This is a genomic window from Micromonospora coxensis, assembly GCF_900090295.1.
GTDB lineage: Bacteria > Actinomycetota > Actinomycetes > Mycobacteriales > Micromonosporaceae > Micromonospora > Micromonospora coxensis.
On record NZ_LT607753.1, the window covers coordinates 1,592,242 to 1,820,489 of the forward strand.

Below are 228,248 nucleotides of genomic sequence, written 5' to 3' on the forward strand. Positions count from 1 at the left end.
GCACGGGCGCCCCTCCGAACTTTTCGGCATCTCCTATCGACTTGGTCGACAATGCGGCAGGACGGTGCCCGGGTCAAGTCCCGTGTCGGAAGATGGGACACCGGCCGACCGGCCGGGTCAGCTCCAGGCGCGCGGGTCGGCGGCGAGCTGGTTGATCCGCCCGGGCAGCGTCCCGGCGGCCACGTCGGCGACGCTGACCTGCTCCAGGATCTCCCGCTCGCTGGCCCGCAGGGCGATCCAGACGTCCTGCAACGCGCGGGCCGCACCGTGGTAGCCGAGCTCCTCGGGACGCTGCCCGCGCACGTGCGCCAGCGGCCCGTCGATGACCCGGATCACCTCGGCCAGGGAGATCTCCGCCCCCGGCCGGGCCAGCCAGTAGCCGCCCTCGGGGCCCCGCTGGGCGTGCACGATGCCGCCCCGGCGCAGCTGGAGCAGGATGCTCTCCAGGAACTTCGGCGGGATCTCCTGGGCGCGGGCGATCTGTTCGGCGGTGACCGGTCGGGTCCGTCCGGCGTTCGCGCCGTCGGCCACCGAGGCGAGCTCGGCGACCGCACGGAGGGCGTAGTCGACCCGGGCGGAGAGGCGCATGACCGCAAGGTTAGTCGGCTGGTCAGCCGGGCGGCCCGTCGCCCCTCGCCCGTTCGATCACTCGCCGACGCGGCGCAGCAGACCCTCCTGCACGGCGCTGGCGATGTGCCGGCCGTCGGTGGTGAACATCCGGCCGGTGGCCAACCCGCGCGCGCCGGAGGCCGACGGGCTCCAGCAGTCGTAGAGGAACCACTCGTCGGCCCGGAACGGGCGGTGGAACCAGAGCGCGTGGTCGAGGCTCGCCCCGACCACGCCGCCGGGGCCCCAGACCTCGCCGTGCACCGAGAGCACCGAGTCCAGCAGGGTCAGGTCCGAGGCGTAGGTGAGGGCGCAGGCGTGCAGCAGCGGGTCGTCGGGCAGCTTGCCGTCGAGGCGCATCCAGACCCGCTGGTGCGGCTCGGCGGGGCGGTCGCCGGGGCGTACCCAGCCGGGCTCGCCGACGTAGCGGACGTCGATCGGGCGCGGGATCTGGCCCCAGATGCCCAGCCGCTCCGGGTAACGGGCCAGCCGGTCGGACATGGTGGGGACGTCGTCCGGCATCGGCACGTCGGCGGGGGTCGGGGCGTGGTGGTCCAGCCCCTCCTCCTGCCGCTGGAACGACGCGGACATGAAGAAGATCGGCTTGTCGTGCTGCAACGCCACCGAGCGGCGTACCGAGAAGGAGCGCCCGTCGCGGACGTTCTCCACCTGGTACTCGATCGGCTCGGTGGGGTCGCCGGGGCGGACGAAGTAGCCGTGCAGCGAGTGCACGAACCGCTCCGGATCGACGGTGCGCCCGGCGGCGACCAGGGCCTGGCCGGCGACCTGACCGCCGTACACCCGCTGCGGACCCACCGGGGGGCTCATCCCCCGGAAGGTCATCTCGCCGGTGTGGTCGAGGTCGAGGACCTCCAGCAGCTGGTCGACCGCGGCCTGGCCGGTCGCCACCGGGCGCTCGGTCACTGTGTCGTCTCCGTTCGCGACTGCGGGGCTTGCCACCCCGGCTCACTCCTCGCGCTCACTGCAGGGCCCGGGCGGAGGCGGCGTCGACCAGCGAACCGAGCTGGTGCACGCGCAGGGTGTTGGTGGAGCCGGGGGTGCCGGGCGGGCTGCCGGCCACGATCACCACGTAGTCGCCGGGGTTGGCCCGGTTGAGGCCGAGCAGCGCCTGGTCGACCTGGCGGAACATGTCGTCGGTGTGCTCGACGAACGGCATCAGGAAGGTCTCCACGCCCCAGCAGAGGGCGAGCTGGTTGCGCACCTCGGGCACCGGGGTGAAGGCCAGCAGCGGCAGGTCGCAGTGCAGCCGGGAGAGCCGCTTGACGGTGTCGCCGGTCTGCGAGAAGGCGACCATCGCCTTGGCCCCGATGGCCCGGGCGATGGAGGAGGCGGCGACGGTGAGCGCGCCGCCGTGGGTGCGCGGGTCGTGCTGGAGCCGGGGCACGCCGATCGAGCCGGCCTCGGTGGTGGTGATGATCTTGGCCATGGTGCTGACCGTCAGCACCGGGTACTTGCCGACGCTGGTCTCGCCGGAGAGCATCACCGCGTCCGCGCCGTCGAGCACCGCGTTGGCCACGTCGGAGGCCTCGGCGCGGGTCGGGCGGGAATTCTCGATCATGGAGTCGAGCATCTGGGTGGCCACGATGACCGGCTTGGCGTTCTCCCGGCACAGCTGCACGGCGCGCTTCTGCACCAGCGGCACCTGGTCCAGCGGCAGCTCCACGCCCAGGTCGCCCCGGGCGACCATCACGCCGTCGAAGGCGAGCACGATCGCCTCCAGGTGGTCCACCGCCTCCGGCTTCTCCACCTTGGCCAGCACCGGGCGGCGCACGCCCTCCTCGTCCATGATCCCGTGGACGAGCTTGATGTCGTCGGCCGAGCGGACGAAGGAGAGCGCGATCATGTCCACGCCGAGCCCGAGGGCGAAGCGCAGGTCCTCGGCGTCCTTCTCGGACAGGGCCGGGACGCTGACCGCCACGTTGGGCAACGAGACGCCCTTGTTGTTGGAGACCGGACCGCCCTCGGTGACCAGGCAGCGGATGTCGTTGCCGGTGACGTCGCTGACCTCGACGGCGACCCGGCCGTCGTCGATCAGCAGCCGGTCGCCCGGCTTCACCTCCTGCGGCAGCTTCCGGTAGGTGCAGGACACCCGGTCCTTGGTGCCGACGACGTCGTCACCGGTGATCACCACGGAGTCGCCGGTGCGCCACTCGTGCGGGCCGTCGGCGAAACGGCCGAGGCGGATCTTCGGGCCCTGCAGGTCGGCCAGCACGGCGACGGGACGCCCGGCCGCGTCGGCCGCCTCACGCACCAGCCGGTACACCGCCTCGTGATCTTCGTGGCTGCCGTGGCTGAAGTTGAGCCGTGCCACGTTCATGCCCGCCTCGACGAGCCCCCGGATCCGCTCCGGTGACGATGTGGCAGGGCCAAGAGTGCAGACGATCTTCGCGCGGCGTGTCACGCCCATCAGGCTAGTCTCTCCTCCGGGTCGACCTGCGGGCCGACCCCTTGCGGACTGCGGAACAGTTGCCCCACGACGCGCGACCGGGGCGCGTGGGCCGGCGGCACGCGGACCGCACCGGGGAACGTCGGGAGTGGCGGGCATCGGCGACCGCGCGCCGGGAATCGTACCGCCCGGGCGCATCCGCCGCCGGAGGTGCTCCCGGCCACCCCCGGTCGCCGGTCACGGTCACGGTCCACCGGTCACCGCCGGCAGCGTGGGTACGGCGGAGAAGACCTGCCGCGGGTCGTAGCGGTGCTTGGCCCGGCGCAGCCGCGCCCAGTTGTCGCCGTACGCCAGCCGGACCCGGTCGGTGTCGGTCGGGGCGAGCAGGTTCGGGTAGCCGCCGGGCAGCGCGTGCTCCGCCAGCGCGGCGCTGACCTGCTCCGCCCACTCGCCGTGCGGCCCCGGCGGGTCACCGGGGGCCCAGACCGCGATCACCTCGACCAGCGAGTGGTCGACGCGCAGCCCGAACGCGGTCTCGTCGACGGCCACCCGGGCGGCCGCGCCGTGGAAGTGGTGCAGGGCGATCGCCGAGTACGGCGAGGTGACCCGGCGCGCGGCGTCGACCAGCACCGCCACGGCGTCGTCGGAGAGCCCCGGCAGCCAGCGGGTGCGCAGCAGGTAGTGGTTGCCGTCGGCCATGCCGCCGTCGAACATCCGCAGCACCTCCTCGTACGGCAGGACCGCCACCTGGTCGACCAGCGGGGTGCCCAGTGCCCGGATCCGGTCCACGTGCCGCCGGCCGGCCTCGGGGTCGTCCCCGGCCCAGACCGGGCAGACGAAGACCACCGGCTCCCCCGTCGGGCCGGGCAGGAACCCCGCCATCACGGTCAGCTCGTCCGGCGCGTCGGCGAGCAGGTCGCGGTAGCCACGCAGCACGTCGACCGCCTCGTCCAGGGCGAACAGGACCATCCCGGCGAGGGCGGCGGGCAGCCGGTGCGCCCGGTAGGTCAGCCGGGTCACCACCCCGAAGTTGCCCCCGCCGCCGCGCAGCGCCCAGTACAACTCCTGCTCGTGCTCCGCGTCGGCGCTCACCCGGCGGCCGTCGGCGAGCACCACCTCGGCGGCGAGCAGGTTGTCCAGGGCCAGGCCGTGCCGGCCGCAGAGCGGGCCGTACCCACCGGCGAGGGTGAGGCCGGCCATGCCGACGGCCCGGACCACGCCGGTGGCGACGGCCAGGTCGTACGGGCGCAGCGCGGCGACCACGTCCCCGGCGGTGGCCCCGCCGGCCACGGTGACCGTGGCGGCGTCCGGATCGACCGTCACCTCGCGCATCCCGGTCAGGTCGAGCACCAGGCCGCCGTCGCGCAGCGCCCGGCCGGCCCAGTCGTGGCCGCCGGCGCGCACCGAGAGCGGCACCCGGCACCGCCGGGCGATCCGGAGCACGGCGGCGACCTCGTCGGCGTCGCGGCACCGGGCGATCAGCGCGGGCGTCCGGTCGACCGCGCCGTTCCACAACGTCACGGCGGCGGCGAAGCCCGGGTCGGCGGGGGTGAGCGACCGGTCGCCCAGCAGGTCGCGCAGGAGCGCGGCGGCGCGCGGCAGGTCGGGGGTGTCGGCGGCGCTCATGGCGGCTCCTCGGGCCGGGCCGGTCGACGCCCGGCGCGTCCACCCTGCCCGGGTCCGCCCAGTCAACACCGGCGGACGCGGCGCCGCCGTCACCCTGCCGACACCCTGGCTCAGCTCTGCGTCTTGGCCAGCGGGAACTCCATCGAGCCGGCCGGGCAGAGGAACGTCAGCACGTCCACCTGGTAGAGCCCGGCCTGCACCGCCGGGTCGGCCTCCATCACGCTGCGCACGTCGTCGACCGAACCGGTGCGGGCCAGCCCGATGCCGATGGGGGGCGCCGGCTCCCGGGCCGGGCCGTCGATCGAGCCGGCGACCAGCACCAGGCCACGGCGCTGCAACGCCTGCATGTGCTCGGTGTGCTCGGCCTGCAACCGCTGCACCGTCTCCGCCGGCAGGGCCGCACCGGCCGGCCCCGGGTAGAGCACGATGCACTCGAACGTGTCGAGCGCGAAGTCCAGCTGCGGCGTACCGGTCATGGCGTCCCCTCCCGCGCTGCCGGCGCGCCCCGCACCTCGCCGGCCCCCCGATTCGGGCCCAGCGTCGCACGGCCGGGACGTCGGCAGCGGACGCTTGCCGCCAACTGCCCTCGCCGACGCCCGGTTGCCGACCGGCTGGGTCGTTCGTCCGCGCGGTTCACCAGCCTGTCATGATCGACTGAGTGGGGTGCGGCCGCGCGCTGGTACGGTCCGACTGATGGGGAAAGCGCCTGAGCCGGCGAGTGGAGGTCCCGACATGACGGACTCCCCCGCCCGCCCCACGCCGCCGGAGGACCTGCGCTGGCGGGACGTCTTCGCCGCCGGCGGCGAGATGGGCGACCGGATCGCCGGCCACGACTGGTCGGCCACCCCGCTCGGGCCGGTCGAGTCCTGGCCGCAGAGCCTGCGGACCGCCGTCACGATCTGCCTGCACTCCCGCTTCCCCATCCTGCTCTGGTGGGGCCCGGACCTGGTGATGCTCTACAACGACGCCTACGAGCCGATCCTCGGGGCGTCGAAGCGGGACGCGCTGGGCCGTCCGGGCGCGACGGTGTGGCCGGAGATCTGGGACGTGATCGGGCCGATGCTCACCGGCGTGCTGGCCGGCGAGGGCGCCACCTGGAACCAGGACCAACTGCTCCTGCTGGACCGCAACGGCTTCGTCGAGGAGTGCTACTTCACCTTCTCGTACAGCCCCATCATCGACGAGTCCGGCGCACCCGGCGGGGTCTTCACCGCTGTCACCGAGACCACCGACCGGGTGGTCGGCGATCGCCGGCTGCGGGCGGTCGGCGACCTCGCCGCGAGCCTGGTCGACGCCGACGACCCGGACGAGGTGGCCCGACGCACGGTGGCCACCCTCGCGTCCGGTCCGACGCTGCCGATGGTCCGGCTGCACCTGCCCCACCCGGAGGGTCTGCGGCTCGCCGCGGCCGGTGGCGACGCGGTGCCGGACGAGGTGACCCGCGCCTGGCCGCTGGCCGAGGTGCTGGCCTGCGGGGAGACCCGGCTGCTGCCGCTGGACCCGGCCGGCGACCCGACCCGCCCGGGGACCCCCGTGGTGGCGCTGGTGCCCGTCCCGGAGCCGGGCGGCACCGAGCCCACCGCGGTGCTGGCCGCCGCACTGAACCCGCGCCGGCCGGTGGACGACGGCTACCGGGCCTTCCTCGACCTGATCGCCGGGCACGTCGGCACCGCCCTGGCCGCCGCCCGCGCCTTCCAGCAGGAGCGCCGCCGGGCCGAGGCGCTGGCCGAGCTGGACGCGGCGAAGTCGGCCTTCTTCGCCAACGTCAGCCACGAGCTGCGTACCCCGCTGACCCTGGTCGCCGGTCCGGTCCGCGACGCCCTGGACGACCGGTCGCAGCCGCTGCCCGAGCCGACGCGACGTCGGCTGGAACTGGCCGACCGCAACGCGGCGCGGCTGCGCCGACTGGTCGACAGCGTGCTGGACTTCACCCGGATCGAGGCCGGACGGCTGCGCCCGGAACGGGTCGCGGTGGACGTCGCCCGCCTCACCCGGGAGATCGCCGCGTCCTTCGCGCCGGCCGTCGACCGCGCCGGGCTCGACTTCGAGGTGGACTGCCCACGGCTGCCCCGGCCGGCGTACCTGGACCGGACGATGTGGGAGAAGGTCGTGCTCAACCTGCTCTCCAACGCCCTCAAGGCCACCGTGGCGGGCGGGATCCGGCTGCGGCTGACCAGGGCCGAGGGCGGGTTCCGGCTCGCCGTGACCGACACCGGCGTCGGCATCCCGCCCGACCAGCTGCCCCGGCTGTTCCAGCGCTTCCAGCGGGTCGACGGCCCGCACGGGCGCTCGGCGGAGGGCACCGGGATCGGGCTGGCGCTGGTCCGCGAACTGGTGCAGCTGCACGACGGGGAGATCGGCGCGACCAGCACGTTGGGCGTCGGGTCGACGTTCGAGGTGCGGATGCCGTACGGCGCGGGGGCCAGCCGGTCCGCCGTCGCCGCGCCCCCGGCGCCGCTGGACCGCGCCATGGTGCTGGCCGCCGCCGAGACGGCCCGCCCGGGCGGCCCCGGGGTGGTGAGCGGGCCACCGGACGCCCCGCGCGTCCTGCTGGTCGACGACAACGCCGACCTGCGCGACTACGTGACGGACCTGCTCGCGGCGCAGTTCCGGGTGCAGACCGCCGCCGACGGGCGGGCCGCGCTGGCGCTCATCACCGCCGACCCGCCCGACCTGGTCCTGGCCGACGTGATGATGCCGCTGCTGGACGGCTTCGGGCTGCTCGCCGCGCTGCGCGCCGCGCCGGCCACCTCGCACCTGCCGGTGGTGCTGCTCTCCGCCCGGGCCGGACCCGAGGCCGCCGCCGAGGGGTTGGCGGCGGGCGCCGACGACTACCTGGTCAAGCCCTTCTCCGGCCGTGAGCTGCTGGCCCGGGTCCGAGCCAACCTGGACCGCGCCCGGGACCGGCTGCGCCGGGGCGCGTGGGCCACCCGGGTCGTCGAGTCGATCACCGACGGGGTCTTCGTGGCCGACGAGTTCGGCGCCGTCCTCCAGGTCGACGAGACCTTCGGCGCGCTGACCGGGTACGGGCCGCAGCAGGTCCCCTACCGCCCGCCCTACCCGTGGTGGCCCGACCCCGCATCGCACCCCCGGGAGCGGGAACTGCTCGACCGGGCCCTGGTGCACATGCTCGACGAGCACGCCGGGGCGTACGAGGTGCCGTTCCAGCGCCGCGACGGCGGGCTGTACTGGGTGTCGGTGACGGTCACCGAGGTGGCCGACCCGGAACGGGACCGGATCCTGCTGGTCGGCACCGTCCGCGAGGTCACCGACGAGCACCTGGCCCGGGAGCGGCAGCAGGCCGCCCTGGCGCTGACCAGCCTGCTCGCCGCCGCCACCGACACCGACGAGGTGCTGGCGCTGACCGCGCGCGCCCTCGGCGAGGCGTTCGGCGGCACCGGACACCTGATCCCGGTCGACGACGGCGCACCGGAGCGGGCGTACACCGCCACCGGCCCGGTCGCGGTGGCCGACCTCGACCCGGCGGTGGCCGAGCGGCTGCTGCCCGGCCGGCGGGCCGACGAGCCGCCGGTGACCGGCGAGGTGCCGGGCGTCGCCGGGCGGCTCAGCACCCCGACCCGGGAGTGGCGGTCCTGGGTGGCGCTGCCCGCGCCGCGCGTGCTCAGCGCCGACGAGCACCTGCTCGGCGGGCTGCTCACCGCCGCCGGGGTGCAGGCGCTGCGCCGGGTGGAGGCGGTCGGCCGGCAGGACGCGGTGGTCGAGCAGCTGCGCGACGCGGTCCGCGAGGCCGGCGAACGCGAGCGGGCCTGGCAGGCCGAGGCCGCCGCCCGGGCCGCGCGGCAGCACGCCGACCAGCGCTTCCGCACCCTGATCGAGGCGTCCACGGCGGTGATCTGGACCGCCGACGCGGTCGGCGCGATCGTCGAGCGGCAGCCCTCCTGGGAGGCGTACACCGGGCAGCACTGGGAGCAGTACCGGGGCGACGGCTGGGCGACGGCGGTGCACCCCGGCGACCGGGCGCGGATCGGCCTCGCCTGGCGGGAGGCGCTCGCCAGGCGAGCGCCGCTGTTCGAGACGGAGGGGCGACTGTGGCACGCCGGCAGCGACGGGTACCGGCACTTCGCCGTACGCGCCGCGAGCCTGCGCGACCCGGACGGGACCATCACCGAATGGATCGGCAGCATCTACGACATCGAGGACCGGGTGCTCGCCGAGGCGGCGGCCCGACGCACCGCGGCGATCAGCGAGTCCCTGCTGGACAGCGCGCCGGTCGGCTTCGGGCTGGTCGACACCGCGCTGCGCTACGTGCAGGTCAACCCGGCGCTGGCACGGATGAACCGGGTGCCGGTGGCGGAGCACCTGGGCCGGCGGCCGCGCGACATCGTCCCGCGGCACGGGGAGCGGATCGAGGAGCTGATGCGCCGCGCCCTGGCGCACGGCCCGGTCACCGGGGTGGAGTTCACCGAGCCCGAGGGCACCCCGGACGCGGCGCGCCGGCACCTGGTCGCCGACTACTTCCCGATCCGCATCGCCGACACCGACGAGCTGGTCGGGCTGGGCTTCGCCATCGTCGACGTCACCGAACGCACCCGGCTGCTGGAGGCGCTCGGCGCGGAGCGGGCCCGCTACGAACGGCTCGCCGCCACCGACGTGCTCGCCGTCTTCGGTGGTGAGGAGGACCGGATCACCGAGGCCAACGAGGCGTTCCTGGCGATGCTCGGCTACACCGCCGACGACATCGCGCAGGGACGGCTGAACTGGCCGGACCTCACGCCACCGGGCTGGGAGGAGGCCGACGCCGAGGCGCTGGCCGAGCTGCGCGCCAACGGCCGGGCACGCGCCTACGACAAGGAGTACCGGCACGCCGACGGGCACCTCGTCCCGGTGCAGATCGGGGTGGTCGCGCTGGAGCGCCGGCCGCTGCGCTGGCTGGCGTACGCCTCGGACCTCAGCGCCGAACGGGCCATCCAGGCGGAGCTGCGGCTGTTCCAGGCGCTGGTGGAACGCTCCGGCGACTTCATCGCGGTCGGCGACCCGGACGGGCGGGCGGTCTACGTCAACCCGGCCGGACGGGAGTTCGTCGGCCTGGCCGACGGCGCGCGCCTGGACGGGCTGCGGCTGCTCGACTTCGCGGCGCCCGAGCTGCGCGAGGTGTGGCGGCGCGAGTTGATCCCGGCGGCGCTGCGCGAGGGGCACCACCGGGCGGAGAGCCGGCTGGCCCGGCTGGACACCGGCGAGCAGCTCGACGTGGACCACCAGACGTTCACCGTCACCGCCGCCGACGACCGGGAGACCACCGCGTTCGTCGCCACGGTGGCCCGGGACATCAGCGACCGGCAGCGGGCGTTGCGGCAGGCCGAGGGGCTGGCCCGGCTCGCCGGGGCGCTCAGCTCCGCGCAGGGGCAGGCCGCGGTGGTCGAGGTGGTCACCTCCGTCGTGCCCGCGGTGGTCGGGGCGTCCGTCGTACGCCTGGCGGTGGCCCGGCCCGGGTCGCCGACGCTGGACGTCGCCGACGGCGCGGGACCGCAGCGGGTGCCGGTGGCGGCGCGGCTGCCGCTGGCCCGCGCGGTGCGCGACAACTCCGCCCGGCGGCTGCCCGGCGGCGCCGGGATCTGCCTGCCGCTGCGCTACGGCGACGGCGGCGTCCTCGGCGCGCTGGAGGTGCGCTGGGAGCGGCCGGCGCCCGACGGCCGCACCGACGCGGTCCGCCGCCGCGACGACGAGGCGCGGCGCAGCCTGCTGGACGCGGTCGCCGGGCTGTGCAGCCAGGCGTTGCAGCGCGCCGAGCTGACCGGTTCGGCGCAGGCGATGGCGGACTTCGCGGCCCGGCTCAGCGTCACCCGCTCCACCGCCGAGGCGATCGAGGTGATCCTGGACGCGGCCCCGCTGGCCCTGGGCGCGGCGCTGCCCGGGTTGGCGATGCGCGACGAGGGACGCCGGGTGCTGCTCTGGCACCCGGAGGTGCCGGACTCGCTCGCGGCGACCTTCAAGGACCTGACCGTCGACGACCCCCGGCCGATCGTGCGGGCGCTGCGCAGCGGCGAACGGATCGTCCTGCCGAACCGGGCCGCCTTCGCCGCGGCCTTTCCGGGGCTGCCCGACCCGGTCGGCGCGCACGGCATCGTCACCACGGTGGCGCTGCCGCTGCTGGACGCCCAGCGTCGGCCGATCGCCGCGCTCGCCTTCGGCTGGTACCGGGAACGCCCGCTGCGCGAGGGCGACCTGGCGCTGCTGGACACCATCGCCGACCTGTGCGAGCAGACCCTGGAGCGGGTCCGGCTGGCCGCCGCCGAGCACAACCTGGTGACCCGGCTGGCCGGGCGGTTGCGCACCTCGGCCACCCGCACGCCCGCCGGCCTGGAGATCGCCACCCGTTACCAGCCGGCGATGAGCGGCCTGCACCTCGGCGGCGACTGGTACGACCTGATCGCCCTGGACGGCGACCGGCTCGGAGTGGTGGTCGGTGACGTGGTCGGCCATCAGGTGGAGGCCGCCGCCGACATGGCGCAGCTGCGGACGGTGGTGAACACGCTGATCCGGTCCGGGGTGCCGCTGGCCGAGGTGTTCCCCCGGCTGACCGAGCTGCTCGGGGTGGGGTTCCTCGGCACCTGCCTGGCGATGGTGGTCGACCCGGCCGCCGGTCAGGTGGCGGTGGCCCGGGTCGGGCACCCGCACCCGGTGCTGGTCCCCGCCGGCCGGCAGCCGCGGGCGGTGCACACCGGCAACGCGCTGCCGCTGGGGCTGGTCCGCGAGCCGGTGCCGGTGACGACGGTGCCCTTCGGCCCGGGCGACCTGCTGGTGGCGTACACCGACGGGCTGGTGGAGCGGCGCGACCAGGAGTACGACGCCGGGGTGGCGGCGCTGCACGAGGTGATCGTGCCGGTGCGCGACCAGCCGGTCGGCGCCATCGCCGACGCGATCCTGAGCAAGCTCTCCGGCTCCGACGACGACCAGGCGCTGGTGGTGATCCGGCACGTCACCCGGCCGGGCCGAGCCGCGGCCGGCACGTCACCCGGCTGACCGTCGCACCGGCACGTCCCGGCGGCCCGGTCGACCGCGCCCGTGCTGGGGCCTGCCGGGCCGGTGTTCCCGGCCACATCTCGCCCGCAGGTGTGGAAGGCGGCGATGCGCGGGAAAGCCGGTCGGTCGGTGGCTAGATTGGCCGCTGACGACGACGCACACCAGGAGGATCGCCGATGGCGACCAGCGCCAGCACCGCGCCCGCGAAGGCCTCGGGCACCTACCGCATCGGCGGGGACGTCCAGGTCGACCGCCTCGGCTACGGGGCCATGCAGATCACCGGCCCGGGGGTCTGGGGCGACCCGAAGGTCCCGGCCGAGGCGGTGCGGGTGCTGCGCCGGGCGTACGAGCTCGGGGTCACCTTCATCGACACCGCCGACTCGTACGGCCCGTTCGTCTCCGAGCTGCTGATCCGGCAGGCGCTGCACCCGTACGCCGACGACCTGGTCATCGCGACCAAGGCCGGCCTGACCCGTTCCGGGCCGGGCGACTGGCGGCCGGTGGGCCGCCCGGAGTACCTGCGCCAGCAGTGCGAGCTGAGCCTGCGGCACCTGGGCCTGGAGGCTATCCCGCTGTACCAGCTGCACCGGATCGACCCGAAGGTGCCGCTGGCCGACCAGCTCGGCGAGCTGGCCCTGCTCAAGCAGGAGGGCAAGATCCGCCACATCGGCCTGTCCGAGGTGACCGTGGAGCAGATCGAGGCGGCCCGGCAGATCACCCCGATCGTGTCGGTGCAGAACCTCTACAACCTGGCCGACCGCAGCGCCGAGGACGTCGTCGAGTACTGCGAGCGCGACGACCTGGCCTTCATCCCGTGGTTCCCGATCGCCACCGGCAACCTGGCCCGGCCGGGCGGCCCGCTGGACGCGATCTCCACCGAGCACGGCGCGACGCCCGCGCAGCTCGCGCTGGCCTGGCTGTTGCGCCGGTCGCCGGTCATGCTTCCCATCCCGGGTACGTCGTCGGTGGCGCACCTGGAGGAGAACGTGGCCGCCGCCGAGGTCCAGCTCACCGACGCCGAGTACGAAGCCCTCGCCCAAGCCGCCTGACCCCTCCCCCCGCCCCGCCCTCCTCCCCCGCCCAACCCGCCACCTCGCGCACTTACAGAGAAAGAGTGGCCATCCACGCCGGAATAGCCACTCTTTCTCTGTAAGTGCAGGGTGGAGGGGTGGGTGGGTGTCAGAGGGCGAAGCAGTTGGGCCAGATGGGGCGGTCGGTGAGGACCTGGCGGACGACGGTGTAGGTGGTGCCGTCGAGGACCAGGCCGAGGTGGCCGACGACCCGCAGCGGGCACCAGCCCTGGATCAGCACGTTGGTGGCGCCGTCGGCGAGGGAGGCGTTGCCGACCGGCCGGACCAGCTCGTCCTGCCAGGTACGCACGGTCGTCCAGCGCAGCGCGCCCGGGGTGTCGTCGCCGCCGTTGAGGTTGGCGAGGAAGTCCGAGCCGATCGACATCTGCTGGCAGGCGACGATGCCGGCGCAACTGCCCAGCCCGACGACGTTGAGGATGTTGGCGACGTAGGTGCCCTGCTGCGGGCTGCCCAGGCTGACGTAGCGGCCGACGGCGTCCGCGCCGCCGAGGAACTTGACGTACCAGCGGGAGACGAGGCCACCCTCGGAGTGGGCGACGATGTCCACCTTGGCCGCTCCGGTGCTGGCGCGGACCTGGTCGACGTAGCTCCTGAACGCCTTGGCGGACTCCCGGATGTCGCCGAAGCCCAGGCCGGGGAGCTGGTAGATGGAGACCCGGAAGCCGTCGGCGCGCAGCCGGGCGGCGATCGGCTCGTACGCGATGGAGACGCCGATCAGACCCCCGACGACGATGACGGGGTTGGCGTTGGCGGCGACGGTGAACGCCTCGCCGGCGACCGATGCCGGCGCGCTCCCGTCCGGGGCGGGCGCCGGTGCGGCGACGGTGCCCGGCGCTGCGGCGGCCCGGTCGGCGGCGCCGGCCTGAGCGGCGGCGGTCCGGTCGGCGGTGTCGCTCTGTCCGGTGGTGGCGGCCGGGGCGGCGGTGGACCGGTCGGGGGCCGCCTGGACGGCGGTGGCGGGGACGAGGAGCACGGCGAGGGCGGCGGTGGCCGCGAGGATCGTTCGGAGCAGCATGGCTGCACCTCCGGTGGGAGGTTCCCGGGAGCCGGGGACGGGTGGGTGGGGGATCCGATCGATCGTGGGATCGATGATGCGTGGCCGATTTCACACCCGTCAATGAAAAGTTACGCGCTGGTAACGTGAAGTCGCTCCAGGGGCACAAACCGTCCTATCGGACGGCGGCGGTCAACTGCCGGGCCACGGGAGTCGGAAGACGGCACCGTCGGCTGCGCGACGCAACGCTCCGCACCCACCACGCCCATCGATACGGTCGCCCCACACCCCGCGACCGGACGGGGACCGGCAGGGGAGGAAACCATGCAGCCAGGTACGGACACCGCCGTCGTCCTGCACACCTTCGACGAGTGCGACCGCAAGGCAGATCGGCTGCGACGCGGCTACGTGGACCTGGCCACGAACGTGATCGAGGACGGCAAGCTCGGCGAGCGGACGCACGACGAGGACGTGAAGCTGACGGCCGCCGACCTCCAACTCGGCGCGCAGGAACTGCTGGACACCATCGACGGTCAGCTGACACTGCTGTCGGGGCCGGTCGCCCCCACCGGGCTACCGACCGACATCCAGGGCCGTTACCAGCAGATGCGCACGGACATGGCCGCCGTCCTCAAGTACGCCGCGACCGTCCTGGCCAGCCGCACCGGCTGACCGCGCTCAGCTGTCCAGCGGTTGCAGCAACGACGCCTGCAGACCGGCGGAGCCACGTGCACCCGGACGTGTGGCTCGGCGCAGGCGGCCAGCACGGAGCGGAGCTTTTCGCGCATGGTGGCGGGGCCGCCGACCGGCCGCCGCAGTGCTCAGTTGCCCAGGGCCTGGACCTTCGCGATCGTCTCCTGGACGTGCTGCCGGGCCGGCTCACTGCCCTGGGCGGCCTGCTCCAACGCCTGCCGGTAGGAGTCGATCACGCCGATCAGCTGGCCGGCGGCCACGCCCTCCAGCGCGCCGGCCACCAGCGCCCGCGCCTCGGCGGCGTCCTGCGCGGCGGCGGCCGTCTTCGCCTTCGCCTCGTCCAGCTTCTGCACCGCCGCTGCCAGCCTCGCGATGATCTGCGCCGCGCTCACGTGCCCCCCCGGATCGACTCACAATCGGCCGGGTCACCGCACCGGCAGCGACCACAAGGGAGCCTACGAGATCCGCGCACCCACCGCGACCAGGCGCTGACGCGAGCCGCCGTGACCGGCTCAGCGCAGGGCGCGGACCACGAGCAGGCTGGCGCAGTAGGCGATGGGCACCAGGGCGACGCAGATGACGAAGCCGAGCGGGACGAAGCGCGGCGGGTCCACGGTGGCCAGGGCGGGACGGCCCCAGCGCCCGAGGATGAACCAGCCGGCGGCGAACGACAGCACCGGCAGCCCGGCGCAGACCCACGCGCCCAGGGTGAAGCCGCTGACCAGCCCGACCCCCGATGCCACCACCAGCACCAGCATGAGCAGCACCCCGACGGCGGCGCAGGCGACGTAGACAGCGACCGCCCGGGCCGCCGGTGACCAGGTGGGCAGCAGCTCGGGGCGCTGCCCGAGCGCCTCGACGTGCCGGGTGTGCCCGTCGGCCTCGTCGGCCAGCCGGCGGGCCTCCTCCAGCGCCGCCGCCGGATCGCTGTCGGCGACGGCCGAAACGGGTGTCGGGGACCCGGCTAGGGCCGGGCCGGGAGTCGGGGACCCGGCGACGGCCGGGACGGGAGTCGGGGACCCGGCGACGGCCGGGACGGGAGTCGGGGACCCGGCGACACCGGCCGGCGCGGCGGACGCCGGACCGGCGGGAGCGACGCCGATCGCCTGGCCCAACTGCTCCAGCCGCTGCTCCTGCACCATCAGCCGCTGGCCGAGCTGGTCGATTCCGGCGTGCAGCCGGCGGCGGCGTTCGGCCTCGGCGGCCGCCCCCCGCTCCCCGTCGCGGACCTGGCCGGAGAGCTGGCGGACGGCGGCGGCGTACTCGTCGAAGGTGGCCACTCAGCGCTCCTCGTCCTCGGGCCGGTGCCCGGGGCGGACGAACGGCACGATCAGCGCGGTCCGCTGGGCGTGCCGGTCGACCAGCAGCGCCCGGTCGGGCCGGGGGGTGTAGGTGAGGTCGGTGACGCCGAGGTGCAGGCCGAGGTCGGCGGCGGGCACGTTCAGCGCGACCAGGCAGGCCACGTCGTCGCGGTTCTGCGAGCCGCCGAGGTCCTCGCCGAGCCGGCGCAGCCCGCGCCACCAGCCGAGCAGGTGGGTGCCCTGCCCGGGCCCCTGGCGCAGCAGGGTGCGCAGGTCGTCGTGGCCGGAGCGGAAGGTGCCCGGGTCGCTGCGGCCGAGCGCGCCGGCCGCCGCGTCGACGCCGAAGACCACCAGGTACGTGCGGCGCTCCCCCGCTGCGGCGGCCAGCTCACCGATGCGCTGGCGCAGCCCCGCCGCGTCCAGGACGGTGACCGGGTGCCCGGCCGCCTTGATCCCGGCGACGGTGTCGTCGGCCAACTCGTCGGCGGCCTCCACCAGCGGGGCGAGGACGAAGTCCGCCTCGCCCGGGGTGTGCTGGCGGGCCACGCCCAGCGCGGCGGCGCGCAGCACGTGCCCGCCGGTGACCGAGGTGCCGACCACCGCCAGGTGCCGGCCGGGGGTGGCGTCCAGGGTGAACCGGGCGGGGCTGCCGTCCACGTCCACGGTCCGGCCGACCAGGATGGTCGGCCGCCGGCCGCCGGGGCGCAGGGCGACGCCGGCCGGGTCGTCCTCCAGGTGCGCCGGCTCGTACCCCCGGAAGACGGTCGGCGGGCGGGTGCCCTCCGGCGCGGCGTCCCACAGCTCGTAGCGCAGCCGGGCGACCTGCCGGGCGTCGGCGTGCGCGTCCGGGAACCGGACCAGCAGGTCCGCGCCGGGCGCGCCGGCGGCGGTGTTCACCACGGCGGTGCCGAGGGTGGTGGCGGCGCTGCCGCCGGGGCGGTGGCCGAGCACGGCGTCCCCGCCGGGCAGCGCCACCCGCAGGGCGAACTGCCCGAAGAGCGTGTCGGCGCGGCCGTAGAGGGCCTCGACCCCGGTGGTGCTCTGGCTGGCCAGCACGAGGTGCACGCCGTAGGAGCGGCCCTTGCGGGCCAGTTCCTCCAGCAGGTCGACGGCGTCGCGGGCCAACCGGTCGTTGCCGGAGAGCAGCACGTGGAACTCGTCGATCACCGCCACCACGCGGGGGACGGACGCGTCGGCGGGCAGGTCGGCGAGCTTGGTGGCGCCGTGCCGCTTGAGCAGCCCGGCCCGGCGGCCCAGTTCCCGGCGCAGCTCGCGCAGGACGGCGAGGCCGTACTCGCGGTCGGACTCGACGCCGACGGCCCGGGCGTGGGGCAGGAAGGAGGGGTCGCGTTCGGTGGGCACGAACTCGGTGAAGCTGACGCCCTCCTTGAAGTCGAGCAGCCAGAGCTGGAGTTCGGCCGGGGAGTACCGGGCGGCGAGCGAGTAGAGCACGTCGACCAGGAAGACCGTCTTGCCCGCGCCGGTGCGCCCGCCGACCAGCCAGTGCGGGGTGGCGTCGTCGAAGCCCAGCACCGCCGGCTCCCGCCCGGCCCGGCCGACCACCGTGCGCAGTCCGGCCCGCGCGGACTCCGTCCAGCGCCGCTCGGGGAGCAGGTCCTCGACGTGCAGCGCCGCGTCGCGCCGCACGGCCGCGTCCAGCCGGGCGGCCAGCGAGCGTACGGCCTGCGCGGGCGGGTCGCCGTCGAGCAGCACCGGTACGGCCAGCCCGCCGCCGTCGTCGCCGAACGGGTGCCCGGGCGGGTCGCCGACCCAGGCGTACCGCTCGTCGAGCCGCAGCGGCGTGGTGGCGCCCAGCGGCGGCGGGGCCTGCCCGGGTGACCCGGCCGGGTACCCGGCGAGCAGCACGCACACCGCGGCGGTCGGCCCGGCGTGGGTGAGCGCGGCGAGCCGGGCCAGCTCGCGCGGGCCGGGTGCGGAGGCGGCGACCACCAGCAGCAGCTCGTGGTCGTCCCGGCCGGACTGCTGGGCGGCCCGCACGTGCGCCTCGGCCCCGTCGAGCAACGCGGCGATCTCCGCCTCGGTGGTGGCGGTCGCGTCGAGCACCCCGGCGTCGCGCAGGGGGCGCAGCGGCAGGAAGGTGGCGCCGAGGGCGGCCGGGTCGATGCCGACCACCCGGACCGCGCCGGGCGCGGCGGTGGCGAGCAGGCGCAGCACCAGCACCCGCAGCAGCACCGCCACCCGGGGGTCGCGGGCGTCGGCGGTGACGGCGAGGTGGTGCCCGGCGCCCAGCGGCAGCAGCAGCGGGAACCGGCCGTCGGCGGTGGACGCCTCCCCGATCCGCACCGGCGCCGGCGCGCCGGCCGGGCGGGTGGTCTCCGCGCCGGGCGCGGTCAGCGCGGCGCCGAGGCGGCCCAGCCGGGCGATGAGGTCGACGGTGCGCTCCGGCACGGGTTGCCCGCTGAGCTTCTCGAGCAGCGCCCGGGCGCGGGCCCAGTGTTGCCGGGCCTGCCGGTGGACCGCGACCGCCTGCCCGTACGTCGACGCGAGCCTGCCCACCGTCTGCTCCCCCACGACGTCCGTCCGGTCGTGGGGAACCCTAACGGAGCCGCGCCCGCGGCGCACCAGCCGCAGCTCACCGCGGGCGGCACGCCGGATCGGGCCCGCCGTCGACGCTGCCGCAGTGGAACACCTCCACCGGCGCGGCGTCGACGTCGGGCACCCGGGCGACGGTGAGCAGCGCGATCCGCTTGGCGACGGGCTCACCGGAGTCCGGGCCGTACCGGATCACCCCGGCGACCCCCGGGTAGCCGCCGGCGGCGTTCTGGCGCAGCACCTCGGCGTGCACCCCCACCGGGTTGACCGAGCGGGGTTCCCACCGCCGGCCGGTGTCGGCGTGCCGCAGCCGCGCGGCGAGGCTCTCCAGCGCGCGCACCATCATCATCGAGGCGTCGTAGGCGAGGCTGACCCGTTCCCCGACCGGCGGCCCGGCGCCGTCGCGGCAGCGCGGCGGGTCGAGCAGGTCGTCGGCGCTGATCCAGGCGAGGAAGCTGCCCCGGGCGTCGTCGCGGCGGGCCTGCGCGGCGCGCAGCGCGGCGCAGGTGGCCGGCGCGGCCTTCGACACGTACGTGACCGGCAGGTTGCCCGGCGCGCTGGCCCGCAGCCCCGGGTTGGCCATGTACCGGTTGACCGAGTCGTCGGCGACGAGGTGCCGGGGCGGGTCGGTGCCGCACTCCTTGAGCGCGCGCAGGAACCCGTCGAACTCCGACCAGCGGCCGGCGAAGACCAGCACCCCGCGGAAGCCGCACTCCTGGGTCAGCCGCCGTCCGGTACGCCATTCGTCGAGCCGGGTGAGTCGGCTGCCGAACCGCTCCCGCAGCCCGTCGACCAGGGTGGACACGTAGAGGTCCTCGGCGAGCGAGCTGTCCTGGCCGGTGGTGTGGTAGACGTGCGCCTCGCCGACCCGCAGCACCTGCCGGGAGTACGCCTCGATCATCCGCGCCTGGTCGGCGTTGGGCGCGGAGATCTGCAGGTAGAGGCTGGAGTTCTGGTCCAGCCGGTCGGCCGAGAGGGTGGGCGCGAGGACCGGCAGGCCGACCCGGTTGAGTTCGCGCAGCGCGGCGGCGGTGCTGGTGCGGCTCTCCACCAGGCCCACCACCCCGAGCACGGTCGGGTCGTCGCGGGCCAGGTCCTCCAGCATGGCCACCGCCCGCCCGGCGTGGCGCATCTGCCGGCCGCCGTTGGCCACCACCACCCGCAGCAGGGCCGCGCCGTCGGCGGCGGCGGACTCCTTGAGCAGGGCGTACTGGGCGGTCGCCATGCCCTCCAGTTCCTCGCGCTCGGAGACGTACGACTCCTCGTCGGCGCGGGTCCGGTTGCCGGTGAGGGTGCCCAGGTAGACCAGGGTCAGGTACGGCCGGCGGTGGTCGCTGCGCCGCCACACCTCCTCGGCGGCCCGGTTCTGCGCGAAGATGCGCCGTTGCACCGCCCGCAGCCGGTCCTGGCCGGGTTCGCTGTTGAAGACCTGGCCGGCGCTGTCGCTGTAGCCGACGCACTCGCCGTCGACCAGCGTCACCGCCACCCGGCCCCGCGGGTCGGGGTGGCAGTCCAGGTTCCACCGGCCGGTCGCCCACGCGCCGACGCCGAGCAGCAGGGCCAGGGCCACCGCCGCCGGCAGGAACCGCCGCGACCACCAGGGCGGGTCGGGCGCGACCAGCGCCGCCGGGCCGGCCCCGGGCCCGGCCACCAGGTCACCGGCGGCCAGCCGCAGCACCAGCAGCCAGGCCGCGGCCCGCCGCAGCCGCCGGGTCTCCGGCAACGCCTCGGCCCATTCGTCGTACGCCTCGTCGGCCTCGCGCAGCGGGCGCGGCGCGGGCAGTTCCGGCGGTGCGGCGGTGGCGACCGCGACGACCAGCAGCGGGTCGTTGCGGCCGGTCTCGTTGCGCACGTCGGTGAGGAGCCGGACCAGGGTGTGCCCGACGTCGCCGACGGTCACCCCGTCGAGCAGCAGCACCGGGTACGCGGTGCGCCGCCAGTCGCCGGGCCGCCAGAACCGCCGCCGGTACGCCTGCCGCAGGTCTTCCAGGAAGGCGTGCAGCAGCAGCTTGTCCACCTGGGCCGGGTGCTCGCCGTCGCGCCACCCGGCGGTGAGCCGTTCGGCGAAGCCGAGGAAGGTCACCGACTGCCGTGGGGCGAGGTACTGCTGGCGCATGAACCAGCGGTACTGGCTGCCGACCAGCGGCACCCGCCCGGACACGGCGATCCGGAACACCACGCTGGGCACGGCCCGGCGTAGCAGCCAGAACAGCACCTGCACCGCCGTGCCGAGGCCGGAGTCGCCACCGACCTGGGGCTCCTCGCTGGCGCGCCGGCCGCGCCAGTCCCGCAGTCGGCGTACCAGGGTGGCCCGGCCGCTGTCGGCGGTGTCGGTGGCGAGGCTCTGCTGCATCAGCCAGTCGGCGAGCGGGTAGTGCCGGAAGCGCAGCCGGGCGGCGCCGAACGCCTCCAGGGAGAGTTGGCGGTGCAGTTCGCGCAGCACCGTCGGGACGTCGTCGGTCTCCGGCCGGTCGGTCAGGTCGAGCACGGCGTGCGGCACCCGCCGTCCCGCGCCCCGGCCGACGAAGCGGCGCAGCAGCACGCCCGGCTCGCCGGTGGCGGGACGGACCAGCCACAGCAGCGGCAGCCGCCGGTCACCCCGGCGGGGGCGGCGCACCAGCCGGGCCAGCAGGTGCAGCAGTTCGGGACCGCCGGTCGGGAACCGGTCCCGGGCGCTCGGGGGTCGCTGCCGCCTCACGGAATCCCGCATCGCGCACCTCCGGCGGGGACGGACCAGGACCGTCCATTGTCGGATGTGGATGCAAGCGCCGACGGCGGCCGGCGGTCCGGGGTGGACCGCCGGTCGCCGCCGGGACGCGTCAGCGCAGCGCGGCGTTGAGCGCGGGCAGGTAGCCGTAGCGGTAGCCGTCGGCGTCCGGGTGGTACGCCTCGATGACCCCGGAGACGTCCCGGATCCACGGGTCGGCGGCGCAGACGCCGTGCCCGGCGAAGGTGGGGCGGGTGTCGGCGAACGTGGCGCCGGCCGCGCCGGCCCGGTCGGCGATGACGGTGGCGAGCAGGTCGGCGGCCTCGTTGAGGATGGTCCGCTTGTAGGTGCTCATCGCCAGCCAGCCGCAGTAGTTCGTCTCGAACAGTCGCGGGTAGCCGAGCACGATCAGCCGGGCGTTCGGCGCCCGGCTGCGGATGGCGGCGTAGGTGCGGTCGAGCCGGCCGGGCAGCGTGGCGGTGGCGAACGCCTTCGCCTCGTTCACCGCGTTGGTGCAGGTGCTGGTGCTGCCGAAGCGGCAGCTGGTGATGACGTCGGCGAAGCCGGCGTCGTTGCCGCCGATGGTGACGGTGACCAGCGTGGTGCCGGTGCTCAGCGCGGAGACCTGCTTGTCGATCACGTCTGAGGTGACCGCGCCGCCGCAGGCGACGAACCGGAAGCTGGTGACCGCGTTGGCGGCGGCCCAGAGCGGGGCGTACGACTTCTGGCTGCGCAGGCAGCCGGAGAGGTCGTACGGGCCGGCGCCGACCCCGGAGGAGTAGGAGTCGCCGAGGGCGACGTAGTTGACGGTGGCCGCCTGGGCGGTGCCGGGGACGAGCACGACACCGAGGACGGTGGCGAGCAGGGCGGCCAACGCGGTGACGGCGCGGGCCAGGGCGCGGTGGGGCATCACGGACCTCCACGGAGCAGGGGTGGTGGGAGCCTCGTGACCGCGCGCGTGGCCAAGGGGGTTGTTACTGGTCGGTAATGCTATCGAAACATTCCCATAAAGTGAACAGCCGACCGCGCCGGACGGGGTCATCGCGTTCACAAACTTCGATTAGGTTGATCGCGCGTACACCCCGACGGAGGGAGTCCACCCCGTGCGACGCGCTTTCACGGCGGCCATCGCCGCCCTGACCGTCACCACCGCCGGCACCCTGGTGACCGGCGTCCCCGGCCAGGCCGCCGACCGACCCGGTCGCAGCCGGCTGGTCGCCGGCGCCACCCCCGGCACCCCCGGGCTCGGCGACAGCTACTTCCCCGACTACGGCAACGGCGGGTACGACGTCGACCACTACGACGTCCGACTGCGCTACGACCCGGCCACCGACCGGCTCACCGGCACCACCACCATCCTGGCCCGGGCCACCCAGGACCTGCCCCGGTTCAACCTGGACTTCCTGCTCGACGTGGAGTCCGTCAAGGTCAACGGCTGGACGGCCCCGTACGCCCGCGAGGGCGCGCACGAGCTGGCGGTCACCGCACCCCGCCGGATCGTCCGCGGCCAGCAGCTCACCATCGTGGTCCGGTACTCCGGCGTGCCGTCCGAGACGCTGATCGGCGGCTACACCGGGTGGACCCGCACCGCCGACGGCGCGCTGGCCGTCAACGAGCCGGAGTCGTCCTGGTGGTGGTTCCCGGCCAACGACCACCCGCTGGACAAGGCCACCTACGACATCTCGGTATCGGTGCCCACCGGCGTCGAGGTGATCAGCAACGGCGTGCCGCCACGCCCCCCGCTGGCCGAGGCCGGCGACCGGATGCGGTGGAGCTGGCGCACCACCAGCCCGACCGCCACCTACCTGGCCTTCCTCGCCATCGGGCAGTACGACGTGGTCACCGACACCGCGCCGAACGGGCAGCCGGTGATCAACGCGTACAGCACCACGCTGGGGCCGCTCGCGCCGGCCGCACGCGCCAGCATCGAACGCACCGCCGAGGTCGTCGACTGGGCCAGCGGCGTCTTCGGGCCGTACCCGTTCGAGGCCCAGGGTGGCGTCGCCGGGCCGGTCGACGGCATCGGTTTCGCCCTGGAGACGCAGACCCGATCGGTGTACGGCCCGGGCTTCTGGCGGCGCGGCGCCAACACGTACGTGGTGGTGCACGAGAACGCCCACCAGTGGTTCGGCGACTCGGTGTCGGTCGCGCAGTGGCGGGACATCTGGCTCAACGAGGGCTTCGCCTCGTACGCCGAGTGGCTCTGGTCGGAGGAGCAGGGCGAGGGCACCGCCCAGGAGCTCTTCGACTTCACCTATGCGGCCTACCCGGCGGACTCCGGCTTCTGGCAGGTGCTCCCGGGCGACCCGGGCGCCGAGCGGATCTTCGACGACGCGGTCTACGACCGGGGCGCGATGGCCCTGCACCAGATCCGGCTCGCCGTCGGTGACGAGGCGTTCTTCCGGATCCTGCCGGCCTGGACCGCGGAGCACCGGCACGGCAACGCCACGGTCGCCCAGTTCCAGGCCCTCGCCGAACGGATCTCCGGCCTGGACCTCGACGACCTCTTCACCACCTGGCTCCTCACCCCGGGCCGGCCCGCCCTGCCCACGGCCGCGCGCAGCGCGACCGCCCCACGGCAGCCGGCGTCGTGGGTGAAGATCCGCGAGGCGCACCAACTGCTGGAGCGCTGAGCCGACCCCGGTCGGGTGTCCGCCCCTGGTCCCGTGGCGGACACCCGACCGGCCGGACGACGTCGGCTGCCTGCCGACCTGCCGGTCGGCGGCCGGACCCGGCCCACCACCGGCCGTGGTCGGATCCCCTCATCTGCTCACGTTCGCGGGCCGGCGACCGTCAGCCGGCCGGCGCGGGTACCGGCGGCACGGCCGACGCGCCGGTCGCGGCCTCGACCGCCCGGATGTGCCGGTACGCGAACCACAGCGGCGGGAACGCGGCGACGGCGAAGGAGAGGTCGACCAGCGTCCAGAACCACGGGATGTCCCGGATCGGTCCGCAGATCAGCGCCAGCGGCACGATCCCCGCGCAGGCGATCATGCCGAGCTGCACCACCCAGACGTTGCGGACCGGGTCCCGCAGCGGCCCCCAGAACGCCACCGCCAGCACCAGGTGCGCGAAGGCCAGCCAGTCGGTGCCGTAGAGCATGAAGGGGTAGCGATCGCCGGTCTCGACGAGTCCGGTGTGGACCCGCTCGATCCAGGCCACCAGCGCCGGGAACTGCCCGGCGAGCGGATCGAGCGCCCGCAGCAGCCACCGCACCTCGATCTCCAGCGGAAACGCGGTCACCCCGCTGAGGAACAGGCCCACCACCACGACCCACAGCCATCGGCGGGTCCGCCGCAGGCGCTCTTCGACGTCCATGCCGGCAGCGTAGCGATGATCTTCATGGCATCGGGTCCCGCAGCATCGGAGCGCCCGGGCAGAGAGGATGACCCTGGTCACCCATCCGGCAGACAGGCGCGTCCCGCCGGGGGCAGGGTCCGCTGCGTGAACGCTACGGACTTGATGACAAATGTGAATCGCCCACGACCCCAGCGACCCCAGCGACCGCGGCGACCGAAGCGACCGAAGCGACCGAAGCGACCGAAGCGACCCCAGCGTGCGACAACCCACCGAAGAGCAACCAGCGAGCTGACGACCCCGCCAACCGGCGACCGGAGCGTGCCGACGACCAGTGACCCGCCCGATGCAGCGACCTGCCCGCTCCAGCGACCTGGACGACGCTGATTCAGATTTGTACTCAAGTCTGTAGCGGCCGACCGGCGCACCCGGACCCCAGCGCCCGGACCGAACTTAGCGGGCGCGGTCACCCCAGTGACGGCGGGCACGGTCACCCCAGTGACGGCGCGCCCGGTCACCCCAGTGACGGACGAGCCGAGCGACCGCAGCGACCACAGCGACCGCAGCAATCCGGGCGACGCTGATTCAGATCTGCGCTCAAGTCTGTAGTGGCCGACCGGCACACCCGGACCCCAGCGCCCGGACCGAATGCCGCGTGGGCGACTGGGCCAGCGGCGTACGGTGAGGGCCCGACCCCAGCGTTGATCCGGGTCGGGCCCTCACCGACGGTCGTCAGCGGGCGGCGAGCGGCTGCCGTGCCGGGTCCACCGGGGCCGGCAACTCGCCGACCCCGCCCAGGTAGGTGTGGATGGCCGCGGCGGCGGCCCGCCCCTCGGCGATGGCCCAGACGATCAGCGACGCGCCCCGGTGCATGTCCCCGGCGACGAAGACGCCGTCGACGTCGGTCTGCCAGTCCGGCCGGGCGTCCACCGCGCCCCGGGCGTTGCGGGTCACCCCGAGCTGGGTCAGCAGCGGCTGTTCCTCGGTGCCCTCGAAGCCGATGGCCAGCAGCACCAGGTCGGCGGGGAGCACCCGCTCGGAGCCGGGCAGCGCGGTGACGATCCGCCGGCCGTCCCGCTTCTCCACGGTGACCTCGGCGATCCGCACGCCGTCGACCTGGCCGGTGCCGTCGTCGATGAACTCCTGCACCGCCACGGCGAAGACCCGCTCGCCGCCCTCCTCGTGCGCCGGGTAGTTGCGCAGCACCCACGGCCAGGTCGGCCACGGGTCGCGCTCGGCGTCCCGGGTCTCCGGCGGCTCCGGGTACAGGTCGAGCTGGTGCACGCCCGCCGCGCCCTGCCGGTGGGCCACGCCCAGGCAGTCCGCCGCGGTGTCGCCACCGCCGATGATCACCACGTGCTTGCCGGCCGCGTCGATCGGCGAGCCGTCGGGGAGCACGGCCAGCGCCGGCCGCCCCTCGCCCGCCGCCGCCACGCCCGGCTGGCCGGCGCCCGCCGCAGCGACCGCGCGGTTGGCGGCCACCAGGTGGTCCATCGCCTGGTGTACGCCGCGCAGCGCCCGCCCCGGCGTCTCCGGGGTGTCGCGGCCCTGCAACGCGCCGCAGGCCAGCAGCACCGCGTCGTGCTCGGCGCGCAACTGCTCCGCGGTCACGTCGACGCCGACGTCCACCCCGGTGCGGAACACGACGCCCTCGGCGGCGAGCTGGGCCAGCCGCAGGTCGACGTGCCGCTTCTCCAGCTTGAAGTCGGGGATGCCGTACCGGAGCAGGCCGCCGATCGCGTCGTCGCGCTCGTACACCGTGACGGCGTGACCGGCGCGGGCGAGCTGCTGCGCGGCGGCGAGCCCGGCGGGCCCGGAGCCGACCACGGCGACGGAGCGGCCGGTCGGCGCCGGCACCGGCTGGGGCAGCAGTCCGGCGCGCGCCGCCGCGTCGGCGATCTCCACCTCGACCTGCTTGATGGTGACCGGCTGCTGGCCGCCGAGGCCCAGGACGCAGGCCGCCTCGCACGGGGCCGGGCAGAGCCGGCCGGTGAACTCGGGGAAGTTGTTGGTGGCGTGCAGCGACTGCACCGCGGCGTCCCAGTTGCCGGTCCGGACCAGGTCGTTCCAGTCCGGGATGCGGTTGCCCAGCGGGCAGCCGTCGTGGCAGAACGGGATGCCGCAGTCCATGCATCGGGTGGCCTGCTCGCGGATCAGCTCCTCCCCGGCGGGCGGGTAGACCTCACGCCAGTCGGTGATCCGCACCGGCACCGGGCGGCGGGCCGGCAGCCGCCGGTTGTAGCGCAGGAAACCGTTCGGGTCAGGCACGAGCCACCTCCTGGACCGCCACCCGCGAGGCGGGCGACACCGGCGCGGTCAGCGCAGACATGACCGCGTCGTCGACGTCACGGCCGGCGGCTTCGGCGGCCTTCATGATCTCCATCACCCGGCGGTAGTCGCGGGGGACCACCGCGGTGAACTCCTCGGCCGCCTCCGGCCAGCGCTTGAGCAGCTCCGCGCCGATCGCCGAGTCGGTCTCCGCCACGTGCCGCTGGACGAGGTCGTGCACCAGCTCGCGTTCGGCGTCGCGCAGCGGCGTCAGGTCGACCAGTTCGGCGTTGACCCGCGAGCGGTCCAGCCGCCACACGTACGCGGTGCCGCCGGACATGCCGGCGGCGAAGTTGCGGCCGGTCGCGCCGAGCACCACCACGGTGCCGCCGGTCATGTACTCGCAGCCGTGGTCGCCCACGCCCTCGACGACCGCCACCGCGCCGGAGTTGCGCACCGCGAAGCGCTCCCCCACCCGGCCGCGCAGGAACAGCTCGCCGGCGGTGGCCCCGTACAGGATGGTGTTGCCGGCGATGATCTGGTCCTCGGCCCGCTGCCCGACGGCGGCCTCGGGGTCGCAGAACGGCGCGGCGGCGTCCGGGCGCACCACGATCCGCCCGCCGGAGAGGCCCTTGCCGACGTAGTCGTTGGCGTCGCCGTGCAGCCGCAGGGTCACCCCGCGCGGCAGGAAAGCGCCGAAGGACTGCCCGGCGGTGCCGCGCAGCGCGAACTCGATGGTGTCGTCGGGCAGGCCGGCGCCGCCGAAGCGGCGGGTGACCTCGCCGCCGAGCATCGCGCCGACGCTGCGGTGCTCGTTGCGCACCGCCACCTCGACCCGCACCGGGCTGCCGTCGCGCAGCGCCGGCTGGGCGAGCGCGATCAGCTCGTTGTCCAGGGCCAGCTCCAGGCCGTGGTCCTGGGCGCGGATGCCGCGCCGGGCGGCGTCCGCCGGCAGCTCCGGCAGGTGCAGGACGCGTCCCAGGTCCAGCCCGTGCGCCTTCCAGTGGTCGATCGCCGGGGTGACGTCGAGCAGCTCGCTGTGCCCGATCGCCTCGTCGATGGTGCGGAAGCCCAACTCGGCGAGGTACTCCCGGACCTCCTCGGCGAGGAAGAGGAAGAAGTTCTCGACGAACTCCGGCCGGCCGGTGAACCGCTCGCGCAGCACCGGGTTCTGGGTGGCGATGCCGACCGGACAGGTGTCCAGGTGGCAGACCCGCATCATCACGCAGCCCTCGACGATCAGCGGGGCGGTGGCGAAGCCGAACTCCTCGGCGCCGAGCAGCATCGCGATCAGCACGTCCCGGCCGGTCTTGAGCTGGCCGTCGACCTGCACGGTGACCCGGTCGCGGAGCTTGTTGAGCAGCAGGGTCTGCTGCGCCTCGGCCAGGCCCAGCTCCCACGGGGTGCCGGCGTGCTTGAGGGAGTTCAGCGGGGACGCGCCGGTGCCGCCGTCGTGGCCGGAGATCAGGATGACGTCGGCCTTGAGCTTGGCCACGCCGGCCGCGACGGTGCCCACCCCGGTCTCGCTGACCAGCTTGACGTGCACCCGGGCGGCCGGGTTGACGCACTTCAGGTCGTGCACGAGCTGGGCGAGGTCCTCGATGGAGTAGATGTCGTGGTGCGGCGGCGGCGAGATCAGGCCGACGCCCGGGGTGGCGTGCCGGGTCCGGGCGATCCACGGCCAGACCTTGTTGCCGGGCAGCTGGCCGCCCTCGCCGGGCTTCGCGCCCTGCGCCATCTTGATCTGGAGGTCGTCGGCGTTGACCAGGTACTCGCTGGTCACGCCGAAGCGGCCACTGGCGATCTGCTTGACCGAGGACCGGCGGGCCGGGTCGTGCAGCCGCTCGACGTCCTCGCCGCCCTCGCCGGTGTTGGACTTGCCGCCGAGGCGGTTCATCGCGACGGCGAGGGTCTCGTGCGCCTCGGCCGAGATCGACCCGTACGACATGGCGCCGGTGGCGAACCGCTTGACGATCTCGCTGGCCGGCTCGACCTCGTCCAGCGGCACCGCCGGGCGCACCCCGGTCCGCAGGGTGAACAGCCCGCGCAGCGAGCCGCCCTCGGCGGCCAGCTCGTCGACCTTGGCGGTGTACTGCCGGAAGACGTCGTACTGGCGGCTGCGGGTGGCGTGCTGGAGCAGGAAGACCGTCTCCGGGTTGAACAGGTGCAGCTCACCCTCGCGACGCCACTGGTACTCGCCGCCGACCTCCAGCCGGTCGGAGGTCCGCGCGCCCGGGGCGGGCCAGGCCAGGGCGTGCCGGGCGGCCACCTCGGCGTGGATCTCCTCGAGGCCGATGCCGCCGATGCTGCTCGGGGTGCCCCGGAAGTACCGCTCGACCAGGCGGGTGTCCAGACCGACGGCCTCGAAGACCTGCGCGCCGCAGTACGACGACACGGTCGAGATGCCCATCTTGGACATGATCTTCAGGACGCCCTTGCCGAGCGCCTTGACGTAGTTGCGGACCGCCTTCGCGGGCTCCACGCCGACCAGGGCGCCCGTGGAGATCATGTCCTCCACCGACTCGAAGGCCAGGTACGGGTTGACCGCCGCCGCGCCGTACCCGATGAGCACGGCCGCGTGGTGCACCTCCCGGCAGTCGCCGGTCTCCACGACCAGCGCCACCTGGGTACGGGTCTGCTCCCGGACCAGGTGCTGGTGCACCGCGGCGGTGAGCAGCAGCGACGGGATCGGGGCGAGGTCGGCGTTGGAGTCGCGGTCCGACAGGACCAGGATCCGTACGCCGTCCTCGATCGCCTCCGAGACGTGCCGGCAGATCTCGGTCAGCCGGGCCTTGATGCCGGCCCCGCCGTCGCGGACCCGGTACAGCCCGGAGACCCGGACCGCCTTGAAGCCGGGCAGGTCGCCGTCCTCGTCGATGGAGAGGATCTTGGCCAGCTCGTCGTTGTCGATCACCGGGTACGGCAGCACGATCTGCCGGCAGCTCGCCGGGCCCGGGTCGAGCAGGTTGCCCTCCGGCCCGATGGTGGACGCCAGGCTGGTCACCAGTTCCTCCCGGATGGCGTCCAGCGGCGGGTTGGTGACCTGGGCGAAGAGCTGGTGGAAGTAGTCGTAGAGCAGCCGGGGCCGGGTCGACAGCGGGGCGATCGGGGTGTCGGTGCCCATCGAGCCGAGCGGCTCGGCGCCGCTGCGCGCCATCGGCCCGAGCAGGATCTTCAGCTCCTCCTCGGTGTAGCCGAAGGTCTGCTGGCGGCGGCGCACCGAGTCGTGGGTGTAGACCACGTGCTCGCGCGGCGGCAGGTCGTCCAGCTCGATGAGGCCGGCGTGCAGCCACTCGGCGTACGGCCGGGCGGCGGCCAACTCGGTCTTGATCTCGTCGTCGGAGACGATCCGCCCGTTGACGGTGTCGACCAGGAACATCCGGCCCGGCTGGAGGCGCCCCTTGGCGACCACGGTGGCCGGGTCGAGGTCGAGCACGCCGGCCTCGCTGCCCAGCACGACCAGGCCGTCGGAGGTGTGCCACCAGCGGCCCGGACGCAGGCCGTTGCGGTCCAGCACCGCGCCGACGATCTCGCCGTCGGTGAAGGCGACCGACGCGGGGCCGTCCCACGGCTCCATCAGGCTGGCGTGGAAGCGGTAGAAGGCGCGCTTGTCCGCCCGCATGCCGGGGTCGTTCTCCCACGCCTCCGGGATCATCATCAGCACCGCGTGCGGCAGGCTCCGCCCGGCCAGGTGCAGCAGCTCCAGCACCTCGTCGAAGTTGGCCGAGTCGGAGGCGCCCGGGGTGCAGACCGGGAAGATGCGCCGGATGTTGCCGGGCAGGTCGGGGCTGCGCAGCAGCGCCTCGCGGGCCTGCATCCAGTTCCGGTTGCCCCGGATGGTGTTGATCTCGCCGTTGTGCGCGATGAACCGGTACGGGTGCGCCAGCGGCCAGGACGGGAAGGTGTTGGTGGAGAAGCGGGAGTGCACCAGGGCGATGGCGCTGTCCACCCGCTCGTCGGTCAGCTCCGGGAAGTACGCCGGGAGCTGGTCCGGGGTGAGCATGCCCTTCCAGGTCATGGTCCGCGACGACAGCGACGGGAAGTACGCCGGCACGCCCCGCTCGGCGCTCTCCCGCTCGGCCTGCTTGCGGACGCAGAACGCCACCCGGTCCAGGTCGAGGCCGGTCAGCGGGGAGCCGGCCGGGCCGGCCGGGGTGTCGGTGAGCCGGTGCGCGGCGAGGAAGAGCTGACGGATGCGCGGCATCGCCGCCAGGGCGGTCTCGCCCAGCCCGCTCGGATCGGTCGGCACGTCCCGCCAGCCGAGCACCTCGGCCCCCTCGACCAGGGCGTACTTCTCGACCACCCGACGGGCACGGGCCTCGCCGGCGTCGTCGTCGGGCAGGAAGACCAGGCCGGTGGCGTACTGGCCGGCCGGGGGCAGCGGGAAGTCCACCACGGCGCGCAGGAACGCGTCCGGCACCTGGATCATGATGCCCGCGCCGTCACCGGTGTTGTGCTCCGCGCCCCGCGCGCCACGATGGTCCAGGCGACAGAGCGCGCCGAGTCCGTTCGCCACCACCGCGTGGGAGCGCCGACCGTGCAGGTCCGCGACGAACGCCACGCCGCACGCGTCGTGCTCGTTGGCCGGGTCGTAGAGACCGGCCGCGGACGGGGCCGACTGCGGGCTGAGAGGGTACGGAAAGGCCACCGGGCCTCCTGTCGTCACTCAGGTTGGAACATGGTCGGGACGACGTCGGCCCTCAGCGGTCTATTGAGTCTACGTTAGGGCGACCCCCGCAAGGCCAGTGCAGATTGATCACACCTTCCAGACTCTGGGACGTGTAGTCTCGCGCGGTGAATCCCGAGCACAGTGAGCTGTTCGCCCGGTTGGAGCGCTTCTACGACGCGGTGCCCCGCGACGCGGCCCGCGGCGAGGAACACGGCGGTCTCGTCCTGTTCGTCCGGGACGGCGCCGGCTGGCCGTTCTACGCCCGCCCCCGGCTGGACGCCACCGCGCCGCCCTCGCTGGCCGACGTGGCCGCCGTACGGGAGCGGCAGCGGGAGCTGGGCCTGCCGGAGGCCTTCGAATGGGTGCACGAGACCACCCCGGACCTGCTCGCGGTGGCCCGCGCGGCGGGGCTGGGCGTGCTGGAGGCGCCGCTGATGGTGCTCGACCCGGAACACCTGCCCGACCCGGCGACGCTCACCGACGTACCGGTGCGGGTGCTGGACCCGGACGCGCCTGGCTTCGCCGCCGACGTGGCCGCCCGCCGCGCGGTCGCCGCGGTCGGCTTCGCCGCCGCCGGCACCGCCCGTGGCGAGGCCGGACCGGCCGAGCGGGACGCCGCGGTGACCGAGCTGGACGTGGCCGCGCTGGACGAGGAGCGGGCCCGGATCGCCGACGGACGCCGGCTGTCGGTGCTGGCCGGCACGCCGACCGACGGCGCCCTCGCCAGCGGGATGGCGATGCGGGTCGACGACGTCGCCGAGATCGCCGGGGTGGCCACCCTGCCGACCGCCCGCCGCCGGGGCCTGGGCGCGGCGGTCACCGCCACCCTCGCCCGCGAACTGCGCGCCGCCGGCACCGAGCTGGTCTTCCTCTCCGCCGGCAGCGAGGACATCGCCCGGGTCTACCTGCGGGTCGGCTTCCGCCGCGTCGGCACCGCCTGCATCGCCGAACCCACCGCCCTCATCTGACACCCCTCCCCCGGCCCCCTCGCGCCTGTCCGCCCCGCGCGGCCCGGCGGACAGCGCGGTGATCAAGAGGTTTGCGCACTGCGCCTCGGCGTGTCGTCACGCAAACTTCTTGATCACCGAAGCACGGGGTGCCGGGCGCGGGACCGGCCGGCGGGTGGGTGGGGGGTGGGGGGATCGAGGGGTCAGGGGGTGTGGGTGGGGGGTCGCCACTGGGCGGCGGAGGCGGCGGCGCTGGAGAGCAGGCGGGGGTTGATCGTGCCCAGGGCGGCGTCGCGGGCCCGCAGCGCCAGCCGGCCACGGGCCTGCAGGACCGCCGACATCCGGCGGGTCTGCCGGACCACGGTCGCCGCGCGGGGCCGGCGCAGCCGGTCGTACGCCTGCACGGCGTCGGGCAGCCGGGACTCGCGCAGCAGCGACGACAGGGTGGCCGCGTCCTCGAAGGCGAGGCAGGCGCCCTGCCCGAGGTGCGGCGGCATGGCGTGCGCCGCGTCGCCGAGCAGCACCACCCCACCCGGCCCGGCCGGGAAGCCGTACGCCCGGGGCAGCGGCCGCAGCTCGCGGACCTCCTGCTGGACCAGGTCGTCCGGCTCGGTGGCGTCGAGCAGCTCGCCGACCGGGGCGGGCCAGCCCGCGTACCAGCGCTTGAGCAGGGCGAGCTGGGTCTCCGCCGGTTCGGGGCGGGGTGCGCCGGCGGCGGTGGCCACCCAGTAGATGCCGCCCCGGCGGGACGCGCCGGAGGAGCCGCGCTCGCCCAGCGAGGCGGCCACGAAGCGGTAGCCGGCCCCCAGCACCTCCCCGCCGAGCGGCTGGTCGGCGGGGAGTCTCGGGGCCCGGTACCAGGGGATCACCGCCCGCCAGGAGGCGGAGCCGGAGCTGACCACGGCCGCCTCGGGGGCGAGCTGGCGGCGTACCGCGCTGTCGGTGCCGTCGGCCGCGACCACCAGGTCGGCCTCGACCAGGTGGCGGCCCGCGCCGACCGCCGGGCGCTCACCGGAGCGGGCCCGTACGGTGTCCACGGCCACTCCGGTACGCAGCTCCACCCGGTCGCCGAGACCGGCGATCAGGGCGTCGTGCAGGTCCTCCCGGTGCACCACCACCGGCATCCGGTCGGCCGGGGTGGGGCGTGGCTGCACCAGCCAGTGGCCGTCGGGGCGGCGTACCCCGCCGTCGGGCAGCGCGGTGGCGATGGCGTCGAGGCCCGCGCCGAGGCCCAGGGCGTGCAGGGCGCGGACCCCGTTGGGCCAGAGCACCACGGCTGTCGGTTCCGGGCGGACCCGGTCGGCCCGTTCGAGCACGGTGACCTGCCAGCCGGAGCGGGCCAGCGCGCCGGCCACCGCCAGGCCACCGAGTCCGGCGCCGACCACCACCGCGGTACGCATGCCCCGCCCCGCTCAGCTGTCCCGGTCGGCGGGACGGGCGCCGGCCGCGCCGGCCCGGTCGTCCCGTTGCGGCGCGTCGTCGTCCGGGTGGTCGGCGTCCTCGTCCGGGTGCGCCGCCGGCGCGTCGGTCGCGGTGGGCGGCGCGTCGGCGGGCGGCACCTCGCCCGTCTCCTGGTACGCGCGGAACTGCTCCTCGTCCACCGTCCGGTAGCCCTCCGGCGCGGCGGCCCGCGCGCCGTGCTCGGCGCGGGAGAGGTCGACCTGGGAGACGTCCCCGCCGGGCGGCGGGACCGGGGCCGGGGCGCCGACCGGGATCAGGTACTCGCGCGGGCCCCGCACCCGCAGGAAGTAGATCAGCGCGCCGAGGAACACCAGCGCGGCGGTCCAGACGTTGATCCGGACGCCGAGGATCTCGTTCGCCTCGTCGGTGCGCATGATCTCGATCCAGAACCGGCCGGCGGTGTAGCCCATCACGTACAGCGCGAACGCCCGGCCCCGGCCCAGCTTGAGTCGCCGGTCGAGGACGAGCACCAGGGCGGCGACGCCGACGTTCCAGATCGCCTCGTAGAGGAAGGTCGGGTGGTAGAGCCCCGGCAGCAGGATCGGGTTGCCGGCCTCGTCGACCTGGGCCTGGCCCGGGTTGGCGGAGTCCATCTTGTGGACCTCCAGCCCCCAGGGCAGGGTGGTCCGGCCGCCGTACAGCTCGTTGTTGAACCAGTTGCCGAACCGGCCGACGGCCTGGGCCAGCGGCAGGCCCGGCGCGAGCGCGTCGGCCACCACGGCGAACGGGATGCCGAGCTGCCGGGCGGCGATCCACGCGCCGACCGCGCCACCGGCGACCGCGCCCCAGATGCCGAGACCGCCCTCCCAGATGTAGAGCGCCTTCAGCGGCTCGCCGCCGGCGCCGAAGTACTTCTCCGGCGAGGTGATCACGTGGTAGATCCGGGCGCCGATGATGCCGGCCGGGACCGCCCAGACCGCGATGTCGAGCACCGCGCCGGGGGCCACCCCGCGCTGGCGCAGCCGACGTTCGGTGAGCCAGCAGGCCAGCACGATGCCGAGGATGATGCAGAGCGCGTACGCCCGGATCGGCACCGGCCCGAGTTGCCAGACCGCGGTGCTCGGGCTCGGCAGGGCTGCCTGGGGAATCGACGAGGCGAGGGTCACGGGTGCACAGGCTACCGTTGCGGACCGCGTTCGCGGCACCCCGGTCCGCGTGGTGACGCGCCTCGGGTGACACCCGGTGTCGCGGTCCGTACCCTCTTCGGGTATGACCGGGCTCACCTGGGCGGTCGCGGCGGTCGTGACGGACGACGGCGGTCGGGTGCTGCTCTGCCGGGGTGGGCGGCGGTGGGCGCTGCCCGGCGGGCGGTTGCGCCGCCCGGCCTGCCCGGCCGGCGCGGTGGCCGACGAGATCCGGCGGGAGACCGGCCGGTCGGTCGAGGTGACCGGCCTGGTGGGGATCTACCACCTCTCCGACGCGCCCTGCTGGCGGCCGGCCGCGCCCGGGGCGGCGCCCGACGTGCTGGTGCACGTCTTCCGGGCCCGGGTCCTCGCCCGGCCCGACGCCGGTCCGCCGGCCGGGTGCGCACTGGGCTGGCACCGGCCGCAGGCGTTACCGGAACAGGTCACCCCGGTGACCCGGGCGGCGGTGGCCGACGCGCTGGCCGGCCGGTGGGGAGTGCTGCGCGACCTGCGTCCCGACGACCCCGCGCAGGCCGCCGTCGGATCGGCGGCGGCAGAGCAGCGGCCGTGAGCCGCCGCCGGGGCAGGGCGTCACCGGGACGGGACGCCGCCCGGGCCGGGCGACGCCAAGGTGCTGCCGGGACAGGGCGACGCCAAGGTGCTGCCGCGACAGGGCGACGGCAGGCGGGGTGCCGGGCAGGGGCGGGGTGCCGGCGGGGTGCCGGCGGGTCAGCGGGCCGGGTGGCGGACGCCCTCGGCGAGGTCGGCGCTGAGCGCCCGCAGCGCGGCCAGCCCGGCCGCCTGGTCCGGGGCTTCCAGCAGGCAGCGGATCAGGGCGCTGCCCACGATGACCGCGTCGGCGTACCCGGCGACGGTCGCGGCCTGGGCGCCGGTGCCGACGCCGAGACCGACGCCGACCGGCAGGTCGGTGACCTCCCGGAGCCGGGAGACCAGGACCGGCGCGGCGTCCGAGGTCCGCGCCCGGGCCCCGGTGACGCCCATGACGGCGGTGGCGTAGACGAAGCCCCGGCAGTGCGCGACGGTCATCTTCAGCCGGGCGTCGGTGGACGACGGCGAGACCAGGAAGGTGCGGTCCAGGCCGTGCGCGTCCGAGGCGGCCAGCCACTCGCCGGCCTCGTCCGGGATCAGGTCCGGGGTGATCAGGCCGGTGCCGCCGGCGGCGGCGAGGTCACGGGCGAACGCGTCGACGCCGTACTGCTCGATCGGGTTCCAGTAGGTCATGGTGACCACCGGCGCGCCGGTCGCCGCGACCGCCTCGACGATGCGCAGGGTGTCCGCCGTGCGGACACCGCCGGCCAGGGCGATGTCGCTGGCCTTCTGGATCACCGGCCCGTCCATCACCGGGTCGGAGTACGGGATCTCCACCTCGACGACGTCCACGCCCGCCTCGACCATGGCGGTCATCGCGGCGATGCTGCCCTCGACGGTCGGGAAGCCGGCCGGCATGCAGCCCACCAGCACGGCCCGCCCGTCGGCGCGGGCCTTGTCGAAGGCCACCCCGATCCGGCTCACGCTCTCACTGCTCCTTGTCGAGGATGCCGAAGTACTCGCCGGCGGTGTGCACGTCCTTGTCGCCCCGCCCGGAGAGGTTGACCACGATGACCGGCTCCCGGCCCAGCTCCTCGGCGAGCCGGGGGGCGATCTTCAGCGCGCCGGCGAGCGCGTGCGAGCTCTCGATCGCCGGGATGATCCCCTCGGTACGGCAGAGCAGCTCGAACGCGGCCATCGCCTCGGCGTCGGTCACCGGCTCGTAGGTGGCCCGGCCGCTGTCGTGCAGCCAGGCGTGCTCCGGGCCCACGCCCGGGTAGTCCAGGCCGGCCGAGATGGAGTGCGACTCGATCGTCTGGCCGTCGGCGTCCTGCAGCACGTAGGTGCGGGTGCCGTGCAGCACGCCGGAACGGCCGCCGGTGATGCTGGCCGCGTGCCGCCCGGTCCGCACCCCTTCGCCGCCGGCCTCGAAGCCGTACAGCCGCACGCCGGTGTCGGGCACGAAGGCGTGGAAGATGCCCAGCGCGTTGGAGCCGCCGCCGACGCACGCCGCGACCGCGTCCGGCAGCGCGCCGGTGAGCTCCAGGCACTGCCGGCGGGCCTCCTCGCCGATGCCCCGGACGAAGTCGCGGACCATCTCCGGGAACGGGTGCGGGCCGGCGGCGGTGCCGATCAGGTAGTGCGTGTCGTCGACGTTGGCGACCCAGTCCCGCATCGCCTCGTTCATCGCGTCCTTGAGGGTGCGCGAGCCGGTGGTCACCGGGACGACCGTGGCGCCCAGCATCCGCATCCGGGCCACGTTGAGCGCCTGCCGCTCGGTGTCGACCTCACCCATGTAGACCACGCACTCGAGGTCGAACAGGGCGGCGGCGGTGGCGGTGGCCACGCCGTGCTGGCCGGCGCCGGTCTCGGCGATGACCCGCTTCTTGCCCATCCGCCGGGTCAGCAGCGCCTGGCCGAGCACGTTGCGCACCTTGTGCGCCCCGGTGTGGTTCAGGTCCTCCCGCTTGAGCAGGATCCGCGCGCCGGCCTTCGCGGAGAACCGGTGCGCCGGGTAGAGCAGCGACGGGGTGCCGGCGTAGTCGCGCAGCAGGGCGTCGAACTCGGCGAGGAAGTCCTCGTCGGTCATCGCCTTGCGGTACGCCGCGTCCAGCTCGTCGAGCGCCCCGACCAGCGCCTCCGGCACGAACCGGCCGCCGAAGCGGCCGAAGTGGCCGGCGGCGTCGGGAACCTGGCCGGACGGGGCCGACACGTCAGCGCTCATGGCGGTGATCCTCTCGCGGGTGTCGAAGGTCAGCGCACCGGGCGGGGCGTGGCCGGGTGGTTACCGGCGTTGACCAGCTCGGCGACCGCCTCGCGCGGGCTCTTCTGGGTGACCAGACCCTCCCCGACCAGGACGGCGTCGGCGCCGGCCGAGGCGTACCGGATCAGGTCGTGCGGGCCGCGCACGCCGGACTCGGCGATCTTGACGACGCTGCTGGGCAGGCCGGGTGCGATCCGCTCGAAGACGGACCGGTCGACCTCCAGGGTACGCAGGTCACGGGCGTTGACCCCGATCACCTGCGCGCCGGCCTCCAGGGCCCGGTCGGCCTCCTCCTCGGTGTGCACCTCGACCAGCGCGCACATGCCGAGCGACTCGATGCGCTCCAGCAGGCCGACCAGCACGTTCTGCTCCAGCGCGGCGACGATCAGCAGCACCAGGTCGGCGCCGTGCGCACGGGCCTCGTGGATCTGGTAGCTGGAGACCACGAAGTCCTTGCGCAGCACCGGGACCTGCACGGCGGCCCGGACGGCGGCCAGGTCGTCGAGGGAGCCGCCGAACCAGCGCCCCTCGGTCAGCACGCTGATCGCCCGGGCACCGCCGGAGGCGTACTGGCCGGCCAGGTCGGCCGGGTCGGCGATCTCGGCCAGCCGGCCCTTGGACGGCGACGACCGCTTGACCTCGGCGATCACCGCCACGCCGGGCTTGCGCAGGGCCGCGTACGCGTCCAGCGGCGGCGGCGCGGCGGCGGCCAGTTCGCGGATCCGCTCCAGCGGAACCTGCTCCTGTCGCCGCGCCACGTCCTCGCGGACGCCGGCCAGGATCTCGTCGAGCACGCTTCCGGACGCTGCCGGACCGGCCCCGTCCCCCTCCGCGTGCGCATGCTCAGCAGTCACCAACGGACTCCCCTCTCCGGGTGTCATGGGCCGATGCTAGGGGGCGCCACCTGGCGACGGGTGCCGGGGGTATGGCGCTCCTCACGGAATGGGCTGTGGCATGATGGCCGACTTCCGGTGAACACCGGGTCACGCAGCGCCACCGCGCCGATCGACCGGCGTCACCGGCGCCCGCGGCGCGACCCCTCCCGGCCCATCGACCGACGCCCATGGACCATGAGACCACGCCGGCCGCCGGTCCGCATCACGGCGACGGCCGTCGATGCTGTGACCAAGCTCAAGGATGAACGGCCCTACCCAGGTCGTTCGCCCCGATGGACAGTTGATCCGCCCGTCACCGCGGCGAAACGTGAGCCGGGCAGCCTGGGACCAGGGCAGACTCGAAGACGCGCCTGCCGACCGTCGGACTTCTCGTGTGGGGTGACCACCATGAGCACTACGGGACCGAACCCGACCCTCGACATCACCACCATCTCCCGGACCGTCGCGTCGCTCGCCGTCGGCGTGGTGCACACCCTCGAACGCGCCGTGGTGGGCGAGAGCCGGATGCGGACCGCCCGGGGCAACGCGTGGGAGGCGGTCTGCGCCGACCGGGCCCGCGCCGACCAGCGCGCCGAACTGGACCGCCTCGTCGCCGAGCTGGCCGCCGCGCGGGCCGCCGCCCGGGACCGCCGCGAGGTCCGGCAGCCGGTCAGCTGACCGTCGGGTCCTCACCCCGGTCGAGCGCGTCCCACGCCTCCCGGGTGCCCCGCTCCGTCGCCGGCCGCCCGTCGGGCGTCGACCGCGGCCCGCTGCGGCGCTCGTAGCGGGCGCCCATCGCCGGCCACCGGTCACCGCGCAGCGCGGTCAGCCCCCCGCCGACGGCCACCAGCACCCCGCCGAGCAGGCAGAACGCCGGCCACTGCCGGCTCACCTCGCCGCCGAGGTCGGCGGCCAGCCCGTAGCCGCCGCCGGCCGCCACGGCCAGGCCGAGCAGCGCCAGCAGCGCGCCGAGCAGCCGCCGTAGGCGGGCCCGGGTGGCCAGCACCGCGCCACCGCCGGCCAGCGCGACCAGCGCCAGCGCGGACAGCCAGGGCAGCAGGTCGGCCCCGGAGCGGTCCTGGCGGGTCGCCGGCAGCGATCCCCGGCCGACGACCTCCACCGACCAGGTGCGGGTCGCCGCCCAGAAGGCCAGGCCCGCGCCGGCCAGGCAGAGCAGCACCGCGTACGTCAGCTCGCGCCGGCCCCGGTCGGCGGGGGCGTGGCCGCGCGGAGCCGACGGACCGGCCGACCCGGTCATCGCGACCACCGCGCGGGCGTGGCGGGCCGGCGGCGCGCGGCGACCGGCCGTGCGGCCGGGTCCGCGGCGCTCACCGGGCCGGCCGCAGGGTCTCGGCGGCGGCGATGGCGGCGAGCACCGCGGCGGCCTTGTCCCGGGTCTCCCGGTCCTCCGCGGCCGGATCGGAATCGGCCACCACCCCGGCGCCGGCCTGCACGTACGCCCGTCCGTCGCGGATCAGCGCGGTCCGGATGGCGATCGCCATGTCCAGGTCGCCACCGAAGCCGAAGTAGCCGACGGTGCCGCCGTAGAGGCCCCGGCGGACCGGCTCCAGCTCCTCGATGATCTCCATGGCGCGCACCTTCGGGGCACCGGAGAGCGTGCCGGCCGGGAAGGTCGCGGCCAGCGCGTCGAAGGCGCTGCGGTCCGCGCGCAGCGTGCCCTCCACGGTGGAGACGATGTGCATGACGTGGCTGTACCGCTCGATGGTGGCGAACTCGGGCACCTGCACGGTGCCGGCCCGGCAGACCCGGCCCAGGTCGTTGCGGCCCAGGTCGACCAGCATGACGTGCTCGGAGCGCTCCTTCGGGTCGGCGAGCAGCTCGGCGGCGAGCCGGGCGTCGGCCTCCGGGGTGGCGCCGCGTGGGCGGGTGCCCGCGATCGGGTGCAGCAGCGCCCGCCGCTCGCCGTCCGCGCCGGCGGTGACCTTCAGGTGCGCCTCCGGGGACGAGCCGACGATGTCGAAGCCGTCGAAGCGCAGCAGGTACATGTACGGGCTGGGGTTGGTGGTGCGCAGCACCCGGTAGACGTCCAGCGGGTCGGCGTGGGTGTCCCGCTCGAAACGCTGGGCCAGCACGATCTGGAAGCACTCGCCGGCCCGGATCGCCTCCTTGGCCTCCTCGACGGCCTTGCGGTAGCCGCCGTCGGGCGTCCGGCTGACCACCTCGCCGGCCGGGCGGCGGGCGACCGTGGAGATCATGGGCGGAATCGGACGCGACAGCGCGGTGGTCATCGCGTCCAGCCGCCCCACCGCGTGGTGGTACGCCGCCGTGACGGCGGTGTCCCGGTCCGGGTCGTCGAGCGGGGGCAGCACCGCGTTGGCGACCAGGATCGCCGAGCCGTCGTAGTGGTCGAGCACCACCAGGTCGGTGGCGAGCATCATGCCCAGCTCCGGCAGGGCGAGGTCGTCCTCGGTCAGCTCGGGCAGTCGCTCGAACCGCCGGATCAGGTCGTACCCGAGGTAGCCGACCATGCCGCCGGTCAGCGGCGGCAGCGCCCCGCCCGGGTCCTGGACCGGGCCGGCGAGCGCCTCGACGGTCTCGCGCAGCACCCGCACCGGGTCGCCGGAGGTCGGCACGCCGGCCGGCGGGGTGCCGGTCCAGCGGGCCTCGCCGTCGGCCTCGACCAGGGTGGCGCTGCTCCGCACCCCGATGAACGAGTACCGGGACCAGGCCATCCCGGCCGAGCCCACGCCCTGCTCGGCGGACTCCAGCAGGAAGGTGCCCGGGCCGCCGGCGAGCTTGCGGTAGACGCCGACCGGCGTCTCCGCGTCGGCCAGCAGCCGCCGGGTCACCGGCACCACCCGCCACCGGGCGGCCAGCGCGGTGAAGGCGTCGAGGTCGGGGCTGAGCGTGCCGTCGGTCATCGCGGGGCCTGCCTTTCGTCTGCGACCGGGGTGCCGCGCCGCGCGCTCACCGGGGGTCGGCTCCCTCGGCGGTGACCGGCAGCTCGGTGAAGAAGCAGGTGCGCTCGCCGGTGTGGCAGGCGGCGCCGACCTGCTCGACGCTGACCAGCAGCGCGTCGCCGTCGCAGTCGAGGGCCACCGAGCGGACGTACTGGTGGTGCCCGGAGGTGGCGCCCTTGACCCAGTACTCCTGGCGGCTGCGCGACCAGTAGGTCGCCCGGCCCGTGGTCAGCGTGCGGTGCAGCGCCTCGTCGTCCATCCAGGCGACCATCAGCACCTCACCGGTGTCGTGCTGGCGGACGACGGCGGCCACCAGGCCGTCCGGGGTGCGGCGCAGCCGGGCGGCGATGGCCGGGTCGAGGCGGGAGGGGCGGACCGGCCCGGCGGGGCCGCCGGCGGTCACGGGAGACTCGGGTACGGGCACAGTGAGCCATTGTCCCGCACGGGGCGCGGGCACCTGCGAGCCGTCCCCGCCCCGGCTCGCCGCCCGGCCGAGCTGGGCGACGTAGCGGTCCAGCCGGCCGTCCACGAGCGCGGCGGCCAGGTCCGCGCCGGCGACCTCGGCGATCCGGTCGGCGTACGGGCGCACCAGCGGGACGACCCCGGCCACCAGGCGGGCGGCGGCGGCCCCGAGCTGGCCGACGGATCCGGGGCGCAGCCCGAGGCAGAGCAGCATGTCGTCCCGGTAGCCGGCCGGGGCGACGGGCAGCGCGAGGGCCGCGGCGAAGGCGCCCCGGCGGGAGGCGACCCGCACGCCCGGGTTGGCCGGGCGCAGCACCGAGGGGCAGAGCCGGGCCAGGTCGGCGGCGGCCAGCCGGACCCCGAGGTGGTCGTCGACGGAACGGGCCGAGGCCACCTTGCCCAGCGTGGCGACCAGTTCCTCCAGCCGGGGCTGGTCGGCCGGCTGGCAGAGCACCGGCAGGTCGATGCGGCTCCGCCAGTCCTCCTCGGCCCAGAGCAGCCGGGCCGGCGCGGCGACCGGCAGACCGAACGCCCAGTCGGCCGGCTCGCCGAGCCGGTCGACCCAGGAGCGCACGTCGCGGGCGGCGACGGAGAGGTGCACCAGCCGGCCGTCCACCTCGGCGAGGTACGCCTGCCGGGCGGCGTACGGGGTGGCCTCCGCGCGGTCGGTTCCGCCCCGGGTCGGGCCACCCCGGGTCGCGCCGGCCTGGGCCGCGCCGCCCTGGGCCGGAACGGGCCGCCGGTTGTCGACCAGCACGTCGAGGTCGACGTCGCTGTGCACGGTGGCCCCCCGCCGGGCGTGGCTGCCGCGCAGCAGGATGCCGACGACGGGCCGCTCGGCGGCCTCGCGCAGCCGGGTCGCCCAGTCGTCGAGGAAACCGCCCTCCGGCAACGGAGCGTGATCCACTTCGCCATCGTGCCGCACGTCCGATCGGGCCGCAATGCCCGTTGACGGACCCGGTGTCCGCTCCGAAGGCTAGTGCCCGACCGTTCGCATTCCTGCCTCCGGATACCTTTCGCCGGCCACCGCCCCGGCGGGCACCGCCTGCCGCAGCCGCTCCTGCTGGGCGGCGGTGAGCCGGATGTCGGCGGCCGCCGCGTTCTCCTGGAGGTACCGCACCCGCTTGGTGCCGGGAATGGGCAGCACGTCCTCGCCCTGGGCCAGCAGCCAGGCCAGCGCGGCCTGCGCCGGGGTGCAGCCGATCTCCCCGGCCACCGCGCGCACCGCCGCCACCAGCGCGAGGTTGGCGTCGAGGTTGCCCTCGGCGAAGCGCGGCACCTGGGCGCGCCAGTCGTCCGCGGCGAGCTGGTCGCGGCCGGTGATCGCCCCGGTGAGCAGACCCCGCCCCACCGGCGAGTACGCCACCAGGGCCACGCCCAGCTCCCGGCAGGTGTCGAGCATCTCCCCCTCGACGTCCCGGGTGAACAGCGAGTACTCCATCTGCACGGCCGCGATCGGGTGCACGGCGTGCGCGGCGCGCAGGGTGGCCGGGCTGACCTCCGACAGGCCGAGCAGGCGCACCTTGCCGGCGTCGACCAGCTCGGCCATCGCGCCGACGGTCTCCTCGATCGGGGTGCCCGGGTCACGCCGGTGCAGGTGGTACAGGTCGATGGTGTCGACGCCGAGCCGGCTCAGCGAGGCGTCGCAGGCCTCCCGCGCCCAGGCGGCGCTGCTGTCGACGTACGCGCCCGGGGCGGCGGTGCCGCCGGAGGCGTCGCCGCGGAAGCGGTTGCCGAACTTGGTGGCCAGGAAGACCTCGTCGCGCCGGGCCCGGACGACCGGGGCGAGCAGCCGCTCGTTGGCGCCCGCGCCGTACATGTCGGCGGTGTCGAGGTGGTTCACCCCCAGGTCGAGGGCGCGGTGCAGGGTCCGGGTCGACTCGGCGTCGTCCCGGCCGCCGTAGGCGAAGCTCATGCCCATGCAGCCGAGTCCGATGGCGGACACCTCGGGGCCACCGACCCCCACACGGCGGCGGATCACCGGCCCTCCTCGGCCTTGCGGTAGATGTCGATCTTGTAGTTGAGCACCTTGAGGTCCTCCTCCAGTTCGGCCATCCGGGCCAGCACCCGGGCCCGGTGCGCCTCGAACAGCGCCCGGCGGGCGCCCAGCGTCCGGTCCCCGAGCCGGGCCAGCTCGGCGTACCGGCGCATGTCGCGCACCGGCATCCCGGTCCGGCGCAGCCGGGTGAGCAGCACCAACCAGTCCAGGTCCGAGTCGGTGTACCGGCGCCGGCCGGCGGAGTCCCGGCCCACCGGGGCCACCAGGCCCTCCTGCTCGTACCAACGCAACGTGTAGGTGGTCAGGCCGACGCGGGCCGCCGCCTCGCCCACGGAGAGGCCTCTCTCCCGAGTGCTGATGTCCACCCGCCCAGGCTTCCAGTTCGAGTGCGCTCGAAGTCAACCGTTGCGCAGCTCCGGATAACTCATCTACCGTTGAGTTCAACAGTTGATGAGTTTTGCGGGAGGTGGGGCGATGGACGACGCCATAACGGTCCGCGACCTGGTCGTGGACCGTGGCCGGCGGCGGGTCCTGGACGGGATCGGCTGCACCGTGCCGCGCGGTCGGGTCACCGGCCTGCTCGGGCCCAGCGGCAGCGGCAAGACCACCCTGATGCGGGCGGTGGTGGGGGTGCAGACGATCAGCGCCGGCACGGTCACCGTGCTGGGCGCGCCGGCCGGCACGGCGGGGTTGCGGCACCGGGTGGGGTACCTGACCCAGGCGCCGAGCGTCTACGCCGACCTGACCGTGCGGGAGAACGCCCGCTACTTCGCCGCGCTGCACGGCCGGCGCGCGGCCGACGCCGACCGGGCCGTGGCCGACGTCGGGCTCGCCGGGGCGGCCACCCAGCTCGTCGGCACCCTCTCCGGCGGGCAGCGCAGCCGCGCCTCGCTGGCCTGCGCCCTGGTCGGCGAGCCGGAGCTGGTCGTGCTGGACGAGCCCACCGTCGGCCAGGACCCGGTGCTGCGGGCCGAGCTGTGGGCCCGGTTCCACGCCATGGCGGCGGCCGGCACGACGCTGCTGGTCTCCAGCCACGTCATGGACGAGGCGGCCCGCTGCGACCGGCTGCTGCTGATCCGCCAGGGCCGGCTGATCGCCGACGACACCCCGGACGCCATCCGCGCGCACACCGGCGTCGACGACCTGGAGGAGGCGTTCCTCCGGCTGATCCGCGAGAGCGAGACGGGCCGGCCGGCCACCGGGGAGGAATCATGAACGCGAGGATCCTGACCGTGACCACCGGGCGCATCCTGCGCCAGCTGCGGCACGACCGGCGTACGGTGGCGCTGCTCGTGGTGGTGCCGACGGTGCTGCTCACCCTGGTCTACTTCATGTACGTCGACCAGCCCGCCCCGCCCGGGCAGCCGTCGCTGTTCGACCGGGTGGCCCTGGTGATGCTCGGCTTCTTCCCGTTCATCATCATGTTCCTGGTGACCAGCATCGCGATGTTGCGCGAGCGGACCACCGGGACGCTGGAGCGCCTGCTCACCACCCCGTTGGGCAAGCTCGACCTGCTCTTCGGCTACGGCATCGCGTTCGGCCTGGCCGGCGCGGCGCAGGCGACCATCGCCTCGGCGGCGGCGTACTGGTTGTTCGACCTGGACACCGCCGGCAGCGTCTGGCTGGTCGTGATGATCGCCGCGGTGAACGCGGTGCTGGCGGTCGCGCTCGGGCTGCTGTGCAGCGCCTTCGCCCGCACCGAGTTCCAGGCGGTGCAGTTCATGCCGGTGGTGGTGCTGCCGCAGTTGCTGCTCTGCGGGCTGTTCGTGCCGCGCGGGGAGATGGCCGGTTGGCTCCAGGCGGTCAGCGACGCCTTCCCCCTGTCGTACGCGGTGGAGGCCCTGCAGGAGGTCGGCGCGCACGCCGAGCCGACCGGCACGATGTGGCGGGACGTGGCGATCGTGGGCGGCGCGGCCGTGGTGGCGCTGGTGCTGGCGGCGGCGACCCTGCGCAGGCGCAGCGGATGACGCCGCGACGCACCGGCCGCCGCCCGGGCAACCCGGACACCCGGGACGCGATCCTCGCGGCGGCCCGCACGGCCTTCGCCGATCGCGGGTTCGACGCGACGTCGATCCGGATGATCGCGACGGCGGCGGGCGTCGACCCGGCGTTGGTGCACCACTACTTCGGCAGCAAGGACCAGCTCTTCCGGGCCACCGTCGACATTCCGGTGGACCCGGGGGAGCTGCTCCCCGCCGTGCTGGTCGGCGCGCGGGACGAGGTGGGCGCCCGGCTGGTGCGGCTGTTCCTCGGGGTGTGGGACTCGCCGGCCGGCGCGGGGGCCGTGGCCGTGCTCCGCTCGGCGGCCACCAACGAGTGGACCGCCCGGTTGGTGCGTGAGTTCCTGGTCACCCAGGTGCTGCGTCGGGTCCTCGACCACCTGGACATGGCGCCGGACGAGCTGCCGCTGCGCGGCTCGCTGGTGGCCAGCCAGATGATCGGCCTGGCGATGATGCGCTACGTGATCCGGCTGGAGCCGGTCGCCTCCGCCGACCCGGAGACCCTGGTGGCGGCGCTCGGCCCGACCGTGCAGCGGTACCTCACCGGGGACCTGGGCTAGCCGGCCGGCCGGACGTCCGGGCGGGCGGCCGCCGCGCGGGGGCAGAGCATCGGGTGCAGCAGCCGGGACAGCTCCGCCGGGTCGGCCACCGGGTGCGGGAACGGCAGCCGGGCCCGTCGCCGGTCGCCCGGCCCGCCGTACGCGACGACAAGGCCGTACCGGTCCAGCCGCACCACCCGGGGCCGGCCGCCGGTCAGGTCGAGCCGTCGGCGCAGGTACGCGGTGACCTCCGGCTCGTGGTGGTCGGCGAGGTCGGCCAGCAGCGCGGCCTCGACCGGGTGCAGCGGGTCCGGGGTGGCGGCCGCGTACCCGGTCGGGTCGATCCGGCGCACCGTTCCGGCGCCCTCCAGCCGGGCCTCGACCACCTCGAACCGGTGCATCCGGAAGCGGGTGCCCACGTCGAGCAGGTCACCGGTCGGGTCGACGGCGGCGAACTCGGCCGCGGCGTCGCGGGCCGCCGCGCCGGTCAACGGCGCCGCCCAGCCGGACACCCAGGCCCGCCCGAGCGACGGCGCGCCCGCGGCCGGGGGCAGATCCAGCACGTCGAGCACCACGGCGACGTCCTCGGCGGTCCCCGGGTGCAGCTCGGCGGCGAGGTCGCTGACCACCGGCACGAGCAGCAGCACCCGGCCGTCGGCGTCGGTGGCGTGCCGGACGTGGTAAGGGCCGGGCCGGTGGGCGAGATGCACCAGGCCGGGAAGCCGGCCGGCGACCAGGGTGCGGACGATCTCGGCGGGGCTCGGTCCCACGGGGCACCTCCAACGCAGGTTAGGCTCACCTAACTCGCACCCTAGTGCACGCGGGCGGGGTCGTCCACGCGAAGCCCGGAGCCGCCCCCGACCCTCGACCGGGCGACGCCGGTCGGCTCCGCGGCGGGTCTGCCGGCGGACGCGGTGGTGCGGGGACACGGACGTGACCGGCACGGCCGTCGGATCCGCCGGGGACGTCCACCGCGCCCGGCCGGCGGATCAGCGGGTCTGCTCCAACCAGGAGGCGTAGAGCAGCCCGTAGACCGAGTCCGGGTCCCGGACCAGCTCGTCGTGCGGGCCGCGCTGCACGATCCGCCCCCGGTCCACCACGATCACCTCGTCGGCGGCCTGGGCGGTGGAGAGCCGGTGCGCGATGGCCAGCGTGGTCCGGCCCCGGGTGACCGCGTCCAGGGTGCGTTGCAGCCGCACCTCGGTGGCCGGGTCGACGGCGCTGGTGGCCTCGTCGAGCACCAGCAGGTCCGGGTCGGCCACGTACGCCCGGGCGAGCGCGACGAGCTGCCGCTCCCCCACGCTCAGCGCCTCGCCCCGCTCGCCCACCGGGGTGTCCAGGCCGGACGGCAGCCCGTCGAGCCAGTCGGCCAGCCCCAGCTCGGTGAAGGCGGCGGTGAGCTGGTCGTCGGTCAGCTCGGGCCGGGCGAAACGGACGTTCTCCCCGACGGTGGCGTCGAAGAGGAAGCCGTCCTGCGGCACCATCACCACCCGCGAGCGCAACGAGGAGAACCGCACCTGCTCCAGCGGCACCCCGGAGAGCAGGACCGCGCCCTCGGTCGGGTCCATCAGCCGGGTCAGCAGCTTGGCGAAGGTGGTCTTGCCGCTGCCGGTCTCGCCGACCACCGCGACCCGGCTCTTCGCCGGGATGTCCAGGGTGACGTCGTGCAGCACCGGCGGTCCGCCCGGGTAGGCGAAACCCACCCCCGCGAACCGGACGTCCAGCGGACCGGGCGGCAGCTCCCGTCCCTGCTCCCCCGGGTCGGCCACGTCCGGCGCGACGTCGAGCACGTCGAGCACCCGCCGCCAGCCGGCGATCGCGTTCTGCGCCTCGTTGAGCACCTCGGTGGCGATCTGCACCGGCTGGATGAAGAGCGTCACCAGGAACAGGAACGCGGTGAGCTGACCCACGGACAGCGAGCCGTCCACCCCGAGGAGCACCCCGAGCACCACCACCCCGGCGAGCGCCACCCCGGCGGCCAGTTCCCCGACGGAGCTGCCCATGATGCTGATCCGGATGGCCCGCTGCTGCGCCGTGCGCTGGGCGTCGATCGCGTCGTCCACCCGACGGGAGGTCCGCCCGGCGATCCCGTACGCCCGGATCACCGGGGCCCCGACGACGCTCTCGGCGATGGTGCCGAGCAGGGTGCCGGTGCGTTGCCGGACCACCGCGTACGCCGCGCCGAGGCGCCGTTGCAGCGCCCGGATCACCAGCACCGCCGGGGCGAAGGCGGCGAGCACCACGAGCGTCAGCTGCCACGAGTACGCCAGCATGACGGCGGTGGTGACCACCAGCTGGCCGAGGTTGACCAGCAGGACCACCCCGCCCCACTGGAGGAACTGGGTGATCTGGTCGACGTCGCTGGTGACCCGGGAGACCAGCGAACCGCGCCGCTCCGACTGCTGGTGCAGCATCGACAGGTCGTGCACGTGGCGGAACGCCCGGCTGCGCACGTTGGCCAGCGCGGTCTCGCTGACCGTGAACAGCCGGCGCATCATCAGGTAGCCGCAGGTCGTGGTGACCACCAGCACTGCGGCGGTGGCGAGCACCACCTGGGCGACCACGCCGAGGTCCGGGCCGCCGGGGGCGGTCAGGCCGTCGTCGATGCCGCGTTGCACCGCCACCGGTACGGCCACCCGGCCCACCATGTAGACCACGGCCAGGGCCAGCGTGCCGGCAAGGCCGGCGCGCAGCTCCGGGGAGAGCGCGAGCCCCCGGCGCATCGTCCGCCAGGCGGACTCGGTGGCCTCCGGCCGCTCCGCTGCACTCCTCGCGCTCACCGGTGCCACTCTCCGCTCGCGACTGCGGGGCTCCGCTCCGCTGCACTCCTCGCGCTCACCGGTGCCACTCTCCGCTCGCGACTGCGGGGCTCCGCTCCGCTGCACTCCTCGCGCTCACCGGTCCACCTCGATCTCTAGGCCGGAGGTCAGCGGGGTGACCTCGTCGTACGTCCGGTTCTGCTCACGTTCCCGCTCGGCCTGCTCGTACGCGGTGACCAGGTCGGCGTACCCGCCGACGGTGGCGAGCAGCTCGCGGTGGGTGCCCCGGGCCCGCACCCGCCCGTGCTCCAGGTAGATCACCTCGTCGGCGAGCGCGATGGTGGCCCGGCGGTACGCCACCACCAGGATCGAGGCGGCGGCGCCCTGTCCACCGGCCGGGGCGCGCAGACCGGCCAGGATGGCCGCCTCCACCCGCGGGTCGACCGCGCTGGTCGCGTCGTCGAGGACCAGCAGCCGGGGCCGCCCGGCGAGCGCCCGGGCCAGGGTGAGGCGCTGCCGCTGCCCGCCGGAGAGCGAGGTGCCCCGCTCGCCGACCAGGGTGTCCAGCCCGTCGGGGAGCGCGGCGACGAAACCGTCCGCCTCGGCCAGCCGCAGCGCCGCCCAGACGTCGTCGTCGCCGATGCCCGGCCGGTCCAGGGTGATGTTGGCCCGGACGGTGTCGTCGAAGACGAACGGGACCTGGGCGACCAGGGCCACCGTCGAGGTGAGCGACTCGGCGCTCAGCTCGCGGACGTCCACGCCGTCCAGGGTGACCGTGCCGGAGTCCGGGTCGACCAGGCGCACCGCCAGCGCGGTGACCGTCGACTTGCCGGCCCCCGTCGGCCCGACCAGGGCGACCGTCTTCCCGGCCGGCACGGTGAAGGAGACCTCGCCGAGCACCTGGGCGCCGGGCAGGTGCGCCTCGGCCGGTTCGTAGGCGAAGTGCACGTCGTGGAAGGCCAGTGTGGCCGGCCCGGGCGGGTCCGGGTCGAGCCGGCGGTCGCCGTACGGCATCTGGCCGGTGGCGTCCAGGACCCGGCGGACCCGGTCCCAGCCGGCGACGCTGCGCGGCAGCTCGGCCAGCACCCAGCCGATGGCCCGCACCGGGAAGGCCAGCACGGTGAAGAGGAAGGCGACGCTGACCAGCTGGGTGACGTCGATCGCGCCCTGCCGCAGCCGGATCGCCCCGACCACCAGCACGGCCAGCGTGCCGAGGCTGGGCAGCGTCTCCAGCAGCGGGTCGAAGACGCCCCGCAGCCGGCCGACCGAGATCAGCGCGTCGCGCAGCTCCCCGGCGCGGGCGGAGAAGCGGGCCGTCTCCTGGGCCTCGCGGCCCATCGTCTTGACCACCAGCGCGCCGTCGAAGCTCTCGTGGGCGATGCCGCTGACCTCGGCACGCAACCGTTGCGCGCGGGCCTGGCGGGGGGCCATCCGCCGGGAGTAGACCACGTTGAGCGCGAAGAGCGCCGGGAACACGGCCAGCCCGACCAGGGCCAGCGCCCAGTCGGTGAAGAAGAGCGAGGCGATCGCGCCGACCAGCATCACCAGCGTGCCGACGGCGAAGGGCAGCGGGGCGATCGGGTACCAGGCCGCCTCGACGTCGGAGTTGGCGTTGGACAGCAGCGTCCCGGTGGCGTTGCGCTGGTGCCAGGCCAGCGGCAGCTCCAGGTAGCGGCGGGTGACCCGGCGCCGGTAGGCCGCCTGGAGGCGGTACTGCATGTAGCCGGCGCCGAGGCGACGGCCGAAGATGCCGACCACCCGCAGCACGCTGATGCCGAACAGGGCCGCCGCGGCCAGGGCGAGCGCGCCGACCGCGACGGAGCCCTCGGCGATCGACGGCACCACCACCTCGCCGACCACCGCGCCCACCACGTACGCGCTGGCGATCACCATGACGCCGAAGAGCACGCTGCCGGTCACCGCCACCGCGAAGATCCGTGGCTGCTCCCGGATCGCCCGGCCGAGGACGGAGAGTCCCCGCGCGATCACGTCCCGACTCGTCCTGCTCGCCACGCTCGCCCCCGCCGTAAGCCGCCTCGTATCTGTCCATCCTTACCGGTCCGGACCGGTCGCGCCGAGCCGGACCGACTATGTCCGCCGTCACGTGCGTGCCGTCGCGTCCGATCCGAGCCGGGCGCGCGCTCGACGCGCCGACCCGGACGGCGGGGCCTACCATGCCTGCATGCCGCGGTACGCCCGAACGGAGCGCGAGGCGCTCGCCGATCTGATGTGGGAACTGGGTCCGGACGCGCCGACGGTCAACGAGGGGTGGACGACCCGTGACCTCGCGGCGCACCTCGTGGTCCGCGAGCGCCGGCCGGACGCCGCCGGCGGCATCCTGCTGCCGCCGCTGCGCGGGTACGGCGAGCGGGTGCGCCTGCGCGTCGCCGCGCTGCCCTGGGCGGACCTGGTCGGGCGGGTGCGCCGGCCGCCGGTGTGGAGCCCGCTGAGCAACCCGCTCACCGACGAGCTCGCCAACACCCTGGAGTTCTTCATCCACCACGAGGACGTGCGGCGGGCCCGGTCGGGGTGGCTGCCCCGGGACCTGCCGGCCGGGCTGCAGGCCCGGCTGTGGAAGCCGGCCGGGCTGCTGGCGCGTACGGCGCTGCGCCGGTTCCCGGCCGACGTGCTGGTGCAGGCCCCCGGGCACGGCGAGCTGACCGTGGGCCGCGGCGGTGACCGGCTGCGGCTGGTGGGCGCCCCGGGCGAGCTGGCGCTCTTCCTCTCCGGCCGGCAACGGGTGGCCCGGGTGCAGATCGACGGCCCCTCGGCCGCGGCCGAGCGGCTCCGCACCGCCCGCCTCGGCTTCTGACCGTCACCGTCGCCAGGGCCGGGGCGGTACGGCCGTAATCGGCCACGGTCACCGTCCGGACCCGATCGATCACACGCGGTGAACGGCCCGCGCCATGCGCGAAATCGGTCAGCGGCTCCGGGTCCCACCATCCGTACTCACTCATCCCCGCCGATTCCTTTTCCCGTACCCTTCTGCGCGCGTCGGCCGATCCGGCCGGCCGGACAGGGGGGACCATGCGGAGCACGGCCGTGTCGGCGCTGCACGAGCCGCCCTTCGCCGCGCGGCGGCACGCGGACACCGACGAGGTGGCCGCCCAGAGCCTGGACTGGGCCCGCCACCTGGGGCTGGTCGACGCCGGGGCGCGATGGCACCGGCTGCGCCGGGCCGCCGGCGCCGAACTCGCCGGGCGGGCCTGCCCGCAGGCGCCGACCGACCGGCTCCGGCTGCTCGCCGACCTGATCACCTGGCTGTTCGTCATGGACGACGCCTGCGACGAGGACGGCCTCGGCACGCAGCCGACCCGGCTCGCCCCGACGGTCGGCCTCCTGCTGGACGTGCTCGACCGCCTCGGCGACCCGGCCGCGCCGCCGCCGGCCGCCGCCGGCCCGCTCGGCCGGGCGCTGCACGACGTCTGCCGGCGGGTCCGTGAGCAGGGTCGGCCCGGCCTGCTGCTGCGGCTGGTCAGCCAACTGCGGGAGTACCTGCTCGCCCTGCTCTGGGAGGCGGCCAACCGGGAGCGCCGGCGGGTGCCGGGCCTGGCGGAGTACGTGCAGATGCGGCGGCACACCGGCGGCGCCCGCCCCAGCATGACCCTCACCGACCTGGCGTACGACGGGCTGCCCGGCGTCGGGTTGCAGGTCGACCCGCAGGTGCTGGCCCTCGACGACCTCTGCGCGGACCTCGTGTGCTGGTGCAACGACCTGTTCTCGCACCGCAAGGAGCGACGGGTCGAGGCCGACGCGCAGAACCTGGTCACGGTGATCGCGGCGCAGCACGGCCTCGACGACGACGGCGCGTTCCGGGCGGCGGCCGACCGGTTCAACGACGGCCTGGCCCGCTACCTGGACCGGGAGGCGAGCCTCGCCGGCGATCCCTCCCTCGCGCCGTTCCTGGCCGCCCGGCGGGCCTGGATCCGCGCCACCTACGACTGGTCGCTGCGGGCGACGCGGTACGCCTGACCCGTCCACCTGGCGGGACTCGGCCGGATCACCGCATCGGGGGCTAGCCGATGCCCGGGTGCAGGCAATACTCTTCGGTAACCGCAGAGCGGCGTGACCCCCGTCACGTCATCCACCCCCTGAAGGCGGCTACAGCGATGGCTCTCGATGTACCGTACCGTTCCATCCCCGACATGTTCCTCAAGCGCGTGGCCGCGACTCCTGACCGCCACGCTTTCGCCCACCCGAACTCGGACGACTCCGGGCCGGTCTGGCTCACGTGGGAACAGGTCGGCCAGCGGGCCAAGGCGGTCGCCGCCGGCCTGCACGGCCTGGGTGTCGGGCTGGAGGACCCGGTCGCGATCCTGGCGAACACCCGACTCGACTGGGTGATCGCCGACTTCGGCATCATGTGTGCCGGCGGCGCGACCACCACCGTCTACCCCACCACGGAGCCCGAGGACGCGACCTACATCATCGCCGACTCGGGGTCGGTGGTGCTGTTCGCGGAGAATCCGGCCCAGGCGGCGAAGATCGCCGGCGCCGAGCTGCCCGCGCTCACCCACGTGGTGCTCTTCGACGGCGCCGCCGACCCGGCCGCGGCCGTACCCCAGCTCACCCTGGCGGAGCTGGAGGAGCGCGGCCGTACGGCGCTGGCGTCCGACCCCGACCTGATCGACCGGCTGGTCGCCCCGGTCGGCCCGGATCACCTGGCCACCCTGATCTACACCTCCGGCACCACCGGCCGCCCGAAGGGCGTGGAGCTGCTGCACGGCGGCTGGTGCTGGGAGGCGGTGGTGCAGGCCGAGACGAGCCTGCTGCGCGCCGACGACGTGCACTACCTCTGGCTGCCGCTGTCGCACTCGTTCGGCAAGACGCTGATCTGCGGCTCCACCCACGTCGGTCTGCCCACCTACGTCGACGGCCGGGTGGAGAAGCTGGTCGACATGCTCGCGGTGATCAAGCCGACGCTGATGTGCGGCGCGCCCCGGATCTACGAGAAGGTCTACAACAAGTCGGTCACCACGGCGCAGGACGCCGGCGGGGCCAAGGCGAAGATCTTCGCCTGGGCCGTCGCGGTCGGCAAGGAGAAGGTCGCCCTGGAGCAGGCCGGGCGTCCGCTCCCGACCGGGCTGAAACTGAAGTACGCGGTGGCCGAGAAGCTGGTCTTCAGCAAGATCCAGGCCCGCCTCGGCGGCCGGATCCGGGTGCTGGTCTCCGGCGCGGCGCCGTTGAGCAAGGAGATCGCCACCTTCTTCGCCGCGGCGAACCTGCCCATCTCCGAGGGGTACGGCCTGACCGAGACCAGCGCCGGGAACTTCGTCAACCCGCCGGACGGGCTGCGCATCGGCACGGTCGGCCGGGCGATGGGCGACCTGGAGTGCCGGATCGACACCGACGGCGAGATCCTGGTCCGCGGTCGTCCGGTCATGCGCGGGTACCACAACCTGCCCGAGGAGACCGCCGCCGCGTTCACCGAGGACGGCTTCTTCCGCACCGGCGACATCGGCACCCTCGACGACGACGGCTACCTGCGCATCACCGACCGCAAGAAGGACCTGGTCAAGACCTCCGGCGGCAAGTACATCGCGCCGTCGCACATCGAGGGCATGTTCAAGGCGATCTGCCCGTACACCTCGCAGGCGATCGTGATCGGCCAGGCCCGCAACTACTGCACCATGCTGGTCACCCTGGACCCGGACGCGATCAAGGGCTGGACGGCCGGCGGCCCGCTGGAGGGCCGGGATTACGCCGAGGTGGTGGCCTCCCCCGAGGCCAAGGCGATGGTGGAGGAGTACGTCGCCCAGCTCAACGCGAAGCTCAACCGGTGGGAGACGATCAAGAAGGTCACCATCCTGCCGCGCGACCTGACCATCGAGCACGGCGAGATCACCCCGTCCCTCAAGATCAAGCGGCGGGGTGTGGAGAGCAACTTCGCCGCCGAGATCGACCGGATGTACGAGGGCACCCTCGCCGAGATCTGACCGCGCCCGGTGGCCGTGCCCCGCCCCTCCCCCGGGGCACGGCCACCCTCGCCCGGCTCACAGGTGCCGTCCCCGCCACCGGGTGTGCTCGATCTCGGCGGCGTGTTCCTCCTCCTCGGCCACCCGCCGGACCTGGCGGCGCAGCTCGCCGTCGGTCACCGTCTGCGTGACGACGGTCGCGACGCAGACCAGCGCCAGCATCGCCAGCGACACCAGCTCCGGCACCCGGGCGCCGACCGGGGCGAGGACGACGAGCAGCAGCGCGCCCACGACCGGCGGCCAGCGCAGCGCCCGCAGCGCCCGCAGCCCGCAGGCGGCCAGCGCCAGCAGGTAGAGCGCCACCCCGCCCCAGAGCACCGAGACCCAGTACGCCCCCAGCGGCGGCCCCCAGGTCGGGGTCTGCGGGTCGGCCCCCTCGGCCAGCAGGTCCTTCAGTCCCAGGGCGAACATGATGATCCCGGTGATCATCGGCAGGTGCAGGTAGGTGTAGGCGTCGCGGGCCAGCCGAGCCCGGGCGACCGGCTCCCGGGTCCGGTGCAGCGCCTGTTCGACCGCCAGGGCCAGGGTGTCGAAGTACGCCCACCACAGCGCCGAGGCCACCGCGATGCCGAGCACGGCGCCGACCACGACCGACCAGGTCAGCGACAGTTCGGTGGCGAACCTCGGACCGAACCCCAGCGCGATGATGGACTCTCCCAGCGCCACCAGCACGATCAGCGCGTGCCGCTCCGCCCAGTGCCCCGCCGAGAGCACCACCCATTGCCGCCGGCCGAGCGTGACGCCGCCGACGTACTCGGTGAGCAGGGCCGCGAGCCACAGGGCCAGCCGGATGAACCGCTGCGTATCGCCCTCGGCGAGTCGGTGCGGCACCAGCGCCGCGACGACCAGGAAACCGGTGGCGATCACCGGCAGCGCCGCGAGCAACACCCACCGGCGGAACCGGACCGGGTCACCCCAGGCCACCCAGCCGAAGACACCGAGCTGGAGGGCCCGGATCAGGAAGTAGCAGCCGGCGAAGACGAGCGGCCCGTCGAGCCCGCCGGGCCGGTCGACGAACGCCTTGGGCATGACCAGGGCGAGCAGGAACGTCGCGGCGAGGGTGAGGAAGCCGACCGCCGGCAGGACGCCCCGGTCGGTGCGGACGGCGTTGCCGAGCCCGGTGAACCCGGTCCAGCACCACCAGAGCAGTGACAGCACCAGCAGGGCGCTGACCAGGCCGGGCACGGTCGCCCGGGCCGACGTGACCGAGGTGACGGTCAGGAAGGCGAAGACGAAGACCAGGTCGTAGTAGAGCTCCAGCCGGCTGGTGCGCGAGCCGGGCGCGCCGGGCCGCCACCCCCGCGTCCGCCTCCCCCCGCCGTCGCCCACCCCGGCAGTCTCGCAACGGCCCGGGCCGTCCGGCCGCCGATCGGCGGCACGCCCGTCAGAAGTGGTGCCGCCGCCAGGAGTTCGCCTCGGCCTCCAGCGCGGTCTGCTCGTCCATCGCCGTCTCGCGTACCCGGCGGCGGACCTGTGCGGTGGCCCGCAGCTGCACCAGCACCACGACCACCACGGCGGCGGTCAGCAGACCCAGCGTGGTCAGCACGGGCAGCCGGTACGCGGCCGGGATGAGCAGCACGAGCAGGACGGCGGCCGTGGTGAGGACCCGGTCGAGCCGGCGGAACACCCGCAGCTGGATGGCGACCAGCGCCAGCAGGTAGAGGATCACCCCGCCGTACAGCACGAGCAGGACCAGCCCGTTGAGCTCGTCGCGCGCGGCGGACGAGGGGTCCTTGATCACCCCGGCCAGGAGCTCCTTCAACCCGAGGGCGAACAGGATGATCCCGACGATCAGCGGCAGGTGCAGGTAGGTGTAGACGTCCCGGGCCATCGGGATCCGGGCGCGCCCCCGTACGCCGTGCAGCACCTGTTCGACGGCGAAGGCCAGCACGTCGAAGTAGAGCCACCAGAGCGCCGCGATGATCGCGATGCCGAACACCGCCGCGGCGATGACCGGGATGCCGATGGGGCGGCCGGCGCGGCTGGTCGTGCCGATACCGAGCGCGATCACCGACTCGCCGAGGGCCACCAGCACGATGAGCGCGTGCCGCTCGGCCCAGTGCCCCACCGAACGCAGCCGCCACCCGGTGCGGGGCAGCAGGAGCCCGACGCCGTACTCCATCGCCAGCGCGACCGTCCAGAGCCCGATGCGGACGTTCTCCACCGCCGCGTCGGGCACCACCCGCTGCGGCACCGTCGCGGCGATCACGATGACCAGCGCCCCACCCATGGTGGGCGCGGTGAGCAGCAGCGAGCGCGCCCTCGGCGCCCTGCTCCACCCGGCGGTGCTCCAGAGCGCGACCACCTTGACCACCCAGGTGGCCAGGTAGGCCAGGGAGAAGACCCACGGGCCGTAGAGCCCACCGGGCTCGTCCCTGAAGGCCACCGCGGTGGTCAGCGCGAGCACGAAGATCGCCGCCATGATCGAGAACCCGACCAGCGGCATGACACCCTGGTCGGCGCGGAGGATGTTGCCGACCGCGGCGAAGCCGGTCCAGCACCACCAGAGCAGCGCCAGCACGAACATCGCCTCGACCAGGTGCCGGGCGTTCAGGTCCGCCGCGGTGAGCGTGGTGACGTTGAGGAACGCGAAGACGAAGACCAGGTCGTAGAAGAGTTCCAGCCGGGTGACCCGGGTGCCGGGCCCACCCCAGCTGACGAGCCGGTTCCGGACCGATGTCCCCACCCGGGCAGTCTGCCCACCGGTACCGCGCCGGCGGGCCGGATCGACCGGAGGGCACCCGTCCGGGCGGCGTCGGTGCCCGGGCGTCAGGCGATGACGGTCGCCTCCCGCCACTGCGGGCGGGCGGCCCGGTCCAGGTCGTACCGGACGTCGGCGAGCCGGCCCACCGCCTCGACCAGGTCGACCGCGGGCAGGGTGAAGGGCAGCCGGAGGAAGCGCTCCAGCGTCCCGTCCAGGCCGAACCGGGGGCCGGGCGCCAGCCGGACGCCGACCTCCTCGGCGGCGCGGGCCAGCGCGCTGGAGATCGGGCCGTCCAGCTCGGCCCAGAGGGTGACCCCGCCGCGGGGGGCGGTGACCCGCCAGTCCGGCAGCCGCTCGGCGAGCGCGCCGAGCAGCGCGTCGCGCTGGGCGGCGAGCTGACGGCGGCGGGCGGCGACGATGGTCGGGGCGTCGGCGAGCAGGTGCACCGCGACGAGCTGGTCCAGCACCGGGCTGGCCATGTCGACCCCGACCCGGGCGGCGGCGAGCCGCTGCACCTGCGGCGCGGAGGCCCGCACCCAGCCGATGCGCAGCCCGCCCCAGTAGGGCTTGCTCATCCCGCCGATGGAGACCACCCGGGAGTGCCGGTCGAAGGCGGCGGTGGGCGGCGGCAGCTCGGTCCCGTCCAGCGGGAGGTCCACGAACGACTCGTCGACGACCAGGTCGGTGCCGGCGGCGTGGGCGGTGGCGACCACCCGTTCGCGTAGCTCGGCGGGCATCAGGTGACCGGTCGGGTTCTGGAAGTCGGGGATCAGGTAGGCCAGCTTGGGCCGGGTCTGCCGAATGCTGCCCAGCAGCAGCTCGGCGTCCCAGCCGGCCCCGTCGGCGGCGAGGCCGTGGGTGGCGATCCGGGCCCGGCGCGCCGAGAGCGCGGCCAGCGCGTTGGGGTAGGTGGGCGACTCCACCAGGACGCTCCCGCCGGGGGCCAGCGCCAGTCGCAGCACCAGGTCGAGCGCGTGCTGGGTGCCGCTGGTCACCATGATCTGCTCGGCGCTGGTGGGCAGCCCCCGCTCGGTGTACGACCGGGCGATCGCCTCGCGCAGCTCGATGATGCCGGTCGGGTGGTAGCCGGCGCCGCCGAGGTAGCGGGGCAGGTCCTCGGTGGCGGCGCGGGCCGCCGGGACGAGCTGGGGCGGGGCGGCGAGCGCGGCGACCCCGAGGTCGATCATGTCGCGGTCGTCCAGCGGGGTCCAGAGTCCGGTGCTGGCGACCCGGTGGGTGCCGGGCAGCATCGTCCAGCTTCCCGCGCCGCGCCGGCTGGCCAGGTGCCCGCTCTCGCGCAGCTGCCGGTACGCGGCGGTGACCGTGGTCCGGCTGATCCGCAGCGCCTCGGCCAGTTCCCGCTCGGCGGGCAGGCGTACTCCCAGCGGGAGCCGGCCGTCGGCGAGCAGGCCGCGGACGGCGGCCGCGAGCGCGGCGTAGTCCGGACTGCGGCGACGCCCCGGCAGGGCGTGCCACTGCCCGAGCAGTCGCGCCAATTGGCTGCCCCGCACCTGGCTGGTCACGGCCACCTCCCGGAAATTGGCTCTTCTCTTACGAGGATTGGCCCCTAGGTTGGCATGTGTGGCAGTGATTGGCAATCTCCGGCACCGACCGGTACGGCGACTGGCCCAGCTCTACACCGGGCTGGTCCTCTACGGCGTCAGCATGGCCCTGATGATCCGCTCCGGGCTCGGGCTGAACCCGTGGGACGTCTTCCACCAGGGGCTGTCCCGGCAGACCGGCATCTCGGTGGGCACGGCGAGCATCCTGGTCGGCGCGGCGGTGCTGCTGCTCTGGATCCCGCTGCGGCAGCGGCCCGGGCTCGGCACGGTCAGCAACGTCGTGGTGATCGGCCTGGCGGTGGACGCCACCGTGGCCCTGCTCCCCACCGGGCTGCCGCTGCCCGCCCGGATCGGCCTGCTGGTCACCGGCATCGTCGCCAACGGCGCCGCCACCGGTCTCTACCTCGGCGCCGACCTCGGCCCCGGCCCGCGCGACGGACTGATGACCGGGCTCGTCGCCCGCCGCCCCGGCTGGTCGGTACGGCTGGTCCGCACCGCCATCGAGGTGCTGGTGCTGGCCTCCGGCGCGCTGCTCGGCGGCACCGCCGGCCTCGGCACGGTCGCCTACGCGCTCGCGATCGGGCCGCTGGTGCAGGTGTTCACCCCGATCTTCGCGGTGGCGCCCCGGCCCGTCCCCCGCACGCCCCTGCTCGCCACCCCGCTGACCTGCACCGATGCCCCAGCGGAAAAGTAGGTGTTTTCTCCGCCGACGGCGCCGGGCATCATTCCTGCATGGGGGAGAACGGATGGCGCTGGACGGACGCATGGATCTTCGTATCGCTGGTGATCGCGAGCGGCGCGGGGCGGCACCGTCGGGCGGCCGACTCGCGGCGTCCGGAGGGCGTCCGGCTCGCTGACGTCATCTCCACGGCGGACCACCTCAACCAGGCCATCCCGGACCGCCACGACGTCGAGACGGCGGTGCGCCGGCTGGTCGGCGCGGGGCTGGTCAGCGTGAGCGACGGCTGGTTCCGGATCACCCCGGACGGGGAGCGGCTCTGGCGGACCAGGCCGAGCGCGGGCGTGGGCACCACGGTGGACACCGTCCAGGGGGTGCTGGTGCGCCGGCACCGCGCCCCTGGCGAGGCCGACTGGCACCTGCCGGAGGACGACCACGCCGCCGCGGTGCAGGAGTACCTGGTCCGGTCCATCCCGGCGCCACGCCGCTCGCCGGAGGGCCACACCGGCCGCTGAGGCTCGGCGGCCGAGGCGGCCCCGCGAGACTCAGGGCCAGGATGCCCGGCGAGAACTCAGCGGGTGGGGTGGCCGGCGGCCTTCAGCGCGTCCTTGACCTCGCCGACGGTCAGCTCACCGAAGTGGAAGACGCTGGCCGCGAGCACCGCGTCCGCGCCCGCGCCGATCGCCGGCGGGAAGTGCGCCACCGCGCCCGCGCCGCCACTGGCGATCACCGGCACGTCGACCACCGCGCGGACCGCCTGGATCAGCGCCAGGTCGAAGCCGGCCTTGGTGCCGTCGGCGTCCATCGAGTTGAGCAGGATCTCCCCCGCGCCCAGCTCGGCGCCGCGCCGGGCCCACTCGACCGCGTCGATGCCGGTGCCCCGGCGACCGCCGTGGGTGGTGACCTCGAAGCCGCTCGGCGTGCCGCCGGCCGGGGCCCGCCGCACGTCCAGCGAGAGGACCAGCACCTGCCGGCCGAACCGGTCGGCGATCTCGGCGATCAGCTCCGGCCGGGCGATGGCCGCGGTGTTCACGCCGACCTTGTCGGCCCCGGCGCGCAGCAGGGTGTCGACGTCGGCCACCTGCCGGACGCCCCCGCCGACGGTGAGCGGGATGAACACCGACTCGGCGGTGCGCCGGACCACGTCGAGCATGGTGCCCCGGTCGCTGGAGGAGGCGGTCACGTCGAGGAAGGTCAACTCGTCCGCGCCGGCGCGGTCGTACGCCGCCGCCAGCTCCACCGGGTCACCGGCGTCGCGCAGGTCGAGGAAGTTGACCCCCTTGACCACCCGACCGGCGTCCACGTCCAGACACGGGATCACCCGCACCGCCACCGTCATGTGCTGAAGCCTATCCAACGGGTACGCGGCGACGACCGGCCTGTGAGGCCGGCCACCGCCGCGCGCCGTCCGGGTTCAGAGCCGGACGAGCATCTTGCCCAGGTTGTCGCCGCGCAGCACGCCGAGGAACGCCTCCGGGGCGTTCTCGATGCCGTCGACGACCGTCTCGTCGTACGAGAGGCTGCCGTCGCGCAGCCAGCCGGCCACGTCCGCGACGAACTGCTCCCGCAGGTGGCCGTGGTCACCGACGAGGAAGCCGCGCAGGGTGAGCCGCTTGCCGATGAGCAGCGCCAGGTTGCGCGGCGCGGCCGGCGCCTCGGTGGCGTTGTACTGCGCGATCATGCCGCAGACGGCGGCCCGGCCGTGCAGGTTCATCGCGCCGATGGCGGCCTCCAGGTGCTCGCCGCCGACGTTGTCGAAGTAGACGTCCACGCCGTCCGGGGCGGCGGCCTTGAGCTGCTGGTACACCGGGCCGTCGTGGTAGTCGAAGGCGGCGTCGAAGCCGAGCGCCCGCAGCCGCTCGACCTTGGCCGCCGAGCCGGCGCTGCCGACCACCCGGCCGGCGCCCTTCAGCTTGGCGATCTGGCCGACCATGCTGCCCACCGCGCCGGCCGCGCCGGAGACGAAGACCGTCTCCCCCGGCTTCATCCCGGCCACGTCGAGCAGCCCGGCGTACGCGGTCAGCCCGGTCATCCCGAGCACGCCGAGGTACGCGCTGACCGGCGCGAGGCTCGGGTCGACCGGGCGGGCGGCCTTGGCGTCGAGCAGCGCGTACTCGCGCCAGCCGAGCCCGTGCAGGACGGTGTCGCCGGGCTTGATCCCGTCGGCCTCGCTCGCCACCACCTCGCCGACCGCGCCGCCGTCGAGCGGGGCGTCGAGCGCGAACGGCGGGACGTAGGACTTGACATCGTTCATCCGGCCCCGCATGTACGGGTCGACCGACATGAACTGGTTGCGGACCACGATCTGGCCGGGCCCGGGGGTGGGCACATCGGTCTCGACGAGGCGGAAGTTGTCGGCGGTCGGCCAGCCCTGCGGGCGGGAGGCCAGGTGGATCTCACGGTTGGTGCTCATCGGAGTTCGTCCTTTCGTACGCGAGGTGTCGACGGGCCTGCGGTGGCGCTCAGGCCGACGCGGCCTCGCGGACGGCGAGGGCGACCTCGACGTTGCCCCGGGTCGCGTTGGAGTACGGGCAGACCTGGTGGGCCGCCTCGACCAGCTGCTCGGCGGCGGCCCGCTCGACGGCCGGCAGGTCCACCACGAGGGTGACGGCGAGACCGAAGCCGCCGCTGCCGTTCGGGCCGATGCCCACCTCGGCCTCGACGACCGAGCCGGAGACGTCCGCCTTGCTCCGGCGCGCGACCAGGCGCAGCGCGGAGTGGAAGCAGGCCGCGTAGCCGGCCGCGAAGAGCTGCTCCGGGTTGGCCGCGCCGCCGGCGCCGCCCATCTCCTTCGGCACCGCCAGGTCGAGGTCGAAGGTGCCGTCGGAGGTACGGACGTGGCCGTCCCGGCCGTCGCCGGTGGCGAGCGCGGACGCGGTGTAGAGCACCTGCACGGGGATCACTGCTCCTTCTGTCGGTGGATCGTCTCGGTGACCCGGGTGAGGGTGTCGCGCAGGGCGATCAGCTCGGCCTCGCCGAGGCCGGTGGCGCGGGCGACCCGCAGCGGCACCTCGTCCATCCGCTGCCGCAGGGCCACACCGTCGGCGGTGAGCCCCACCTCCACCCGTCGCTCGTCGCGCGCCGAGCGGGTCCGGACCACCAGGCCCGCCGCCTCCAGCCGCTTGAGCAGCGGGGAGAGCGTGCCGGAGTCCAGCCGCAGCGCGGCGCCGAGCTCGGAGACCGTGGGGGCGTCGTCGCCGTGCTCCCAGAGCACCAGCAGCACCAGGTACTGCGGGTAGGTCAGGCCGAACTCGTCGAGGATGGGCCGGTAGACGTCGGTGAGGGCGCGCGACGCGGCGTAGAGCGCGAAGCACACCTGTCGACGCAGCACCAGATCATCGGTCACGACGAGAACCGTAGCGTGCAATTAAGTTGTGCACAATCGATCACCCCGAGACATGACCGCCGCCACACCGCACAGCCCGCCGCTCCGCGCACCGTTCGCGGCGTGTCGCGGTGTCCCGGGATCGGGACACCGCGACAGCCGCAAACCGCGTCGGCACCGCCGGAGGTCCGGCCCGGCGGGACGGAGCGGGACGGTGGCACGGCGGTTCAGGCGGCGGGCAGGTACGCCTCCAGCTCCACCTCGACCAGCAGGTCCGGGTCGATCAACCCGGCCACCACGACCATCGTCGCCGCCGGGCGGACCGCGCCGAAGACCGCGTTGTGTGCCCGGCCCACCTCGTCGGCGTAGAGCCGGTCGGTGACGTACATCCGGGTCCGGACCACGTCGGCCGCGCTCGCGCCCACCTCGGCCAGCGCGTCCAGGGCGATCCGCAGCGCCTGGGCGGTCTGGGCGGCGGCGTCCCCGACGTGGGCGACCGCCCCGTCGACCGTCGACGTGCAGCCGGCCGTGAGCACCCGGTCGCCGGCCCGCACCACCCGCGAGTAGCCGTACAGCGCCTCCCACGGGCCGCCCGAGCCGAGCCGGGTGACGGTCGGGCCACCCGGCACGGCGGCCTCGGTCACGCCGCGGCCCGCAGCGTCTCCAGCGCCTGCGCCACGGTGAACGCGCCGGCGTAGAGCGCCTTGCCGGCGATCACACCCTCCACGCCGACCGGCTCCAGGGTGGCCAGCGCCCGCAGGTCGTCCAGGGTCGAGACGCCGCCGGAGGCGATCACCGGGGCGTCCGTGCGGGCGCAGACCTCACGCAGCAGGTCCAGGTTCGGCCCGCGCATGGTGCCGTCCTTGGTGATGTCGGTGACCACGTACCGCGACGCGCCGGCCTTGTCCAGCCGCTCCAGCACCTCCCACAGGTCACCGCCGTCGCGGGTCCAGCCGCGGGCGGAGAGGGTACGGCCGCGCACGTCCAGGCCGATCGCCACCCGGTCGCCGTACTCGCCGCAGATCCGGTCGCACCACTCGGGGTCCTCCAGCGCGGCGGTGCCGATGTTGACCCGGGCCGCCCCGGTGCCCAGGGCGGCGCGCAGCGACGCGTCGTCGCGGATGCCCCCGGACAGCTCGACCTTCACGTCGAGCCGGCCGACCACGTCGGCCAGCAGCGCGGCGTTGGAGCCCCGGCCGAACGCGGCGTCGAGGTCGACCAGGTGGATCCACTCGGCGCCGTCGGACTGCCAGGCCAGCGCGGCCTCCAGCGGGTCGCCGTACGCGGTCTCACTGCCGGCGGCGCCCTGCACGAGGCGGACGGCCTGGCCGTCGGCGACGTCCACGGCGGGCAACAGGGTGAGGCTCAACTCTCTATCTCCTCGGTCAGATCCGACGGTCCAGCGCGATCACCACGATCGCCGGCAGGACCAGCAGCAGCAGGACGACCAGCACCAGGCGCAGCGCCAGGTCGTCGACGAACGCCCAGATGCCGAACAGGGCCGCCAGGGTCAGCCCCACGATGGCGGCCCGCTCCCCCCGGGTACGCCGGCCCACCCGCCCGGTGCGACCCCGCCGCCACTGCGGCGTGAGCCGACGCACCAGGGCCCGGCGACGCTGCCGGCGGGCGACCGTACGCTGGCGCGCCACGCGTTCCCGGGCGGCCTCGGCCTCCCGCACCGCGCGCCGGCGCGCCCGCTCCTTGCTCACCGGACGCCCCCCGGCACGGGCGGGCGGGACGACCCGGCCGACGGGCGGCGCCGCGCGACGCGGACCCCGGCGGACGGGCGACGGACGACGGACTCAGTCAACCGTGGCCAGCCAGTTGCGCAGCAGCACGGCGCCGGTGTCGGCGGACTTCTCCGGGTGGAACTGGGCCGCCGACAGCGCGCCCCGCTCCACCGCGGCGACGAAGTCCGTCCCGTGGTGGGCAGTGGTGACCGTCGCGCCGGACGCGACCAGCCCCGCGACGTCGTTCACCCCGTACGAGTGGACGAAGTAGAACCGGCTGTCTGCCGGCAGGCCGGCGAAGAGCACCGACCCGGCGGGCGCGTCGACGGTGTTCCAGCCCATGTGCGGCAGCCGCTCGGCGGGCAGCTTCGTCACCCCGCCGGGCAGCAGGCCGAGGCCCTTGGTGACCACCCCGTGCTCGTCGCCGTGCGCGAAGAGCACCTGCATGCCGACGCAGATGCCCAGCACCGGACGACCGGCGGCGACCCGCTCGGCGATCACCGGGCCCGCGCCGAGTTCCTCGATCCCCGCCATGCAGGCGGCGAACGCGCCCACGCCCGGCACCACCAGGCCGTCGGCCTCGGCGGCGGCGGCCAGGTCGGCGGTGACGGTCACGTCGGCGCCGACGCGCTGCAACGCGCGCTCGGCCGAGCGCAGGTTGCCCGAGCCGTAGTCGAGCACCACGATCCGCCTGCTCATGCCGTCACCCCGCTCCGCCCGGCGTACGTCACCGCACCGACGATCCGCCCGCTCACGAGCCCTCCCCCGGCAGCAGCCAGAGCACCCCGCCGATCGTCGCCAGCACGGCGAGCAGACCGGTGATCACCACCGCGCCCCGCGGCGCGCCCTGCCGGTGCAGGGACCACGTCCCACCGACCAGCACCCCGGCCAGGATCAGCAGCAGCGTCGGCAGCACCGAGCCCATCAGCGTTCTCCCTCGTTCGTGACCACGCCGCCGCGCCGCGCCGCACCGCGCGCGCCGGTCACAGCGCGCCCTTCGTGCTGGGCACCACGCCCGCGTTGCGCGGGTCGATCGCGGTCGCCTCGCGCAGTGCCCGGGAGACCGCCTTGAACTGCGCCTCCACCACGTGGTGGGCGTCCGGGTGGCCGCCGGGACGGGCGGCGCGCAGCACGTCCACGTGCAGGGTGATCCGGGCCGACTGGCCGAAGGACTCCCAGATGTGCCGGGTCATGCTGGTCGGGTAGACCGGGCCGATGTACGGCGCGAGGACCGGCTCGTCGTGCACCACGTACGGCCGGCCGGAGAGGTCGACCGCGGCCCGGACCAGCACCTCGTCCATCGGCACGGTGGCCGAGCCGTACCGCCGGATGCCGGCCTTGTCCCCCAGCGCCTGGTCGAACGCGGCGCCCAGCGCGAGCGCGGTGTCCTCCATCGTGTGGTGCGCGTCGATCTCCAGGTCACCGACCGTGCGGACGGTGAGGTCGAAGCCGCCGTGCCGGGCGATCTGGTGCAGCATGTGGTCGTAGAAGCCGACGCCGGTGCTGATCTCGGCCTGGCCGGTGCCGTCGAGGTCGAGCACGACCAGGACGTTGGTCTCCTTGGTGATCCGCTCGATCCGGGCGGTGCGACTCATGAGATCTTCTCCATTGCGGCGAGGAACGCGTCGGTCTCGGCAGGGGTGCCGGCGGTGACCCGCAGCCAGCCGGGCAGGCCGACGTCGCGGACCAGCACGCCCGCGTCGAGCAGGGTCCGCCAGGCCGCCGCCTGGTCGCCACCGACCTCGAAGAGCACGAAGTTGGCGTCGCTGTCGGCCACCCGGCGGCCCCGGGCGCGCAGCTCGGCCACGATCCGGTCCCGCTGCGCCATGATCGCGTCGACGGTGCCGAGCAGGGCGTCGCGGTGCGCCAGCGCCGCGCGGGCGGCGGCCTGGGTGAGCGCCGAGAGGTGGTACGGCAGGCGGACGAGCTGCACCGCCGCCACCACCGCCGGGTCGGCGGCGAGGTAGCCGAGGCGGCCACCGGCGAAACCGAACGCCTTGCTCATCGTCCGGGTCACCACCAGCCGGGGGTGGCCGGGCAGCACCGCCAGGGCGCTGACCGTGCCGGGGCGGGCGAACTCGGCGTACGCCTCGTCGACGACCACCATGCCGGGGGCGACGTCGAGCACCGCGGCGACCACCGCCGGGTCCAGCGCGGTGCCGGTCGGGTTGTTCGGCGAGCAGAGGAAGACCACGTCCGGGGTGTGCTCACGGACCTGGGTCACCGCCTCGTCGACGGTGAGCCCGAAGTCCACCCCACGGGCGGCCGGGATCCACCGGGTGCCGGTGCCGAGCGCCAGCAGCGGGTGCATCGAGTACGCCGGGACGAAGCCGAGCGCGCTGCGCCCCGGGCCGCCGAACGCCTGGAGCAGCTGCTGCTGGATCTCGTTGGAGCCGTTGGCCGCCCACACCTGATCGACGGTCAGCCCGTGCCCCAGGTACGCCGCCAGGTCGGCGCGCAGCGCCACCGCGTCCCGGTCCGGGTAGCGGTTGAGCTCCCGCAGCTCGGCCGCGAGGGCCTTGCCGATCGCCTCGACCACCGGCTCCGGCACCGGGTAGGAGTTCTCGTTGGTGTTCAGCCGCACCGCGACGTCGAGCTGCGGCGCCCCGTACGGCCTCAGGCCCCGCAGGTCGTCCCGGATCGGCAGGTCGTCCAGGGTGGTCACGGCGTCTCCCCCGCGAACCGGACGCTGACCGCCTGGCCGTGCGCGGGCAGGTCCTCCACCGTCGCCAGGGTGACCACGTGCGGGGCCACCTCGCGCAGCGCCTCCCGGGTGTACTCCACCAGGTGCACGCCGCGCAGGAACGACTGCACCGACAGCCCCGAGGAGTGCCGGGCGCAGCCGCCGGTGGGCAGCACGTGGTTGGAGCCGGCGCAGTAGTCGCCGAGCGACACCGGCGCCCAGGCGCCCACGAAGATCGCCCCGGCGTTGCGGACCCGCATCGCCCACTCCCGGGCGTTCTCGGTCTGGATCTCCAGGTGCTCGGCCGCGTACGCGTCGACCACCCGCAGACCCGCCGCCAGGTCGTCGACCAGCACGATGCCGCTCTGCTCGCCGCCCAGCGCGGTGCTCACCCGCTCGACGTGCTTGGTGGCCGGCACCTGCCGGGCCAGCTCCTCGTCCACCGCGTCGGCCAGCGCGAGCGACGGGGTGACCAGGACGCTGGCCGCGAGGGGGTCGTGCTCGGCCTGGCTGATCAGGTCGGCGGCGACGTGCGCCGGGTCGGCGGTGTCGTCGGCGAGGATGGCGATCTCGGTCGGGCCGGCCTCGGCGTCGATGCCGACCACCCCGCGCAGCAGCCGCTTGGCGGCGGTGACCCAGATGTTGCCCGGGCCGGTGATCATGTCGACCGGGTCGCAGCGCAGCGCGCCCTCGGGGTCGACCGCCGCGCCGTAGGCGAGCATCGCCACCGCCTGGGCGCCGCCGACGGCGTACACCTCGTCGACGCCGAGCAGCGCGCAGGCCGCGAGCACCCGCTGGTCGGGCAGGCCGCCGTTCTCCTTCTGCGGCGGGCTCACCACCACCAGCGAGCGCACCCCGGCGGCCTGGGCCGGAACGACGTTCATCACCACGGTCGACGGGTACATGGCCAGGCCGCCGGGGACGTAGAGGCCGACCCGGTCCACCGGCACCCAGCGCTCGGTGACCGTGCCGCCCGGCACGACCTGGGTGGTGTGGTCGGTGCGGCGCTGGTCGGCGTGCACCTTCCGGGCCCGGGTGATCGACTCCAGCAGCGCCGCGCGCACCTGCGGGTCCAGCGTCCCCTCGGCCTCGGCGATCACCTCGGCGGGAACCCGCAGCACCTCGGGGCTGACCCCGTCGAACCGCTCGCTGGCCTCCCGGATCGCCGGGTACCCATGGTCCCGGACCGCCTCCACGAGCGGGCGGATCCTCTCGACGGCCACGGAGACGTCGAGCTGGGCACGGGGCAGCAGGCGGCGCGGGTCACGGACCCCGCCGCGCAGGTCGATCCGATTCAACACCCTTGCGAGTCTAGGCGGCGCCCACGCGGGCGGCCCTCGCCGCCCGGACGGCGGGACGGTGAGCCGGGACACGCCGGACGCGGCGGATCGGGCTACGCTCGGACGCGTGACCGCACGGCTGCCGGTGTTCCCGCTCGCAACGGTGCTCTTCCCCGGTCTGGTGCTGCCGCTGCACATCTTCGAGGAGCGCTACCGCACGTTGATCCGCGACCTGGTCGGGCGGCCCGAGGGGGCGCCCCGCGAGTTCGGTGTGGTGGCGATCCGCACCGGCTGGGAGGTCGCCCCCGCCCCCGGCCGGGCCGTCCCCGGCGGCGGCGAGGTGACCCTGCACGAGGTGGGCTGCACCGCCGAGCTGCGCCAGGTCACCGAACTCGACGACGGCGGCTTCGACATCGTCACCGTGGGCCGGCGGCGGTTCCGCATCGCCGACGTCGACCGGGCCTCCGCGCCGTACCTGACCGCCGAGGTCCAGTGGCTGCCCGAGCCGTCCGGCACCGACGAGGTGACCGAGCTGCTCGCGGCCCGGGTGATCGCGGTCTTCCGGCAGTACCTGGCCCTGGTCCGCCCCGGCGAGCAGGAGGTCTCCGAGCAGCTCCCGGAGGACCCGACGGTGCTGTCGCACCTGGTGGCGGCGACCGCCGCGCTGACCGTCGCCGACCGGCAGCGGCTGCTCGCCGTCGACGACACCGCCGCGCGGCTCCGCGCCGAGCTGCGGCTGCTCAACCGCGAGGCGGCTCTGCTGCGCCAGGTCCGGGCGGTTCCGGTGCCGCTGTCGGACTTGGCCTCCCCCCCGACCCCCAACTGACCACCCACCCCCGCCGACGCGATCCCCTCCGTTTGCGGCGTGTCGCGGTGTCCCTGGCGGGAGAGGCCGTGACCTGCCGCAGACGCGTGGATCACCCGGCCGCCAGCGGTCCGGGTGGCTCAGTCCCGGCCAGGGGCGGACGCCCCGCCGGGGGGACCGGGCACGCCGGAGCCTTCGGGCACGGCCAGGCCGGTCGGCTCCGACACCGGCTCCGGCCGCAGCGACGGCCAGCGCGACCAGCCGGCCAGCAGGGTGTACGTCACGGCGGCGGCGAACGCCGGCAGCAGCACGTCACCGAAGGGCACCGGCAGCACACCGAAGACCCACTCGATGCCGCCGGCCCGCAGGTCGGCGGGCTTGCCGAAGGCGGTGCCCTCCGGGGCGTCGGCCAGCAGCCGCTGGTAGCCGCCGAGCCCGATCCGGCGTCCCACCTGCCAGCCGACCAGCGCGGCGCCGAGCCCGCCCAGGGCGGTCGCGCCGAGCACGGCGGGCCCCCGGCGGCGACGCAGCACGACCCACAGCCCGATCGCGGCGAGCACCCCGAACCCGAGCCCGAGCAGGCTGAACCAGCCGTCGGCCGCGATCGGCTGCTCCGGCTGCGGCTGCGCGTAGACGGCGCCGTCGGCCGTCTTCACCACCGGGGTGTCCGGGGCGACGGCGGCCCAGAGCAGGCCGAGCGGCACGCCCAGCGCGGTGATCCCGAGGACGGTGGCGGCGAGCACCGCGACCGTGCGGCGCAGCGGTTCGCGCGGCTGCGGCGGCGCGGCGTACGCCGGGGGCCAGAGGATCCCCGGGGGCGGCCAGGCCCCGGTGGGCGTGCCGGAGAAGGGCGGTGGGGCCCCACCGTCGGCGGTGGCGGCCGGCGGGGCGCCGCCGTCGGGCCCGGCGGCCGGCGCGGCGCCGGGATCGTTCGGCGCCGGTGTCCCGGCGAAGGGCGTCGACGCGGCGGGGACCGGCGGGTGGGCGGCGTCGACGGGGTCGGCGGGCGCCGGGGCGGCGCGGCCCGGCTCGGCGGGACGGTGCGGATCGGGGGTGTCCGGGCTCACCCGACGATCTTCTCAGGCGCGGCGGCGCGGTGGGGCGTCGGTGGCCCGACACCCCCTCAGCGGGCGAACGGCTCCAGCATCACCGCGGCGGCGCGCAGCCACGCCTGCCGGGTCTCCGGCTGGAGCTGGTGGTACTCGATCGAGGAGCCGGTCTCCAGCGCCGGGTCGTACGGCACCACGGCGACCGCCCGGGTGCGGGTGGCGAAGTGGCGCTCCAGGTCGTCCTGCAAGGACGAGCGGCCCGGCGTGGGGCAGGAGATCAGGGTCACCGCGTTGTCGGCCAGCTCGCCCATGCCCACCTCGTGCAGCAGGTCGAGCATCCAGTCGGCGCTGAACGCGGCGTCCTCGCGGGGCACGGTGGTCACCACGAGCTGGTCGGCGGCGTGCATCACCGTGCGCCAGTTGGCGCTCTCCACGTTGTTGCCGGTGTCCACGCAGACCACGTCGTGGGTGCGGCGCAGCAGCTCCAGCACCCGCTTGACGGTGAACTGGTCCAGCCGTTGGGCGAAGCGGGGGCTCTCCTCGCCGGCCAGCACGTCGTACGAGCCGTCGGAGGCGTGCCGCAGGTAGTCGTCCAGCGCCTCCAGCAGGTCGGCGCCGTCCCGGATCTCGATGTGTGCCAGGTCGCTGATCAGGTGCCGGATGGTCCGGGCGTGCCGGGCGCTGCCGGCGCGCAGCCCGAGGGTGCCGCGCAGCTCGTTGTCGTCCCAGGCCAGCACGCCACGGCCCCGGACGCTGCCGACGGTGGCCGCGGCGAGCACGGTGGCGGTGGTCTTGTGCACCCCGCCCTTGGGGTTGGCGAAGGCGAGCACCCGGGGCGTGCCCAGGTCCCGGCGGAGGATGCCGGCGGCCCGCTCCTGCTCGTCCTGCGGGGTCTGCGGGCGCCACTCGATCCGGGCCGGCTCGATCCGGGCCGGGTAGGCCCGGTCGGCCGTCACCGCGGGGTACGCCGGCTCGGCCGGGTACGCCGGCTCGGCCGGGTACGCCGGCTCGGCCGGATAGGCCGGCGCGGCCGGGTAGGCCGCCTCGGCCCGGTAGCCGGGCTGCTGCGGGTAGGTCGGCTCGGCCGGCGCGTACCCGGGGCGGTAGCCGTCGTCGAGCAGCGGCGCGTACCGGGACTCGGTCGGGGGCGGCTCGTGCCGGTAGCCGTTGTCCAGCAACGCGTACCGGGACTCCGCCACCGGCTCCGGCGGGTAACCCGGGTCGGCCCGGTGGCCGGGGTCGGGCGGGTAGCCGGGCTGCGCCCGGTAGGCGGGGTCGACCCGGTAGCTGGCCTCGGCCCGGTAGCCCGGGTCCGCGCCGTACGTCGGCTGGGCGGGTGGCACGGCGGCCGAGGCCCGCCCGGACCATCCGGTGCCCGACCCGCGCCGGGGCAGCGGATCCCGTGCCGGCGGCTCCTCCGCCCGGCGGTCGGCCTCCACCTGCTCGGGGGTGCGGCCGCCGAGGCGGGCACGGTCAAGCAACGCGCGCCATCGTGGTGCCGGTTCGGCCGACCGGCCCCAGCCGGTCTCGGTGCCGTCCAAGGCTCGCCCTCCCCGCGCCATCGATCTCCGCCTGACAGGCTACGAACGAAACCCTATTCGGACCACACCTGTCTGCGCACATCCCCCGTCGGGCATCCTCGCCCACCCCCGGCCCGGCCACCCCCGGTGACCACGTCCTACGAGGTCGGAGCGGGTGCGGCGGCTCCCGCACCGGCGGAAGCGGCCGGTGAGGAACTGATCACGCCCGGTGCCGCTTCCGACGAATCGCCCACCGCAGGACCGGTCGGGACCAGCGCGGTGTCCACCGGCGGCCGCACCACGTCCCACTGTTCGGGCAGCGGCGGGGTGAAGACCGTCCGGTCCAGCCGACGTACCTCGGGGGCCGGGTCGACCACGCGGACGCCGGGCCGGGCGGCCAGCGCGCGCAGCGCCACCGGTTCGGCGCGGACCACCGCAGCGTAGACGCAACCGCACCCGCTCCGGTAGGCCCGCGCCTCCTCGGCGGCGACCTGCGCCCCGCTGTCGTACACCCGGCGCAGCCCGGCGTCGGTGGCGCTGGCCGCCCGCGTCCGCTGGTCGGCGGCCTCCCGGTCCTTCCGGTCGGCCAGCGTGGACATGCCGGCGACGACGTCCTGCGGCAGCAGTTGGGCCGGCAGGTGCACCACCTCGGTCTGCCGGTCGGGCAGCGGCACCCGGGTCACCACCTCGACCACCGCCGTGCCCGCCAGCACCGCCGGCAGCCGACCCGGCGGGAGGTAGCCGTCGAAGGAGACCAGGGCGTACGCGGCCGGCCCGGTCGCGGGCAGCGCGGCGAGTTCCGCGCCGGCGGACCGGACGTACCCCGGGATCGCGTCGCCCTGGCGGACGCCGACCCGGGTGACCTCGCCGACCGTGCGGTCGCCGACCGGCTCGTCGCGGCGGGCGGCCCAACCGGCGGTGAGCAGCACCGCCCCGGCGCAGAACACGGCCGTCGTGCCCAGCCAGCCGGGCCGGCCGCGCCGGGATGTCCCGGCAGGGGCGGGGTCGGCGGACGGCGGGGCGTCCCCGGGTCGGCTCGGCGCGGGCACGTCAGTCGCGCAGCACCGACAGCGCGTGCGCCAGGTCGTCCGGGTACTCGCTGACGAAGGTCACCTCGTCCCCGGTACGCGGGTGCAGGAAACTCAGCGAGCGGGCGTGCAGCCACTGCCGGCTCAGCCCGAGCCGGGCGGAGAGGGTCGGGTCCGCCCCGTAGGTGAGGTCGCCCACGCACGGGTGCCGCAGCGTCGAGAAGTGCACCCGGATCTGGTGCGTCCGCCCGGTCTCCAGCCGCACGTCGAGCAGGCTGGCGGCGGGGAACGCCTCCAGCGTGTCGTAGTGGGTGATGCTGGGCTTGCCGCCGGAGACCACCGCCCAGCGGTAGTCGTGGTGCGGGTGCCGGTCGATCGGGGCGTCGATGGTGCCGCGCAGCGGGTCCGGGTGGCCCTGCACCACGGCGTGGTAGCGCTTCTCCACCTCGCGGTACTTGAACGCCCGCTTCAACGCCGTGTACGCCTGCTCGCTCTTGGCCACCACCATGACGCCGGTGGTGCCGACGTCGAGCCGGTGCACGACGCCCTGCCGCTCGGCCGCGCCGCTGGTGGAGATCCGGTGCCCGATGCCGGCGAGACCGCCGATCACGGTCGGCCCGGTCCAGCCGGGGCTGGGGTGGGCGGCCACCCCGACCGGCTTGTCGACCACCACGATGTCGTCGTCGGCGTAGACCACGGTCAGCCCGGGCACCGCCTGCGGCACCACGGTCGGCGGGGCGGCCGGGGCCGGCAGGGTGACCTCCAGCCAGGATCCCGCCTTGACCTTGTGGGAGTTGGCCCGTACGACGCCGTCGACCAGCGCGTCCCCGGCGTCGACCAGGGCCGCCGCGGCGGTGCGGGAGAGCCCGAAGAGCCGGGCGACGGCCTGGTCCAGGCGCATGCCGTCCAGACCGTCCGGGACGGGCAGGGACCGGTGGTCGCCGCCGGCGGCGAAGGCCGAGGTCATGCCCGCTCCCGCTGCTCGGTCCCGGCCGGCGTGGCCTCGGTGTCCCTGCCGTCGTCCTTGCCGAGGCGGCTGCCGTCGCGTTGCCGGCCGGTCAGCTCCAGCAGCACGGCCAGCACCACCCCGGAGACCAGCGCGCTGTCGGCCAGGTTGAACACCGGCCAGACCCGGCCGTACGGGTCGAAGAGGCTGACCATGTCCACCACGTGCCCGACGAAGTGCCCGGGGGCGCGGAAGATCCGGTCGACGAGGTTGCCCAGCGCCCCGCCCAGCACCAGGCCGAGCGAGATCGCCCACGGCAGCGACCGCAGCCGCAGCGCCATCCAGGCGATCCAGCCCACCACGCCGATGGTGATCAGCGGGAAGATCCAGGTGTGGTCGGCGCCGATGCTCCAGGCCGCCCCGCTGTTGCGGGTCAGGGTGAGGTAGACGGCGCCGCCGAGCAGCCGTACCGGCGGCCGGTCGTCCAGGTTGAGCAGCGCGAGGTGCTTGGTGAGCAGGTCGGCGAGCAGGGCCACCAGGGCGATGCTGGCCAGGACCACGACCGCACGGCGGCGGGAGGTGCCGCCGCCCGGCTCAGCGGTGCCGGATCCGGCGGTCGGTGCTGTGGTCATCGACTCCCCATCGACTTGTCCGACGGCGACGGATCGCCGTCCTACGCGGTCAGCGGGGAGCGGATCTCAGCGCCGCTCCTCCAGCTGCTTGCAGGTCACGCAGAGGGTCGCCGACGGGAAGGCGGCGAGCCGCTCCACCGGGATCGGGTTCCCGCACCGCTCGCACCACCCGTAGCCACCCTCGTCGAGCCGCTCCAACGCCCGCTCGACCTGCGTGATCCGTTCCCGGATGCTGTTGGCGAGAGAGATCTCCTGCTCGCGTTCGAACGTCTTGGTGCCGGTGTCGGCCTGGTCGTCCCCGGCCGAGTCGGTCAGCCGGTCGCGCTGCAGCTCGGTGATCTCGCTCAGCGTCTGATCGTACTCGGCGCGCAGCTCGTCCCGGCGGGCCGCCAGCGCCGCCCGGATCTTCTCGGTCTCCGCCGCGCTGCGGGTGGCCTTCGGCGCAGGCTTACGACCGGCGGTCCTGGTGTCGGCTGGCTTCGCCATCGTCAGCTCCCTCAGCCGCGTAGCGCGGCGGTCGGCGGTGCCCGGACAGGGGCCACCGGCCTGGCGCCCCCATGCAACAAAACGGGCGCGTGGCAACGTAGGCCACGCACTCCGGAGGGTGGCAAGAATACGGAACGTACAGGCGTCCGACAACGTGCCGCACCGTCGCACCGCTATTCAGCCCCGAGTAAGCCCCAATCGGGGCAAAAGGAACGCTAGCAGATCAGCCATCACGATCCTCCCCGTACTCGCCAAACCACCTGGCCAGCCGACCGCGCCGGCTGATCGCCCGCAGCCGCCGCTCGGCCTCGTCGCGCACCCCGGCGACGGCCACGATCAGCAGGCTGTCGCCGACCTTCAGCCGGGTGTCCGGGCCCGGGACGAACCCGGTCCCGTCCCGCAGCACCAGGGTCACCGAGGCGCCCACCGGCAGCCGCAGCTCGTCCACGTGCACGCCGGCCAGCCGGGAGCCCGCCGGCACCTCCAGTTGGAGCAGGTCCGCCCGCATCCGCTCCAGCGGCGCCGTCTCCACCCGGATCTCCGCCAGCTCGGCCGGCGCGGTCACCCGCAGCCGGCGGGCCGCCGGGGCGAGGGTGCCGGCCTGCAACAGCGTGAAGATCACCACCAGCACGAAGACCACGTCGAAGAGCCGGTCCGCCCCCGGCACCCGCTCCGACAACGGGATGGTGGCCAGCACGATCGGCACCGCCCCGCGCAACCCGGCCCAGGACAGGAACGCCTGCTCGCGCAGGCTCATCCGGAACGGCAGCGCGGAGAGGAGCACCGACAGCGGCCGGGCGAGCAGCAGCAGGGCCAGCCCGACCAGCACCGCCGGCAGCACCGCCCCGGACAGCCGGCTCGGCGTGGCCAGCAGGCCGAGCAGCACGAAGAGCCCGATCTGGGCCAGCCAGGCGAGCCCGTCGGCGAAGCCGAGGATCGCCTGCCGGTGCGGCAGCCGGGCGTTGCCGAGCAGCACGCCGGCCACGTACACGGCGAGGAAGCCGGAGGCGTGCAGCACCGCGCCGGCCGCGTAGGCCAGCACGGTGAAGCCGACCACGGCGATCGGGTAGAGCCCGGACGAGGGCAGCGCCGCGCGGCGCAGCGCGTAGCGCCCGGCGATCCCGGCGGCCACCCCGACCGCCGCACCCATCCCCAGCTCGTAGCCGACCAGGAGCACCTCGTACCACCAGGGGTGGCCCTCGGTGGTGCCGGCCGAGAGCAGCACCACCAGGATCACCACCGGCGCGTCGTTCATGCCGGACTCGGCCTCCAGGGCGGCCACCAGCCGGGGCGGCAGCCGCAGCCGGCGCAGCGTGGCGAAGACCGCCGCGGCGTCGGTCGAGGAGAGCACCGCGCCGTAGAGCAGGGCCAGCCGCCAGTCCAGCCCGAGCAGCAGGTGCACCACCAGGCCGACCACCAGGATGCTGACCAGCACCCCGACCGTGGAGAGCGCCGCCGCCAGCCCGAGCACCGGGCGCAGGGTGCTCCACCGGGCGGTCAGCCCGCCCTCCGCGATGATCACGATCAACGCGCAGAAGCCCAGCACCCGGGTCAGCTCGGCGTCGTCGAAGCGGATGCCCAGACCGGACTCCCCGATCGCCACCCCGAGCGCCAGGTAGACCAGAAGACTCGGCACGCCGAGCCGGGTGGAGAAGCGGACCGCGCCGATCGCCACCAGCAGGACGGCCGCGCCCAGCAGCAGCGCGAGTTCGAGCCCGGGCGTCACCGGCGACCGGTCCTCGGCGCCGTCACGCGTCCGATCCGTCGCGCAGCCGACGGAGCGCGTCGGCCACCTCGTCGGTGGCCCGCTCGACGTCGAAGAGCTTGTCCCGGCTGGCCGTGCCGGCACGCAGGGACACCGCCGCCGGCCGTACGCCCAGCGCGGCGGCGAGCGCCCGCCGGGCCGCCTCGGTGGCCCGCCCGTCGACCGGCGGGGCGTTCACGGCGACCACCAGGGCGGGGCCGTGCGGGCCGTCGAACCGGCCGCCGACCCGGGCACGGGACGCCCCGGGCTTGACCCGCACGGCGACGGTGAGCGTCTCCTCGACCGGCATCCGGGTCAGCCCGGTGGGGCGTCGGCGAGCAGGGCGGTGTCCGGGGCGCAGTCCGCGCACGGGGTGAAGCCCAGCGACACCGCCTCGGAGACCGGCAGCGGTTCGTGGTCCCGCGCGAACAGGTGCAGGCAGGTGGCGAGGTGGTAGCGGGGGCGGCCGTCGACCACCCGCACCTCGGTGTCGAGCCGGGCGACCCGGGCGGCGTCGGCGGTCGACACGGACTGGGCCTCCGGTTCGTCGTCGAGCCCCGCGTCGGCGGCCGGCTCGGCGCGCCACGACGCGGTGTCCGCCCCGCCGCGCCCGGACGGCCCCGGCGCGGGGCTGACCGACTCCCAGGGCCCGGCGAGGTCGCCGTCGGTGGGGCGTGCCGCCGCCACGTCGGGCTCCCCCGCCCCGGCGTCGCCGGCCGGCGCGGGACGGGTGGTCACGGTCTCCGGCTCCCACGGCGTCTCGGCGTACGGCTCCCACCGGCCGTCCGCGGCGGTCACCGGCGGCTCGGGCGGTTGCCGCCACCCGTCGCCACCGGCGCCGAACGTCGTGGGCACGTGCTGGACGGGGATCTCCGGCTCCGGTGCGGCCCGGTCGGCCGGAGCCGTGGTCCGGGACGTGCCCGGAGAACCCCGGCCGGCGCGCGGTCGAGCCTGTTCCCCCGTCGCCCGGGCGGCGGCCACCTGGCGGGCGCCGGCCACCAACGCGACGGCGGCCAACAGGCTGGCCGCGATGGAGCTGATCAGCAGGGTGCTGGAGCCGTCGGCGAGACCGAACACCAGCAGCACCACGGCGACGAGGATGAGCACCAGGCTTGCGACTATCACGGGCCCACCCCCGCCGCGTCGGGTCAGTTGTGGCGCGGTCGGCGGTCGTCGGGTGACGGCCGCCGACCGTCAATCAGCGACCGGACTCGAGAGCGCCGGAGCGACCCCCGCCGTACGAGCCGGCGAGGCCCGCGGCGGCCAGCCCGTTGCCGCCGACGGAACGACCGCCCTCGGCACGGGTCATCTCGGCCTCCAGGCCCTGGCCACGACCGTCGAGGTCGCGCAGCTGGCTCTCCAGGTACGCCTTGAGGCGGGTGCGGTACTCCCGCTCGAACTGCTTGAGCTCCTCGATGTGCTTCTGCAGCGCCGTGCGCTTGGCGTCCAGGCCGCCCATGGCCTCCTGGTGCCGCTGGCGGGCGTCGCGCTCCAGGGCGTCGGCCTTGGCGCGGGCCTCACGGGTGACCTCCTCGGCCTTCGACCGGGCCTCGGAGAGGAGCTGGTCGGCCTCACGACGGGCGTCGGAGACGTGGTCGTCGGCGGTCCGCTGGGCCATCATCAGCACCCGCAGCGCCTGCTGCTCGCCGTCGCCGGCGTTGGCCGGGCCACCGCTGGCGCGGACCTGCTCGAGCTCGGCCTGCATCGCCCGCGCGGCCTGCTCGGCCGCGGCCTTGTCGCGCTGCACCCGGTCGAGCTGGGCCTTGACGTCGTTGAGCTCGGCCGCGAGACGGGCGTCGCCGCCGGGGCCGGCCGGAGCGCCGCCACGACCGCCGCGCTCCACCTGGGCGCGCAGCTCGTTGTTCTCCTCGATCAGACGGGCGAGCTCACGCTCGACCTCGTCCAGGAAGGCGTCGACCTCCTCCTCGTCGTACCCCCGCTTGCCGATCGGCGGCTTTTTGAAGGCGACGTTGTGGACGTCGGCCGGGGTCAGCGGCATCGAAACTCCTCGGGTCAGTTGCGGCCGCGTAGCGGCAGGTCATCGGCGCCTCAGCCGATGATCAAGCGCTTCAACACGAACTCCATCAGCACGAACAGGATAACCAGGAGCACAAGGGAGGCCAGGTCGATGCTCACGGTACCAATTCGCAGTGGAGGGATCACACGCCTCAACGCCTTGAGAGGCGGATCAGTGACGCTCCACACGGATTCCAGTCCCGCAGACGCTCCGCGCCCCGGTTGCCACCGGCGACCGTACTGCAGGACGGCGCTGAGGACGAATCGGGCCAACAGCACGATAAGGAAGATGTACAGGATCAGGTACAACACTTGCAGCACGATCGACAACACGGCAGGCGACGTCCCTCGGTCGGGCGGACTAGCTCAGGCTGAAAAAGCCGCCCTCAGCGATCTTGGCCTTGTCCTCCGCGGTGACCTGGACGTTGGCCGGTGAGAGCAGGAACACCCGGTTGGTCACGCGCTCGATCGTACCGCGCAGCCCGAAGGCGAGCCCGGCGGCGAAGTCGACCAGCCGGCGGGCGTCGGCCTCGTCCATCTCGGTGAGGTTGATGATGACCGGCACGCCGTCGCGGAAGTGCTCGCCGATGGTGCGCGCCTCCCGGTACGTGGTCGGGTGCAGCGTGGTGATCTGGTACCGCTGCTCCTCCTCGGCCGGCACCGCCCGCTCGCGGGGCTGGACCTGCGGGGCCAGGGCGAGGTTGTCCCGGGTGTGGTACGTCAGCGCGCCGGAGGTCTCCCCCGAGCCGGAGCGGGTGATCGAGCGGACGCTGGACCGCTCGGCGCGCTCCGGACGCTCGTCGTCGGCCCGCTCGGCCTCCGCCGCCCGGCTCGCCGCGCGCTCGGTCAGCCGGCCCCGGTCCCCCAGCCGCGGTCGCGGCGCCGGCGGCTCCTCCGCCTCGTCGTCATCGTCGTCGGCGAACTCCTCGGAGTACCGGCTCGACCGGTACCGCGACTCGCGGTAGCCCGGCTTGTCGTAGCCACCGTCGTCGTAGGCCCGCTCGTCGTCCTCCTCGACGAGACCGAGCCAGACCCCCGCCTTGCGCAGTGCACCCATCCCGCGCCCTTCCGTCCGCCGTGCGGCACGCACCCCCGTGCCGTGTCGCCATGATCGCGAATGGACATCCCATGCCCACCGGATCGGTCCGGCAATCCCCCGACGGACGTTTCGCGGCCGCCCGCCGTGGCCCCCCGAGCACAGGGACGCCGTTCCTGAACAACACTGATGTAATTTGCTGCTGTCGCGGTCAGGCTACCGCAGCGTGGGACGCATTCCGAGCAACGCGCTGCCGACGCGGACATGTGTCGCGCCGTACGCGATCGCCTGTTCCAGGTCGCCGCTCATCCCCGCGGACAGCACCGTCGCCTCCGGATGACGCTCCCGGAAGCCCTGCGCGACCTCGGCGAGACGGGCGAACGCCCGCTCCGGCTCCCAGCCCAGCGGCGCCACCGCCATCAGCCCGGACAGCCGCAGCCCCGCCGAGGCGGCGATCGCCTCGGCCACCGGTTCCAGGCCCCGGTCGGGGTCGGCGGAGTCGGGCAGCGCGCCGCCACGCGCCGGGTCGCCGTCGATGCTGACCTGCACCAGGGCCTCCAGCGCCCGGTCCCGGCCGGTGGCCGCCGCGGCGTCCAGCGCCCGGGCCAACCGGACGCTGTCCACCGAGTGCACGACGTCGGCGTAGCGGACCACCGAGCGGGCCTTGTTGCGCTGGAGCTGGCCGATGAAGTGCCACCGGGCGGTCACCCCGGCCGCCGCCACCTCGGCCGCCTTCGGCGCGGCCTCCTGGTCGCGGTTCTCCCCCACGTCGGTCACCCCGAGCCCGGCCAGCGCGACCACGTCGCCGGCCGGGTACGTCTTGGTGACCGCGATCATGGTGACCTCGGCGCGGTCCCGGCCGGCGGCGGCGCAGGCGTCGGCGATCCGGGTACGCACCCGGGCCAGCCCGTTGGCGAGCTCGGCGCGCCGGTCGGGGCGCACCGCGGTGGGTCGGTCGGTCATCGGCGGCGCTCAGGAACCGTTCTTGAGGAAGTCGGGCACGTCCACGTCGTCGAAGAGCACCCGGCGCGGCGACTGCTGCGGAGCCGGGTGGGTCGTCGGCGGCGTCACCGGCGGGGTCTGCGGCGCCGGCTGGTTCTGGTTGGACTTGCGCGGCGCCTCGGCCGCCTTGTACGCCGGCGCGCCGCCGTCGAACCCGGCCGCGATCACGGTGACCCGCACCTCGTCGCCGAGCGCGTCGTCGATCACCGCGCCGAAGATGATGTTCGCGTCCGGGTGCGCCGCGTCGGTGACCAGCTGTGCCGCGTCGTTGATCTCGAACAGGCCGAGGTCGGAGCCGCCGGCGATGGAGAGCAGCACGCCCCGCGCGCCGTCCATGCTCTGCTCCAGCAGCGGGCTGGAGATGGCCGCCTCGGCCGCCTCCACCGCGCGGTTCTCGCCGCGGGCGCTGCCGATGCCCATCAGTGCGCTGCCGGCCCCGCTCATCACGCTCTTGACGTCGGCGAAGTCCAGGTTGATCAGACCCGGCGTGGTGATCAGGTCGGTGATGCCCTGGACACCGGAGAGCAGCACCTGGTCGGCGGTGCGGAAGGCGTCCATCATGGAGATGTTGCGGTCGCCCAGGGCCAGCAGCCGGTCGTTCGGGATGACGATCAGCGTGTCGCACTGGTTGCGCAGCTCGTCTATGCCGGCCTCGGCCTGCACCTGGCGGCGCTTGCCCTCGAAGGAGAACGGCCGGGTCACCACGCCGATGGTGAGCGCGCCGAGCTTGCGGGCGATGTTCGCCACGACCGGCGCGCCGCCGGTGCCGGTGCCGCCGCCCTCGCCGCAGGTCACGAAGACCATGTCGGCTCCCTTGAGGACCTCCTCGATCTCGTCGCGGTGGTCCTCGGCGGCGTTCTTGCCGACGTCCGGGTTGGCGCCCGCGCCGAGGCCCCGGGTCAGCTCCCGGCCGACGTCGAGCTTGACGTCGGCGTCGCTCATCAGCAGCGCCTGCGCGTCCGTGTTGATCGCGATGAACTCGACGCCCTTGAGCCCAACCTCGATCATCCGGTTGACGGCGTTGACGCCGCCGCCGCCGATGCCGACGACCTTGATGACCGCCAGGTAGTTGTGCGGAGGTGTCATCTCCGGTCCTTTCCCTTCGAGATTGGCTCGGCCGACCGGGTACGGCGAGGCCAGACCAGCGGTCGACGACTGCTGTCACCAGTGGAGTGCAGGGGTAAACCCTCACCCTCTACTAGAGGCTTACAGTTATGTCAACCACTGATCCTCTTCGGGGCAACGTAAGCGCCTCCACGCCGAGAGCCAAGGACCTCTCCGGCGTGTCGTCGCCCGGAGCGTGCCGGCTCACGTCCGCCGCGCGCCTCACTTGAAGGTCACCACGTCCGGCGCGCTGACGTCGATCGTGTCGGCCTTGCGACCGAGCAGCGCGGTGGCGACCCGGGCCTTGTCCGCGCCCCGGGTGGCGTCGCCCCAGACCACCGTACGGTCGCCGCGCAGGGTCAGGCTGATCCGGGCCAGACCCTCCACGCTCAACTCGGTGAGCTGCGCGCGCAGCGGCGGGGTCAGCACGGCCAGCACGTCCAGCGCGGCCCGGGTACCCGGGTCGTCCGGCCCCGGCGTGGCGAGCCGGACCACCGGCAGCCCGTCCGGCGCGCGGGGCTCGGTGCGGAACACCACCCCGCTCGCGTCGATCACGACGAACCGGTCGCCCTGCGGCACCGCCGCCACGCCGGTGCGCTCCACCACCGTCACCACCAGCGTCCCCGGCCAGTCCCGGGTCACCGTGGCCCGCTCGACCGGGGCCAGCGCGCCGATGCGGCGGGCCGTCGCGGCCAGGTCCACCCGGGCCAGCGGCACGCCGTCCGGCACCGCCGCCGCGTCGCGCACCTGCACCGGGGTGACCAGGTCCGCCCCGACCACCCGCACCTCGCGCACCCCGAACAGGCCGGTGCCGAGCAGCGTCCAGGCCACCAGCCCGGCGAGGGCGGCCACGCCGCCGGCCACCGCCCAGGGCAGGGCGGCCCGCATCCGGCGCTGCCGGGCCCGGGCCATGAACCGGCGGGTGGACGGCGGGACCGCGTCGCTGCCGGCGCGGACGAGCTGCCAGCGGCGTACCGGCCCGCGCCGGGGGCCGCCGGGGTCGGCGCCGGCGGTACGGCCCCGCGCCGGGCCCGGGCTCATCCGGCGGCGGAGGCCGCGCCGTCCGGGCCGACGGCCGTGCCGAGGGCCGTCGTGCCGGCGGCGGCGCCCCCGGTCCGGGCCAGCAGGGCGTCGAGGATCTGGTCGCCCATCAGCGAGATCGGCGGCGCTCCCATGGTCACCACCACGTCGCCGGAGCGGGCCCGCTTCGCCACCTCGACCGGGGCGTCGTCCCAGGAGTCGACGAAGACCTTGTGCGCGGCGTCCAGCGGGACCGCCTCGATCAGCGCGGCCGAGCCCTCGCCCGGCTGGCGCAGCTCGCCGGGGCCGAAGACCTCCAGCAGCACCAGTTCGTCGGCGATGCCCAGCGCCGCGGCGATCTCGGCCTGCAGGTCGCGGGTGCGGTAGAGCCGGTACGGCTGGAAGACCACGATCAGCCGGCCGTCGCCGGCCACCTCGCGCAGCGTCTGCAACGCCAGGGTCATGGAGGTCGGGTGGTAGGCGTACTCGTCGTAGACCAGCACCCCGTCGGCGACGCCCTTGCGCTCGAAGCGCCGCCGCACGCCCGGGAACGCGCCCAGCGCCGCCTCGGCCGCCTCGACCGGCAGCCCGAGCAGGTACGCGGCGAGCACCGCCGAGGCGCTGTTGAGGCCCATGTGGCGGCCGGGGATCGGCAGCCGGATCTCGCCCAGCGACCGGCCCTCGATCTCGGCGAGGTAGCGCACGCCCCGGGCGGAGGAGGCCATCCCGCTCAGCCGCAGGTCGGCGTCGGCCGCCTCGCCGTACGTCCAGACCCGGCGGCCCTCGGCGCGCAGCGTCTCGGCCAGCCGCCGCCCGCCCGCGTCGTCGGCGCAGGTGATGATGAACCCGTCCGGGTCGGTGAGCCGGGCGAACTCGGCGAACGCCGCCTCCAGGTTCGCCAGGTCGCCGTAGGTGTTGAGGTGGTCCGCCTCGATGTTGGTGATGATCGACACGTAGGGGCGGTAGATCAGGAACGAGCGGTCGCTCTCGTCGGCCTCCACCACGAAGTGCTCGCCGGTGCCGTGGTGCGCGCCGGAGCCAACCTCGGAGATCTCCCCGCCGATGACGAAGGAGGGGTCGGTGCCGGCCTGCTGGAGCACCATGGTGACCATCGAGGTGGTGGTGGTCTTGCCGTGGGTGCCGGCGACCGCCACCGTGCGGCGGCCGGTCATCGCCGCGGCCAGCGCCTCGGAGCGGTGCAGCACCCGCAGGCCGCGCTGGCGGGCCTCGACCATCTCCAGGTGGTCCTGCGGGATGGCCGAGGAGTAGACGACGGTGTCCACGCCGTCGAGGTTCGACGCCTCGTGGCTCATGTGGATCGTCCCGCCGAGCGCGCGCAGGCCGGCCAGCGAGGGCCACTCGCGCAGCTCGCTGCCGGAGACCGGCAGGCCACGGGTGAGGAGGAGCCGGGCCAGGCCGCTCATGCCGACCCCGCCCACCCCGATCAGGTGGATCCGGCCCAGGTCCTCGGCGGTGAGCGTGCCGGCCGGGGTGAACTGCGCGGTGTTCATGAGGCGTACCTTCCGGTCGCGGTGGCCGGTGTCATCGGGCCACCGCCTCGTAGACGAAGTTGAGCAGGGCGACGTCGCCGTCGCGCCGCCCGTAGGCGGCCGCGGCCGCGCCCATCGCGTGCAGCCGGCGCGGGTCCCGGATCAGCGGGATCACCGTGCGTTCCAGCCAGGCCGGGGTCAGCTCGGCGTCGTCGACGAGCAGCCCGCCACCGGCCTCGACCACGGGTAGCGCGTTGCGCTTCTGCTCCTGGTTGCTGTGCGGGTACGGCACGTAGATGGTGGGCAGCCCGATCGCGGCCACCTCGGCGCAGGTCATCGCCCCGCCCCGGGCCAGCATCAGGTCGGCGGCGGCGTAGCCCAGCTCCATCTCGGACAGGTAGGGCAGGGCCACGTACGGCACCGGCAGGTCGGTGGGGACCGGCACCGGCTCGTTGCGGGCGCCCATCACGTGCAGCACCTGCACGCCGTTGCGGGCCAGCTCCTTGGCCGCGCCGGAGACCGCCAGGTTGATCGAGCGGGCGCCCTGCGAACCCCCGGCGACGAAGAGCACCGGCAGGTCGGGGCGGAGTCCGAAGTGGGCCCGGGCGGCGTCGCGCAGGGCGGCCCGGTCGAGGGCGGCGATGCCCCGGCGCAGCGGCACGCCGACCACCCGGGCGTCGCGCAGCGCCTCGGACTGCGCCGGCTGGTGCGGGAAGCCCACCGCCACGTTCTTCGTGAACTTCATGCCGAGCCGGTTGGCCACGCCCGGCGGCACGTTCACCTCGTGGATGACGATCGGCATCTCGCGGCGCCAGGCGGCGAGGTAGCCGGGGACGGAGACGTACCCGCCGAAGCCGACCACGACGTCGGCCTGCACCTCGTCGATCACCTTGCCCGCCGCGCGGGCCGCCTTCCACATCCGGTCCGGGGTGCGGACCAGGCTCATGTTGACCGACCGGGGCAGCTGGTAGGCGGGGATCTGGCGCAGGTCGTAGCCGGCCGGCGGGATCAGCTCGTTCTCCAGGCCCTTGGGCGTGCCGAGGCAGGTGATCCGGACGCCCGGGTCGTGTCGGCGCAGGCAGTCGGCGAAGGCGAGCAGCGGGTAGATGTGCCCACCCGTGCCCCCTCCGCAGAGCACCACCGAACGCAGCGGACCCATCAGCGTCTCCTCTCGCTCGCCGCCCCGCCCCGGGCCCGGGTCTGCCGGGCGCCGCGCGGCACGGCCTGGTCGTCCTCGCGCCGCCCACGCGACCGGGGCACGGACCCTCGGGCAGCCGGTGGCGCCGCCGGCCGGCGGCGCCGCCCGGGAAGCGGCGGCAACGGGGCCCACACTAGTCGGACCCATCGGGCGGGCGGACGGGCGTGCAGGGCTCGGGCCGCGTCGGGCTCGGCACGGGCGAACGAGGCGAGGATGCCGACCGCGGCGAGCGTGACGACCAGGGCGCTGCCGCCGTCGGAGATGAACGGCAGCGGCACGCCGGTCAGCGGCAGCAGGCCGATCACGCCACCGATGTTGATGACGGCCTGACCGACCAGCCAGGCGGTGATCCCGGCGGCGGCGAGCCGGCGGAACGGGTCCTCGACCCGGCGGGCGATGCGCAGGCCGGTGTAGGCCAGCACGGCGAAGAGCACCAGGATGACGGTGCAGCCGACGACCCCGAGTTCCTCGGCGATCACCGCGAAGATGAAGTCGTTGTGCGCCGCCGGCAACCAGCCGAACTTCGCGCTGCTCTTGCCCAGCCCGACGCCGAACCAGCCACCGTGCTCGATGGCGTTGCGGGCCTGGACGAGCTGCCAGCAGCCGGTCTCCAGGCAGGTCGCCGGGTCGGGCGAGCTGATGAACGAGGTCAACCGGGCCAGCCGGTAGTTCTCCTCGCCGACCGCGCCGGAACCCGCGCCGAGCGAGGCCACCGCCACCAGCACGCCGATGCCGAGCAGGCCGACCGCGGAGAGGACGGCGAAGACCCGCAGCCGTACCCCGGCCGCCCAGAGCAGCCCGACCACGATGGCCAGCAGGCAGAGCATGGTGCCCAGGTCGTTGTAGCCGACCAGCACGAAGAGCAGCCCGACCACCGGGAAGAGTGGGGTGGCCAGTTCCTTCCACCAGCCCAGCGCGGCGCCCTTGCGGGCGATCACGTGCGCGCCCCAGAGCACCAGCGCGAGCTTGGCCAGCTCGGAGGGCTGCACCTGGATCGGGCCGAGGTAGAGCCAGAGCAGGTTGGCCCGCAGCGGCCCGAGAGACTTGATCTTGAACAGGGAGTCCAGGGCCAGCAGCAGGTTGAGCACCAGCAGCAGCACCACCGCCACGGCCAGCACCGGCCGGCCGAGCGATCGGAAGGAACTGGCCGGCAGCCGCTGGCAGACCCAGAACGCGACGATGCCGATCACCGCGAAGATGGCCTGCTTGGTCACCGAGGCGGAGGCGTCGCCGTCCTCGGCGTAGTCCTTCACGCTGGTCGCCGAGAAGACCATGGTGAGGCCGATCAGCAGCAGCAGGCCGGCGCTGGAGAGCAGCAGGTAGTAGGAGGCCAGGGGGCGGGCCAGCAGGCCGCGCAGCGCCGCCAGGCCCCCGGCGGCGTCCAGCCCGCCGAGCGCCGCCGGCGGGTCCGTCGTACGCCCCGCGCCCGCGCCCCGCCGCGGCGGGGCGTCCGTCGTCGTGCCGCTCGTTCTGTCCTCCCCCACGTGCCCATCATCGCGGTTGCGGTCGGCCCGTTCCGGTCGTTCGGCCCGCTCGGCGTGTCGAAATGCGAAACGGGGGCCCCTCGGCTATGAGGGACCCCCGTGCGCGTCGCGCCGACTCAGCCCATGCTGGCCAGGAAGTCGCTGTAGAACAGGCCCAGGGCGATGGCCACGCCGATGCCCGCGATGATCCAGAACCGCACCACGATGTTGACCTCGCTCCAGCCGGCGAGTTCGAAGTGGTGCTGCAGGGGGGACATCCGGAACACCCGCTTGCCGGTGGTCCGGAAGGAGATGATCTGGATCACCACCGACATCGTGATGATCACGAAGAGCCCGCCGATGATCGGCAGCAGCAGGATCGTCCGGGTGGACATCGCCATGCCGGCGATCAGGCCGCCCAGGCCGAGCGCCCCGGTGTCGCCCATGAAGATCCGGGCCGGCGAGGTGTTCCACCACAGGAAGCCCACACAGGCCCCGGCGGCGGCCCCGGCGATCAGCGCGATCTCCAACGGGTCCCGCACCGTGTAGCAGTAGTTCTCCGGGTTGGCGGTGTAGTTCGGGTCGGCGCACCAGTGGCGGTACTGCCAGAACGCGATGAGCGCGTACGCGGCGAGGACCATCACCGAGGCGCCGGTGGCCAGGCCGTCCAGGCCGTCGGTGAGGTTCACCCCGTTGGTCGCGGCCATCACCACGAAGATGATCACGATCACCGAGGCGACCTTGCCGATCTCCAGCGCCGGGATGTCCCGGATGAAGCTCAGCGTCGTGCTGCCCACCGTCTCGGTGTTCGTCGTCGCGCCGGTGGCGTCGGTCATGCTGCTCGGGAAGTACAGCGCCACCACGCCGAAGACCGCGCCGACCAGGATCTGGCCGGCGAGCTTGCCCCGCTTGTTGAGCCCGCCGCTGTGCCGCTTGCGGACCTTGAGGAAGTCGTCGATGAAGCCGACCGCGCCGGAGAAGACCATCAGCCCCAGCAGCACCAGCGCGGTGATGGTCGGCTCCACCTGGGCGATCTGGGCGTCCGGCAGGGTGGTCAGGGCCAGGTGTCCGGCCACGTACGCGATCACCGTGGCCAGGATGAAGACCACGCCGCCCATCGTCGGCGTGCCCTTCTTGCCCTGGTGCATCGCCGGGCCCTCGGCCCGGATCGGCTGGCCCGCCTTGAGCCGGGTGAACACCCGGATCGCGATCGGGGTGCAGAGCAGCGAGACCAGGAACGCCACACCGATGGCGACGATGACCGCCCTCACGCCGTCACCTCGTCCCCGGCGGCGTCGACGCGCAGCGCGTCGGCCACCTCCCAGGTGCGGTACCGGGAGCCCTTCACCAGGACGACGTCGCCCTGTCGTAGCTCGCTGCGCAGCACCTCGACGGCCGCCGCCTGATCGGTGAGCAGCACCGACTCTCCTCCCCAGTCACTTACCGCTGTCGCGCCCTCGTGGATCGGCGCGGCCGGCTCGCCCACCACGAGCAGCCGGTCGACACCGAGCTCGGCCGCGAGCCGGCCGACCTCCCGGTGCCCCTCGCGTTCGTACTCGCCCAGCTCGGCCATGTAGCCCAGCACGGCGAACGTCCGCCCACCCCGGCCCATGCCGGCCAGCGCGCGCAACGCCACCGCCGTCGACGCCGGGTTGGCGTTGTACGAATCGTCGATGACGGTCACCCCGTCCGGCCGCTCGAAGACGTCCATCCGACGGGTGGAGACCAGCCCCAGCTCGCCCAGGGCGGTGGCCACCTCGGCCGGCGGCATCCCCAGCTCCCGGGCCACCGCCGCGGCGGCGAGCGAGTTGGAGACCTGGTGCCGGCCGGTCAGCCGCAGCCGCACCGGCGCGCTCCCCTCCGGGGTCACCAGGGTGTACGACGGCCGGCCCCGCTCGTCGAGCGTCACGTCGACCGCCCGGACGTCGGCGTGCGCCGCCTCGCCGTACCGGACCACCCGGGCGGCGGTCCGCGCGGCCATCGCGTCGACCAGCGCGTCGTCGGCGTTGAGCACGGCCAGCCCGTCGGCCGGCAGCGACTCGACCAGCTCCCCCTTGGCCAGGGCGATGTTCTCCCGCGAGCCGAACTCGCCGAGGTGCGCCACCCCGACGTTGAGCACCACCGAGATCCGCGGCGGCACCACCTCGCACAGGTAGCGCACGTGCCCGATCCCGCGGGCGCCCTTCTCCAGCACCAGGAAGCGGGTCTCCGGCGTGGCCTGCAACGCCGTGTACGGGTGCCCCAGCTCGTTGTTGAACGACCCGGGCGGCGCCACCGTCGGACCGAGCCGGACGGTGAGCTGGGCGATCAGGTCCTTGGTGCTGGTCTTGCCCGACGAGCCGGTCAACCCGATCACGGTCAGCTCCGGCAGCCGGTCCACCACCGCGCGGGCCAGCCGGCCCATCGCGGCCAGCGCGTCGTCCACCAGCACCATCGGCACCCCGGGCACCTCGCGGGTGCCGAGCACCGCCACCGCGCCGGCGGCCACCGCGGCGGCGGCGTAGTCGTGCCCGTCGACCTTCTCGCCGGCGAACGCGACGAAGAGCGCCCCGGCGGTGACCTTGCGGGAGTCGAACTCCACCGGGCCGGTGACCCGGGCGTCCGGGTCGGCGGCGGTCAGCCGCCCGTCGACGGCCGAGGCGACCTCGGCCAGGCTCAGCGGGATCACCGGCGACCCGCCAGGTCCCCGAAGCGGGCGCCCAGCGCCGCCGCCAGCTCCACCCGGTCGTCGAACGGGTGCACCTCGCCACCGATCTCCTGGCCGCGCTCGTGCCCCTTGCCGAGCACCGCCACCGTGTCGCCGGGCTCGGCCAGCCGGACCGCCTCGGCGATGGCGGCCCGCCGACCCGGCACCTCGATGATCCGGGCTGCGGCGCCCGCCGCGTACGCCCCGGCCAGCACCTCGGCCCGGATCGTGGCCGGGTCCTCGGTGCGCGGGTTGTCGTCGGTCACCAGCACCACGTCCGCTCCCTCCGCCGCGGCGGCGCCCATCACCGGCCGTTTGCCCCGGTCCCGGTCGCCACCGGCGCCGATCACGCAGATCAGCCGGCCGCCGCCCATCTCGCGCAGCGCGGCCAGCGCGGCCACCACGGCGTCGGTCTTGTGCGCGTAGTCGACCACGCCGCGCACCGGCGCGTCGCCGCTGACCAGCTCCAGCCGCCCCGGCACGCCGCCGCAGGCGGCCACCCCGGCCGCGGCGGTCGCCGGGTCCACCCCGGCGGCCACCAGCGCGGCGACGGCGAGCAGCGCGTTGGCCACGTTGTGCCGGCCGGGGAGCGCCACCTGGGCGGGCAGGACCAGGCCGTCCGGGCCGTGCAGGGTGAACCGCTGGGCGTACCCCTGGCCCTCGACACCGTCGGCCCACCAGGTGGCGGCCCGGTCGCCGGCCGCCGAGTAGCTGATCGTCGTCGGCTTGAACAGCGGTCGCAGCGCCGGGTCGTCGTAGTTGAGCACCTCGGCCGCGCAGCGGCCGTCGAAGAGCCGGGCCTTGGCGGCGAAGTAGTCCGCCGAGTCGGCGTGGAAGTCCAGGTGGTCGGAGCCGAAGTTGGTGTACCCGCCGACGCCGAACCGGACCCCGCCGACCCGCCCCATCGCCAGGGCGTGGCTGGAGACCTCCATGACCAGCGCGGTCACCCCGCGCTCGCGCGCGGCGGCGAGCATGGCGTGCAGGTCGGTCGCCTCGGGTGTGGTCCGCACGCTGTCCACCACCAGGTCGCCCAGGCGGGTCTCCACGGTGCCGATCAGACCGGTGACGTGCCCGGCGGCGCGCAGGCCCGACTCCACCAGGTAGGCGGTGGAGGTCTTGCCGGCGGTGCCGGTGACCCCGATGACGGTCAACTGCTCGGTCGGATCGCCGTAGACGGCGGAGGCGAGGTCGCCCAGGACCGCGCGGGGGTCGTCGACCACCAGGGCGGGCAGGCCGGCCGCGGCCACCGCGGCGGCGCCGGCCGGGTCGGTCAGCGCGGCCACGGCGCCGGCGTCGGCCGCGCCGGCGGCGAACTCCGCGCCGTGCCGGCGGGCCCCGGGCAGGGCGGCGTAGAGGTCGCCGGGGCGGACCTCCTGGCTGGCATGTGTCGCCCCGGTCACCGCCACGTCGGCGGCACCCTCAGGCGAGGCCACGGCGAGCCGGGCGGCGAGGTCGCCGAGCCGGACTCCGGGCACGGTACGAGGACGTGGATTGCCGGGCACGGCGTCAGACCCTACCCGGTCGTCCGGTTCCGGCCGTACAGCCGCCCCGGTGGTTCGTCCGCACCAACCGATGATGTCCCGCCGTGGCTGCTCAGCGCGGAAAGACCTCGAACTTGGGGGCCTTGCCGCCCGACGGGGGCACCCGGTAGTGGCGCAGCGTGAAGCCCATCATCTCGCGGAACGCCGGCGCGGCCACCGTGCCGCCCTCGCCGCCCGGACTCCACACGAAGACCGCCACCACGTACCGGGGCTTCTCCGCCGGGGCCATCCCGATGAACGAGGCGACCTCGCCGGGCTGCTTCACGCCGTCGACCAGCCGCCAGCCGGTGCCGGTCTTGCCGGCCACCCGGTAGCCCGGTACCCGGGCGGCCACCCCGGTGGCGTCGTCGACGGTGGTCACCGCCTCCAGGATGGTGCGCAACGCGGCGGCGTTCGACGGGCTGAGCACCGAGCGGGTCACCGGCGGCTCGGCCGGGCTGCGCTTCCCGGTCTGCCCGTCGACGACCTCCTTGATCAGGTGCGGCTGCACGTAGGTGCCGTCGTTGGCGATGGTGGCGTACGCGGCGGCCATCTGCAGCGGCGTGGCGTCGACGCTGTGCCCGATCGGCACCGACCCGTACGACGAGCCGCTCCACTCCTCGGCGGGCAGCAGCCGCCCCGAGGCCTCCCCCGGCATCCCCGCGCCGGTGGGCTGCCCCAGCCCGAACCGCTTCTGGTAGTCGATCAGCCGGTCCCGGCCGAGCTTGTCGGCGATCTCGATGGTGCCGACGTTGGAGGAGTACGCCATCATCCCCGGCAGGCTCATCCGCCGCCCGTTGGCCGGATGGGTGTCGGAGAAGACGGTGTCGCCCTTGGTGATGCTGTTCGCGATCGGCATGGTGGTCTCCGGGGTGATCGCCCCCTCCTGCAGCGCCGCGCCGAAGGTGATCGCCTTGTGCACCGAGCCGGGGTCGACCACGAAGCTGGTCGCGGCGTCCTCCCGGTCGGTCGGCCGGCTCTGCTCCGGCTGCGCGGCGTTGTAGGTGGGGTGGCTCGCCTGCGCCAGCACCTCAGCGGTCTTCACGTCCAGCACCACTGCCGCGCCCACGCTGCCCCGGGTCTGCGCCATCTGCCGGCCGAGCACCTGCTGTACCTGGTACTGCAGGTCCCGGTCGATGGTGAGCACCAGCGAGCTGCCCGGCTTCGCCGGGGTGGTCATGCTGTAGCCGCCGGGGATGGGGGCGTTGAGGTCGCCCAGGCCGGCCTCGTACACCCGCTTGCCGTCGACGCCTTCGAGCAGGTCGTCGTAGCGCGCCTCGAGGCCCTCCAGGCCGACCATGTCCTGGCTGGTGAAGCCGACCAGGTTGGCGGCGAGGTCACCGCCGGGCACCTCGCGCCGCTCGTCGCGGTGCACCCCGATGCCGGCCAGGTCCAACGCCTCGACCTGCTTGGCCCGGGGGATGTCGACCCCCCGGGCGAGGTACTGGAACTGCAGGTCGCCGCGCCGCTTCATCTTCTCGGCCAGCTCGGAGACGGGCACCCCGAGCAGCGGGGAGAGCAGCCGGGCGGTGGCCGTCCGGTCCTTGACCCGGGTCGGGTCGGCGAAGACGTACCGGGCCTCCACGCTGCGGGCCAGCGGCGCGCCGGTGCGGTCCAGGATCGCGCCGCGCGGGGCGGGCAGGTCGACCCGGGTGAGCCGGTCGTCGACGCCGGCGCCCGCGTACGCCGGGGTGTCCACGGCCTGGAGGAAGACCAGCCGGATGCCGATGGTCGCGAAGAGCGCCAGGACGAGCAGCGTGCCCAGCCGCAGCCGGCGACGCGGCTCGGCCAGCTTCGGCGGTCGGGGCGGCTTGCGGGAGGGGCGGCGGGCGGCCGGGCGGTCCGGCCGGCGCACGGGCCGGGCGGGACGCCGCCGCGGCGGCGGCAGCTCCTCGTCGTCGTCCGGGCGGGGTCGCGCCGGGACGGTACGGATCACCGCGGCCCGGGCGGCCGGGGCGCTCTCCCGGCGGCCGGCGCGGGTGGTGGCGGCCCGGCCGCCGTCGAGCACCTGGAGGGCGGGGCGGAACGGGTCGCCGGAGCGGTTGGCGCGCGGGTCGCGCCGCTGGCCGGTGCGCTCCTCGCGCCCGGCCCGCTCCTGGCTGCTCTCCCGGATGGTACGACCCCGGGGGGTGTACGCCCGGGCGTCGGAGATCCCGCCGACTCCCGGCTCGCCGGTACGCGGGTCGCCGCCCCGCCCGGCCGCACCCCGCGACGAGCCGCGCCGGGAGCCCGTCGTGGCGTCCCGGCGCGGATCATCCGATCTCGGTGGCACTGTGCTATCCCCCGTTGCCCTGCTGGCTGGTGATCGCCGGCTGACCGTTGGCGGGCTGCGGAACCCCGATCATGCGCCCGTCCGGCAGCCGGATGTACGCCGGCTCACCGGCCTCGACCAGGCCCAGCTTGCGTGCCTCGGCAGCCAGGTTGCCCGGCGCCTTGGCCTCCTCGATCTGCTTCTCCAGCTGCTGCTGGTCCACGTCGAGGCGGGCCTGCTGCTGCTGGAGCTGCTGGAGCTTGAACGCGTTCTCGTTGATCTTCGTGTTGACGGCCAGGATGCCGAGCACCCCACCGACGACCAGCACCACGATCAGCGCCGCGAACGGCGCCCGCGGCACCCGTACGGGCGGCGGCGGCGCCACCCGCAGCCGGGGCGTACCGGCGGTGGTGGCCCCGGTCTTCGTGGTCGGCTTCTCGGCCGGCCGCAGCGCGGCGTTGCCCTCGGTGGGGAACTCGCGCGCCCCCCGGGCGCGAGTCTCCCCCCGTCGGCCGGCGAGGTCCGCCGGCACACCGGTGCGGGTGGGGCGCTGCGCCACGGTCCGGCCCCCCGACCGTGGTGCGCGCTGCCCGACGGCCTCCCGGCCGCCGCGCTTGTCGACGTTCATGTTCCCTCCCCCTCTTCGTCCGTCCCACTGCCGTCCCCCGGCGTCGCACCCGGTCCCACTGTGGAACCCGGTGTCGACCCCGTCCCCGGTTGGTGCATCGCCTTGACCCGGCGGCGGTACCGTTCGCGGTCGGTCCGCCCCTGCTGCCCGGCGGTCGGGTCGAGTCGTTCCGCGGCCCGCAGGCGCACCGAGGCGGCGCGCGGGTTCACGGCGACCTCCGCCTCCCCGGGAAGCTCGGCGCCCCGGCTGAGCAGCCGGAACGTCGGGCCCGACCCGGGAAGTTCCACCGGGAGGTCGACCGGGCCCTTGCTGCGGACCCGGTCGGCGAGCGCCTGCTTGGTGAGCCTGTCCTCCAGCGAGTGGTAGGACAGGACCACCATGCGACCGCCCACGTTGAGCTTGTCGAGAGCGGCCGGCAGCGCTGTCTCCAGCGCTGCCAGCTCTCTGTTTACCTCGATCCGTAAAGCCTGAAACGTTCTCTTGGCCGGGTGTCCCCCGGTTCGTCGCGCTGGTGCCGGAATGCTCTCCCTGACCAGCTCCGCCAGCCGGGCCGACGAGGTGATCGGGGCCCGCTCCCGCTCGCGGATGATCGCCGAGGCGATCTTCCCGGCGAACTTCTCCTCGCCGTAGACCCGCAGCACCCGGGCCAGGTCCGGGTGCGAGTAGGTGTTGACCACCTCCTCGGCGGTCATCCCCCGGGTCTGGTCCATCCGCATGTCCAGCGGCGCGTCCTGGGCGTACGCGAACCCGCGGTCGGGCGCGTCCAGCTGCAACGAGGAGACCCCCAGGTCGAACAGCACCCCGTCGACGGCCGGATAGCCGAGCCGCTCCAGCACCTCGGGCAGCTCGTCGTAGACGGCGTGCTCCAGGTGGATCCGGTCGGCGAACCGGGCCAGCCGGACCCGCGCGTGGGCGAGGGCCTCGGTGTCCCGGTCCAGACCGACCAGCACGGTGTCCGGGTGCCGTTCGAGCACCGCCTCGGCGTGCCCGGCCAGACCCAGCGTCGCGTCGACGTGGACCGTCCGGCCGCCCCGGTCCAGCGCGGGGGCCAGCAACTCGAGACACCGCTCGAGCAGCACCGGCACGTGCGTGCCGCGTAGCTCCCCCATGTCGACCCCCACTGGTTGAAAACTCGTATCTGATCCGCGCTCTGTCCGTCGGACGACGCCGTGCCGTCGTACCGCCAGATCCCCATCCGCTCCCGTTTCACCCCCGGGCCGCGGCCCCGGAGAGGAGATCGTGCGCCTGGCACCGGGGAAGGGGTGCCAGGAACTCGAAAGCGGCTGGAGATCTCGCAGTACGTCGGGCGTCGCCACGCCCTACAGACCGCCGGGCAGCACCCCCTCCTCGATGTCGGCGAAGTCGTCTTCGCTCTCGGCGAGGTAGTTCTCCCAGGCCGCCTTGTCCCAGATCTCCACCCGGGTGCTCGCCCCGATCACCACCAGCTCCCGGTCGAGCGCGGCGTACGACCGGAGGTGGGCCGGGATGGTGACCCGTCCCTGCTTGTCGGGGACCTCGTCGTGCGCGCTGGCGAAGAAGACCCGGCTGTAGGCCCGGGCCGCCTTGTTGGTCATCGGTTGCGCGCGCAACTGGTCCGCGATCCGCTGGAACTCGGGCGTGGGGAAGACGTAGAGGCAGCGGTCCTGCCCTTTGGTGATCACGACACCCCCCGCCAGTTCGTCCCGGAACTTCGCCGGAAGGATCAACCGGCCTTTGTCGTCCAGGCGCGGGGTGTGGGTGCCGAGGAACATCGGCCCTACCCCCTCGCCCTTTTAGCGGCGTTCGCGTCGCCGCTGACCCCCCGGGCCGGTGGGCCCTCCCGGCCTCACCATCGGGCCCCACTCTACTCCACTTCCCTCCACCTGCAACCAGAATCGCCCGCGTGGCGCGCCGTCGACGCGGGCAAAAGCGCACGTCAAACGGGGTGGAGCGGAGTGGAGGGCCGGAGCGCCCCCGGCGGCGCGTCCACTACCCGACATTGATCGACTCCGTCCGGCGGAGCGCGGTCCGGCCGGACGCCCGGGTGACCCCGGCCGAACGGTTCGCCGTCGGCGGCGATCTGGGGGGCGTGCGGGTCCGGTAACCTCGCTGCCGTGACGGACGCGAAGATGCCCCTGCGGGCGAAGGTGGCCAGCTCCGTGTCGCGGACGGCCGCGGCGCTGTCGCGCGCCGCCGGTCGGGGCGACGGCTCGGTGATCGGCGGCTGGATCGGCCTGAAGATCGACCCGGACCTGCTTGCCCACCTCTCCGCCGGCCGCGCCATCGCGCTGATCTCCGGCACCAACGGAAAGACCACCACCACCCGGCTCGCCGCCGCCGCCGTGGGCGTCCTCGGCCGGGTCGCCACCAACTCCTTCGGCGCCAACATGCCGACCGGCCACACCTCCGCGCTGGCCAAGGCGGGCAGCACCCCGTACGCGGTGCTGGAGGTGGACGAGCACTACCTCGCGCAGGTGCTGGAGGCCACCGAGCCGCACGTGGTGGCGCTGCTCAACCTCTCCCGCGACCAGCTGGACCGGGCCAAGGAGGTGGCCATGATGGCGCAGCTCTGGCGCGCCGCGCTGGTCCGGCACGCCGACGTCCGGGTGGTCGCCAACGCCGACGACCCGATGGTGGTCTGGGCCGCCACCCCGCCGGCCGACCCGGCGCGCGGGGTCAACGCCCCGCACGTCACCTGGTTCAGCGCCGGTCAGCGCTGGCACGACGACTCCTGGGTCTGCCCGGAGTGCGGCTCCACCATCCAGCGCTCAGGAGAGCAGTGGTGGTGCACCGGCTGCCCGCTGCGCCGCCCCGAGCCGCACTGGACGGTGGAGGACGACGGCGTCCTCGACCCCACCGGCGCCTGGCACAAGGTGAGCCTGCAGCTCCCCGGCAAGGTCAACGTCGGCAACGCGGCCACCGCGCTGGCCGTCGCCGCCGAGTTCGGGGTACGCCCCGTCGACGCGGTCTCCCGGCTCGGGACGGTCACCTCGGTCGCCGGCCGGTACGCCCAGGTCGTCCGGGACGGGCGCAACATCCGGCTGCTGCTGGCGAAGAACCCGGCCAGCTGGCTGGAGGCGTTCGACATGGCCGACGAGGCCCCGACACTGCTCTCCATCAACGCCCGTGACCCCGACGGCCTGGACACCTCCTGGCTCTTCGACGTCGACTTCGCCCCGCTGCGCGGCCGGCAGGTGCTCATCACCGGCGACCGGGCCTACGACCTGGCGGTCCGGCTGGAGATCAACGACGTGCCGTTCCAGCACGTGCGCACCTTCGACGAGGCGGTCCGGACGGTCCCGCCGGGCCGGCTGGAGGTCATCGCCAATTACACCGCCTTCCAGGACATCCGAGCGGAGTTGGACCGTGTCAACTGAGAGCCTGCGCATCGTCTGGATCTACCCCGACCTGCTCTCCACCTACGGCGACCGGGGCAACGTGCTGATCCTGGCCCGCCGGGCGCAGCGCCGCGGGATGCCGGTCGAGGTGCTGGAGGTCCGCTCCGACCAGCGGCTGCCCGCCACCGCCGACATCTACCTCATCGGCGGCGGCGAGGACGGCCCCCAGGCGCTCGGCGCGCAGCGGCTGCTCGCCGACGGTGGCCTGCACCGGGCGGTGGCCCAGGGGTCGGTCGTCTTCGGTGTCTGCGCCGGCTACCAGCTCCTCGGCACCTCCTTCTTCGCCAAGGGCACCAAGTGCGCCGGCCTGGAGCTGCTGGACCTCTCCTCCGACCGGGGCCCCGCCCGGGCCGTCGGCGAGCTGGCCGGCGACGTCGACCCGCGGCTGGGCATCCCGGCGCTGTCCGGGTTCGAGAACCACGGCGGGCGCACCCACCTCGGTCCGGGCGTCTCGCCGCTGGCCCGGGTCACCGCCGGCGTGGGCAACGACGGGGCCACCGAGGGCGCGTGGCGGGGCAAGCTGCTCGGCACGTACTCGCACGGGCCGGCGCTGGCCCGCAACCCGGCCCTGGCCGACCTGCTGCTGCGCTGGGCGACCGGCGCGCACCAGCTCCCCCCGCTGGACGACACCTGGGCCGACCGGCTCCGCTCGGAGCGCCGCGCCGCGGTGGCCGCCGCCGCCCGGGCATGATCCCCGCCGTCCGGCGGCTGCTCGGGCAGCCGTCGGCACGTCGGTTCGCCCTGCTGCTGCTCCTGCTCGCCGGGTTCGGGGTGCTGCTGCTGGTGGTGCCCCGCCCGGACCCGCGCGCCCTGCCGGACCTCGCCGACACCCTGGGCGGGTACGCCCCGGCGGTGGCCGTGCTGACCGGGGCGCTGCTGCTGGTCGCGCTGGTCCCCCGGACCTTCGTCACGCTCGCCTCCGGCGCGATCTTCGGCGCCCTGGAAGGGGCCGCGTACGCCTTGGGCGCGGCGCTGCTCGCGGCGGCGCTGGGCTTCGCGGTCGGCCGGGTGCTGGGCCGGGAGTTCGTCGCGGAACGGGTCCGCGGCCGGCTGGCCCGCCTCGACGGCTGGTTCGCCCGGCAGAGCGTGCTCGGGGTGATCACCGTACGGCTGCTGCCGATCTCCGGGTACGGCCTGATCAGCTACGGCTACGGCACCACCGGGGCCCGGGTGCTGCCGTTCCTCGTCGGCAGCGTGATCGCCTCCGCGCCGACCGCGTTCGGCTACGCCGCCGTCGGCGCGGCGGTCACCTCGCCGGGTGAGGTCAACTGGCTCGCCGTCGCCCCCGCCAGCCTCGGGCTGATCGCCAGCGCGGTGCTGGTGCACCGCTGGTGGCGGGCCGAACGGCAGCGCCGGCTCGACATCACCGACCCGCACCTCTGACACCGGCCGGTCCGCCCCGCCACGTCCCGACACCGGCGCGTCCCGACCGCGAGGAGCAGCCCGGACACGGCCCGGGAACAGCCTGGGAACGGTCGCGGCGCCTTCTGGCAGGAGTGCCGCCGACCGATGGGGAGGGAGCCCCCGGGGCGGGTCCCGGTCGGGACCCGCCCCGGGGGCCGCACCGCTCAGACGACGACCGAGACCATCCGGCCCTTCACCACGATGACCTTGCGCGGCTCCTTGCCGGCCAGCGCACCGGCCACCGCCTCCAGCGCCGCCGTGCGCACGTCGTCCTCGGCGGCGTCGGCGGCCACCTCGATCCGGCCGCGCACCTTGCCGTTGACCTGCACCGGATAGGTGACCGTCTCGGCCACCAGCAGCGCCGGATCGGCGGTCGGGAAGTCCGCGTACGCCAGCGAGGTGTCGTGGCCCAGCCGCCGCCACAGCTCCTCGGCGACGTGCGGGGCGAACGGCGCCAGCATCAGCACCAGCGGCTCGGCCACCTCGCGCGGCGTCTCCGACAGCCGGGTGATCGCGTTGGTCAGCTCGATCAGCTTGGCGATCGCGGTGTTGAACCGGATGCCCTCCATGTCGGCGCGGACCCCGTCGACCACCTTGTGCAGCAGCCGACGGGTCGCCTCGTCGGCCGGCGCGTCGGTGACCCGCAGCGCGCCGGTCTGCTCGTCGACGACCGCCCGCCAGACCCGCTGCAGGAACCGGTACGACCCGACGACCGCCCGGGTCTCCCACGGGCGGGACACCTCCAGCGGGCCCATCGACATCTCGTACACCCGGAAGGTGTCCGCGCCGTACGCCGCGCACATCTCGTCCGGGGTGACGACGTTCTTCAGGGACTTGCCCATCTTGCCGTACTCGCGGTTGACCGCGGTGTCGCCCAGGTAGAAGCCGCCGTCGCGCTCGGTCACGTCCTCGGCGGGCACGTACGCGCCCCGCGCGTCGGTGTACGCGTACGCCTGGATCATGCCCTGGTTGAACAGCTTGCGGAACGGCTCGAAGCTCGACACGTGGCCCAGGTCGTACAGCACCTTGTGCCAGAACCGGGCGTACAGCAGGTGCAGCACGGCGTGCTCGGCCCCGCCGACGTACAGGTCGGTGCCGCCGCAGTCGCCCTCGCCGCGCGGACCCATCCAGTACCGCTCGTTCTCCGCGTCGACGAAGCGCTCGGCGTTGGTCGGGTCCAGGTAGCGCAGCTCGTACCAGCAGGAGCCGGCCCACTGCGGCATCACGTTGGTCTCCCGGGTGTACCGCTTCGGGCCGTCACCCAGGTCCAGCTCCACCTCGACCCAGTCGCGCCGGCGCGACAGCGGGGTCTCCGGGTTGCTGTCGGCGTCGTCCGGGTCGAACGTCTTCGGCGAGAAGTCGTCCACCTCGGGCAGCTCGACCGGCAGCATCTGCTCGGGCAGCGCGATGGCGGCCCCGGTCTCGTCGTACACGATCGGGAACGGCTCGCCCCAGTAGCGCTGCCGGGAGAACAGCCAGTCGCGCAGCCGGTAGGTGACCGCGCCGCTGCCGTGGCCGTTGGCCTCCAGCCACTCGATGATGCGGGCCTTGGCCTCGGCGACCCCCAGGCCGTTCAGGTCCAGGCCGCGCTCGGGCGCGGCGCTGTTGACCGCCGGGCCGTCCCCGGTGTACGCCTTGCCGTCGAAGCCGTCCGGCGGCTGCACGGTCCGCACGATCGGCAGGTCGAAGACCTCGGCGAACGCCCAGTCCCGCTCGTCCTGGGCGGGGACCGCCATGATCGCGCCGGTGCCGTAGCCGGCCAGGACGTAGTCGGCGATGAAGATCGGGACCTGTCCCCCGGTCACCGGGTTGGTGGCGTACGCGCCGACGAAGACACCGGTCTTCTCCCTGGTGTCGGCCTGCCGCTCCATGTCGGTCTTGGCCGCCGCCGCCTTCCGGTACGCCTCGACCGCCGCGCGCGGGCTGGCGTGCCCGCCGGTCCAGGCGTCCCGGGTCCCCTCCGGCCAGGCCGCCGGGACCAGCACGTCGACCAGCTCGTGCTCGGGGGCCAGCACCATGTAGGTGGCGCCGAAGACGGTGTCCGGCCGGGTCGTGAACACCCGCACCGGCCCGGCGGCGGTCGGGAAGTCGATGTGCGCGCCGGTGGAGCGGCCGATCCAGTTGCGCTGCATCAGCTTGATCGGCTCGGGCCAGTCCAGGGTGTCCAGGTCGTCCAGCAGCCGGTCACCGTACGCGGTGATCCGCATCATCCACTGCTTCAGGTTGCGCTTGAAGACCGGGTAGTTGCCCCGCTCGGAGCGGCCGTCGGCGGTGACCTCCTCGTTGGCCAGCACGGTGCCCAGCCCGGGGCACCAGTTGACCGGCGCCTGCGAGACGTACGCCAGCCGGTGGTCGTCGACGATCGCCCGCCGCTCGGCCACGGTCAGCTCGGCCCAGGGGCGGCCGTCCGGGGTGGGCCGGGTGCCCCCCTCGAACTCGGCGATCAGCTCGGCGACCGGCCGGGCCTTCTTCGCCGCGGTGTCGTACCAGGAGTTGAAGACCTGCAGGAAGATCCACTGCGTCCAGCGGTAGAAGTCGGTGTCGATGGTGGCCACCGAGCGCCGCTCGTCGTGGGCCAGGCCCAGCCGGCGCAGCTGCGCCTTGTACCGCTCGATGTTCGCCACGGTGGTGGTGCGGGGGTGGGTGCCGGTCTGCACCGCGTACTGCTCGGCGGGCAGGCCGAACGCGTCGAAGCCCATCGCGTGCAGCACGTTGCGCCCGGCCATCCGCTGGTAGCGGGCGAAGCAGTCGGTGCCGATGTAGCCCAGCGGGTGCCCGACGTGCAGGCCGGCGCCCGACGGGTAGGGGAACATGTCCAGCACGTACAGCTTCTCCGCGCCGGCGCGCGGGTGCCGCGGGTCGGCCAGCGGACCGGTCGGGTTGGGGGCGTGGAAGGTGCCCTCGCGCGCCCAGGCGTCCTGCCAGCGCCGCTCGATCTCGTCGGCCAGGGCGGCCGTGTACCGGAACGGTGGCACGTCACTGGCCGGTGCGGCTGCCTCACTCATGGCGTCTCTCCTCGATCCGCTGTTCGTCGTACCGCGGGATGCGGGTCGGTCTCGTCCGGCAGGCACAAAAAAGCCCCTCGCGCAGGAGGGGCGGCCGTGCTGTCGCAGGTCAGTGCGTCAGCACGGCTCGGTAAGAAGCAGACCGGCCACGGACATGTCCCGCAGTCTACCGCCGGCCGGAACACGACGGGTACACGGTTACCCACCCGTGGACCCGCCGCCCGCCGTGCCGCCCGCCCTGCCGCCCGCCCTGCCGCCCGGCGGGTCGCTCCCGGGGCCGGCGCCGAACCCGGCGTCGGCGAGATCGTCGTACCGGGTCACCGGGGCCAGTGGGCTGCCCGCCCGGTAGGACGCCACGGCGAGCGCGTAGCCACCCACCGGCGCGCTGACCAGTTGCAGTCCGATGGCCACGGCGACCACCACCGCGCTGCGCGCGTCGAACACCAGCACCAGCACCCCCAGCAGGACGCACACCACGCCCAGACTCGCCGCCTTGGCCACGGCGTTCATCCGGTTGTAGACGTCCGGCAGTCGCAGCAGGCCCAGGGCGCTGACCGCGATCAGGCCGGCCCCCACCAGCAGCAGGACCGCCGCCAGCACGGTACGCATCAGCGGGACCGCCGGTGCACCAGGCGGGCCAGGGCGACCGTGGCCAGGAAGGCCACCAGGGTGCCGGTCAGCACCAGGTCCAGCAGGGCCGGGAAGTCCAGCCGGGCGGCCAGTACGGCCATCGCGGCCAGGACGACGAAGAAGCCCAGATCCAGGGCCGCCGCCCGGTCCGCGTCCGTCGGGCCGACGGCCAGCCGCCAGATCACCGGCAGCGCCGACAGCGCGAGCACGGCGAGCACCACGTCGAGCAGGATCACGCCCTCACCTCCCGTCCGGGTCGCCGGCCGCGGGCGCCGGTCCGGCCGGCCGCCGGCCGACGGGGCGCACGGCCGACAGCAGATTGCGCTGGAGTTCGACGATCTGGCGACGGAACCCGTCCGGATCGTCGGCGTACATGCCGTGCACGAAGAGCACCGGCGGGCTCGTCCGGACCGCCACCGTGAGGGTGCCCGGGGTCAGCCCGACGCAGAGCGCCGTCAGCACCACCTCGGTACTGCTCGCCCCGGGCAGCGGCACCCGGACGATCGCCGGGCACAGCCGCCAGCCCGGGGTCAGGATCTCCCGGGCGACGACCAGGTTGGCCACCACCAGGCGGGCGGCGAACCACCCGAGGAAGCGCAGGATCCGCCCGGTACGCACCACCGCTCGTCGCCCGACGTCCGCGCTCACCGTCCGTTCACCGCCCGTAGGTAGGCGGCGGGATCGAGCAGACCGGCCGCCGCCGTGTCGGCCAGCCCGAGCAGGGGCTGCGCCACCGGCCCGAGCAGCAACGACACCACCGCCAGGGTCAACGCCGGCAGCACCACCCGGGCCGGCAGGCGGACCGCCCCCACCCCGTCCGGTCCGGAGGGCTGTCCCCAGAACGCGGCACCCCAGATCTTGAGCATCGAGGCCAGCGTGAGCAGGCTGACGCCGACGGCCACCGTCACCGCGACCCAGTGCCCGGCGTCGCCGACCGCCCGGATCAGCAGGAACTTCGCCACGAACCCGGAGAACGGCGGGAGCCCGGCCAGGGATAGCGCGGCGCCGGCGAAGGCCAGGGCCAGCAGCGGACGGAGGGTGGCCAGGCCGCCGAGCCGGTCCAGCCGGTCGGTCCGGTGACCGGTGTGCACCGCGGCGGCGCAGAGGAACAACGCCGCCTTCACCAGGATGTACTGCGCCAGGTAGAAGACGGCCGCGGCGAGGCTCGCGGCGGTGAACAGGGCCAGCCCCAGCAGGACGTACCCGATCTGGCTGACCATGTGGAAGGTGAGCACCCGCCGCATCGTCGCCTCCCCGAGCGCGCCGAGCACCCCCACCACCATGCTGAGCAGCGCGGCCGTGGCGATCACCCAGTGGTACGCCGGATCGCCGTCGTACACGACGGCGTAGATCCGGATCAGGGCGTAGAGGCCGACCTTGGTGAGCAGCCCGGAGAAGAGCGCCAGCACCACCGGCGACGCCTCGGGGTAGGTCCTGGGCAGCCAGTCGTGCCACGGTACGACGGCGCTCTTGACCGCCAGCGCCAGCAGCACGACGCCCGCGGCCACGCCCACCGTGGGCGAGGTACGCGCCGCGGCGGCCAGGTCGCCGAAACGCACCGAGCCGGTCACCCCGTAGACCAGACCGACCCCGGCCAGCAGGATCGTCGAGGCGAGCAGGTTCATCGCCACGTACACCCGGGCGGCGCCGAGCCGGTCGGCGCCGCCGCCGCGCGCGACGAGCACGTAGGACGGCACCAGCATGACCTCGACCAGCACGAACAGGTTGAACAGGTCGGCGGTGAGGAACACGCCGTAGGCACCGGCCGACAGCACGAGCACCAGTGGCACGAACAGCGGATCGTGGTCGTCGCCGGATACGGCGGTCGTGGCGAGGCAGGCCAGCACCACCAGCGCGCAGACGGTGACCAGCAGCGCGCTGAACGCGTCGGCGGCGAAGCCGATCGCCACCAGCGGAGGCCAGCCGCCGATCCGCTCGGCCAGCACCGTTCCGTCGCGGGTGACCACCAGCAGCACCACTGCCCAGGCCAGCACGGCGGCGGTCACGGCGAGACCGGCCACCCGGTGTGCCGTACGTCGTCGCGGTGCGGCGAGCAGCAGCGCGGCGGTCAGCAGCGGGCCGGCGAGCGGCAGCACCAGCAGCCGGCTCACCGCGCTCCCCGCCCCTCGCGACCGTCGTCACCGTCGCCGCCCTCGGCGGCCGAGCGTCCGTCGGCGGTCTCCTCCGCGCCACCGTCGCCGGCCGGGACGTCCGCTCCGAGCAGCCCGAGCAGGTAGAGCGTGATACCGAAGCTGATCACGATGGCGGTGAGCGCGAACGCCTGCGGCAGCGGGTCCGCGGTCTGCTCGCCGGCGCCGTCGAAGGCGGGTGTCCGCCGGTCCAGCCCGCCGGCGGAGAGCAGCAGGACGTTGACCGCGTGCCCGAGCAGGACGAAACCGAGGATCACCCGGAGCTGGCCGCGCTGGAGCAGCAGGTGGACCGCGGCGGCCACCAGCACGCCCACGGCGACGGCGGCGGTCACCGCCGCTCTCCCGTCACGGCCGCCGAGGTCGGCACGTCGAGCCGGCGGACCGCCGCCACGATCAGCGCGAGCACGATCAGGTAGACCCCGAGGTCGAACAGCAGACTGGTGGAGAAGGGCAGGGCCGCCCCGCCGGGCAGGCCGGCCTTGCCGAGGCTGAGGAACGGCCTGCCCAGCGGCAGGGCGGCCAGCCCCACACCGACGCAGAGCAGTAGCCCGGCCACCAGCAGGGGCCGGGTGCGCAGCCGGCCGAGCAGGGGCGTCGCGGTGCCGGCGTACGCGAGGTGACCCAGCCCGACGGCGGTCCCGGCCAGCAGGGCGCCGATGAAGCCGCCACCGATCTCCTCGTGCCCGCGGACGAAGAGGAAGCCCGACACCACCAGCATCACCGGGGCGAGCAGCCGGTGGGCGAACACGAGCACCGGGTCGGCGGCGGGGGCAGGGCCCCGCTCCGGCGGGGTGAACCGGTCGGCGAGCGAGACCAGCCCGAGAGCCACGACGGCCAGGACCACCGACTCGCCGAGGGTGTCCAGCGCCCGGAACTCCACCAGGATGGTGTTGACCACGTTGCTCCCGCCGGTGGTCGGCCCCGCCTCGGCCAGCAGGTACCGGCCGGGTGCCGACAACTCACGCCGACCGGTCAACGCCGCGGTGCCGGCCGCCGCGGCCAGCCCGGTCGCACCGGCCAGCACCGCGCCGGCCAGCACGGCGCGCCGGGAGCCGCGCGGGGGTAGTCGCGGCTCCCGGCGGCGCAGCACCAGCATCACCACGATGGTGGTGAGCACCTCGACCAGCAGCAGCGTCAACGCGACGTCGGGCGCCCCGGCGGTGACGAACCAGACGGACAGCACCAGGCCGACCGTGCCGGTGAGGCCGACCGCGCCCAGTGCCGAGCGCACCGTGACCAGTCCGGCCAGGGTCACCACGAGCAGGAGCAGCAGCACCGCGTCGCCGGGGCGGGTCGCCTCGCGCACCGGCGGCGGCAGCGGGCCGAGGGCGACCGCGGCCACCACGGCCAGCACCGGCACGGCCAGCACCGGCCGGAGCAGGAACGCCGCCGGTCCGGCGGCCCGCGCCGGTCGGGCGACCGGGGCGCCGAGGTGCAGCAACCGGACGCGACCGGCCTCGAACCGGACGGCGAAGGGCGTCGTGGTGGGCAGGTGACGCAGCAGCCGGTCGGCCCGGGCGCGGAACAGGAAGAGCAGGGTACCGAGCAGAACGGTGAGCGCGGAGAGTCCGAGGGCCACGGTGAAGCCGTGCCAGAACGCCAGGTACGGCGGTTCCCCCTGGGGGCGGGCGTCGTTCGCGGCGCGCTGCACGACAGGACTGAGCAGGGTGACGGACGGTCCCAGCACGGCGGCCAGGATCGCGGCCACCGCGGCGGGCGCGACGAAGGAGCGCCGCGGGGCGCGTAGTCCCGGTTGGCGCAGCGGGCCGGTGAAGACACCGTGGACCAGTCGGGCCGCGTACGCGAAGGTCAGCACCGCGGCCAGCACCCCGAGCCCGGCCGCCAGCTGACCGGACCAGGGCACGTGGTGCGCCTCGACGAGGGCCTCGAAGATCGCCTCCTTGCCGACGAACCCGATCGTCGGCGGCAGACCGGCCATGGTGGCGGCGGCGAGGGCGGTGAACAGGGCTGTCGAGGGCATGACCCGATGCAGTCCGGACAGCTCCCGGATGTCCCGGCTGCCGGCCTCGTGGTCGATGATGCCGACCAGCATGAACAACGTCGCCTTGAACAGCGCGTGGGCGACGGTGTAGAGGATGGCCGCCGCGTCCGAGGCGGGGGTGCCCACCCCGACGACACCGACGATCAGCCCGAGCTGGCTCACCGTGGAGTACGCCAGCAGCGCCTTGAGGTCGTACTGGCGCAACGCCAGGAAGGCGCCGAGCACGGCGGTCAGCAGGCCGACCGTGAGCAGCGTCAGGTCCCACCCGGGGTGGCCGCCGAACAGGGCGGAGAACCGCATCAGCAGGTAGACGCCGGCCTTGACCATGGTGGCCGCGTGCAGGTAGGCGCTGACCGGGGTGATGGCGACCATGGCGCCGGGCAGCCAGAAGTGGAACGGCGCCTGCGCGGACTTGGTGAAGGCCGCGACCAGCACCAGCGCGCCGGCCGCCCAGGCCGGTCCACCGTCCAGCCGCTGCGGTTCGGCGAGGATGCGGCCGAGGTCGCTGGTGCCGAGGTCGAGGGTGAGGATCACGACCGCGACCAGCAGGGCCAGGCCGCCGCCCGAGGTGACCAGCAGCGCCCGTACCGCCGGTGGACCGGCGGCCGGCCGGCCCTGCCCGATCAGCACGAAGGACAGCACCGACGTCAGTTCCCAGAAGACGAACAGGACCAGCAGGTCGTTGGCGAGGACCAGGCCGAGCATGGCGGTGGCGAAGAGGGTCAGCAGCAGGTACGTCCGGGTGTGCGACTCCTGGCGACCGAGGTAGCGCGGACAGTACGCCATGATGAGGGCGCCCACGCCGAGCACCAGCAGGGCGAACACGAGGGCGAGCGCGTCCATCCGCAGGGCGGCCGAGACGTCCAGCGAGGGCAGCCACCGCCAGTCGACCGTCACCGTCTCGTCGGCGAGGATCACCGGCAGCGCCACCAGCAGCAGCCCGGCCGTCGCCAGGAATCCGGCGGCCAGCGGGTACCCGGCGTCGCGGCCCAGCCGGCGGGTGAGCAGGGGTACGCAGGCCGCGAGCGCGACCTGCCAGACGAGGACGACCGCCAGGATCATTACGGGCGGCGGTCAGTAGCCGAGGGCGGCGCCGTCGCCGCGCGGGTCGGCGCCGGCCTCCAGGAGCCCTCGTTCGGCGTCGATGCGGATGGCGTGGGCGTGGCCCATGTTGTCGTCCCAGTTGGGCAGCATCCGCACCGGCTGCCGGCGCCGTTGCAGCTCCCGGGCGACCTCGTCACCGATCCGACCCTCCAGGGAGAGATCCTTGACCGTGGTTCCCCAGGTATGCCCCATGAGCCAGCGCGGCGCCTCGATGGCCTGCTGGACGTCGTACCCGAAGTCGATCAGACGGGTCAGCAGGGCGGCGTGGGTCTGCGGTTGGCCCTCCCCGCCCATGCTGCCGAAGGCGAGCCAGGGCCGCCCGTCCCGGCAGACGAGCCCCGGGATGAGGGTGTGGAAGGTCCGCTTCCCGGGTTCCATCCGGTTGGGATGGGTCTCGTCGAGGGAGAAGAACGAACCGCGGTTCTGGGGGATGATCCCGGTGTCACCGGCGATCATCGCGCTACCGAAGTCGTGGTAGATGGACTGGATGGCGGAGACCGCCAGCCCGTCCCGGTCCACTGCGGTGAATGCGCAGGTGTCACCGCCCGGTGGGCGGCGGTGCGTCTGCGGGGAGTACCGCAGACCCGGCTCCACCTCGTCCATCACCATGGCCCGGTCGGGTCGGATCAGGGCGCGGCGGCGGGCCGCGTACTCCTTGTCGAGCAGGCTGGGCAGCGGGATGTCCACCCAGTGCCGGTCGGTCAGCCACTCGTCCCGGTCGGCGAAGGCGAGCTTCACCGCCTCGGCGAGGTGGTGGTAGTAGTCGGGCGTGCCGTCGCCCCAGGCCGCCACGTCGAAGCCCTCGACCAGGTTGAGGATCTGCAGGGCGGCGAAGCCCTGAGTGTTGGGACGCAGCTCGTACACCGTGTGGCCGCGGTAGTCGGTGCTGATCGGCTCCTCCCACTGCGCGTGGTAGGCAACCAGGTCGTCGGGGCGCAGGGGGGATCCGCCGACCGCCAACGCCCGGCAGAAGCGCCGCCCGAGGTCGCCCTCGTAGAAGCCGGCGCGGGCGCCGTGTGCGGCAATGGCCTCGAGCGAGGCGGCCAGCTCCGGCTGGCGCAACCGGTCCCCCTCGCGCAGCGCCCGTCCGTCGGGTACGAACTGCCGGGTGCTCTCCTCCCCGGACAGCAGCTCGAGGTCCTCGACCAGCCAGTCGCTGAGCGAGCGGGACACCGGCACCCCGTGCCGGGCGTAGTGCACCGCGTCGTCGAAGAGGTCGGCCCAGGCGAGCCGGCCGTGCCGCTCGTGGGCCAGCCGCCAGCCGTCCACGGCGCCCGGCACGGTCAGCGCGGACAGTGCTCCCCGTACCGGCACCTGCTCGGTGTGGCCGCGCTCGGCGTACCAGTCTCGGGTCGCCGTGGCGGCGGCCGGGCCGGAGGCGTTGAGCGCCTGGACCGGGCCGTCCGGACCGGCGATCAGCCAGAATCCGTCCCCGCCGAGGCCCGCCATGTGCGGGTACACGACGCAGAGCAGCGTGTTGACCGCGATGGCCGCGTCGACCGCGCTGCCACCGCGGCGCAGCACGGCCAGCCCGGCGCCGCTGGCGAGCACGTGTGGCGAGGAGACCGCGCCGCGGTCGGCTCGGGTCGGTGGTCGGCCGGTTCGGGGTCCGTGCGGCGCGGTCATCTCAGCCCTCTCCCGGGTACGGTGACGGATCGGCGAACGCGTCGGTGGTGGTGACGAACCCCCAGCACTGCTTGGTGTTGAACACCACGGCGTCCTTGCAGTAGGCGGGGCTGGAGGTGGCGGTGGCATCGGCGATGAGCACCGGGTTGTAGTCGCGGAAGTAGGCGTCCTCCAGCGTGGTGCTGACGCACTGGTCGGCGTTGACGCCACACACGAAGAGGGTCTGGATGCCCTGGGTGCGCAGCACCTGGTCGAGGTGGGTGCCGTAGAAACCGCTCATCCGCACCTTCTCCACCCGGATGTCGTCGTCGGTGATGTGGTCCTGCAGTTCGTCGACCATCCGCGCGCCCCAGGAGCCGGCGGTGAGCACCTGGCCGTGCTCCAGTTCCTCGCCGATACCCGGCTGGTCCCGCCGGTGCTTGAAGGAGTGCAGCGTGGGGGCCCCGAGGTTGCGCAGGTCGGGACGGTTGTGCCAGTAGATCCAGATGACGAACATGCCGTGCCGGCGGGCTGCCGTGACGGCCCGCCGCACACCGGGGATCGCCGCCCGGCACGCCTCGTGATCGAGCCCGGAGCGCTGAGTCCACCCACCGGGCGCGCAGAAGTCGTTCTGCATGTCCACCACCGCCAGCGCGCCCCGGTCGAGGTTGTCGACGAACGGGAGCAGCTCCGCCTCGAAGCGGACCAGTTTCCCCTCGGTGTGGTGGGGTGACAGGTGGACGAAGTCCTCGTACAGGTGCCACCGGTCGGCGCTGGCGCCAAGTTGGACTCCGCCGTCGCCGGTGTCGGCGTAGATCTTTCGGAAGCGCGGCACCGGTCAGTCCTTCCCTTCGTCGCCGCGGGGCACGAACCGCAGCGCCACGGGGATGACCCCGGCCACGGCGACCAGGGCCAGACCGGCCCACCACAACGGTGGGACATCCGCCTCGGTGCCGGCGCTGAGCGCCGGCAGCGCGACGAGGCACAGCACCATGGCCAGCAACAGCCAGCGCAGGTCGTTCACGGCAGCTCCCTTCCGTCAGACGAAGACCAGGGTCAGCAGACCGATCACCACCGCGGCGGCCACCGTCCAGGGCAGCGTCTTGCGCAGCACCGCGCCCTCCTGCCCGACGATGCCGGCGGTGCCGGTGCCGAGGACGATGTTGGCCGGAGCGACGGCGTTGCCGATCGCGCCACCGGCGCTCTGGGCGGCGACGACGGCGTTGCCGGAGAGTCCGGTGCCGGTGGCGACGCCCTGCTGGAGCTGGGCGAAGAGCACGTTGGAGGCGGTGTTGCTGGAGGTCATGAACGCCCCGATCAAGCCGATGATGTTGGCCAGGAAGGCGTAGACGAGCGGCGGGGACACCTGCTCCAGGCCCTGGGCCAGCACGTCGGTCTGGCCCGAGTGCTCCATCACGGCGGCGAGCACCAGGAACGACAGGATGGCGACCGAGGCCGGGGTGGCGTCGCCGGCCAGGCTCGACCAGATCGGCTGGCCGCCCTCCCGCTGCCGCTGCCGGGCGAAGAAGCCGCGTGCCCGGTAGACCAGCCAGGTGACCAGTACCGCGACGGCCAGCGATAGACCCGGGTGGGTGAACGGGGCGATCGGCGAGTACGGTCGCTCACCCTCGTTCACCACGTCGTATCCGGTGTCCGCCCCGGGGAAGGGCGGCCCGAACTCGACCTGGTCGAGCAGGTTCACCACCGGCGGCACCGCGAGGGTGAGGACGGCCACCAGGGTCAGCACGGCGTACGGCAGCAGCGCCCAGCCGAGGCCCATGACGGGTTCGTTCTCCTCCTCGTCCCCCTCACCGGCGTCGTCGCGCATGGCGGGACGTTCCCGAACGTCGCGGGCCGGCTCGCGGTAGCGGGACCAGCGCGACAGCGGATAGAGCGCCACCAGCGCGACGGTGCTGGCGAGGAAGGCGGACAGCAGCGGCTCCCAGTACATGATCACGAGCTGGAGCCCGGCGTGCAGCGCCGAGATGATCAGGATCAGCGGCCAGGCGACCCGGACCCCCCGTGCCCTCCCGGCCATCCACGCGATGGTGACCCCGGCCATCAGCGTCACCGGGGCGAGCAGCACCGCGGTGATCAGCGCGGTGCCCAGCTCATCGTCCAGGTCGACCACCTGCAACGTGGCGATCCAGCCGACCGCCAGGGTGCCGAACATGTTGGCCCAGGCGTGCCCGATCAGCGGAATGGCCACCGCGTAGATGGGACGTACCCCGATCGCCAGCAGCAGCGGCGCCACGATGGCGATCGGCGCGCCGAAGCCGGCGATGCCCTGCATGAAGGAGGCGAACACCCAGCCGAAGCCGAGGACCAGGAACACGTGGTTACGGCTGTACCGGGACAGGCCACGGCGCAGCGCGTCGAATGCACCGGCGGCGGTGCCCACCCGGTACAGCAGCAGCGCCGGCCAGATCACCAGCAGGATGAACACCGCGTCCCAGACGCCCTTGCCGGCGCCCACGGCGAGGGTCTCGAAGGGCGTACGGAAGAAGACCAGCGCGACCACGGCGGCCAGGAACATGCCGACGGGGCCGGCCTCGGGAGCCTTCCAGCGCAGCACCGCCAGCAGGACCAGCAGGACCACGATCGGACTGAATGCCAACAGCCAGTAACCGAGGTTGATCGGCAGAGCCGAGTCCGTCATGTTCGCTCCCGTCCGGATCAGACGCCGCGTCTACCCGATGAGCAGGGACGCATGCGTCCCCCGACCGGCGAAATTTCCGGGCGTAACCGACGGACTACCTGCGGGGGTCGGCGACAGCGGTAAACATGGTTAGCCTGAGAGGCCAGTGAGATTTCTGCGGCAGACGTGGCTCGGCGTCGCGAACCCAACGGCGGGTCCAGGTGCTCTTTACAGAGCTGCCGTTCCGGCGACGAGGAGGAGGCCCGTGACACAACAGACCTGGGACGAGGTGGGCGGCCTGCTGCCGCACGACGAGTTCCGCGCCGCCAGCGAAGCCATCGTGGCCAACATCGAGCAGGTCATCGAAGGCAAGACCGCGACCGTGCGCCTCGCCCTGGCCGTCCTGCTCGCCGAGGGTCACCTGTTGATCGAGGACGTCCCGGGCGTCGGCAAGACGAAGCTGGCCAAGGCCCTGGCCCGCTCCATCGACTGCTCGGTGCGCCGGATCCAGTTCACCCCCGACCTGCTGCCCAGCGACGTCACCGGGGTCAGCGTCTACAACCAGGAGACGCACGACTTCGAGTTCCGCCCGGGCGCGGTCTTCGCCAACCTGGTCGTCGGCGACGAGATCAACCGGGCCTCGCCGAAGACCCAGTCCGCGCTGCTGGAGTGCATGGAGGAGCGGCAGGTCACCGTCGACGGCGTGACGTACCAGCTCCAGACGCCGTTCATGGTGATCGCCACCCAGAACCCGATTGAGATGGAGGGCACCTACCCCCTCCCCGAGGCCCAGCGCGACCGGTTCACCGCGCGGATCGCGATGGGCTACCCGGGCCCGGAGGCCGAGCTCGCCATGCTGGACGGCCACGGCGCCGCCGACCCGTTGCAGGAGCTGCGGCCGGTCTCCGACGCCGACACCGTGCGCCGGCTGATCGCCACGGTCCGCCAGGTGCACGTCGCCGACGCCGTCAAGCAGTACGCCGTCGACCTGGTCACCGCCACCCGGGAGTCGCCCGAGCTGCGCCTCGGCGCGTCCCCGCGGTCCACCCTGCAACTGCTGCGCACCGCCCGCGCGGTGGCGGCGCTGGAGGGGCGCGACTACGTCCTCCCGGACGACCTGCAGGCCCTCGCGGTGCCGGTGCTGGCGCACCGGATCATTCCGACCGCCGACGCCCAGCTCGCCCGGCGCACCACCGACGCGATCGTCTCCGAGCTGGTGCACCGGCTGGCGCTGCCGCAGGACCGCAAGCGCACCCCGTACGACGCGTCCCGGCCCGCCTACCCCGGCAACGGTCGTCCGCCGTTCGAGCCGCGGAGGCCGTGACGTGCGCGACGGGCTGCGCGGTCTGACCACCCGCGGCCGCTCGTTCCTGGCGGCCGCGGTCGCGGCGGCGGTCTCCGCCGGCATCCTCGGGGAGAAGGACCTGCTGCGGGTGGCGGTGCTGCTGGCCGCCCTGCCGCTGCTCGCCGCGCTGTACGTCGGGCGCAGCCGCTACAAGCTCGCCTGCAACCGGTCGCTGGAGCCGCACCGGGTGCCGGTCGGGGCCAGCTCCCGGGTCGTGCTGCGCCTGCAGAACATGTCCCGGCTGCCCACCGGCACCCTGCTGCTGGAGGACCGGCTGCCGTACGCGCTGGGCAGCCGGCCCCGGGTGGTGCTGGAGCGGCTCGGCGCGCACCAGGCCAGCTCGGTGGCGTACACCGTGCGCGCCGACGTGCGCGGCCGGTACGAGGTGGGCCCGCTGGTGGTCCGGATGACCGACCCGTTCGGGCTCTGCGAGCTGACCCGGGCCTTCCCCAGCACCGACCACCTGACGGTGATCCCGCAGGTCACCCCGTTGCCGGCGGTCCGCCTGCCGGGTGAGTACGCCGGCAGCGGCGACAGCCGGGCCCGGTCGGTGGCGGTGCACGGCGAGGACGACGCCGCCACCCGGGAGTACCGGATGGGCGACGACCTGCGCCGGGTGCACTGGAAGTCGACCGCCCGCACCGGCGAGCTGATGGTGCGGCGCGAGGAGCAGCCCTGGGAGAGCCGGGCCACCGTGGTGCTCGACACCCGCGCGTACGGCCACCGCGGCGACGGCCCGACGGCCAGCTTCGAGTGGGCGGTCACCGCCGCCGCGAGCGTCGCCGTGCACCTGCGGCAGTCGGGCTACAAGCTGCGCCTGGTCACCGGCTCCGGGGTGGACGTCGACGCCACCGAGGCGGCCGGCGACGGCGTGCTCCTCGATCACCTGGCCGACGTCCGGCTCGACCAGCGCGGCGACGTCGCGACCCTGGTGCAGCGGGTCCGCCAGCGCGCCGACGGCGGACTGATCATCGCGCTGCTCGGGTCGCTGGGCACGGCCGAGGCCGAGCTGCTGTCCGGCCTGCGCGGCAACGGCGCGACGTGTGTGGGCTTCCTGATCGACAGCAGCACCTGGCTGAACCTGCCGGAGAAGGCCCGCGCCGAGTCCGAACGCGCCCACGGCGCCGCCGCGCTCGCCCTGTTGCAGGGCGGCTGGCGGGTGATCGGGGTCGACCACGGCGGCCGGCTGCCGGCGCTGTGGCCGCAGGCGGCCCGCGGTTCGCAGGGGTTCGCCCTGCGGGCGGCCATGGCCGAGACGGTCGCCGGCGTCGTCCGGTGACAGGGAGGGTGAGATCGTGATCGCGTCCCGGAACCTCGGCTTCGTGGCCGCCGCGGCGACACTGCTCGCCGCGGCGCCACTGTCGTCGATCTTCCAGCGGTGGACCTGGCTGATCCAGGCCGCCATCGCGGTGGCCGTGGTGGCCGGCGTGGCCGCGCTGGCCCGACTGCTGCGCGCCCCGGTCTGGGGACAGGCGCTGGCCATGCTGGGCGGCCTGCTGCTGGCGTTGACCTGGCTCTTCCCCGGCGGCACCGAACTGGTCGCGGTCATCCCCACCCCCGCCACCCTGGCCCACTTCGGCGAGCTGGTGCAGGGCTCGGTGCAGGACATGCGCTCGTACGGCGTGAAGGTGCCGGACACCACCCCGCTGCTGTTCATCACCGTGCTCGGGGTGGGCGCCGTGGCCGTGCTGGTCGACCTGCTGGCGGTGGGACTGCGCCGCCCGGCGCTGGCCGGCCTGCCGATGCTGGCGATCTACTCGGTGCCGGTCGCGGTCTACGTGGACAGCGTGCCGGCGGTGCCGTTCGTCGTCGGCGCCTGCGGCTACCTCTGGCTGCTGGTCACCGACAACGTGGAGCGGGTACGCCGCTTCGGTCGCCGGTTCACCGGCGAGGGGCGCGACGTCGACGTCTGGGAGGCGTCCCCGCTGGCCGCCGCCGGCCGCCGGCTGGCGGTGGTGGGCGTGGCGCTGGCGGTGGCCGTGCCGCTGGCCGTGCCGGGGATGACCGGCGGGCTGCTCGACCAGTTCAACACCGCCGGCGACGGCACCGGCAACGGACGGCCCGGGCAGGGCGGGAGCCCCGGCCGGATCGACCTGTTCGCCGCGCTCAGCGGGCAGCTCAACCAGTCCGAGGTGGCCGAGATGGTCAAGGTCACCACCACCGAGTCCAGCCCGTTCTACCTGCGCTTCGGGGTCGCCGACGAACTGCGTCCGGACGGCTTCCGGGTACGTCCGCCCAACGGCCGGCGGGTCGACCGGGACCTGCCCGAGGTGCCCGCGCGTCAGGGCGTCGAGCAGCAGCGCCACCGGGCGACCGTGGAGGTCAGCCGCAACCTGACCATGCCGCTGGTGCCGGTCTACTCCGATCCGGTCGGCGTGGACGGCCTCAGCGGCAACTGGCTCTACGACCAGAACCTCGGCGTCGTCTTCTCCAACCGGGACAACTCCCGGGGCAAGCGCTACTCCTTCGAGTACGTCCGGTCGACGTACAGCCCGGCGGCGCTGCGCCGCGCGCCCTCCCTGCCGGCCGAGCACCCGATCGCCGTCCAGCAGACCCGCCGGCCGGCGGTGCAGCAGGTGGACCTGCTGGTGTCCCGGCTGATCGAGGGAAAACGCACCGACTACGACAAGGTGCGGGCGATCTACGACTACTTCTCCCGGGACAACGGCTTCAGCTACTCGCTGAGCACCAAGGGCGGCACCAGCGGCCAGGAGATCGTCGACTTCCTCACCAACAAGGTCGGCTTCTGCCAGCAGTACGCGGCGGCGATGGCCTGGCTGGTGCGCTCCGCCGGCATCCCGGCCCGGGTGGCGTTCGGGTTCACCAACGGCACCGGCGCCGGGGACGGCGCCTGGGTGCTGACCAACCGCAACCTGCACGCCTGGACGGAGGTCTACTTCGACCAGATGGGCTGGGTGCCGTTCGACCCCACCCCCGCGTACGCCGTGCAGGGCGCGAACCGCTCGGCCTGGGCCCCGGACAGCGACGCCCCGGACCCGGAGCCGTCGAGCACCTCCGCGCCGGGGGCCACCCCGGACGACCCGGGCGCCACCGCCGGGCCGGACCGGCAGGACCCGGCCGACCGGGAGGTCGACGAGGGCTTCGACCCGGTCACCGGCGCTCCGGTACGTCGTACCCCCACCTGGCCGTGGTGGACGGCGGGCGGGGTGCTGGCGCTGCTCGCCCTGCTCTCCGTGCCGGCGCTGCGCCGGGTGACGCTGCGCCGCCGACGGCACGTCCGGCCCGCCCCGGCGGCGGTGACGGCGGCCGGTTCCGGCGACGCCGCCGGCCCGGAGGCGACCGGCATGGTCGTGCTCGGCGCGGACCGGGACCGTGCCCGGGCCGACGCCCACGCGGCGTGGGACGAACTGCTGGACACCCTGGTCGACTTCCGGGTCCGCGTCGACCGGACGGAGACGCCCCGGGCGACCGCGGAGCGCCTGGTCCGGGACGCCCTGGCCGACGACGCGACCTCGACGGCGGCGGTACGGCTGCTCGGCCGCGCGGAGGAGCGGGCCCGCTACGCCCGCGACCCGCTCACCGGCGAGCCGCTGCACCCGGCCCTGACCTCGGTACGCGGGGCGCTCGCCGCCCGGTCCGACCGGCGTACCCGGCTGCTGGCCGCCCTGCTGCCGCCGTCGGTGCTGCTGCGCTGGCGGCTGGCCGTCGCGGATCGCTCCTCGTCGCTGGTGGCACGGGGTGGACAGGCCCGGTACCGGCTGGCCCGGTGGAGCCCGCGCCGCCTGCTGGCCCGCCGCGCCTGACCCGCCGACCCGCCGACCCGTCGAGATCACGCTGCGTCCTGGGTGTGGTGGCCTCCGCCTCGCGGACCACCACCACATCCAGGACGTGGCGCCGCTCACCGTGCACCGCGCCGAGCCCGGCGGACGGGGCGGGGCGGGGCGGGAGCGAGAAACGGCCGGGGGCCGGGTGCGGACAGGGTGGTACGACGGTGGTGGCCGGATCAGGTCCGGCACCTACCGCCGTCGTGGTGACGCCGGCCCGCCCTCAGCGGCGGGCGACGACGGTCAGCGATGTCCCTCCGGGCGCTGACGCCACCGGTCCTCCATGCGGTCCAGCAGTGACGGCCGTCGACCCGCGCGCCCGCGTGGACGACGACGACTGGTCGTGCCACCCACCACGTGCAGGTCGGGTGACTGCGCCCTGCGCTGCGACTGCACCGCGTAGCCCAACGCGGCCAGCATGACGACGAAGCCCGCCACGGCCAGTGGCGGAGTCTTGATCACCGCGCCGTAGACCAACAGGGCCAGGCCGACGACGACCACGCCGGCAGCGACGAGCAGGCGACGCCGCGCGTGGAAGCGCGGATCGCTGGCGCGCACGGCCGAGGCGAATTTGGGGTCCTCGGCAAGCGACCGCTCGATCTGCTCGAACAGCCGCTGCTCGTGCTCCGAGAGCGGCACGGCACTCCTCCCCGGTCACGTTGGTCGGCCCGGTCGGGCCGACAGACCGTGGCAGCCAACCGGCTGCTTGCCGACAAGTCTACGAGGGGGGTCGCGCGTCGGAAAGCGGGACGACCTACGGCCGGGTCGGATTTTCCCGCCGAGGGGTATCACCCCTACCGAGCAGACTGGCCGGACCTATGACGGACCGCCCGAATCGGGCAGCTGCGGCGTCCGCGGCGGCTTCCGCCTCCCGCCAGCCGCGCTCGGGCGCGCCGAGGGTCAACTGCCGGGGCGCGCCGCTCGCCCCGGCCAGCCCTTCGACGCGTACACCGACCAGCCGGATGCGCTCGCCCGGGTCGAGGGCGGTGTAGAGCGCCCAGGCGGTGTCGAACACCTCCCGGGCCACGTCGGTCGGCCCGCCGAGGGTGCGCGACCGGTTGACGGTGCGGAAGTCGGCGAGCCGTACCTTGATCGACACCGTCCGGCCGACCTGCCCGGCGCGGCGCAGCCGGGCGCCCACCTTCTCGCTGAGGGCGAGCAGCGCGCGGCGGATCTCCAGCGGGTCGTCCACGTCCGCGTCGAAGGTCACCTCCGCGCCGATCGACTTCTCCACGTGCTCCGGGCTCACCGCGCGCGGGTCACGGCCCCAGGCCAGCTCGTGCAGGTGGGTCGCGGACGCCTCGCCGAGCGCCCGGCGGAGCATCCCGTACGGCGCCTCGGCGAGGTCACCGATGGTGGACAGGCCGAGCCGGCGCAGCGTCTCGGCGGAGCGCTCCCCCACTCCCCAGAGCGCGGACACCGGCAGCGGGTGCAGGAACTCCAACACCCGGTCGGCGGGGACCACGAGCAGCCCGTCCGGTTTGGCGCGGGTGGAGCCGAGCTTGGCCACGAACTTGCTCGGCGCCACCCCGACCGAGCAGGTGAGCCCCTGCTCCTCGGCGACCCGCCGGCGGATCAGCCGGGCGATCTCGGCCGGCGGGCCGAACAGCCGCCGGGCCCCGGCCACGTCGAGGAACGCCTCGTCGAGGGAGAGCGGCTCGACCAGCGGGGTGACGTCGCGGAAGATCCGCATGACCGCCCGGGAGGCGGCCGAGTACCGGCCGGAGTCGGGTGGGAGGTAGACCGCGTGGGGGCAGAGCGCGCGGGCCCGCATGGTGGGCATGGCGCTACGGACGCCGTACCGCCGGGCCTCGTAGCTGGCGGAACTGACCACGCCGCGCGGCCCGGTGCCGCCGACCACGACGGGCCGGCCGCGCAGCTCCGGACGGTGGCGCACCTCGACGGAGGCGAAGAAGGCGTCCATGTCGACGTGCAGGATCGGGCTACCCGAGTCGTCGGCGCCCGGCCCGAAGCGCGGGTCTCCGCCGCGCGGCAACGACTGGCTCCGACCCATCCCCGCAGGTTAGCGGGCACCTCCGACAGACCGCCCGGACGGCCGGCGGCGCGCGGCGTCACCCTGCCCGCCCGGGCGGCCCGCGCCGTCAGCCCCGGTCGGCGGACGCCAGGCCCCCGGACGGCCGGTGGCCCGCGGCGTCGCCCGATCCGCCCGGGTGGCCGGTGCCGTCGGCCCGGTCGGCGGACGGCGTCCCCGGGGGTACCCGGCGCAGGGCGACGGCGCTGACCAGCGCCCCGGTGAGCAGGATCGCCGCGCCGACGACCGCGGCGACGGTGAACCCGTCGGTGAAGGCGACGAAGGCCCGGTCGCGCAGCACCCCGGCCACCTCGGCCGGTAGCTGGCCGGCCACGGCGAGGGCGCCGCCGACGGTGTCGGTCGCGGCGTGGGCGAGGTCGTCGCCGAGCCCGGCCGGCACCTCGCCGTCCATCCGTGCCCGGTAGACGCCGGCGGCGATGCTGCCCAGCACGGCGATGCCGAGCGCGCCGCCGAACTCGGTGCTGGTCTCCGAGATCGCCGAGGCGGCCCCCGCCCGCTCGGGCGGCGCCGTGGTGAGCACGAGCGAGGTCGCCAGGGTGCTGGTCGTCCCGACGCCGACGGTGAGCAACCCGTAGCTCCCGATCAGCCACCACACCGGCGCGTCGACCCGCACGGTGCTGACGAGCAGGAAGCCGCCGGCGGCGACGGCCAGTCCCGCGGCGACGAGGATCGCGGGCCGGACGTGCGGGGCGAGCGCGGACGCGAGGGCGACGCCGATGACGCTGCCGACGATGGTCGGGAGCATCCAGAGCGCGGCGTCGAACGGGTCGAGGCCGAGCACCGTCTGCAGGAAGGTGACCGCGAGCAGGCCCATGCCGGCGCTCGCGAAGGTGATCGCCGTGTTCGCGCCGATGGCGGCGGTGAAGGAGCTGCGCGCGAAGAGCCGGACGTCGATCATCGGCTGTGCGCTGCGGCGTTGCCGGCGGACGAAGAGGACGCCCGTGGCGAGGCCGCCGAGGAGGGCCAGCAGGGACAGCGGGTCGAGGCCCTCCGCGGCGGCGTGCTTGACGGCGTAGATGACCGGCAGCACGGCTCCCCACGAGAGCAGGGCACTGAGCGGGTCGAAGCGTCCCGGGCGCGGGTCCCTCGACTCGGGCAGCAGGAACGGCCCGACGGCGAGCAGCAGGAGCATGACGGGGACGTTGATGACGAACACCGAGCCCCACCAGAACCGCTCCAGCAGGAAACCGCCGATGATCGGGCCGATGGCGATGCCGCCGGTGAAGCCGGCCGTCCAGATGCCGATCGCCGTCCGGCGCTGATCGTCGTCGGCGAACATGCCACGGATCAGGGAGAGCGTCGACGGCGCGAGGGTGGCCCCGCCGAGCCCGAGCAGGGCCCGGGCGGCGATGAGCAGTTCCGGGGTGGTGGCGAACGCGGCCAGCAGGGAGGCCGCGCCGAACGCGGCGGCGCCGAACAGCAGCAGCCGGCGGCGGCCGATGCGATCGCCGAGGCCGCCCATGGTCACCAGCAGACCGGCCATCACGAAGCCGTAGATGTCCATGATCCACAGGTACTGGCCGGCGCTCGGTTCGAGTTCGGCACTGATCCACGGGGCGGCCATGAACAGGACGGAGAGGTCCATGGAGGCGAGGAGGGCGGGGATCACGAGGGCGACGAGGCCGATCCACTCGCGACTGCGGGCACGGGGAGGAACAGAGGTGGTCACGCCGCGAAATGTACACCCGTACAAGACATGCGTACAAGACGTTTGTACAATACGGATGTTCAAGGCGGGCACTAGACTGCCGGCATGGGACAGCGAGAGGAACTGCTGGCGGGCGCGAAGCGGTGCCTGGCGGAGAAGGGCTACGCGCACACCACGGCCCGCGACATCGTGGCGGCGACCGGCGCCCACCTCGGCTCCATCGGCTACCACTTCGGCAGCAAGGACGCCCTGCTCAACGCCGCCGTGCTGGAGACCTTCGACGCCTGGGGGGACGCGATCGCGGCGAGCGTCGTGGCCGAGCCCGGCGGCGCGCCGCTGGAGCGCCTCCGGCGGTTCCTGCACGGGGTGTTCGAGACCGCGCGCGAGCAGCGGGCGGTCCTGGTGGCGAGCGTGCAGGCGTACGCGCAGGCGGAGTTCGCCCCCGAGGTGCGCGACCAGTTGGCGGCCGGCTACGCGGCCAGCCGGCGGGACCTCGCCGCGTTGACGCTCGACGTGACGCCGGCCGAGGTCTCGCCCGAGCAGGCGAGCCGGTACGGTTCGCTCGCCCTCGCGCTCATCAACGGCGCCATGCTCCAGTGGCTGCTCGACCCCGGCTCGGCCCCCACCGCCGACGACCTCGTCCGGGCGATCGAGGGGCTCGCCGGGCACGGGCGGTGACGACGGCCCGACCCGCCTGCCCCTGACCGCCGTCGGCGGGCCGGCGATCCGGGGGCAGGGCCCACGCCGCCGGCCGGGGCGACCGGCGGCGGATCGGCCGCCACGCGGGGCAGCGATCCACCCCGGAGGACGCCACGGCGGCCCCCGTCGGTCAGCCGCGCACCACGAGCAGCGGGATGGTCATCTCGGCCGCGGTGTCCGCCCCGTGGTACGCCACCAGCCGGGACACCGCCGGCGGCTCGGAGCGGCTGGCCAGCACCGCGTACGTGCCGTGGCAGGTGACCACCACGTCACCGACGCGCGCCAGGTGCTCCTCCGGCACCGGGCCGAACCGGCCGGTGGCCACCGCCTCGGCGCGGGTCTGCACCCGGGCGGCCGGACCGAGCACCGCCGACCAGGCGGCCACCACGTCGTCGGCCGCGCCCGGCGCGACGTGCAGGTAGCGCACCCGAGGCTCGCCCGAGACCACCCGGACCCCGTCGCGCAGCCGGGGATCGGTGTCCAGGTCGAAGCGGTGCGCGGCGGGCACGTCGAGCTGGCCGTGGTCGGCGGTGACCAGCAGCGCGGCGTCCGGCGGGAGCCCGTCGACGAGGCGGGCGAGCAGCGCGTCCACCCCGGCGGCGGCGAGCCGCCAGGGCGCGGAGTCGACCCCGCTGAGGTGACCGTGCCGGTCCAGGTCGGGGTGGTAGCCGGAGACCAGGGTCGGGCCGTCGCCGGCGGCGAGCGCGGCGAGCATCGTGGCGGCCAGCGCGTCGACACCGGCCGCGCCCCGGTAGTCGCCGCCCCGGTTGGCGGCCAGGGTCAGCCCGCTGCCGGCGTACTCGGGGCGGCTGACCACGGTCACCGCCACGCCCGCCGCCCGGGCCCGCTCCCACTGCGTGCGTACCGGCTGCCAGCGCAGCGGCTCCGGGTCGCCGGTCCACTCGATGTGGTTGAGCACCCGGTCGGTGCCGGGCACCCGGACGGTGAAGCCGAGCACCCCGTGCGGCCCGGGCGCCGCACCCGCGCCGAGGCTCACCAGGCTGGTCGGGGTGGTGGACGGGAACCCGGCGGTCAGCGGCCGGCCGACGGTGGCGGCGAGCCCGGCCAGGGTCGGCGCGTACGGCGCGGCGGTGGGGATCTGGTACCAGCCGAGGCCGTCGACGAGCAGCACCGCGATCCGGCGCACCCCGGCCAGTCGGGGCGTCAGGCCGAGCAGGTCGACCGCGCCGGGCACCCCGAGCACGGCCAGCGCGCTGGGCACCACGTCGGCCAGGCTGCCCCCGCCGTACCGGGGCGGCACGATCTCCAGCGGCCCGACGTGGCCGAGCCCCGGCCCGTCCGGCCCGCCCGGCGCTCGTCGCGGGTCGCTCACGCCGGGCGGCGGGCGAAGAGGTGCAGTTGGGCGGCGAGATCCCGGTACGGCGACCGGGCCGCCAGGGCGCGTTCCAGCTCGACCAGGGCGGCCGGCTGGCCGTCGGCCACCGCGGCGGGGAGCAGGTCGGCCAGGACGCGTACCCCGTGGATCTCCTCCACGGTGAGCCCGGCGGCGCCGAGCAGCGCGGTGGCGCTGTCGGCGTCGAAGCGTCGGCGCAGGGTGTCCCGGGCCCCGGCGGAGCCGTCCGGGGCGGCGGCGAGCGCGGCGGCGACGTCCAGGTGCCCGTTCATCGCCCGGCCCAGCACGGCGGCGGCCCGTCCGGCGACCAGCACGCTGGCCGCGCCGGCCGGGCGCAGCGCGGCGGCGAGGGCGACGGCCACCGGCGCCGGGTCGTCGACCACTTCCAGCACGGAGTGGCAGAGCACCAGGTCGACACTGGCCGGCTCGACCAGCCCGGCCAGCGCGTCGCCGTCGCCCTGCACCGCGCGTACCCGGTCGGCGACCCCGGCCTCGGCGGCCCGGCGGGTCAGCGCGGCGAGCGCGTCGGGGCTGGCGTCGACCACGGTGACCCGGTGCCCGGCCTGGGCGAGCGGGACGGCGAAGCCGCCCGTCCCGCCGCCGACGTCGAGCACGGTGAGCCGGTCGCCGGCGCGTCGGTCCAGCTCGGCGGCGAGGACCGACCAGATGACAGCGGTACGGGGGGTCAACGGCGGTTCGGTGAACCGGGTGGTCTGCTCCACCCGGTCGAGCCTAGTCACCCGCGCCACCGGAGGCCCCGCAGGCGGTGCCGTCAGGACTCCCCGCCGGCGGCGGGGTCCTCCTCCGCGCGGGAGCGCTGGGCGTTGGCCACCGGCCCGTCGGTCACCTGGTACTCGCGGGGCTCCGCGTCCTGCTCCGGCGACCAGCCGGCACCGAGCCGGGTACGCCGGACGTTCGCCACACCACCGGTGTACGTGCTGTTGAAGGTCATGGTCCACCCCCTTGCCGAGCGGGCCACTCTGCCCGCGCGTGTGCGGAAGTCTCCCTCGTCCGGCCCTGGGAAACCGTAATGTGGATCACTCCGCTCAGCGGAAGTCCCGCGACGCCGGGCTGACCGGAGGCTCGATCGGGTCCAGCCGGTCGGCGGTGAGGCTGGTGACGCCCTCGTGCCGTTGCAGCCGTCCCCGCACCACCAACGCCGCGCTGGTGCGCGCTGTCCTCCGGTAGCGCTGCCACAGCCCCGGCGAGCACGTGACGTTGAGCATCCCCGTCTCGTCCTCCAGGTTGAGGAAGGTGACCCCGCCGGCGGTCGCCGGGCGCTGCCGGTGGGTGACGATCCCGCCGACCCGGATCCGCCGGCCGGACTCCACCCGGCCGAGCCGGGCGATCGGCACCGCGCCGAGGGCGTCGAGCCGGTCGCGGATGAACCGGGCCGGGTGGTTCTCCGGGGAGAGCCCGGTGGCCCAGACGTCGGCGACGAGCCGGTCCACCGCCTCCATCCCGGGCAGGGTGGGCGCGGCGGTGCCGGTCACCGTGCCGGGCAGCCGGTCCGGCCGGTCCTGGGCCGCCGCGCCGGCGGCCCAGAGGGCCTGCCGCCGGGTCAGCCCGAAACAGGCGAAGGCGTCCGCGGTGGCCAGCGCCTCCAGCTGCGCGGCGGTGAGACCGACCCGCCGGGCCAGGTCCGGCATGTCCCGGTACGGCCCGCGCGCGGCCCGTTCCGCCTCGATCCGCTCGGCCACCCCGTCGCCGAGGGTACGCACGCTGCCCAGCCCGAGCCGGACGGCCGGCCCGCCGAGGCCCCACTCGTGCGGCGGCTCCCCCGGCCGGCTCCCCCACCGGGTCTGCGGCGTCGACTCCAGCACCGCCTCGGCCCCGCTGGCGTTGACGTCCGGGCGGCGGACCTCGACGCCGTGCCGGCGGGCGTCGTCGACCAGGGTCTGCGGCGAGTAGAAGCCCATCGGCTGGGCGTTGAGCAGCGCGGCCAGGAACGGGCCGGGGTGGTAGCGCTTGAGCCAGGAGCTGGCGTAGACCAGGTAGGCGAAGCTCATCGCGTGGCTCTCCGGGAAGCCGTAGCTGGCGAACGCGGTGAGCTTGCGGTAGACGTCGTCGGCCAGTTCGCCGGTGATGCCCCGCTCGGCCATCCCGGCGTAGAGCCGGTCGGCGATCTGCGCCATCCGCTCCACCGACCGTTTGGCCCCCATCGCCCGGCGCAGCTGGTCGGCCCCGGCGGCGTCGAAGCCGGCCAGGTCGATGGCGAGCTGCATCAGCTGCTCCTGGAACAGCGGCACGCCGAGGGTCTTCTCCAGCGCGTTGCGCATCAGCGGGTGCGGGAAGGTCACCGGCTCCTGCCCGTTCTTGCGCCGGATGAACGGGTGCACCGAGCCGCCCTGGATCGGGCCGGGCCGGATCAGCGCCACCTCCACCACCAGGTCGTAGAACTCGCGGGGCTTGAGCCGGGGCAGGGTGGCCATCTGGGCCCGGCTCTCCACCTGGAACACCCCGACCGAGTCGGCACGGCAGAGCATGTCGTAGACCTCGGGGTCGTCCAGCGTCATGTCGCCCAGGTCGAGGGTCATCCCGATCATGTCGTAGCCGTAGTGCAGCGCGGAGAGCATGCCGAGGCCGAGCAGGTCGAACTTGACCAGGCCGACGGCGGCGCAGTCGTCCTTGTCCCACTGGAGCACGCTGCGCCCGGGCATCCGGCCCCACTCCACCGGACAGACCTCGATCACCGGCCGGTCGCAGATCACCATGCCGCCGGAGTGGATGCCCAGGTGCCGGGGAAAGGTCTGCAACTCGTTGGCGTACGCCACCACCTGCTCGGGGATGTCCTCGACGTCGACTGCGGCGACCGAGCCCCAGCGGTCGATCTGCTTGCTCCAGGCGTCCTGCTGTCCGGGCGAGAACCCGAACGCCTTCGCCACGTCCCGCACCGCCGACCGGGGCCGGTACGAGATGACGTTGGCGACCTGGGCGGTGTGCTCGCGGCCGTACCGGGCGTAGACGTGCTGGATCACCTCCTCCCGCCGGTCGGACTCGATGTCCACGTCGATGTCGGGCGGGCCGTCGCGTTCCGGGGCGAGGAACCGTTCGAAGAGCAGCCGGTGCCGGACCGCGTCGACGTTGGTGATCCGCAGCGCGTAGCAGACCGCCGAGTTGGCCGCCGAGCCCCGACCCTGGCAGTAGATGTCCTGCTCGCGGCAGAACGTGACGATGTCGTAGACCACCAGGAAGTAGCCGGGGAAGCCCAGCTCCTCGATCATCTTCAGCTCGTGGTCGAGCTGCGCGTACGCCTCCGGGTGCGCCTCGGGCGGGCCGTAGCGCTCCCGGGCCCCCTGCATCGTCAGGTGCCGCAGCCAGCTCATCTCGGTGTGCCCCGGCGGCACCGGGTACGCCGGCAGCCGGGGCGCGACCAGTTGCAGGTCGAACGCCAGCTCCGCGCCGAACTCGGCGGCCCGGGCCACCGCACCCGGGTACGCGGCGAACCGGGCCGCCATCTCCGCGCCGCTGCGCAGGTGGGCGGTGGCGGCGGCGGGCAGCCAGCCGTCGATCTCGTCCAGGCTGCGCCGGGCCCGTACGGCCGCCAGGGTGGTGGCCAGCCGGCGTCGCCCGGGGGTCGCGTAGTGCACGTTGTTGGTGGCCACCGTGGGCAGCCCGGCGGACGCGGCCAGCTCCGCCAAGGCGTCGTTGCGGTCGGCGTCGACCGGGTGCCCGTGGTCGGTCAGCTCCACCGCCACCGTCTCCGCCCCGAAGAGCTGCGTGAGCCGGTCCAACTCCCGGGCCGCCGCGTCCACGCCCTCGGTGAGCAGCGCCGCCGGCACGTGCCCCTTGCGGCAGCCGGTGAGCACCAGCACGTGGTCGCGCAGCTCGGCGGCGACCTCCTCCAGCTCGCCGTAGACCGGGCGGCCCTTCTCGCCGCCGCGCAACTGGGCACGGGAGATGGTGGCGGCGAGCCGGGCGTACCCCTCGTGGCCGTGGGCGAGCACCAGCAGGTGCCGGCCGAGCGGGTCGGGCTCGCCGTTCTGCGGGCCGGGCAGGCCGAGGGACAGCTCCGCACCGAAGATCGTCGGCAGGTGCAACGTCCGGGCCGCCTCGGCGAACCGGACCACGCCGTAGAAGCCGTCGTGGTCGGTGACGGCGAGCGCGGTGAGCCCCAGCCGGGCGGCCTCCTCGGCCAGTTCCTCCGGGTGGCTGGCCCCGTCGAGGAAGCTGAAGTTGCTGTGCGCGTGCAGCTCGGCGTACGGCACCGTGCCGTCGGGACGGGTCAGCTCGGGCGGCTGGTAGTGCTGCCGCTTACGGCTCCAGGCCGGGGCGTCGCCGCCGTCGGCGTCGACCGCGAGCGGGTCCACCACGTGCAGGTGCCGCTCGCCCCGGGGCCGGTCCTTGCCGGGCCGCCCGGAGAGCACCTGCTCCAGCTCCGACCAGGGCATCTTCGGATTGTGGAAGCTCACCGGCCAGCCCTCCGGCGGCGGTACGTCGACACCGTGCCAGGTCGCGGCCGCTCGGCGGGCGGCAGGTCAGCGGGCCGCTCGACCGGGGCACGCCGCTCAGTCATAGATCGCCTCCACCAGCCACCGACCGGCCTCGACGGCCAGCAGCAGCGCGGCGCCGTCGGCCAGGCAGACCTGGAACCGGGCTCGGCGACGCGCCTCGGCCGGCGCCCACCAGCGCTCGTCCACCGGCCACGGGCCGGCCCAGCCGACGATCTCGGCCGGCGCGGCCGAGCCGACGGTCAGCCGGACGGGCGGGGCGCTGACCGCCAGCCGGGCACTGACCACGACCGGCTCGCCGGCGGCGTCGTGCACGGCGGCGGCGAGCGGGGTGGGCAGCACCACGGCGGGCGAGGGTGGTGGCAGCCGGCCCGGCCAGGGCGGCACGGGGTTGCCGGCGGCAACGGCCCGCCCCGTTCTCCCGGCCCGACCGGGCGCGCCCGACCGTCCACCCGGCGACGCCACCAGGCCCGACGCCCCACCCGCAGACGCCACACCCGCCGCCGACACACCCACTGGCAGCACGCCCGCCGGCGACACGCCCGCCGCCGCGGGCACGGGCGGCGAGGGCACGGGCGGCGACAGCACGCCGCCCGGCCGCTCGACAGGCTCGCCGGGCAGCGGGGGCGGGCCGGGTCGGGCGGGGAGCCGTTCGTCGCCCCAGGGGACCAGATGTGTCTGGTCGGCCGGGGACCGGCCGCCACCGAGCACCGCGGTGACCACCGCCTCCGGACCGAGGATGCCCTGCACCCGGCTCAACGCCCGGTGTGCCCGCTCCCGCTCCTCGCCGGCCTCTCCCCAGAGCCCGGCCTGCAGCCCCGACCGGGTCAGCAGCCCGTCGGGGACCAGCCGCAGCCGGACGATCCCGGCGGTGGGCCGGGCCGGTCGCGCGCCGGCCCGGCCGGTGCTGCCGGAGAGCCAGCCGTCGAGCTGCCAGCGGACCCGGTCGGCGATGGCCGCGGCGGTGAGCAGGCCGTCGTGCCGCCAGACCCGGTGCAGCTCCTGGCCGTGCGCGGTGACCGCCTCGATGCCGAGCCGGGTGCAGGCCAGCCCGTGCGCGGCGAGCCGGTCGTGCAGCTGCTCGGCGAGCGCGCGGGCGGCGAAGGCCGCCGCGTCGACCCGGTCCAGCGGCTCGTCGTGGTCGGCGGTCACCGCCAGGTCGACCGGGGGTTGCCGGACCGCCAGCGGCCGGTCGTCCCGCCCGGCGGCGAGCCGGTGGGCCAGCGCCCCGTCGAAGCCGAACCGGGCCAGCACGTCACCGGCGGGCAGCGCCGCGAAGTCGCCGAGGGTACGCACGCCGAGCCGGCGCAGCAGGTCGGCCAGGGCGGGCCGGCCGAGCGCCTCGACGGGCAGCTCGGCGAGGAACGCCGGCGTCCCGCCCGGCGGCACCACCTGGCCGGCGCGCGCGGCCAGCCCGGCGGCGAAGACCCCGTCGGCGACACCGACCTGGCTCTCCACCGCGCAGGCCTGGGCCACCTGCTCCACGATCCGTTCGGCGGCCGCCTCCTCGCCGCCGAAGTAGCGGGCGGGGCCACGGGCGGCCAGCGCGCAGGCGCCGGGGCGTACCACCTCGACCCCGGCGGCGACCTCCTCGACGGCGGCGACCACCGGCTCGAAGGCGCGGGCGTCCCGCCCGGGGTCGTGGTCGACCACGGTGAGCTGCGGGCAGCGGCCCTGCGCCTCGCGTCGGCGCAGCCCGCGTCGCACCCCCTCGGCCCGGGCCTGTTCGGAGCAGGCCACCACCCGGTTGGCGTGCAGCACGGCGACCGGGCCGGTGGCCGGCACCCCGTCGACGATCTCGGCGGCGATCACCGGCCAGTCCGGGCACCAGAGCAGCAGGGTGCGTACCGGCCGGCCGGTCACGCCCGACCGACCAGGGTGAGCGCGCCACGGGAGCGGCCGGCGGCGCCGGCAGCGGTGGCCGTCGGGCGGGGGATGACCCGGGTGAGGTGGTCACCGGGGAGCCAGACCTTGATCTCCTTGGGGCGGGCCGCCGCGCCGCGCCCGCGGGCCGAGACGGTGACCTCGCGGCGGCGCAGCCGGCCCCGGCCCACCCCGAGCCCCTCCCAGGCCCCACGGACCACCTGGAGGGTGACGTCCGCACCGTCCCACCGGCCGTACGGGACGAGCACGCAGCCGCGCTGGCGGGCGCGGGCGGCGAGCCGGTCGGCGACCGAGGCGGAGACGGTCTGCGGCACGGCGGTCACCACCACGTCGACCCCGTCGATCAGCGCGGCGACCACGGTGGGCCACTCGGGGCCCGGGTCCGGGACCAGGGCGAGCCGGTCCAGCGCGATCCCCAGCTCGGCGGCGGCGCCCACGCCGAAGGTCGGCACCCCGACCACCGCGCACCAGGAGCCGGCCCGGGACGCCTCGGCGAGCAGGGCCAGGACCAGCGAGGTGCCCCCACTGCGCCGGGGCCGGCCGACGGAGACCGCGACCGTGCTGCCCCGGCGCAGCCCCCGATTGGGCAGCAGCCCGGTCAGCTCGGGCGCCACCGGGAGCATCCGGTGCCCGCCGGCCGGGTCCGGCGCGCTCGCCGGACGTACCAGAGCGGCCAGTGCGGCGGAACCGACCACCATGCGGCCCGCCATCGGACCAACCCCCCGTCGTCGTGCTGTCGGATCAGGTGTCGCGTGGATGCGCCGGCCCCGTGCGGGTGCCGGCGACGGCCGGGTCAGGCGGCGAGGTCGTCGAGGGTGGGCTGGTGGGCCAGACCGAGCGCGGTCTCCACCACCGTGACGAACTGCTCGGCGGCCCGCAGCAGGTCGTCGGCCTCCCGGGCGCTCACCACCCGGGGTATCCCCGCCTCGGCGGCGGCCCGCTTGCCGGCGCCGGCGGCGAAGTAGGCGGCCCACTCGTCGAGCTCGGGGGCGACCGTGGAGAGCAGCACCCAGACGCTGGTGATCCGGTGGCGTCGGGTGGGGGCGGGACGGGCGCGGGCGGCCAGCAGGGCCGCGGCGGCGCGCAGCGCGGCGAGGTGGGCGGCCGCGTACCGCAGGCCGTCGGGGCGGGTCTGGGCAGCCTCGGCGAGCCCGTGCCGGGCCACCGTGAGGAGCTGGGCCGGGGTGCGGTGCGGCAGCACGTGCGCGGGCACCGTCGGTGCCTGGGCCGGGTTGGTCGGCATGACTGTCTCCTCCGCGTGACCGGGTCGGGCGCGGCGCGTGGCGGAAGGGATCCACCGGCGGGCGCCCGGAAGCGGGTCGGTGCTGAGGAAGACGCACCGGATGGGGGCCGGCCGGGTGTGGACGCTTCCCCACACCACACCCGGCCGGCTGACCGGCGGGTTCGTCGCCCGCCGCCCGGGGGTCGTGGGCGGCGGGCGACGATCCTGCCTGACGGGACCGGGCTCGCGACTGCCCGGAACCCGGTGCGGTCCGCGAAACCGCACCTGCCCGGGAGTCGGCGCCGCGAAACACCGCTCCCGGAGCGTTGGAACGGGTGTGCGACTCAATCGAACACTCGTTCTAACTACCCTGACAGTACACCCTCCCCCCGACGAAAACGCAACGTGTGGCGCGCCGTCGTGTCGAGGCCGGCGCAGCCGCCCGCCCGCCGACCGGCGCACCACTGCGGACAACCCGGCTCCCGGGCACCTGACCTGGCGGTACGTTGAGCCTGAGGCACCACCGGAGGGAGGCGTCATGGCGGTCCTGCGGTTCCTCTACTCCCCGGCCGGGCGAGTCGTACGCGTCGTCGTCGGCATCGGGCTGATCGTCGCCAGCGCGTCCCTCGGCGGCTGGTGGTGGCTGCTGGCCCTGGTGGGTCTGCTGCCGGTGGCCACCGGCGTACTCGACATCTGCACCCTGGGCCCGCTCTTCGGCCGGCCGCTGTCCGGACGCCGCTTCCGGGAGACCGCCGGGCAGCGGTGACCGCCGACGTCCCCGGGACACCGGCGTGGGCGGCTGAACCGGACGGCGGCGCACCGGGAAGAATGGTGGGCATGCAGCCACACCCGAACGTGCGCGCGGTGCAGGAGGCCCTGGCCGGCGCGGACGCGCGCGACGGCGCCGGTGACCCGAGCATGGTCCGCCTGCTGCCCGAGGCGGTGCACACCGCGGCGGCGGCCGCCCAGGCGCTCGGCGTCGAGGTCGGCGCCATCGCCAACTCGCTGGTCTTCGAGGCCGACGGCGAGCCGTTGCTGGTGCTGACCTCCGGGGCGCACCGGGTGGACACCGCCGGCCTGGCCGCCTCCATCGGGGTCACCCGGCTGCGCCGGGCCACCCCGGACTTCGTCCGGGAGCACACCGGGCAGGTGATCGGCGGGGTCGCGCCGTTGGGCCACCCGCGTCCGCTGCGCACCCTGGTGGACACCGCGCTGGCGGCGTACGACGAGGTGTGGGCGGCCGGCGGGGTGCCCCAGGCGGTCTTCCCCACCACGTACGCGGACCTGCTGCGGATCACCTCGGGCACCCCGGCCGAGGTGGCGTGAACACCGTCCCCGAGCTGGTCACCCTGCACGTGTGGCGGACCTCCCGGGCCGCCCTGCCCCGGGCGCTGACCCGGATGGCGCTCGACCCGCGCCGGCTGCGCGCCGTCGCAGGCGTACGGTTCGGCAAGCTGCTCGGCACCGGGACCGGCACCGGCTTCGGGCCGGGCGACGCCGACCTGACCCGGTGGGCGGCGCTGACCGTCTGGGACTCGCCCGAGGCCGCCGAGGGCTTCGACGCCTCCCCCGTCGGGCGGGCCTGGGCCCGGATCGCCCGGTCGGCCGTCCGGGTCGACCTGCGCCCGCTGACCAGCCGGGGCGAGTGGTCGGGCCGGCGTCCGTTCGGCGACCCGCCGGGCGGCCGGACCGACGGGCCGGTGCTGGCGCTGACCCGGGCCCGGCTGCGCCCCGCCCGGGCGCTCACCTTCTGGAAGGCGGTCCCGCCGGTGGCCGCCGCCCTGCACACCGCCCCCGGCCTGCTCGCCCGCTTCGGCGTCGGCGAGGCCCCGCTGGGCTGGCAGGGCACCGTCAGCGTGTGGCGTGATCCGGCGGACCTCGTGGCGTTCGCGTACCGTCACCCGGAGCACCGCGCCGCGATCGCCCGCACCCCCTCCGAAGGGTGGTACGCGGAGGAACTCTTCGCGCGGTTCGCGGTGCGCGGCGTGGTCGGTGACCGCACGGTGCTGGGGTGGGCCGCCGACGGCGACCCGGAAACGCTGAGAGGACACGCATGAGGTTGGTGCGGTGGACGCCGGACGATCTGGTCCGGCGGCTCGACGACGTGGTCGCCGTCTACGGGGAGGCGATGAACTACCGCGCCGACCTGCTGGAGGCCCGCCGCGGCTACATCGCCACCCACGTGCGCCGGCCCGGCTTCCGCGCCGTCGCCAGCCTCACCACCGAGGGCCACCTGGCCGGCTTCGGGTACGGCTACCGGGGCGCGTCCGGGCAGTGGTGGCACGACCAGGTGCACCGGGCGCTGGACCCGCAGGCCCGCCGGCGGTGGCTGACCGACTGCTTCGAGGTGGTCGAGCTGCACGTCCGGCCACCGGCGCAGGGGCACGGGGTGGGCACCCGGCAGCTCACCGCCCTGCTCACCCTCGCCGAGGGGAGCACCACCCTGCTCTCCACCCCGGAGGCCGACGAGCGGACGTCGCGGGCCTGGCGGCTGTACCGCCGGTTCGGCTTCGTCGACGTGCTGCGGCACTTCCACTTCCCCGGTGACGAGCGCCCGTTCGGCGTGCTCGGCCGGGACCTGCCGCTGCCGACCCGCGACACGACCGCCACGCCCGGCCCGGCCACGTCGTGATCGCGCGGCGCGTCCCCTGGGTGCTGCTGGCCGTCCTCGTCCTGGCCCAGATCTGCTACCCGCTCACCACCGGTACCACCCGGGCCCGGCTGACCGTCGCCACGGTCGTCCTCGGCTACCTGCTCTCGGTGGGCCACGCGCTGCTCAGCCGGGGCCCGCGTACGGCGGCGGCGCTGGTCGCGGTGGCCACCGGCGGGGGTTTCGCCATCGAGGCGCTCGGCGTGGCCACCGGCTTCCCGTTCGGCAGCTACGACTACTCCGGCGAGCTGGGCCCGAAGCTGGCCGGGGTGCCGCTGATCATCCCGCTGGCCTGGACCTGGATGGCCTGGCCGGCCTGGCTGGCCGCCGTCCGCCTGACCACCCCCCGCACCGTGACCACCACCGGCGACACCACGACCCCCGGCACCGTCAACGCCGGCACCACCACCGGTGACACCAGGACCGGCGACACCCGGACCGGTGACCGGCCGGTATGGGCGCGGCACGCCGGGCGGATCGCGCTGGCCACCGTCGGGCTGGCCGCCTGGGACCTCTTCCTCGACCCGCAGATGGTGGCCGAGGGCTACTGGATCTGGCGCGACGCCACCCCGGCGCTGCCCGGGCTGCCCGGCATCCCGGTCAGCAACTACCTGGGCTGGCTGCTCTTCGCGGTGCTGCTGATGAGCGCGCTGCGTCCCCTCGCCGGGCCGGCGGTGGCGGTCACCGACGGCCGCGACGACCCGATGCTCGCGCTCTACCTCTGGACGTACTTCTCCAGCGTGCTGGCGCACGCGGTCTTCCTCGCCCTGCCCGCCTCGGCGCTCTGGGGCGCGGCCGGCATGGCGGTGACCGCGGTGCCGCTGACGGTGACGCTGCTGCGGGCCCGCCGCGACCGTGCCGATCGACCGGAGGCCGGCCGGGCGCGGCGGCCGGGCGTCGACGCGACGGCATGACCGTCCTGCTCGCGCTGCTGCTCGCGGTCGCCGCGCTGACCGCGCACACGGCGCTCAACGCCGGCCGGTGGCTGCGCCGCCCGCCCGACGGGCCGGTGGAGGTGGCCGAGGCGGTGGCGGTGCTGCTGCCGCTGCGCGACGAGGCCGAGCGGGTGACCCCCTGCCTGCGGTCGCTGCTCGCCCAGCGGGGCGTACCCGGGCTGCGGATCGTGGTGCTCGACGACGGCTCGACCGACGGCACCGCCGACGTGGTCCGCGCGGTGGCCGGCGACGATCCCCGGGTCACCCTGCTCACCGGCGGCGCCCCGCCGCCGGGCTGGCTGGGCAAGCCGCACGCCTGCCACCAGCTCGCCACCCGCGCCGACCCGGCCGCCACGGTGCTGGCCTTCGTCGACGCGGACGTGGTGCTCACCCCGTACGCCGTGGCGGCGGCGGTGACCGAACTGCGCGCCGCCGGGGCGGCGCTGCTGTCGCCGTACCCCCGGATCGTGGTGCGGACGGCGGCCGACCGGCTGGTGCAGCCGTTGTTGCAGTGGTTGTGGCTGACCTTCCTGCCGCTGCGCGCGATGGAGCGCTCGCCACGGCCGTCGCTGGCGGCGGCCGGCGGGCAGTTCCTGCTGGTGGACCGGGCCGGCTACGCCGCGGCCGGCGGGCACGCCGCGGTCGCCGACAAGGTGCTGGAGGACATCGAGCTGGCCCGCGCGGTGAAGCGGTCCGGCGGGCGGATCGCCCTGGCCGACGGCTCCCGGTTGGCCTCCTGCCGGATGTACGAGACCTGGCCGCAGCTGCGCGACGGCTACACCAAGTCGCTGTGGGCCTCGTTCGGCCATCCGAGCGCGGCGGCGACCGTGGTGGCCCTGCTGCTCCTGCTCTACACCGCGCCCCCGCTGCTGGCCGTGGCGGCGCTGGCGGCGGGCGCACCGGGGCCGGCCGCGCTCGCGGGCGCCGCCTACGCCCTGGGGGTCGCCGGGCGGACGCTCAGCGCCCGTGCCACCGGCGGGCGGGCCTGGCCCGACGCGCTGGCACACCCCGTGTCGGTCGTGGTCCTCGGTTGGCTGACCCTGCGGTCGTACCATCTGCGGAAGCGGCGACGCCTGTCCTGGCGCGGCCGCCCGGTCAGCTAGGAGGGCACGGCATGGCGCGGATCGTGGTCATCGGCGCCGGAGTCGGCGGGCTGGCCACCGCCGCCCGGCTGGCCGTCACCGGGCATCAGGTCACCGTCCTGGAACGGGCCGACACCGTCGGCGGCAAGCTCGGCCGGTACAGCCACGACACCCCGCAGGGGTCGTTCCACTTCGACACCGGGCCAAGCCTGTTCACCCTGCCCCAGGTCTTCCACGACCTGTTCGAGGCGACCGGGGCGAAGCTCGACGAGTACCTCGACCTGGTGCCGCTGGACCCGATCGTGCGGCACGTCTTCCCCGGTGGCGGGCCCACCCTGGACTCCTGCGCCGACCCGGTCGAGTTCGCCGCCCGGATCGGCGCGGCCCTCGGCGACCGGGCCGTCGCCGACTGGGAGGGGCTGTGGCGGCGGGCCGCGCGGGTCTGGGCGGCGTCGCACCGGGACATCCTCGGCCGGGCCATCGACTCCCCCCGCGACCTGGCCGCGCTGGCCTGGCGGCTGGGCGACCTGGCCGCGATCGGCCCGGGCCGCTCCCTGCGCGGGCTGGGCCGCCGGCACCTGTCCGACCCCCGGCTGCGGATGCTGCTCGACCGGTACGCCACGTACACCGGCGCGGACCCGCGCCGCGCGCCGGCCGCGCTGGTCGCCGTCCCCTACGCCGAGCTGACGTACGGCGGCTGGTACCTGCGCGGCGGGCTGGGCACCCTGGCCGACGCGCTGCTGTCGCGCTGCCTGGACCTGGGCGTGGTGGTGCAGACCGGGGCCACGGTCACCCGGATCGACGCCGCGGGTGGGCGGGTGCACGGGGTACGCCTGGCCGGCGTCGCCGCGCCCGTCCCCGCCGACGTGGTGGTGGCCAACGTCGACGCGCTCACCGTCTACCGGGACCTGCTGCCGCACCCGCGCCGGCTGGCCGGGCTCACCGACCGCAGCCTCGCCGGCTTCGTGCTGCTGCTCGGGGTACGCGGCGACTCCGGCCTGGCCCACCACAACGTCTTCTTCCCCCGCGACTACGACGCCGAGTTCGACGCGGTCTTCGGCCACCCGGGGCGGGGGGTGCGGGCCCGGCCGGCGGCCGACCCGACCGTCTTCGTCACCGTCGCCGACGACCCGATGGTCCGTCCGGACGGGCACGAGGCGTGGTTCGTGCTGGTCAACGCCGCCCGGCACGGCACCGCCACCGGCGCGGTGGACTGGCGGCGGCCGGGGCTGGCCGAGGCGTACGCGGACCGGATCCTGGACGTGCTCGCCGAGCGGGGCGTGGACGTGCGCGACCGGCTGCTGTTCCGCGAGATCCGTACCCCGGCCGACCTGGACGCCGCGACCGGCGCGCCGGGCGGGACGATCTACGGCACGGCCGGCGGGCTGCTCCGCCCGGCCAACCGGGGTCCGGCGGCCGGGCTGTGGCTGGTCGGCGGCTCCAGCCACCCGGGCGGCGGCCTGCCGATGGTCACCCTGTCGGCGCAGATCGTCGCCGACCAGATCGGCCCCGCCTGGTAACCCCACCCACCCACCCGGCCGCCGCCCGGGGGGTCGACGCGCGGTTTGCGGCGTGTCGCGGTGTCCGGCGACGAGGACACCGCGACACGCCGCAAACGGCGTCGATCATGAGGACGGTCAGCCGGCGTCGATCAGCGCCCGGCGGACGGTGGACAGGAGCTGCCCGAGGCCGAAGCCGGCCAGCAGCACCCAGACGGCGGTGGCCATGGTGATGGTGCCGGCGGCCAGGTCCAGGTCGATCATGCCGGTCAGCCCGGCCAGCAGCAGCCCGACCAGGGCCACGCAGACCCGGGTGGGGCGCTCCCCCACGGTCACCACGCCGATCTCGCGCATTCCGGCGGCGATGGCCCGGGCCCGCAGGTACTCGTGCAGCCAGGAGAGCGCGCCGCCGGCCACCACCAGCGCCCCCGGCGCCCCGACCAGCCAGAACGCCACCAGCCAGGCGACCTCACCGAGCCGGTCGGCGATCGAGTCGTAGACGTAGCCGAGCCGGGTGGTGCGGCCGGTGGCCACCGCCACCGCCCCGTCGACGCTGTCGGCCACGGAGGCCAGCAGCACGAACAGGGCGCCCACGATCGGACCGTCCACCCCCCGTACGGCGAACAGCGGCACGCAGAAGCAGAGCAGCACCCCGGCCACCGTGACGGCGGTCGGGGTGACCTTGAGCCGGCCCAGGATGTACCCGACGTGGTACGCGAAGCGCAGCCACGCCCGCACCACCGGGGCGGCGGCCCGCGGGTCGAAGCCACCGTGCAGACGCGCCCAGGCGGTCGCGTAGTCGTCCCACTTCAGCTGCTGTGTGCCCACCATCTCCTCAACCGTCACGGCGCGGTTCTGGTGTCGGGGTCGGGGCGTTCACACCCGGGCGCCGGCCTGGATGCTGCGCCACACCTCCCGGGTCGCGGTGGACCGGTTGAGGGTGATGAAGTGGATGCCCGGCACGCCCTCGTCGAGCAGCTTGGCGCACATCTCGCTGGCCTGCTCGATGCCGAGCCGGCGGACCGCCTCCGGGTCGTGGGCGACCCGGGCGAACCGCTCCGCCAGGGCGGGCGGGAACGGCGCGCCGGAGAGCTGCACCGACCGCTCGATGGTGCCCATCTGGGTGACCGGCATCACCCCGGCCAGGATCGGGGTGTCGCAGCCGGCGGCGGCGACCCGGTCCCGCAGCCGCAGGTAGTCGTCGGCGTCGAAGAACATCTGGGTGACCGCGAACTCCGCGCCGGCCCGGCACTTGCGGACGAAGTGCGCGGTGTCGCTGGCGATGTCGGGCGAGCGCGGGTGCTTGTAGGGGAAGGCGGCCACCCCGACGCTGAAGTCGCCGGAGTCGCGGACCAGCCGCACCAGCTCCTCGGCGTACAGCACGCCCTCGGGGTGGCGGACCCACTCGCCGCCCGGGTCGCCCGGCGGGTCACCCCGCACGGCGAGCACGTTGCGCACCCCGACGCCGGCCAGCCGGCCGATGACGTGGCGCAGCTCGGCGACGGAGTGGTTGACCGCGGTCAGGTGCGCCATCGGCAGCAGCGTGGTCTCGGTGGCGATCCGCTCGGTCACCGCGACGGTGGTGTCCCGGGTCGACCCGCCGGCGCCGTAGGTGATTGAGACGAACGAGGGTCGCAGCGACTCCAGCTCGCGGATGGCCTGCCAGAGCAGGCGCTCCCCCTCGGGTGTCTTCGGGGGGAAGAACTCGAACGAGAAGGTCGGCTGGCGGTCACGGATCAGCTCCCCGATCGCCGGCTGCGGATTGGGGAGGACGGAGGGAAGACCGAGCGCCACGCCCCGACTCTAGCGGGCGACGGCGGCCGTACCCATGACCTTCCCATCGGGGTATCGACCGCCGTCGTCAGTGCCGGCGTCGGCGGGCCGGCACCGCCGGGGTCCGGGGGCGTCCGCGCCGCGCGGTGTCCGCTTTCCGCAACCCTGCCCGCTGTACGTAGATCGAGCGCCGGGCCACCGCCTGGTCCCGGTCGTCGAGCTGGTACCCGTCGAGCCAGACCCATCCCGCGTACGTGGGCAGGTCGAGCACCCGGATCACCCGGAACCTGATCGGGCGGACGAACTGCACGCTGGCCGCCCGGGTCACCAGCAGCAGGTCACCGGCGCGCATCGCGGCGGTCCCGCCACGCCCGCAGGGTCTCCCCCGCCGCCGCCAGCCGGGGGCACGTGCCGTCCGGCCGGCACCGGGAGCAGACGTTCCGGTGGTGGAAGTCGATCACGTAGCCGGCCATGAGCACCGCGAACGGCGGCTCGACGCGCCCCTCACGCATGGCCGGTGCTCCGCAGGACGGCGAGGCAGTCGGCCTCGGTCAGCGGGGTGAACCAGAGGAACCGGCGCAGCACCCGCTCCGGCGGCTCGGCCAGGTCGCGGATCGCGTCGACGGCCTGGGTGGTCAGCACCACCACCGCCAGCGGCTGCTGCGCCGGGCGCAGCCGCCGACGGTACGCGGGGCACGGCCACGGCTCGGCGCAGCCCCGGCACGCCCAGCTCGGCCGACGGGGCAGGTGTCCGCTCACCACCGGGAGCCCTTCACCGCGTTGCGGGTACGCCACTGCGCGGCCATGGTCATCAACGGCCGGTCCTGCGGGAGAACGGCGGTGGGGGCGTTCCAGGCCGGCTTGTCACCGGCCGGCGGGCGGTACGCGCCGGCCCGGTTGGCGTAGCGCGGACGCCGCACCACGTCCACGGATCGATCCTTCCTCCGGAACCACTTCCACCGGGCCACCACGGCACCTCCTGATCGACGGACGACTGTCTGCCAGCCACGATCCGGAGTGGTGGGCACTCGCTGCAACACTCCACGTGAGACATTCATGGGGAGAGACGCATCTTTCGAGTCGTGATGCGCGAGCCGTCTCACGGCACGTCGGATGACGTGTCGGCATGAGACAGAGAGGATGGTGGCCGTGACGGAAATCGGCTCGACCGTGCCGAGGCGGGAACTCGGCCGGTTGCTGCGGCAGACCAGGGAGCAGGCGGGGATCGGGCTGGAGGCCGCAGCCGCTGATCTTGAGTGGTCCCGCGCCAAGATGTACCGCATCGAGGCCGGACAGACCCCGGTGCGCGCGCTGGACGTGGACCAGATGTGCCGGCTCTACCAGGCCGCCCCGGAGCTGACCGAAGTCCTGGTCAGCCTCGCCAAGGAGTCGAAGAGCAAGGGCTGGTACCACGCCTACGGGGAGGTCATCCCCCGCTGGTTCCAGTTGTACGTCGGCCTGGAATCTGCCGCCAGCCGCATCCGCACCTACGAACACGCCCTGGTGCCCGGATTGCTCCAGACACCGGAATACGCCACCGAGATCGCCCGGCACAGACCAGGGGCCACCGACGATGACATTGCTAAGCTCGTCGATCTCCGAGTGGAACGTCAGCGAGTGCTCAGCAGGAAACGTCCTGTGCCTCCCGTCTTCGAGGCGATTCTCGATGAAGCACTGCTGCACAAGCGGGTGCCGGCCATGACGGGACAGATCGACAAGCTTCTTGCGGCGAGTGGGGAGCCCAACATCACCCTCCGTGTGCTCCCCCTGGCTACCGAGCTAAGCCGGGCATGTGTGGCGGGAAGCTTCGTCATTCTCGATTTCCCCACCAAGGGGGCACGATCCGCTGAACCGACGACGGTCTACAAAGAAGGGCTCTCCGGAGCCCTCTACCTTGACCGCGTCGAAGAGGTCCGGGAATACGCCCAGGAATGGGGCAAGCTCGCTGCCCGAGCCTTGGGCGTGGAGGAATCGCGCGAACTCATGCGAGAGATCAGGGAGAGGCGACATGGCTGAGCTGAGCGGTGCAAGATGGCGCAAGAGCAGTCGCAGCAGTGATCAGGGCAACTGCGTCGAGGTGGCGGACAACCTGCCCGGTGTGGTGGGGGTCCGGGACAGCAAGGACGCCACCGGTCCGGCACTCGTCTTCACGCACGAACAGTGGCGCGCCTTCACCCGGGCCGTCCGGGCCGACGCCCTCCACCCGGCGCCCTGACCCACCCGGGAGAGCGCCCGACATGTCGGATCGCAGCGCGGACACGGGCGGTGGCCCACCGCCATGCTGACCGCGCTGCGCCTCGGCCGGCGGTTGGTGACCGAGGTGCCCGCCTCCGGACCGGCCCGGCGGGCGTTCGTCGAGATCCGCCCCGTCACGACCACCGCCGACTCCGACGCGCATCGGCAGCAGTGGACCCGATCGGACCCTGATCGCACCTTCACGATCGAGCAGTGGACTACGACGGCGACCGGCTTCGACTACGACATCGGCGTGGTCCTCGTGCGGGCCGTCACCGTCACCGGCGAAACCCCACTGGTCGCGGCGATCGAGCGATGAAACCGACGGGAGGAACCGTCACGAGTTGGGGACGCGTTCCGGCATGGATCAGGCGCGCATCCGGATCTGGCACGCCGCATTGCGCGGTACTTCATGGCGTGATCCGGTCGCACCCCGCGGTGGGTGCACTGCGCTCAAGCTTGGTCCAGCCGGTCCAGCCCCGTTTCCTCAGCAGCTCGATCAGCCGACGGGCCCGCGGCACGGTGTCGAACGCCAGCTTGTCCATCAGTTCGACCAGCGGTGGCTCGACGTCGGTGTCGTCGACGTAGTCCCCACCCTTTTCGTCGGCCAGCTGCGTGAGGTAGGCGGCCAGTTTGTCGGCCAGCTCGACCAGCCGTGGGTCGTCGGCGGTCCGGTCGAAAGCCTTCCCCAGGGCGAGGTAGAGGTCCATGAGCTGCGGGTCGGCAATCTGGTCCTGCTTTCGTGCTATCCAATCCGCAACCCGCTCGGACGAGTGCGCGGCCAGCACGATCCAGCCGTCGCGTTCGGCCTGGACGATTCGCTCGTCGACCCCGAGTGCCCGCAATCGGTCGAGATACTCGACCACCGCTGGCGGCAGCGCCAGGTTGTCCCCAGCGGTGAGCCGGGCGATCTGCGCCCGGTGGTGCTGCCGCTGCCGGATCTCCGCCCGCAGCCGCTCGTCGATGTCTGCGACCGCCGAGGCGAACTCCTCCGCGTCGGCCTGTAGCAGCGCCCGCACCCGCGCCAGCGGCACCCCGGCCTCGGCGAGGGACCGGATCTTGATCAGCTCGACCACGGCGCCGGCGTCGTACCTGCGGTAGCCGGAGTGGTCCCGCTCCGGCTCCGGCAACAGCCCCTTGGCGTGATAGTGCCGCACCGTGCGCACCGTCACTCCGGCGTACGACGCCAGCTCGCCGATGGTCAGCATCGCATCAGTCTCCTACGGGGTGATCATGGAGCCGGCCCTGTCCGCTGGGCGTTGCGCACTCCGGATGATGTGGGCGATTTCCGAAGCGTGAGTGAAGACCAGCCGGTGGTCGGCATCGAGCCAGGACGTGGCGATGTGCGGCTGCTCCCGGACGAGCCGCTCGATGCCGGCCCGCCAGTTCTGATTGAGCCGCAACGCATGCCCTTCGCCACCGCCGGCCATCGAGGCCGACATGATCATGTTGATCGGCTGATCGATCTTCCGGTACCGATCGAGGATTCTGGACCGGACCACGTCGATCTCCATGGTCAGAGCGAGGGTTTCCTCAGCAGTGAGCAGCACCTGACGCGGGGTGCCCCGCACGGCCTCCTGCTCCGTCGCCAGGTCCTCCCACGCTGAGCGGAACTCCGCCAGGACGTCCTCGGTGATGAACGGTTCGGGCACCGGGTTCGCCCCGTCGATGAGAACAAGCTCGGCGACCGCGCCCGGGTGCTCGGAGGCGTAGTGCACGGCGAGGTCCGCGCCCAACGAATAGCCCGCAAGCACGGGTGGCGCAGGCAGGTCGAGGCGCCCCAGCTCCGCCATCACGGCGACGAGATCGCTGAGGAACGCCTCGAAGGAGTACCGGTCGGCGGCCGAGGCGAGGCCGTGACCCCGCAGGTCGAAGGTCACCACGTCGTGGTCGCGCCGCAGCAGCTCGATCAGCTCATGCAGATCGGCGTACGTCGAATTCAGCCCGGGACACAGGACCAGCGGTCGTCCCCGTCCACCGCGAAACACCGGGATCGCGACACCGTCGTGCTGGACCGTGAACTGCCGCGTCGTCCCATCGCTCCCGCCGACCCCCGGTCCGCCTGCGCCATACGACCTGCGAGGTCCGCTGACCTCGATCGCACTGGTTCTCGTAGTCATGTCGACCATGGTGAGAGGTTGACCCAGCGTCAGGGTCAACCATCGAGGCGACATGACCTCCGGTACTCGCGCGGACGTGAGCATCAGCGCGAGCCGTTCGCGTCCGACGGCGTCGCCGGAAACCGGTACGACCTGGGAACCCGCCGCCCCTGAGCGGCGGCGAACAGGGTCAGCCCGATGTGGTCGGCCGGTCGGCACACCGGTCTCGCCCTCGACGTCGGGTGGCGGCGAAGCGTCGTACCCCCGGGGTAGAACAGGGACCAGCGCGGACGGTGCCGGTCGGGGGCGGGTGCCGGGGGTCGTGCGCGGGGGTCAGCACCGACCGGCGGCGTGCCGGCCCGTCCTGGTTGGGCGGGCGGGCGTGGCCGCGCCGACACCCGTGCCGGAGGACCGATGACCCCGCCCGACCCGAGCCTGCTCGGGCCGCTGATCGCCCAGCTGCGCCTGGCCCGTGGCTGGAGCCAGCAGCACCTCGCCGACGCGCTCTGCGCCGCCGCCGGCACGCCCACCCTGACCCGGCACGAGGTGTCCCGCTGGGAGCGGGCGGTACGGGTGCCGGGCGAACGCTGGCGGCGTCACCTCGCCGCCGTGCTGGACGCGCCGGCCGGGCCGCTCGCCGACGCGCCGTCCCGCCGCCGCCCGCCCGGTCCCGCCCCGGCAACCCGCTCCCGGTCGGCGTTGCTGGCCCTGGCCCGGCGTTGGGCGGCGGACCCGTCCGCGCCCCTGCTGCTCAACCCGGCCACGATCGACCACGTCGCCGGGCCGTCACCCGACGGGTCGGCGGCCGACGGTGACCCGGCGGGGCCACCACCGGGCGACCACCTGTCCGACGCCTTCGGGCTCGCCGAGCTGCGCCGGCTCGACGACCTGGCCGGCGGCGCGGACCTGGCCCCGGCCGGGGCGTACCGGCTGCGGCGGGTCGCCCGGGCGCTGCGCCGCGCCGGGCCGACCGGGCGGCGGCGGTTGCTGCCGGCGCTGGCCGAGGCCGCCCAGTTCGCCGGGTGGCTCGACGGCGACGCCGGTGACCTGGCCGCCGGGCTGGACGCGCACCGTCTCGGGTTGCGGGCCGCCGCCGCGACCGGCGACCGGGCGTTCGCCGGGCACGTGCTCGGCTCCGCCAGTCACCTGCTGGCCGGGGCCGGCGATGCCGAGGGCGCGCTGCTGCTGGCCCGCGCCGGGTACGCCGGGGCCCGCCGCGCGGGCAGCCCGGGACTCCGGACGCTGCTGCTGCACCGGGTGGCGCTGGCCGCCGCGCTCGCCGGCCGCGCCCCGGCCGGGCGGCAGGCGCTGGACGCCGCCCGGCGCACGGCCGAGGCCGTCGAGCCGGCCACCGAACCGGCGTGGCTCTACTGGCTGGACGGCGACGAGCTGGCCGCGATGACCGGCCGCACCCTGGTCGCGCTGGGCCGCCCCGGGCCGGCGGTGCCGCTGCTGCACGCCGCCGGCTCCGGCCGGGGCCCACGCAGCGCGGCCGTCTACGGCGGCTGGCTGGCCCGGGGACTGCTCCGGCTCGGCGAGGTCGACCGGGCCGCCGCCGTGGCCGGGGCCGCGCTGCACGACGCCGTCCGGGCCGGCTCGACGCGGGCCGCCGCCGCGCTGGTGGAGGTGGACCGGCGGCTCACCGCACATCGCGCCGAGCCGGCGGTACGGCGCTGGCGCGCGCTGCTCGCCGACGCCCGCCCCTACCTGCCCCGGCCGCCCACGCCTCACCGACGAGCGACGACGCGCCGACCCCGTGGTCGGGCGGGACCGGCCCGGACCGGCTAGCGTTCTGGCGTGACCCACGCTGCTCCCGTCTCCCCCGTCGACCGTGCCGGCCTGCGGCAGCGGGTCGACAAGGCCCTCGCCGAGTTCCTGACGCACCAGCGCGCCCGGCTGGCCCTCGTCGACGACGCGCTGACGCCGGTCGCCGAGGCGATCGAGGCGTTCGTGCTGGGCGGCGGCAAGCGGCTGCGCCCGGCGTTCGCGTACTGGGGGTTCCGGGGAGCCGGCGGGGTGGACTCCGACCAGGTGGTGACCGCCCTGGCGGCGCTGGAGTTCGTCCAGGCCAGCGCCCTGATCCACGACGACCTGATGGACCGGTCGGACACCCGGCGCGGCGAGCCCTCGGTGCACCGGCGGTTCGCTGCCCGGCACCGCGCGGCGGGCTGGGGCGGCGACCCGGACGGCTTCGGCGACGCGGCGGCGGTGCTGCTCGGCGACCTCTGCCTGGTCTGGTCCGACGAGCTGCTGCACTCCGCCGGCCTGGAGCCGCGCACGGTGGCGCGGGCCCGCCCGGTCTTCGACGAGATGCGCACCGAGGTGACCGTCGGGCAGTACCTGGACGTGCTGACCCAGGCCACCGGGGACACCTCGCTGGAGCGGGCCGGCAAGGTGGCCCGGTACAAGTCGGCGAAGTACACCGTCGAACGGCCGCTGCTGGTCGGCGGGGCGCTGGCCGAGGCGTCGGCGGACGTCCGCGCGGCCTACTCGGCGTACGGGCTGCCGCTGGGCGAGGCGTTCCAGCTCCGCGACGACGTGCTCGGGGTCTTCGGCGACCCGGCCCTGACCGGCAAGCCGGCCGGCGACGACCTGCGCGAGGGCAAGCGCACCTATCTGGTGGCGGCGACCGTGGAGGCGACCGACGACGCCGGCCGTGAGCTGCTGCTGTCCCGGCTGGGCGACCCGGAGCTGGACGAGGACGGGGTGGCCGAGCTGCGCGAGCTGATCGCCGGGTGCGGCGCGCTGGCGCGTACCGAACAGCGGATCGTCACCCTGACCGACGCCGCCCTGGCCGCCCTCACCACCGTCGACCTCGACACCGAGGCCCGCCAGTCCCTGGTCGACCTCGCCATCGCCGCCACCCGCCGGGCCGACTGACGCCTGCTGCCTCCCCGGGCTCCCACCTGCCGGTCTCCCGCCCACCCGAGGGGGGTGATCATGAAGTTGACGGCAGTTGTGGGTCTCCACTGCCGCCAACTTCATGATCATCGGCCCGTGCCGACACCGCCGTACGCAGCAGTCGCTGCATCGCCTGCGGATCATCGCGACCCGCCCGTCCCGCGAGGGACCGACAGGTCTCACGTTCCACCGCCTCGTTCAGGAGGACGCGCCAACGGCCAGGGTCTCCGCTGTGCACGCGGCCACCGCACGATCTTCGGTTGCCCTCACGAACCATCGATGATCAACGCGGCTAGCCGTCCTCATGCGCGCGCCACGCCCGACGCCGAAGCCAGCTGACGTCGGAGTACCGACCAGAGGCGTCCCTGTCAGTACAGGACACCCATCCCCGTGAGATCACCGCTCCGCTTGACTCGCTTGTTCACTCCCGTACCGAGCGTCGGATACATCACCGGATAGGAGGAGGACGTGTAGTGCGCCAAGCCAAAGCCGTGCCCAGCCTCGTGCGTGGCAACGGAGATGAGATCGTACCGCCCCGAAGGGACGGTTCCGGAGAGGCCGGTGAACCAATTCGTGACCCGATTGTTGAATGCTATGTCGACTTCCACCCGGAAGCCGGAGCCGTCGACCCACGAGTAGGTAGCCCCCAAGATGCCCGGATCAAATCCGGCCCACCCGACCACATTTCCGTTGTCTCTCGTTCCCCACGTGTAACGAGTGGTCGACCCGCGGTAGTCGGAAGTGGCGGCCGTCCAGTCCGTGCCGCATGCGGAAGAATCGTCAGTTATGAACTTGAAGCCGTACTGAATGGCTTGAAGCGCATCTGAGGCTGGCTGTGACTTACTGTTGTAGGTCCAGGGATATGTAGAGTTGACCCACACCCCGCCACTGAAGGCGTATTGCGTATAGCTTCCACACCATGCAGGCGCGGCTGCCAGCAGGGAAGCCTGAGTCTTCGTCGCCCCAGCTGGTTCTGGTTTGGCAAGAATGCGGTTGAGAGCACCCGCCGTGGCTGTGGATCCCAGCGCAGCCTCTCCGTCGATCCGCAGCGCCAGCTGACCGTCGGCCGCCCGATAGACGGACGCCGCACTCGGACTCGCCGAACCGTGCGTCCGGAGAAGCTGCACCGTGGCGACCGTGCCTGGCTCTGGAACCGCAACCTCGAGATCCTCGGCGACTCGGACGACCGTCGCCGGAGCCAATCGGCAAGAAATGCCGACCGCCTTGATTTCACTTGGCGACAGGGTCGAGTCGCACGGAACCCCGGCAGCGAACGACGGGGTCGCCGACATCAAGGCGACCGCAGGCATCAGAGCGGTCAACGCGATCACGACGCCAGCTGCCCGACCGCGGTTTGTTTGTCGAGTCATGGAATGTCTAGCCCCCGTTGATAATTCTGCACTTAAATACTTGGATGTGTAGATACACTACGAGACCGCGCTCTGTTCGTCAAGATTCATGTCCGTCCACCACACAGGGGCATTGCGCAGTCCGATGACGGAGCCCTGAGCTGGGTATTCGCAGGGTGAGTGGCACCTGCGGAGGCTCAGGTGGCGAGTGGAATCAAATTGGTGATCATGAAATTCTCTACGCCACCACGGTCACTTCGCACTCCGCGCCGCATCAATCGCCGGCGTTATGGCCGTGGACCTGTCAGCGGATCCCGACACGTGCGCGACGGCCGCCAGCGGGGCCTCTCGGCAGACCCGCCTGGCGCGCCGCGTCACGTAGCCGCGTACGCCGCCGCGGACCCACCCAGCAGGCACCACCACGCAAACGTCATCGGTGCCCGCGCCACGCCCAACGCCGACGGGGATGCTGCCGCGCGTCTGGTCACGATCGATCTTCGAGTCAGAAGCCGAGGGCTTGGGCGCGGCGTTTGACCTCGCGGGCCTGGTCGCCGCCGAGGGCGGTGGCCGCGGAGCCGCCGGGGAGGGTGTCGTCGGGGGCGTAGAGCCAGGCCAGCGACTCCTCGTCGTCGTAGCCGGCGTCGGTCAGCAGGTTCAGCACGCCCGGCAGGTGCTTGAGCACCGTCTTGTTCGCCACCAGGTCGGCCGGGATCCGGCGGACGCCGTCACGGCGGACCGCGATCAACTCCCGGTCGCGGATCATCTGGTGGACCTTGCTGATGTTCAGGTCCAGGCGCTCGGCGACCTCGGGCAGGGTCAGCCAGGCGGCCGGGTCGGTCGGGCCGGGAAGGCCGGCGCCGGAGGCCCGGTCGGCGGGTACGGAATCGGTCACCCGAACACCCTGCCACGTCGCCCCGCACCGACCGCAGCGGCACCCCGGGTGGCCTGGGCGAGCGCGGCGGGACGGTCCGGAACGGGGCCCGGGCTGTAGCATCCTGTTCAACCTTCACCCTCCGGACACATAGACTGCCTGCCGATGGACACACAGGTCGCCGACACGTTGCTGGGCTCGCTGCTCGACGGGCGCTACCGCATTCGCGGACGCGTCGCGCGCGGCGGGATGGCGACCGTGTACACCGCCACCGACGAGCGCCTGGAGCGCACCGTGGCGGTCAAGATCATTCACCCGTCGCAGGCCCCGGACGCCCGCGCCCGCACCGCCGGGTTCATGGAGCGCTTCACCGACGAGGCCAAGACGATCGCCCGGTTGACCCACCCGAACGTGGTGGCGGTCTACGACCAGGGCGTCCACGCCGGCCTTCCCTACCTGGTGATGGAGTACGTCCGGGGCCGCACCCTGCGCGACGTGCTGGCCGAGCGACGCCGGCTCAACCCGGACGAGGCGCTGGCGATCATGGAGCAGATGCTCGCCGCGGTCGCCGCCGCGCACCGGGCCGGGCTGGTCCACCGCGACGTCAAGCCGGAGAACGTGCTGGTCGCCGAGGCGCCCACCGGCGGCGCGGCCAACCTCGTCGACAGCGTCGTCAAGGTCGCCGACTTCGGGCTGGCCCGTGCCGTCGAGGCCAGCGCCGACGAGGCCGACGGCAACCAGCTCATGGCGACCGTGGCGTACGTCGCGCCGGAGCTGGTCACCGACGGTCACGCCGACCCGCGTACCGACGTCTACTCCGCCGGCATCGTGCTGTTCGAGATGCTCACCGGCCGGGTCCCGTACGACGGCGACCGGCCGGTGGAGGTGGCCTGGCAGCACGTCGACCGGGATGTACCGGCCCCGTCGACCCTGGTGCCCGGGCTGCCCAAGGTGCTCGACGACCTGGTGGCCCGGGCCACCCGGCGGGACCCGGGGGCGCGACCGACCGACGCCGGCGCCCTGCTGGCCGAGGTGCAGGTGGCCCGGGACGACCTGGGCAACCCGAACAACTCGCACACCGCCGTGCTGCGCCGGGTGACCGACGACGCGCCGGCGGTCGCCCAGCCGACCATGGTGGTCGCGGCGGTCGCGCCGGCCACGCGTCCCGCCTGGGCCAAGCTTCCCGAGGGCGGCCCGCAGCGGCCGCACCGGCGTCGCGCCGCCCCGGAGTCCGACCTGTGGGCCCGGCTCACCGCGCTCTGGGCGCAGGTGGCGGCCGGCTCCCGGGGCCGGCTGTCGATCGCCGCCGCGGTGGTGGCCCTCGGCCTGCTCGCCGCGGTCGGCGGCTGGTGGGTCGGGGTGGGCCGCTACACGGTTGCCCCGCAGCTGGTGAGCCTGACCAAGGCCGAGGCGCAGGCCCAGGCCGACCGGGGCGGCTTCACCGTCACGTACGCCCAGCCCCGCTACGACGAGACCGTCCCCCGGGACAGCGTCGTGGCGCAGAGCCCCACCTCGGCCGCGAAGATCCTCAAGGGCGGCACGATCACCCTGACCCTGTCCCTGGGTCCGGAGCGCTTCCCCGTACCGGACGTGGTCGGCAAGGACTTCGAGCTGGCCGAGGCGGATCTGACCAGCGCCAACCTGGTGGTGGTCAAGGGCTCCTCACGCTACGACGACAACCTGCCCGCGGGCGTGGTGGTGGACACCAACCCCAAGGTGGGCGCCGAGGTGAAGCCGGGCACGAAGATCACCCTCGTGCTGAGCAAGGGCAAGGCGCCGATCTCGGTGCCCAACCTGGTCGGCCGGAACGTCAACGACGCGCGGGCGGCGCTGGCGCAGCTCGGCCTGGTGCCGGTGGAGACGTACAAGGACTCCGACAAGCCCAAGGACGAGATCCTCGGGCAGAGCCCCGCCACCGGCGCCGGCGTCGAGAAGGGCGCGCAGGTCCGCCTCGACGTCAGCAAGGGCCCCGCGCAGGTGATCGTGCCCCGGGTGGTGGACCTGCCGTGCCCGCAGGCGAAGCAGCAGCTGGAGAGCCAGGGCTTCCCGGTGACCGTGCAGTTCAACCCGAACGGCATCGCCCGGTTCCAGAACCCGCCGGAGAACTCCCCCGTGCCGCCGGGCACCACGATCACCATCGGGTGCCTGTGATGACCGCGACCCGTCGTCCGGTCGGCTCGCACACCCCCACCTCGGGTGGCCTGGCCAAGGCGGCGCTGCCGTACCTGGACGCGGCCGGCTCCGAGGTGGTGCAGGTCTACGTCTCCAACTCGCGCGGCTGGGCGCTGCCGGCCGGTGACCCGATCCAGGACGGGCTGTTCCGCGACGGCTGCGGCGAGCGGGGCGTCCCCGTCTTCGTCCACGCCTCCCTGCTGGTGAACATCGGCTCGCCCACCCCGGCGACCGTGCAACGCTCGGCGGAGACCCTGGCCCACGCGCTGCGCCGGGGCCGGGCGATCGGCGCGCGGGGCGTGGTGTTCCACGCCGGCAGCGCCGTCGACGCCGGGCACGTCGAGGCGGCCATGCGGCAGGTACGCGAGACGCTGCTGCCGCTGCTGGACGAGACGGCGGCGGCCGGCGGGCCGATGCTGCTGGTCGAGCCGAGCGCGGGCGGCGGCCGTTCACTCGCCTCCCGGGTCGAGCACCTCGGCCCCTACCTGGACGCGGTGGACCGCCACCCCGGTCTGGGCGTCTGCTTCGACACCTGCCACGCCTGGGCGGCGGGGCACGACCTGGCCGCCGAGGGCGGCATGACCGCCACCCTGGACGCCCTGGTGGCCACCGTGGGGGCGGAGCGGCTGCGGCTGGTCCACGCCAACGACTCCAAGGACCTGCTGGGCTCCACCCGGGACCGGCACGAGAACATCGGCAAGGGCAGCATCGGCGAGCCGGCGTTCGCCGAACTGATGACCCACCCGGCCACCGCCGGCGTCCCCGTCGTGGTGGAGACCCCCACGGAGAAGCACGAGGGCCACGCCACCGACATCGCCACCCTCAAACGCCTCCACCCCTGACCCACCCAACCACCCGACCCACCCCGTCGCACTCCCCTGTCCCGCTCCCGCCTGTCCCGCTCCCTGTCCCGCTCCCGCCTGTCCAGGTGATCAAGAAGTTTGGGTAGCGATATGGCACCTGGGGGTCCGAAAACTTCTTGATCACCTAGCCGGGGCGAGAGCGCGGCGAGGCGGAAGCGCGGCGAGCCCGGGCCCAGCCGGGCACGGGCTCGCCGGACGCCGAGGGTCAGGCGCGCAGGATGCGGGTGAGGGCTTCGGCGGCGCGGTCGATCGCCGCGTCGTCGACGTCCAGGTGCGTGACCAGCCGGGCGGTCCGCGGGCCGAGGACCGACACCAGCACGCCCTCCGCGCGGGCGGCAGCGGCGAGCGCCTTCGCGTCCAGCGGGTGCTTGGTCAGGTCCAGCGGGACGATGTTGGTGCGCACCGGGGCGGCCAGCACCCCGTACGGGGCGACCGCCTCGGCCAGCCGGGCCGCCTTGGCGTGGTCGGCGGCGAGCCGCTCGACGTGGTGGGCGAGGGCGTACCGGCCGGCGGCGGCGAGCACGCCGACCTGGCGCATCCCGCCCCCCATCCGCTTGCGCAGGAACCGGGCCCGGGCGATCTTCTCGGCGCTGCCCACGACGAGCGAGCCGACCGGGGCGCCGAGCCCCTTGGAGAGGCAGACCGACAGGGTGTCGAAGAGCCGGCCGTACTCGATCAGCGGGACGCCGTCGGCGACGTGCGCGTGCCAGATCCGGGCCCCGTCGCAGTGCAGGGCGAGGCCGTTGTCGTCGGCGACCCGGCGCAGCTCCCGCAGGGTCGCCAGCGGGATCACCCCGCCGCCGCCCCGGTTGTGGGTCTGCTCCACGGCGATCGCCCGGGTCGGCACCGCGAAGTAGCCGTCCGGCCGGACCATGCCGGCGACCACGTCCGGGTCGATCTCCGCGCCGACCGCCAGCCAGGTCCGCGAGGAGATCCCACCGTACGCGGCGGCGGCGCCGATCTCGTACGTGACGATGTGCGCGTCGGCGTCGCAGAGCAGTTCGTCCCCGGCGGGCACGACGAGTTGGAGGGCGATCTGGTTGGCCATCGAGCCGGTCGGGGCGAAGAGCGCCGCCTCGTGCCCGAAGAGCGCGGCGACCTCCGCCTCCAGCGCGGTGACCGTCGGGTCCTCGCCGTAGACGTCGTCGCCGACCTCGGCGGTGGCCATCGCCTCCCGCATCCCGGCGGTGGGCCGGGTGACGGTGTCCGACCGCAGGTCGACCGGCCCGTCGCCGGCCCGCGCGCGGTCCGCAGCGTCAGCCACGCAGCATCTCCGCCACCAGGAAGGCCAGCTCCAGCGACTGCTGGGTGTTCAGCCGGGGGTCGCAGGCCGTCTCGTACCGGTCGGGCAGGTCGAGGTCGGCGATGTTCTGGGCCCCGCCGAGGCACTCGGTGACGTCCTCGCCGGTCAGCTCGACGTGCAGGCCGCCGGGGTGGGTCTCCAGGCCGCGGTGCACCTCGAAGTAGCCGAGCACCTCGTCGACGATCCGGTCGAAGTGCCGGGTCTTGTAGCCGTTGGAGGACTCGTGGGTGTTGCCGTGCATCGGGTCGCACTGCCAGACGACCTTGGCCCCGGCGGCGGTCACCTTCGCCACGATCGGCGGCAGGGCGTCGCGGACCTTGTGGTTGCCCATCCGGCTGATCAGGGTGAGCCGGCCGGGGATGTTGTCCGGGTTGAGCTTCTCGCAGAGCTCGATCGCCTCGTCCGGGGTGGTGGTGGGGCCGAGCTTGACCCCGATCGGGTTGGCGATGCGGGAGATGAAGTCGATGTGCGCGCCGTCGATCTGCCGGGTCCGCTCGCCGATCCAGAGGAAGTGCCCGGACAGCCCGTACGCCCGGTTGCCGGAGACCCGGGTGAGCGCCCGGTCGTACTCCAGGGCGAGGGCCTCGTGGGAGCAGTGCAGGGTGACCGTGCGCAGCGCCTCCTCGTCGGTCATCCCGCAGGCGCGGATGAAGGCCAGCGCCCGGTCGATCTCGCGGGCGATCGCCTCGTAGCGCTCGCCGGCCGGGGAGTTGCGGACGAAGCCCTTGTTCCAGTCGTGCACCGCGTGCAGGTCGGCCAGCCCACCGGCCAGGTACGCGCGCAGCATGTTCATCGCGGCGGCCGAGTTCGCGTACGCCCGGATCATGCGCTGCGGGTCGGCGACCCGCGCCTCCGGCGTCGCCTCCAGGCCGTTGATCATGTCCCCGCGGTACGCCGGCAGCCCCCGCGCGTCGGTCGGCAGCGACCGCGGCTTGGTGTACTGCCCGGCGACCCGGGCGACCTTGACCACCGGCAGCGAGGCGCCGTAGGTCAGCACGATGGCCATCTGGAGCAGGGTGCGGGCGTTGGCCAGCAGGTGGCTCTCGGTGTTGTCGGCGAAGGTCTCGGCGCAGTCGCCGCCCTGGAGCAGGAACGCCTTGCCCTCGCAGACCAGCGCGAGGCGCTGGCGGAGCTGGTCGACCTCGTAGGGGGCGACGATCGACGGGACGGTGTCGAGCACCTTGCAGACCTCGGCGACCTCCGCCGGATCCGGCCACGGCGGGGTCTGCGCCCGGGGCAGGTCCCGCCAGCGGTCCAGGCCGAGGGCGGCGTCCTCGGCGGAGTCGACCGTGGGACGGCTGGTCTGCAGCGCGGGGCTGCTCACGGCGGGGTAGCTCAGCTGATGCCACTCATGGCGCATGGGAGAAAGCGTACGGCGACAGCCCGACCGACCCGTCATGGAGGGTGACGGTTCCGGCAGATGGGAGCGTCAGGGGGTGACCGACGTCTCGGGGGTCGGCGTACCGGGCGCCTCGCCCGAGATGCACCAGTCGGCGCCGATCCGGGTGACGGTGAACAGCAGCGGCCGGACCACCTCCTTCGCGCCGACCGACACGGTCACGGAGGTGCTGACCTCCTGCCCGGCCGGGCCGGTGCGCACGTCGGTGATCGCCGCCTTGGGCACCTCGAAGTGGTCGGCGAAGTCACCGTTGGGGCCGGTGGCCGCCGCGTCGAAGGCGGCGTGCATGGGGGCGCAGAGCTGGCTGCGTCCGGCGTCGACGTCCTTGGCCGACATCGCGTCGAGGTACGCCTGCACCCGCTCCCGGGACTTGACGGCGGCCTCCTCGGCGGGGGCGCGGTCGAGGGGGACCGCGTCCTCGTCGTCGTCGCCGATGCCGCAGCCGAGCAGGGACAGCGGCAGGAGCGCGAGCACGGCGACGGCGGTCGCGCGGTGCCTCGGGCGCATGGGTCCTCCCCTCGCTGGGGACGTCGAGATGCCGAGCGGCGAGTCTGTCACATCCATGCCGCGCCGACCAGCACGGCCCCGCCGGCCGGGCGGGGACGGCGCCGGGCGGGGAGGGACCGTGGTCCCTCCCCGCCGTGTGGGTGGTGCGTCGGCTCGGCTCAGCCGAGACCGCCCTTGATGGCGCCGATCAGCTCGCCGTTGCCGGTGTCACCGGAGAGCTCCCAGAAGAAGGCGCCACCGAGGCCCTGGTTCTTCGCGTACGTCATCTTGCCGCCGATGGTGGCCGGGGTGTCGTAGCTCCACCAGTTGGCGCCGCACTTGGCGTACGCGGTGCCGGCCACGGTGCCGGTGGCCGGGCAGGTGTTCTTGAGCACCTTGTAGTCCTCGATGCCCTGCTCGTACGTGCCCGGGGCGGGGCCGGTGGCGGTGCCGCCGGGGGCGGTCTGGGTCACCCCGGTCCAGCCGCGTCCGTAGAAGCCGATGCCGAGCAGCAGCTTGTCGGACGGGATGCCCTTGGACTTGAGCTTCTGGATCGCCGCGTCGGACCAGAAGCCCTGCTGCGGGATGCCGGCGTAGGAGTAGAGCGGGGAGTGCGGGGCGGTCGGGCCCTGCGCGTTGAAGGCGCCGAAGTAGTCGTACGTCATCGGCATGATCCAGTTGAGCTGCGGCGCGGCGCCCGCGTAGTCGGTGGCGTCGATCTTGCCGCCGTTGCTGCCGTCCGCGGTGATCGCGGCGGTGACCAGCGCCGACGAGCCGAACTTCGTCCGCAGCGCGCCGACCAGGTTCTTGAAGGCGTTCGGGCCGCTGGAGTCACAGGTCAGGCCGCAGGCGTTCGGATACTCCCAGTCGACGTCGATGCCGTCGAAGACGTCCGCCCAGCGCGGGTCCTCGACCAGCTTGTGGCAGGAGTCGGCGAAGGCGGCCGGGTTCTGCGCGGCCTGGGTGAAGCCGCCGGACCAGGTCCAGCCACCGAAGGACCAGATCACCTTCAGGTGCGGGTACATCTTCTTGAGCTTGCGCAGCTGGTTGAAGCTGCCGCGCAGCGGCTGGTCCCAGGTGTCGGCGACGCCGTCGACGCTGTCCGCGGCGGTGTACGCCTTCTCGTAGTCGGCGTAGCTGTCACCGATCGTGCAGCGCCCGCCGGTGGTGTTGCCGAAGGCGTACAGGATGTGGGTCAGCTTCGCGGCCGAGCCGCTGGTGTGGATGTTCTTGACGTGGTAGTTGCGGCCGTAGACGCCCCACTGGGCGAAGTAGCCGACGACCTTCTTGCCGCCCGGGTTGGGCGGCGGGGTGGTCGTGGGCGGCGGCGTGGTCGGCGGGGGCGTGGTGGGCGAGGCGGTCGGCGACACCGTGGGCGAGGCCGTCGGGGAGGTCGTCGGGGTGCCGCCACCGCCGCACGGCGCGCCGTTGATCGTGCAGTTCAGCGGCGCCTTGTACGGCCCGGTGCCGTTGTAGCCCCAGCTGAAGGTCGCGCCCGGGGCGAGCGGGCCGGCCCAGCTCTTCTTGACCGCGACGTAGTGGTTGCCGCTGCTGGTGACGTCGGCGTCCCAGGAGCTGCTGATGGTGGTGCCGGCGGGCAGGTCGAACTCGATGCGCCAGGTGTCGACGTTGGCGCTGGAGCCGTTGGCGACGGTCACCCGGGTCTCGTGGCCGGTCCCCCAGTCCTGCGCCCTGGTGAACGTGGCGGTGACGCTGCCGGCGCCGAACGCCGAGGTCACCGGGACCGCGGCGATGGTCAGCGCGGCCACGGCGCCGGCCCAGAGGGCACGGCGGAGCGATCTCTTCATGTGGCACCTCCCCAAACAGTTAGGAAACTTTCCAGAAGGATGGGGAGACGCTACTCACGCTGTCATCACTTCGTCAAGATGTGCATGCGTCGATTTGTCGCGGCCCGCTCCGCACCGCCCCCGCGGGCGCGTAGCCTCGCGGCATGACCGTCTTCGACATCGAGATCGACGCGCTGGCCGGCGGCCCGGCACACCTGGACGCGTACCGCGGCAAGGCCCTGCTGGTGGTGAACGTGGCGTCGCGTTGCGGGCTCACCCCGCAGTACGCCGGCCTGGAGCAACTGCACCGCGAGTACGCCGACCGGGGCCTGGTGGTACTCGGGGTGCCGTGCAACCAGTTCGCCGGGCAGGAGCCGGGGACGGCCGACGAGATCGGCGAGTTCTGCCAGGTCAACTACGGCGTCACGTTCCCGCTGACGGAGAAGGTCGACGTCAACGGCCCGGCCCGGCACCCGCTCTACGCGGCTCTCGTCGACACCCCGGACGCCGAGGGACACACCGGCGACGTGCGCTGGAACTTCGAGAAGTTCCTGGTGGCCCCGGACGGCACGGTGGCCGCCCGGTTCGCCCCGACGGTCACCCCGGACTCCCCCGAGCTGCGCGCCGCCGTCGAGAAGGTCCTGCCGGCCTGACCCGCCCCGGCGGAGCCGGCCGCCCGCCGTCCGATCCCTTCGCCGCCGTCGGGGCCGGATCCGGGCGGCGCTCCGGGAGCGGGATCCGGCGGCGTTCCGAGAGCGGGATCCGGGCGGCGCTCCGGAGCGTGGCACGGGACGAGCCCGGGGTGGTGGGCCACCCCGGGCTCGTCGGTCGGCGCCCCGGCGCGCACGCCGGCGGCGATCAGGTCAGCCGAGCGCGCACGTCGATCCGTTCAGGGTGAAGCCGGTCGGCGCCGGGTTCGACCCGGTCCACGACCCGTTGAAGCCGATCCCGGTGGACGCGCCCGGCGCGAGCTTCGCGTTCCAGCTCATGCTCTGCGCGGTCACCGTGGCCCCTTCCTGCTTCCAGGTCGCCGACCAGCCCTGGCCGAGCTTCTGCCCGGTGGTCGGGAAGTCGAAGGCCAGCTTCCACCCGTCGATCGGGGTGGTCCCGGAGTTGGTGACGGTGACGTTCGCGGTGAACCCACCCGGCCAGGTGTTCGCCGCGTACCTCACCGTGCAGCCGGCGGTCGGGGTGGTCGACGGCGCGGTCTTCACGGTCAGCCCCGGCGAGGCCGCCGAGACGTTGCCCGCCGCGTCCCGCGCGGTCACCACGAAGGTGTACGACGTGTCGGCCGTCAAACCGGTCGCGGTGAACGAGGTGCCGGTGGCGCTGCCCAGCTTCACCGTGCCGGCGCCCTCGACGCGGTGCACGTCGTACCCGGTGACGCCCACGTCGTCGGTCGACGGCGCCCAGCTCAACGCGACGCTGCCGCTGGTGACCGCGCCGGCGACCGGCTTGCCGGGGGCGGTCGGGGCCTGGGTGTCGCCACCGTTGCCGTCACCGCGCGGCAGCACGATGTGGGTGATCGAGTTGGCCGGGAAGGTGGCGGTGAAGCCACCCGCGCCGACCGCCTGGTCGGCCTGCCGGACGATGCCGGCGAGGTTCGCGCCGCTGTAGCGGTAGACCTGGGCGGTGCCGGCGGAGGCGCCGGTGAGCGCGACCGGGCTGGTCAGCTCGTCGCCGGTCTTGTTCACCACGACCATGGTGAGCGCCTTGTCACTGCTGCGCTCGGCCGCGTAGATCGCCAGCTTGCCCTGGTCGGCGCTGGTGGCCTTGACCGAGGTATCCCCGAACGCGCCGCCCTTTCCGTCGTAGTTCCGGTAGATCCGGAAGGCGTGCGCCACCGGCTCGTCGCCCTCCGGCGCGGTCCACAGGTTGGCCATGTCCAGACCCTCGCGGCCGAAGATGCCGAGGATGTCCGCCTGGGTGAGCGCCCCGTTGAGGTGCCCGTACGCGCCCCAGCTGTACTCGGTCATCGCGATCTTCGTACCCGGGTAGTGCTGGTCGACGAGTTCCCGCATCCGGGGGATCATCCGGACCGGCTTGTTGATCCAGCTCTCGTCCACGTAGGTCGGGTCCCACAGTTGCCGGGTGGAGCGCAGCCGCCGCTCCTGGGTGGCCGCGTCACCGGCCTCCTTGTGGTGCACGCCGGCCTGCTGCGGGTAGATGTGGATGTCGAAGTAGTCCAGGATCCGCGTGCCGTGCTGCTGCTCGTAGGCGCGCATCTGCTCCAGGTACCACGGCCCCAGCTCCTTGCCGCCGTGCGCGGCCCGGTCCGGCGGGTTGCCCCAGCAGCCGGTGCGGCTGCAGGTGTCCTGGTCGAGGCCGGAGAAGTGGATCGAGTTCAGGCCCCAGCCCACCGGCCCGAGGGTCTTCGCGCCCGGGTCGGCCGCCTTGATCGCGGCGGCGTACGCGTAGGTGCGGTCACGCAGCTCGTCGTAGCCGAGCCCCTGCCGGCGCACGTCGCGGTGGGTGGAGTGCCACAGGTCGGGCTCGTTGTCGAGGTTGTAGAACTCGACCCCGCCGTTCGCCGCGCTACCGAACTGGCTCGTGAGGTGGTCGACGAAGTCGGTGGCGTACTCCGGGCCGACCGCGACGCTGGTGTCCTTCGGGTCGTTGGTGGTGATCGGCGTGCCGTCGGGCTTCTTGCCGTTGCCGCAGTCCGGCCACCACGGATCGGTCGACTGCTGCGGGCCGTACCTGGCCACGCTGAAGGAGCACGACCGGGTGCGGTCCTTGGCGACCCAGCCGAGCATCGGCACGGTCATGATGGTCTCGGCCCCGGTCGCCCTGTCCTGCGTGACGAACCTGTCCGTCTCCGAGCCCTTCGGCAGGCTCGCCGGGTCCGCGTTCTCGTTCGGCAGGTTCTCGAAGTACCAGTCGGACGCGCGGTTGGTGATGTCGTGCCGGAAGTTGTAGCGGGTGGTGTGGTTGCCGCCGTAGCGGTGGATCGGCAGCCGGATGTCGCGGGCCAGCGCCTCGTCGGCGAAGTTCATGCCGTAGACGTACGGGCTGATCGCGTGCCGGCCGGCGGTGGTGTCGACGGCCAGCGCCGGACCGGCCGCGGCGTGGGCGGGTTGCGGCAGGGCGAGGCCGCCGAGGGTGACGGCCAGGGCGACCGGCAGCAGTGCTGTGGTGGGACGCACGAGCTTTCCTCTCACGCAGGGGATTCGAGCCCGCCGATGGGAGCGCTTCCACACAGGATTGCGCTTTCCTCACCACCCGTCAACGCCGCCGAGCGCCCTGACGATCATGTCGATTCGATTCGAATCCCCCTGGTCAGCGGCGGGGCGGCGATCAACTTCCGGAAATTCGTCCGGCGGACGGCCGCGGGCACGGCGAGGCCGCGGGCACGCCGAGGCCGCGCCGGACCACCGTGGACGGTGGGCGGCGCGGCCGAGCGCGGGCGGGTCAGCCGGCGGCGGAGCGGAAGACCGGGTAGTAGCCGCCCGACTGGCCGGCCGCCGTCGGGTGGTACGAGATGCCGATGTTGGCGTAGTTCAACGCGTGCAGCCACTTCTCGCCGTAGCTGCACAACTGGTGCCCGACGAAGATCGACCGGACGTCGGCGAACGTGAAGCCGGCGGCCTGGGCGGCGCTGCGGGTGATGTCGTCGACCAGGTTGATGCCCTCGTTGATCTTCGCCCGGGAGGTGGCGGTCAGCCCGACGCAGAAGGTGCCGAGCTGGTAGAAGACCGGGTAGCCGACCACGACCACCCGGGCGCTGGGCGCCTTGGCCCGGATGCCCTTGTAGACGGTGGAGAGCAGGCCGGGCAGTTGGGCGCGGGCCTTGTCCTGGGCGGCCTGGACGGCGGCCACGCACTGCGTCTCCCCGTAGAGCACGCAGGTGGTCATGATGTTGGCGAAGCCGACGTCGTTGCCGCCGACCGTGACGCTGACCAGGGTGGTGGTCGAGGAGAGCGCGGAGAGCTGGTTGTTGGTCACGTCCGTGGTCCGGGCCCCGGAGCAGGCCACCGAGCGGTACGACGCGGGCCTGATGTTGGCCTGGTAGAGCGCCGGATACGCCTTGGTGCTGCGCTGACAGGAACCGCTCTCGGCGGTGTAGCTGCCGGCGCCGACGCCGGAGGCGTACGAGTCGCCGAGGGCGACGTAGTGGTCGGCCGGCGACGCCTGGGCGGGCACCGCGAGGACGAGCGTGGCGCCGAGGGAGGCGGCCATGCTCAGGGCGAAGGTTACGAGACGGGATCTCCGCACGTCGCACTCCTGGGGGTCGGAAGTGGTGGTGGGAGATTGATATCAGCGAATCTCACAGGGTCGGAAGATCACCGTTTCCGCGCCTGCTGTCCATAGATCCGTTTGGATACAAAAGCTTGCCGGACGATCTTTATCGGATGAAGGTTTCCGTCAGCGGGACGCATCGCGCGGACCCGTCCACAACGGACGTGATCCAACCCACCTATCTGGTCGGGAATCCCTCCGCCGGGAGCCGGGTTGGCACCGGACATGACGACTGTGGGACTGATCGGCAGTGGCAACATCGGTGGCACCGTGGCCCGGCTCGCGGTGGCCGCCGGTCACGACGTGGTGCTCAGCAACTCGCGCGGACCGGAGACGCTCGAGGACCTGGTGGAGGAACTCGGCCCCCGGGCCCGGGCGGCCACCCCGGCCGAGGCGGCGGCCGCCGGTGACCTGGTCGTGGTCACCATTCCGCTGCGGGCCTACCGCGAGGTGCCGGTCGCGCCGCTCGCCGGCAAGACGGTGCTCGACACCAACAACTACTACCCCGCCGAACGGGACGGGCGCTTCCCCGAACTGGACGACGAATCCACCACCACCAGCGAACTGCTCCAGCGGCACCTGCCGGAGTCCCGGGTGGTCAAGGTCTTCAACAACATCTACTTCGCGCACCTGCTGACCCTGGCCCGCCCGGCCGGCGCGGCCGACCGCAGCGCCCTGCCGATCGCCGGGGACGACACCGCCGCCAAGGCCGAGGTGACCGCGTTCCTCGACTCCATCGGGTACGACGCGGTCGACGCCGGGCCGCTCGCCGAGGGCTGGCGGTTCCAGCGGGACACCGCCGCGTACGGGCTCGTCTACGCGGCCGACCCGGCGGACGTCTGGGGACAGGCCGCCCCGGCCGACGCGGACACGGTGCGCGCCGCCCTGGCCGCCGCCCGCCGCTACGCCGACAGCTGACCGACGGTGACGCCTGGTGGCCCCGGCAACGGCCGGGGCTGCCACGGCGTCACTCCGCGCGGACCACCTCGTCCCGGTGCACCTGGCTGGTGAGCCGCTCCAGCCCCGGAGGACGCCGCGCGGTCAGGCGGGGGCGCGCCACTCCGAGGCGAGCACCGACCAGATCGCCGAGTCGACCCGCCCGGACGGGCCCGGGTAGTGCTGCCGCAGCGTCCCGTCGTGGCTCATGCCCAGCCGCCGGGCCACCGCGATGCTGCGCGCGTTCGCCGGGTTGGTGTGCCACTCGACCCGCGCGATGCCGCGCTCCCGGATCGCCCAGTCGATGATCCGGCTCGCGGCGCGGGTGACCAGCCCCTGCCCCTCGGCGGCCGGCTCCAGCCAGCAGCCGGCCTCGCAGACGCCCTGCGCCACGTCGAACGAGACGAACAGCACGCCGCCGACGAGCACGCCGCCGTCCCAGATCCCCCAGATGCCGCCGCCGTCGCGCGCCCACCGGTCGGCGTAGCGCTGGAGCACGTTGCGGGCCGAGTCGAGGTCGGTGGCCACGAAGGACGCGCCGACCCAGGGCGAGATGTGCTCCCGGCAGCGGTCCAGGTTGGCCAGGAACTCCTCCGCGTGCCACGGCGAGAGCGGCCGCAGCTCGGCGGTGTCGGTCAACGGCAGGGCGAACATGGTCCTCCTCAGGACGGCGGCAGGCTCAGCCGCAGGGTGGGGCCGGAGACGTCGGCGAAGCCGAGCGAGCGGTAGAGCGGCTCGCCCTCCGCCGACGCCCGCAGGTCGATCTTGCGTACGCCCCGGTCGCGGTACCAGTCGAGCAGCGCCGTCAGGCAGGCCCGGGAATAGCCGCGCCGCCGGTGCCCGGGGTCGGTGACGACGTTGAAGACGTACCCGACCCGGCCGTCGGGGTTGGCCGGTCCACCCAGGCGCTGCTCCACGGTGCCGGTGGCGCAGGCGGCGAGGACGCCGGGCCGCTCCGGCGCGTCGACCACGAACACGGCCATCGTCGCGTCGGCGGCGTCGAGGTGGTCGCGCAGCACCTGCCGGGCCGCCTCCTGCCAGGGCCCGGGCGACGGCGCCGTACCGCTCATCGACGCGAGCATCACCCCGCGCAGCCGGACGATCTCCGCCGCGTCCGCGCCCCCGGCCCGCCGTACCGTGATCATGACCGGACCGTACCCGACGAGGTCGGACGGATGGGGACCCGGCGCGACCGGTCGCTCCTCAGACCGGGCGGCGGCCGGCGAAGCCGCACTCCACCCGGTGGTACCAGCGCACGTCGGTGTCCCCCTCCAGCCAGCACCAGAGCACCGGTCGGCCGTCCCGCTCGCCGGGGAAGTCCAGCAGCACCGGGGCGATGCCCTTGACCTGGATGTCGTGCGAGTTCAACTCCTCCAGCACGGCGTGCAGCCGGGCCTCCAGGGCCTTCACCTCGGCCACCCCGCCGAGCACCGAGACGCCGTGGGCGGCCAGGTCGGCGCGGAGTTCGGCCAGGTCGGCGCGGAGCCGGATCAGCTCGTCGACGCGGGGACGCAGAGTGGCCACCAGATGGCGCGCCTGGGCGAGAGTGAACACCGGGCCAGTATGGGGGCCCTGCCGGTGGGGCGTCACCCGGTCTCCGGCCGGCCGTGCCACGATCGCCTCGTGCGCAACGAGCGACGCCTACGAACCCGGACGCCCGAGTCCCGTGCCTTCGCGCAGCGCGTACAGCTCGTCATGAGCCTGACCGCGCGCCTCAACGCGCTGCCGTTCGACGACCTCGACGCGCGCCGGACGGTGCTCACCGAGATCTTCGGTGGACCCGTCCCCGACTCGCTGTCCATCCTGCCGCCGTTCCACTGCGACTACGGGCTCGGCGCGTCGTTCGGGGAGCGGGTGTTCATCAACCAGGGCTGCTTCTTCCTCGACTACGGGGGCATCAGCATCGGCGACCGGGTCATGATCGGCCCTCGGGTGACCCTGAGCACGGCCGGACACCCCGTCGAGCTCGACGAGCGCTACGACTTCGTCACGCACGCGCCCATCCGCGTCGAGGACGACGTGTGGATCGGCGCCGCCGCCACGATCACCCCCGGAGTGACGATCGGTCGGGGCTCGGTCGTCGGCGCGGGCGCCGTCGTCGCGAAGGACGTGCCGCCGCTGAGTGTGGTGACGGCGACGAGCGCCGTCGAACGCAGGCGTCTGAAGCCGGCGTCCACCGGAACCTGAGCCCGGACGCGCCGGGTTCGCCGGTACCGCAACGTCACGATGGCCGGTCGAGGGACACCGCCGCGCGGAACGCCCGACCTCAGTCGGCCTGGGCGGCCAGTTCGCGGGCCCGGTCCCGGGCGGCCTCCAGCGCGGCCAGCAGCGCCGCCCGTACGCCGTGCTTCTCCAGCTCGCGCACGGCGGAGATGGTGGTGCCGGCGGGCGAGGTGACCGCCTCGCGCAGCTTGACCGGGTGCTCGCCGGAGTCGCGCAGCATCACCGCCGAGCCGATCGCGGTCTGCACGATCAGCTCGTGCGCCACCTGCCGGGGCAGGCCGAGCAGGATGCCGGCGTCGATCATGGCCTCGACCAGCAGGTAGAAGTACGCCGGACCGGAGCCGGAGAGCGCGGTCACCGCGTCCTGCTGGGACTCGGGCACCCGGACGGTGGACCCGAGCGGTGAGAACATCTCCTCGGCGAGGGCGAGGTGCTCGCCGGTGGCGTGCGCGCCCGCCGAGATCGCGCTCATCGCCTGGTCGACCAGGGCCGGGGTGTTGGTCATCACCCGCACCACCGGGGTGCCCTCGGGCAGCCGGCGGGCGAAGAAGGTGGTGGGCAGGCCGGCGCAGAGCGAGATGACCAGCTTGTCGGCCGGCACCTTCGGGCCGATCTCGTCCAGCAGCACGCCCGCGTCCTGCGGCTTCACCGAGATCGCCAGCACCGCCGCCTCCTCGACCGCGGTGAGGTTGTCCACCACCCGTACGCCGTAGCGGGCGGTCAGTTCCTCGGCGCGGGCCGGGCGGCGGGCGGTGGCCAGCAGCCGCTCCACCGGCCAGCCGGAGCGCAGCAGCCCGGAGAGCATCAGCTCGCCGATCTTGCCGGCGCCGATCACCGCGACCGTGTGCCGGGCGGGTGCCATCGGTCGTACCCCTTCCGTCGCGGGGGCCGGCGGCGCGGCGGGTGTCCCTGCCGCGCCGCCGGTCCACGGGCGATCAGCTGCCGAAGAAGACCTCGGCCTCGGCGTACCGCTCCAGCGGCACGGTCTTCAGCTCGCGGGTGGCCTCGGCCAGCGGGACCCGGACGATGTCCGTGCTCTGCATCGCGACCATCTTGCCCCAGTCGCCCTCGTGGGCGGCGTCGATGGCCTGCAGGCCCAGCCGGGTGGCGAGCACCCGGTCGAACGCGGTCGGGGTGCCGCCGCGCTGGATGTGGCCGAGCACGACGGTGCGGGCCTCCTTGCCGGTCTTGGCCTCCAGCTGCTCGGCGAGCCACTGGCCGATGCCGCCGAGGCGGACGTGGCCGAACGCGTCCAGCTCCTGGTTGTGCAGCACCATCTGGCCATCCAGCGGCTGCGCGCCCTCGGCGACCACCACGATCGGGGCGTACTGGTGCTGGAAGCGCTTCTCGACGTAGCCGGCGACCTGCTCGACGTCGAACTGCCGCTCCGGCAGCAGGATCACGTTGGCGCCACCGGCCAGGCCGGCGTGCAGGGCGATCCAGCCGGCGTGCCGGCCCATCACCTCGACCACCAGGGTGCGGTGGTGGCTCTCGGCGGTGGTGTGCAGCCGGTCGATCGCCTCCATCGCGATGTTGACGGCGGTGTCGAAGCCGAAGGTGTAGTCGGTGGCGCCGAGGTCGTTGTCGATCGTCTTCGGCACGCCGATGACGTTGACGCCGAGCTCGTGCAGCTTGGTGGCGACACCGAGGGTGTCCTCGCCGCCGATCGCGATCAGGGCGTCCACGCCCTGCGCGGCGAGGTTCTCCTTGATCCGCTCCACGCCGTTCTCGATCTTGAACGGGTTGGTGCGGGACGAGCCGAGGATGGTGCCGCCGCGCGGCAGGATGCCGCGGACCTCCGCGATGCCCAGCGGCTTGGACAGGCCCTCCAGCGGACCCTTCCAACCGTCCTGGAAGCCCACGAACTCGTGACCGTAGCTGGCGACGCCCTTGCGGACCACCGCCCGAATGACCGCGTTGAGACCTGGGCAGTCGCCGCCGCCGGTGAGCACGCCGATACGCATGATCTGCTCATCCTCCTGGAGCATCAGGTGAAGCCCGGATAAGCCCCAGGATATGTGTCAGATCAGACCATCGGCGCCGTTGCCGGCCCGGGGCGGGCCGTCAGTGCGAACTGTAGTCGCCGCGGGTGTACGCCGACACCGCGCCCCGAGCAGTCCCACCCGCCGGGCGGGCTACCGGTCAGTAGCTGACCTCGTGGTTCTCCCCCGCCTTCGGCGGCCGGCCGGTCACCGCCGCCTTGGCGAAGCCCAGCAGGTTGACCACCGTGCCGCCCGGGGAGTCCCAGTACTCCGCCGAGCTGGCGTGCACCTTGATCAGGGTCAGGCCGGGCGTGTCCAGCCCGTCGGGGAACCACGCCTTGAGCGTCGGGTTCCACAGCTGCTCGGCCTTCGCCCGGTCGTACGCCTCCTGGGCGGTGCCGGAGACGGACACCCACGAGTGGTGCTTCGGGTCGGAGAAGGCGACGTCGACCTCCGGGTTGACCCGGATCTGACGCACCTTGGCCGAGTCGGCGTAGGCGAAGAACCACAGGTCGCCGTCGAACTCGGCCTCCTGCAGCGCCATCGGGCGGCTCACCAGCCGGCCGTCCACCCCGATCGTGGTCAGCATGCCGATCCGGGCGTCGCGGATCAGCTCGGTCACCCGACGGCGGGCGTCGGCGGTGTCGGTCGGTGCCCCGGTCATGTCGCAACCCCCTTCGGTGCGGTTCGCCGAACGGTGCCCAGGACGGATGGGGTCAAACCTGCGGGAATGCAGCGATCGGGACTCAGCCCGTCATCGCCCGCCAGCGGGCCAGGTTGTGCCGGGCGTCGACCAGGGCGTCGTGCCGGTCGGCGTCGGCGTCGGGCAGCCTCGGCCGGCCCCGGTCGTCCCAGAGCTGGCGCAGGTCCTTGGTGAACCGGGGGATCTCCCGGGGCAGCGCCGGCATCGCCCCCCAGAGCTGGGCCAGCACCACGTGGTCGTACGCGGCGTACCAGGCCCAGAGTTCGAGCTGCTCGCCCGGGCGGTCGCGGATCGGCTCCATCAGGAAGTCGTACAGCTCGTCGCGGATCCGCTCCCGGGAACGCCAGGCCCGGTCGGCCGGGGACGGGAGCTTGTCCAGCACGTTGCGGCGCACCCAGGGCACGGCGCGGGAGTCGTCGAACTCGGTGGAGACCGCGTAGAACTCGCGGCCGTACTCGTCGACGACACCGATCGAGACGAGGTCGACGATCCGGCCGTCCTCGATGAATTCGCAGTCGTAGAAGTAGCGGTAGGCCATCGTCCCCATCCTCGCCCATTACCGGTCGAGGCCGCCGGGCGGGGGCGGAGCGGACCCGGCCGATCGGCCCGACCGCGCCTCGGCCAGGTGGTCCGTCGCAGCTCGGGACTGTCACGGAGACGATTTGAGGGGTGTACAGCACGCTACCGGGCCGTCATGATCTGATGTGTACCGCTACCGGACGCCGACGGGGTCTTCGCACCTCGCCAGGGGCCGTCAGGTTCACCCGGTGAGCGAGTTGTGGGTCCGTGACCGGGGAGGGGTTGGGCCGTGGAGATGCGCCTGCCGGAGCCGGGTGACGCCCTCACGGGCGTGGAGATGTTCGCCGGGCTCGAACCGGAGGTACGCCAGCGGGTCATCGCCGCGGCGGTGCCGCGCACCTACCGCAAGGGCCAGCTGCTCTTCGTGGAGAACGACCCGGGCGAGTCGCTGATCGTGCTGCGCCGTGGGGCGGTGGCGGTCTTCCGCACCGCGCCGACCGGCGAGCGGGCGGTGCTGTCGGTCATCCGACCGCCGGACGTGCTCGGCGAGGTCTCCCTGCTGGACGCCTCGACCCGCTCGGCCTCCGCCGAGGCGATCGAGGACTGCGCGGCGCTCGCCCTGTCCCGGCCCGCCTTCATGGAGCTGGTGCACTCCAACCCGCGCATCCTCGACGCGGTGATGCGGTCGCTGGGCGGGCTGATCCGCCGGCTCACCGAGCAGAACGCCGACCACGTCTTCCTGGACCTGCCCGGCCGGGTGGCCAAGACCCTGGTCCGCCTCGCCGGCGAGAGCCAGGCCCCGATGATCACCATTGAGCTGAACCAGAGCCAGCTGGCCGAGATGGCCGGCGGCTCCCGGCAGAGCGTCAACCAGGCGATCGGCTCCTTCGCCAACCGGGGCTGGCTGCGCACCGAGGGCCGGCGGATCGTGGTCACCGACGTCTCGGCGCTACGGCGCCGCGCGGGGATGGCCGAGCGCTGACCGTCGCCGCGCGGGGATGGCCGAGCGCCGACCAGCGCCGCGCGGGGATGGCCGAGCGCTGACCGTCGCGGCCCGGTGAGCCGGGCCCGCGAGCCTCGACCGGCCCGCAGGTAGCCCCGGCCGACCGGCCCGCAGGTACGTGAAGACGCGGCCGGCGGACCGCACGGGTCCACCGGCCGCGCCGGGGTTGTCAGTTGGTCGTGTCGTCCGCGGGCGGGGCGCCCGGTCCGGGACCGATCTTCTCCGGCGGTGTGCCCGGCCCCGGACCGATCTTCTGCGGATCGGTCGTGGTGCTCGTGGTCGTGCCGGTGTCCGAGGCCGTCTGGCCGTCGGGGTTCTCCACCATGCCCTGCTCCTCCAGTCTGGCGAGAGTGACCGCGTCGACGTCGACCGTCTCGCCCGGTGACCGGACGGTCCCGCCCGGGTCGGTCCAGTAGGCGGACAACCGGATCTGCACGGCACTCTCCTGACGGCGAACTTGTCTCGTGAGGAACACTAGTGTCGGCTGATCAGCCGTGGGGTCGGGCCACCCGTCGGGTACCCGACTGGAACAGCCCGGCGCGATACTGGGGTCTCCTCACGTACGGAGTTCGACATCGACCTCAAGTGTGGACACTGCTCCCGGGTGGCAGGGCCGGACGACCGCTTCTGTGGCGGCTGCGGACAGGCGCTGACGCTCGGCTGCGCGTCGTGCGGGCACGGCAACAGCCCCGAGGCGAACTTCTGCACCAACTGCGGCGAGCCGCTGCGCGACCACGCGGTGGCGGTGCAGGAGGACCGACGCCAGGTCAGCGTGCTGTTCATCGACATCGTCGACTTCACCGCGTACGCCGAACGGGCCGACCCGGAGCAGGCGCGCAGCCTCCAGCAGGCCTACTTCGCCACCGTCCGCCGGCTGGTCCACCAGTACGGCGGGGTGGTGGAGAAGTACATCGGCGACGCGGTGATGGCGCTCTTCGGCGCCCCGGTCGCCACCGACAACGACGCGCTGCGCTGCGTACGGGCCGGGCTGGAACTGCAACGCAGCCTGGCCCGGCAGGCCGCCGGCCCGCAGCAACCGCTGGGCTTCCGGGTCGGGGTGGCCACCGGCGAGGCGCTGGTCGACCTCTCCGCCACCCGCGACGGCGGCCAGGCCTTCGTCACCGGGGACGTGGTCAACACCGCCTCCCGGTTGCAGGCGCTCGCCCCGCCGGGCGGGGTGGTCGTCGACGAGAGCACCTGGTCGGCCACCCGGCACGAGATGGAGTACGCCGACCGTCCACCCGTGACACTGCGCGGGCGCTCGGCGGTCAGCCGGATCTGGCTCGCCGTCCAGGCCCGGCCGCGCACCGACCCGCAGGCCGCCGAGCTGACCCCGATGATCAACCGGGAGCACGAGCGTGGCCTGCTCGTCAGCGCCCTGCACCGCACCGTCACCGAGCGGGTGTCGCAGCTGGTGACCGTCTTCGGGCCGGCCGGGGTGGGCAAGAGCCGGCTGCTGCGGGAGTTGTCCCGGCACGCCGCCAACCTCCCCGGGCACCGGGTCACCTGGCTGGTCGGGCAGTGCCCGCCGTTCGGCGAGAACGTCACGTACGCCGCCCTGGCCGACATCGTCAAGAGCTGGGTGGGGCTGCCCGAGGGCGACGATCCGGAGGCGCTGCCCGAGCGGCTGCGCACCCGGCTGGCGCAGCTCGGTGACGCGCACGGCAGCCGGCTGGCCGGTGCGCTCGGCCCGCTGCTCGGCGTGCCCGGGGAGCGGCTGGTCCCGGGCGAGGCGGAGGCCGCCTGGCGACGGTTCCTGCTCGCCCTGGCCGCCCAGGGCCCGACGGTGCTGGTCTTCGAGGACATGCACTGGGCCGACCAGGCGATGCTCACCTTCGTCGAGCAGCTCGGCGCGTCCGCCCGGGGCGTACCCCTGCTGGTGGTGGCGACCGCGCGGCCGGAGCTGCGGGAGCGGCACCCGGCCTGGACCGGCACGATCAGCGGCACCATGTCCATCTCGGTGCCGCCGATGCACGACGCCGACATCGACACCCTCTACTCGTTGCTGCTGGGCCACGCCACCCTGCCGGCGTCCGCCCGGGCCCCGCTGATCGAGTTCGCCGACGGCAACCCGCTCTACGCCCAGGAGTACGCCCGGATGCTGCTCGACGGCGGGCTGCTGGAGCCGGCCGTCCGGCTCGACCCGGCCGGGACGTCGGGCATGCCGCGTACCGTGCAGGCGGTCATCGCCAACCGGCTCGACCTGCTCGACCCGGCCGACCGGGCGGTGCTGCAGGCCGCCGCCGTGGTCGGCGTGCAGTTCTGGCCGGCGCCGGTGGCCGCCGCGCTGGGCCGGCCGGCGGAGTGGGTCGAGCGGGCGCTGGACCGCCTCCAGCGCCGCGACATGGTCTACGAGCTGCCCAGCTCGACGATGCCCGGGCAGCCGGAGTACCGGTTCCGGCACATCCTGGTCCGCGACGTCTGCTACCAGCGGCTCCCCCGCGCCGAGCGGGTGCTGCGGCACCAGCGCACCGCCGACTGGCTGGAGCAGCTCGCCGAGGGTCGCCAGCAGGACCTGGCCGAGGTGCTGGCCAACCACCGCTGGACGGCGCACGAGATCGCCCGCATGGTCGGCCTGGACCCCACGCCGTACGCGCGCGACGCCCGCACCGCCCTGCACCGGGCCGCCCGCCGGGCGTACGCCCTGCACGCGCTCGACAACGCCGCGACGCTGGTCTCCCGGGCGCTCTCGGTCGGCGGCGAGCCGGACCCGGCGCTGGAGCTGTTCGACGCCGAGCTGGCCCTCTACCGCGACGGCGACACGTTCCTGGTGGACGGCGGCACCCGGACGCTGACCGCGCTGGCCGACCGGCTCGCCGACGCCGGTGACCGCACCGGCGAGGCCCGGGCCTGGACACTGCTGGCCACCGCGGCGTGGAGCCGCGCCGACCGGGCCGAGACGCTGCGCTGCCTGGACCGGGCCATCGGCATCTACGCCGGGCTGCCGGACACCGAGGAGAAGGCGGAGGCGCTGCTGGAGCTGGCCCGGGTGCGGATGCTCAACGCCGAGACCGACCCGGCCTGCGAAGCCGCCCGCTCGGCTGCCGAGCTGGCCGAGCGGATGGCCCTGCCGGAGGTGCAGGCGAACGCCCGGATCACCCTGGCGGTGGCCCGGTACCTGGCCGGTGAGCAGGACGCGTACGCCGCGTTGGAGGACGTCGCGCGGCACTGTCGGGTGGAGCGGCTGAGCAGCCGGCGGCGGGCGTTGCAGAACCTGGCCTGGGCCACGCAGGAGGAGGGCGACCTCACCGGTTCGGCACGGCTGGTGCAGGAGCAGCGGTCCCTGGACCCCGGGGGCGGGCACGGCATCGCGACGAGCTTCGCCGACCAGTGGGCGCGGGCGTACTACGCCGGGGACTGGGTGGCCGCGCTGGAGATGGCCGACGAGTCCACCCGCCGTCCGACCGCGGAGTGGGACCTGCACATCGTCGCCGTCTCCGGCTGGATGCGGCAGCTGCGGGCCGACGCCCCGGCCGCTTCGCCGCCCGGCGACGGTGAGCCGGACCTGGTGGCGCGGGCGGTGGCCGCCGCCCGGCGCAGCGGCTTCCACCGGGTGCTCCGGTCGACGCTGGCGCACGCCGCCCTCTGCCGGGCGGTGCGCGGCCTGCGCGAGGAGGCGATGCAGCTGCTCACCGAGCTGGACGAGGACTGGCGGCGCAGCCGGATGATCCCGTTCGCGGAGTGGGTGCCGGCGGTCGGCCACGTCGCGGTCGTGCTCGGGCCGGAGGCGGCCCGGCTGGTGCGCGACATGCTGGCGCGGGCCCCGCGGATGACCCCGTGGGCGCTGGCCGCCGGGCAGGTCGCCGACGCCACCCTGGCGCTGGCCGAGGGGGACGCCGCCACCGCCGGCCGGCTGTTCCGGACGGCCGCCGACAGCTACGCCCGGATGACCGACACCACGGACCACGTGCTCACCACCACGCTGTCGGTGCCCGCGCTGGCCGCCGACGACCCGGTGCGGGCGGCGGAGGCCCTGACCCGGGTACGCGACTTCGCCGCGCGTACCGGGGCGTCCGGGCTGCTCCAGCTCGCCCAGGCGGGCCCGGCCGGACCCGCCTGATCCCGGCGCGCGCCTCACGCCCGGGCCGGCGCTGCCTCCCCCGTGCTGCCGCCGACCGGGAGGCGGCGTCGGGCCGCACTCGCGCCCGGGGCGGCGCTCAGGCCGCGACGGGCTGGCGCGGCACGGGCTCGGCCGGCGGCTGGTTCTTCAGCTTGGCGGCGTACATGTCGACGTACTCGCGGCCGGAGAGCTCCATCAGCTCGTACATGATCTCGTCGGTGACCGCGCGCTCGACGTACCGGTCGCCGGACATCCCGGCGTAGCGGGAGAAGTCCAGCGGCGCGCCGAAGCGGATCCGCACCCGGGCGATCTTGGGGATGAGCTTGCCGGTGGGCTGGATCTCGTCGGAGTTGAGCATCGCCATCGGCACCACCGGGGCACCGCTCTCCAGGGCCAGCCGGGCCACCCCGGTCTTGCCCCGGAAGAGCCGCCCGTCGGGCGACCGGGTCCCCTCCGGGTAGATGCCGGCGATCCCGCCGGCCCGCAGCACCGTCAGCTGGGTGTCCAACGCCGCCTGGGCGGCCCGGCCGCCGGAGCGGTCGACCGGGATGCAGCCGGTGCCGGCGAAGAACGCCTTGGTCAGCCAGCCTTTGATGCCCCTACCGGTGAAGTATTCCGCTTTGGCGATGAAAGTGACTTTTCGCGGGACGACCAGCGGCGTGAAGATCGAGTCGGAGAAGGAGAGGTGGTTGCTGGCGAGGATCACCGGTCCGCTGTCCGGCAGGTGGTGCAGCCCCTCGACCTGCGGACGGAAGATCAGCCTGAGCAGTGGGCCGAGGAGAATGTGCTTCATCAGCCAGTACAGCAAGGGGGTCCTTCCGGGGCAGCAGGTGGCGGGCGACACCACCGCCGGTCGCCGGACGGGCGCCGGGGACCCCGGCGACCCGGCCGGAGGCGCCTCGGCGGGCGGGATCGTCGGCTCTGAGCCTACGAACCGGGAGCGGCACGCCACAACGCACTCCCGGAACAGGGTCCTGACGTGTCACGATTCAGGGCACGGCGTACGGGGCGCCGACACAACCGCCGAGGAGGATGTCCGGTGTCAGCGGGTGGGGCCCGCCGGGGACGGCGGGACAACGGGCTCGACGCGAGCGAGTACGCCGTCGCGGGCGATGTCGATCCGCGTGTCGGCGAGCATCTGCTCGACGTGCTCGCCGCCGGTGGCATCGCCGCGTACCTGCAGCCCTCCGCCGACCTGAACCCGGTCACCCGGACGACCACCGTGCCGGCCCGGCCGGTGGACCGGCTCTACGTCGACCGCTCCCACCTGACCACCGCGCGCGACTACCTCACCCAGCTGGCCGACGAGGCGACCCCCGAGCCGCCGCGCGCCGAGCCGGACGTCGACGCCGAGTGGGACCGCATCGTCGCCGCGTTCCACACCGCTCCGGCCGCCGGCAGCCGCCCCTGGCCGGAGGCCGAGGACGTCGACGACCCCGCCGAGCAGCCCGGCCGCACCGGCGCCACGGCGACCCGGGCCGAGGAGGCCACCGGCCCCACCGCCACCGACGTGCGGCGGCTGCCGTACGCGGCGGACATCTCGGGGATCTCGCTCGGGCGGGAGCGGCACGACGAGCCCTCCCTGCTGGACGGGCTGGACACCTTCGGCGCCGACCTGCCGGGCGACCCGGAGGAGGGCTACACCCCGCCCCCACCGCCGCCGCTGCCCCGGATCTCCAAGTACGCCGTGGTCGGCGCGCTGTCGATCGTCCTCGGCTTCGTCCTGTTCCTGAACCCGTCGCTGCTGCCGGTGGACGCCTCGGTGGTCACCCTGCTCGGCTTCACCGGCATCCTCGCCGGCTTCGTCACGCTGATCTGGCGGCTGCGCCCCGGCGACGAGGACGACCACGATCCCGACGACGGCGCGGTCGTCTGAGCCCGCCACCGCGGCTGCCTGGGGCGGCCGGGGCCGTCACGCTGCGCGGCGCCCGTATCGCGGGACGCTACCGGGTGCCCCGTGCCACGTAACAGAGGTGTAACTTACGGTCAGTAGGAATACGGCTGTACGTCACTTCCCCCACCGACTGCCCGGTTGTTCCTGTTCCTCGTGGCGGTCGGCCACTGCGGATCGGAATGCCCGAGATGCGACAGAGTTCCCTCGTGGTGGTGGCCAACCGGCTTCCCATCGACGACAGCGTGGCCCCCGACGGCGCCTGCGAGTGGCGCCGCAGCCCCGGAGGTCTGGTCAGCGCGCTGCACCCGCTGCTGCGGCACACCCCGGCCACCTGGGTGGGCTGGGCCGGCGGGACCGGCCCCGCGCCCGACCTCCCCGACGTCGACGGCGTGCGCATGCACACCGTCCCGCTCGACGCGCAGGACCTGCGCGACCACTACGAGGGATTCGCCAACGCCACACTCTGGCCGCTCTACCACGACGCCGTCGAGCAGCCCGAGTACCACCGCCGCTGGTGGGAGGCGTACCAGCGGGTCAACCAGCGGTTCGCGGAGGCGGCCGCCGGGGTGGCCGAGCCGGGCGGCCTGGTCTGGGTGCAGGACTACCACCTGCAACTCGTCCCCGGGATGCTCCGCGAGCTCCGCCCCGACCTGCGGATCGGCTTCTTCCTGCACGTGCCGTTCCCGCCGCCGGAGCTGTTCATGCAGCTGCCGCGCCGCGCCGAACTGTTGCGCGGGATGCTCGGCGCCGACCTGATCGGCTTCCAGCGCGCCCAGGCCTCGCACAACTTCGCCCAACTCGTCGCCAAGGTGCTCGGCCTGCCGGCCACCGACCGGCGCATCGGCGTCGACGACCGGGTGGTGCGGATCGGGGCGTACCCGGTTTCCATCGACACCGCCGAGATGGCCGCGCTGGCGGGCCGTCCCGACGTCACCGCCCGCGCCCGCCGGCTGCGGCACGACCTGGGCGACCCGGAGCACGTGATCCTCAGCGTCGACCGGATGGACTACACCAAGGGCATCGAGCAGCGGCTCAAGGCGTACAGCGAGCTGCTGGCCAGCGGGGACGTCAAGGTCCGCGACACCGTGCTGGTCCAGGTGGCGGTGCCGAGCCGGGAACGGGTCGCGCAGTACCAGATCCTGCGGGAGCGGGTCGAGCGCGAGGTCGGACGGATCAACGGCGAGTTCGGCCGGGTCGGCGAGCCGGCGATCCACTACCTCACCCAACCGTTCGACCGCACCGAGCTGGCCGCCCTCTACCGGGTCGCCGACGTGATGGCGGTGACCCCGCTGCGCGACGGGATGAACCTGGTCGCCAAGGAGTACGTCGCCGCCCGGGTGGACGACTCCGGCGCGCTGCTGCTCAGCGAGTTCGCCGGCTCCGCCGCCGAGCTGGAGCAGGCGTACCTGGTCAACCCGCACGACCTGGAGGAACTCAAGCGGATGCTGCTCTCGGCGCTGCGGGCCGCCCCGGAGGACGCCGGCGAACGGATGCGCGCCATGCGCGCGCACCTGCACCGGCACGACATCCGGGCCTGGGCCCGCTCCTACCTCAGCGCCCTGGACGAGACCGGCTCGCTGGTACGCCGACTCAGCAGCTCCGGCTGAGCCCGGTGCAGGTGGCGCTCTTCCGCAACGGCGACGCCCGGGCGATCCCACTCCACCCGCCCGACCGCCGGCAGCGCCGACACCGGCCTGCCGGCCGTCATCACCCGACCGGGGAGCAACCCGTGCCGGTCACGCCCGCTGCGGCTCCTTGACCAGCCAGTCGAGGATCGCGTCGATCGGCTCCCGCCACCGGGCGTCGAGCATCAGGTCGTGTCCCATGCCCGGGAAGAGCAGCGGGGCCGAGCCGTACCGGCGGGCGGCGCGGACCAGCGCCGCCGGCGGCACCACCCGGTCGTCCGGGCTGCCCAGCACCAGCACCGGCGGGCGACCCACCGCCGGCTCCGCCTCCCGACCGGCCAGCAGCTGCCACTGCGCCCGCCGGGAGGCCCGGCCGAGCCGCGCGGCGTGGCGCCGGGCGTCGGCGTCGGGCAGCTCGCGGCTGAACAACTGCCGGCGGTGCAGCTTGAGCGGGCCACCGACCAGCGCCGGCAGGGTGCCGACCGGATTACGGCGCAGCGCGGTGACGGCCGTCGACCAGCCGCCCATCACCGGCGCGACCAGGACCGCGGCCCGGGCCGGGTAACGCGCCAACGCGTGGGACACCACCAGGGCGCCGGCGCCGTGCCCCACCAGCACCGCCCGGCGCGGCAGGCCCGCCGCCACCTGGACCACGTCATGGGTGTACGCCCGCAGCGTCGCCTCCGGCGCCCGCTCGCTGCCGCCGTGCCCGCGCAGGCTCAGCGCGTACGCCGGGAACCCGCGCGACGCGGCGTGCTCCAGCCAGTGCTCGGCGAACGCCCAGGCCCCGTGCCCGAACCCGGGTACGAAGAGCAGCGGCGGTCGCCCCTCCTCCAACTCCGGCGCGGCGCCCAGCACCTCGCGTCGGACCGGGCGGACCGGGCGGGCCCACTCCCGCCCCCGCAGGATCCGCACCCGCTCGTTCGTCGCGCTCATCCTGGCCGCCTCTCGTTCGCGACTGCGGGACTCCGCCGTGCCGCGTTCCTCGCGCTCACCGGGCCCGCCTCTCGTCCACGACCGCGGGACCCGCTCACCGGCCGGCCTCCAGCTCGTCGAGGGCGCGCTGCACCGCCCGCAGGTAGTCGGCGTGGCCCACCTCGAACCAGTGCCGGCTGCTGTCCTTGACCTTGCCCGAGTACCGCTCCCCCGCGCCGGCCTCCACCCGGGACGCGAACGCGGCGGCCCGCTCCGGCCGGGCCAGGCGGGCCTGGAGCAGCCGGGCGAAGAGGACGGTCTGCCAGTGCGACAGGGTGAACACGCCGGAGTCGGGCTGCAACAGGCCGGCCACCGCCAGGGTCGGGTGCCCGGGGGTGAAGGCGTTGAGCCACAGCCTCGGACGGCCCGAGGCGTCCTCGTCGCCGAGCACCTTCGGGTCCAGGAACTCGAAGCGCGGCAGGTAACCGGTGGCGAAGACGACCAGCTCGGGATCGATCTCCCGACCGTCGGTGAGGGTGACGCCGCCGCCGTGGAACCGGGCGACGTCGGGCACCGGGGCGATCCGGCCGTGGCCGACGTAGTAGACGAGCTGGCTGTTGGCGATCGGGTGGGTCTCGTACACCCGGTGGTCCGGCTTCGGCAGGCCGAAGCGGGTCAGGTCGCCGACGGTCAGCCGCAGCGTCCGGTGGTAGAGCCACTGCCGCACGCGCAGCGGGACCCGCAGCATCAACAGCAGGTCGTTGACCTGGTCGGCGGGGCGGCCGAAGACGTACTTCGGGGCGTACCAGTAGCCGCGGCGGGTGGAGTGCCAGCAGCGCGACGCCTGCTGCGCGGCCTCGACCGCGATGTCGCAGCCGGTGTTGCCGGCGCCGACCACCAGCACCCGCTTGCCGCGCAGCTGCGCCGGGTCCTTGTAGGACGAGGCGTGCATGACCTCGCCCCGGTACTCCTCCAGACCCTCGTAGGAGGGCAGCTTCGGCGACCAGTTGTGCCCGTTGGCGACCACCACGGCCGCGTACCGGGAGGTGCGCTCCGGGCCGTACCCACCGGTGCTGCGGGTGGTGACGTCCCAGCGGTCACCGGCCACCGGCTCGACCCGGACCACCTCGGTGCCGAACCAGATGTGCCGGCGCAGGTCGAAGTGGTCGGCGTACCGCTCGAAGTAGGACAGCAGCTGGCTGTGGTGCGGGTAGTCCGGCCAGGAGTCCGGCATCGGGAAGTCGGGGAACTGGGTGAACGGCCGCGACGAGATCAGGTGGGTACTGGCGTACACCGGGCTGCGGTCGTGCCGCCAGTTCCACGCGCCGCCGACGCCGGTCTCCCGCTCGTAGCAGTCGACGCCGAAGCCGTGCTCGGTGAGGTTCTTGATCGCGGTGAGGCCGCTGGCGCCGGCCCCGATCACGCAGACCGTGTCGCCCCGGTCGGAGACCGGGCGGCCGTCCCGGCTCAGGGCGAGCGTGGTGGTCTCCGGATCGGGCCGGCCGTGCTCGGTGGAGGGGGGCACCGGGGAATCTCCTTATGTGCGGCACGAACGCCGGTTCGACGGGCAATCCTCCCCGTACCCGCAGTCCGTTGTCCAGCCCGGGACGGCGGCTCCGGGTCCGGCGGTCGCCGCGCGGCGGACGGCCGGGCCCGGGGGCGTGCCGTCAGTCGGTGACCGGCAGGAGCAGGTCGGCCAGGACCGGGAAGTGGTCGCTGGCCCGGCGGGTCGTCGGGGTGTCCACCACGTCGTAGTCGAGCACCGTCACCCGGGGGTCGACGAAGAGCGCGTCGATGCGCCGGCGAGGGTCGGCGCACGAGTAGGTGCACCGGTCGGCGGCGTCGGCGGCCACCGCCGCGTCGATCAACCCCTCCCCCACCGTCCGCCAGGCCACCGAGTCCGGGCCGTCGTTGAGGTCCGCGCCGAGGACCACCGGCAGCCGCGCGCCCGCCACCTCCCGCTTGAGCAGCGCGGCCTGGCCGGGACGCTCCGCCGGGTCGGTGGACAGGTGCGAGCCGGCGAGCAGGAAGCGTGCCCCGCTGATGCGGCACTCGGCGTACGCGGCGCCGCGCAGGTGCCGCCCGGGGGTGAGCGGGAAGCGCTGGCACCGGGTCGCGGTCACCCGCACCCGGAGGCTGGTCAGCAGGAGGTTGCCCAGCGAGGGCAGGCCTCCGGCGGCCACCACCAGCCCGAACGACTCGGCCAGCGCGGCGGACTTCTGCCGCCAGCGGAACCGGCGCGGGGCCTCCTGCACGATCACCACGTCGGGCTCGGCCTCGCGGACCACGGCCGCCAGCGCGGCCGTGTCGTCCCGCTGGCTGTGGATGTTGTACGACACCACCCGCAGTCGCACCCCGCCGGCCGGCTCCCCGGCCCTGTCGACGGCCGGGGTTCCGGCGGCGGTCACAGCCGACGGGCGAGGTCGGCGGCGCCGATGACGCCGGCGCTGTTGCCCAGCTCGGCCGGGCGCACCTCGGCCACGGGCAGCCGGCTGCGCTGCGCCAGCGCGTCGTTGAACGAGCGCCGGGTCGGGCCGAGCAGCAGGTCACCGGCCTCGATCACGCCACCGCCGACGACCAGGACCTGCGGGTCGAGGATCTGGGCCATGTCGGCGAGGCTGGTGCCGAGCCAGCGGCCGACCTGGGCGAACGCCTCGGTGGAGACGGGGTCGCCGGCCTGCGCGGCGGCGGTGACCATGGGGCCGGTGACGGCCTCGGCCTCTCCGCCGGCCAGTTCGAGCAGGGCGGTGGCCCGCTGCGGCTCCTGGCGGGCGGCGGCCCGGGCGAAGCGGACCAGGGCGCTGCCGCTGGCGTACTGCTCGATGCAGCCGAGCCGGCCGCAGCCGCACTGGTGCCCGTCCGGGACGGTGAGCATGTGGCCCAGCTCGGCGGCGATGCCGTTGGCGCCGCGGACCAGCTCGCCGCCGAGCACGATGCCGCCGCCGACGCCGGTGCCGATGGTGAACATGACCATCGAGTCCTCGGCGTCGCGGGCCGCGCCGTAGCGGAACTCCGCCCAGGCGGCGACGTTGCCGTCGTTCTCCACGATCGCCGGCAGGCCGGTGGCGGCGCTGACGTACTCGCGCAGCGGCTCGTCCCGCCAGGCCAGGTTGGGGGCGAAGAGCACGGTGGAGCGGGAGGCGTCGATCCAACCGGCCGCGCCGATGCCGACCGCGTCGACCCGGTACCCGGCGGCGAGCTCGGTGACCAGCTCGATGATGACGTCACGGGTCTTGCCGACGTCGTCCGCGGGGGTGTCCCGTCGGGCCTGCACGAGAACCTTGCCGGTGTCGTCCACGACACCGCCGGCCACCTTCGTGCCACCGACGTCGACTCCGATGGTCAGCGTCACCGCTGCCACTCCCCTCTGCTGTGCTGCCCGACATCGGCCGAACCGGCCGTGCGATGTCGGATGTCCGGTGATCAGGCCCCGTCGCCTGGTGCGTCCCCGCCCGCGCCGGCCGGCGCACGCGAGGCGGGCACCACCGGACGGTCGGCCGTCGGCCGGACCTGGGCCGGCGCGACCGGCCCGGCGTCGTCGACGGGCGGGGCGGCGGCGGCCGGCACGACCGCGTCCTCCGCCCGGGTGGCGGCGGACCAGACGTCCCGCTCCGGCGCCGACGGAGAATCATGCCCGGTACGGGTGGCCTCGCGCCACACGTGGTCGGCGTCGGGACCGGTCCCGGCGGCGGGCCCGGTGGCTCCGGTGGCGCCGCCGGACGTCCGGTGGGAGGCTTCCCCGTCAGTGGCGGAAGCGAACGCCCGCATCAGGCTCGCGATCCCGGCCGCCAGATCGCCCGCGCCGGTGGCGAGCCGCTCGGCGAATTCCGGACTCGGATCACGCAACGCCGTGATACCGCGGCAGACCGGACAGATGCAGCACTCCGGCGTTCCGGTGGCGAATCCCCCGGCCCCGGCGCCCTCCCCCGCAGGCCGGGACGGGCCGACGCTGTGACCGAGGACACCCGAGAGCATCCCACCGAGCGGACCCCATCCGCCCGCCCCGCGGCCGGCCGAGGCCAGCCGCGCCGTGGCGAGCAGCGTGGCGACCAGCCGCTCGGCCTCCTCCCGGGCCGAGCCCGGTTCCGTACCCCCCATGTCGGGCTCCCCTACCGTGCGGCCGGCCGGCGTGTCACTGTGCCGTACCGGGTGCTTCTACCCGGCGCTTGAGCTGCTTCAACGCCGTATCCATGATCATTTTCTCGGCCTTGCGGCGGAACATCCCGAGCATCCCCACCGACAGCTCCACCTCCAGGGTGTACGTCACGGTGGAGGTGCCGTCCGGGTTGCCGACGATGTCGTACGACCCGCGCTGCGACTTCTGCATCGTCGACGGCTCGACCAGGTGCCACTCGACCCGGGACAGGTCCTCGGCGTACTCGTAGGCGAGCACGTACTCGTCGGCCATCACCCCGGCGTCGATGGTGAACCGGACCTGGCTGGCGTAGCCGTCCTCGTACTCCTCGATCACCTCCGCCCGCCGCACCGCCTCGGTCCATTCGGGGTAGCTCGGGAAGTCGCAGATGACCGCCGCCACGCGCTCCGGTGACGCGCCGATGACGATCGACTGGGTGGAGGAGTCCGCCATGGGGGGAGGCTACCCGGAGCGACCCCGGAGCGCGCCGCTCCACCCCCGGCGACGCCGCCGCGCCGCGCCCGGCGGGGACCGCCCGGGGTCCCGGCCCACCCGACGCCGCGACGTCCCACCTAGCGGGCAGGCAACCTCCCTGGCCAACCCACCCGGGTGTGCGGGTAGGTTTCGTCAGAGCCGACCCGCCGTGGCGGCCGGCCCGGACAGTGCGAGCACGAGGGAGTGCAGGTGCGCGAGTTCTCCGTTCCGCCGATCGTCACCATCGGCGACGCGGCCAACCTGACCGACCCGGTCTGGGACAACGCCGAGGTCGCCCCGGACGCGGTGCAGTTCGTCCGTCCCGCCCCGGCCGGCGCCGGCGCCCGCTGGGCGGACGTGACCTGCCGCGAGTTCCGCGACGAGGTCGTCGCGGTGGCCCGGGGCCTGGCCGCGGCCGGGGTCAACCCCGGCGACCGGGTGGCGCTGATGAGCCGTACCCGCTACGAGTGGACCCTGCTGGACTACGCCATCTGGGCGGCCGGCGCGGTCACCGTGCCGATCTACGAGACCTCCAGCGCCGAGCAGGCCGCCTGGATCCTCGCCGACTCCGGGGCCGTCGCCGTCGTGGTCGAGTCGAACGCGCACGCCACCCTGGTCGCCGGGATCCGTGACCGGCTGCCCGAGCTGCGCCACGTGTGGCAGATCGAGCTGGCCGGGGTGGACGAGATCGTCGCGCTGGGCGCCGCGGTGGACCCGGTCGAGATCGAGCGGCGGCGCAAGGCGGTCCACGCCGGCGACGTCGCCACGATCATCTACACCAGCGGCACCACCGGGCGGCCCAAGGGCTGCGTGCTGACCCACCGCAACATGTACGCCGACATCGCCAACGCGGTGCCGGTGCTGCCGAACCTCTTCCGGCCCGGCGCGTCGACGCTGCTCTTCCTGCCGCTCGCGCACGCCTTCGCCCGGCTCATCCAGATCGGCGTGGTGCAGGCCCGGGCCACCATGGCGCACTGCCCCGACACCAAGAACCTGGTCGCCGAACTCCAGGAGTTCCGGCCGACCTTCGTGCTCTCCGTGCCCCGGGTCTTCGAGAAGGTCTACAACGGCGCCCGGCAGAAGGCCGAGTCCGAGGGCAAGGGCAAGATCTTCGACAAGGCGGAGCGGGTCGCCATCGCCTACAGCGAGGCGCTGGAGACCGCCGACGGGCCGGGCCTGGCCCTGCGGGCCCAGCACGCGCTCTTCGACAAGCTGGTCTACCGCAAGCTGCGCGCCGCGCTCGGCGGCCGGTGCCGCGACGCGATCTCCGGGGGCGCGCCGCTCGGCGCCCGCCTCGGGCACTTCTTCCGCGGCATCGGGGTGACCATCTGCGAGGGGTACGGCCTCACCGAGACCTCCCCCGCGGCGGCGGCGAACCTGCCCGGCGCCACCCGGATCGGCACCGTCGGCCGTCCGCTGCCCGGCGTGACCATCCGGATCGACGACGACGGCGAGATCCTGATCGCCGGCGACCTGATCTTCCAGGGCTACTGGAAGAACGAGGCGGCCAGCGCCGAGGCGCTCACCACCGACGGCTGGTTCCGCACCGGCGACCTGGGGCGGCTCGACAACGAGGGCTTCCTCAGCATCACCGGCCGGAAGAAGGAGATCATCGTGACGGCCGGCGGCAAGAACGTCGCCCCGGCCGTGCTGGAGGACCAGGTCCGGGCGCACCCGCTGATCAGCCAGTGCCTGGTGGTCGGCGACCGGCAGCCGTTCATCGCCGCGCTGGTCACCGTCGACGAGGAGGCGCTGCCGAAGTGGCTGGCCGCGCACGGGCGGCCCGAGGACACCCCGGTGCACACCCTCTGCGACGACGAGGCGCTGCGCGCCGACATCCAGGGCGCGATCGACCAGGCCAACCAGTCGGTCTCCAAGGCCGAGGCGATCAAGGTGTTCCGGATCCTGCCCCGCGACTTCACCGAGGCGACCGGCGAACTCACCCCGTCGCTCAAGGTCAAGCGCCAGGTCGTGCACAAGACGTACGAGTCCGAGATCGCCGACATCTACCGCGGCTGACTACGATCCGTCACGTGCCCGCCTCCACACCTGTCCGGCCCCAGACCCGTCCGCTCGCCGCCGTCGCGCGCGTGGTGATGCTGGCGCTGGTCGCCGTCCTGACCCTGATCGCCACCCGCGACCCCGCCCAGCTGTGGTGGATCGTGCTGCTCGCGGTCGCCGGCCTGCCCGCCCTGCTCGCCCCCGAGCACCGGCTGATCGGGCCGGTGAGCCGGGTGGCCGAGGCGGTGGTGCTGGGGCTGGCCGCCAGCCAGGTCGCCGTCGAGTCCGCCCTCGGCGGGGCGGTCGGCGGGCTCGGCGCGTCCGCGGTGCTGCCGTACCTGGCGGTGCCGGTCACGGTGACCGCGCTGCGTCGCCGCTTCGCCGAGGGCGCGGCGCTGCTCGGGGTCACCGCCGCCACGCTGCTGGTGGCGGGCGCGTTCACCGAGGTGGACGGCGGGCGGCAGCTCGGCCAGCCGGGTTACCTGGCGGTCTGCGCGCAGTGGCTGATCCTGGCCGCGCTCGGCCTCTACGCGGCCGGCACGCTGCACCAGGTGATGCGGGTGCGCGGCGAGGGCAAGCCCCAGCCGTACGCGGAGGCCACCCGGCTGCTCACCCAGCTGCGCACGGTGGCCCGCCAGCTGCCCGGGGCCACCCTCGACCCGGGCGGCATCTCCGAGCACCTGCTGGAGGAGCTGCGCACGGTGGCGCCGACCACCCGGGCGGCGGTGCTCTCCGCCAGCGGCGGCGGCCGGCTGGTCGTCCTCGCCCAGGTCGGGGTGGACCGGGTGGACTGGGAGACCACGCTCGACGCCGACTCGGCGATCGCCGACGCCTGGGCCAGCCAGCAGCCGCAGACGGCGGCCCGCTCGCAGGCCCGCTCGCACCGCGGCGGTGACGTGTCGGCGCTGATCGTCCCGCTGGTCGCCGGGGTGCGCACGGTCGGCCTGGTGGTGCTGGAGGCGGACGCCCCGCACGCGTACCCGCCGCCGGTGGTGTCCCGGGTGACCGCGCTGACCGGCCCGGCCGCGCTGCGGCTGGAGGCGGCGCTGCTCTTCGACGAGGTGCGCTCGCTGGCCACCAACGAGGAGCGGCAGCGGCTGGCCCGGGAGATCCACGACGGGGTGGCCCAGGAGCTGGTGATGGTCGGCTACGGCATCGACAACGCGCTGGCCTACGTCGACGAGGACCCGAAGGAGACCGCCGAGGCGCTGCGCACCCTGCGCGGCGAGGTCACCCGGGTGATCACCGAGCTGCGGCTGAGCCTGTTCGAGCTGCGCAGCGAGGTGGACCGGCACGGCGGCCTGGCCGCCGCGATCGCCGAGTACGCCCGCACCGTCGGCGCGTCCGGCGGGCTGCGGGTGCACCTGTCGCTGGACGAGTCCACCGCCCGGCTGCCCGCCGCCACCGAGGCGGAACTGCTGCGCATCGCGCAGGAGGCGGTCACCAACGCCCGCAAGCACGCCGGCGCGGCCAATCTGTGGGTCACCTGCGAGGTGGACCCGCCGTACGCGCAGATCGAAGTGTCGGATGACGGTCACGGCATCGGTGACCAGCGCGCCGAGGGACACTACGGTCTTGCGATCATGGCCGAGAGGGCGGAACGTATCCGGGGCCGGTTGGAGATCAGGCCGCGGCAGCCCAGCGGCACGACCGTGGCGGTGGTGGTCGGTTCGTCGCCCCGGCGAGATAACGTGCGTGGCAGCGCAGCAGCAGAAGGGGAGTAACCCGAGGATGACCACAAGCCCGACACCGGCCACCCGTACCAAGGTCCTCCTTGTCGACGATCACGATCTGATCCGCAAGGGCCTGCGGCACGCCTTCGAGCGTGACCGGCAGTTCGAGGTCGTCGGTGAGGCCGCCACGGCCGCGGAGGGGGTACGCCAGGCGGGCGCGCTGCAGCCGGACGTCGTGATCATGGATCTGCGGCTTCCCGACGGCAGCGGCCTGGAGGCCACCCGCGCGCTGCGCAAGTCCAGCGCCTCGATGGGCATCGTCGTGCTCACCATGTACGCCGGTGACGACCAGCTCTTCGGCGCCCTGGAGGCGGGGGCCAGCGCGTTCGTGCCGAAGACCGCGCCGGCCGACGAGGTGGTGGCCGCCGCCCGGCACGCCGCCTCCTCCCCCAGCGCGTTCACCGCGGCCGACCTGGCCGAGGCGATGAAGCGCCGGCTGGCCCCGTCCGGCCCGCAGCTCTCCCCCCGCGAGGGGCAGGTGCTGCGGCTGCTGGCCGACGGCATGAGCGTGGCCGGCATCGCCAAGCAGCTCTTCGTCAGCGAGTCCACCGCCAAGACGCACATCTCGAAGCTCTACGAGAAGCTGGGCGCGGCCAACCGGGCCCAGGCGCTGATGACGGCGCTGCGGCTCGGCCTGCTGGAGGCTCCGGACGCGCCGAAGTTCTGAGGCGTCCACCCTTCGTCGAGGGCCCGCGTCCGTCCGTCGGTCGCGGGCCCTCCGCCGTGCGGGCGGGAGCGTACGAGCGCGACGAACGCCCTGAGTGAGGGTGTCGTCGCGCAGCGATCGTGGTCTTTGCACCAGAGCAAGCGGCGGGCAGAATACCCGGGTGGCCCGCGCGGGCGACGAAACTCGCATCTGTCGACAAGGGGTAGGGATGCAGCGGCCGGACTGGGCACCCGACGACATCGACATCGAACGCCCCAGCGTCGCCCGCATGTACGACTACTACCTCGGCGGATCGCACAACTTCGCGGCGGACCGGGCGGCGGCCCGGGCCATGATGGAGGCCGTGCCGGACGCCCCGCTGATGGCCCAGGCCAACCGCGCCTTCATGCGCCGGGCCGTGCAGTACCTGATCGACCAGGGGATCCGGCAGTTCCTCGACATCGGCTCCGGCATCCCCACGGTCGGCAACGTGCACGAGATCGCCCAGCGGGCCGCCCCGGACGCCCGGGTGGTCTACGTCGACGTCGACCCGGTGGCCGTGGCGCACAGCCGGGAGATCCTCGACGGCAACCCCGGCGCCACGGTGATCCAGGAGGACCTGCGCCGGCCGGAGGCCATCCTGCGCCACCCCGAGGTCACCCGGCTGCTGGACTTCAACCGGCCGGTCGCGGTGCTCGTCGTGGCCGTGCTGCACTTCATCCCGTACGCCGACCGGCCGGAGGAGATCCTGCGGACGCTGCGCGCGGCGCTGGCGCCCGGCAGCCACCTGGTCCTCTCCCAGGCCAGCGACGAGAGCCGCAGCGACACCGGTCAGCGGGCCGAGGCGGAGCGGGTCTACCGACGCACCGACAACCCGCTCTGGATCCGCGACCGGGCCGAGCTGACCGCCTTCTTCGACGGCTTCGAGCTGGTCGAGCCGGGCGTGGTCTGGGTGCCGCAGTGGCGGCCCGAGTCGCCGGAGAGCGCCGAGGACGCCGAGCAGGCGATCTTCATCGGTGGCGTCGGACGACTCGGTGGGTGAGGCGGCGGCCGTCCCGCGGCAGCCGTCCCGCCCCGGGACGTTCGCCCGGGCCTGGGCCAAGGCGGTGTCGGGGACCAGCTACCTGCCGATGACGCAGGCGCAGCTGGAGGCGCTGCTGCAACGGCTCACCGAGCGGCTGGCCGCCGCCCTGCGCGCGGAGCCGTTCGACGCGCGGGTCGGTCACCAGGTGGGCGCGGAGCTGGTCGCCGCGCACATCGCCTCCGCCGAGGGGCTGGGGCGCACCGTGGAGGTCATCCAGCTCCGTCTGGTCCGGGACCTGGGCCTGGTCGCCGACGACGTCGAGGACCGGATGGCGCGGCTGCTGTCGACCGTCACCACCGGCTACGCCCGCGCGCTGCGGGACCGGACGCTGGACGAGCAGGAGTCGATCCGGCGGGCCGCGATGATGGCCCGCGCCCAGGCCGAACGGGCGCTGCGCGACAGCGAGTCCCGGTTCCGCCACCAGGCCACCCACGATCCGCTGACCGACCTGCCCAACCGGACGCTGTTCACCGAGCGGCTCAGCGCCGCGATCGGCGAGCCGGCCCGGGGCGCCGACCGGGTCGGTGTCTGCTTCCTCGACCTCGACCGGTTCAAGGTGGTCAACGACTCGCTCGGCCACCAGGTGGGCGACGAGCTGCTGGTACAGGTCGCCCGGCGGCTGCGCCTGGCCCTGCCGGAGCACCTGGTCGCCCGGCTCGGCGGCGACGAGTTCGTCGTCCTGGTCGAGCGCACCACCCGGGTCGACGACGTCGTGCAGGTCGCCGAGGCGGCGCTCGCGGCCGTGGGTGAGCCGGTCCGGGTGGACGGGCACGAGCTGACCGTGACCGCCAGCATCGGCATCGTCGAGCGTCCGGTGGCCGGCACCACCCCCGGTGAGCTGATGCGGGCGGCCGACAGCACCCTGCACTGGGCCAAGGCGGCCGGGGGCGCGCGCTGGTCGCTGTTCGACCCGGAGCGGCACCGCACCGAGCTGGCCCGGTACGCCCTCTCCGCGGCCATCCCCGCCGCCATCGACCGGGGCGAGTTCTTCCTCGACTACCAGCCGCTGACCTCGCTGCGCGACGGCACGGTGCTCGGCGTGGAGGCGCTGGTCCGCTGGCGCCACCCCGAGCTGGGGATCCTCGGGCCCGGCCGGTTCATCTCGCTGGCCGAGGAGACCGGCCTGATCGTCCGGCTCGGCGGGTGGGTGCTCGCCGAGGCGTGCCGGGAGGCAGAGAGCTGGTCCGGCGGGCCCACGCCGGCGCCCTTCGTGAGCGTCAACCTGGCCGTCCGGCAGGTGCACCGGCCCGGCCTGGTGCAGGAGGTGCGGGCCCTGCTGGCGCGGACCGGGCTGCCCCCGGAACGGCTCCAGCTGGAGATCACCGAGAGCACCATGATGAGCACCGCCGAGGAGCCGGTGCGGGCGCTGCGGGTGCTGGCCGACCTGGGCGTACGGATCGCCATCGACGACTTCGGCACCGGTTACTGCAACCTGGCGTACCTGCGGGACCTGCCGGTGACCGAGCTGAAGGTGGCCGGGGAGTTCGTCACCGGGTTGCGCGCCCCGACGGTCGACCCGGCCAGCCGGACCGACGAGCGGATCCTCGCCTCGCTGGTCTCGCTGGCGCACGCGCTGGACCTGACCGTCACCGCCGAGGGCGTGGAGACGGCCGGGCAGGCCGACCGGCTGCGCGCGATCGGCTGCGACGCCGGCCAGGGCTGGTACTTCGGGCGGCCGGGGCCGGCGGAGCAGCTGCTCGGCCGCGCCCCCGCGCTCTCCACCGCCGCCGTCGGCGCAGACGGCTCAGCCGGCGGGTGACCCGCCGCCGGACGCCGGCCGGGCCGACACCGTGCCGTCGTCGTGCAGGTACGCCAGCACCGCCAGCACCCGCCGGTTGTCGTCGTCCGACGGCGGCATCCCCAGCTTGCTGAAGATGTTGTTGATGTGCTTGCTGACCGCCTTCTCGGTGACGAAGAGCCGGGCGGCGATCGCCGCGTTGGAGCGGCCCTCGGCCATCAGGCCCAGCACCTCGCGTTCCCGCGCGGTCAGCTCCCGCAGCGGCCGGGCCTCCACCCGACCGGCCAGCAGCTGGGCGACCACCTCCGGGTCCATCACCGTGCCGCCCTCGGCCACCCGGCGCACCGCGTCGACGAACTGGGCCACGTGCGACACCCGGTCCTTGAGCAGGTAGCCGACCCCGCCGGCCCGGTCGGAGAGCAGTTCCCGGGCGTACAGCTGCTCGACGTGCTGGGACAGGACGAGGACCGGCAGCCCGGGCAGCTCCGTACGGGCGCGGATCGCCGCCTGCAGGCCCTCGTCGGTGAAGGTGGGCGGCAGCCGCACGTCGACGACCGCCACGTCGGGCCGATGGGTGACCAGCGCGGGCAGCACCGACGGTCCGTTGTCGACGGCCGCGACGACCTCGAAGCCGAACGCGTCCAGGATGCGGGTCAGGCCGTCCCGGAGGAGGGCGAGGTCCTCGGCGATGACGACGCGCACGGCAGCTCCATGGTCAGCACGGTGGGCCCGCCGGGTGGACTGGCCACCGACATCGTGCCATCGAAGACGGCGAGCCGACGCCCGATGCCCGCCAGACCACTGCCCGCCGCCGGGTCGGCGCCGCCCCGACCGTCGTCACCGACCACGATGGTCAGCCGCTCCCCGTCGTGGCGGAGGTGGATCCAGGCACGCGTCGCGCCACTGTGCCGGGTGGCGTTCGCCAGTCCCTCGGCCACCGCGAAGTACGCCGCCGACTCCACCGGGGCCAGCAGCCGGCCGGACAGGTCGACGTCCACCTCCACCGGCATCGGCACCGCCAGGGCGAGCGCCCGGACCGCGCCGTCCAGCCCCCGCTCGGCCAGCACCGGCGGGTGGATGCCCCGGACCAGGTCGCGCAGCTCCGCCAGGGCCTGCCCGCTGGTCTCCCGCGCCTCGGCGAGCAGCCGCCGCACCGCCGTCGGGTCGCGCTCGACGAGTTCCTCGGCCAGCCCGATGCTCATGCTCAGCGCGACGAGCCGGGCCTGCGCCCCGTCGTGCAGGTCCCGCTCGATGCGGCGCAGCTCGGCGGCCTGCGCGTCGACGGTGTCGGCCCGGGTGGCGGTCAGGTGCGCGACCCGCAGCGCCAGCCGAGCCGCCTCGGTCGGCGCGAGCAGCAGTGCCGCGAAGCGCTGGTGCAGCCAGAGCAGCCACGGCGCGACGGCCAGCCCACCGGCCAGCAGCAGCGCGCCGGTGGGCAGCGCGAACAGCGCCTCGAACAGGTTGTCCATCGGCCAGAAGAGACCGTAGCCGTACCAGTCGACGGTCAGATGGAGCACGACCGGGACGCCGAGCACGCCCTCCAGGCCGTACACCGGCATCACGAACGCCAGCAGGCAGGCCCCGCCGGTGAAGGCGCCCGGCAGCAGCCAGGCGAAGTCCCGCCAGGTGGCCGGATCGCCCACCACCCACCGGAAGCGCCGCCAGGTGCCGAGCTGCGCGTCCTCCGGGCGCGGCAGGTACGGCCTGGCGATCGGCAGACCGGCCCACCCGGCCATCCGGCGTTGCAGCCCGGTCGAGATCCGGACCAGCGCGGTCACCACCGGGAACAGCGCGAACCCGATGCCGAAGACGGGGATGAGCAGCAGCGCGACCACCGACAGGACGAACAGCGGCAGGTTGGTGGTCAGGCAGAGCAGGGACACCAGCAGCCCCTGGCCGGCGGCCACCGCGCCGGGGCGGACGGTGTGCCTGACGACCTCGCGTACCGAGCTGTCCACGGCGTCCATTCTCGGGCACCGCCCACCGGACGACGGTGGTGCTGGCACCACCGTGCTCGGGGAGTTGGCACTCCTGTCCCCGCCCCGGCCGGCCCCGAGGATCGACGTCGGGAGCGGTGACGCGTCGTGGCCACCGCCCGTCCGCTCCCGCTCCCACTGACGTCGATCCTGGAGGAACCCCACATGTCCCGGCAACGACTGACCGGTCTGCCGTCCGGTCGACGAGGCAAGTACGCCGTCCTCGTCCTCTGGCTCGTCCTCGTCGCGGTGGCCGGCCCGCTCTCGGTGAAGCTGAGCGAGGTGCAGGACAACGCCACGCTCGGCGCGCTGCCCGTCGGGGTGGAGAGCAGCCGGGCCACCGCCCGTGCCGAGGCCGCCTTCCCCGACTCGGACCGGCCGCTCGCGGTCGCCGTCTACGTCCGCGACGGCGGCCTCACCGCCGCCGACCGCGCCAAGGCGGACGCCGACCGCACCGCGTTCGCCCGGTACGCCGACGGCGGCGCGGTGTCACCCGCGGTGCCCAGCGAGGACGGCCGGGCGCTGCTGGTCTCCTTCCCCGTCGCCGGGGACGACGAGCGGCGCGCGACGGCGGTGAGCGAGGTGAAGGAACGGCTCGACGTCGACGCGCCGGGCGGCCTGCGGACGGCGCTGACCGGTGACGCCGCCGCCGAGAGCGACGTGTTCGACGCGTTCGCCGGAATGGACGTGGCCCTGCTGCTGGCGACCGCGGCGACGGTCGCGGTGCTGCTGCTGCTCACCTACCGCAGCCCGGTGCTGTGGCTGGTCCCGCTGGTCACCGTCGGCGTGGCCAACCAGTTCGCCGGCGGTGTGGTCTACCTGATGGCGCGGTACGGCGGGCTGGCCGTCGACTTCCAGAGCCAGACCATCCTGACCGTGCTGGTCTTCGGCGTCGGCGTGGACTACGCCCTGCTGCTGATCGCCCGGTACCGCGAGGAGCTGCGCCGACACGCCGACCGGCACGAGGCGATGCGGGTGGCGCTGCGCCGCTCGTTCGGCGCGATCTGCGCCTCGGCGGCGACCGTCGCCGTCGGCCTGCTCTGCCTGCTCGCCGCCGACCTGCCGTCCACCCGGGGGCTCGGCCCGGTCGGCGCGGTCGGCATCGTCGCCGCGCTGCTCGCCATGACCACCCTGCTGCCGGCGGTGCTGGTCCTCTGCGGACGGTGGCTGTTCTGGCCGTTCGTGCCCCGCTGGTCGCCCACCGCCGCCACCGACGACGTGACCGTCGACCACGGGATCTGGCGGCGGGTCGCCGCCGCCGTCGGCGGCCGGCCCCGCGCGGTCTGGATCGGCACCGCCGCCGCCCTGGTCGCGCTGACCGTCGGCATCGGCAACCTCAGCATCGGCCTGCCCGGCGAGGAGTCCTTCACCACCGAGGTCGGCTCGGTCACCGGCCAGAAGCTGATCGCGGCGCACTACCCGGGCGGCGCCACCGCGCCCGCCGAGATCCTGGCCACCGCGGGTACGGCCGACGAGGTGGTCGCCGCCGCCCGGGCGGTGCCGGGCGTGGCCCGGGTGGAGGCGGCGCAGCCCTCCCCCGACGGGACCTGGGTACGGGTGCCGGCGGTGCTGGCCGACACCCCGGACAGCGACGCCGCCCGCACGACCGTGCAGCGGCTGCGCGCGGCGGTGCACGCGGTGCCCGGGGCCGACGCGCTGGTCGGTGGGCAGACCGCCACCCTCGTCGACGAGGAGCGGACGGTCGCCCGGGACAACCGGGTGGTGATCCCGCTGGTGCTCGCCGTGGTGCTGGTGATCCTGGTGCTGCTGCTGCGGGCGCTGGTCGCGCCGCTGCTGCTGATGGTGAGCGTGGTGCTGTCGTACGCCGCCGCGATGGGGGCCGCCGGGCTGCTGCTGGCGGCGCTCGGTCATCCCCGGCTCTTCGTGGGCGTCCCGTTGCAGGCGTTCCTGTTCCTCGTCGCGCTCGGCGTCGACTACACGATCTTCCTGATGACCCGGGCCCGGGAGGAGACGGCGGTACTCGGGCACCGGGCCGGGGTGCTGCGGGCGCTGACCGTCACCGGCGGGGTGATCACCAGCGCGGGCGTGGTGCTGGCGGCGACGTTCGGCGCGCTGGGCGTGCTGCCGCTGGTGCCGTCGATCCAGATGGGCGTGATCGTGGCGGTCGGCATCCTGCTCGACACGCTGCTGGTGCGCAGCCTGCTGATCCCGGCGCTCGCTCTCGACCTGGGCGCGCGCACCTGGTGGCCGGGGAGGCCGGCCCGCCCGGCGGCCCGCCCCACTCCCCCGGCGCCCCCGGCGCGGCGGGTGCTGGCCGGCTCCTGACCGGCACCGGGCCCGCGCGGCGGTCGGGCGATCCCGACCGCCGCGCGGGCCGTCAGGCTTTCAGCAGCGCCGCCATCCGCTCGGCCTGGGTCTCCCAGCGCCACTCCTTCTCCACCCACGCCCGGCCGGCCGCGCCGAGCTGGCGGGCCAGGTCCCGGTCGGCGAGCAGGGTGGCCACCCGGTCGGCGAGCTGCGCGACGTCCCGCCCGCCCACCACGTACCCGGTCTCGCCCTCGCGGACGGCGTCGGGAGCCCCGCCCGAGTCCCCGGCCACCACCGGCAGCCCGGTCGCCGAGGCCTCCAGGTAGACGATGCCCAGACCCTCCACGTCCAGGCCCCGGTTACGGGTCCGGCAGGGCATCGCGTAGACGTCACCGGCGGCGTAGTGCGCGGGCAGCTCCGCCGAGGGCACCGAGCCGGTGAACACCACGTCCCGCTCCACACCGGTCTGCCGGGCCAGCTTCTCCAGCGCCGCCCGGTACGGCCCGCCGCCGACGACCAGCAGCGCCGCGTCGGGCACCCGGCGGCGGATCTCCGGCATGGCGCGGATGAGCATGTCCTGCCCCTTGCGCGGCACCAGCCGGGAGACGCAGACCACCACGGGCCGGTCGGCGAGCCCCAGCCGGACGCGCACCGGCTCACCGTCCACCGACGGGTGGTAGGTGTCCACGTCCACGCCGGGGGCCAGCCGTTGCAGCTCGGTCACCCCGTGCAGGGCGCGCTCCAGCCGTACCCGGGTGTAGTCGCCGAGGTAGGTGACCACGTCGGTGCCCCGGCCGATGCGGCGCAGCGCGGCCCGGGCGGCGGGCAGCGCGGCCCAGCCGACCTCGTGGCCGTGGGTCTGCGCGACGACCCGGCGGACACCGGCCCGGCGGCGCAGCCCGGCGGCGAGCAGGCCCAGCGGCGCGGCGGCGCCGAACCAGACGGTGTCGCAGTCGTGGGCGCGGGCCAGCCGGGCGGCCCGGCGGGCGATCAGCGGGGTGGGCAGCAACACCCGGGTACGCTCCCGGACCACCTCGAACGGCTGCGCGGCGTCGAAGGCCGCCGCGCCCCGCCAACTGGAGGCGTAGACCACCACCGAGCCGGCGGGCTGGCGGACGGCGAGGTTGTGCACGAAGGACTGGATGCCGCCGGGGCGGGGCGGGAAGTCGTTCGTGATCAGCAACGTCCGGCTCATCTGCCGGCCTCCCTGGCGTAGGCGCGGGCGGCGGCCATCCGCTCCACGGTGGACGGGTGCGACGCCGACCAGAGGTACTCCCAGCGCGGCGGGTCGGGGTCGGCCAGGTTGACCCCGGCCAGCCGGCGCTGCATCGCCTCGAAGGTGGCCGGGTCGCCGGTCAGCGCCAGGGCGTGCGCGTCGGCGCGGGCCTCGACCCGGCGGGAGACCGCCGCCTGCACCGGCGCGGCGATCAGCCCGGCGAGCGTCACCAGGGCGATCAGCAGCCCGAAGGCGCGGGGCTCGGCGACCGAGTCGACCCCGGCCAGCCGGGTCAGCGGCCGCCACGAGCCGAGCAGGTAGAGCCCGACGACCACGGCGGCGGCGCCGAGCGCCCCGGTGAGGGTGCCGACGGCGACGTCCCGGTCCCGGGCGTGCCCCAGCTCGTGCGCGACGACGCTGGTCACCTCGGCCGGGGTGGCCTCGCGCAGCAGGGTGTCGTAGACGACCACCCGCCGGGTCGGCCCCAGCCCGGAGACGTACGCGTTGACCGCCTTCGTGCGGCGGGAGGCGTCGGCGACCAGCACGTCGCGCACCGGCACGCCGTCACGCTCCGCCATGGCCATCAGCTCGGTACGCAGTGGACCCTGCTCCATCGGGGTGAACCGGTTGAACACCGGCTCCACCAGCACCGGCAGCACGAAGGACAGCAGCACCACCAGCCCGGCCGCCCCGGCCGCGCCGAACGCCCACCACCAGCGCGGGGCGAGCCGGGTGACGGTGTAGAAGCCGAGCAGCGCGACCGCGCCGATCACCGCGCTGACCGCGTACGACTTGAGCAGGTCGACGGTCCAGCCGCCCCAGCCGTGGGTGCTCAGCCCGTAGCGGGTGAGCACGGCGTGCCGCCAGGCGGCGAAGGGCAGGGTGAGCAGGTCGGCGACGAGCACGACGGCGAGACCGCCGAGCACCGCGCGGGCGATCCAGTGGTCGCCGAAGGGCCGGCCGGCCAGCTCGACCAGGCGCGCGCCGAGCGGGGTGAGCCCGAGCAGCAGCGCCACCAGCAGCCCGAGCGCCAGCGCGCCGTACGCCCCGGGGCGCAGCGCGGCACGGAACTCCCGCCCCCGGGCGACCTGCTCGGCCGGCAGGTCGCGCAGCGCGGCGAGCTGGTCGGCGCGCGGCGCCGGCGGGCGGCTCCACGGCACCAGCAGGGCACCGGCCACCAGCAGGGCTGTCACCAGGGCGGCCAGGGTCAGCACCGCCCATCCCCGGGGGGTCACGCCGGCACTCCGGACGCCGGCCTGCCGCCACCACGCCGTACCCGCGTCATGCCGCCGCTCCTCCCGCCGTGAGCGACCATCCTATTGCCCACCGGCCGCAGGCCCGGCGGGGTGCCCACGCACCGCGACGCGGGTGGGACGCGGCGGTCAGGCCACCCGGCGGCGGCGGGCGGGACGGGCGCGGCCGGTCTCGTGGGCCAGCACCTCCACCTCGAACCCGGCGCGGGCGAACATCTCGATCGCCCGGTGCTCGGCGGAGCCCAGCCCGGCGGCCGGCGAGTCGGCGTCGAGCAGGGCGGTCACCAGGCAGCCGGAGCAGCCGGCGCCCCGGATCCCGCACCTGTCGCAGTCGATGAGCATCGTGCCTCCTGACGCAGTGCGGCGGTGGACGGGCGAGACTCCGTCGTCACCACCCGAGCACCGTCGGTCAGGTCGGACACTAGACACCGGGTACGACAGAAACGGACAACCGGTGATCAACACCTAGGAGCGGGACAGCCGGCGCAGCAGCGAGTCCGCGCCGAGCGGGTACGCCCCGTGCCGGCGCACCCCGTCGGCGACCTCCCGGTCGGAGGAGACCACCACCACCGGCCGCCCGGCCGGCTCGGCCCGCACCAGCCGGCGGATCAGCTCGTCGGCGGTCTCCCCCTTGCGGGAGAAGAGCACCCGGACCCCGCGCGGGGTGGGCGGCAGCCCGTGCATCCGCTCGGCCCCGTCGAACACGACGGTCACCTCGTCGCCGGTCTGCGCGGCGATCCCGCCGAGCCCGGTGATCAGGCGTTTGCGCTGCTGTTCGAGGGACATCTCGCCGAAGCCGCGTTTGGTGACGTTGTAGCCGTCCACCACCAGGTGGGCCCGGGGCAGGGCGAGGAGCTGGTCCAGCCGGGCCGGGTCGTCGGTGTCGCGGGCCCGGGCCGCCGGTCCGCCGGCGGGCGCCGCCGCCGGGTTCTCGGCGAAGGCGTCGGCCACGAAGTCGGCGGGCAGCTTGTCCACCGGGTCCAGCGCCAGCTCCCGGCGGAGCCCGACGGCGGCCTGCCCGATGGTCTCCAGCAGCAGCCAGAGCCGGGCGTCGTCGACGGAGCGGGCCTCCTTGGCGCTGGCCCGGGCCACCCCGGCCGCCGCCTCGGCCTCGGCGAGGCGGGCCCGTGCCCGGCGCAGCTCGGCGTCGGCGTCGGCGGCCGCCCGGGCGGCCCGGCCCCGCTCGGTGGCGAGCAGCTCGTTGGCCTTGCGCTCGCGCGCCTGGGTCTCCCGCAGCGTCCGGCTGAGCTGCCGGGCCTCCTCCCGCAGCTGGCCCAGCTCCTCGCGGACCCGGGCCAGCTCGTCGCGGAGCTTCTCCGCCTCGACCCGGGCCACCGCCCGGTCGTGCTCGGCGCGGCCGGCCCGCTGCTCGGCCTCGCGGACCAGCTCGGCGACGACGGCGCTGTCCGCCTCGGCGCGCACCGCCGCGCCACTGGCGTCGATCAGCTCCCGCCAGCCCCGGGGCCGGGCAAGGTACGCCAGCGCGGCCACCTCGACCGGGTCGGCGGCGGCCGGGGCGGTCCCGTCGACCACGGCCGCGCCCAGGTCGCCGGCGTCGGCGAGCACCCGGGCGGTGACCCGCTGCCGGAACAGCGGATCGGCGGTGAGCTGGGCGGCGATCGCCGGGGCGCCGAGGCGGGCCCGGCGGTTCGGGGCGAACTTGGCCACCCGGCGCAGCGGCACCGGCACCTCGTCGGCGGGCAGGCCGGGCAGCACGGCGGCGGTCAGCGCCACGATGCGCTGGCGGACCGGCTCCGGCAGGACCGGCTCCGGCAGGACCGGCTCCGGCTCGGGCGCCCCCGCACCCGGGTCGACGCCGGCCTCGGGCGCGGCGGCGGACGACCTCTCCTCGGGGAGGTGGTCGTCGTACGGCTCGGTGAGGGGCATGTGGCAAGTCTCCCACCGCGACCGGGCCCACCGCCGGATGAGTGAGCCGATCTCTCATCCTAGCCTCGTGGTAACTGCTGGGACCGGTGTGCCGGGAGTGTCGGACCGGCCGGTTACCGTGCCGCCCGTGGCACCTGGGGAGTACGTCCAGCAGACGCTGGCCGGTCTGGATCCGACGGCGGGCGGCGGGGTCGACCCGACCCTGCCGCTCTACGCGACCACCTTCGTGGTGGTCGACCTGGAGACCACCGGCGGGGCGCCGGACGGCGGCGGGATCACCGAGATCGGCGCGGTCAAGGTGCGCGGCGGCGAGGAGCTGGGGGTGCTCGCCACCCTGGTCAACCCGGGGGTGCCGATCCCGCCGTTCATCACCGTCCTGACCGGCATCACCCAGGCCATGCTGGTGCCCGCCCCGCCGATCGAGCAGGTGCTGCCGAGCTTTCTGGAGTTCATCTCCGACGCGGTGCTGGTCGCCCACAACGCCCCCTACGACGTGGGCTTCCTCAAGGCCGCCTGCGCCAAGCACGGCTACCGCTGGCCCAACCCCCGGGTGCTCGACACCGCGGCGCTGGCCCGGCGGGTGCTCACCCGCGACGAGGTGCCCAACCGCAAGCTCGGCACCCTCGCCGCGTACTTCCGCACCGCCACCCAGCCGACCCACCGGGCGCTGGACGACGCTAAGGCCACCGTCGACGTGCTGCACGGGCTGATCGCCCGGCTCGGCGGGCACCGGGTCGACACGGTCGGCGAGGCGATCGAGTTCGCCCGGGCGGTCACCCCGACCCAGCGGCGCAAGCGGCACCTCGCCGAAGGGCTGCCCAAGGCGCCCGGGGTCTACATCTTCCGGGCCGCCGACGACCGGCCGCTCTACGTCGGCACCTCCGGCGACATCGCCACCCGGGTGCGCAGCTACTTCACCGCCGCCGAGAAGCGGGCCCGGATGTCGGAGATGCTGGCCGCCGCCGAGCGGGTGGAGGCGGTCGAGTGCGCCCACCCGCTCGAGGCGGAGGTCCGCGAGCTGCGGCTGATCGCCGCGCACGCGCCGCCGTACAACCGCCGCTCCAAGTTCCCGGAGCGGATGGTCTGGCTCAAGCTGACCGACGAGGCGTACCCGCGGCTGTCCGTGGTGCGCGCCCTCTCCGTGACCGACACCGCGTACCTCGGGCCGTTCCGCTCCAAGCAGGCCGCCGAGCTGGCCGCCGCGGGGTTCCACGACGCGGTCCCGCTGCGCCAGTGCACCCACCGGCTCTCGCTGCGCACGGTCACGCCGGCCTGCGCGCTGGCCGAGCTGGGCCGCTGCCCGGCGCCCTGCGAGCACCGGATCACCCCCGACGAGTACGACCACCGCGCCGCCGCCCCGTTCCGCACCGCGACCACGAACGACCCGCAGGTGGTGGTCGACGCCCTGCTCGCCCGGATCGAGACGCTCTCGGCGGCCCAGCGCTACGAGGAGGCCGCGGTGGTGCGCTCCCGGCTGGCGGCGGTGCTGCGGGCCACCGTACGGATGCAGCGGCTGGCCGCGCTGACCCGGATCGCCGAGCTGGCCGCCGCCCGGCCCGCCGCCGGCGGTGGCTGGGAGCTGGCGCTGGTCCGGCACGGCCGGCTGGCCGGGGCCGGGGTCTCCCCGCCCGGCGTCCACCCCCGACCGACCATCGCCGCGATCCGGGCGACCGCCGAGACGGTGCCACCGGGGCACGGACCGGTGCCCCGGGCCTCCGCCGAGGAGACCGAACGCATCCTGTCCTGGTTGGAACGACCGGAGACCCGCCTGGTGGAGATGACCGACGAGTGGTCCTCGCCGATCTCCGGCGCGGCCCGCTTCCGCGACCTCCTGGCGAAGGCCGAGAACGGAGGATCCCACCAACTCTCGACCGAACGCTCATGAGCAAGTAACCGATCGGACGACCTCGCCTCACTTAGGCTGTTAAGGGAGTGCAGTCCTGCCCGTTTCGTGGGCCTGCTTCCGGTTGCCGGCGACGGTGACCGCGGAGCCGGGGTGAGGAGGTGTCCCTCGTGGACGTCGACGCCGGACACGGCGCCGCCCTGGGGGGCGCGCTCCCGACCCAGCCCGGGGAGCTGCCGCTGGCCCGCCGGCTGCGGTCCCTGCTCAGCTGGCCGACCAACGACACCGACCCGGTCAGCCCGCTGGTCCGCAGCCACCGTGGCATCCACCCGAACGCCGACCCGTCGGTGCTGCGCCGGGCGTACACGATCGCGGAGAACATGCACCGCGGTCAGTTCCGCAAGAGCGGCGAGCCGTACATCACCCATCCGCTGGCGGTCGCCGAGATCTGCGCCGACCTCGGCATGGACACCACCACCCTGGTCGCGGCGCTGCTGCACGACACGGTGGAGGACACCCGCTACACGTTGCAGGCGCTCGCCGAGGACTTCGGCCGCGAGGTGGCCCACCTGGTCGACGGGGTGACCAAGTTCGACAAGGCGTTCTACGGCAAGGCCGCCGAGGCGGAGACGATCCGCAAGATGATCATCGCGGCCGGCAAGGACGTCCGGGTGCTGATCATCAAGCTGGCCGACCGGCTGCACAACATGCGCACCCTCGGCGTCCGCTCCGCCGCCTCCCGGGAGCGGATCGCCCGCAAGACCCAGGAGGTGCTCGTCCCGCTCTGCGACCGGTTGGGCATCCAGACCCTCAAACGCGAGCTGGACGACGTGGTGCTGCTGCACCTGGAGCCCGACGAGCACGCCCGCATCGCCCGGCACGTGCACGACCGGCCCGGCTGGAACACGTACCTCGACGAGGTGGTCGCCCAGGCGAAGGTGGCGCTGCGCCGCAGCCGGGTGGACGCCGAGGTGAGCCCCCGCCCCCGGCACCTCTACTCGATCTGGAAGGACACCGTGGCCGGCGGCCACACCGCCCCGTTCGACCTGCCGCGCATCGTGATCGTGGTGGACGGTCCGGCCACCGACTGCTACGCCGCCCTCGGCGCCGTGCACGGCCGCTGGCGGCCGATCCCCGGCCGGTTCAAGGACTTCATCGCCTCGCCGAAGAACAACCTCTACCGGTCCCTGCACACCAGCGTCCGTGGTCCGCAGGACCGCACCGTCGAGGTGCTGATCCGTACCCGGGAGATGCACCGCTGGGCGGAGTACGGCATCGCCGCGGACTTCCGCTTCCCCCGCTCCGCCGGTCCGGACGCGGTGCGGGTCGACCAGCTGGCCTGGCTGCGCCGGGTGCTCGACTGGGAACACGAGGCGCCCGACCCGGCCCAGTTCCTCGAGTCGTTGCGCTGCGACCTGGCCGAGGCGCAGATCCAGGTGGTCGCCGACGGCCGTCAGGTCGTCCTCCCGGCCGGGGCCACCCCGGTCGACCTGGCGTACGAGCTGGGCACCGAACGCGGCGACCACTGTCTCGCCGCCCGGATCAACGGGCGGCTGGCCCCGCTCTCCTCCGAACTGGAGGACGGCGACGTGGTGGAGATCTTCACCGAGAACGACGCCGAGACCGGGTTCGAGGCGACGGCCGCCCCGCGCGGCCCACGCCGGGAGTGGCTCGGCTTCGTCAAGTCGCCCCAGGCCCAGATGCAGATCAACCGCTGGTTCGCCGAGCACACCGAGCCGGGTATCTCCATCGCCGACAAGGTACGCCTGGGCCGGGCCACCATCGGCCTGGCGCTGCGCAAGCACGACCGGGGTCTGGCCAGCGACCTGCCGCTGCTGCGGCTGTCCGAGGAACTCGGCTACCCCGACCTGGAGACCCTGCTGGTCGCGGTCTTCGACCGGGCGGTCGAGCCGGACGAGGTGGTCCGGCAGCTCATCGACCTGGTGGACCACCGCCAGTAACGCACCTCCGGCAGCCCGCCGCACCCGCCCGGTCCAGGCCGGACCAGCGCCCGGCCGCCGTCCCGGTGTCCGCAGCCCGCGCACCGGTCCCGATCCAGGCCGGAGCAACGCGCCAGCCGCCCTCCTGGCGTCCGCAGCCCACCGCACCGCCCCCGCTCCGGGCCCGAACACCGCGCCGGCCGTCCTCCCGGCATCCGCAGCCCACTGGCCGGCCCCGATCCAGGCCCGAACACCGCGCCAGCCACCCTCCCGGCATCCGCAGCCCACCGCCAGCCCTGGGTTCCCGCTGTCCGGCCTGCCTCGTACCCGCCGGCCGGCTCCCGCAGCACGCACGCGCCTTCAGCCCGCCCAGGTCAACGACACCGGCCCGGCGAAACCAGGCCCCCAGATGTGCACGCCCCAACTGGCTCCCAGGGCACGAGCTCAGGTTGCAGCGGGCTGGCTGCGGCAGCAGGCCGCCGCAGCGGATGGATCGCAGCACCAGGCCGGCCAGCAACTCAGGCAGCATCAGGGCTGACCACAGCACCTGGCTGGCCGCTACAGACTTGAGCACACCAATGAATCGCAGCGGCGGCCGCCTCACCCCGCTCGGATCCACCGACACACCCGACGGACCCCACTGCCCCGGACGGGGCCCACCCCGGCGCCCTCAGCGCACCCGACCGCCGCACCACCATGCCCAGCCGCACTGCCGACCGACCAGCACGCCGCGCATCCCGACCGTCCCCTGGCCCGACCCCGATCCATTCATGCGCTCAAGTCCGTAGCGTCTCCACCCACACCACCCCCTGCCGGCCCCGCCGGCACCGAACGTCGTCCACCCTGCCGGCCTGCCGTCGGTGATCAAGAGGTATGCGTCCTCCACCGCCGGAATCCTGACCCCAAACTTCTTGATCACCGGGACGGAGCAGCTGACAGGGCGAGGGAGGTGGGTGATTGGGCGAGAGGGGTGGGTGACGGGCGGGGCGGAGGCGGGTGACGGGGCGAGGGAGCAGGTGACAGGGCAGGGAGCAGGGTGACGGGGCGGGTGGGCGGGGGCGGGGGCGGGGTGAGGATGGGTGCCAGGGCGGGTGGTGTGGGGCCCGGCATGACGGGCGGGGGTGGACCGCCTAGCCTGGACCCATGATCCCCCGCTCGCGCGCCACCGGCCGGGCCGTCGCCTACAAGGTCTTCTACCGCCTGCCGGTGACGATGCGGCGGCGGCTGGTCCGGCTCGCCGTGCCGAAGTACGTCGTCGGCGCGGTCACCCTCGTCCGGGACAGCGAAGCCGAGGGTGTGGGCCGCATCCTGCTGCTGCGCCAGCCTCCCGGCTACAGCTGGACCCTGCCCGCCGGCCTGCTCCAGCGCGCCGAGGCCCCCGTCGTGGGCGCCGCCCGCGAGCTGTACGAGGAGTCGGGCATCCGGCTGGCTCCCGACCGGCTGCGCCCGGCCGTGCCGAACGCGCTGGTGCACGCCAAGGGCTGGGTCGACATGGTCTTCGAGACGGAGGTGCCGGCGTCGACCACCACGCTCAAGGTGGACGGCGCGGAGGTCTTCGAGGCCGCCTGGCACTCGCTGGACGACCTGCCCCGGCTCAGCCGGGCCACCGCCTTCCTCCTCGGTCACTACGGCATCGGTCCGTTGGCCGGGCAGACCCCGCCCGCCGGCCGGCCCCCGGCGTGACCGGTCCCGGGCACGCCACCGCCCCGGACGCCCCGCACCGGGCGCAGCCGGGGCCGCACCCCGCGCCCCCGACACCGCCGAGCCCGGGCACCGCACACCCGAGGACCCCAGGCCCGAACCACGCACACCGCACGGCATCGGAGCCCGACACTGCGACGGCCGGCGGCGAGGCGTACCCGGGGATCTGTGCGGTGGTGCTCGCCGCCGGTGAGGGGACCCGGCTCCGCCCGCTGACCGCGCGGGTGCCCAAGGCGCTCTGTCCCGTCGGCAACGTGCCGCTGCTCGACCGGGCGCTGGCCCGGCTCGCCGGGCTGGGCCTGGCCGGGCCCGGGCGGGTCGCGGTGAACGCCTGCTACCTGGCCGATCAGGTGGTCGCGCACGTCGGTGAGCGGGCCCATCTCTCGGTGGAGCCGGGCGAGCCGCTGGGCACCGCCGGTGGGCTGGGCAACCTGCGCGACTGGATCGACGGACGCGGGGTGCTGGTCGGCAACGCCGACGCGTACCTCGCCGATCCGCACGCGGCCCCGGGCCCGGACGTCGCCGCGCTGCTCGACGGCTGGGACGGGCACGGCGTACGACTGCTCGGTCGACCGGCCGCGGACCCGGCGGCTCCCGGCACCTTCGCCGGGCACGTCTTCACCGGGTTCTCGCTGCTGCCGTGGCGGCTGGTCCGCGACCTGCCGCCCACCTTCGGCGACCTGGTCCGGGCGGTGTGGCGGCCGGCGGAGGCGGCGGGCGCGCTGGAGGTGATGGCCTACCCGGGCACGTTCTACGACACCGGCACCCCGGGCGACTACCTGGCCGCCAACCTGCACGCCGCCGGCGACGGCGCCCTCGTCGATCCGGCGGCCACGGTGACCGGCCGGGTACGCCGGGCGGTGGTCGGGGCCGGAGCGGTGGTGCGCGGCGACGTGGAACGGGTGGTGGTCTGGCCCGGCGCGACCGTCGGGCCGCACGAGCGGCTGCGCGACGTGATCCGGGCCGGCGACGACCTGACCGTGCCGGCCGGCGCACCGGGGCCCGGGCAGCGGCGCTGAGCCGCCGTCCCGGTCCGGGCCGGCGGGCGAACATCTAGCATGAGCCACGACGTCGACGAACGGAGAATCGTCCAGTGATCACCGCGATCGTCCTGATCGACTGCGCCACCGACTCGATCCCCGAGGTGGCCGAGACTCTGGCCAACCTGCCCGGCGTCAGCGAGGTCTACTCGGTGGCCGGGCACGTGGACCTGATCGCCGTGGTCCGGGTCCGCGAGTTCGAGCAGATCGCCGAGGTCATCGCCGGCCGCATCTCCAAGGTGCCCGGCGTGATCGACACCGAGTCGCACATCGCGTTCCGCGCCTACTCCCAGCACGACCTGGAGGAGGCGTTCGCGATCGGTCTCGCCAACGCCGACTGACCGACCCACGTACGGCGACCGGCCCGCCCCGAAGGGCGGGCCGGCCGTGTGTCGTGCCGTGACGTCAGCTGTTACCCGGAGCCGGCGTCTCGGTGGTGCCACCCGGAGCGGGCTGCTCGGTCGTGCCGCCCGGAGCCGGGGACTCGGTGGTGCCGCCCGGAGCCGGCGTGGTGGTGCCACCCGGGCTCGGGGTGCCGCTGGCGCTGGCCTGCGGGACCGGGATGCCCAGCTGCTGGGCCAGGGCGACCAGTTCGTCGTAGTGGGCCTGCAGGACCGGCAGCGCGTCCTGGGCCAGCTGGATCACCGACTGCTCGGAACCCTGCGAGATCTCGGTCTGGGTGGCCTGGATGGCCTGCACGTGACCGGCCAGCTGGGCCGTCACCCACGCCCGGTCGAACTCGGCGCCGCTGAGGTTGTTCAGCTCGTCGGCGACCCGCTGCTGGTCGGCGGTGGGCTCATTCGGCAGGGTCACACCCAACTGCTGCGCGGTGCTCTGCACCGTCTGGTCGAGCTGGGTGTGGTCCGTCTTGAACATCTCGCCGAGCCGCTTGACGTCCGCGTTCTGGCCCTTCTGCTGGGCCAGGTCGCCCGCCGCGATCTCGAACAGGTTCACCTGGTGAACCGCCTGCAGATACTGCGTGTCCTGCTGTGACGGCTGGGCGGCGGCCTGCGCGGCCGCGGCCGGCGCGATGCCGACCAGGACCAGCGCGGCCAGCAGTCCCAGGCGTTTGATACCCAACATGTTTCCCTCCCCGTTTCCGTTGGACCGCACGGATACCCGGCTGACGGGGGTTATTCCTGCCCTACCACCCGTCGGTGGAGGCTCGCCCGGCGCGTCGGGACAGCCGGGACGACCGGCCCGGAAACGGGCGTGGCGCCCGCCGGAGGACTCCGGCGGGCGCCACGGTGCAGCAGGTGTGTCAGCGACGGCTCTCGCCGCTGCCGATCTCCTCGCGCTCGGCGCGCGGCTCGACCGGCGGGTGTCCCGGCGAGACCGGCGCCTCGGCCGGCTTCTCGATCGGGTAGAAGAAGCCCCGGATCGCCGGGCCGAGGGCCCCGAGCCGGTTCATCTTCTTCGGCACCACCCAGCCGACGTAGTCCAGCTCGGCGTGTCCGTCGTGACCGTCGGCCGAGGTCAGTGGCTGGTGCACCTCGACGAACCGGCCGTCCGGCAGGCGCCGGATGATGCCGGTCTCCACGCCGTGGGCCAGCACCTCCCGGTCGTGCTGCTGGAGGCCGAGGCAGATCCGGTACGTGACGTAGTACGCCAGCGGCGGGATCACCAGCAGGCCGACCCGGCCCGCCCAGGTCATCGCGTTGAGGCTGATCTGGAACTTGTCGGCGATCACGTCGTTGCCGCCGGAGAGGGTCAGCACGATGTAGAACGACACCGCCATGGCGCCCACCGCGGTACGGGCCGGAACGTCCCGCGGCCGCTGGAGCAGGTTGTGGTGCTTGTGGTCCTTGAGGCGGCGGGCCTCCAGGAACGGGTACATCGTCGACAGGCCGACCAGGATGCCCGGCAGCACGACCGTGGGCCAGAACAGCGGCGGGATGACGTACCCGTCGCCGATCGGGATGTTGATCTCCCAGGCCGGCATGAGGCGGGTCGAGCCGTCGAGGAACATGACGTACCAGTCGGGCTGGCTGGCGGCCGAGACCACCCACGCCTCGTACGGGCCGAAGTACCAGATCGGGTTGATCTGGAACAGACCGCCCATCAGCGCGATCACGCCGAAGACGACCATGAAGAAGCCGCCCTGCTTGAGCGCGTAGCGCGGGAACATCCGCTCGCCGACCACGTTCTCGTTGGTCCGGCCGGGGCCGGGCCACTGGGTGTGCTTCTGCTTGAAGACCAGGCCCAGGTGGGCGCCGATCAGCGCGAGCAGCAGACCCGGGATCAGCAACACGTGGGCGATGTAGAACCGGCTGATGATGATCGTGCCGGGGAACTCACCGCCGAAGATCGACGAGGTCAGCCAGGAGCCGATCACCGGGATCGAGAGCATGATGCCGGAGGCGATCCGCAGACCGGTGCCGGAGAGGCCGTCGTCCGGCAGCGAGTAGCCGGTGAAGCCGGCCAGGAAGCCGACCCAGAACAGCAGCGAACCGATGATCCAGTTCGTCTCCCGCGGCTTGCGGAACGCGCCGGTGAAGAAGACCCGCATCATGTGCACGACGATCGCGGCCATGAACAGCAGCGCCGACCAGTGGTGCATCTGCCGCATGATCAGGCCACCGCGGACGTCGAACGAGATGTCCAGGCTGGAGGCGTACGCGGCGGACATCGGCGTGCCCCGCAGCGGGGCGTAGCTGCCGTTGTAGACCACCTCGGTCATCGCCGGCTCGTAGAAGAAGGTCAGGAAGACACCGGTCATCAGCAGCACGACGAACGAGAAGAGCGCGATCTCGCCGAGCAGGAAGGACCAGTGGTCCGGGAAGACCTTGTTGAGGAGTTTGCGCAGCGGGGTGGCGACCTGGAAGCGGTCGTCCACCGCACCGGCCGTCTTGGCCGGCACCGCTGCTGCATCGAACTTTCGGCGCTTCACGGCCGCTCCCAGAAGTCGGGACCGATGGTTTCGGTGTAGTCGGACTTCGCCACGAAGAAGCCCTCTTCGTCCACCTCGATCGGCAGCTGCGGCAGCCGACGGCTGGCCGGGCCGAAGATGGGCCGGGCGTTGTCGGTGATCAGGAACTGCGACTGGTGGCACGGGCAGAGCAGCCGGTTGGTCTGCTGCTCGTACAGGCTCGCCGGGCAGCCGGCGTGCGTGCAGATCTTCGAGTACGCCGCGTAGTTGCCCCACATGTAGTCGCCGTGGCCCACCCGGGCGTTGGCCTCGCGGGACTCCACCGCGTCGGTCTCGCGCAGGTGGATCAGCAGCGTCGGCGAGTCGGCGTACTTGTTGCTCACGCCGTGGTCGATGCCGGGGAAGACGGTGAGCTGACCACCGGCGCTGATGTCCGCCGGGCGGATCGGGCGGCCGTCCTCACGGACCAGCCGGACCTTGCGGCCGTCGACCGGCGCGAAGCCGGTGGTGAACATCTGGTTGTTCTTGTGCGGCTGCGAGATCAGGCCACCGACCAGCGGGGCCGCGGCGACCGCGCCCACCGGGAGCAGACCGGCGACCAGCGAGACGCCGAGCAGCGGCCGGCGCCGCACGCCCATCTCGTCGGCCAGGTAGAGCATGGTCTCGCCGGTGATCTTGCGGTCCTCGGACGAACCGGGCCCGTCGTGCCGGTCCTGGATCGAGACCTCCTTGGGCAGCAGCTTCTTGCCCCAGGTGAGGATGCCGAAGCCGATGCCGAGCAGGGCGAGACCCAGGGTGAGGCCGAGCAGCGGGGTGTAGAGCTTGTCGCCACCGCGACCCGGCTCCCACTGCCACGGCCACCAGATGTAGACGACCAGGAAGGCGGTCGCGGCGAGGCCGGTGAGCAGGAACATCGAGGCGACCGTACGGGTCAGCCGGCGCTCGGCCTTGCTGCCCGGGACGACCTGCGGCTCGTAGTGGACGATCTCGATGTCGTCCCGGCGGGCGCCCTCCTGGACGATGTCGAAGCGGGACACCCGGGGGTCCAGCACGTCGAGCGGCTCCCGGCCCTGCGGGGCCTGGTGCTCGGTGTGGGTGCTCATGCCGTCACCTCGCTACGGGTGGTGCCGGAGCACGGCACCACGGCACTGGTAATGACGTTCCGCTCGGTCACGACTTGCCCGCAATCCACAGGCTCGCGAAGACCAGCGCGACGATGCCGACCAGGAAGATCGCGAGACCCTCGGTCGACGGGCCGTACCGGCCCAGGTTGAAACCGCCCTGGTCCTGGTCGTGCTTCAGGGTCTCCTGGATGTAGGCGATGATGTCCGCCTTCTGCTCCGGAGTGATCTGGTTGTCCCCGAAGACCGGCATGTTCTGCGGGCCGCTCAGCATGGCGGCGTAGATCTGCCGGTCGCTGGCCGGGCGCAGGCTCGGCGCGAACTTGCCGGAGGAGAGCGCGCCGCCGCCACCGCCGAAGGCGTGGCACTGCGAGCAGTTGATCCGGAACAGCTCACCACCGGTGGCCAGGTCGGCGCCCTCGCGCAGGTCGCCCTCGGGGACCTCCGGGCCGCCGCCGAGCTCCTGGACGTACTGGCCGAGCTGGCGCACCTGCTCGTCGGTGAAGACCGGGGGCTTGCGCAGGGCCTGCGCCTCCTGGCGGGCCATCGGCATGCGGCCGGTGCCGACCTGGAACTCCACCGAGGCGGCGCCGACGCCGACCAGGCTCGGGCCACGACCCTCGACGCCCTGCGCGTTGCGACCGTGGCAGGTCACGCAGCTCACGTCGAACAGCGCCTTGCCCTCGGCCGCGGCGCCGGTCAGCGGCGGGTTTTCCTGCGCCTGCACGCCGGGGGCGAAGACGGTGTAGGCGCCGCCGGCCAGCGTCAGCGCGGCGATCAGCCGGACCGCGGCGCCCAGCCGGCGGCGGCCCCTGCTGCGCGCCACGGGCCGCCCGCGCAGCCGCGCGAGCAGACCGCGTCGGCGGTCGTTGTCAGAAGTCATGACCTGTGTCCTTAACCGGTTGGACCTTGTCTCAGGGGACGGAGCAGCGGCGCGGTTCGTGACGCGCCAAGATCACTGAAGCCAGTAGATCATGGCGTAGAGCCCGATCCACACGACGTCGACGAAGTGCCAGTAGTACGACACGACGATCGCCGACGTGGCCTGCGCCGGGGTGAACCGGCCCATGGTGGTGCGGATCATGAAGATGATGAAGGCGACGAGACCGCCGGTCACGTGCAGACCGTGGAAGCCGGTGGTCAGGTAGAACATCGACCCGTAACCGTCTTCGTTGATCTTGACGCCCTCGTGCACCAGCTCGCGGTACTCGTTGACCTGGCCGAGCACGAAGATCAGGCCCATCACGAAGGTGATCGTGAACCAGCGCCGCAGGGCGTGGACGTCACCCTTCTCGGCCGCGAAGACACCGAGCTGGCAGGTCACCGAGGAGAGCACCAGGATCACCGTGAAGGTGGTCGCGTACGGGATGTTCAGTGCCTCGGTGTGCTTCTCCCACTGCTCCGGCGCCGCCGCGCGGATGGAGAAGTACATCGCGAACAGCGCCGCGAAGAACATGAGTTCGCTGGAGAGCCACACGATCGTCCCGACGCTGACCATGTTGGGTCGGGTCAGGGAGTGGATCCGGCTCTTGTCAATGGCTGGGGCCGCAGTCACGCGGTCATTATTGCCCTTGACCGGCGCGGGCGATCAGCGGGGGGCCAAACCGGGGCCGGGGATGGCCCGATCGTGGCGGTCCGGTTCGCCTGGCCTAGCCTGAAAAGCGTGCTGCACGTCGATTCGATCTTCGCCGCCACCTCGGCAGGCTCGGCGGCCGTCCTCGCGGCCGGGGGCGACGCCGTCCCGCCGCCGTTCACCGTCGCCCGGATCTTCACCGAGATCCAGCTCGACAGCTGGCTGACCCTGGGCCTCCTGCTCGCCGCCGGCCTCTATCTCTACGGCGCGTACCGGCTGCGGCTGCGCGGCGACCGCTGGCCGCTGGTGCGCACGGTCTGCTTCCTCGGCCCGGGCCTCGGCGGCATCGCCGCGGTCACGCTCAGCGGGCTGGGCGCGTACGACACCACGCTGCTGTCGGTGCACATGGTCCAGCACATGGCGCTGTCCATGGTCTCCCCGATCTTCCTGGCCCTGGGCGCCCCGGTCACCCTGGCCCTGCGCACCCTGCCCGTACGCCCGCGCAAGCGGCTGCTGGCGGTCGTGCACAGCCGGATCGCGAAGATCTACAGCTTCCCGCTGGTGGCGTTCGCCATCTTCGTGGTGAACCCGTTCGCGCTCTACTTCACCGACCTGTACCGCTACACCCTGGAGCACGCCTGGGCGCACGAGCTGGTGCACGCGCACTTCATCGCCACCGGCTGCGTGTTCTTCTGGCCGCTGCTCGGCCTCGACCCGCTGCCCGGCCGCTGGCCGTACCCGGCGCGGGCGCTGTTGATGCTGCTGTCGGTGCCGTTCCACACGGTGCTCGGGCTGACCGTCATGCAGAGCAGCACGCTCTTCGGCGGGGACTGGTACCCCTCGCTCGACCTCGCCTGGTCCGACCCGTGGAGCGACCAGGTGGTGGCCGGCGGTGTGCTCTGGGCCGGCGGCGAGTTCGTCAGTGTGACCATGCTCGCGGTGCTGGTGGTGCAGTGGATCAAGCAGTCCGAGCGGGAGGCCCGCCGGCTGGACCGTGAGCTGGACCGTCAGGAGGCCCGCGAGCGTACCGCCGACCCCGCCACGGCCGCCGCTCCGGCCCCCGGCGCACCGGCCTGACCTGCACTGACGTCCCGCCCCACCGCACCCGACGGGCGGGATGTCGGGTACGCCACACCGAGCGGTACGATCACCCGGCAGCTAGAGGTGGGAGCCAGTCCAGCGATGAGTGAGCGCAGCGAGCGGGTCGTCAGGCTCGGCGCCCGGGCGCCTCAGGACGGCCCGGAACGAAGCGGAGAGCCGGCATGAGCGATCGTCAGTGCACCGTCCTGCTCTACAGCGACGACCCGAAGGTCCGGGACCGGATGCGGCTGGCCGTCGGCACCCGCCCCGCCCCCGGCCTGGTGCTCGAGTTCGTCGAGGCCTCCGACTACGCCGAGTGCGTCCGGCTGGTCGACGACTACGAGATCGACCTGATGCTGCTCGACGGCGAGGCCAGCCCCGGCGGCGGCCTCGGCATCGCCCGCCAGATCAAGGACGACCGGGACGACGCCCCGCCCACCTGTGTGGTGATCGCCCGCGCCGCCGACCGGTGGCTCGCCGCGTACGCGCAGGTCGACGCCACGCTGGTGCACCCGCTCGACCCGGTGACCACCGGCACCACGGTCGCCGAGCTGCTGCGTCCGCGCGCCGCCGCCTGAGTCACCGCGCCCGGCGGCTCCCCTCGGCGCCCGGGTCGACGGGCGCCCGATCCGTCCCACCCCGCACCCCCCCACGCCTGCTCGGGAGGCCCACCATGGGCGAACGGACCTGGCCGCTTCTGCTCAACGCGCTGCTGCGCGGCGAGGAGCTCTCCACCGCCGACACCGCGTGGGCGATGGACGAGATCATGACCGGCGCGGCCGCTCCGGCCCAGATCGCCGCCTTCGCGGTGGCGCTGCGCGCCAAGGGCGAGACGCCGGCCGAGCTGGCCGGGCTGGTCGAGGCGATGCTGGGCCGCTCGGTCGAGGTGGTGCTCCCCGAGGAGCTGCGCCGCACCGCGCTGGACGTGGTGGGCACCGGCGGTGACCTCGCCCACACCGTGAACATCTCCACGATGACCGCCCTGGTGGTGGCCGGCGCCGGGGTCCGCGTGGTCAAGCACGGCAACCGCGCCGCCTCCTCGTCCTGCGGCACCGCGGACCTGCTGGAGTTCCTCGGCGTCCCGCTGGACCTGGCACCCGAGCAGGTCGCCCGGTGCGTGGCCGAGGTGGGCATCGGGTTCTGCTTCGCCCCCCGCTTCCACCCCGGCATGCGGCACGCCGGCCCGGTGCGCCGCGAGGTCGGCGTGCCCACCTTCTTCAACTTCCTCGGCCCGCTGACCAACCCCGGCCGGCCCCGGTCGGGCGCGGTCGGCTGCTTCGACGCGCGGATGGCGCCGGTGATGGCGAGCGTCTTCGCCGCCCGGGGCGACTCGGCGATCGTGATGCGCGGCGAGGACGGGCTCGACGAGTTCACCACCGCCGCACACACCCGTGTCTGGGTGGCCCAGCAGGGCACCGTCAGAGAGGCGCTGCTGGACGCGACCGACCTCGGGGTACCCAGGGCCACCCTCGCCGACCTGCGAGGTGGTGACGCCGCGTACAACGCCGGGGTGGCCCGTCGACTGCTGGCCGGGGAGACCGGGCCGGTGCGCGACGCGGTCCTGGTGAACTCCGCCGCCGCGCTGGCCACCCAGGGCCGCCTCGACGGCGACCTGACCGAGGCGCTGCGGGCCGGGCTGGACCGGGCCGCGGAGTCGATCGACTCGGGTGCCGCGGCCGGCGTCCTGGAGCGCTGGATCGACCTCGGCCGCTCCCTCTGATCCGGCGACCCGTCGCGGGCGGGTGGCGCGGCCGGAACTGTCGGAGGGGCGTGCGAAACTACACGGGAGTAATTTTCCGTTTTCCACCGATGGCGGCGATGCCCGTCGGCGGACACCGGAGCGAGAGGAGACGCCCGTGTCGGACCGCGAACTCTACTGCGACACCTGCGAGGGCGTTCAGCCGTTCGAGGCCCCGCCCTGCGTCGACGGCCACGACGCCGACTGCCCCGAACTGCTCTGCACGGGCTGCGGCGCCGCCGTGCTGATCGCCACCTTCGCCTTCCAAGCCCCGCGCCTGGACCGCCGGGGCCGTCGCCCGGTCCCCCACCGCCGCGCCGCCTGACCGGCGTCCCCGGCGGGCACCGCGACGCCACGTCGCGCCGCAACACGACGAAGGCCCGCCTCCCCGAGGGAGGCGGGCCTTCGTGTGAACCCGTGGGTCAGTGCTCGGCGGTACGCCGGGTGCCGGTGTAGTACTCGAAGAGCAGGCCGCACGTCGCGAAGATCACCGCGACCAGGCCGACGCCCAGCAGCCAGAACTGCCAGTACACCAGGCCCAGGCCGGCCAGCGCGGCGGCCAGCGCCAGGCCGAACGGCCAGTAGCTGCCCGGGCTGAAGAAGCCGATCTCGCCCGCGCCGTCGGCGATCTCGCCGTCCGGCCGGTCCTCCGGCCGCAGGTCGATGCGGCGGGAGACGAACCAGAAGAAGCCGCCGCACATCGTGCAGAGCAGGAACGACAGCAGCAGGGCCACGGTGCCGACCCACTCGACCTGGCCGCCGGAGTCGCCCCACGTCCAGACGCCGTAGAGGATCGTCGCGCCGAGCAGGAACGCGGCGATGATCAAAAAGATGCGCCACTCGGTCTTCATGCCGGATCCCTCAGTTTCCCGCGCCGGACGAGACGACCTCGTCCGGGTTGAAGTTGGCCGTGTTGCGGCGGGTGTCGAACGGCGTGGTGGTCTGCGCGTACGGCTCCTCGCCGATGGCGGTCAGCGCCTCCTGCGTCGACTTGCCGTCACGCTTGGCGGCCAGGAACCGGTCGTACTCCTCGGGGGAGACGACGCGCAGCTCGAAGTTCATGAAGGCGTGGTAGCTGCCGCAGAGCTCGGCGCAGCGGCCGACGTACGCGCCCTCGGTCTCCAGCTTCGAGACCTCGAAGACGTTGCGCACGTTGCCCGGCATGACGTCGCGCTTGAACAGCAGCTCCGGCACCCAGAACGAGTGGATGACGTCGCGGCTGGTCTCCTCGAAGCGGATCGACCGGTCGGTCGGCAGGACCAGCACCGGGATGACCTCGCTGGTGCCGAGGACCGAGGCGACCGTGTTGGCGTCCTCGCCCTGCCCGTCGCGGTAGTTGAACTGCCAGTTCCACTTGAAGGCGACGACCTCGACGGTGACGTCGGGGTTCTTCGTCGTCCGCACCACGTCGGTCTGGACGACCGCCGTGTAGTAGAAGAGCACGGAGACGACCAGGATCGGGGCGATGGTGTAGAGGAACTCCATCGGCAGGTTGTAGCGGGTCTGCACCGGCAGCTCGTTGCCACGCTTGCGGTAGCGCACGACGCACCAGAAGATCAGGCCCCACACGAAGACGCCGACCGCGAGGGCGGCGATGCAGGAGGCGATCCACAGGTCGTACATCCGGTTCGACTCCGGCGTGATGCCGCCCTGGGGCCAGCCGAAGCCGTCCACCGCCGAGCCGACGTCACAGCCGGTGAGCAGCACCAGCAGCGCAGCTCCACCGAGGCCGAGCCCGGCGAGCCGACCAGCACCACGCCGCCGGCGTCCACCGGCTCCCGGGGAAGCGCTGTGCCGTACGGCCGACGGCCGTACCTCCGAACTCCTTGCGACCACCTGGTCCTGCCTCCCTAGCGCGCCGCGGGGCTTTTGTCATCAGCACCGACGGCAAAGGCGTCACCGACGGTCGCAGATTACTCGACCATGAGGGGCTCGACCGTCTTGGGGTCACTGTCCGCCCCCATCGGGGGGATCTTGGGCATACCGACGCGCTAGCGTGGAGAGCCGTGAGCGCGAGGAGTGAGCCGGTCCTGCGAGCCCCGCAGTCGCGAACAAGGATGGCACTGTGACTTCCTCCCCGGTCTACCTGGACGCGGCCACCGCCGCGCCGCTGCACCCGGTCGCCCGGCAGGCGCTGCTGGCCGCCCTCGACGACGGCTGGGCCGACCCCGGCAAGCTGTACACGCAGGCCCGACGGGCCCGCCAGCTCCTCGACGCCGCCCGCGAGGCCACCGCGGCCACCCTCGGCGTCCGCGCCGACGAACTCTCCTTCACCCCCAGCGGTACGACGGCCGCGCACTCCGCGGTGCTCGGCGGCCTGGCCGGGCGGCGGCGGGCCGGGGCGGTCCTGGCGCACTCCGCGATCGAGCACTCGGCGGTGCTGCACGCCGCCGAGCGGCACGTGGCCGGCGGCGGGGCGGCGACCGTGGTGCCGGTGGACCGGCTCGGCCGACTCGACCTCACCGCCTGGGCCGACGCGGTCCGCGCCCCGGGGGTGGCGCTCGCCGCGCTGATCGCGGCCAGCCACGAGGTGGGCACCGTCCAGCCGGTCGCGGCGGCGGCGGAACTCTGCGCCGAGGCCGGCGTCCCGCTGTACGTGGACGCGGCCCAGGTGCTCGGGCGCACGGCGGTGCCGCAGGGCTGGTCGGTGCTGAGCGCCAGCGCGCACAAGTGGGGCGGCCCACCCGGCGTCGGGCTGCTGGTGGTGCGCAAGGGCACCCGCTGGGAGTCGCCGTGGCCGGCCGACGAGCGGGAGTCGGGGCGTACCCCGGGGGTGTTGAACCTGCCGGCGGTCGTGGCGGCGGCGGCGAGCCTGCGCGCGGCGGCGGCCGACGCGGCGGCCGAGGCGGCCCGGCTGGCGCCGCTGGTGGACCGGATCCGCGAGCGGGTGGCGGCTCAGGTGCCGGACGTGGAGGTGGTCGGCGACCCGGTGGAGCGCCTCCCGCACCTGGTCACCTTCTCCTGTCTGTACGTCGACGGCGAGGTGCTGCTGCACGCGCTGGACCGGCGCGGTTTCGCGGTCTCCTCCGGTTCGTCCTGCACCTCCTCGACGCTGCGTCCGTCGCACGTGCTGGAGGCGATGGGGGTGCTCTCGCACGGCAACGTCCGGGTGTCGCTGCACCGGGAGACGACCGAGGCGGACGTCGAGCGGTTCCTGGCCGAGCTGCCCGGCATCGTCGCCGACCTGCGCGCCGAGGCCGGGGTGGTGGGGCTGTGACCGGGCCGACCGAGGTGCTCGACTGCCGGGGTCAGCGCTGCCCGCTGCCGGTCATCGCGCTGGCCCGCCGGCTGCCGGAGCTGCCCGTCGGCGCGGTCCTGCGGGTCCTCGCCGACGACCCGGCCGCCGCCGTCGACATCCCCGCCTGGTGCCGCATGCGTGACCAGGACTTCGTCGGCGCCCACCCCGACCCCCCGGGCTACGACGTCCGCCGCCGCCACTGATCCTGCCCCCTCCCCCGTGGATCGGGCAGTTCCCGGGGCGGAGTCACGCCCGGAAGGGGCGTGTCCTCACCGGAACGGCGAGATCGGCGCAGCGGCGCGGGTGGAATCAGCGCAGGTAGCTGAGGATGGCGGGCAGGGGGTCGAGGTCGACGGTGGTGTCGACGACCAGGCGGGGGCCGATGATCGGTTGGTACCCGGCGCGGCGGGTCAGGGTCTGCTCCCAGGTGGGGGTGAAGGGGTCGGGCTCGGCGGGGAGCCGGGCCTCGACGCGGCGGCGGTGCTCCGCCTCGTCCCCGCAGTGCACCTCGATCATCCGCAGCGGCACCCCGGTCCGCTCGGCCAGGTCGTGCCAGAGCCCCCGGGCGCTCGCCACCGGGTTGACCGCGTCCACCACCACGCTCAGGCCGAGGCCGAGCTGCACCTCGGCCAGCCCGGCCACCGCGGCGTACGCGGCCATGCCCGGCACGTCACCGACCAGGCCGTACCGGGCCAGCGCCCGCTCGACCGGGTCCACCGGCAGCACCGGGGCGCCCAGCGCCGCGCCGACCCGCCCGGCGAGGGTGCTCTTCCCCACGCCCGGCAGGCCGGCGAACGCGACCAGCACCCGACCGTCGGTGGCGGGCGCGGTGCTCACGGCAGCAGGTGCGGCCGCACGTCCTCGGCGGCGTCGTCGCCGTACGACTCGGCCAGACGCTTGACGAACAGGTCGCGGCGCACCTCGTACTCCTGGGTGCCGACGGTCTCCAGCACCAGGGTGGCCAGCAGCGAGCCGACCTGGGCGGCGCGCTCCAGCCCCAGGCCCCAGGACAGGGCGGTGAAGAAGCCGGCCCGGAAGCCGTCGCCGACGCCGGTCGGGTCGACGGCCTGGATCTCCCGGGCGATCGGCACGTGGATGGTGTCGAAGTCCCGGCCGGCGATCTCCGCGCCGTCCTTGCCCAGCGTGGTGACCCGGACCTTGACCCGGTCCAGCAGCTGGGCGTCGGAGAGGCCGGCCTTGCTCTGCAGCAGCGACTTCTCGTAGTCGTTGGTCATCAGGTACTCGGCGCCGTCGATCAGGCCGAGCACGTCCTCGCCCTCCATCCGGGCGAGCTGCTGGGACGGGTCGGCGACGAAGGCGTAGCCGCGCTCCCGGCACTCGGCGGAGTGGCGGATCATCGCCTCGGGGTCGTTCGCGCCGACCAGCACCAGGTCGAGGCCGCCGACCCGCTGCGCCACCGGGGACAGCTCGATGTTGCGGGCCTCGCTCATCGCCCCGGCGTAGAAGCTGGCGATCTGGCACATGTCGGTGTCGGTGGTGCAGACGAAGCGGGCGGTGTGCGCCACCTCGCTGACGTGCACGGAGTCACAGTCCACGCCGTGCCGCTCCAGCCAGGAGCGGTAGTCGGCGAAGTCGGCGCCGACCGCGCCGAGCAGGATCGGGCGCAGCCCGAGCTGCGCCATGCCGAAGGCGATGTTGGCCGCGACCCCGCCGCGGCGCAGCACCAGGTCGTCCACGAGGAACGACAGCGACACCTTGTGCAGCTGGTCGGCGATGAACTGGTCGGCGAAGCGACCGGGGAAGCTCATCAGGTGGTCGGTCGCGATCGAGCCGGTCACGGCGATCTTCATGTCAACCCTCGGGGTCGGGAGCACGGCGCCGGTCAGCCTACCGGTCCGCGCCGGCGGGTGGTCGAGGGTCGGTCGACGACATGCCACCCGCGGCTCGCGTGCCGGCCACCCGGTCGTCACCGCCGGTACGCCCACCCGGGCCGGGCGCGGGTTCGCCGGGGTGATCCCCCGGCCGAGCACCCGCCGAACGGCAGCGGGGCCGCCCCGGAGGGCGGCCCCGCTGCACGGCGACGGTGTCGCGACTCAGCTGAACGAGTCGCCGCAGGCGCAGGAGTTGCCCGCGTTCGGGTTGTCGATGGTGAAGCCCTGGGCGTCGATGCGGTCGGCGAAGTCGATGGTCGCCCCGGCCAGGTAGGGGGCGCTCATCCGGTCGACGACGACCTCGACACCGTCGAAGTCGGAGACGACGTCACCGTCGAGCGAACGCTCGTCGAAGAAGAGCTGGTACCGCAGGCCGGAGCAGCCACCGGGCTGCACCGCGACACGGAGCCGCAGGTCGTCGCGGCCCTCCTGCTCGATCAGGGCCTTGACCTTCTGCGCCGCGACGTCGGTGAGGACGACGGAAGTAGGGGCCTGGGCCTCGGTCGACTCGGTCTGCGCTGGCGTGGTCACGTGGAAATCTCCCTGCGCGGTATGGGTCCGGACGCACTGGCCAACGTCGCACGTCGTCCAGTGATTCCCGGTGTGGTCCGGATCCGATGGTACGCCGCTGCCGCCGAGGTCACCTCCGGTGGCGTGACCTGCGCCCGAGGTGGGCGGCCGGCAGGGCGTCTCAGCGGCTCCACTGCCGGGCCAGCCGGGCGCCCAGCGCCCGCAGTCCCTCCGCCGGTCGGCCCATCGCCGCCTCCACCCCGCCGTGCTCCTCCCCGCCGAAGTGCTCCACCAGGCTGTACGCGTCGGTGACGCCGGCGGCGGCGGCCTCCCGCCTCCCGGTGCTCACCCGTCCCGCCAGCACCACGCAGGGCACCCCCCGGTCCCGGGCGGCCCCGGCCACCCCGGCGACCACCTTGCCGCGCAGCGACTGGTGGTCGAACGAGCCTTCCCCGGTGATCACCAGGTCGGCGGCGTCGAGGGCGGCGTCCAGCCCGATCGCCCGGGTGACCAGGTCGATGCCGGACTCGCAGCGCCCGCCCAGGGCGAGGATCGCCGCGCCGAGCCCACCGGCCGCCCCGCCGCCGGGCAGCGCGCCCAGCCCGGGCGGGCAGCCCGGCAGGTCCTTCTCCAGCACGGCGGCCCAGCGCTCCAGGGCGGCGTCGAGCAGCAGCACGTCCTCGCGGGTGGCGCCCTTCTGCGGGCCGTACACGTTGCTGGCGCCGTGCAGCCCGAGCAGCGGGTTGTCCACGTCGGTGGCGGCGACCAGGGTCGCCCCGCGCAGCCGGGGCGCGCCGTCGAGCGCGGCGATCCCGACCAGCGCCGCCCCGCCGTACGGCAGGGCCCGGCCGGCCTCGTCCAGCGCAGTGGCGCCGAGCGCGGTGATCATGCCGGCCCCGCCGTCGTTGGTGCCGGAGCCGCCGAGGCCGACGACCACGGTGCGGGCGCCCTGCTCGACGGCGGCGGTGACCAGCGTCCCCAGCCCGTACGAGGTGGTGGCCTTCGGGTCGCGTTCGGTGGGGGCGAGCAGGTGCAGCCCGCACGCCTGGGCGCTCTCCAGGTAGGCGGTGCCGTCGTCGGTGAGCAGGATCTCACCGGCGGTGGGCCGGCCGAGCGGGTCGACGGTCGGCACCGGGATCCGCCGGCCGCCGAGCGCGTCGGCGAGCACCGCGACGAACCCCGGCCCGCCGTCGGCGAGCGGTCGGATCAGCAGGTCGTCGTCGGCGGCGACGGCGCGCCACCCCTCGGCGACGGCGGTGGCGACCTCCTGGGCCGCCAGGGTACCGGCGAACTTGTCCGGACAGAGCAGCACGCGCATGCCTGGCAGTGTGGCAGCCCACACCGGCGGAGGCTGCGCGGCCGCCACGCTGTGGGACCATGGGAGGCGTGACTTCGACCTGGGTTGAGCCCTCCAACACCGCCACTGCGCTGCTGCTCCTCGGCCGCGGCAGCGACCCCGCCACCGAGCGTGGCGTGGAGTGTCCGGGTGACCTGCCGGCGCCGAGCGACCCCGACCTGGTGGCCCGGGCGGCGGCGGCGAAGGCCGCGCTGGGCACCAAGGTCTTCGTGCTGGGGCACCACTACCAGCGCGACGAGGTGATCCAGTTCGCCGACGTCACCGGCGACTCGTTCAAGCTGGCCCGCGAGGCGGCCGCCCGGCCGGACGCGGAGTACATCGTCTTCTGCGGCGTGCACTTCATGGCCGAGAGCGCCGACATCCTCACCTCGGACGCGCAGAAGGTGATCCTGCCCGACCTGGCCGCCGGCTGCTCGATGGCCGACATGGCGGTGCTGTCGCAGGTCGAGACCGCCTGGGACGTGCTGACCGAACTGGGCGTCGCGGCCGACACCGTCCCGGTGACCTACATGAACTCCTCGGCGGACATCAAGGGCTTCGTCGGGCGCAACGGTGGCGTGGTCTGCACCTCGTCGAACGCGAAGCGGGCCCTGGACTGGGCGTACCAGCAGGGCTCGAAGGTGCTCTTCCTGCCCGACCAGCACCTCGGCCGCAACACGGCCGTGCTGGAGATGGGCCTGTCGCTGGACGACTGCGTGCTGTACGACCCGCACAAGCCGAACGGCGGACTCACCGCCGAGCAGCTGCGCGACGCGAAGATGATCCTGTGGCGCGGGCACTGCTCGGTGCACGGCCGCTTCACCCTGGACAGCGTCGACGAGGTCCGCGAGCGGGTGCCCGGGGTCAACGTGCTGGTGCACCCGGAGTGCCGGCACGAGGTGGTCACCGCCGCCGACCACGTCGGCTCGACGGAGTACATCATCAAGACCATCGAGGCGGCTCCGGCCGGCTCGGCGTGGGCGGTGGGCACCGAGCTGAACCTGGTGCGCCGGCTGGCGCTGGCCCACCCGGACAAGCAGATCATGTTCCTGGACAAGGCGGTCTGCTACTGCTCGACGATGAACCGGATCGACCTGCCGCACCTGGTGTGGGCGCTGGAGGAGCTGGCCGCCGGTCGAGTGGTCAACCAGATCACCGTGGACCCGGACACCGCGCACCACGCGCGGGTGGCGCTGGACCAGATGCTCGCGCTGCCCGGTGCCGACACCCCGCCGCCGACGGCGGCTTGATCACGGACGGTCACATCACTGGTACGGATACGCACCGGACACCCCGGTTCGTGCCGTGCTCGGTGATGTGACCGATTCCATTTTCGTCACCGAGGGCTATGCTGCCGGGGCGACGACACATTCGCGGGCCGTTTTGCGCCCATCCCGATGCGGGTAGCTGACAGCCGAACCGGCTCGGTAGACCCGATCCTCGACACACAGGCACCACCCGACGCGCTGGAGGTTGCGTTGACCGACGACGTCCTGGTCGTACACGGAGGTACTCCGCTCGAAGGGCGGATCCGCGTGCGCGGCGCGAAGAACCTCGTCTCCAAGGCGATGGTCGCCGCTCTGCTGGGCGACTCCCCCAGCCGGTTGTTCGACGTGCCGCGCATCCGTGACGTCGAGGTCGTCCGGGGTCTGCTGGGCCTGCACGGGGTGAAGGTGACCGACGGCGCGGAAGAGGGCGAACTCGTCTTCGACCCGGCGAACGTCGAGAGCGCCAGCACCGACCAGATCAACGTGCACGCCGGCTCCAGCCGGATCCCGATCCTGTTCTGCGGCCCGCTGCTGCACCGGCTCGGGCACGCGTTCATCCCGGACCTGGGCGGCTGCCACATCGGGCCGCGCCCGATCGACTTCCACCTGCAGGCGCTGCGGGAGTTCGGCGCGACGGTGGAGAAGACCCCGGAGGGGCTGCACCTGTCGGCGCCGAACGGGCTGCACGGCACCAAGTTCTCCCTGCCGTACCCGAGCGTGGGCGCGACCGAGCAGGTGCTGCTCACCGCGGTGATGGCCGAGGGCGTCACCGAACTGCGCAACGCGGCCGTCGAGCCGGAGATCATCGACCTGATCTGCATCCTGCAGAAGATGGGCGCGATCATCAAGGTGCACACCGACCGGGTGATCGAGATCCAGGGCGTGAAGCGGCTCAGCGGCTACACGCACCGGCCGATCCCGGACCGGATCGAGGCGGCGAGCTGGGCGGCGGCGGCGCTGGCCACCCGCGGTCACGTCGAGGTGCTCGGCGCGCAGCAGGTCGACATGATGACCTTCCTGAACATCTTCCGCTCGGTCGGCGGCGCGTACGAGGTCACCGACTCCCGTCCCCCGAAGCTGGGCGACGCGGGCCAGGAGGGCGGCATCCGGTTCTGGCACCCGGGCGGCGAGCTGAACGCGGTGGCGCTGGAGACCGACGTGCACCCGGGCTTCATGACCGACTGGCAGCAGCCGCTGGTCGTCGCGCTGACCCAGGCCCGGGGCCTGTCGATCGTCCACGAGACGGTCTACGAGCAGCGGCTGGGCTACACCGAGGCGCTCAACAGCATGGGCGCCAACATCCAGGTCTACCGGGACTGCCTCGGCGGCACCCCGTGCCGCTTCGGCCGGCGCAACTTCAAGCACTCCGCGGTGATCGCCGGCCCGAGCAAGCTGCACGCGGCCGACCTGGTCATCCCGGACCTGCGCGCCGGGTTCAGCCACCTGATCGCCGCGCTCGCCGCCGAGGGCACCTCCCGGGTGTACGGCGTCGACCTGATCAACCGGGGCTACGAGGACTTCGAGGCGAAGCTGGCCAGCCTGGGCGCGCACGTCGAGCGTCCGTAACGCGAGTCACGTCGAGAACCGCCCGGTGCACCGTGATGTGCACCGGGCGGCGACGTTTGGCTACCCTTCACCTCGTGCCGTCGCTGTTTCGTCGCAAGCCCGCCGACTCCGACTCCTCCGCCACCACCCCGGTGGTGACCGAGGAGCCGCCCGCCGCGCGTCCCCGGGGCTACACGCCCAGCAAGAAGGAGCTCGGGGTGCAGACCCCGAAGCGTCCCGGCGCCGGCCGCCGCCCCGCCGGTCCGGCGAAGCCGCTGACCAAGGAGGAGGCCCGGGAGCAGCGCCGCAAGGCCCGCGCCGAGGCCGCCGCCGAGTTCCGCCGCGAGGGCGGCCCGCGCGACCGGGGCCCCGAGCGGCTGCTGGCCCGCAACGTGGTCGACTCCCGGCGTACGGTCGGCACCTGGTTCTTCGGTGGCGCGCTGATCGTGCTGATCGGATCCAGCCAGGCGATGCCACCGGAGATCCGGCTGGCGTCGAACGTGATCTGGGGGGCGCTCGCGCTCGGCGTGGTGATCGACTCGATCCTGATCTCCCGGAAGATCAAGAAGCTGGTCCGCGAGCGGTTCCCGAACAGCGGTGAGCGGATGGGCTCGCTCTACCTCTACGCGATCATGCGGTCGATCACCTTCCGCCGGATGCGCGCCCCCGCGCCCCGGGTGGAGATCGGCGACAAGATCTGACGCGACCGGCCGTCCGACGGCCCTCGCCCGGCCGAGCCCGGGTGGGGGCCGTCGTCGTCCCGCCCGGGCGGACCGGTCAGGGCTGCGGGACCGGGGCCCGGTAGAGCCGGGCCACCACCTCCTCGATGTCCGGCTCCACGATCGCGATGTCGCGCAGCGTGGCCAGGCTGGCCAGCCCGGCGACCACCTGCGCCACGCCCGCCGACTCCAGCGCGTACACCAGGCGCCGCCCGTCGGACTCCACCCGGTGCAGCGGCGCGCCGGGCAGCACCGGGGGCGCGGCCAGCGGGGCGTCCAGCTCGGCCACGACCAGCCGCCGGGAGCCGTAGCGGCCGTGCAGGTCGGCGATCGTGCCGTCGTGCACCACCCGGCCGTGGTCGATCACCACCAGCCGGCGGCAGAGCCGCTCGATGTCGGCCAGGTCGTGGGTGGTGAGCACCAGCGTGGTGTCGCCGGCCCGGCCCAGCTCGGCGAGGAAGTCCCGGACCGCCTGCTTGCTCACCACGTCCAGGCCGATCGTCGGCTCGTCGAGGAAGAGCACCTGCGGGCCGTGCAGCAGGGCGGCGGTCAGCTCGCCGCGCATCCGCTGCCCGAGGGAGAGCTGCCGGACCGGGGTGTCCAGGAACCCGTCGAGGTCGAGCAGACCCCGGCAACGGCGCAGCCGGGCCGCGTGGTCACCGGCCGGCACCCGGTAGACGTGCCGGAGCAGGTCGAAGGACTCCCGCAACGGCAGGTCCCACCAGAGCTGCGACCGCTGGCCGAACACCACCCCGACACGCAGCGCCAGCCGGGTGCGCTCGGCCACCGGGCGCAGCCCGCAGACCCGGACCTGCCCGGCCGACGGGGTCAGCACCCCGGTGAGCATCTTCAGGGTGGTGGACTTGCCGGCGCCGTTCGGACCGATGTAGCCGAGCATCTCGCCCCGGTGGACCCGCAGGTCCACCCCGTCGACCGCGCTGACCGTGCGCTTCTCCCGGCGCAGCCGGCCGACCTTGACCCGTACCGTGAACTCCTTGCGCAGCCCCTGCGCGTCGATGACCAGGCTCATGACCCCGTACTCCGGTAGTGGCGGACGCCGACGCGCCAGGCCGCGGTCGCGCCGGCGAGCGCGAGCAGCGCGACGCCCGGCGCGGCCCAGCCGGCCCAGGCCGGCAGGCCGAGCGGGTCGGCGCGGCCGAGCAGCGCGAGCGCCGGCTGGTAGCTGACGAAGGCGAACCCCAGCCCGTACGCGAAGGCCGCGCGGAACCAGCCCTCGAAGACCGTGACCGGGTACGAGGTGAAGTCGCGCCCGCCGTAGGTGACCGAGTTGGCCAGCTCCCCCGACTCCACCCAGAAGAACGAGACGGTGGCGGTGGCCACGAAGACCGAGCCGAAGAAGACGACCGCGGCCAGCGGAGCGACGACGGCCAGCGCCACCCGGCCGGGGGTCCAGTCGATCCCGGCGGTGGCCAACGCCGTGATCCACACCGCCAGCCCGAAGATCGCCCGGGAGACCTTGCGCAGCGGCAGGTCCATCAGCAGCAGTTGGGGCAGCGCGCCGAGCGGGCGCAGCAGCACGGCGTCGAGCAGCCCGGTGCGCACGTACCGGGGCAGCCGCTCGACGTTGCCGACCAGCAGGTCGGCGGTGGCGAACGCGACGGCGGTCAGCCCGACCATCACCAGCGTCTCGCGCAGGGTGAACCCGCCCAGTTCCCGGGTCACCCCGTAGAGCACCAGGACGGTCAGCACGTCGAAGACGGTGGCCCCGACGTTGCCCAGCAGGTCGACCACGAAGGAGGTCCGGTACGCCGTCTGCGACCGCGCCTGCGCCCCGAGCAGCGCCCGGTACGCCGCCAGCGTCCCGCCGGAGGGCGCCGCCACCCCGTACGCCACCGGCGTCCCCCTGGCCGGCTCAGCCACCCTGGACCACCAGCCGCCGCTCGGCCCGGCGCTGCACCCACCGGCAGCCGGCCAGCAGGACCACCACCCAGCCGGCCTGGAGCGCGACCAGCCCGAACTGGGTGGGCGTCGGGTCCCGTTCGACCAGCACGTCGAGCGGGGTCTGCAACAGGCTCGGGAACGGCGTGCCGAACCAGAGGGCCCACTGGACGCCCTCGGGCAGGAACCGCAGCGGGAAGTAGAGCCCGGCCAGCACCCCGGAGCCGAGCGTCCAGAGGATCATCGGACCACGTACGTCCTGCAACCAGTACGCGGTGGCGTTGACCAGGAACCGGCAGCCGAAGCAGAGCACCACGGCGAGCACCGCCGAGACGACGAAGAGCGGCAGGGTGGCCGGGCGGGTGGGCAGGTACACGTCGAAGAAGAGGGGACCGACCAGCATCGGGGGCAGCATCCGGGCCAGCGCGGCGTACCCGGCGCGGCCCAGGTCGGTGGCGAGGTAGCTGGTCACCGGGTGCACCGGGCGGAGCAGGTCGGTGGCGACGTCGCCGGTGCGGATCCGGTCGGCCAGGTCGGTCCAGCCCCAGAGCAGGATCACCGCGAGCAGCCCCTGGCCGGCCCAGACGAACGTCGCCAGCTGCGCCCGGTCGTACCCGGCGGCGGCACCGGCGGTGCCGGCCACGGCGAGCAGGACGTAACACTTGAGGAAGCCGAAGACCGAGTTGGTGACCACGCCCGCCACGGCGGCCTGCCGGTAGGTGGCGTATCGTCGGAAGCCGGATCGTGATATGGCCCAAAATGTCCGGAACCGTGGGATAACGTTTGAGTCCGTGGGCGGTGCCACAGTGGCGGTGACCGAGCCCACGCCGTTACCCTCCATCCGCAGCCATGCCGTGCCGGGCCGGGCGACTCTACCGGCAGGTGAGGGCCCCGGCACGACAATTTCCAACGAGGTGACACCGCCGTGAGCGAGCGACGCGAGCCGGGCATCGGGCCGCGCCGCACGCGCGACGTCGAGGGCCCTCGATGAGCAGCGGCTACCGCTGGCACGACCCGGCCGAGCCCTCCTGGGTGATGGAACCGACCACCGAGTGGCATCCCCAGTTCCCCGGTCAGCGCTACCCCGGCGACATCGGCTCCCGGCACGTCCCGCCGCCCGCGCGTGGACGCGCCGCCGCCGTCGGCCGCGCCGAGGTGCCCCCGCTCGCCCCGACCCGCCCCGACGGCACGTACCTCGGGCGCTCCTGGGCCGACCACGACGAGGACCTGTCCCGCTGGAGCGGCCACCGGGTCGACGACGAGCGGCCCGAGGACGAGCCGTACCGGCCGCCGGCCGACGAGCGGATCTGGGTGCGCGAACGCCGCCAGGCCGAGCCGGAGCGGTCCGCCGGCCGCCCCGAGCAGCAGCGCCCCGGCCCCACCGAGCGCTCCCGCGAGGCCGCCTGGCACCGCGACCGCGGCACGCCCGACCGCGGCAACCCCGACCGCGGCAACCCCGACCGCGGCGCCCCCGACCGGTACGAGGGCCGGCCGCAGCGCCCCGCGGCGGGCGTCACCCCGGTCTCCCCCGGCCCTCGGCCCGAGCCGGTGCGCGGCGGTGAGCCCGGCTGGCTGCCCGAGCCGGGCGAGGCGCTGCCGCCGTACCGTCCCGGCGGCGGACCCGACCGGCGGCGCGACCCGCGCGAGCCGGGCCCCGGCGACCACCGGGGCCGCACCGACCAGGACGTCCCCGGCCGCTACCGGGAGCACGACGAGCGCCGCCGCCGTGAGTACGACGACCGCCCGCCGGCCCCGCGCGGGTACGACGACCGCCGCCCGCACGGGTACGACGACGGCCACCGGCTGCCGCCCCGCCCGGATGAGCGCCGGCAGCGCGACTACGACGACCAGCGGCGCAGCGACCCGCACCAGCCGGACGCGTACCGCCGCCCGGACGAGCGGCCGTACGGCGACGAACGCCGACGCGCCGAGGAGCGCGGCCCCTGGCGCGAGTCGTCCGGCCGGGCCGAGGCGTACCCGGACCGGCGTCCACGGGAGGCCGTGCCGCCCGCCGAGGCGTACCGCGAGCCGTGGACCCGCGACCGTGACGCCGGGCACCGGCCCGGCCCGGCCCGCCCCGAGTACGCGCGCCAGCCGGAGCACCGTCCGGACCAGCGCCGCCCGGTGGAGCCGGGACCCGACACCCGGCCGGCCCGGCACGACGAGCGGCCCGCCGCACGCGGCCCGGTCCCCGGCGCCGCCGCCCCGGTACCGCCGGCCCGCCCCGGCCCCGGCCACGGCCCGAGCACGCCGGGCCGTCCGGTCTCCGGCGCGCCGGTCTCGTCCGCACCGATCTCCCCCGCGCCGACCTCCGGCGCTCCGGTCCCGGGTGCTCCGGTGTCCGGTCCGCCCGTCCCGGGGGCCCCCGTGGCGGGTTCGGGCCGGCCGGCGCCGTCCGGCGTCGACGCCGGACGGCCGCCCTTCGTCGACCGGGGTGTCGGGCACCCCACCGACGGGCCGGGCACCGCGCGTGCGACCTCCGGCGCGCCGGCCCGACCGGTCACCTGGTCCACCGCCGAGGGACCCGGCCTCCCCCGGCCCACCTCGGGCGCGTCCGGCCGCCCCGGACCCGACCGACCCGTCACGTGGTCCACCGCCGACGGTCCCGGCGTCCCGCGCCCCACCTCGGGCGCGCCCGCCGACCGGCGCCCAATGGACGGGCCCCCCGACCGGTCGGCCGTCCCCCGGCCCACGTCCGGCGCGCCCGTCGACCGGCGCACGGACGACCGGCCCGCCGACGGTCCGGGCACCACCCGACCGACCTCGGGCCCGCCCGACGGCCGGCGCGTGGCGGACCGGCCCGCCGACCACCCGGGCGTTCCCCGGCCCACCTCGGGCGCGCCCGTGCGGCCCGTCACCTGGTCCACCGCCGACGGTCCCGGCGTCCCCCGGCCGACCTCCGGCGCGCCCGCCCACCCCGACCAGGCCCGGCCCCGTACCGACCTGCCCGTCACCTGGTCCACCGCCGACGGTCCGGGAGTCGGCCGGCCGACCTCCGGCGCGCCCGCCCACCCCGACCAGGCCCGGACCACATCCGACCGGTCCGTCACCCGGCCGTCGCACGAGCCGCCGGTCGCCCCGCCGCACGCCGCCCGGCCCCCGGCGGAGCGGTCCGTCGACCGGCCCCCGACCGACCGCGACCGGCCGACGTCCGGCGCGCCCGTGGACAACTCCACCGCCGCCCGCCCGGTCTCCGGCGGCCCCGGCGGCGAGCCGGGCCCACGCCCCCCGGCCCGGACGGCCGACGGTCCCGCGCTGGAGATCACCCCGGAACGCCCCCGCCGGTACGTCCCACCGCCGCCCACTCCCGACCCCGTGGCGCCCCCGGCCCGCACCCCGGCGCGCAACAGCGCGGAGGCGTGGTTCCGCCCGGCCAAGCCGGTACCGCCCCCGGCCGAGGACGCACCGGCGACCAAGGTCCCCGCCGACCAGGGCGGATCCTCCGGCACCCCGGCGGCCCGCCCGGCCCGCACCGACGACGCGGCGGACGACCGGACCACGCCAGCCCCGACCACGCGGCCCTCCGCGCCGGACCCGTCGCCGGCCGACTCCTCGTCGCCGCTTCCCGGCCGGACGTCGGATCCCGAGCGGCCCGTCTCCGCTCCGCCCGGCCCCACCACCCCGGCCCGGCCGGTGTCGGCGCCGCCCTCGGTCCCCGCGCCCGCCGGACACGACGACGCGGACGGCGAACCGTCGCCCGCGACCGGCCCGACACCGCCGGACGGCGCGGTTGCCCGCGACCCGGCGGACGCCGTCCCGGTGGCCGTCTGGCCCGCCACGACTCCGCCGGTCGTCCCGGTGGCGGACCCGCAGGAGAACCGGATGGCGCCGCCGGTCAGCGCCCGGCCGGTGTCCGCGCCACCCGCTCCGGTGCCGTCGCCTGGGGTGACACCACGCCCGGTCGCACCGGCCGGCACCGTCGAGGAGCCGGTACCGGTGCCGGCCACCCCGGCGCCGCCGGTGGTCGGGCGACCCGTCTCCGGGCCTCCGCTGGCCGCCCGGCCGGTGTCCG

At 74.4% G+C, this 228,248-nt stretch carries 205 protein-coding genes and 2 pseudogenes (2 of these 207 only partly in view); 65 read left to right on the top strand and 142 right to left on the bottom strand.

Annotation, left to right across the window (positions count from 1 at the left end):
* The 6 genes from GA0070614_RS06990 to GA0070614_RS07015 form a co-directional block, all read right to left on the bottom strand.
* Positions 1 to 4, bottom strand: the 5' portion of a protein-coding gene (locus GA0070614_RS06990; RefSeq protein WP_088975180.1) for a sulfite exporter TauE/SafE family protein. Its footprint begins 968 nt before the window's first position; 4 of the gene's 972 nt are visible here — the first part of the coding sequence; the start codon lies at positions 2 to 4; the stop codon falls past the left edge of the window.
* 113 nt (positions 5 to 117) lie between these two features.
* Complete coding sequence (locus GA0070614_RS06995; protein ID WP_088975181.1) at positions 118 to 588, bottom strand: RrF2 family transcriptional regulator; 471 nt, start codon at positions 586 to 588, stop codon at positions 118 to 120.
* A 57-nt stretch (positions 589 to 645) separates the two neighbouring features.
* Positions 646 to 1,515 (bottom strand): acyl-CoA thioesterase, encoded by an 870-nt coding sequence (locus tag GA0070614_RS07000; protein ID WP_088979286.1) that lies wholly within the window; start codon positions 1,513 to 1,515, stop codon positions 646 to 648.
* A gap of 70 nt (positions 1,516 to 1,585) precedes the next feature.
* Positions 1,586 to 3,034 (bottom strand): pyruvate kinase, encoded by a 1,449-nt coding sequence (pyk, locus tag GA0070614_RS07005; protein ID WP_088975182.1) that lies wholly within the window; start codon positions 3,032 to 3,034, stop codon positions 1,586 to 1,588.
* A gap of 222 nt (positions 3,035 to 3,256) precedes the next feature.
* The gene (locus GA0070614_RS07010) at positions 3,257 to 4,639 is read right to left on the bottom strand and encodes an FAD-binding oxidoreductase (RefSeq protein ID WP_088975183.1); all 1,383 of its coding nucleotides are present in this window, start codon (positions 4,637 to 4,639) and stop codon (positions 3,257 to 3,259) included.
* 110 nt (positions 4,640 to 4,749) lie between these two features.
* The gene (locus tag GA0070614_RS07015; RefSeq protein ID WP_088979287.1) at positions 4,750 to 5,115 is read right to left on the bottom strand and encodes a YciI family protein; all 366 of its coding nucleotides are present in this window, start codon (positions 5,113 to 5,115) and stop codon (positions 4,750 to 4,752) included.
* Between the two features lie 256 nt (positions 5,116 to 5,371).
* Here GA0070614_RS07015 and GA0070614_RS07020 point away from each other — a divergent pair, with 256 nt between their 5' ends.
* Both GA0070614_RS07020 and GA0070614_RS07025 read left to right on the top strand, forming a co-directional pair.
* Positions 5,372 to 11,620: a PAS domain S-box protein gene (locus tag GA0070614_RS07020; protein ID WP_172892383.1), complete on the top strand. Its 6,249-nt coding sequence runs from the start codon at positions 5,372 to 5,374 to the stop codon at positions 11,618 to 11,620.
* Between the two features lie 176 nt (positions 11,621 to 11,796).
* Positions 11,797 to 12,669, top strand: a complete 873-nt coding sequence (locus GA0070614_RS07025; RefSeq protein WP_088975185.1) for an aldo/keto reductase — start codon at positions 11,797 to 11,799, stop codon at positions 12,667 to 12,669.
* Between the two features lie 130 nt (positions 12,670 to 12,799).
* On the opposite strand, the gene GA0070614_RS07030 is transcribed toward GA0070614_RS07025, so the two are convergent.
* Positions 12,800 to 13,726, bottom strand: coding sequence for a lipase family alpha/beta hydrolase (locus GA0070614_RS07030; protein WP_088975186.1), 927 nt, complete (start codon positions 13,724 to 13,726; stop codon positions 12,800 to 12,802).
* Between the two features lie 303 nt (positions 13,727 to 14,029).
* On the opposite strand from GA0070614_RS07030, the gene GA0070614_RS07035 reads away from it, so the two are divergent.
* Positions 14,030 to 14,377, top strand: a complete 348-nt coding sequence (locus GA0070614_RS07035) for a hypothetical protein (RefSeq protein ID WP_088975187.1) — start codon at positions 14,030 to 14,032, stop codon at positions 14,375 to 14,377.
* A 47-nt stretch (positions 14,378 to 14,424) separates the two neighbouring features.
* Here the strand turns inward: GA0070614_RS07035 and GA0070614_RS31025 are convergent.
* The 6 genes and pseudogenes from GA0070614_RS31025 to GA0070614_RS07065 form a co-directional block, all read right to left on the bottom strand.
* Positions 14,425 to 14,526, bottom strand: a pseudogene (locus tag GA0070614_RS31025) (Scr1 family TA system antitoxin-like transcriptional regulator); the annotation flags it as partial.
* Positions 14,527 to 14,790, bottom strand: a complete 264-nt coding sequence (locus tag GA0070614_RS07045; RefSeq protein WP_088975189.1) for a DUF6244 family protein — start codon at positions 14,788 to 14,790, stop codon at positions 14,527 to 14,529.
* A gap of 120 nt (positions 14,791 to 14,910) precedes the next feature.
* Complete coding sequence (locus GA0070614_RS07050) at positions 14,911 to 15,678, bottom strand: hypothetical protein (protein ID WP_088975190.1); 768 nt, start codon at positions 15,676 to 15,678, stop codon at positions 14,911 to 14,913.
* Positions 15,679 to 18,216, bottom strand: coding sequence for an FtsK/SpoIIIE domain-containing protein (locus GA0070614_RS07055; protein WP_088979288.1), 2,538 nt, complete (start codon positions 18,214 to 18,216; stop codon positions 15,679 to 15,681).
* A gap of 76 nt (positions 18,217 to 18,292) precedes the next feature.
* The gene (locus tag GA0070614_RS07060) at positions 18,293 to 20,962 is read right to left on the bottom strand and encodes a type 1 periplasmic-binding domain-containing protein (protein ID WP_088975191.1); all 2,670 of its coding nucleotides are present in this window, start codon (positions 20,960 to 20,962) and stop codon (positions 18,293 to 18,295) included.
* A 109-nt stretch (positions 20,963 to 21,071) separates the two neighbouring features.
* A complete protein-coding gene (locus GA0070614_RS07065; RefSeq protein WP_088975192.1) occupies positions 21,072 to 21,869 on the bottom strand; it encodes an SGNH/GDSL hydrolase family protein in 798 nt (265 codons plus the stop codon).
* Positions 21,870 to 22,062: 193 nt separating this feature from the next.
* Between GA0070614_RS07065 and GA0070614_RS07070 the strand changes: the two genes are divergently transcribed.
* Positions 22,063 to 23,592: a M1 family metallopeptidase gene (locus tag GA0070614_RS07070; RefSeq protein WP_088975193.1), complete on the top strand. Its 1,530-nt coding sequence runs from the start codon at positions 22,063 to 22,065 to the stop codon at positions 23,590 to 23,592.
* A gap of 160 nt (positions 23,593 to 23,752) precedes the next feature.
* Here the strand turns inward: GA0070614_RS07070 and GA0070614_RS07075 are convergent, their stop codons facing one another.
* The 3 genes from GA0070614_RS07075 to gltB form a co-directional block, all read right to left on the bottom strand.
* Positions 23,753 to 24,277, bottom strand: a complete 525-nt coding sequence (locus GA0070614_RS07075; RefSeq protein WP_088975194.1) for a hypothetical protein — start codon at positions 24,275 to 24,277, stop codon at positions 23,753 to 23,755.
* A gap of 711 nt (positions 24,278 to 24,988) precedes the next feature.
* Entirely contained in the window at positions 24,989 to 26,524 is a 1,536-nt protein-coding gene (locus tag GA0070614_RS07080; protein WP_088975195.1) for a glutamate synthase subunit beta, read from the bottom strand.
* Complete coding sequence (gene gltB / locus GA0070614_RS07085; RefSeq protein WP_088975196.1) at positions 26,517 to 31,172, bottom strand: glutamate synthase large subunit; 4,656 nt, start codon at positions 31,170 to 31,172, stop codon at positions 26,517 to 26,519. The genes GA0070614_RS07080 and gltB overlap by 8 nt, the downstream gene beginning before the upstream one ends.
* A 146-nt stretch (positions 31,173 to 31,318) precedes the next feature.
* Between gltB and GA0070614_RS07090 the strand changes: the two genes are divergently transcribed.
* The gene (locus GA0070614_RS07090; protein ID WP_088975197.1) at positions 31,319 to 32,161 is read left to right on the top strand and encodes a GNAT family N-acetyltransferase; all 843 of its coding nucleotides are present in this window, start codon (positions 31,319 to 31,321) and stop codon (positions 32,159 to 32,161) included.
* A gap of 182 nt (positions 32,162 to 32,343) precedes the next feature.
* Here the strand turns inward: GA0070614_RS07090 and GA0070614_RS07095 are convergent, their stop codons facing one another.
* Positions 32,344 to 33,540, bottom strand: coding sequence for an FAD-dependent oxidoreductase (locus GA0070614_RS07095; RefSeq protein ID WP_088975198.1), 1,197 nt, complete (start codon positions 33,538 to 33,540; stop codon positions 32,344 to 32,346).
* Between the two features lie 12 nt (positions 33,541 to 33,552).
* Positions 33,553 to 34,707, bottom strand: coding sequence for a prolipoprotein diacylglyceryl transferase (gene lgt, locus GA0070614_RS07100; protein ID WP_088975199.1), 1,155 nt, complete (start codon positions 34,705 to 34,707; stop codon positions 33,553 to 33,555).
* A gap of 103 nt (positions 34,708 to 34,810) precedes the next feature.
* On the opposite strand from lgt, the gene GA0070614_RS07105 reads away from it, so the two are divergent.
* Entirely contained in the window at positions 34,811 to 35,296 is a 486-nt protein-coding gene (locus GA0070614_RS07105; protein ID WP_088975200.1) for an NUDIX hydrolase, read from the top strand.
* Between the two features lie 158 nt (positions 35,297 to 35,454).
* Here the strand turns inward: GA0070614_RS07105 and trpA are convergent, their stop codons facing one another.
* Genes trpA through trpC form a run of 3 tightly spaced genes read right to left on the bottom strand, consistent with a single transcriptional unit; the run spans position 35,455 to position 38,331 of the window.
* Positions 35,455 to 36,258, bottom strand: a complete 804-nt coding sequence (gene trpA, locus GA0070614_RS07110) for a tryptophan synthase subunit alpha (protein WP_088975201.1) — start codon at positions 36,256 to 36,258, stop codon at positions 35,455 to 35,457.
* Between the two features lie 4 nt (positions 36,259 to 36,262).
* Complete coding sequence (gene trpB / locus GA0070614_RS07115) at positions 36,263 to 37,498, bottom strand: tryptophan synthase subunit beta (RefSeq protein WP_088975202.1); 1,236 nt, start codon at positions 37,496 to 37,498, stop codon at positions 36,263 to 36,265.
* 29 nt (positions 37,499 to 37,527) lie between these two features.
* Positions 37,528 to 38,331, bottom strand: coding sequence for an indole-3-glycerol phosphate synthase TrpC (gene trpC, locus GA0070614_RS07120; RefSeq protein WP_172892384.1), 804 nt, complete (start codon positions 38,329 to 38,331; stop codon positions 37,528 to 37,530).
* A gap of 489 nt (positions 38,332 to 38,820) precedes the next feature.
* Between trpC and GA0070614_RS07125 the strand changes: the two genes are divergently transcribed.
* Positions 38,821 to 39,090: a hypothetical protein gene (locus tag GA0070614_RS07125; protein ID WP_088979289.1), complete on the top strand. Its 270-nt coding sequence runs from the start codon at positions 38,821 to 38,823 to the stop codon at positions 39,088 to 39,090.
* On the opposite strand, the gene GA0070614_RS07130 is transcribed toward GA0070614_RS07125, so the two are convergent.
* The 6 genes and pseudogenes from GA0070614_RS07130 to GA0070614_RS07150 all read right to left on the bottom strand — a co-directional run bounded on the left by GA0070614_RS07130 (position 39,083) and on the right by GA0070614_RS07150 (position 44,159).
* Positions 39,083 to 39,670, bottom strand: a complete 588-nt coding sequence (locus GA0070614_RS07130; RefSeq protein ID WP_088979290.1) for a Trp biosynthesis-associated membrane protein — start codon at positions 39,668 to 39,670, stop codon at positions 39,083 to 39,085. The two genes, GA0070614_RS07125 and GA0070614_RS07130, sit on opposite strands and share 8 nt — an antisense overlap.
* A 70-nt stretch (positions 39,671 to 39,740) precedes the next feature.
* Positions 39,741 to 41,294, bottom strand: a complete 1,554-nt coding sequence (locus GA0070614_RS07135) for an anthranilate synthase component I (protein WP_088975204.1) — start codon at positions 41,292 to 41,294, stop codon at positions 39,741 to 39,743.
* Between the two features lie 46 nt (positions 41,295 to 41,340).
* Positions 41,341 to 41,757 carry a phosphoribosyl-AMP cyclohydrolase gene (gene hisI, locus GA0070614_RS31030; protein ID WP_088979291.1) on the bottom strand — a complete coding sequence of 139 codons (417 nt, stop codon included), beginning with the start codon at positions 41,755 to 41,757 and terminating at the stop codon, positions 41,341 to 41,343.
* A gap of 168 nt (positions 41,758 to 41,925) precedes the next feature.
* A pseudogene (locus GA0070614_RS31515) lies at positions 41,926 to 42,720 on the bottom strand (phosphoribosyl-AMP cyclohydrolase); the annotation flags it as partial.
* A gap of 51 nt (positions 42,721 to 42,771) precedes the next feature.
* A complete protein-coding gene (locus GA0070614_RS07145) occupies positions 42,772 to 43,776 on the bottom strand; it encodes an aldo/keto reductase (protein WP_172892386.1) in 1,005 nt (334 codons plus the stop codon).
* Entirely contained in the window at positions 43,773 to 44,159 is a 387-nt protein-coding gene (locus tag GA0070614_RS07150; protein ID WP_088975205.1) for a MerR family transcriptional regulator, read from the bottom strand. The genes GA0070614_RS07145 and GA0070614_RS07150 overlap by 4 nt, the downstream gene beginning before the upstream one ends.
* A gap of 109 nt (positions 44,160 to 44,268) precedes the next feature.
* Here GA0070614_RS07150 and GA0070614_RS07155 point away from each other — a divergent pair, with 109 nt between their 5' ends.
* From GA0070614_RS07155 to GA0070614_RS07165, 3 genes are read left to right on the top strand one after another with little or no spacing between them, the layout of a single operon-like run.
* Positions 44,269 to 45,009: an ABC transporter ATP-binding protein gene (locus GA0070614_RS07155; protein ID WP_088975206.1), complete on the top strand. Its 741-nt coding sequence runs from the start codon at positions 44,269 to 44,271 to the stop codon at positions 45,007 to 45,009.
* Positions 45,006 to 45,761, top strand: coding sequence for an ABC transporter permease (locus GA0070614_RS07160; protein ID WP_088975207.1), 756 nt, complete (start codon positions 45,006 to 45,008; stop codon positions 45,759 to 45,761). The genes GA0070614_RS07155 and GA0070614_RS07160 overlap by 4 nt, the downstream gene beginning before the upstream one ends.
* Complete coding sequence (locus tag GA0070614_RS07165) at positions 45,758 to 46,354, top strand: TetR/AcrR family transcriptional regulator (protein ID WP_088975208.1); 597 nt, start codon at positions 45,758 to 45,760, stop codon at positions 46,352 to 46,354. The genes GA0070614_RS07160 and GA0070614_RS07165 overlap by 4 nt, the downstream gene beginning before the upstream one ends.
* Here the strand turns inward: GA0070614_RS07165 and GA0070614_RS07170 are convergent.
* The 3 genes from GA0070614_RS07170 to GA0070614_RS07180 all read right to left on the bottom strand — a co-directional run bounded on the left by GA0070614_RS07170 (position 46,351) and on the right by GA0070614_RS07180 (position 51,105).
* Positions 46,351 to 47,103 (bottom strand): DUF2470 domain-containing protein, encoded by a 753-nt coding sequence (locus tag GA0070614_RS07170; RefSeq protein WP_088975209.1) that lies wholly within the window; start codon positions 47,101 to 47,103, stop codon positions 46,351 to 46,353. The two genes, GA0070614_RS07165 and GA0070614_RS07170, sit on opposite strands and share 4 nt — an antisense overlap.
* 219 nt (positions 47,104 to 47,322) lie before the next feature.
* On the bottom strand, positions 47,323 to 49,056 hold the full coding sequence (locus GA0070614_RS07175) for an ABC transporter ATP-binding protein (protein ID WP_088975210.1): 1,734 nt from the start codon (positions 49,054 to 49,056) through the stop codon (positions 47,323 to 47,325).
* Between the two features lie 171 nt (positions 49,057 to 49,227).
* Positions 49,228 to 51,105 (bottom strand): ABC transporter ATP-binding protein, encoded by a 1,878-nt coding sequence (locus GA0070614_RS07180; protein ID WP_088975211.1) that lies wholly within the window; start codon positions 51,103 to 51,105, stop codon positions 49,228 to 49,230.
* Positions 51,106 to 51,274: 169 nt separating this feature from the next.
* Between GA0070614_RS07180 and GA0070614_RS07185 the strand changes: the two genes are divergently transcribed.
* The 3 genes from GA0070614_RS07185 to GA0070614_RS07195 all read left to right on the top strand — a co-directional run bounded on the left by GA0070614_RS07185 (position 51,275) and on the right by GA0070614_RS07195 (position 55,028).
* Positions 51,275 to 51,904 (top strand): TIGR03085 family metal-binding protein, encoded by a 630-nt coding sequence (locus GA0070614_RS07185; RefSeq protein ID WP_088975212.1) that lies wholly within the window; start codon positions 51,275 to 51,277, stop codon positions 51,902 to 51,904.
* 215 nt (positions 51,905 to 52,119) lie between these two features.
* Entirely contained in the window at positions 52,120 to 53,064 is a 945-nt protein-coding gene (locus tag GA0070614_RS07190) for a terpene synthase family protein (RefSeq protein WP_088975213.1), read from the top strand.
* 137 nt (positions 53,065 to 53,201) lie between these two features.
* Entirely contained in the window at positions 53,202 to 55,028 is a 1,827-nt protein-coding gene (locus GA0070614_RS07195) for an AMP-dependent synthetase/ligase (RefSeq protein WP_088975214.1), read from the top strand.
* A gap of 57 nt (positions 55,029 to 55,085) precedes the next feature.
* On the opposite strand, the gene GA0070614_RS07200 is transcribed toward GA0070614_RS07195, so the two are convergent.
* The 3 genes from GA0070614_RS07200 to yczR all read right to left on the bottom strand — a co-directional run bounded on the left by GA0070614_RS07200 (position 55,086) and on the right by yczR (position 59,294).
* The gene (locus GA0070614_RS07200) at positions 55,086 to 56,396 is read right to left on the bottom strand and encodes a low temperature requirement protein A (protein WP_088975215.1); all 1,311 of its coding nucleotides are present in this window, start codon (positions 56,394 to 56,396) and stop codon (positions 55,086 to 55,088) included.
* Positions 56,397 to 56,451: 55 nt separating this feature from the next.
* Entirely contained in the window at positions 56,452 to 57,753 is a 1,302-nt protein-coding gene (locus GA0070614_RS07205) for a low temperature requirement protein A (protein WP_088975216.1), read from the bottom strand.
* A gap of 83 nt (positions 57,754 to 57,836) precedes the next feature.
* Complete coding sequence (yczR, locus tag GA0070614_RS07210) at positions 57,837 to 59,294, bottom strand: MocR-like transcription factor YczR (protein WP_088975217.1); 1,458 nt, start codon at positions 59,292 to 59,294, stop codon at positions 57,837 to 57,839.
* Positions 59,295 to 59,352: 58 nt separating this feature from the next.
* Here yczR and yczE point away from each other — a divergent pair, with 58 nt between their 5' ends.
* Positions 59,353 to 60,027 carry a membrane protein YczE gene (yczE, locus tag GA0070614_RS07215; protein WP_231933571.1) on the top strand — a complete coding sequence of 225 codons (675 nt, stop codon included), beginning with the start codon at positions 59,353 to 59,355 and terminating at the stop codon, positions 60,025 to 60,027.
* Between the two features lie 38 nt (positions 60,028 to 60,065).
* The gene (locus GA0070614_RS07220; RefSeq protein ID WP_088975218.1) at positions 60,066 to 60,527 is read left to right on the top strand and encodes a hypothetical protein; all 462 of its coding nucleotides are present in this window, start codon (positions 60,066 to 60,068) and stop codon (positions 60,525 to 60,527) included.
* A 56-nt stretch (positions 60,528 to 60,583) separates the two neighbouring features.
* On the opposite strand, the gene hisF is transcribed toward GA0070614_RS07220, so the two are convergent.
* The 12 genes from hisF to hisD form a co-directional block, all read right to left on the bottom strand.
* Positions 60,584 to 61,351 (bottom strand): imidazole glycerol phosphate synthase subunit HisF, encoded by a 768-nt coding sequence (gene hisF / locus GA0070614_RS07225; protein ID WP_088975219.1) that lies wholly within the window; start codon positions 61,349 to 61,351, stop codon positions 60,584 to 60,586.
* A gap of 75 nt (positions 61,352 to 61,426) precedes the next feature.
* On the bottom strand, positions 61,427 to 62,425 hold the full coding sequence (locus GA0070614_RS07230) for an NADP-dependent oxidoreductase (protein WP_088975220.1): 999 nt from the start codon (positions 62,423 to 62,425) through the stop codon (positions 61,427 to 61,429).
* Positions 62,426 to 62,474: 49 nt separating this feature from the next.
* Positions 62,475 to 62,906 (bottom strand): organic hydroperoxide resistance protein, encoded by a 432-nt coding sequence (locus tag GA0070614_RS07235; RefSeq protein ID WP_088979293.1) that lies wholly within the window; start codon positions 62,904 to 62,906, stop codon positions 62,475 to 62,477.
* A 5-nt stretch (positions 62,907 to 62,911) separates the two neighbouring features.
* Positions 62,912 to 63,358, bottom strand: coding sequence for a MarR family winged helix-turn-helix transcriptional regulator (locus GA0070614_RS07240; RefSeq protein WP_088975221.1), 447 nt, complete (start codon positions 63,356 to 63,358; stop codon positions 62,912 to 62,914).
* Between the two features lie 206 nt (positions 63,359 to 63,564).
* Entirely contained in the window at positions 63,565 to 63,981 is a 417-nt protein-coding gene (locus tag GA0070614_RS07245; RefSeq protein ID WP_088975222.1) for a RidA family protein, read from the bottom strand.
* The gene (gene priA, locus GA0070614_RS07250) at positions 63,978 to 64,706 is read right to left on the bottom strand and encodes a bifunctional 1-(5-phosphoribosyl)-5-((5-phosphoribosylamino)methylideneamino)imidazole-4-carboxamide isomerase/phosphoribosylanthranilate isomerase PriA (protein WP_088975223.1); all 729 of its coding nucleotides are present in this window, start codon (positions 64,704 to 64,706) and stop codon (positions 63,978 to 63,980) included. Before priA ends, GA0070614_RS07245 begins: the two co-directional genes overlap by 4 nt.
* Before the next feature lie 16 nt (positions 64,707 to 64,722).
* The gene (locus tag GA0070614_RS07255) at positions 64,723 to 65,046 is read right to left on the bottom strand and encodes a hypothetical protein (RefSeq protein WP_088975224.1); all 324 of its coding nucleotides are present in this window, start codon (positions 65,044 to 65,046) and stop codon (positions 64,723 to 64,725) included.
* A 93-nt stretch (positions 65,047 to 65,139) separates the two neighbouring features.
* Positions 65,140 to 65,766 (bottom strand): imidazole glycerol phosphate synthase subunit HisH, encoded by a 627-nt coding sequence (hisH, locus tag GA0070614_RS07260; protein ID WP_088975225.1) that lies wholly within the window; start codon positions 65,764 to 65,766, stop codon positions 65,140 to 65,142.
* A gap of 52 nt (positions 65,767 to 65,818) precedes the next feature.
* Positions 65,819 to 65,992 (bottom strand): hypothetical protein, encoded by a 174-nt coding sequence (locus GA0070614_RS30510; protein WP_172892387.1) that lies wholly within the window; start codon positions 65,990 to 65,992, stop codon positions 65,819 to 65,821.
* Positions 65,993 to 66,050: 58 nt separating this feature from the next.
* The gene (hisB, locus tag GA0070614_RS07265) at positions 66,051 to 66,662 is read right to left on the bottom strand and encodes an imidazoleglycerol-phosphate dehydratase HisB (protein ID WP_088975226.1); all 612 of its coding nucleotides are present in this window, start codon (positions 66,660 to 66,662) and stop codon (positions 66,051 to 66,053) included.
* A complete protein-coding gene (locus tag GA0070614_RS07270; RefSeq protein ID WP_088975227.1) occupies positions 66,659 to 67,732 on the bottom strand; it encodes a histidinol-phosphate transaminase in 1,074 nt (357 codons plus the stop codon). Before GA0070614_RS07270 ends, hisB begins: the two co-directional genes overlap by 4 nt.
* On the bottom strand, positions 67,729 to 69,051 hold the full coding sequence (gene hisD, locus GA0070614_RS07275; RefSeq protein ID WP_088975228.1) for a histidinol dehydrogenase: 1,323 nt from the start codon (positions 69,049 to 69,051) through the stop codon (positions 67,729 to 67,731). Before hisD ends, GA0070614_RS07270 begins: the two co-directional genes overlap by 4 nt.
* A gap of 106 nt (positions 69,052 to 69,157) precedes the next feature.
* Here hisD and GA0070614_RS07280 point away from each other — a divergent pair, with 106 nt between their 5' ends.
* Entirely contained in the window at positions 69,158 to 69,856 is a 699-nt protein-coding gene (locus tag GA0070614_RS07280; protein WP_088975229.1) for an LON peptidase substrate-binding domain-containing protein, read from the top strand.
* A 119-nt stretch (positions 69,857 to 69,975) separates the two neighbouring features.
* Here GA0070614_RS07280 and GA0070614_RS31520 read toward each other — a convergent pair whose 3' ends face one another.
* The 25 genes from GA0070614_RS31520 to mraZ form a co-directional block, all read right to left on the bottom strand.
* Entirely contained in the window at positions 69,976 to 70,902 is a 927-nt protein-coding gene (locus GA0070614_RS31520; protein ID WP_331715101.1) for a DUF2567 domain-containing protein, read from the bottom strand.
* 56 nt (positions 70,903 to 70,958) lie between these two features.
* Entirely contained in the window at positions 70,959 to 72,446 is a 1,488-nt protein-coding gene (locus GA0070614_RS07290; protein ID WP_172892388.1) for a MinD/ParA family ATP-binding protein, read from the bottom strand.
* 116 nt (positions 72,447 to 72,562) lie between these two features.
* Positions 72,563 to 73,453 (bottom strand): hypothetical protein, encoded by an 891-nt coding sequence (locus GA0070614_RS07295; protein ID WP_231933572.1) that lies wholly within the window; start codon positions 73,451 to 73,453, stop codon positions 72,563 to 72,565.
* 1 nt (position 73,454) lies between these two features.
* The gene (locus GA0070614_RS07300; protein ID WP_088975231.1) at positions 73,455 to 74,399 is read right to left on the bottom strand and encodes an RluA family pseudouridine synthase; all 945 of its coding nucleotides are present in this window, start codon (positions 74,397 to 74,399) and stop codon (positions 73,455 to 73,457) included.
* A complete protein-coding gene (lspA, locus tag GA0070614_RS07305; protein WP_088975232.1) occupies positions 74,396 to 75,010 on the bottom strand; it encodes a signal peptidase II in 615 nt (204 codons plus the stop codon). The genes GA0070614_RS07300 and lspA overlap by 4 nt, the downstream gene beginning before the upstream one ends.
* 66 nt (positions 75,011 to 75,076) lie before the next feature.
* Complete coding sequence (locus GA0070614_RS07310; RefSeq protein ID WP_088975233.1) at positions 75,077 to 75,496, bottom strand: TraR/DksA family transcriptional regulator; 420 nt, start codon at positions 75,494 to 75,496, stop codon at positions 75,077 to 75,079.
* 223 nt (positions 75,497 to 75,719) lie between these two features.
* On the bottom strand, positions 75,720 to 77,222 hold the full coding sequence (locus GA0070614_RS07315; RefSeq protein ID WP_088975234.1) for a potassium/proton antiporter: 1,503 nt from the start codon (positions 77,220 to 77,222) through the stop codon (positions 75,720 to 75,722).
* Positions 77,223 to 77,244: 22 nt separating this feature from the next.
* Complete coding sequence (locus tag GA0070614_RS07320) at positions 77,245 to 77,550, bottom strand: DUF167 domain-containing protein (protein ID WP_088975235.1); 306 nt, start codon at positions 77,548 to 77,550, stop codon at positions 77,245 to 77,247.
* Between the two features lie 5 nt (positions 77,551 to 77,555).
* On the bottom strand, positions 77,556 to 78,365 hold the full coding sequence (locus tag GA0070614_RS31635) for a hypothetical protein (protein ID WP_088975236.1): 810 nt from the start codon (positions 78,363 to 78,365) through the stop codon (positions 77,556 to 77,558).
* Between the two features lie 73 nt (positions 78,366 to 78,438).
* A complete protein-coding gene (locus GA0070614_RS07330; protein WP_088975237.1) occupies positions 78,439 to 79,239 on the bottom strand; it encodes a DivIVA domain-containing protein in 801 nt (266 codons plus the stop codon).
* Between the two features lie 50 nt (positions 79,240 to 79,289).
* Positions 79,290 to 79,589 carry a YggT family protein gene (locus tag GA0070614_RS07335; protein ID WP_088975238.1) on the bottom strand — a complete coding sequence of 100 codons (300 nt, stop codon included), beginning with the start codon at positions 79,587 to 79,589 and terminating at the stop codon, positions 79,290 to 79,292.
* 28 nt (positions 79,590 to 79,617) lie between these two features.
* Entirely contained in the window at positions 79,618 to 80,313 is a 696-nt protein-coding gene (locus GA0070614_RS07340; protein WP_088975239.1) for a cell division protein SepF, read from the bottom strand.
* Positions 80,314 to 80,508: 195 nt separating this feature from the next.
* Positions 80,509 to 81,255 (bottom strand): YggS family pyridoxal phosphate-dependent enzyme, encoded by a 747-nt coding sequence (locus GA0070614_RS07345; RefSeq protein WP_088975240.1) that lies wholly within the window; start codon positions 81,253 to 81,255, stop codon positions 80,509 to 80,511.
* A 9-nt stretch (positions 81,256 to 81,264) separates the two neighbouring features.
* Positions 81,265 to 82,380, bottom strand: coding sequence for a cell division protein FtsZ (ftsZ, locus tag GA0070614_RS07350; RefSeq protein WP_088975241.1), 1,116 nt, complete (start codon positions 82,378 to 82,380; stop codon positions 81,265 to 81,267).
* A 240-nt stretch (positions 82,381 to 82,620) separates the two neighbouring features.
* Positions 82,621 to 83,439, bottom strand: coding sequence for a cell division protein FtsQ/DivIB (locus GA0070614_RS07355; RefSeq protein ID WP_088975242.1), 819 nt, complete (start codon positions 83,437 to 83,439; stop codon positions 82,621 to 82,623).
* Entirely contained in the window at positions 83,436 to 84,929 is a 1,494-nt protein-coding gene (gene murC / locus GA0070614_RS07360; RefSeq protein ID WP_088975243.1) for a UDP-N-acetylmuramate--L-alanine ligase, read from the bottom strand. Before murC ends, GA0070614_RS07355 begins: the two co-directional genes overlap by 4 nt.
* Positions 84,930 to 84,960: 31 nt before the next feature.
* A complete protein-coding gene (gene murG / locus GA0070614_RS07365; protein ID WP_088975244.1) occupies positions 84,961 to 86,067 on the bottom strand; it encodes an undecaprenyldiphospho-muramoylpentapeptide beta-N-acetylglucosaminyltransferase in 1,107 nt (368 codons plus the stop codon).
* Positions 86,067 to 87,473 carry an FtsW/RodA/SpoVE family cell cycle protein gene (locus GA0070614_RS07370; protein ID WP_088979296.1) on the bottom strand — a complete coding sequence of 469 codons (1,407 nt, stop codon included), beginning with the start codon at positions 87,471 to 87,473 and terminating at the stop codon, positions 86,067 to 86,069. The genes murG and GA0070614_RS07370 overlap by 1 nt, the downstream gene beginning before the upstream one ends.
* Before the next feature lie 233 nt (positions 87,474 to 87,706).
* Entirely contained in the window at positions 87,707 to 88,840 is a 1,134-nt protein-coding gene (gene mraY, locus GA0070614_RS07375) for a phospho-N-acetylmuramoyl-pentapeptide-transferase (protein ID WP_088975245.1), read from the bottom strand.
* A complete protein-coding gene (locus tag GA0070614_RS07380) occupies positions 88,837 to 90,237 on the bottom strand; it encodes a UDP-N-acetylmuramoyl-tripeptide--D-alanyl-D-alanine ligase (protein ID WP_088975246.1) in 1,401 nt (466 codons plus the stop codon). Before GA0070614_RS07380 ends, mraY begins: the two co-directional genes overlap by 4 nt.
* Positions 90,234 to 91,757: a UDP-N-acetylmuramoyl-L-alanyl-D-glutamate--2,6-diaminopimelate ligase gene (locus GA0070614_RS07385; RefSeq protein WP_088975247.1), complete on the bottom strand. Its 1,524-nt coding sequence runs from the start codon at positions 91,755 to 91,757 to the stop codon at positions 90,234 to 90,236. The genes GA0070614_RS07380 and GA0070614_RS07385 overlap by 4 nt, the downstream gene beginning before the upstream one ends.
* Positions 91,758 to 91,848: 91 nt before the next feature.
* Positions 91,849 to 94,047 (bottom strand): peptidoglycan D,D-transpeptidase FtsI family protein, encoded by a 2,199-nt coding sequence (locus tag GA0070614_RS07390; protein ID WP_088975248.1) that lies wholly within the window; start codon positions 94,045 to 94,047, stop codon positions 91,849 to 91,851.
* A 4-nt stretch (positions 94,048 to 94,051) separates the two neighbouring features.
* Positions 94,052 to 94,654 (bottom strand): hypothetical protein, encoded by a 603-nt coding sequence (locus GA0070614_RS07395; RefSeq protein ID WP_088975249.1) that lies wholly within the window; start codon positions 94,652 to 94,654, stop codon positions 94,052 to 94,054.
* The gene (rsmH, locus tag GA0070614_RS07400; protein WP_088979297.1) at positions 94,651 to 95,763 is read right to left on the bottom strand and encodes a 16S rRNA (cytosine(1402)-N(4))-methyltransferase RsmH; all 1,113 of its coding nucleotides are present in this window, start codon (positions 95,761 to 95,763) and stop codon (positions 94,651 to 94,653) included. The genes GA0070614_RS07395 and rsmH overlap by 4 nt, the downstream gene beginning before the upstream one ends.
* Before the next feature lie 210 nt (positions 95,764 to 95,973).
* Positions 95,974 to 96,405, bottom strand: a complete 432-nt coding sequence (gene mraZ / locus GA0070614_RS07405) for a division/cell wall cluster transcriptional repressor MraZ (RefSeq protein WP_088975250.1) — start codon at positions 96,403 to 96,405, stop codon at positions 95,974 to 95,976.
* Positions 96,406 to 96,762: 357 nt separating this feature from the next.
* On the opposite strand from mraZ, the gene GA0070614_RS07410 reads away from it, so the two are divergent.
* From GA0070614_RS07410 to GA0070614_RS07420, 3 genes are read left to right on the top strand one after another with little or no spacing between them, the layout of a single operon-like run.
* Positions 96,763 to 98,010, top strand: coding sequence for a MurT ligase domain-containing protein (locus GA0070614_RS07410; RefSeq protein ID WP_088979298.1), 1,248 nt, complete (start codon positions 96,763 to 96,765; stop codon positions 98,008 to 98,010).
* Positions 98,000 to 98,722 (top strand): type 1 glutamine amidotransferase, encoded by a 723-nt coding sequence (locus GA0070614_RS07415; protein WP_088975251.1) that lies wholly within the window; start codon positions 98,000 to 98,002, stop codon positions 98,720 to 98,722. Before GA0070614_RS07410 ends, GA0070614_RS07415 begins: the two co-directional genes overlap by 11 nt.
* Entirely contained in the window at positions 98,719 to 99,414 is a 696-nt protein-coding gene (locus tag GA0070614_RS07420; RefSeq protein ID WP_088975252.1) for a TVP38/TMEM64 family protein, read from the top strand. The genes GA0070614_RS07415 and GA0070614_RS07420 overlap by 4 nt, the downstream gene beginning before the upstream one ends.
* Before the next feature lie 185 nt (positions 99,415 to 99,599).
* Here the strand turns inward: GA0070614_RS07420 and leuS are convergent, their stop codons facing one another.
* From leuS to GA0070614_RS07475, 11 genes are all read right to left on the bottom strand, one after another.
* Positions 99,600 to 102,440: a leucine--tRNA ligase gene (leuS, locus tag GA0070614_RS07425; protein ID WP_088975253.1), complete on the bottom strand. Its 2,841-nt coding sequence runs from the start codon at positions 102,438 to 102,440 to the stop codon at positions 99,600 to 99,602.
* Between the two features lie 198 nt (positions 102,441 to 102,638).
* Positions 102,639 to 103,052: a monovalent cation/H(+) antiporter subunit G gene (gene mnhG, locus GA0070614_RS07430; protein WP_088975254.1), complete on the bottom strand. Its 414-nt coding sequence runs from the start codon at positions 103,050 to 103,052 to the stop codon at positions 102,639 to 102,641.
* Positions 103,049 to 103,306: a monovalent cation/H+ antiporter complex subunit F gene (locus GA0070614_RS07435; protein ID WP_088975255.1), complete on the bottom strand. Its 258-nt coding sequence runs from the start codon at positions 103,304 to 103,306 to the stop codon at positions 103,049 to 103,051. The genes mnhG and GA0070614_RS07435 overlap by 4 nt, the downstream gene beginning before the upstream one ends.
* A 4-nt stretch (positions 103,307 to 103,310) precedes the next feature.
* Positions 103,311 to 103,718 (bottom strand): Na+/H+ antiporter subunit E, encoded by a 408-nt coding sequence (locus tag GA0070614_RS07440; RefSeq protein ID WP_088975256.1) that lies wholly within the window; start codon positions 103,716 to 103,718, stop codon positions 103,311 to 103,313.
* The gene (locus GA0070614_RS07445) at positions 103,715 to 105,181 is read right to left on the bottom strand and encodes a monovalent cation/H+ antiporter subunit D family protein (protein WP_088975257.1); all 1,467 of its coding nucleotides are present in this window, start codon (positions 105,179 to 105,181) and stop codon (positions 103,715 to 103,717) included. The genes GA0070614_RS07440 and GA0070614_RS07445 overlap by 4 nt, the downstream gene beginning before the upstream one ends.
* Complete coding sequence (locus GA0070614_RS07450; RefSeq protein WP_088975258.1) at positions 105,178 to 105,552, bottom strand: sodium:proton antiporter; 375 nt, start codon at positions 105,550 to 105,552, stop codon at positions 105,178 to 105,180. Before GA0070614_RS07450 ends, GA0070614_RS07445 begins: the two co-directional genes overlap by 4 nt.
* Positions 105,549 to 108,284 carry a hydrogen gas-evolving membrane-bound hydrogenase subunit E gene (mbhE, locus tag GA0070614_RS07455; RefSeq protein WP_088975259.1) on the bottom strand — a complete coding sequence of 912 codons (2,736 nt, stop codon included), beginning with the start codon at positions 108,282 to 108,284 and terminating at the stop codon, positions 105,549 to 105,551. Before mbhE ends, GA0070614_RS07450 begins: the two co-directional genes overlap by 4 nt.
* 12 nt (positions 108,285 to 108,296) lie before the next feature.
* Positions 108,297 to 109,952 (bottom strand): gamma-glutamyltransferase, encoded by a 1,656-nt coding sequence (gene ggt / locus GA0070614_RS07460; RefSeq protein WP_088975260.1) that lies wholly within the window; start codon positions 109,950 to 109,952, stop codon positions 108,297 to 108,299.
* A 1-nt stretch (position 109,953) separates the two neighbouring features.
* On the bottom strand, positions 109,954 to 110,766 hold the full coding sequence (locus tag GA0070614_RS07465; protein ID WP_088975261.1) for a cysteine hydrolase family protein: 813 nt from the start codon (positions 110,764 to 110,766) through the stop codon (positions 109,954 to 109,956).
* A gap of 3 nt (positions 110,767 to 110,769) precedes the next feature.
* A complete protein-coding gene (locus GA0070614_RS07470; RefSeq protein WP_088975262.1) occupies positions 110,770 to 110,955 on the bottom strand; it encodes a hypothetical protein in 186 nt (61 codons plus the stop codon).
* Positions 110,956 to 110,970: 15 nt separating this feature from the next.
* Positions 110,971 to 112,590: an L-lactate permease gene (locus tag GA0070614_RS07475; RefSeq protein ID WP_088975263.1), complete on the bottom strand. Its 1,620-nt coding sequence runs from the start codon at positions 112,588 to 112,590 to the stop codon at positions 110,971 to 110,973.
* A 244-nt stretch (positions 112,591 to 112,834) separates the two neighbouring features.
* On the opposite strand from GA0070614_RS07475, the gene GA0070614_RS07480 reads away from it, so the two are divergent.
* The 3 genes from GA0070614_RS07480 to GA0070614_RS07490 are packed head-to-tail and all read left to right on the top strand — an operon-like array spanning position 112,835 to position 117,678.
* Positions 112,835 to 113,893 (top strand): AAA family ATPase, encoded by a 1,059-nt coding sequence (locus GA0070614_RS07480; protein ID WP_088975264.1) that lies wholly within the window; start codon positions 112,835 to 112,837, stop codon positions 113,891 to 113,893.
* Between the two features lies 1 nt (position 113,894).
* Positions 113,895 to 115,193 (top strand): DUF58 domain-containing protein, encoded by a 1,299-nt coding sequence (locus GA0070614_RS07485; RefSeq protein ID WP_088975265.1) that lies wholly within the window; start codon positions 113,895 to 113,897, stop codon positions 115,191 to 115,193.
* A 16-nt stretch (positions 115,194 to 115,209) separates the two neighbouring features.
* Positions 115,210 to 117,678: a transglutaminase TgpA family protein gene (locus GA0070614_RS07490; RefSeq protein ID WP_088975266.1), complete on the top strand. Its 2,469-nt coding sequence runs from the start codon at positions 115,210 to 115,212 to the stop codon at positions 117,676 to 117,678.
* A gap of 264 nt (positions 117,679 to 117,942) precedes the next feature.
* On the opposite strand, the gene GA0070614_RS07495 is transcribed toward GA0070614_RS07490, so the two are convergent.
* From GA0070614_RS07495 to GA0070614_RS07505, 3 genes are all read right to left on the bottom strand, one after another.
* Entirely contained in the window at positions 117,943 to 118,338 is a 396-nt protein-coding gene (locus tag GA0070614_RS07495; RefSeq protein WP_088975267.1) for a DUF3040 domain-containing protein, read from the bottom strand.
* 115 nt (positions 118,339 to 118,453) lie between these two features.
* Positions 118,454 to 119,713 carry a DNA polymerase IV gene (locus GA0070614_RS07500; RefSeq protein ID WP_088975268.1) on the bottom strand — a complete coding sequence of 420 codons (1,260 nt, stop codon included), beginning with the start codon at positions 119,711 to 119,713 and terminating at the stop codon, positions 118,454 to 118,456.
* Between the two features lie 88 nt (positions 119,714 to 119,801).
* Positions 119,802 to 121,421, bottom strand: a complete 1,620-nt coding sequence (locus GA0070614_RS07505) for an MFS transporter (RefSeq protein WP_231933573.1) — start codon at positions 121,419 to 121,421, stop codon at positions 119,802 to 119,804.
* An 84-nt stretch (positions 121,422 to 121,505) separates the two neighbouring features.
* Between GA0070614_RS07505 and GA0070614_RS07510 the strand changes: the two genes are divergently transcribed.
* Positions 121,506 to 122,078 carry a TetR/AcrR family transcriptional regulator gene (locus GA0070614_RS07510; protein ID WP_088975269.1) on the top strand — a complete coding sequence of 191 codons (573 nt, stop codon included), beginning with the start codon at positions 121,506 to 121,508 and terminating at the stop codon, positions 122,076 to 122,078.
* Between the two features lie 151 nt (positions 122,079 to 122,229).
* On the opposite strand, the gene GA0070614_RS07515 is transcribed toward GA0070614_RS07510, so the two are convergent.
* From GA0070614_RS07515 to GA0070614_RS07545, 7 genes are all read right to left on the bottom strand, one after another.
* Positions 122,230 to 123,432: an alkaline phosphatase family protein gene (locus tag GA0070614_RS07515; protein ID WP_088975270.1), complete on the bottom strand. Its 1,203-nt coding sequence runs from the start codon at positions 123,430 to 123,432 to the stop codon at positions 122,230 to 122,232.
* Positions 123,429 to 124,193 carry a methyltransferase domain-containing protein gene (locus GA0070614_RS07520; protein WP_088979300.1) on the bottom strand — a complete coding sequence of 255 codons (765 nt, stop codon included), beginning with the start codon at positions 124,191 to 124,193 and terminating at the stop codon, positions 123,429 to 123,431. The genes GA0070614_RS07515 and GA0070614_RS07520 overlap by 4 nt, the downstream gene beginning before the upstream one ends.
* Before the next feature lie 32 nt (positions 124,194 to 124,225).
* Positions 124,226 to 124,405: a hypothetical protein gene (locus GA0070614_RS07525; protein WP_088975271.1), complete on the bottom strand. Its 180-nt coding sequence runs from the start codon at positions 124,403 to 124,405 to the stop codon at positions 124,226 to 124,228.
* Between the two features lie 94 nt (positions 124,406 to 124,499).
* On the bottom strand, positions 124,500 to 127,865 hold the full coding sequence (locus tag GA0070614_RS07530; protein WP_088975272.1) for an error-prone DNA polymerase: 3,366 nt from the start codon (positions 127,863 to 127,865) through the stop codon (positions 124,500 to 124,502).
* A 96-nt stretch (positions 127,866 to 127,961) separates the two neighbouring features.
* Positions 127,962 to 129,767: a DNA polymerase Y family protein gene (locus GA0070614_RS07535; RefSeq protein WP_088975273.1), complete on the bottom strand. Its 1,806-nt coding sequence runs from the start codon at positions 129,765 to 129,767 to the stop codon at positions 127,962 to 127,964.
* A complete protein-coding gene (locus tag GA0070614_RS07540; RefSeq protein WP_231933574.1) occupies positions 129,764 to 130,498 on the bottom strand; it encodes a hypothetical protein in 735 nt (244 codons plus the stop codon). The genes GA0070614_RS07535 and GA0070614_RS07540 overlap by 4 nt, the downstream gene beginning before the upstream one ends.
* 83 nt (positions 130,499 to 130,581) lie before the next feature.
* Positions 130,582 to 131,031 carry an SAV_6107 family HEPN domain-containing protein gene (locus GA0070614_RS07545; RefSeq protein ID WP_088975274.1) on the bottom strand — a complete coding sequence of 150 codons (450 nt, stop codon included), beginning with the start codon at positions 131,029 to 131,031 and terminating at the stop codon, positions 130,582 to 130,584.
* A 517-nt stretch (positions 131,032 to 131,548) separates the two neighbouring features.
* On the opposite strand from GA0070614_RS07545, the gene GA0070614_RS07550 reads away from it, so the two are divergent.
* The 7 genes from GA0070614_RS07550 (at position 131,549) to GA0070614_RS07580 (ending at position 137,197) form a co-directional block, all read left to right on the top strand.
* On the top strand, positions 131,549 to 131,776 hold the full coding sequence (locus GA0070614_RS07550; protein ID WP_088975275.1) for a YgaP-like transmembrane domain: 228 nt from the start codon (positions 131,549 to 131,551) through the stop codon (positions 131,774 to 131,776).
* 71 nt (positions 131,777 to 131,847) lie between these two features.
* Entirely contained in the window at positions 131,848 to 132,336 is a 489-nt protein-coding gene (locus GA0070614_RS07555) for a YbaK/EbsC family protein (protein ID WP_088979302.1), read from the top strand.
* A complete protein-coding gene (locus tag GA0070614_RS07560) occupies positions 132,333 to 133,067 on the top strand; it encodes a monooxygenase (RefSeq protein WP_088975276.1) in 735 nt (244 codons plus the stop codon). The genes GA0070614_RS07555 and GA0070614_RS07560 overlap by 4 nt, the downstream gene beginning before the upstream one ends.
* Complete coding sequence (locus GA0070614_RS07565) at positions 133,064 to 133,642, top strand: GNAT family N-acetyltransferase (protein WP_088975277.1); 579 nt, start codon at positions 133,064 to 133,066, stop codon at positions 133,640 to 133,642. The genes GA0070614_RS07560 and GA0070614_RS07565 overlap by 4 nt, the downstream gene beginning before the upstream one ends.
* Positions 133,642 to 134,574, top strand: a complete 933-nt coding sequence (locus GA0070614_RS07570; RefSeq protein ID WP_408630762.1) for a carotenoid biosynthesis protein — start codon at positions 133,642 to 133,644, stop codon at positions 134,572 to 134,574. Before GA0070614_RS07565 ends, GA0070614_RS07570 begins: the two co-directional genes overlap by 1 nt.
* On the top strand, positions 134,571 to 135,698 hold the full coding sequence (locus GA0070614_RS07575) for a glycosyltransferase (RefSeq protein ID WP_088975279.1): 1,128 nt from the start codon (positions 134,571 to 134,573) through the stop codon (positions 135,696 to 135,698). Before GA0070614_RS07570 ends, GA0070614_RS07575 begins: the two co-directional genes overlap by 4 nt.
* Before the next feature lie 11 nt (positions 135,699 to 135,709).
* Positions 135,710 to 137,197, top strand: coding sequence for a phytoene desaturase family protein (locus GA0070614_RS07580; RefSeq protein WP_088975280.1), 1,488 nt, complete (start codon positions 135,710 to 135,712; stop codon positions 137,195 to 137,197).
* A gap of 117 nt (positions 137,198 to 137,314) precedes the next feature.
* On the opposite strand, the gene GA0070614_RS07585 is transcribed toward GA0070614_RS07580, so the two are convergent.
* The 6 genes from GA0070614_RS07585 to GA0070614_RS30145 all read right to left on the bottom strand — a co-directional run bounded on the left by GA0070614_RS07585 (position 137,315) and on the right by GA0070614_RS30145 (position 139,878).
* The gene (locus GA0070614_RS07585) at positions 137,315 to 138,007 is read right to left on the bottom strand and encodes a CDP-alcohol phosphatidyltransferase family protein (protein WP_088975281.1); all 693 of its coding nucleotides are present in this window, start codon (positions 138,005 to 138,007) and stop codon (positions 137,315 to 137,317) included.
* A gap of 45 nt (positions 138,008 to 138,052) precedes the next feature.
* Positions 138,053 to 138,970, bottom strand: a complete 918-nt coding sequence (metF, locus tag GA0070614_RS07590) for a methylenetetrahydrofolate reductase [NAD(P)H] (protein ID WP_088975282.1) — start codon at positions 138,968 to 138,970, stop codon at positions 138,053 to 138,055.
* A 67-nt stretch (positions 138,971 to 139,037) separates the two neighbouring features.
* The gene (locus tag GA0070614_RS07595; RefSeq protein WP_088975283.1) at positions 139,038 to 139,301 is read right to left on the bottom strand and encodes a hypothetical protein; all 264 of its coding nucleotides are present in this window, start codon (positions 139,299 to 139,301) and stop codon (positions 139,038 to 139,040) included.
* Positions 139,288 to 139,461 carry a hypothetical protein gene (locus tag GA0070614_RS30140; protein ID WP_157744952.1) on the bottom strand — a complete coding sequence of 58 codons (174 nt, stop codon included), beginning with the start codon at positions 139,459 to 139,461 and terminating at the stop codon, positions 139,288 to 139,290. The genes GA0070614_RS07595 and GA0070614_RS30140 overlap by 14 nt, the downstream gene beginning before the upstream one ends.
* Positions 139,454 to 139,711 (bottom strand): hypothetical protein, encoded by a 258-nt coding sequence (locus tag GA0070614_RS07600; protein ID WP_088975284.1) that lies wholly within the window; start codon positions 139,709 to 139,711, stop codon positions 139,454 to 139,456. The genes GA0070614_RS30140 and GA0070614_RS07600 overlap by 8 nt, the downstream gene beginning before the upstream one ends.
* Positions 139,705 to 139,878, bottom strand: coding sequence for a hypothetical protein (locus GA0070614_RS30145; RefSeq protein WP_157744953.1), 174 nt, complete (start codon positions 139,876 to 139,878; stop codon positions 139,705 to 139,707). Before GA0070614_RS30145 ends, GA0070614_RS07600 begins: the two co-directional genes overlap by 7 nt.
* A gap of 211 nt (positions 139,879 to 140,089) precedes the next feature.
* Here GA0070614_RS30145 and GA0070614_RS07605 point away from each other — a divergent pair, with 211 nt between their 5' ends.
* From GA0070614_RS07605 to GA0070614_RS07615, 3 genes are all read left to right on the top strand, one after another.
* Positions 140,090 to 140,965: a helix-turn-helix domain-containing protein gene (locus tag GA0070614_RS07605; protein WP_088975285.1), complete on the top strand. Its 876-nt coding sequence runs from the start codon at positions 140,090 to 140,092 to the stop codon at positions 140,963 to 140,965.
* Positions 140,958 to 141,164: a DUF397 domain-containing protein gene (locus tag GA0070614_RS07610; protein ID WP_088975286.1), complete on the top strand. Its 207-nt coding sequence runs from the start codon at positions 140,958 to 140,960 to the stop codon at positions 141,162 to 141,164. Before GA0070614_RS07605 ends, GA0070614_RS07610 begins: the two co-directional genes overlap by 8 nt.
* Positions 141,165 to 141,227: 63 nt before the next feature.
* Positions 141,228 to 141,503: a hypothetical protein gene (locus tag GA0070614_RS07615; protein WP_088975287.1), complete on the top strand. Its 276-nt coding sequence runs from the start codon at positions 141,228 to 141,230 to the stop codon at positions 141,501 to 141,503.
* 91 nt (positions 141,504 to 141,594) lie between these two features.
* Here the strand turns inward: GA0070614_RS07615 and GA0070614_RS07620 are convergent, their stop codons facing one another.
* Both GA0070614_RS07620 and GA0070614_RS07625 read right to left on the bottom strand, forming a co-directional pair.
* A complete protein-coding gene (locus GA0070614_RS07620) occupies positions 141,595 to 142,392 on the bottom strand; it encodes a MerR family transcriptional regulator (protein ID WP_088975288.1) in 798 nt (265 codons plus the stop codon).
* A 12-nt stretch (positions 142,393 to 142,404) separates the two neighbouring features.
* A complete protein-coding gene (locus GA0070614_RS07625; protein WP_172892389.1) occupies positions 142,405 to 143,304 on the bottom strand; it encodes an alpha/beta fold hydrolase in 900 nt (299 codons plus the stop codon).
* A gap of 393 nt (positions 143,305 to 143,697) precedes the next feature.
* Here GA0070614_RS07625 and GA0070614_RS07630 point away from each other — a divergent pair, with 393 nt between their 5' ends.
* Together GA0070614_RS07630 and GA0070614_RS07635 are read left to right on the top strand one after the other, a co-directional pair.
* Positions 143,698 to 145,071: a helix-turn-helix domain-containing protein gene (locus tag GA0070614_RS07630; protein WP_197701432.1), complete on the top strand. Its 1,374-nt coding sequence runs from the start codon at positions 143,698 to 143,700 to the stop codon at positions 145,069 to 145,071.
* Between the two features lie 9 nt (positions 145,072 to 145,080).
* Positions 145,081 to 146,163 carry a polyprenyl synthetase family protein gene (locus GA0070614_RS07635; RefSeq protein WP_088975290.1) on the top strand — a complete coding sequence of 361 codons (1,083 nt, stop codon included), beginning with the start codon at positions 145,081 to 145,083 and terminating at the stop codon, positions 146,161 to 146,163.
* A 389-nt stretch (positions 146,164 to 146,552) separates the two neighbouring features.
* Here the strand turns inward: GA0070614_RS07635 and GA0070614_RS30150 are convergent, their stop codons facing one another.
* Together GA0070614_RS30150 and GA0070614_RS07645 are read right to left on the bottom strand one after the other, a co-directional pair.
* The gene (locus tag GA0070614_RS30150; protein ID WP_157744954.1) at positions 146,553 to 147,515 is read right to left on the bottom strand and encodes a matrixin family metalloprotease; all 963 of its coding nucleotides are present in this window, start codon (positions 147,513 to 147,515) and stop codon (positions 146,553 to 146,555) included.
* 520 nt (positions 147,516 to 148,035) lie between these two features.
* The gene (locus GA0070614_RS07645) at positions 148,036 to 148,425 is read right to left on the bottom strand and encodes an Rv2175c family DNA-binding protein (RefSeq protein WP_088975292.1); all 390 of its coding nucleotides are present in this window, start codon (positions 148,423 to 148,425) and stop codon (positions 148,036 to 148,038) included.
* A gap of 144 nt (positions 148,426 to 148,569) precedes the next feature.
* Here GA0070614_RS07645 and pknB point away from each other — a divergent pair, with 144 nt between their 5' ends.
* Complete coding sequence (gene pknB / locus GA0070614_RS07650) at positions 148,570 to 150,555, top strand: Stk1 family PASTA domain-containing Ser/Thr kinase (RefSeq protein ID WP_088975293.1); 1,986 nt, start codon at positions 148,570 to 148,572, stop codon at positions 150,553 to 150,555.
* The gene (locus GA0070614_RS07655) at positions 150,555 to 151,418 is read left to right on the top strand and encodes a deoxyribonuclease IV (protein WP_088975294.1); all 864 of its coding nucleotides are present in this window, start codon (positions 150,555 to 150,557) and stop codon (positions 151,416 to 151,418) included. The genes pknB and GA0070614_RS07655 overlap by 1 nt, the downstream gene beginning before the upstream one ends.
* Before the next feature lie 226 nt (positions 151,419 to 151,644).
* Here the strand turns inward: GA0070614_RS07655 and GA0070614_RS07660 are convergent, their stop codons facing one another.
* The 4 genes from GA0070614_RS07660 to GA0070614_RS07675 form a co-directional block, all read right to left on the bottom strand.
* Positions 151,645 to 152,703 carry a threonine aldolase family protein gene (locus GA0070614_RS07660; RefSeq protein WP_088975295.1) on the bottom strand — a complete coding sequence of 353 codons (1,059 nt, stop codon included), beginning with the start codon at positions 152,701 to 152,703 and terminating at the stop codon, positions 151,645 to 151,647.
* Entirely contained in the window at positions 152,696 to 154,102 is a 1,407-nt protein-coding gene (locus GA0070614_RS07665) for a class II 3-deoxy-7-phosphoheptulonate synthase (protein WP_088975296.1), read from the bottom strand. The genes GA0070614_RS07660 and GA0070614_RS07665 overlap by 8 nt, the downstream gene beginning before the upstream one ends.
* Positions 154,103 to 154,171: 69 nt before the next feature.
* Positions 154,172 to 154,648 (bottom strand): hypothetical protein, encoded by a 477-nt coding sequence (locus GA0070614_RS07670; protein ID WP_088975297.1) that lies wholly within the window; start codon positions 154,646 to 154,648, stop codon positions 154,172 to 154,174.
* Positions 154,649 to 154,806: 158 nt separating this feature from the next.
* A complete protein-coding gene (locus GA0070614_RS07675; RefSeq protein WP_088975298.1) occupies positions 154,807 to 156,435 on the bottom strand; it encodes a glycosyl hydrolase family 18 protein in 1,629 nt (542 codons plus the stop codon).
* A gap of 143 nt (positions 156,436 to 156,578) precedes the next feature.
* Here GA0070614_RS07675 and GA0070614_RS07680 point away from each other — a divergent pair, with 143 nt between their 5' ends.
* Positions 156,579 to 157,067: a glutathione peroxidase gene (locus GA0070614_RS07680; RefSeq protein WP_088975299.1), complete on the top strand. Its 489-nt coding sequence runs from the start codon at positions 156,579 to 156,581 to the stop codon at positions 157,065 to 157,067.
* Between the two features lie 210 nt (positions 157,068 to 157,277).
* Here GA0070614_RS07680 and GA0070614_RS07685 read toward each other — a convergent pair whose 3' ends face one another.
* The gene (locus GA0070614_RS07685; protein ID WP_231933576.1) at positions 157,278 to 159,575 is read right to left on the bottom strand and encodes a glycoside hydrolase family 44 protein; all 2,298 of its coding nucleotides are present in this window, start codon (positions 159,573 to 159,575) and stop codon (positions 157,278 to 157,280) included.
* 250 nt (positions 159,576 to 159,825) lie between these two features.
* Positions 159,826 to 160,629, bottom strand: a complete 804-nt coding sequence (locus GA0070614_RS07690) for an SGNH/GDSL hydrolase family protein (protein ID WP_088975301.1) — start codon at positions 160,627 to 160,629, stop codon at positions 159,826 to 159,828.
* Positions 160,630 to 160,878: 249 nt separating this feature from the next.
* Here GA0070614_RS07690 and GA0070614_RS07695 point away from each other — a divergent pair, with 249 nt between their 5' ends.
* The gene (locus GA0070614_RS07695; protein WP_088975302.1) at positions 160,879 to 161,571 is read left to right on the top strand and encodes an NADPH-dependent F420 reductase; all 693 of its coding nucleotides are present in this window, start codon (positions 160,879 to 160,881) and stop codon (positions 161,569 to 161,571) included.
* A gap of 123 nt (positions 161,572 to 161,694) precedes the next feature.
* Here GA0070614_RS07695 and GA0070614_RS07700 read toward each other — a convergent pair whose 3' ends face one another.
* Genes GA0070614_RS07700 through GA0070614_RS07710 form a run of 3 tightly spaced genes read right to left on the bottom strand, consistent with a single transcriptional unit; the run spans position 161,695 to position 163,143 of the window.
* The gene (locus GA0070614_RS07700) at positions 161,695 to 162,243 is read right to left on the bottom strand and encodes a GNAT family N-acetyltransferase (protein ID WP_088975303.1); all 549 of its coding nucleotides are present in this window, start codon (positions 162,241 to 162,243) and stop codon (positions 161,695 to 161,697) included.
* Between the two features lie 8 nt (positions 162,244 to 162,251).
* Positions 162,252 to 162,734 (bottom strand): GNAT family N-acetyltransferase, encoded by a 483-nt coding sequence (locus GA0070614_RS07705; protein WP_088975304.1) that lies wholly within the window; start codon positions 162,732 to 162,734, stop codon positions 162,252 to 162,254.
* A 58-nt stretch (positions 162,735 to 162,792) separates the two neighbouring features.
* Positions 162,793 to 163,143 (bottom strand): DUF2203 domain-containing protein, encoded by a 351-nt coding sequence (locus GA0070614_RS07710; protein WP_088975305.1) that lies wholly within the window; start codon positions 163,141 to 163,143, stop codon positions 162,793 to 162,795.
* Here GA0070614_RS07710 and GA0070614_RS31405 point away from each other — a divergent pair.
* Positions 163,117 to 163,776, top strand: a complete 660-nt coding sequence (locus GA0070614_RS31405; RefSeq protein ID WP_269459475.1) for a sugar O-acetyltransferase — start codon at positions 163,117 to 163,119, stop codon at positions 163,774 to 163,776. The genes GA0070614_RS07710 and GA0070614_RS31405 overlap by 27 nt on opposite strands.
* Positions 163,777 to 163,855: 79 nt before the next feature.
* On the opposite strand, the gene proC is transcribed toward GA0070614_RS31405, so the two are convergent.
* The 4 genes from proC to GA0070614_RS07735 form a co-directional block, all read right to left on the bottom strand.
* Positions 163,856 to 164,674, bottom strand: coding sequence for a pyrroline-5-carboxylate reductase (gene proC / locus GA0070614_RS07720; protein WP_088975307.1), 819 nt, complete (start codon positions 164,672 to 164,674; stop codon positions 163,856 to 163,858).
* A 73-nt stretch (positions 164,675 to 164,747) separates the two neighbouring features.
* Positions 164,748 to 165,776 (bottom strand): 6-phosphofructokinase, encoded by a 1,029-nt coding sequence (locus GA0070614_RS07725; protein WP_088979303.1) that lies wholly within the window; start codon positions 165,774 to 165,776, stop codon positions 164,748 to 164,750.
* A 178-nt stretch (positions 165,777 to 165,954) separates the two neighbouring features.
* The gene (locus GA0070614_RS07730; protein WP_088975308.1) at positions 165,955 to 166,458 is read right to left on the bottom strand and encodes a pyridoxamine 5'-phosphate oxidase family protein; all 504 of its coding nucleotides are present in this window, start codon (positions 166,456 to 166,458) and stop codon (positions 165,955 to 165,957) included.
* 82 nt (positions 166,459 to 166,540) lie between these two features.
* Complete coding sequence (locus tag GA0070614_RS07735) at positions 166,541 to 167,035, bottom strand: polyadenylate-specific 3'-exoribonuclease AS (protein WP_088975309.1); 495 nt, start codon at positions 167,033 to 167,035, stop codon at positions 166,541 to 166,543.
* A 270-nt stretch (positions 167,036 to 167,305) separates the two neighbouring features.
* On the opposite strand from GA0070614_RS07735, the gene GA0070614_RS07740 reads away from it, so the two are divergent.
* The gene (locus GA0070614_RS07740) at positions 167,306 to 167,998 is read left to right on the top strand and encodes a Crp/Fnr family transcriptional regulator (protein WP_088975310.1); all 693 of its coding nucleotides are present in this window, start codon (positions 167,306 to 167,308) and stop codon (positions 167,996 to 167,998) included.
* Between the two features lie 190 nt (positions 167,999 to 168,188).
* On the opposite strand, the gene GA0070614_RS07745 is transcribed toward GA0070614_RS07740, so the two are convergent.
* Entirely contained in the window at positions 168,189 to 168,455 is a 267-nt protein-coding gene (locus GA0070614_RS07745) for a hypothetical protein (protein ID WP_088975311.1), read from the bottom strand.
* Between the two features lie 138 nt (positions 168,456 to 168,593).
* On the opposite strand from GA0070614_RS07745, the gene GA0070614_RS07750 reads away from it, so the two are divergent.
* Positions 168,594 to 172,079 carry an adenylate/guanylate cyclase domain-containing protein gene (locus GA0070614_RS07750; RefSeq protein ID WP_157745138.1) on the top strand — a complete coding sequence of 1,162 codons (3,486 nt, stop codon included), beginning with the start codon at positions 168,594 to 168,596 and terminating at the stop codon, positions 172,077 to 172,079.
* Positions 172,080 to 172,176: 97 nt separating this feature from the next.
* Here GA0070614_RS07750 and GA0070614_RS07755 read toward each other — a convergent pair whose 3' ends face one another.
* Positions 172,177 to 172,887: a lysophospholipid acyltransferase family protein gene (locus tag GA0070614_RS07755; RefSeq protein ID WP_088975312.1), complete on the bottom strand. Its 711-nt coding sequence runs from the start codon at positions 172,885 to 172,887 to the stop codon at positions 172,177 to 172,179.
* 231 nt (positions 172,888 to 173,118) lie between these two features.
* Between GA0070614_RS07755 and GA0070614_RS07760 the strand changes: the two genes are divergently transcribed.
* Both GA0070614_RS07760 and GA0070614_RS07765 read left to right on the top strand, forming a co-directional pair.
* Positions 173,119 to 173,955 carry a DUF308 domain-containing protein gene (locus GA0070614_RS07760; RefSeq protein ID WP_088975313.1) on the top strand — a complete coding sequence of 279 codons (837 nt, stop codon included), beginning with the start codon at positions 173,119 to 173,121 and terminating at the stop codon, positions 173,953 to 173,955.
* Positions 173,956 to 174,161: 206 nt separating this feature from the next.
* A complete protein-coding gene (locus GA0070614_RS07765; protein WP_088979305.1) occupies positions 174,162 to 175,580 on the top strand; it encodes an alpha,alpha-trehalose-phosphate synthase (UDP-forming) in 1,419 nt (472 codons plus the stop codon).
* A gap of 129 nt (positions 175,581 to 175,709) precedes the next feature.
* On the opposite strand, the gene GA0070614_RS07770 is transcribed toward GA0070614_RS07765, so the two are convergent.
* The 6 genes from GA0070614_RS07770 to GA0070614_RS07795 form a co-directional block, all read right to left on the bottom strand.
* Positions 175,710 to 176,534 carry an alpha/beta hydrolase gene (locus tag GA0070614_RS07770; protein ID WP_088975314.1) on the bottom strand — a complete coding sequence of 275 codons (825 nt, stop codon included), beginning with the start codon at positions 176,532 to 176,534 and terminating at the stop codon, positions 175,710 to 175,712.
* A gap of 94 nt (positions 176,535 to 176,628) precedes the next feature.
* Positions 176,629 to 178,038, bottom strand: a complete 1,410-nt coding sequence (locus GA0070614_RS07775; RefSeq protein ID WP_088975315.1) for a flavin-containing monooxygenase — start codon at positions 178,036 to 178,038, stop codon at positions 176,629 to 176,631.
* A 142-nt stretch (positions 178,039 to 178,180) separates the two neighbouring features.
* Complete coding sequence (locus tag GA0070614_RS07780; RefSeq protein WP_088975316.1) at positions 178,181 to 178,921, bottom strand: endonuclease/exonuclease/phosphatase family protein; 741 nt, start codon at positions 178,919 to 178,921, stop codon at positions 178,181 to 178,183.
* Positions 178,918 to 179,865, bottom strand: a complete 948-nt coding sequence (locus tag GA0070614_RS07785) for an ROK family glucokinase (protein WP_088975317.1) — start codon at positions 179,863 to 179,865, stop codon at positions 178,918 to 178,920. The genes GA0070614_RS07780 and GA0070614_RS07785 overlap by 4 nt, the downstream gene beginning before the upstream one ends.
* Before the next feature lie 71 nt (positions 179,866 to 179,936).
* Positions 179,937 to 180,611, bottom strand: a complete 675-nt coding sequence (locus tag GA0070614_RS07790) for a hypothetical protein (protein ID WP_088975318.1) — start codon at positions 180,609 to 180,611, stop codon at positions 179,937 to 179,939.
* A 34-nt stretch (positions 180,612 to 180,645) separates the two neighbouring features.
* A complete protein-coding gene (locus GA0070614_RS07795) occupies positions 180,646 to 181,101 on the bottom strand; it encodes an SRPBCC family protein (RefSeq protein ID WP_088975319.1) in 456 nt (151 codons plus the stop codon).
* Between the two features lie 231 nt (positions 181,102 to 181,332).
* Between GA0070614_RS07795 and GA0070614_RS07800 the strand changes: the two genes are divergently transcribed.
* The 5 genes from GA0070614_RS07800 to GA0070614_RS07820 all read left to right on the top strand — a co-directional run bounded on the left by GA0070614_RS07800 (position 181,333) and on the right by GA0070614_RS07820 (position 188,345).
* Complete coding sequence (locus GA0070614_RS07800; protein WP_088979306.1) at positions 181,333 to 183,141, top strand: AMP-dependent synthetase/ligase; 1,809 nt, start codon at positions 181,333 to 181,335, stop codon at positions 183,139 to 183,141.
* Between the two features lie 14 nt (positions 183,142 to 183,155).
* On the top strand, positions 183,156 to 184,847 hold the full coding sequence (locus GA0070614_RS07805; protein ID WP_088975320.1) for a sensor histidine kinase: 1,692 nt from the start codon (positions 183,156 to 183,158) through the stop codon (positions 184,845 to 184,847).
* Between the two features lie 7 nt (positions 184,848 to 184,854).
* A complete protein-coding gene (locus tag GA0070614_RS07810) occupies positions 184,855 to 185,523 on the top strand; it encodes a response regulator transcription factor (protein ID WP_007072219.1) in 669 nt (222 codons plus the stop codon).
* A 208-nt stretch (positions 185,524 to 185,731) separates the two neighbouring features.
* Positions 185,732 to 186,544 (top strand): SAM-dependent methyltransferase, encoded by an 813-nt coding sequence (locus GA0070614_RS07815; protein ID WP_088975321.1) that lies wholly within the window; start codon positions 185,732 to 185,734, stop codon positions 186,542 to 186,544.
* An 88-nt stretch (positions 186,545 to 186,632) separates the two neighbouring features.
* Complete coding sequence (locus tag GA0070614_RS07820; protein ID WP_088979307.1) at positions 186,633 to 188,345, top strand: putative bifunctional diguanylate cyclase/phosphodiesterase; 1,713 nt, start codon at positions 186,633 to 186,635, stop codon at positions 188,343 to 188,345.
* On the opposite strand, the gene GA0070614_RS07825 is transcribed toward GA0070614_RS07820, so the two are convergent.
* The gene (locus GA0070614_RS07825) at positions 188,331 to 189,026 is read right to left on the bottom strand and encodes a LuxR C-terminal-related transcriptional regulator (RefSeq protein WP_088975322.1); all 696 of its coding nucleotides are present in this window, start codon (positions 189,024 to 189,026) and stop codon (positions 188,331 to 188,333) included. The genes GA0070614_RS07820 and GA0070614_RS07825 overlap by 15 nt on opposite strands.
* A complete protein-coding gene (locus tag GA0070614_RS07830; protein ID WP_088975323.1) occupies positions 188,978 to 190,291 on the bottom strand; it encodes a sensor histidine kinase in 1,314 nt (437 codons plus the stop codon). The genes GA0070614_RS07825 and GA0070614_RS07830 overlap by 49 nt, the downstream gene beginning before the upstream one ends.
* Before the next feature lie 174 nt (positions 190,292 to 190,465).
* Here GA0070614_RS07830 and GA0070614_RS07835 point away from each other — a divergent pair, with 174 nt between their 5' ends.
* Positions 190,466 to 192,586 (top strand): MMPL family transporter, encoded by a 2,121-nt coding sequence (locus tag GA0070614_RS07835; protein ID WP_088979308.1) that lies wholly within the window; start codon positions 190,466 to 190,468, stop codon positions 192,584 to 192,586.
* A 52-nt stretch (positions 192,587 to 192,638) separates the two neighbouring features.
* Here GA0070614_RS07835 and GA0070614_RS07840 read toward each other — a convergent pair whose 3' ends face one another.
* The 4 genes from GA0070614_RS07840 to GA0070614_RS07855 all read right to left on the bottom strand — a co-directional run bounded on the left by GA0070614_RS07840 (position 192,639) and on the right by GA0070614_RS07855 (position 196,924).
* A complete protein-coding gene (locus tag GA0070614_RS07840; protein ID WP_088975324.1) occupies positions 192,639 to 193,763 on the bottom strand; it encodes a glycosyltransferase family 4 protein in 1,125 nt (374 codons plus the stop codon).
* The gene (locus tag GA0070614_RS07845; RefSeq protein WP_088975325.1) at positions 193,760 to 195,019 is read right to left on the bottom strand and encodes a M48 family metallopeptidase; all 1,260 of its coding nucleotides are present in this window, start codon (positions 195,017 to 195,019) and stop codon (positions 193,760 to 193,762) included. The genes GA0070614_RS07840 and GA0070614_RS07845 overlap by 4 nt, the downstream gene beginning before the upstream one ends.
* A gap of 147 nt (positions 195,020 to 195,166) precedes the next feature.
* Positions 195,167 to 195,379, bottom strand: a complete 213-nt coding sequence (locus GA0070614_RS07850) for a hypothetical protein (protein ID WP_088975326.1) — start codon at positions 195,377 to 195,379, stop codon at positions 195,167 to 195,169.
* A 123-nt stretch (positions 195,380 to 195,502) separates the two neighbouring features.
* A complete protein-coding gene (locus GA0070614_RS07855) occupies positions 195,503 to 196,924 on the bottom strand; it encodes an NYN domain-containing protein (protein ID WP_088975327.1) in 1,422 nt (473 codons plus the stop codon).
* A gap of 127 nt (positions 196,925 to 197,051) precedes the next feature.
* Here GA0070614_RS07855 and GA0070614_RS07860 point away from each other — a divergent pair, with 127 nt between their 5' ends.
* The 5 genes from GA0070614_RS07860 to GA0070614_RS07885 all read left to right on the top strand — a co-directional run bounded on the left by GA0070614_RS07860 (position 197,052) and on the right by GA0070614_RS07885 (position 203,789).
* On the top strand, positions 197,052 to 198,809 hold the full coding sequence (locus GA0070614_RS07860) for a DEDD exonuclease domain-containing protein (protein WP_088975328.1): 1,758 nt from the start codon (positions 197,052 to 197,054) through the stop codon (positions 198,807 to 198,809).
* Positions 198,810 to 198,937: 128 nt separating this feature from the next.
* Positions 198,938 to 200,728, top strand: coding sequence for a RelA/SpoT family protein (locus GA0070614_RS07865; RefSeq protein ID WP_088979309.1), 1,791 nt, complete (start codon positions 198,938 to 198,940; stop codon positions 200,726 to 200,728).
* Between the two features lie 1,122 nt (positions 200,729 to 201,850).
* Entirely contained in the window at positions 201,851 to 202,390 is a 540-nt protein-coding gene (locus GA0070614_RS07875; RefSeq protein WP_088975330.1) for an NUDIX hydrolase, read from the top strand.
* Between the two features lie 182 nt (positions 202,391 to 202,572).
* Positions 202,573 to 203,427, top strand: a complete 855-nt coding sequence (locus tag GA0070614_RS07880; protein WP_088979310.1) for a sugar phosphate nucleotidyltransferase — start codon at positions 202,573 to 202,575, stop codon at positions 203,425 to 203,427.
* Between the two features lie 74 nt (positions 203,428 to 203,501).
* The gene (locus tag GA0070614_RS07885) at positions 203,502 to 203,789 is read left to right on the top strand and encodes an Lrp/AsnC family transcriptional regulator (protein ID WP_088975331.1); all 288 of its coding nucleotides are present in this window, start codon (positions 203,502 to 203,504) and stop codon (positions 203,787 to 203,789) included.
* A gap of 64 nt (positions 203,790 to 203,853) precedes the next feature.
* On the opposite strand, the gene GA0070614_RS07890 is transcribed toward GA0070614_RS07885, so the two are convergent.
* The 5 genes from GA0070614_RS07890 to ctaE all read right to left on the bottom strand — a co-directional run bounded on the left by GA0070614_RS07890 (position 203,854) and on the right by ctaE (position 208,993).
* Positions 203,854 to 204,531 (bottom strand): DUF4142 domain-containing protein, encoded by a 678-nt coding sequence (locus GA0070614_RS07890; RefSeq protein WP_088975332.1) that lies wholly within the window; start codon positions 204,529 to 204,531, stop codon positions 203,854 to 203,856.
* Between the two features lie 178 nt (positions 204,532 to 204,709).
* On the bottom strand, positions 204,710 to 206,338 hold the full coding sequence (qcrB, locus tag GA0070614_RS07895) for a cytochrome bc1 complex cytochrome b subunit (RefSeq protein WP_088975333.1): 1,629 nt from the start codon (positions 206,336 to 206,338) through the stop codon (positions 204,710 to 204,712).
* Positions 206,335 to 207,420: a cytochrome bc1 complex Rieske iron-sulfur subunit gene (qcrA, locus tag GA0070614_RS07900; protein ID WP_088975334.1), complete on the bottom strand. Its 1,086-nt coding sequence runs from the start codon at positions 207,418 to 207,420 to the stop codon at positions 206,335 to 206,337. The genes qcrB and qcrA overlap by 4 nt, the downstream gene beginning before the upstream one ends.
* Positions 207,421 to 207,487: 67 nt before the next feature.
* Positions 207,488 to 208,321: a cytochrome bc1 complex diheme cytochrome c subunit gene (qcrC, locus tag GA0070614_RS07905; RefSeq protein ID WP_088975335.1), complete on the bottom strand. Its 834-nt coding sequence runs from the start codon at positions 208,319 to 208,321 to the stop codon at positions 207,488 to 207,490.
* Positions 208,322 to 208,393: 72 nt separating this feature from the next.
* On the bottom strand, positions 208,394 to 208,993 hold the full coding sequence (gene ctaE / locus GA0070614_RS07910; protein ID WP_088975336.1) for an aa3-type cytochrome oxidase subunit III: 600 nt from the start codon (positions 208,991 to 208,993) through the stop codon (positions 208,394 to 208,396).
* 108 nt (positions 208,994 to 209,101) lie between these two features.
* Between ctaE and GA0070614_RS07915 the strand changes: the two genes are divergently transcribed.
* The 4 genes from GA0070614_RS07915 to GA0070614_RS07930 all read left to right on the top strand — a co-directional run bounded on the left by GA0070614_RS07915 (position 209,102) and on the right by GA0070614_RS07930 (position 212,154).
* Positions 209,102 to 210,088, top strand: coding sequence for a cytochrome c oxidase assembly protein (locus tag GA0070614_RS07915; RefSeq protein WP_088975337.1), 987 nt, complete (start codon positions 209,102 to 209,104; stop codon positions 210,086 to 210,088).
* Positions 210,089 to 210,273: 185 nt separating this feature from the next.
* Positions 210,274 to 210,669, top strand: a complete 396-nt coding sequence (locus tag GA0070614_RS07920; protein ID WP_088975338.1) for a response regulator — start codon at positions 210,274 to 210,276, stop codon at positions 210,667 to 210,669.
* A gap of 95 nt (positions 210,670 to 210,764) precedes the next feature.
* The gene (gene trpD / locus GA0070614_RS07925; RefSeq protein ID WP_088975339.1) at positions 210,765 to 211,811 is read left to right on the top strand and encodes an anthranilate phosphoribosyltransferase; all 1,047 of its coding nucleotides are present in this window, start codon (positions 210,765 to 210,767) and stop codon (positions 211,809 to 211,811) included.
* Between the two features lie 136 nt (positions 211,812 to 211,947).
* Complete coding sequence (locus GA0070614_RS07930; RefSeq protein WP_088975340.1) at positions 211,948 to 212,154, top strand: hypothetical protein; 207 nt, start codon at positions 211,948 to 211,950, stop codon at positions 212,152 to 212,154.
* A 97-nt stretch (positions 212,155 to 212,251) separates the two neighbouring features.
* Here the strand turns inward: GA0070614_RS07930 and GA0070614_RS07935 are convergent, their stop codons facing one another.
* Both GA0070614_RS07935 and ctaC read right to left on the bottom strand, forming a co-directional pair.
* Positions 212,252 to 212,680, bottom strand: coding sequence for a cytochrome c oxidase subunit 4 (locus tag GA0070614_RS07935; protein ID WP_088975341.1), 429 nt, complete (start codon positions 212,678 to 212,680; stop codon positions 212,252 to 212,254).
* A gap of 10 nt (positions 212,681 to 212,690) precedes the next feature.
* Positions 212,691 to 213,665, bottom strand: a complete 975-nt coding sequence (gene ctaC, locus GA0070614_RS07940) for an aa3-type cytochrome oxidase subunit II (protein ID WP_088975342.1) — start codon at positions 213,663 to 213,665, stop codon at positions 212,691 to 212,693.
* Positions 213,666 to 213,894: 229 nt separating this feature from the next.
* Here ctaC and GA0070614_RS07945 point away from each other — a divergent pair, with 229 nt between their 5' ends.
* The gene (locus GA0070614_RS07945; protein ID WP_088975343.1) at positions 213,895 to 215,046 is read left to right on the top strand and encodes a cysteine desulfurase family protein; all 1,152 of its coding nucleotides are present in this window, start codon (positions 213,895 to 213,897) and stop codon (positions 215,044 to 215,046) included.
* Positions 215,043 to 215,270, top strand: a complete 228-nt coding sequence (locus tag GA0070614_RS07950) for a sulfurtransferase TusA family protein (protein ID WP_088975344.1) — start codon at positions 215,043 to 215,045, stop codon at positions 215,268 to 215,270. The genes GA0070614_RS07945 and GA0070614_RS07950 overlap by 4 nt, the downstream gene beginning before the upstream one ends.
* A gap of 106 nt (positions 215,271 to 215,376) precedes the next feature.
* Here the strand turns inward: GA0070614_RS07950 and GA0070614_RS07955 are convergent, their stop codons facing one another.
* The 4 genes from GA0070614_RS07955 to GA0070614_RS07970 form a co-directional block, all read right to left on the bottom strand.
* Entirely contained in the window at positions 215,377 to 215,904 is a 528-nt protein-coding gene (locus GA0070614_RS07955) for an AAA family ATPase (protein WP_088975345.1), read from the bottom strand.
* A complete protein-coding gene (locus GA0070614_RS07960; protein ID WP_088975346.1) occupies positions 215,901 to 216,878 on the bottom strand; it encodes a carbohydrate kinase family protein in 978 nt (325 codons plus the stop codon). Before GA0070614_RS07960 ends, GA0070614_RS07955 begins: the two co-directional genes overlap by 4 nt.
* Before the next feature lie 243 nt (positions 216,879 to 217,121).
* Entirely contained in the window at positions 217,122 to 217,490 is a 369-nt protein-coding gene (erpA, locus tag GA0070614_RS07965) for an iron-sulfur cluster insertion protein ErpA (RefSeq protein WP_088975347.1), read from the bottom strand.
* Between the two features lie 160 nt (positions 217,491 to 217,650).
* Positions 217,651 to 218,787: a glycerate kinase family protein gene (locus GA0070614_RS07970; protein WP_088975348.1), complete on the bottom strand. Its 1,137-nt coding sequence runs from the start codon at positions 218,785 to 218,787 to the stop codon at positions 217,651 to 217,653.
* A 68-nt stretch (positions 218,788 to 218,855) separates the two neighbouring features.
* On the opposite strand from GA0070614_RS07970, the gene nadA reads away from it, so the two are divergent.
* The 3 genes from nadA to GA0070614_RS07985 all read left to right on the top strand — a co-directional run bounded on the left by nadA (position 218,856) and on the right by GA0070614_RS07985 (position 222,319).
* Positions 218,856 to 220,055, top strand: a complete 1,200-nt coding sequence (gene nadA, locus GA0070614_RS07975; protein ID WP_088975349.1) for a quinolinate synthase NadA — start codon at positions 218,856 to 218,858, stop codon at positions 220,053 to 220,055.
* Between the two features lie 228 nt (positions 220,056 to 220,283).
* Entirely contained in the window at positions 220,284 to 221,639 is a 1,356-nt protein-coding gene (gene murA, locus GA0070614_RS07980; protein WP_088975350.1) for a UDP-N-acetylglucosamine 1-carboxyvinyltransferase, read from the top strand.
* A gap of 35 nt (positions 221,640 to 221,674) precedes the next feature.
* Positions 221,675 to 222,319 carry a DUF3043 domain-containing protein gene (locus GA0070614_RS07985; protein WP_088975351.1) on the top strand — a complete coding sequence of 215 codons (645 nt, stop codon included), beginning with the start codon at positions 221,675 to 221,677 and terminating at the stop codon, positions 222,317 to 222,319.
* 76 nt (positions 222,320 to 222,395) lie between these two features.
* Here the strand turns inward: GA0070614_RS07985 and GA0070614_RS07990 are convergent, their stop codons facing one another.
* From GA0070614_RS07990 to GA0070614_RS08000, 3 genes are read right to left on the bottom strand one after another with little or no spacing between them, the layout of a single operon-like run.
* Positions 222,396 to 223,367 (bottom strand): ABC transporter ATP-binding protein, encoded by a 972-nt coding sequence (locus GA0070614_RS07990; protein ID WP_088975352.1) that lies wholly within the window; start codon positions 223,365 to 223,367, stop codon positions 222,396 to 222,398.
* Entirely contained in the window at positions 223,364 to 224,218 is an 855-nt protein-coding gene (locus GA0070614_RS07995) for an ABC transporter permease (protein WP_408630739.1), read from the bottom strand. Before GA0070614_RS07995 ends, GA0070614_RS07990 begins: the two co-directional genes overlap by 4 nt.
* Complete coding sequence (locus GA0070614_RS08000; protein WP_408630740.1) at positions 224,211 to 224,939, bottom strand: ABC transporter permease; 729 nt, start codon at positions 224,937 to 224,939, stop codon at positions 224,211 to 224,213. The genes GA0070614_RS07995 and GA0070614_RS08000 overlap by 8 nt, the downstream gene beginning before the upstream one ends.
* 284 nt (positions 224,940 to 225,223) lie before the next feature.
* On the opposite strand from GA0070614_RS08000, the gene GA0070614_RS31050 reads away from it, so the two are divergent.
* On the top strand, positions 225,224 to 228,248 hold the 5' portion of the coding sequence (locus GA0070614_RS31050; protein ID WP_231933579.1) for a WG repeat-containing protein. It continues 2,495 nt past the right edge of the window; the window shows 3,025 of its 5,520 coding nt (coding positions 1-3,025); the start codon lies at positions 225,224 to 225,226; the stop codon falls past the right edge of the window.

Bases quoted from the DNA above. Each gene is read 5' to 3' on its own strand.
- GA0070614_RS06995 (WP_088975181.1), bottom strand. From the start codon at position 588: ATGCGCCTCTCCGCCCGGGTCGACTACGCCCTCCGTGCGGTCGCCGAG.
- pyk (WP_088975182.1), bottom strand. From the start codon at position 3,034: ATGGGCGTGACACGCCGCGCGAAGATCGTCTGCACTCTTGGCCCTGCC.
- GA0070614_RS07010 (WP_088975183.1), bottom strand. From the start codon at position 4,639: ATGAGCGCCGCCGACACCCCCGACCTGCCGCGCGCCGCCGCGCTCCTG.
- GA0070614_RS07015 (WP_088979287.1), bottom strand. From the start codon at position 5,115: ATGACCGGTACGCCGCAGCTGGACTTCGCGCTCGACACGTTCGAGTGC.
- GA0070614_RS07020 (WP_172892383.1), top strand. From the start codon at position 5,372: ATGACGGACTCCCCCGCCCGCCCCACGCCGCCGGAGGACCTGCGCTGG.
- GA0070614_RS07025 (WP_088975185.1), top strand. From the start codon at position 11,797: ATGGCGACCAGCGCCAGCACCGCGCCCGCGAAGGCCTCGGGCACCTAC.
- GA0070614_RS07030 (WP_088975186.1), bottom strand. From the start codon at position 13,726: ATGCTGCTCCGAACGATCCTCGCGGCCACCGCCGCCCTCGCCGTGCTC.
- GA0070614_RS07035 (WP_088975187.1), top strand. From the start codon at position 14,030: ATGCAGCCAGGTACGGACACCGCCGTCGTCCTGCACACCTTCGACGAG.
- GA0070614_RS07060 (WP_088975191.1), bottom strand. From the start codon at position 20,962: ATGCGGGATTCCGTGAGGCGGCAGCGACCCCCGAGCGCCCGGGACCGG.
- GA0070614_RS07065 (WP_088975192.1), bottom strand. From the start codon at position 21,869: ATGCCCCACCGCGCCCTGGCCCGCGCCGTCACCGCGTTGGCCGCCCTG.
- GA0070614_RS07075 (WP_088975194.1), bottom strand. From the start codon at position 24,277: ATGGACGTCGAAGAGCGCCTGCGGCGGACCCGCCGATGGCTGTGGGTC.
- GA0070614_RS07095 (WP_088975198.1), bottom strand. From the start codon at position 33,540: ATGCGTACCGCGGTGGTGGTCGGCGCCGGACTCGGTGGCCTGGCGGTG.
- GA0070614_RS07105 (WP_088975200.1), top strand. From the start codon at position 34,811: ATGACCGGGCTCACCTGGGCGGTCGCGGCGGTCGTGACGGACGACGGC.
- trpB (WP_088975202.1), bottom strand. From the start codon at position 37,498: ATGAGCGCTGACGTGTCGGCCCCGTCCGGCCAGGTTCCCGACGCCGCC.
- GA0070614_RS07125 (WP_088979289.1), top strand. From the start codon at position 38,821: ATGAGCACTACGGGACCGAACCCGACCCTCGACATCACCACCATCTCC.
- GA0070614_RS07130 (WP_088979290.1), bottom strand. From the start codon at position 39,670: ATGACCGGGTCGGCCGGTCCGTCGGCTCCGCGCGGCCACGCCCCCGCC.
- GA0070614_RS07135 (WP_088975204.1), bottom strand. From the start codon at position 41,294: ATGACCGACGGCACGCTCAGCCCCGACCTCGACGCCTTCACCGCGCTG.
- GA0070614_RS07155 (WP_088975206.1), top strand. From the start codon at position 44,269: ATGGACGACGCCATAACGGTCCGCGACCTGGTCGTGGACCGTGGCCGG.
- GA0070614_RS07160 (WP_088975207.1), top strand. From the start codon at position 45,006: ATGAACGCGAGGATCCTGACCGTGACCACCGGGCGCATCCTGCGCCAG.
- GA0070614_RS07165 (WP_088975208.1), top strand. From the start codon at position 45,758: ATGACGCCGCGACGCACCGGCCGCCGCCCGGGCAACCCGGACACCCGG.
- GA0070614_RS07175 (WP_088975210.1), bottom strand. From the start codon at position 49,056: ATGCGCCGGGGGCTCGCGCTCTCCCCGGAGCTGCGCGCCGGCCTTGCC.
- GA0070614_RS07185 (WP_088975212.1), top strand. From the start codon at position 51,275: ATGCCGCGGTACGCCCGAACGGAGCGCGAGGCGCTCGCCGATCTGATG.
- GA0070614_RS07190 (WP_088975213.1), top strand. From the start codon at position 52,120: ATGCGGAGCACGGCCGTGTCGGCGCTGCACGAGCCGCCCTTCGCCGCG.
- GA0070614_RS07195 (WP_088975214.1), top strand. From the start codon at position 53,202: ATGGCTCTCGATGTACCGTACCGTTCCATCCCCGACATGTTCCTCAAG.
- GA0070614_RS07220 (WP_088975218.1), top strand. From the start codon at position 60,066: ATGGGGGAGAACGGATGGCGCTGGACGGACGCATGGATCTTCGTATCG.
- hisF (WP_088975219.1), bottom strand. From the start codon at position 61,351: ATGACGGTGGCGGTGCGGGTGATCCCGTGTCTGGACGTGGACGCCGGT.
- GA0070614_RS07230 (WP_088975220.1), bottom strand. From the start codon at position 62,425: ATGAGCACCAACCGTGAGATCCACCTGGCCTCCCGCCCGCAGGGCTGG.
- hisH (WP_088975225.1), bottom strand. From the start codon at position 65,766: ATGAGCAGGCGGATCGTGGTGCTCGACTACGGCTCGGGCAACCTGCGC.
- GA0070614_RS30510 (WP_172892387.1), bottom strand. From the start codon at position 65,992: ATGGGCTCGGTGCTGCCGACGCTGCTGCTGATCCTGGCCGGGGTGCTG.
- hisB (WP_088975226.1), bottom strand. From the start codon at position 66,662: ATGAGTCGCACCGCCCGGATCGAGCGGATCACCAAGGAGACCAACGTC.
- GA0070614_RS07290 (WP_172892388.1), bottom strand. From the start codon at position 72,446: ATGGCGCGGGGAGGGCGAGCCTTGGACGGCACCGAGACCGGCTGGGGC.
- GA0070614_RS07300 (WP_088975231.1), bottom strand. From the start codon at position 74,399: ATGACCTCGGCCTTCGCCGCCGGCGGCGACCACCGGTCCCTGCCCGTC.
- lspA (WP_088975232.1), bottom strand. From the start codon at position 75,010: ATGACCACAGCACCGACCGCCGGATCCGGCACCGCTGAGCCGGGCGGC.
- GA0070614_RS07310 (WP_088975233.1), bottom strand. From the start codon at position 75,496: ATGGCGAAGCCAGCCGACACCAGGACCGCCGGTCGTAAGCCTGCGCCG.
- GA0070614_RS07320 (WP_088975235.1), bottom strand. From the start codon at position 77,550: ATGCCGGTCGAGGAGACGCTCACCGTCGCCGTGCGGGTCAAGCCCGGG.
- GA0070614_RS07330 (WP_088975237.1), bottom strand. From the start codon at position 79,239: ATGCCGCTGACCCCGGCCGACGTCCACAACGTCGCCTTCAAAAAGCCG.
- GA0070614_RS07340 (WP_088975239.1), bottom strand. From the start codon at position 80,313: ATGGGTGCACTGCGCAAGGCGGGGGTCTGGCTCGGTCTCGTCGAGGAG.
- GA0070614_RS07345 (WP_088975240.1), bottom strand. From the start codon at position 81,255: ATGACCGACCGACCCACCGCGGTGCGCCCCGACCGGCGCGCCGAGCTC.
- ftsZ (WP_088975241.1), bottom strand. From the start codon at position 82,380: ATGACACCTCCGCACAACTACCTGGCGGTCATCAAGGTCGTCGGCATC.
- GA0070614_RS07355 (WP_088975242.1), bottom strand. From the start codon at position 83,439: ATGAGCCCGGGCCCGGCGCGGGGCCGTACCGCCGGCGCCGACCCCGGC.
- murC (WP_088975243.1), bottom strand. From the start codon at position 84,929: ATGAACACCGCGCAGTTCACCCCGGCCGGCACGCTCACCGCCGAGGAC.
- murG (WP_088975244.1), bottom strand. From the start codon at position 86,067: ATGGGTCCGCTGCGTTCGGTGGTGCTCTGCGGAGGGGGCACGGGTGGG.
- GA0070614_RS07395 (WP_088975249.1), bottom strand. From the start codon at position 94,654: ATGAACGTCGACAAGCGCGGCGGCCGGGAGGCCGTCGGGCAGCGCGCA.
- rsmH (WP_088979297.1), bottom strand. From the start codon at position 95,763: ATGGGGGAGCTACGCGGCACGCACGTGCCGGTGCTGCTCGAGCGGTGT.
- mraZ (WP_088975250.1), bottom strand. From the start codon at position 96,405: ATGTTCCTCGGCACCCACACCCCGCGCCTGGACGACAAAGGCCGGTTG.
- GA0070614_RS07410 (WP_088979298.1), top strand. From the start codon at position 96,763: ATGCCCCTGCGGGCGAAGGTGGCCAGCTCCGTGTCGCGGACGGCCGCG.
- GA0070614_RS07420 (WP_088975252.1), top strand. From the start codon at position 98,719: ATGATCCCCGCCGTCCGGCGGCTGCTCGGGCAGCCGTCGGCACGTCGG.
- leuS (WP_088975253.1), bottom strand. From the start codon at position 102,440: ATGAGTGAGGCAGCCGCACCGGCCAGTGACGTGCCACCGTTCCGGTAC.
- mbhE (WP_088975259.1), bottom strand. From the start codon at position 108,284: ATGATCCTGGCGGTCGTCCTCGTCTGGCAGGTCGCGCTCGCGGCCTGC.
- ggt (WP_088975260.1), bottom strand. From the start codon at position 109,952: ATGACCGCGCCGCACGGACCCCGAACCGGCCGACCACCGACCCGAGCC.
- GA0070614_RS07475 (WP_088975263.1), bottom strand. From the start codon at position 112,590: ATGACGGACTCGGCTCTGCCGATCAACCTCGGTTACTGGCTGTTGGCA.
- GA0070614_RS07500 (WP_088975268.1), bottom strand. From the start codon at position 119,713: ATGGGTCGGAGCCAGTCGTTGCCGCGCGGCGGAGACCCGCGCTTCGGG.
- GA0070614_RS07510 (WP_088975269.1), top strand. From the start codon at position 121,506: ATGGGACAGCGAGAGGAACTGCTGGCGGGCGCGAAGCGGTGCCTGGCG.
- GA0070614_RS07525 (WP_088975271.1), bottom strand. From the start codon at position 124,405: ATGACCTTCAACAGCACGTACACCGGTGGTGTGGCGAACGTCCGGCGT.
- GA0070614_RS07540 (WP_231933574.1), bottom strand. From the start codon at position 130,498: ATGGCGGGCCGCATGGTGGTCGGTTCCGCCGCACTGGCCGCTCTGGTA.
- GA0070614_RS07545 (WP_088975274.1), bottom strand. From the start codon at position 131,031: ATGCCGACCAACCCGGCCCAGGCACCGACGGTGCCCGCGCACGTGCTG.
- GA0070614_RS07550 (WP_088975275.1), top strand. From the start codon at position 131,549: ATGGCGGTCCTGCGGTTCCTCTACTCCCCGGCCGGGCGAGTCGTACGC.
- GA0070614_RS07555 (WP_088979302.1), top strand. From the start codon at position 131,848: ATGCAGCCACACCCGAACGTGCGCGCGGTGCAGGAGGCCCTGGCCGGC.
- GA0070614_RS07565 (WP_088975277.1), top strand. From the start codon at position 133,064: ATGAGGTTGGTGCGGTGGACGCCGGACGATCTGGTCCGGCGGCTCGAC.
- GA0070614_RS07575 (WP_088975279.1), top strand. From the start codon at position 134,571: ATGACCGTCCTGCTCGCGCTGCTGCTCGCGGTCGCCGCGCTGACCGCG.
- GA0070614_RS07580 (WP_088975280.1), top strand. From the start codon at position 135,710: ATGGCGCGGATCGTGGTCATCGGCGCCGGAGTCGGCGGGCTGGCCACC.
- GA0070614_RS07585 (WP_088975281.1), bottom strand. From the start codon at position 138,007: ATGGTGGGCACACAGCAGCTGAAGTGGGACGACTACGCGACCGCCTGG.
- GA0070614_RS07595 (WP_088975283.1), bottom strand. From the start codon at position 139,301: ATGCGCGCCGGTGACCTGCTGCTGGTGACCCGGGCGGCCAGCGTGCAG.
- GA0070614_RS30140 (WP_157744952.1), bottom strand. From the start codon at position 139,461: ATGCGTGAGGGGCGCGTCGAGCCGCCGTTCGCGGTGCTCATGGCCGGC.
- GA0070614_RS07605 (WP_088975285.1), top strand. From the start codon at position 140,090: ATGGTGGCCGTGACGGAAATCGGCTCGACCGTGCCGAGGCGGGAACTC.
- GA0070614_RS07610 (WP_088975286.1), top strand. From the start codon at position 140,958: ATGGCTGAGCTGAGCGGTGCAAGATGGCGCAAGAGCAGTCGCAGCAGT.
- GA0070614_RS07615 (WP_088975287.1), top strand. From the start codon at position 141,228: ATGCTGACCGCGCTGCGCCTCGGCCGGCGGTTGGTGACCGAGGTGCCC.
- GA0070614_RS07620 (WP_088975288.1), bottom strand. From the start codon at position 142,392: ATGCTGACCATCGGCGAGCTGGCGTCGTACGCCGGAGTGACGGTGCGC.
- GA0070614_RS07625 (WP_172892389.1), bottom strand. From the start codon at position 143,304: ATGACTACGAGAACCAGTGCGATCGAGGTCAGCGGACCTCGCAGGTCG.
- GA0070614_RS07630 (WP_197701432.1), top strand. From the start codon at position 143,698: ATGACCCCGCCCGACCCGAGCCTGCTCGGGCCGCTGATCGCCCAGCTG.
- pknB (WP_088975293.1), top strand. From the start codon at position 148,570: ATGGACACACAGGTCGCCGACACGTTGCTGGGCTCGCTGCTCGACGGG.
- GA0070614_RS07655 (WP_088975294.1), top strand. From the start codon at position 150,555: ATGACCGCGACCCGTCGTCCGGTCGGCTCGCACACCCCCACCTCGGGT.
- GA0070614_RS07665 (WP_088975296.1), bottom strand. From the start codon at position 154,102: ATGCGCCATGAGTGGCATCAGCTGAGCTACCCCGCCGTGAGCAGCCCC.
- GA0070614_RS07670 (WP_088975297.1), bottom strand. From the start codon at position 154,648: ATGCGCCCGAGGCACCGCGCGACCGCCGTCGCCGTGCTCGCGCTCCTG.
- GA0070614_RS07675 (WP_088975298.1), bottom strand. From the start codon at position 156,435: ATGAAGAGATCGCTCCGCCGTGCCCTCTGGGCCGGCGCCGTGGCCGCG.
- GA0070614_RS07680 (WP_088975299.1), top strand. From the start codon at position 156,579: ATGACCGTCTTCGACATCGAGATCGACGCGCTGGCCGGCGGCCCGGCA.
- GA0070614_RS07695 (WP_088975302.1), top strand. From the start codon at position 160,879: ATGACGACTGTGGGACTGATCGGCAGTGGCAACATCGGTGGCACCGTG.
- GA0070614_RS07700 (WP_088975303.1), bottom strand. From the start codon at position 162,243: ATGTTCGCCCTGCCGTTGACCGACACCGCCGAGCTGCGGCCGCTCTCG.
- GA0070614_RS07705 (WP_088975304.1), bottom strand. From the start codon at position 162,734: ATGATCACGGTACGGCGGGCCGGGGGCGCGGACGCGGCGGAGATCGTC.
- GA0070614_RS31405 (WP_269459475.1), top strand. From the start codon at position 163,117: ATGGCGCGCCTGGGCGAGAGTGAACACCGGGCCAGTATGGGGGCCCTG.
- proC (WP_088975307.1), bottom strand. From the start codon at position 164,674: ATGGCACCCGCCCGGCACACGGTCGCGGTGATCGGCGCCGGCAAGATC.
- GA0070614_RS07725 (WP_088979303.1), bottom strand. From the start codon at position 165,776: ATGCGTATCGGCGTGCTCACCGGCGGCGGCGACTGCCCAGGTCTCAAC.
- GA0070614_RS07730 (WP_088975308.1), bottom strand. From the start codon at position 166,458: ATGACCGGGGCACCGACCGACACCGCCGACGCCCGCCGTCGGGTGACC.
- GA0070614_RS07735 (WP_088975309.1), bottom strand. From the start codon at position 167,035: ATGGCCTACCGCTACTTCTACGACTGCGAATTCATCGAGGACGGCCGG.
- GA0070614_RS07765 (WP_088979305.1), top strand. From the start codon at position 174,162: ATGCGACAGAGTTCCCTCGTGGTGGTGGCCAACCGGCTTCCCATCGAC.
- GA0070614_RS07770 (WP_088975314.1), bottom strand. From the start codon at position 176,534: ATGAGCGCGACGAACGAGCGGGTGCGGATCCTGCGGGGGCGGGAGTGG.
- GA0070614_RS07790 (WP_088975318.1), bottom strand. From the start codon at position 180,611: ATGGGGGGTACGGAACCGGGCTCGGCCCGGGAGGAGGCCGAGCGGCTG.
- GA0070614_RS07795 (WP_088975319.1), bottom strand. From the start codon at position 181,101: ATGGCGGACTCCTCCACCCAGTCGATCGTCATCGGCGCGTCACCGGAG.
- GA0070614_RS07810 (WP_007072219.1), top strand. From the start codon at position 184,855: ATGACCACAAGCCCGACACCGGCCACCCGTACCAAGGTCCTCCTTGTC.
- GA0070614_RS07815 (WP_088975321.1), top strand. From the start codon at position 185,732: ATGCAGCGGCCGGACTGGGCACCCGACGACATCGACATCGAACGCCCC.
- GA0070614_RS07820 (WP_088979307.1), top strand. From the start codon at position 186,633: ATGACGCAGGCGCAGCTGGAGGCGCTGCTGCAACGGCTCACCGAGCGG.
- GA0070614_RS07830 (WP_088975323.1), bottom strand. From the start codon at position 190,291: ATGGACGCCGTGGACAGCTCGGTACGCGAGGTCGTCAGGCACACCGTC.
- GA0070614_RS07835 (WP_088979308.1), top strand. From the start codon at position 190,466: ATGTCCCGGCAACGACTGACCGGTCTGCCGTCCGGTCGACGAGGCAAG.
- GA0070614_RS07840 (WP_088975324.1), bottom strand. From the start codon at position 193,763: ATGAGCCGGACGTTGCTGATCACGAACGACTTCCCGCCCCGCCCCGGC.
- GA0070614_RS07850 (WP_088975326.1), bottom strand. From the start codon at position 195,379: ATGCTCATCGACTGCGACAGGTGCGGGATCCGGGGCGCCGGCTGCTCC.
- GA0070614_RS07855 (WP_088975327.1), bottom strand. From the start codon at position 196,924: ATGCCCCTCACCGAGCCGTACGACGACCACCTCCCCGAGGAGAGGTCG.
- GA0070614_RS07875 (WP_088975330.1), top strand. From the start codon at position 201,851: ATGATCCCCCGCTCGCGCGCCACCGGCCGGGCCGTCGCCTACAAGGTC.
- GA0070614_RS07890 (WP_088975332.1), bottom strand. From the start codon at position 204,531: ATGTTGGGTATCAAACGCCTGGGACTGCTGGCCGCGCTGGTCCTGGTC.
- qcrA (WP_088975334.1), bottom strand. From the start codon at position 207,420: ATGAGCACCCACACCGAGCACCAGGCCCCGCAGGGCCGGGAGCCGCTC.
- qcrC (WP_088975335.1), bottom strand. From the start codon at position 208,321: ATGACTTCTGACAACGACCGCCGACGCGGTCTGCTCGCGCGGCTGCGC.
- GA0070614_RS07920 (WP_088975338.1), top strand. From the start codon at position 210,274: ATGAGCGATCGTCAGTGCACCGTCCTGCTCTACAGCGACGACCCGAAG.
- trpD (WP_088975339.1), top strand. From the start codon at position 210,765: ATGGGCGAACGGACCTGGCCGCTTCTGCTCAACGCGCTGCTGCGCGGC.
- GA0070614_RS07935 (WP_088975341.1), bottom strand. From the start codon at position 212,680: ATGAAGACCGAGTGGCGCATCTTTTTGATCATCGCCGCGTTCCTGCTC.
- GA0070614_RS07960 (WP_088975346.1), bottom strand. From the start codon at position 216,878: ATGAAGATCGCCGTGACCGGCTCGATCGCGACCGACCACCTGATGAGC.
- GA0070614_RS07970 (WP_088975348.1), bottom strand. From the start codon at position 218,787: ATGCGCGTGCTGCTCTGTCCGGACAAGTTCGCCGGTACCCTGGCGGCC.
- GA0070614_RS07985 (WP_088975351.1), top strand. From the start codon at position 221,675: ATGTGCACCGGGCGGCGACGTTTGGCTACCCTTCACCTCGTGCCGTCG.
- GA0070614_RS07990 (WP_088975352.1), bottom strand. From the start codon at position 223,367: ATGAGCCTGGTCATCGACGCGCAGGGGCTGCGCAAGGAGTTCACGGTA.